At 70.5% G+C, this 216,638-nt stretch carries 186 protein-coding genes and 9 pseudogenes (2 of these 195 running past the window's edge); 73 read left to right on the top strand and 122 right to left on the bottom strand.

What is annotated here, in order from left to right; genetic code table 11:
- The 5 genes and pseudogenes from ACQEWB_RS35985 to ACQEWB_RS35965 form a co-directional block, all read right to left on the bottom strand.
- Window positions 1–903: the 5' portion of a ribonuclease J gene (locus tag ACQEWB_RS35985; protein WP_432838575.1), read on the bottom strand. It extends 783 nt beyond the left edge of the window; the window shows 903 of its 1,686 coding nt (coding positions 1–903); it begins with the start codon at window positions 901–903; its stop codon lies beyond the left edge, outside the window.
- Between the two features lie 143 nt (window positions 904–1,046).
- Window positions 1,047–1,946, bottom strand: coding sequence for a 4-hydroxy-tetrahydrodipicolinate synthase (gene dapA, locus ACQEWB_RS35980; RefSeq protein ID WP_432838573.1), 900 nt, complete (start codon window positions 1,944–1,946; stop codon window positions 1,047–1,049).
- Between the two features lie 211 nt (window positions 1,947–2,157).
- Window positions 2,158–2,607 (bottom strand): annotated as a pseudogene (gene thyX, locus ACQEWB_RS35975) (FAD-dependent thymidylate synthase); the annotation flags it as partial.
- Between the two features lie 3 nt (window positions 2,608–2,610).
- Window positions 2,611–3,357: pseudogene (locus ACQEWB_RS35970) on the bottom strand (HNH endonuclease); the annotation flags it as partial.
- A 159-nt stretch (window positions 3,358–3,516) separates the two neighbouring features.
- Window positions 3,517–3,807, bottom strand: a pseudogene (locus ACQEWB_RS35965) (FAD-dependent thymidylate synthase); the annotation flags it as partial.
- A 221-nt stretch (window positions 3,808–4,028) separates the two neighbouring features.
- Here ACQEWB_RS35965 and ACQEWB_RS35960 point away from each other — a divergent pair.
- Window positions 4,029–4,265, top strand: a complete 237-nt coding sequence (locus tag ACQEWB_RS35960) for a hypothetical protein (protein ID WP_432838571.1) — start codon at window positions 4,029–4,031, stop codon at window positions 4,263–4,265.
- Between the two features lie 91 nt (window positions 4,266–4,356).
- Entirely contained in the window at window positions 4,357–4,911 is a 555-nt protein-coding gene (locus ACQEWB_RS35955; protein ID WP_432838569.1) for a PH domain-containing protein, read from the top strand.
- 17 nt (window positions 4,912–4,928) lie between these two features.
- Here ACQEWB_RS35955 and ACQEWB_RS35950 read toward each other — a convergent pair whose 3' ends face one another.
- The 6 genes from ACQEWB_RS35950 to eccD form a co-directional block, all read right to left on the bottom strand.
- The gene (locus ACQEWB_RS35950; protein ID WP_432838567.1) at window positions 4,929–5,372 is read right to left on the bottom strand and encodes a hypothetical protein; all 444 of its coding nucleotides are present in this window, start codon (window positions 5,370–5,372) and stop codon (window positions 4,929–4,931) included.
- 7 nt (window positions 5,373–5,379) lie between these two features.
- Window positions 5,380–6,132 carry a 4-hydroxy-tetrahydrodipicolinate reductase gene (gene dapB / locus ACQEWB_RS35945; protein WP_432838565.1) on the bottom strand — a complete coding sequence of 251 codons (753 nt, stop codon included), beginning with the start codon at window positions 6,130–6,132 and terminating at the stop codon, window positions 5,380–5,382.
- Between the two features lie 40 nt (window positions 6,133–6,172).
- The gene (locus tag ACQEWB_RS35940) at window positions 6,173–7,552 is read right to left on the bottom strand and encodes a M16 family metallopeptidase (protein WP_432838563.1); all 1,380 of its coding nucleotides are present in this window, start codon (window positions 7,550–7,552) and stop codon (window positions 6,173–6,175) included.
- Window positions 7,549–9,795: a polyribonucleotide nucleotidyltransferase gene (locus ACQEWB_RS35935; RefSeq protein WP_432838561.1), complete on the bottom strand. Its 2,247-nt coding sequence runs from the start codon at window positions 9,793–9,795 to the stop codon at window positions 7,549–7,551. Before ACQEWB_RS35935 ends, ACQEWB_RS35940 begins: the two co-directional genes overlap by 4 nt.
- Window positions 9,796–10,095: 300 nt before the next feature.
- Window positions 10,096–10,383, bottom strand: a complete 288-nt coding sequence (rpsO, locus tag ACQEWB_RS35930) for a 30S ribosomal protein S15 (protein ID WP_037741887.1) — start codon at window positions 10,381–10,383, stop codon at window positions 10,096–10,098.
- A 129-nt stretch (window positions 10,384–10,512) separates the two neighbouring features.
- Window positions 10,513–11,970: a type VII secretion integral membrane protein EccD gene (gene eccD, locus ACQEWB_RS35925; protein ID WP_432838558.1), complete on the bottom strand. Its 1,458-nt coding sequence runs from the start codon at window positions 11,968–11,970 to the stop codon at window positions 10,513–10,515.
- A gap of 267 nt (window positions 11,971–12,237) precedes the next feature.
- Between eccD and eccCa the strand changes: the two genes are divergently transcribed.
- The 3 genes from eccCa to ACQEWB_RS35910 all read left to right on the top strand — a co-directional run bounded on the left by eccCa (window position 12,238) and on the right by ACQEWB_RS35910 (window position 17,137).
- On the top strand, window positions 12,238–16,182 hold the full coding sequence (gene eccCa, locus ACQEWB_RS35920; protein ID WP_432838556.1) for a type VII secretion protein EccCa: 3,945 nt from the start codon (window positions 12,238–12,240) through the stop codon (window positions 16,180–16,182).
- Between the two features lie 140 nt (window positions 16,183–16,322).
- Window positions 16,323–16,706: a hypothetical protein gene (locus ACQEWB_RS35915; RefSeq protein WP_432838554.1), complete on the top strand. Its 384-nt coding sequence runs from the start codon at window positions 16,323–16,325 to the stop codon at window positions 16,704–16,706.
- 113 nt (window positions 16,707–16,819) lie between these two features.
- Window positions 16,820–17,137: a DUF397 domain-containing protein gene (locus ACQEWB_RS35910; protein WP_432838552.1), complete on the top strand. Its 318-nt coding sequence runs from the start codon at window positions 16,820–16,822 to the stop codon at window positions 17,135–17,137.
- 54 nt (window positions 17,138–17,191) lie between these two features.
- Here ACQEWB_RS35910 and ACQEWB_RS35905 read toward each other — a convergent pair whose 3' ends face one another.
- Window positions 17,192–17,620, bottom strand: coding sequence for a hypothetical protein (locus ACQEWB_RS35905; protein ID WP_432838550.1), 429 nt, complete (start codon window positions 17,618–17,620; stop codon window positions 17,192–17,194).
- A 125-nt stretch (window positions 17,621–17,745) separates the two neighbouring features.
- Between ACQEWB_RS35905 and ACQEWB_RS35900 the strand changes: the two genes are divergently transcribed.
- The 9 genes from ACQEWB_RS35900 to ACQEWB_RS35860 all read left to right on the top strand — a co-directional run bounded on the left by ACQEWB_RS35900 (window position 17,746) and on the right by ACQEWB_RS35860 (window position 29,722).
- The gene (locus ACQEWB_RS35900; protein ID WP_432838548.1) at window positions 17,746–18,426 is read left to right on the top strand and encodes a hypothetical protein; all 681 of its coding nucleotides are present in this window, start codon (window positions 17,746–17,748) and stop codon (window positions 18,424–18,426) included.
- 128 nt (window positions 18,427–18,554) lie between these two features.
- Window positions 18,555–24,035 (top strand): toxin glutamine deamidase domain-containing protein, encoded by a 5,481-nt coding sequence (locus tag ACQEWB_RS35895; protein ID WP_432838546.1) that lies wholly within the window; start codon window positions 18,555–18,557, stop codon window positions 24,033–24,035.
- 16 nt (window positions 24,036–24,051) lie between these two features.
- Window positions 24,052–24,870 carry an immunity 49 family protein gene (locus tag ACQEWB_RS35890; protein WP_432838544.1) on the top strand — a complete coding sequence of 273 codons (819 nt, stop codon included), beginning with the start codon at window positions 24,052–24,054 and terminating at the stop codon, window positions 24,868–24,870.
- Window positions 24,871–25,263: 393 nt separating this feature from the next.
- On the top strand, window positions 25,264–25,605 hold the full coding sequence (locus tag ACQEWB_RS35885; RefSeq protein ID WP_432838542.1) for a hypothetical protein: 342 nt from the start codon (window positions 25,264–25,266) through the stop codon (window positions 25,603–25,605).
- 58 nt (window positions 25,606–25,663) lie between these two features.
- A complete protein-coding gene (locus tag ACQEWB_RS35880) occupies window positions 25,664–27,598 on the top strand; it encodes an ATP-binding protein (protein WP_432838540.1) in 1,935 nt (644 codons plus the stop codon).
- A gap of 12 nt (window positions 27,599–27,610) precedes the next feature.
- A complete protein-coding gene (locus ACQEWB_RS35875; protein ID WP_432838538.1) occupies window positions 27,611–27,850 on the top strand; it encodes a hypothetical protein in 240 nt (79 codons plus the stop codon).
- Entirely contained in the window at window positions 27,793–28,104 is a 312-nt protein-coding gene (locus ACQEWB_RS35870) for an Imm49 family immunity protein (RefSeq protein ID WP_432838536.1), read from the top strand. The genes ACQEWB_RS35875 and ACQEWB_RS35870 overlap by 58 nt, the downstream gene beginning before the upstream one ends.
- Before the next feature lie 275 nt (window positions 28,105–28,379).
- On the top strand, window positions 28,380–28,928 hold the full coding sequence (locus ACQEWB_RS35865) for a hypothetical protein (RefSeq protein ID WP_432838534.1): 549 nt from the start codon (window positions 28,380–28,382) through the stop codon (window positions 28,926–28,928).
- 131 nt (window positions 28,929–29,059) lie between these two features.
- Complete coding sequence (locus ACQEWB_RS35860; protein WP_432838532.1) at window positions 29,060–29,722, top strand: hypothetical protein; 663 nt, start codon at window positions 29,060–29,062, stop codon at window positions 29,720–29,722.
- 50 nt (window positions 29,723–29,772) lie between these two features.
- On the opposite strand, the gene ACQEWB_RS35855 is transcribed toward ACQEWB_RS35860, so the two are convergent.
- Window positions 29,773–30,021: a hypothetical protein gene (locus ACQEWB_RS35855; protein ID WP_432838530.1), complete on the bottom strand. Its 249-nt coding sequence runs from the start codon at window positions 30,019–30,021 to the stop codon at window positions 29,773–29,775.
- 134 nt (window positions 30,022–30,155) lie between these two features.
- Here ACQEWB_RS35855 and ACQEWB_RS35850 point away from each other — a divergent pair, with 134 nt between their 5' ends.
- From ACQEWB_RS35850 to ACQEWB_RS35840, 3 genes are read left to right on the top strand one after another with little or no spacing between them, the layout of a single operon-like run.
- Window positions 30,156–30,470: a type VII secretion target gene (locus tag ACQEWB_RS35850; RefSeq protein WP_432838528.1), complete on the top strand. Its 315-nt coding sequence runs from the start codon at window positions 30,156–30,158 to the stop codon at window positions 30,468–30,470.
- Between the two features lie 29 nt (window positions 30,471–30,499).
- Window positions 30,500–31,246, top strand: coding sequence for a hypothetical protein (locus ACQEWB_RS35845; protein ID WP_432838526.1), 747 nt, complete (start codon window positions 30,500–30,502; stop codon window positions 31,244–31,246).
- Window positions 31,247–31,272: 26 nt separating this feature from the next.
- Window positions 31,273–31,665: a hypothetical protein gene (locus ACQEWB_RS35840; RefSeq protein WP_432838524.1), complete on the top strand. Its 393-nt coding sequence runs from the start codon at window positions 31,273–31,275 to the stop codon at window positions 31,663–31,665.
- Window positions 31,666–31,737: 72 nt separating this feature from the next.
- Here ACQEWB_RS35840 and ACQEWB_RS35835 read toward each other — a convergent pair whose 3' ends face one another.
- The 3 genes from ACQEWB_RS35835 to ACQEWB_RS35825 form a co-directional block, all read right to left on the bottom strand.
- Window positions 31,738–32,127 (bottom strand): hypothetical protein, encoded by a 390-nt coding sequence (locus ACQEWB_RS35835; RefSeq protein ID WP_432838522.1) that lies wholly within the window; start codon window positions 32,125–32,127, stop codon window positions 31,738–31,740.
- Between the two features lie 69 nt (window positions 32,128–32,196).
- Window positions 32,197–33,357: a PE-PGRS family protein gene (locus ACQEWB_RS35830; RefSeq protein WP_432838520.1), complete on the bottom strand. Its 1,161-nt coding sequence runs from the start codon at window positions 33,355–33,357 to the stop codon at window positions 32,197–32,199.
- A 101-nt stretch (window positions 33,358–33,458) separates the two neighbouring features.
- Window positions 33,459–33,785, bottom strand: coding sequence for a hypothetical protein (locus ACQEWB_RS35825; protein WP_432838518.1), 327 nt, complete (start codon window positions 33,783–33,785; stop codon window positions 33,459–33,461).
- Window positions 33,786–33,957: 172 nt separating this feature from the next.
- Between ACQEWB_RS35825 and ACQEWB_RS35820 the strand changes: the two genes are divergently transcribed.
- The 5 genes from ACQEWB_RS35820 (at window position 33,958) to ACQEWB_RS35800 (ending at window position 37,138) form a co-directional block, all read left to right on the top strand.
- Entirely contained in the window at window positions 33,958–34,494 is a 537-nt protein-coding gene (locus ACQEWB_RS35820) for a hypothetical protein (protein WP_432838516.1), read from the top strand.
- Window positions 34,495–34,541: 47 nt separating this feature from the next.
- Complete coding sequence (locus ACQEWB_RS35815) at window positions 34,542–35,153, top strand: hypothetical protein (RefSeq protein WP_432838514.1); 612 nt, start codon at window positions 34,542–34,544, stop codon at window positions 35,151–35,153.
- A gap of 141 nt (window positions 35,154–35,294) precedes the next feature.
- Window positions 35,295–35,753 carry a hypothetical protein gene (locus ACQEWB_RS35810; protein WP_432838512.1) on the top strand — a complete coding sequence of 153 codons (459 nt, stop codon included), beginning with the start codon at window positions 35,295–35,297 and terminating at the stop codon, window positions 35,751–35,753.
- A 39-nt stretch (window positions 35,754–35,792) separates the two neighbouring features.
- On the top strand, window positions 35,793–36,890 hold the full coding sequence (locus ACQEWB_RS35805) for a hypothetical protein (protein WP_432838510.1): 1,098 nt from the start codon (window positions 35,793–35,795) through the stop codon (window positions 36,888–36,890).
- Window positions 36,891–37,003: 113 nt separating this feature from the next.
- Entirely contained in the window at window positions 37,004–37,138 is a 135-nt protein-coding gene (locus ACQEWB_RS35800) for a hypothetical protein (RefSeq protein WP_432838508.1), read from the top strand.
- A 123-nt stretch (window positions 37,139–37,261) separates the two neighbouring features.
- Here ACQEWB_RS35800 and ACQEWB_RS35795 read toward each other — a convergent pair whose 3' ends face one another.
- Both ACQEWB_RS35795 and ACQEWB_RS35790 read right to left on the bottom strand, forming a co-directional pair.
- Window positions 37,262–37,471 carry a DUF397 domain-containing protein gene (locus ACQEWB_RS35795; RefSeq protein WP_432838506.1) on the bottom strand — a complete coding sequence of 70 codons (210 nt, stop codon included), beginning with the start codon at window positions 37,469–37,471 and terminating at the stop codon, window positions 37,262–37,264.
- A gap of 8 nt (window positions 37,472–37,479) precedes the next feature.
- A complete protein-coding gene (locus tag ACQEWB_RS35790) occupies window positions 37,480–38,331 on the bottom strand; it encodes a helix-turn-helix domain-containing protein (protein WP_432838504.1) in 852 nt (283 codons plus the stop codon).
- A gap of 244 nt (window positions 38,332–38,575) precedes the next feature.
- Here ACQEWB_RS35790 and ACQEWB_RS35785 point away from each other — a divergent pair.
- Window positions 38,576–38,983, top strand: a pseudogene (locus tag ACQEWB_RS35785) (ATP-binding protein).
- Window positions 38,984–39,136: 153 nt separating this feature from the next.
- Here the strand turns inward: ACQEWB_RS35785 and ACQEWB_RS35780 are convergent.
- The 13 genes from ACQEWB_RS35780 to eccB form a co-directional block, all read right to left on the bottom strand.
- Window positions 39,137–39,688 (bottom strand): hypothetical protein, encoded by a 552-nt coding sequence (locus ACQEWB_RS35780; RefSeq protein ID WP_432838502.1) that lies wholly within the window; start codon window positions 39,686–39,688, stop codon window positions 39,137–39,139.
- Window positions 39,685–40,314, bottom strand: a complete 630-nt coding sequence (locus ACQEWB_RS35775) for a hypothetical protein (protein ID WP_432838500.1) — start codon at window positions 40,312–40,314, stop codon at window positions 39,685–39,687. Before ACQEWB_RS35775 ends, ACQEWB_RS35780 begins: the two co-directional genes overlap by 4 nt.
- A gap of 15 nt (window positions 40,315–40,329) precedes the next feature.
- Window positions 40,330–41,037, bottom strand: a complete 708-nt coding sequence (locus tag ACQEWB_RS35770; RefSeq protein ID WP_432838498.1) for a hypothetical protein — start codon at window positions 41,035–41,037, stop codon at window positions 40,330–40,332.
- Window positions 41,038–41,060: 23 nt separating this feature from the next.
- Window positions 41,061–42,323 carry a hypothetical protein gene (locus tag ACQEWB_RS35765; protein WP_432838496.1) on the bottom strand — a complete coding sequence of 421 codons (1,263 nt, stop codon included), beginning with the start codon at window positions 42,321–42,323 and terminating at the stop codon, window positions 41,061–41,063.
- Window positions 42,323–42,640 (bottom strand): hypothetical protein, encoded by a 318-nt coding sequence (locus ACQEWB_RS35760; RefSeq protein WP_432838494.1) that lies wholly within the window; start codon window positions 42,638–42,640, stop codon window positions 42,323–42,325. Before ACQEWB_RS35760 ends, ACQEWB_RS35765 begins: the two co-directional genes overlap by 1 nt.
- A gap of 298 nt (window positions 42,641–42,938) precedes the next feature.
- Complete coding sequence (gene mycP, locus ACQEWB_RS35755; protein WP_432838492.1) at window positions 42,939–44,186, bottom strand: type VII secretion-associated serine protease mycosin; 1,248 nt, start codon at window positions 44,184–44,186, stop codon at window positions 42,939–42,941.
- Between the two features lie 467 nt (window positions 44,187–44,653).
- A complete protein-coding gene (locus ACQEWB_RS35750) occupies window positions 44,654–45,934 on the bottom strand; it encodes a S8 family serine peptidase (RefSeq protein ID WP_432844187.1) in 1,281 nt (426 codons plus the stop codon).
- Window positions 45,935–46,056: 122 nt separating this feature from the next.
- Window positions 46,057–47,583 (bottom strand): hypothetical protein, encoded by a 1,527-nt coding sequence (locus ACQEWB_RS35745; RefSeq protein ID WP_432838490.1) that lies wholly within the window; start codon window positions 47,581–47,583, stop codon window positions 46,057–46,059.
- 41 nt (window positions 47,584–47,624) lie between these two features.
- Window positions 47,625–47,960 (bottom strand): hypothetical protein, encoded by a 336-nt coding sequence (locus ACQEWB_RS35740; protein WP_432838488.1) that lies wholly within the window; start codon window positions 47,958–47,960, stop codon window positions 47,625–47,627.
- Window positions 47,961–48,024: 64 nt separating this feature from the next.
- The gene (gene mycP, locus ACQEWB_RS35735) at window positions 48,025–49,314 is read right to left on the bottom strand and encodes a type VII secretion-associated serine protease mycosin (protein WP_432838486.1); all 1,290 of its coding nucleotides are present in this window, start codon (window positions 49,312–49,314) and stop codon (window positions 48,025–48,027) included.
- A gap of 257 nt (window positions 49,315–49,571) precedes the next feature.
- A complete protein-coding gene (locus ACQEWB_RS35730; RefSeq protein WP_432838484.1) occupies window positions 49,572–49,862 on the bottom strand; it encodes a WXG100 family type VII secretion target in 291 nt (96 codons plus the stop codon).
- 97 nt (window positions 49,863–49,959) lie between these two features.
- Window positions 49,960–50,271, bottom strand: a complete 312-nt coding sequence (locus ACQEWB_RS35725) for a WXG100 family type VII secretion target (RefSeq protein WP_432838482.1) — start codon at window positions 50,269–50,271, stop codon at window positions 49,960–49,962.
- A 233-nt stretch (window positions 50,272–50,504) separates the two neighbouring features.
- On the bottom strand, window positions 50,505–52,088 hold the full coding sequence (gene eccB, locus ACQEWB_RS35720) for a type VII secretion protein EccB (protein ID WP_432838480.1): 1,584 nt from the start codon (window positions 52,086–52,088) through the stop codon (window positions 50,505–50,507).
- A 335-nt stretch (window positions 52,089–52,423) separates the two neighbouring features.
- Here eccB and eccE point away from each other — a divergent pair, with 335 nt between their 5' ends.
- The 3 genes and pseudogenes from eccE to ACQEWB_RS35705 form a co-directional block, all read left to right on the top strand.
- Window positions 52,424–53,746: a type VII secretion protein EccE gene (gene eccE, locus ACQEWB_RS35715; protein WP_432838478.1), complete on the top strand. Its 1,323-nt coding sequence runs from the start codon at window positions 52,424–52,426 to the stop codon at window positions 53,744–53,746.
- Complete coding sequence (locus ACQEWB_RS35710) at window positions 53,746–54,588, top strand: hypothetical protein (RefSeq protein ID WP_432838476.1); 843 nt, start codon at window positions 53,746–53,748, stop codon at window positions 54,586–54,588. Before eccE ends, ACQEWB_RS35710 begins: the two co-directional genes overlap by 1 nt.
- 201 nt (window positions 54,589–54,789) lie before the next feature.
- A pseudogene (locus ACQEWB_RS35705) lies at window positions 54,790–54,981 on the top strand (SCO5717 family growth-regulating ATPase); the annotation flags it as partial.
- A gap of 492 nt (window positions 54,982–55,473) precedes the next feature.
- Here ACQEWB_RS35705 and ACQEWB_RS35700 read toward each other — a convergent pair.
- Window positions 55,474–56,394, bottom strand: a complete 921-nt coding sequence (locus tag ACQEWB_RS35700; protein ID WP_432844417.1) for a hypothetical protein — start codon at window positions 56,392–56,394, stop codon at window positions 55,474–55,476.
- 206 nt (window positions 56,395–56,600) lie between these two features.
- Here ACQEWB_RS35700 and ACQEWB_RS35695 point away from each other — a divergent pair.
- Window positions 56,601–58,235 (top strand): annotated as a pseudogene (locus ACQEWB_RS35695) (AAA family ATPase); the annotation flags it as partial.
- A gap of 95 nt (window positions 58,236–58,330) precedes the next feature.
- On the opposite strand, the gene ACQEWB_RS35690 reads toward ACQEWB_RS35695, so the two are convergent.
- The 9 genes from ACQEWB_RS35690 to rimP form a co-directional block, all read right to left on the bottom strand.
- Window positions 58,331–59,278 carry a bifunctional riboflavin kinase/FAD synthetase gene (locus ACQEWB_RS35690; RefSeq protein WP_432838474.1) on the bottom strand — a complete coding sequence of 316 codons (948 nt, stop codon included), beginning with the start codon at window positions 59,276–59,278 and terminating at the stop codon, window positions 58,331–58,333.
- Window positions 59,279–59,405: 127 nt separating this feature from the next.
- Entirely contained in the window at window positions 59,406–63,461 is a 4,056-nt protein-coding gene (locus tag ACQEWB_RS35685) for a serine protease (protein WP_432838472.1), read from the bottom strand.
- Between the two features lie 261 nt (window positions 63,462–63,722).
- Window positions 63,723–64,628: a tRNA pseudouridine(55) synthase TruB gene (gene truB, locus ACQEWB_RS35680; protein WP_432838470.1), complete on the bottom strand. Its 906-nt coding sequence runs from the start codon at window positions 64,626–64,628 to the stop codon at window positions 63,723–63,725.
- Window positions 64,625–65,071: a 30S ribosome-binding factor RbfA gene (gene rbfA, locus ACQEWB_RS35675; protein ID WP_432838468.1), complete on the bottom strand. Its 447-nt coding sequence runs from the start codon at window positions 65,069–65,071 to the stop codon at window positions 64,625–64,627. Before rbfA ends, truB begins: the two co-directional genes overlap by 4 nt.
- A gap of 32 nt (window positions 65,072–65,103) precedes the next feature.
- A complete protein-coding gene (locus tag ACQEWB_RS35670) occupies window positions 65,104–65,397 on the bottom strand; it encodes a DUF503 domain-containing protein (RefSeq protein WP_432838466.1) in 294 nt (97 codons plus the stop codon).
- 145 nt (window positions 65,398–65,542) lie between these two features.
- A complete protein-coding gene (gene infB, locus ACQEWB_RS35665) occupies window positions 65,543–68,692 on the bottom strand; it encodes a translation initiation factor IF-2 (protein WP_432838464.1) in 3,150 nt (1,049 codons plus the stop codon).
- Window positions 68,693–68,838: 146 nt separating this feature from the next.
- Complete coding sequence (locus ACQEWB_RS35660) at window positions 68,839–69,117, bottom strand: YlxR family protein (RefSeq protein WP_432838462.1); 279 nt, start codon at window positions 69,115–69,117, stop codon at window positions 68,839–68,841.
- A 90-nt stretch (window positions 69,118–69,207) separates the two neighbouring features.
- Window positions 69,208–70,194: a transcription termination factor NusA gene (gene nusA, locus ACQEWB_RS35655; protein WP_432838460.1), complete on the bottom strand. Its 987-nt coding sequence runs from the start codon at window positions 70,192–70,194 to the stop codon at window positions 69,208–69,210.
- A 2-nt stretch (window positions 70,195–70,196) separates the two neighbouring features.
- Window positions 70,197–70,703, bottom strand: coding sequence for a ribosome maturation factor RimP (gene rimP, locus ACQEWB_RS35650; RefSeq protein WP_432838458.1), 507 nt, complete (start codon window positions 70,701–70,703; stop codon window positions 70,197–70,199).
- A 201-nt stretch (window positions 70,704–70,904) separates the two neighbouring features.
- Between rimP and ACQEWB_RS35645 the strand changes: the two genes are divergently transcribed.
- Genes ACQEWB_RS35645 through ACQEWB_RS35635 form a run of 3 tightly spaced genes read left to right on the top strand, consistent with a single transcriptional unit; the run spans window position 70,905 to window position 72,838 of the window.
- Window positions 70,905–71,447, top strand: coding sequence for a hypothetical protein (locus tag ACQEWB_RS35645; protein ID WP_432838456.1), 543 nt, complete (start codon window positions 70,905–70,907; stop codon window positions 71,445–71,447).
- Entirely contained in the window at window positions 71,444–71,911 is a 468-nt protein-coding gene (locus tag ACQEWB_RS35640; protein WP_432838454.1) for a ferritin-like domain-containing protein, read from the top strand. The genes ACQEWB_RS35645 and ACQEWB_RS35640 overlap by 4 nt, the downstream gene beginning before the upstream one ends.
- A gap of 27 nt (window positions 71,912–71,938) precedes the next feature.
- Window positions 71,939–72,838: an aminoglycoside phosphotransferase family protein gene (locus ACQEWB_RS35635; protein WP_432838452.1), complete on the top strand. Its 900-nt coding sequence runs from the start codon at window positions 71,939–71,941 to the stop codon at window positions 72,836–72,838.
- Between the two features lie 78 nt (window positions 72,839–72,916).
- Here the strand turns inward: ACQEWB_RS35635 and ACQEWB_RS35630 are convergent, their stop codons facing one another.
- The 5 genes from ACQEWB_RS35630 to ACQEWB_RS35610 form a co-directional block, all read right to left on the bottom strand.
- Window positions 72,917–74,131, bottom strand: a complete 1,215-nt coding sequence (locus ACQEWB_RS35630) for a M20 metallopeptidase family protein (protein WP_432838450.1) — start codon at window positions 74,129–74,131, stop codon at window positions 72,917–72,919.
- A gap of 62 nt (window positions 74,132–74,193) precedes the next feature.
- Window positions 74,194–74,415, bottom strand: a complete 222-nt coding sequence (locus tag ACQEWB_RS35625; protein WP_432838448.1) for a ferredoxin — start codon at window positions 74,413–74,415, stop codon at window positions 74,194–74,196.
- 1 nt (window position 74,416) lies between these two features.
- Window positions 74,417–75,631, bottom strand: coding sequence for an NADH-ubiquinone oxidoreductase-F iron-sulfur binding region domain-containing protein (locus ACQEWB_RS35620; RefSeq protein WP_432838446.1), 1,215 nt, complete (start codon window positions 75,629–75,631; stop codon window positions 74,417–74,419).
- A complete protein-coding gene (locus tag ACQEWB_RS35615) occupies window positions 75,628–76,209 on the bottom strand; it encodes a ferric reductase-like transmembrane domain-containing protein (RefSeq protein ID WP_432838444.1) in 582 nt (193 codons plus the stop codon). Before ACQEWB_RS35615 ends, ACQEWB_RS35620 begins: the two co-directional genes overlap by 4 nt.
- Entirely contained in the window at window positions 76,206–77,228 is a 1,023-nt protein-coding gene (locus ACQEWB_RS35610) for an FAD:protein FMN transferase (protein WP_432838442.1), read from the bottom strand. Before ACQEWB_RS35610 ends, ACQEWB_RS35615 begins: the two co-directional genes overlap by 4 nt.
- A 15-nt stretch (window positions 77,229–77,243) precedes the next feature.
- Between ACQEWB_RS35610 and ACQEWB_RS35605 the strand changes: the two genes are divergently transcribed.
- On the top strand, window positions 77,244–77,648 hold the full coding sequence (locus tag ACQEWB_RS35605) for a hypothetical protein (protein ID WP_432838440.1): 405 nt from the start codon (window positions 77,244–77,246) through the stop codon (window positions 77,646–77,648).
- A gap of 40 nt (window positions 77,649–77,688) precedes the next feature.
- Here the strand turns inward: ACQEWB_RS35605 and ACQEWB_RS35600 are convergent, their stop codons facing one another.
- From ACQEWB_RS35600 to ACQEWB_RS35555, 10 genes are all read right to left on the bottom strand, one after another.
- On the bottom strand, window positions 77,689–79,392 hold the full coding sequence (locus ACQEWB_RS35600) for a proline--tRNA ligase (protein WP_432838438.1): 1,704 nt from the start codon (window positions 79,390–79,392) through the stop codon (window positions 77,689–77,691).
- 72 nt (window positions 79,393–79,464) lie between these two features.
- A complete protein-coding gene (locus ACQEWB_RS35595) occupies window positions 79,465–80,034 on the bottom strand; it encodes a GNAT family N-acetyltransferase (RefSeq protein ID WP_432838436.1) in 570 nt (189 codons plus the stop codon).
- 54 nt (window positions 80,035–80,088) lie between these two features.
- Window positions 80,089–80,937 (bottom strand): GNAT family N-acetyltransferase, encoded by an 849-nt coding sequence (locus ACQEWB_RS35590; RefSeq protein ID WP_432838434.1) that lies wholly within the window; start codon window positions 80,935–80,937, stop codon window positions 80,089–80,091.
- Between the two features lie 97 nt (window positions 80,938–81,034).
- Entirely contained in the window at window positions 81,035–82,813 is a 1,779-nt protein-coding gene (locus tag ACQEWB_RS35585) for an alpha-L-fucosidase (protein WP_432838432.1), read from the bottom strand.
- A 174-nt stretch (window positions 82,814–82,987) separates the two neighbouring features.
- Window positions 82,988–84,145 (bottom strand): flavodoxin-dependent (E)-4-hydroxy-3-methylbut-2-enyl-diphosphate synthase, encoded by a 1,158-nt coding sequence (ispG, locus tag ACQEWB_RS35580; protein ID WP_432838430.1) that lies wholly within the window; start codon window positions 84,143–84,145, stop codon window positions 82,988–82,990.
- Between the two features lie 199 nt (window positions 84,146–84,344).
- Window positions 84,345–86,255 (bottom strand): recombinase family protein, encoded by a 1,911-nt coding sequence (locus tag ACQEWB_RS35575; RefSeq protein ID WP_432838428.1) that lies wholly within the window; start codon window positions 86,253–86,255, stop codon window positions 84,345–84,347.
- Window positions 86,256–86,434: 179 nt separating this feature from the next.
- Entirely contained in the window at window positions 86,435–87,727 is a 1,293-nt protein-coding gene (locus tag ACQEWB_RS35570; RefSeq protein WP_432844185.1) for a M50 family metallopeptidase, read from the bottom strand.
- An 8-nt stretch (window positions 87,728–87,735) separates the two neighbouring features.
- Complete coding sequence (dxr, locus tag ACQEWB_RS35565; protein WP_432838426.1) at window positions 87,736–88,989, bottom strand: 1-deoxy-D-xylulose-5-phosphate reductoisomerase; 1,254 nt, start codon at window positions 88,987–88,989, stop codon at window positions 87,736–87,738.
- 87 nt (window positions 88,990–89,076) lie between these two features.
- Window positions 89,077–91,008, bottom strand: coding sequence for an acyl-CoA dehydrogenase family protein (locus tag ACQEWB_RS35560; RefSeq protein ID WP_432838424.1), 1,932 nt, complete (start codon window positions 91,006–91,008; stop codon window positions 89,077–89,079).
- Between the two features lie 111 nt (window positions 91,009–91,119).
- Window positions 91,120–91,929 (bottom strand): GH12 family glycosyl hydrolase domain-containing protein, encoded by an 810-nt coding sequence (locus ACQEWB_RS35555; RefSeq protein ID WP_432838422.1) that lies wholly within the window; start codon window positions 91,927–91,929, stop codon window positions 91,120–91,122.
- 226 nt (window positions 91,930–92,155) lie between these two features.
- Here ACQEWB_RS35555 and ACQEWB_RS35550 point away from each other — a divergent pair, with 226 nt between their 5' ends.
- Both ACQEWB_RS35550 and ACQEWB_RS35545 read left to right on the top strand, forming a co-directional pair.
- Window positions 92,156–93,172 (top strand): LacI family DNA-binding transcriptional regulator, encoded by a 1,017-nt coding sequence (locus ACQEWB_RS35550; protein ID WP_432838420.1) that lies wholly within the window; start codon window positions 92,156–92,158, stop codon window positions 93,170–93,172.
- Window positions 93,173–93,276: 104 nt separating this feature from the next.
- Window positions 93,277–95,325 (top strand): glycoside hydrolase family 31 protein, encoded by a 2,049-nt coding sequence (locus tag ACQEWB_RS35545; protein ID WP_432838418.1) that lies wholly within the window; start codon window positions 93,277–93,279, stop codon window positions 95,323–95,325.
- 90 nt (window positions 95,326–95,415) lie between these two features.
- Here the strand turns inward: ACQEWB_RS35545 and ACQEWB_RS35540 are convergent, their stop codons facing one another.
- From ACQEWB_RS35540 to ACQEWB_RS35505, 8 genes are all read right to left on the bottom strand, one after another.
- Window positions 95,416–95,991 carry a chorismate mutase gene (locus ACQEWB_RS35540; RefSeq protein WP_432838416.1) on the bottom strand — a complete coding sequence of 192 codons (576 nt, stop codon included), beginning with the start codon at window positions 95,989–95,991 and terminating at the stop codon, window positions 95,416–95,418.
- 35 nt (window positions 95,992–96,026) lie between these two features.
- A complete protein-coding gene (locus tag ACQEWB_RS35535; protein WP_432838414.1) occupies window positions 96,027–96,755 on the bottom strand; it encodes a glycoside hydrolase family 12 protein in 729 nt (242 codons plus the stop codon).
- A gap of 48 nt (window positions 96,756–96,803) precedes the next feature.
- Window positions 96,804–99,038: a glycosyl hydrolase family 95 catalytic domain-containing protein gene (locus ACQEWB_RS35530; protein WP_432838412.1), complete on the bottom strand. Its 2,235-nt coding sequence runs from the start codon at window positions 99,036–99,038 to the stop codon at window positions 96,804–96,806.
- Window positions 99,035–101,020, bottom strand: coding sequence for a beta-galactosidase (locus tag ACQEWB_RS35525; protein ID WP_432838409.1), 1,986 nt, complete (start codon window positions 101,018–101,020; stop codon window positions 99,035–99,037). Before ACQEWB_RS35525 ends, ACQEWB_RS35530 begins: the two co-directional genes overlap by 4 nt.
- Complete coding sequence (locus ACQEWB_RS35520) at window positions 101,020–103,224, bottom strand: 1,4-beta-glucanase (protein WP_432838407.1); 2,205 nt, start codon at window positions 103,222–103,224, stop codon at window positions 101,020–101,022. Before ACQEWB_RS35520 ends, ACQEWB_RS35525 begins: the two co-directional genes overlap by 1 nt.
- A gap of 126 nt (window positions 103,225–103,350) precedes the next feature.
- The gene (locus ACQEWB_RS35515; RefSeq protein ID WP_432838405.1) at window positions 103,351–104,289 is read right to left on the bottom strand and encodes a carbohydrate ABC transporter permease; all 939 of its coding nucleotides are present in this window, start codon (window positions 104,287–104,289) and stop codon (window positions 103,351–103,353) included.
- A complete protein-coding gene (locus ACQEWB_RS35510; protein ID WP_432838403.1) occupies window positions 104,286–105,320 on the bottom strand; it encodes an ABC transporter permease in 1,035 nt (344 codons plus the stop codon). The genes ACQEWB_RS35515 and ACQEWB_RS35510 overlap by 4 nt, the downstream gene beginning before the upstream one ends.
- A 27-nt stretch (window positions 105,321–105,347) precedes the next feature.
- Window positions 105,348–107,036: an extracellular solute-binding protein gene (locus ACQEWB_RS35505; RefSeq protein WP_432838401.1), complete on the bottom strand. Its 1,689-nt coding sequence runs from the start codon at window positions 107,034–107,036 to the stop codon at window positions 105,348–105,350.
- A gap of 326 nt (window positions 107,037–107,362) precedes the next feature.
- Here ACQEWB_RS35505 and ACQEWB_RS35500 point away from each other — a divergent pair, with 326 nt between their 5' ends.
- The 4 genes from ACQEWB_RS35500 (at window position 107,363) to ACQEWB_RS35485 (ending at window position 115,723) form a co-directional block, all read left to right on the top strand.
- Window positions 107,363–110,197, top strand: coding sequence for a glycoside hydrolase family 3 C-terminal domain-containing protein (locus ACQEWB_RS35500; RefSeq protein WP_432838399.1), 2,835 nt, complete (start codon window positions 107,363–107,365; stop codon window positions 110,195–110,197).
- A gap of 197 nt (window positions 110,198–110,394) precedes the next feature.
- Entirely contained in the window at window positions 110,395–111,279 is an 885-nt protein-coding gene (locus ACQEWB_RS35495) for a hypothetical protein (protein ID WP_432838397.1), read from the top strand.
- On the top strand, window positions 111,279–113,414 hold the full coding sequence (locus tag ACQEWB_RS35490; RefSeq protein WP_432838395.1) for a bifunctional serine/threonine-protein kinase/ABC transporter substrate-binding protein: 2,136 nt from the start codon (window positions 111,279–111,281) through the stop codon (window positions 113,412–113,414). Before ACQEWB_RS35495 ends, ACQEWB_RS35490 begins: the two co-directional genes overlap by 1 nt.
- Window positions 113,415–113,455: 41 nt before the next feature.
- Window positions 113,456–115,723: a bifunctional serine/threonine-protein kinase/ABC transporter substrate-binding protein gene (locus tag ACQEWB_RS35485; protein WP_432838393.1), complete on the top strand. Its 2,268-nt coding sequence runs from the start codon at window positions 113,456–113,458 to the stop codon at window positions 115,721–115,723.
- Window positions 115,724–115,789: 66 nt separating this feature from the next.
- Here the strand turns inward: ACQEWB_RS35485 and ACQEWB_RS35480 are convergent, their stop codons facing one another.
- The 3 genes from ACQEWB_RS35480 to ACQEWB_RS35470 all read right to left on the bottom strand — a co-directional run bounded on the left by ACQEWB_RS35480 (window position 115,790) and on the right by ACQEWB_RS35470 (window position 121,535).
- Window positions 115,790–117,235, bottom strand: coding sequence for an aldehyde dehydrogenase family protein (locus tag ACQEWB_RS35480; protein WP_432838391.1), 1,446 nt, complete (start codon window positions 117,233–117,235; stop codon window positions 115,790–115,792).
- A 147-nt stretch (window positions 117,236–117,382) separates the two neighbouring features.
- The gene (locus ACQEWB_RS35475; RefSeq protein WP_432838389.1) at window positions 117,383–119,035 is read right to left on the bottom strand and encodes a PucR family transcriptional regulator; all 1,653 of its coding nucleotides are present in this window, start codon (window positions 119,033–119,035) and stop codon (window positions 117,383–117,385) included.
- 106 nt (window positions 119,036–119,141) lie between these two features.
- Window positions 119,142–121,535, bottom strand: coding sequence for an ATP/GTP-binding protein (locus tag ACQEWB_RS35470; RefSeq protein WP_432838387.1), 2,394 nt, complete (start codon window positions 121,533–121,535; stop codon window positions 119,142–119,144).
- Between the two features lie 254 nt (window positions 121,536–121,789).
- Between ACQEWB_RS35470 and gabT the strand changes: the two genes are divergently transcribed.
- Entirely contained in the window at window positions 121,790–123,124 is a 1,335-nt protein-coding gene (gabT, locus tag ACQEWB_RS35465; protein ID WP_432838385.1) for a 4-aminobutyrate--2-oxoglutarate transaminase, read from the top strand.
- A gap of 221 nt (window positions 123,125–123,345) precedes the next feature.
- The gene (locus tag ACQEWB_RS35460) at window positions 123,346–124,176 is read left to right on the top strand and encodes a phosphatase PAP2 family protein (RefSeq protein ID WP_432838383.1); all 831 of its coding nucleotides are present in this window, start codon (window positions 123,346–123,348) and stop codon (window positions 124,174–124,176) included.
- Here ACQEWB_RS35460 and ACQEWB_RS35455 read toward each other — a convergent pair.
- The 8 genes from ACQEWB_RS35455 to ACQEWB_RS35420 all read right to left on the bottom strand — a co-directional run bounded on the left by ACQEWB_RS35455 (window position 124,115) and on the right by ACQEWB_RS35420 (window position 133,760).
- The gene (locus tag ACQEWB_RS35455) at window positions 124,115–125,926 is read right to left on the bottom strand and encodes a chitinase (RefSeq protein ID WP_432838381.1); all 1,812 of its coding nucleotides are present in this window, start codon (window positions 125,924–125,926) and stop codon (window positions 124,115–124,117) included. The genes ACQEWB_RS35460 and ACQEWB_RS35455 overlap by 62 nt on opposite strands.
- 70 nt (window positions 125,927–125,996) lie before the next feature.
- Complete coding sequence (locus tag ACQEWB_RS35450; protein ID WP_432838379.1) at window positions 125,997–126,455, bottom strand: hypothetical protein; 459 nt, start codon at window positions 126,453–126,455, stop codon at window positions 125,997–125,999.
- A 132-nt stretch (window positions 126,456–126,587) separates the two neighbouring features.
- Entirely contained in the window at window positions 126,588–128,006 is a 1,419-nt protein-coding gene (locus ACQEWB_RS35445; protein ID WP_432838377.1) for an NAD(P)/FAD-dependent oxidoreductase, read from the bottom strand.
- A 29-nt stretch (window positions 128,007–128,035) separates the two neighbouring features.
- On the bottom strand, window positions 128,036–128,836 hold the full coding sequence (locus ACQEWB_RS35440; RefSeq protein WP_432838375.1) for an ABC transporter permease: 801 nt from the start codon (window positions 128,834–128,836) through the stop codon (window positions 128,036–128,038).
- Entirely contained in the window at window positions 128,837–129,760 is a 924-nt protein-coding gene (locus tag ACQEWB_RS35435) for an ABC transporter permease (RefSeq protein ID WP_432838373.1), read from the bottom strand.
- Window positions 129,760–130,923, bottom strand: a complete 1,164-nt coding sequence (locus ACQEWB_RS35430; RefSeq protein WP_432838371.1) for an ABC transporter ATP-binding protein — start codon at window positions 130,921–130,923, stop codon at window positions 129,760–129,762. The genes ACQEWB_RS35435 and ACQEWB_RS35430 overlap by 1 nt, the downstream gene beginning before the upstream one ends.
- The gene (locus ACQEWB_RS35425) at window positions 130,920–132,170 is read right to left on the bottom strand and encodes an ABC transporter substrate-binding protein (RefSeq protein ID WP_432838369.1); all 1,251 of its coding nucleotides are present in this window, start codon (window positions 132,168–132,170) and stop codon (window positions 130,920–130,922) included. The genes ACQEWB_RS35430 and ACQEWB_RS35425 overlap by 4 nt, the downstream gene beginning before the upstream one ends.
- Window positions 132,171–132,224: 54 nt before the next feature.
- Window positions 132,225–133,760 carry a gamma-aminobutyraldehyde dehydrogenase gene (locus ACQEWB_RS35420; RefSeq protein WP_432838367.1) on the bottom strand — a complete coding sequence of 512 codons (1,536 nt, stop codon included), beginning with the start codon at window positions 133,758–133,760 and terminating at the stop codon, window positions 132,225–132,227.
- Window positions 133,761–133,972: 212 nt separating this feature from the next.
- On the opposite strand from ACQEWB_RS35420, the gene ACQEWB_RS35415 reads away from it, so the two are divergent.
- Entirely contained in the window at window positions 133,973–134,536 is a 564-nt protein-coding gene (locus tag ACQEWB_RS35415) for an NADAR family protein (protein WP_432838365.1), read from the top strand.
- 6 nt (window positions 134,537–134,542) lie between these two features.
- Here ACQEWB_RS35415 and ACQEWB_RS35410 read toward each other — a convergent pair whose 3' ends face one another.
- The gene (locus ACQEWB_RS35410; protein ID WP_432838363.1) at window positions 134,543–135,346 is read right to left on the bottom strand and encodes a DUF4190 domain-containing protein; all 804 of its coding nucleotides are present in this window, start codon (window positions 135,344–135,346) and stop codon (window positions 134,543–134,545) included.
- 227 nt (window positions 135,347–135,573) lie between these two features.
- On the opposite strand from ACQEWB_RS35410, the gene ACQEWB_RS35405 reads away from it, so the two are divergent.
- Together ACQEWB_RS35405 and ACQEWB_RS35400 are read left to right on the top strand one after the other, a co-directional pair.
- Complete coding sequence (locus ACQEWB_RS35405) at window positions 135,574–136,620, top strand: adenosine deaminase (protein ID WP_432838361.1); 1,047 nt, start codon at window positions 135,574–135,576, stop codon at window positions 136,618–136,620.
- A 19-nt stretch (window positions 136,621–136,639) separates the two neighbouring features.
- The gene (locus ACQEWB_RS35400; protein WP_432838359.1) at window positions 136,640–137,341 is read left to right on the top strand and encodes a glycerophosphodiester phosphodiesterase; all 702 of its coding nucleotides are present in this window, start codon (window positions 136,640–136,642) and stop codon (window positions 137,339–137,341) included.
- On the opposite strand, the gene ACQEWB_RS35395 is transcribed toward ACQEWB_RS35400, so the two are convergent.
- Complete coding sequence (locus tag ACQEWB_RS35395) at window positions 137,323–138,984, bottom strand: RNA polymerase sigma factor (protein WP_432838357.1); 1,662 nt, start codon at window positions 138,982–138,984, stop codon at window positions 137,323–137,325. The genes ACQEWB_RS35400 and ACQEWB_RS35395 overlap by 19 nt on opposite strands.
- 213 nt (window positions 138,985–139,197) lie before the next feature.
- Here ACQEWB_RS35395 and ACQEWB_RS35390 point away from each other — a divergent pair.
- Window positions 139,198–139,272 (top strand): annotated as a pseudogene (locus tag ACQEWB_RS35390) (hypothetical protein); the annotation flags it as partial.
- A 34-nt stretch (window positions 139,273–139,306) separates the two neighbouring features.
- On the opposite strand, the gene ACQEWB_RS35385 reads toward ACQEWB_RS35390, so the two are convergent.
- From ACQEWB_RS35385 to ACQEWB_RS35365, 5 genes are all read right to left on the bottom strand, one after another.
- Window positions 139,307–139,831 carry a hypothetical protein gene (locus ACQEWB_RS35385; RefSeq protein WP_432838355.1) on the bottom strand — a complete coding sequence of 175 codons (525 nt, stop codon included), beginning with the start codon at window positions 139,829–139,831 and terminating at the stop codon, window positions 139,307–139,309.
- A gap of 43 nt (window positions 139,832–139,874) precedes the next feature.
- On the bottom strand, window positions 139,875–140,351 hold the full coding sequence (locus ACQEWB_RS35380; protein WP_432838353.1) for a hypothetical protein: 477 nt from the start codon (window positions 140,349–140,351) through the stop codon (window positions 139,875–139,877).
- On the bottom strand, window positions 140,335–140,826 hold the full coding sequence (locus ACQEWB_RS35375) for an RNA polymerase sigma factor (protein WP_432838351.1): 492 nt from the start codon (window positions 140,824–140,826) through the stop codon (window positions 140,335–140,337). Before ACQEWB_RS35375 ends, ACQEWB_RS35380 begins: the two co-directional genes overlap by 17 nt.
- Window positions 140,827–140,920: 94 nt before the next feature.
- Window positions 140,921–141,541 carry a class F sortase gene (locus ACQEWB_RS35370; protein ID WP_432838349.1) on the bottom strand — a complete coding sequence of 207 codons (621 nt, stop codon included), beginning with the start codon at window positions 141,539–141,541 and terminating at the stop codon, window positions 140,921–140,923.
- Window positions 141,538–141,894, bottom strand: coding sequence for a sortase-dependent protein (locus ACQEWB_RS35365; protein ID WP_432838348.1), 357 nt, complete (start codon window positions 141,892–141,894; stop codon window positions 141,538–141,540). The genes ACQEWB_RS35370 and ACQEWB_RS35365 overlap by 4 nt, the downstream gene beginning before the upstream one ends.
- Window positions 141,895–142,117: 223 nt before the next feature.
- Between ACQEWB_RS35365 and ACQEWB_RS35360 the strand changes: the two genes are divergently transcribed.
- A complete protein-coding gene (locus ACQEWB_RS35360; RefSeq protein WP_432838346.1) occupies window positions 142,118–147,268 on the top strand; it encodes a hypothetical protein in 5,151 nt (1,716 codons plus the stop codon).
- A 4-nt stretch (window positions 147,269–147,272) separates the two neighbouring features.
- Here ACQEWB_RS35360 and ACQEWB_RS35355 read toward each other — a convergent pair whose 3' ends face one another.
- A complete protein-coding gene (locus ACQEWB_RS35355) occupies window positions 147,273–150,275 on the bottom strand; it encodes an AAA family ATPase (protein ID WP_432838344.1) in 3,003 nt (1,000 codons plus the stop codon).
- A gap of 281 nt (window positions 150,276–150,556) precedes the next feature.
- Between ACQEWB_RS35355 and ACQEWB_RS35350 the strand changes: the two genes are divergently transcribed.
- The 3 genes from ACQEWB_RS35350 to ACQEWB_RS35340 all read left to right on the top strand — a co-directional run bounded on the left by ACQEWB_RS35350 (window position 150,557) and on the right by ACQEWB_RS35340 (window position 154,084).
- Window positions 150,557–151,225 (top strand): helix-turn-helix transcriptional regulator, encoded by a 669-nt coding sequence (locus ACQEWB_RS35350; protein ID WP_432838342.1) that lies wholly within the window; start codon window positions 150,557–150,559, stop codon window positions 151,223–151,225.
- A gap of 151 nt (window positions 151,226–151,376) precedes the next feature.
- Entirely contained in the window at window positions 151,377–152,069 is a 693-nt protein-coding gene (locus tag ACQEWB_RS35345; RefSeq protein WP_432838340.1) for a DUF4255 domain-containing protein, read from the top strand.
- Window positions 152,066–154,084, top strand: coding sequence for an ATP-binding protein (locus tag ACQEWB_RS35340; protein ID WP_432838338.1), 2,019 nt, complete (start codon window positions 152,066–152,068; stop codon window positions 154,082–154,084). The genes ACQEWB_RS35345 and ACQEWB_RS35340 overlap by 4 nt, the downstream gene beginning before the upstream one ends.
- A 29-nt stretch (window positions 154,085–154,113) precedes the next feature.
- Here ACQEWB_RS35340 and ACQEWB_RS35335 read toward each other — a convergent pair whose 3' ends face one another.
- The 3 genes from ACQEWB_RS35335 to ACQEWB_RS35325 all read right to left on the bottom strand — a co-directional run bounded on the left by ACQEWB_RS35335 (window position 154,114) and on the right by ACQEWB_RS35325 (window position 158,676).
- Window positions 154,114–155,490 carry a ricin-type beta-trefoil lectin domain protein gene (locus ACQEWB_RS35335; protein WP_432838336.1) on the bottom strand — a complete coding sequence of 459 codons (1,377 nt, stop codon included), beginning with the start codon at window positions 155,488–155,490 and terminating at the stop codon, window positions 154,114–154,116.
- A gap of 4 nt (window positions 155,491–155,494) precedes the next feature.
- Window positions 155,495–156,922, bottom strand: coding sequence for a hydrolase (locus tag ACQEWB_RS35330; protein ID WP_432838334.1), 1,428 nt, complete (start codon window positions 156,920–156,922; stop codon window positions 155,495–155,497).
- 152 nt (window positions 156,923–157,074) lie between these two features.
- A complete protein-coding gene (locus tag ACQEWB_RS35325; RefSeq protein WP_432838332.1) occupies window positions 157,075–158,676 on the bottom strand; it encodes an eCIS core domain-containing protein in 1,602 nt (533 codons plus the stop codon).
- A gap of 235 nt (window positions 158,677–158,911) precedes the next feature.
- Here ACQEWB_RS35325 and ACQEWB_RS35320 point away from each other — a divergent pair, with 235 nt between their 5' ends.
- The 4 genes from ACQEWB_RS35320 to ACQEWB_RS35305 all read left to right on the top strand — a co-directional run bounded on the left by ACQEWB_RS35320 (window position 158,912) and on the right by ACQEWB_RS35305 (window position 161,686).
- Window positions 158,912–160,501: a phage tail sheath family protein gene (locus ACQEWB_RS35320; RefSeq protein ID WP_432838330.1), complete on the top strand. Its 1,590-nt coding sequence runs from the start codon at window positions 158,912–158,914 to the stop codon at window positions 160,499–160,501.
- A gap of 65 nt (window positions 160,502–160,566) precedes the next feature.
- Window positions 160,567–161,010 carry a phage tail protein gene (locus ACQEWB_RS35315; protein WP_355502155.1) on the top strand — a complete coding sequence of 148 codons (444 nt, stop codon included), beginning with the start codon at window positions 160,567–160,569 and terminating at the stop codon, window positions 161,008–161,010.
- Window positions 161,010–161,531, top strand: a complete 522-nt coding sequence (locus ACQEWB_RS35310; protein ID WP_432838328.1) for a hypothetical protein — start codon at window positions 161,010–161,012, stop codon at window positions 161,529–161,531. The genes ACQEWB_RS35315 and ACQEWB_RS35310 overlap by 1 nt, the downstream gene beginning before the upstream one ends.
- Window positions 161,528–161,686 carry a DUF6760 family protein gene (locus ACQEWB_RS35305; protein WP_355502150.1) on the top strand — a complete coding sequence of 53 codons (159 nt, stop codon included), beginning with the start codon at window positions 161,528–161,530 and terminating at the stop codon, window positions 161,684–161,686. The genes ACQEWB_RS35310 and ACQEWB_RS35305 overlap by 4 nt, the downstream gene beginning before the upstream one ends.
- A gap of 638 nt (window positions 161,687–162,324) precedes the next feature.
- Here the strand turns inward: ACQEWB_RS35305 and ACQEWB_RS35300 are convergent.
- The 3 genes from ACQEWB_RS35300 to ACQEWB_RS35290 all read right to left on the bottom strand — a co-directional run bounded on the left by ACQEWB_RS35300 (window position 162,325) and on the right by ACQEWB_RS35290 (window position 164,843).
- The gene (locus ACQEWB_RS35300; RefSeq protein WP_432838326.1) at window positions 162,325–163,719 is read right to left on the bottom strand and encodes a hypothetical protein; all 1,395 of its coding nucleotides are present in this window, start codon (window positions 163,717–163,719) and stop codon (window positions 162,325–162,327) included.
- 399 nt (window positions 163,720–164,118) lie between these two features.
- Complete coding sequence (locus tag ACQEWB_RS35295; protein WP_432838324.1) at window positions 164,119–164,241, bottom strand: hypothetical protein; 123 nt, start codon at window positions 164,239–164,241, stop codon at window positions 164,119–164,121.
- A gap of 272 nt (window positions 164,242–164,513) precedes the next feature.
- Window positions 164,514–164,843: a hypothetical protein gene (locus tag ACQEWB_RS35290; protein WP_432838322.1), complete on the bottom strand. Its 330-nt coding sequence runs from the start codon at window positions 164,841–164,843 to the stop codon at window positions 164,514–164,516.
- 659 nt (window positions 164,844–165,502) lie between these two features.
- Here ACQEWB_RS35290 and ACQEWB_RS35285 point away from each other — a divergent pair.
- From ACQEWB_RS35285 to ACQEWB_RS35240, 10 genes are all read left to right on the top strand, one after another.
- Window positions 165,503–165,925 carry a phage tail protein gene (locus tag ACQEWB_RS35285; protein WP_432838320.1) on the top strand — a complete coding sequence of 141 codons (423 nt, stop codon included), beginning with the start codon at window positions 165,503–165,505 and terminating at the stop codon, window positions 165,923–165,925.
- A 17-nt stretch (window positions 165,926–165,942) separates the two neighbouring features.
- Window positions 165,943–166,668 (top strand): peptidase M23, encoded by a 726-nt coding sequence (locus ACQEWB_RS35280; protein WP_432838318.1) that lies wholly within the window; start codon window positions 165,943–165,945, stop codon window positions 166,666–166,668.
- Entirely contained in the window at window positions 166,668–168,575 is a 1,908-nt protein-coding gene (locus ACQEWB_RS35275) for a VgrG-related protein (protein ID WP_432838316.1), read from the top strand. Before ACQEWB_RS35280 ends, ACQEWB_RS35275 begins: the two co-directional genes overlap by 1 nt.
- 31 nt (window positions 168,576–168,606) lie before the next feature.
- Window positions 168,607–169,050, top strand: coding sequence for a GPW/gp25 family protein (locus tag ACQEWB_RS35270; RefSeq protein ID WP_432838314.1), 444 nt, complete (start codon window positions 168,607–168,609; stop codon window positions 169,048–169,050).
- On the top strand, window positions 169,050–171,011 hold the full coding sequence (locus ACQEWB_RS35265) for a putative baseplate assembly protein (RefSeq protein WP_432838312.1): 1,962 nt from the start codon (window positions 169,050–169,052) through the stop codon (window positions 171,009–171,011). Before ACQEWB_RS35270 ends, ACQEWB_RS35265 begins: the two co-directional genes overlap by 1 nt.
- A 31-nt stretch (window positions 171,012–171,042) precedes the next feature.
- Window positions 171,043–171,609: a phage tail protein gene (locus tag ACQEWB_RS35260; RefSeq protein WP_432838310.1), complete on the top strand. Its 567-nt coding sequence runs from the start codon at window positions 171,043–171,045 to the stop codon at window positions 171,607–171,609.
- Window positions 171,610–172,199: 590 nt separating this feature from the next.
- Complete coding sequence (locus ACQEWB_RS35255) at window positions 172,200–173,576, top strand: NADase-type glycan-binding domain-containing protein (protein WP_432844183.1); 1,377 nt, start codon at window positions 172,200–172,202, stop codon at window positions 173,574–173,576.
- Between the two features lie 71 nt (window positions 173,577–173,647).
- Entirely contained in the window at window positions 173,648–174,715 is a 1,068-nt protein-coding gene (locus ACQEWB_RS35250; RefSeq protein WP_432838308.1) for an NlpC/P60 family protein, read from the top strand.
- Between the two features lie 4 nt (window positions 174,716–174,719).
- On the top strand, window positions 174,720–175,646 hold the full coding sequence (locus ACQEWB_RS35245) for a hypothetical protein (protein ID WP_432838306.1): 927 nt from the start codon (window positions 174,720–174,722) through the stop codon (window positions 175,644–175,646).
- 252 nt (window positions 175,647–175,898) lie between these two features.
- On the top strand, window positions 175,899–176,459 hold the full coding sequence (locus tag ACQEWB_RS35240) for a YceI family protein (protein ID WP_432838304.1): 561 nt from the start codon (window positions 175,899–175,901) through the stop codon (window positions 176,457–176,459).
- Between the two features lie 80 nt (window positions 176,460–176,539).
- On the opposite strand, the gene ACQEWB_RS35235 is transcribed toward ACQEWB_RS35240, so the two are convergent.
- Window positions 176,540–177,208: a Type 1 glutamine amidotransferase-like domain-containing protein gene (locus ACQEWB_RS35235; protein ID WP_432838302.1), complete on the bottom strand. Its 669-nt coding sequence runs from the start codon at window positions 177,206–177,208 to the stop codon at window positions 176,540–176,542.
- Window positions 177,209–177,451: 243 nt separating this feature from the next.
- On the opposite strand from ACQEWB_RS35235, the pseudogene ACQEWB_RS35230 reads away from it, so the two are divergent.
- Together ACQEWB_RS35230 and ACQEWB_RS35225 are read left to right on the top strand one after the other, a co-directional pair.
- A pseudogene (locus ACQEWB_RS35230) lies at window positions 177,452–177,681 on the top strand (hypothetical protein); the annotation flags it as partial.
- A gap of 145 nt (window positions 177,682–177,826) precedes the next feature.
- Complete coding sequence (locus ACQEWB_RS35225) at window positions 177,827–178,438, top strand: molybdopterin cofactor-binding domain-containing protein (protein WP_432838300.1); 612 nt, start codon at window positions 177,827–177,829, stop codon at window positions 178,436–178,438.
- Here ACQEWB_RS35225 and ACQEWB_RS35220 read toward each other — a convergent pair.
- From ACQEWB_RS35220 to ACQEWB_RS35180, 9 genes are all read right to left on the bottom strand, one after another.
- Window positions 178,324–179,154 carry an LLM class F420-dependent oxidoreductase gene (locus tag ACQEWB_RS35220; RefSeq protein ID WP_432838298.1) on the bottom strand — a complete coding sequence of 277 codons (831 nt, stop codon included), beginning with the start codon at window positions 179,152–179,154 and terminating at the stop codon, window positions 178,324–178,326. The genes ACQEWB_RS35225 and ACQEWB_RS35220 overlap by 115 nt on opposite strands.
- Window positions 179,151–180,164, bottom strand: coding sequence for a zinc-dependent alcohol dehydrogenase family protein (locus ACQEWB_RS35215; protein WP_432838296.1), 1,014 nt, complete (start codon window positions 180,162–180,164; stop codon window positions 179,151–179,153). The genes ACQEWB_RS35220 and ACQEWB_RS35215 overlap by 4 nt, the downstream gene beginning before the upstream one ends.
- Window positions 180,165–180,223: 59 nt before the next feature.
- Window positions 180,224–180,538, bottom strand: a complete 315-nt coding sequence (locus ACQEWB_RS35210) for an EthD family reductase (protein ID WP_432838294.1) — start codon at window positions 180,536–180,538, stop codon at window positions 180,224–180,226.
- Window positions 180,539–180,602: 64 nt separating this feature from the next.
- Window positions 180,603–181,277, bottom strand: coding sequence for an MBL fold metallo-hydrolase (locus tag ACQEWB_RS35205; RefSeq protein WP_432838292.1), 675 nt, complete (start codon window positions 181,275–181,277; stop codon window positions 180,603–180,605).
- Window positions 181,274–182,281, bottom strand: coding sequence for a zinc-dependent alcohol dehydrogenase family protein (locus ACQEWB_RS35200; RefSeq protein WP_432838290.1), 1,008 nt, complete (start codon window positions 182,279–182,281; stop codon window positions 181,274–181,276). Before ACQEWB_RS35200 ends, ACQEWB_RS35205 begins: the two co-directional genes overlap by 4 nt.
- 125 nt (window positions 182,282–182,406) lie before the next feature.
- Entirely contained in the window at window positions 182,407–182,766 is a 360-nt protein-coding gene (locus tag ACQEWB_RS35195) for an ArsR/SmtB family transcription factor (RefSeq protein ID WP_432838288.1), read from the bottom strand.
- Between the two features lie 437 nt (window positions 182,767–183,203).
- A complete protein-coding gene (locus ACQEWB_RS35190; protein ID WP_432838286.1) occupies window positions 183,204–184,394 on the bottom strand; it encodes a polyamine ABC transporter substrate-binding protein in 1,191 nt (396 codons plus the stop codon).
- A 98-nt stretch (window positions 184,395–184,492) separates the two neighbouring features.
- On the bottom strand, window positions 184,493–185,743 hold the full coding sequence (locus tag ACQEWB_RS35185) for a sensor histidine kinase (RefSeq protein ID WP_432838284.1): 1,251 nt from the start codon (window positions 185,741–185,743) through the stop codon (window positions 184,493–184,495).
- 17 nt (window positions 185,744–185,760) lie between these two features.
- On the bottom strand, window positions 185,761–186,417 hold the full coding sequence (locus ACQEWB_RS35180) for a response regulator transcription factor (protein WP_432838282.1): 657 nt from the start codon (window positions 186,415–186,417) through the stop codon (window positions 185,761–185,763).
- Window positions 186,418–186,540: 123 nt separating this feature from the next.
- On the opposite strand from ACQEWB_RS35180, the gene ACQEWB_RS35175 reads away from it, so the two are divergent.
- The gene (locus ACQEWB_RS35175) at window positions 186,541–187,080 is read left to right on the top strand and encodes a hypothetical protein (RefSeq protein WP_432838280.1); all 540 of its coding nucleotides are present in this window, start codon (window positions 186,541–186,543) and stop codon (window positions 187,078–187,080) included.
- Window positions 187,081–187,176: 96 nt separating this feature from the next.
- Here the strand turns inward: ACQEWB_RS35175 and ACQEWB_RS35170 are convergent, their stop codons facing one another.
- Window positions 187,177–188,616 (bottom strand): gamma-aminobutyraldehyde dehydrogenase, encoded by a 1,440-nt coding sequence (locus tag ACQEWB_RS35170; protein WP_432838278.1) that lies wholly within the window; start codon window positions 188,614–188,616, stop codon window positions 187,177–187,179.
- A gap of 186 nt (window positions 188,617–188,802) precedes the next feature.
- Here ACQEWB_RS35170 and ACQEWB_RS35165 point away from each other — a divergent pair, with 186 nt between their 5' ends.
- The 7 genes and pseudogenes from ACQEWB_RS35165 (at window position 188,803) to ACQEWB_RS35135 (ending at window position 195,692) form a co-directional block, all read left to right on the top strand.
- Window positions 188,803–189,303 (top strand): Lrp/AsnC family transcriptional regulator, encoded by a 501-nt coding sequence (locus tag ACQEWB_RS35165; RefSeq protein ID WP_432838276.1) that lies wholly within the window; start codon window positions 188,803–188,805, stop codon window positions 189,301–189,303.
- A gap of 2 nt (window positions 189,304–189,305) precedes the next feature.
- Entirely contained in the window at window positions 189,306–190,670 is a 1,365-nt protein-coding gene (locus ACQEWB_RS35160; RefSeq protein WP_432838274.1) for an aspartate aminotransferase family protein, read from the top strand.
- A gap of 190 nt (window positions 190,671–190,860) precedes the next feature.
- A pseudogene (locus tag ACQEWB_RS35155) lies at window positions 190,861–191,583 on the top strand (ABC transporter ATP-binding protein); the annotation flags it as partial.
- 236 nt (window positions 191,584–191,819) lie between these two features.
- Window positions 191,820–193,163, top strand: a complete 1,344-nt coding sequence (locus ACQEWB_RS35150) for a hypothetical protein (RefSeq protein ID WP_432838272.1) — start codon at window positions 191,820–191,822, stop codon at window positions 193,161–193,163.
- A 99-nt stretch (window positions 193,164–193,262) separates the two neighbouring features.
- Window positions 193,263–193,670, top strand: coding sequence for a VOC family protein (locus ACQEWB_RS35145; protein ID WP_432838270.1), 408 nt, complete (start codon window positions 193,263–193,265; stop codon window positions 193,668–193,670).
- Window positions 193,671–193,706: 36 nt separating this feature from the next.
- Window positions 193,707–194,828: an LOG family protein gene (locus tag ACQEWB_RS35140; RefSeq protein WP_432838268.1), complete on the top strand. Its 1,122-nt coding sequence runs from the start codon at window positions 193,707–193,709 to the stop codon at window positions 194,826–194,828.
- Window positions 194,829–194,990: 162 nt separating this feature from the next.
- The gene (locus ACQEWB_RS35135; RefSeq protein WP_432838266.1) at window positions 194,991–195,692 is read left to right on the top strand and encodes an LAETG motif-containing sortase-dependent surface protein; all 702 of its coding nucleotides are present in this window, start codon (window positions 194,991–194,993) and stop codon (window positions 195,690–195,692) included.
- Window positions 195,693–195,786: 94 nt separating this feature from the next.
- Here the strand turns inward: ACQEWB_RS35135 and ACQEWB_RS35130 are convergent, their stop codons facing one another.
- The 6 genes from ACQEWB_RS35130 to ACQEWB_RS35105 form a co-directional block, all read right to left on the bottom strand.
- Window positions 195,787–196,584, bottom strand: coding sequence for a maleylpyruvate isomerase family mycothiol-dependent enzyme (locus ACQEWB_RS35130; RefSeq protein WP_432838264.1), 798 nt, complete (start codon window positions 196,582–196,584; stop codon window positions 195,787–195,789).
- Window positions 196,585–196,594: 10 nt separating this feature from the next.
- On the bottom strand, window positions 196,595–197,629 hold the full coding sequence (locus ACQEWB_RS35125; protein ID WP_432838262.1) for an ABC transporter ATP-binding protein: 1,035 nt from the start codon (window positions 197,627–197,629) through the stop codon (window positions 196,595–196,597).
- Entirely contained in the window at window positions 197,629–199,230 is a 1,602-nt protein-coding gene (locus ACQEWB_RS35120) for an ABC transporter permease (protein ID WP_432838260.1), read from the bottom strand. The genes ACQEWB_RS35125 and ACQEWB_RS35120 overlap by 1 nt, the downstream gene beginning before the upstream one ends.
- A 47-nt stretch (window positions 199,231–199,277) precedes the next feature.
- Window positions 199,278–200,354 carry a thiamine ABC transporter substrate-binding protein gene (locus tag ACQEWB_RS35115; RefSeq protein ID WP_432838258.1) on the bottom strand — a complete coding sequence of 359 codons (1,077 nt, stop codon included), beginning with the start codon at window positions 200,352–200,354 and terminating at the stop codon, window positions 199,278–199,280.
- 123 nt (window positions 200,355–200,477) lie between these two features.
- The gene (rlmN, locus tag ACQEWB_RS35110; protein ID WP_432838256.1) at window positions 200,478–201,584 is read right to left on the bottom strand and encodes a 23S rRNA (adenine(2503)-C(2))-methyltransferase RlmN; all 1,107 of its coding nucleotides are present in this window, start codon (window positions 201,582–201,584) and stop codon (window positions 200,478–200,480) included.
- Window positions 201,585–201,623: 39 nt separating this feature from the next.
- A complete protein-coding gene (locus tag ACQEWB_RS35105; RefSeq protein WP_432838254.1) occupies window positions 201,624–202,160 on the bottom strand; it encodes an NUDIX domain-containing protein in 537 nt (178 codons plus the stop codon).
- A 150-nt stretch (window positions 202,161–202,310) separates the two neighbouring features.
- Between ACQEWB_RS35105 and ACQEWB_RS35100 the strand changes: the two genes are divergently transcribed.
- The gene (locus ACQEWB_RS35100; RefSeq protein ID WP_432838252.1) at window positions 202,311–202,724 is read left to right on the top strand and encodes a hypothetical protein; all 414 of its coding nucleotides are present in this window, start codon (window positions 202,311–202,313) and stop codon (window positions 202,722–202,724) included.
- Between the two features lie 4 nt (window positions 202,725–202,728).
- On the opposite strand, the gene ACQEWB_RS35095 is transcribed toward ACQEWB_RS35100, so the two are convergent.
- The 8 genes from ACQEWB_RS35095 to rpsB all read right to left on the bottom strand — a co-directional run bounded on the left by ACQEWB_RS35095 (window position 202,729) and on the right by rpsB (window position 209,292).
- Complete coding sequence (locus tag ACQEWB_RS35095) at window positions 202,729–202,992, bottom strand: hypothetical protein (protein ID WP_432838250.1); 264 nt, start codon at window positions 202,990–202,992, stop codon at window positions 202,729–202,731.
- Window positions 202,989–204,125, bottom strand: coding sequence for a WXG100 family type VII secretion target (locus ACQEWB_RS35090; protein ID WP_432838248.1), 1,137 nt, complete (start codon window positions 204,123–204,125; stop codon window positions 202,989–202,991). Before ACQEWB_RS35090 ends, ACQEWB_RS35095 begins: the two co-directional genes overlap by 4 nt.
- Window positions 204,122–204,460 carry an ESX-1 secretion-associated protein gene (locus tag ACQEWB_RS35085; RefSeq protein ID WP_432838246.1) on the bottom strand — a complete coding sequence of 113 codons (339 nt, stop codon included), beginning with the start codon at window positions 204,458–204,460 and terminating at the stop codon, window positions 204,122–204,124. Before ACQEWB_RS35085 ends, ACQEWB_RS35090 begins: the two co-directional genes overlap by 4 nt.
- Before the next feature lie 151 nt (window positions 204,461–204,611).
- Window positions 204,612–205,736 (bottom strand): phosphatidate cytidylyltransferase, encoded by a 1,125-nt coding sequence (locus ACQEWB_RS35080; RefSeq protein WP_432838244.1) that lies wholly within the window; start codon window positions 205,734–205,736, stop codon window positions 204,612–204,614.
- On the bottom strand, window positions 205,736–206,293 hold the full coding sequence (gene frr / locus ACQEWB_RS35075; RefSeq protein ID WP_030943211.1) for a ribosome recycling factor: 558 nt from the start codon (window positions 206,291–206,293) through the stop codon (window positions 205,736–205,738). Before frr ends, ACQEWB_RS35080 begins: the two co-directional genes overlap by 1 nt.
- A 147-nt stretch (window positions 206,294–206,440) precedes the next feature.
- Window positions 206,441–207,199, bottom strand: a complete 759-nt coding sequence (pyrH, locus tag ACQEWB_RS35070; RefSeq protein WP_432838242.1) for a UMP kinase — start codon at window positions 207,197–207,199, stop codon at window positions 206,441–206,443.
- 187 nt (window positions 207,200–207,386) lie between these two features.
- A complete protein-coding gene (gene tsf / locus ACQEWB_RS35065) occupies window positions 207,387–208,223 on the bottom strand; it encodes a translation elongation factor Ts (protein WP_432838240.1) in 837 nt (278 codons plus the stop codon).
- Window positions 208,224–208,356: 133 nt separating this feature from the next.
- Window positions 208,357–209,292: a 30S ribosomal protein S2 gene (gene rpsB, locus ACQEWB_RS35060; RefSeq protein WP_432838238.1), complete on the bottom strand. Its 936-nt coding sequence runs from the start codon at window positions 209,290–209,292 to the stop codon at window positions 208,357–208,359.
- 271 nt (window positions 209,293–209,563) lie between these two features.
- On the opposite strand from rpsB, the gene ACQEWB_RS35055 reads away from it, so the two are divergent.
- The gene (locus ACQEWB_RS35055; protein WP_432838223.1) at window positions 209,564–210,163 is read left to right on the top strand and encodes a murein hydrolase activator EnvC family protein; all 600 of its coding nucleotides are present in this window, start codon (window positions 209,564–209,566) and stop codon (window positions 210,161–210,163) included.
- Here ACQEWB_RS35055 and ACQEWB_RS35050 read toward each other — a convergent pair.
- From ACQEWB_RS35050 to lepB, 8 genes are all read right to left on the bottom strand, one after another.
- A complete protein-coding gene (locus ACQEWB_RS35050) occupies window positions 210,160–210,717 on the bottom strand; it encodes a TetR/AcrR family transcriptional regulator (RefSeq protein ID WP_432844181.1) in 558 nt (185 codons plus the stop codon). The genes ACQEWB_RS35055 and ACQEWB_RS35050 overlap by 4 nt on opposite strands.
- Before the next feature lie 87 nt (window positions 210,718–210,804).
- The gene (gene whiG / locus ACQEWB_RS35045; RefSeq protein WP_242775634.1) at window positions 210,805–211,647 is read right to left on the bottom strand and encodes an RNA polymerase sigma factor WhiG; all 843 of its coding nucleotides are present in this window, start codon (window positions 211,645–211,647) and stop codon (window positions 210,805–210,807) included.
- Window positions 211,648–211,898: 251 nt separating this feature from the next.
- Window positions 211,899–213,041 carry a DNA-processing protein DprA gene (gene dprA / locus ACQEWB_RS35040; protein ID WP_432838213.1) on the bottom strand — a complete coding sequence of 381 codons (1,143 nt, stop codon included), beginning with the start codon at window positions 213,039–213,041 and terminating at the stop codon, window positions 211,899–211,901.
- Window positions 213,041–214,645: a YifB family Mg chelatase-like AAA ATPase gene (locus ACQEWB_RS35035; protein ID WP_432838211.1), complete on the bottom strand. Its 1,605-nt coding sequence runs from the start codon at window positions 214,643–214,645 to the stop codon at window positions 213,041–213,043. The genes dprA and ACQEWB_RS35035 overlap by 1 nt, the downstream gene beginning before the upstream one ends.
- 1 nt (window position 214,646) lies before the next feature.
- Window positions 214,647–215,009, bottom strand: coding sequence for a YraN family protein (locus ACQEWB_RS35030; protein WP_432838209.1), 363 nt, complete (start codon window positions 215,007–215,009; stop codon window positions 214,647–214,649).
- 132 nt (window positions 215,010–215,141) lie between these two features.
- Window positions 215,142–215,450 (bottom strand): DUF2469 domain-containing protein, encoded by a 309-nt coding sequence (locus ACQEWB_RS35025; RefSeq protein WP_005311352.1) that lies wholly within the window; start codon window positions 215,448–215,450, stop codon window positions 215,142–215,144.
- Between the two features lie 56 nt (window positions 215,451–215,506).
- On the bottom strand, window positions 215,507–216,028 hold the full coding sequence (locus ACQEWB_RS35020; protein ID WP_432838206.1) for an NUDIX hydrolase: 522 nt from the start codon (window positions 216,026–216,028) through the stop codon (window positions 215,507–215,509).
- Window positions 216,018–216,638: the 3' portion of a signal peptidase I gene (lepB, locus tag ACQEWB_RS35015; protein ID WP_432838204.1), read on the bottom strand. It continues 156 nt past the right edge of the window; 621 of the gene's 777 nt are visible here — the last part of the coding sequence; its start codon lies beyond the right edge, outside the window; the stop codon is at window positions 216,018–216,020. The genes ACQEWB_RS35020 and lepB overlap by 11 nt, the downstream gene beginning before the upstream one ends.

Here is a 216,638-nt window from a genome sequence, read left to right as displayed (position 1 = left end):
GCTGTCGGGGAGGTCGTCGAGCGTCTTCACGTCGACGACCAGGCCCGGCGGGACCTTGAGGTAGCCCAGGTCGCGTGCGATGCCCATGTTGCGGACCATCGAGCGGCCGACGAAGGCGACCCGGCGGCCGTACTCGTGGGCCGCGTCCAGGATCTGCTGGATGCGGTGCACGTGGCTGGCGAAGCTCGCCACGATGATCCGCTTGCGGGCGCTGGCGAACACCTGTCGAAGGACGTTCGAGATCTCGCGCTCGGGCGGGACGAAACCCGGGACCTCGGCGTTCGTCGAGTCGGCGAGGAGCAGGTCGATGCCCTCCTCGCTCAGCCGCGCGAACGCGTGCAGGTCCGTGAGGCGGTTGTCCAGCGGGAGCTGGTCCATCTTGAAGTCGCCCGTGTGGACGACCATGCCGGCCGGCGTGCGGATGGCCACCGCAAGGGCGTCCGGGATGGAGTGGTTGACCGCGACGAACTCGCAGTCGAAGGGGCCCACCCGCTCGCGGTTCCCCTCCGCCACCTCGAGGGTGTACGGGCGGATGCGGTGCTCCTGGAGCTTGGCCTCGATCAGGGCGAGGGTCAGCTTGGAGCCGATCAGCGGGATGTCCGGCTTCTCCCGGAGAAGGAAGGGGACGCCGCCGATGTGGTCCTCGTGGCCATGCGTCAGGACGATGCCCTCGATGTCGTCGAGGCGGTCCCGGATGGACGAGAAGTCGGGCAGGATCAGGTCGATTCCGGGCTGCTCCTCCTCGGGGAAGAGCACTCCGCAGTCGACGATCAGCAGACGGCCGCCGTACTCGAAGACCGTCATGTTCCGGCCGATCTCGCCGAGACCGCCGAGCGGGGTGACCCGCAGGCCGCCTTCGGGGAGCGGCGGGGGCGAGCCGAGTTCAGGATGCGGATGACTCAAAAGACTCTCCTCACCACGCACGCCACGTACCGGTGGGCACGTGGCGCGCGTGACGTTCGTGCGTTTAGCAGTTGTCATTGTGGGATGCAGGCACCGGTGGCCTGCCTATTCAGTTGTGAAGCCTGGTGGTGCCAAGTCTGGTGTTAGAGCTGTACCCCGCCCGCGGCAAGATCGATCTTGAGCTGCTCGATCTCTTCGGGTGAGCACTCGACCATGGGTGCGCGCAGCGGTCCGGCGGGCAGGCCCTGGAGGGCGAGAGCGGCCTTGGTGGTCATGACGCCCTGGGTGCGGAACATGCCCGTGTAGACCGGGAGCAGCTTCTGGTGGATCTCGGCCGCCTTCTGTACGTCGCCCGAGACGAACGCCTCGACGAGGGCGCGCAGGTCGGGCGTGACCACATGGCCGACGACCGAGACGAAGCCGACCGCGCCCACGGAGAGCAACGGCAGGTTCAGCATGTCGTCGCCGGAGTACCAGGCGAGGTCCGAGCGGGCGATCGCCCAGCTGGCGCGGCCGAGGTCGCCCTTGGCGTCCTTGTTGGCGACGATGCGCGGGTGCTCGGCGAGCCGGACCAGCGTCTCGGTGTTGATCGGGACGCCGCTGCGGCCGGGGATGTCGTAGAGCATGACCGGCAGCTCGGCGGCGTCGGCGACGGCCGTGAAGTGCCGGTACAGGCCCTCCTGCGGGGGCTTGTTGTAGTACGGCGTGACGACCAGGAGGCCGTGGGCGCCGACGCGCCGGGCCTCGCGGGCCAGCTCGATGCTGTGGTGGGTGTTGTTGGTGCCGACTCCGGCGACCACGTGGGCCCGGTCGCCGACCGCCTCCAGGACCGCCCGTACGAGATCCGATTTCTCCGCGTCGCTGGTGGTCGGGGACTCACCGGTGGTGCCGTTGATGATCAGGCCGTCGTTGCCTGCGTCCACCAGGTGGGTGGCGAGCCGCTGTGCGCCGTCGAGGTCGAGTGCGCCGTCCGCCGTGAACGGCGTGACCATGGCGGTGAGGACCCTCCCGAAGGGGGTCTGCGGAGTGGAGGTCGGAGCCATGGGTACCACGCTACTCGGTGCTCATTACGTGGTCTGCCCTCGGGGTGCGGGATAAGTCCGGACAAATGCGGAGCCCGGTACTGCCTGCTCGGGGGTTCAAGCAGTACCGGGTCCGTTTGATCAGGCTAGATGAACTTCGCCAAAGCCCGCAATTGGGACACCTCGCGAGGCTGACCCGTACATCTGTGCCCCGCCGGGGAACGAGGGTGCGTTACGGCGCCACTCGGCCGTTCGCATTGAAGGCCGCGTAGGTGAGCGGCATGAGCTTGGCCCACTCCGCCTCCATCTTCTCGCCGACCATCTCGATCTCCCGCTGCGGGAAGGAGGGCACCGCCGCCAGCTCGTGCTGGGTGCGCAGGCCGAGGAAGTGCATCAGCGAGCGTGCGTTGCAGGTGGCGTACATCGAGGAGAAGAGACCGACGGGCAGGACCGCACGGGCGACCTCGCGGGCGATGCCGGCGGCGAGCATCTCCTGGTAGCGCTCGTACGCCTGGACGTAGGACTCCTGCATCGAGCGCTCGACGATCTCCTGCTGGGCATCGCTGCCCGGCACGAACTCGTACCTGCCCGGGCGGCCCTGCTGGACGAGCTTGCGGTCCTCCCCCGGCACGTAGAAGACCGGTTGGAGCTCGCGGTAGCGGCCGGACTCCTCGTTGTACGAGTTGTGCACGACGATTCCGTTCGCGAGGAAGTTGTGCCAGGGGCCTTCCACGGACAGGTCGTACGTCATCTCCTCGCCGTCCGCCTCGATGGCGACGATCGAGTCCGGTACGGCCTTGGCCACCTTGCCGTCGCGCTGGGCCAGTGCCTGCTCCCCCGCGCTCTTGACGGCATGGCAGGGCTCGCAGGCGGGCGCGAGGTTCTTCTCGTCGAGCGCCTGTGTCAGGTCGCCCGCCACCGGGACGACGTGGTCCAGGGCGAGCTGCTCCCGGGCGAAGTCGTGCCCGCAGAGGTGGCAGGTGTCGGTCTCCTCGATCAGCCGTTCGCGCTGCATCGCGGTCCACACACCGATACCGCGTCGCAGGCTCGGCGGGACCGGCGCCTGTGGCAGGCCGGGGGCCGTGTCCGCCACCATCACGGCGTCGCCGACCGTCAGTTCGCCCGCCTTGCACCAGCCTTCGGGAGTGAACACGGCGTGGTCGACGGTGCAGCGAAGAGTCCTGCCCGAGCCGGTCGTGATCTTGATCAGCGGCTTCACACCCGACTCGATCACGTCGACGATGCCTGCCCGCTGGGCGAGCAGGGTCTCCTCGTCGTAGCAACGGACATGGCTGCCACGCACCGATTCCAGCTTGCGGAGCCTGGTGCTGGGATGCTGCTCCCGGAACTCGGCGACGGCGGACTCGGCCGCCTCGCGGTTCTCGTACAGCCCGAGGTGGTGGTTGGTGTCGCCGCGCCGCACCTGGGCCATCCACTTGCCCGCCCGGCTGTGCCAGGTCACGCCCCCGGCCGAGTGCGGCAGACGGTCCTCGACGCCCAGGTGCCAGAGCTCGTGGAGCTCGGCAATGGTGCGTCGCCGCAGCTGACCGGCCTCGCTCTCCAGGGTGATCTCCGTGTCTCCCGCGATGCACCAGCCCACGCGGTGTCGCATGAACTCGCGGAAGACGAAGATCGGGGCGCTGATGAAGAAGGTCATCGAGTTGTGCTCGAAGGGGCTGCCGTGGCGATCCCGCATCAGGTAGTTGATGAGGCCCTTGGAACGCTCGGGGTCCTTCTGAAGCTCCTCCAGGGACTGCTCGCCGGCGGTGGAGACGCGGGCGGCCCACAGCACGTCGGAGTCGGCCGCGCTGTGCTTGACCAGCTCGACGGTTACGTCGCTGCGGAAGCTGGGCTTGAGGTCGTCGGCGGGGGTGTCGGTCACGGCTCGGCGGGTCCTTCCATCACTTCTGGCGGGCGGCGCCCACTCTACGGGTCGGCACTGACAACGGGGCGTTCGGTGCCGGGTCGCGACATACGGCGGCGAATTTCTGTGAATTCGGCGAAACCGGGCACCTATTGGGGCACTCGACCGTCTGTGTAGATGACAGTCACTCGTTCGACTCCCGCAGTTCCAGACCTTGATCCAGAAGGAGACACACCCCCATGTTCCGTCGGCGCGAACCAGTTCCGTTCGCCTTCCTCGCCGAAGCCGACAGGTTCCGCAGCAATGTCGGTCCGCCGACCCGGGAGCGGGCGTCCGCCGGTCAGATGGCCGGGCGCTGGCTGCTCGGGCTGACCATCGTCGCCGGGCTCGTCGGGTCCCTGGTCCTCGGGATGCCGGCGCTCTCCACGGACACCGGCACACCGGCTCAGCAATCACAGGCGTCCCAGGGGCACTGACTCCATCCGGCCCCCCTAGGGTGGTGAGCCGGGACAGGGGCGGATAGCCTCACCGGGCACAGCCCACGCATGGATTGAGTGAGGACCAGCCGTGCCCCTGCCCTTCCTGACGGCCGACCGGGCCATCGAGACAGCCGACGATCTCGCGCTGCCCTTCGACGACCGGGACCGCTGGCGGCGTCCCTACCGTCCCGGGCCGTGGCGCGTGGGCGTGGCGGCGTTGTGCCTGCTGCTCGCCTCGTTCGTGCTGTTCGCCGCGGTCGTCATCGCGGCCACCGCCTCGATGTCCGAGGCCGGCGCGATCCTCGGCATCGCGCTGGCCGTGATCGTGTGCTCCCTGCGCTTGCTGCGCGTCGGCGTCTGGGTGAGCGCGCGGGGTCTGCGCCGCGTCGGCTTCTTCGGGACGCGCACGACGTCCTGGGAGCAGATCGTCGCCGTGCGCACGGTGCAGCAGCCGGTGCGCTGGCTCGGGCTGCCGCGGACCGTGCAGGGACAGGCGCTGATCCTCGTACGCAAGGACCGTGGCGGACAGGACGCGCCGGTGCTGCTGACGACGCACAACGCCGACTTCCTTGCCCGGCCGGGGTCGTTCGACCGGGCCGCGGACACGGTCGAGGCGTGGTTCGCGGAGAACCGGCGGGCCTGACCCAGAGAACGGAAGTCTCAGCGAGCGGACTGGTGCAGGGCGATCGCCCGCTGCATCGCCTTCCGGGCCCGTGGGGTGTCGCGGGCATCGTGGTAGGCGACGGCCAGGCGGAACCAGCTGCGCCAGTCGTCGGGGGCCGCCTCCGTCTCGGCCTTGCGCCTGGCGAAGACCTCGTCGGCCGAGTCGCGGTCGATGCGGCCGCCCGGCGTGCGCTTCAACTCGTCGACGGGGAGCCCGCCTTCGGCGTCCAGCGCGGCGGCGAGGGCGTTGGCCCGGCGGACGAACTGGGTGTTCTTCCACAGGAACCACAGGCCGATGACCGGCAGGATCAGCACCGCCACCCCGAAGGTGACGGTGACGATCGTGCCGGACTGGATGAGCATGACGCCGCGGCTGCCGACCAGGACGAAGTAGAAGACCAGGACGGCGGCGGTTATGGCGTAGGTCAGCTTGGCTCGCATGGTGGTGTCAGCCCAGGTCCAGGAAGTGTTCCAGGCCGAAGGTGAGGCCCGGGGTGGTCACCACGCGGCGCGCGCCGAGCAGGATGCCCGGCATGAAGCTGCTGTGGTGGAGCGAGTCGTGGCGGATGGTGAGCGTCTCGCCCTCACCGCCCAGCAGGACCTCCTGATGGGCCAGCAGACCGCGCAGCCGGACGGAGTGGACGGGGATGCCGTCGACGTCCGCGCCCCGCGCGCCGTCCAGGGCCGTCTCGGTGGCGTCCGGCGCCTCCGCGGTACCCGCCGCGGCCCGGGCCGCGGCGATGAGCTGGGCCGTGCGGGTGGCCGTACCGCTCGGGGCGTCGACCTTCTTCGGGTGGTGCAGTTCGACGACCTCCACCGACTCGAAGTAGGGGGCGGCGATCTGCGCGAACTTCATGTTCAGGACGGCCCCGATGGAGAAGTTGGGCGCGATGAGCACGCCGGTCTCCGGGGACCTGGCCAGCCAGTCGTTCAGCTGCGCGAGGCGCTCGTCGGTCCAGCCCGTCGTACCGACGACGGCATGGATGCCGTGGCCGACGCAGTAGTCGAGGTTGGCCATCACCGAGTCGGGCGTGGTCAGTTCGACCGCGACCTGGGCGCCGGTCTCGGCGAGGCTCTCCAGCTTGTCGCCCCGGCCGAGGGCGGCGACCAGCTCCATGTCCTCGGCGGCCTCCACGGCCCGCACCGCCTCGGAGCCGATCCGGCCCTTGGCACCGAGGACCGCCACGCGCAGCTTGCTCATCTCTTGCTTCCTTAAAGACGCTTACCGAAGACGGACAGGGTCAGGCGACGGCCTCGTGCAGCCGGGAGGCCTGCTTGTCCTTGAGCGGGCCGATGACCGACAGCGAGGGCCGCTGTCCCAGGATGTCGTGGGCGACCGAGCGGACTTCGTCCGGGGTGACCGAGGCTATCCGGGCCAGCATGTCGTCGACCGACATCTGCTCGCCCCAGCACAGCTCGCTCTTGCCGATACGGTTCATCAGCGCACCGGTGTCCTCCAGGCCGAGGACGGTGGAGCCGCGCAACTGGCCGATGGCGCGGGCGATCTCGTCGTCGGACAGGCCGTGCCGGGCCACGTGGTCGAGTTCGTCACGGCAGATCTTCAGGACGTCGTGGACCTGCGAGGGCCGGCAGCCGGCGTACACGCCGAAGAGGCCGCAGTCGGCGAAGCCGGAGGTGTACGAGTACACGCTGTAGGCCAGGCCGCGCTTCTCCCGGACCTCCTGGAACAGGCGGGAGGACATGCCGCCCCCGAGGGCCGTGTTCAGCACCCCGAGCGCCCAGCGGCGGTCGTCGGTGCGGGCCAGGCCGGGCATGCCGAGGACGACGTGCGCCTGCTCGGTCTTGCGGCCGAGGAGCTCCACGCGGCCCGCGGTGCGCAGTGCGCGCCTGCCGTCGCGCGGGGCGATGGGCTCGGCGTCGGACTTCTTGAGGGCGCCCGCCTTCTCGAAGGCCGCGCGGACCTGTCGTACGACCTTGTTGTGGTCGATGTTGCCCGCGGCCGCGACCACGAGGTGCGTCGGGTCGTAGTGCTTCTTGTAGAAGCGGCGGATGCGGTCGGCGGTCAGGGCGTTGACCGTGTCGACCGTGCCGAGGACCGGGCGGCCGAGGGGGTTGTCGCCGAACATGGTGTGCGCGAACAGGTCGTGCACGCAGTCGCCCGGGTCGTCCTCGGTCATGGCGATCTCTTCGAGGATGGCGCCGCGCTCGACGTTGACGTCGTCCTCGAGGATGAGCGAGCCCGTCAGCATGTCGCAGACGACGTCCATGGCGAGCGGCAGGTCGGTGTCGAGCACGCGCGCGTAGTAGCACGTGTACTCCTTGGCCGTGAACGCGTTCATCTCGCCGCCGACCGCGTCGATCGCCGAGGAGATGTCCAGGGCGCTGCGCCTGGTCGTGCCCTTGAAGAGGAGGTGCTCCAGGTAGTGCGTGGCGCCGTTCAGGGACGGCGTCTCGTCGCGGGAGCCCACGTGCGCCCAGATGCCGAACGTGGCGGAGCGGACCGAGGGGAGGGTCTCGGTGACGATGCGCAGGCCGCCCGGGAGGGTGGTCTTGCGGACCGTGCCGATGCCGTTCTCGCCCTTGATCAGGGTTTGGGTACGGGCAACGGCCCGCGCCTCCGAAGAGGTGCGGGCCGTCGCCGTGGAGCTGCTCGACGTCACTTGTCGGTGTCGTCCTTCTTGCCCGCGGCGGAGCCGCTGTCGGATGCGGTCTCGGAGCCTTCTTCGCCCTCGATCACCGGGATCAGGGAGAGCTTGCCGCGGGAGTCGATCTCGGCGATCTCGACCTGGACCTTCTGGCCCACGCCGAGGACGTCCTCGACGTTCTCCACGCGCTTGCCGCCGGCGAGCTTGCGGATCTGCGAGATGTGCAGCAGACCGTCCTTGCCCGGGAGCAGCGACACGAACGCACCGAAGGTGGTGGTCTTGACGACCGTACCCAGGTAGCGCTCGCCGACCTCCGGCATGGTCGGGTTGGCGATGCCGTTGATCGTGGCGCGGGCGGCCTCGGCGGCCGGGCCGTCGGCGGCACCGATGTAGATGGTGCCGTCGTCCTCGATCGTGATCTCGGCGCCGGTGTCCTCCTGGATCTGGTTGATCATCTTGCCCTTGGGGCCGATGACCTCACCGATCTTGTCCACGGGGATCTTGACGGTGATGATCCGCGGGGCGTTCGGGGACATCTCGTCCGGCGTGTCGATCGCTTCCATCATCACGTCGAGGATGTGGAGGCGGGCGTCACGGGCCTGCTTCAGGGCGGCGCCCAGGACCGAGGCCGGGATGCCGTCCAGCTTGGTGTCCAGCTGGAGCGCGGTCACGAACTCCTTGGTGCCGGCGACCTTGAAGTCCATGTCACCGAAGGCGTCCTCCGCACCGAGGATGTCGGTGAGGGTGACGTAGTGCGTCTCGCCCTCGATCTCCTGGGAGATGAGGCCCATGGCGATACCGGCGACGGGGGCCTTCAGCGGCACACCGGCGTTCAGCAGCGACATGGTGGAGGCGCAGACCGAGCCCATGGACGTCGAGCCGTTCGAGCTCAGCGCCTCGGAGACCTGGCGGATCGCGTAGGGGAACTCCTCGCGCGTCGGCAGGACCGGGACGAGGGCGCGCTCGGCGAGGGCGCCGTGGCCGATCTCGCGGCGCTTCGGGGAGCCGACGCGGCCGGTCTCGCCGGTGGAGTACGGCGGGAAGTTGTAGTTGTGCATGTAGCGCTTGCGGGTCACCGGGGAGAGGGTGTCCAGCTGCTGCTCCATACGGAGCATGTTCAGGGTGGTGACGCCCAGGATCTGGGTCTCGCCACGCTCGAACACCGCGGAGCCGTGCACGCGCGGGATGGCCTCGACCTCGGCGGCGAGCGTACGGATGTCCGTCACGCCACGGCCGTCGATGCGCTTCTTCTCCTTGATGACACGCTCACGGACCAGGGTCTTGGTCAGCGAGCGGTACGCGGCGGAGATCTCCTTCTCGCGGCCCTCGAACTCCGGCAGGAGCTTCTCGGCGGCGAGCGCCTTGACGCGGTCCAGCTCGGACTCGCGCTCCTGCTTGCCGGCGATGGTCAGCGCGGAGGCGAGCTCCGGGCGGACGGCGGCGGTGAGCGCCTCCAGGACGTCGTCCTGGTAGTCGAGGAAGATCGGGAACTCGCCGGTCGGCTTGGCGGCCTTCGAGGCGAGGTCGGCCTGGGCCTTGCAGAGCACCTTGATGAAGGGCTTCGCGGCGTCCAGACCGGCGGCGACGACCTCCTCGGTCGGCGCCTCGGCGCCGCCCTTGACCAGCTGGATGGTCTTGTCGGTGGCCTCGGCCTCGACCATCATGATCGCGACGTCGCCGTCCTCCAGGACGCGACCGGCGACGACCATGTCGAAGACGGCGTCCTCGAGCTCGGTGTGCGTCGGGAAGGCGACCCACTGGCCGTTGATCAGCGCGACGCGGACGCCGCCGATCGGGCCGGAGAAGGGCAGACCGGCCAGCTGGGTGGACGCGGAGGCGGCGTTGATCGCCACGACGTCGTACAGGTGGTCGGGGTTGAGCGCCATGATCGTGGCGACGACCTGGATCTCGTTGCGCAGGCCCTTCTTGAAGGACGGGCGCAGCGGGCGGTCGATGAGGCGGCAGGTGAGGATCGCGTCCTCGGAGGGGCGGCCCTCACGGCGGAAGAAGCTGCCGGGGATCTTGCCGGCGGCGTACATCCGCTCCTCGACGTCCACCGTCAGGGGGAAGAAGTCGAGCTGGTCCTTGGGGTTCTTGGAGGCGGTGGTGGCCGACAGCACCATGGTGTCGTCGTCCAGGTACGCCACGGCGGAGCCGGCGGCCTGCTTGGCCAGGCGGCCCGTCTCGAAGCGGATGGTGCGGGTGCCGAAGGAGCCGTTGTCAATGACGGCCTCGGCGTAGTGGGTCTCGTTCTCCACTAGCGTTTTCTCCGTTACTTTCGTCTACATTTCGTCTTTTGTCCCGATCCGCCCGTGTGGCGGGGGGACGTACGCGGAGAAGCGCTCCGTCTGGTGCGGGCCGGTCTTCGATCGAAGCACCCGGGGTTCGCATCGCCCGGGGGCCACTACCGAGGACCGGCGGCGGCGAGGTGCACTTCTCCTCGTGATACTGCGTTGTGCTACCACACTACAAAGCGGGTGTGACACTGCGCACGTTTCCGCACGTACGCAAAGGGAGCGGCCCCCGATCGTTTCGGGAACCGCTCCCCTTCATGCGTCTTACTTCGCGCCCGCCGCACCGCGGCGGATGCCCAGGCGGTCGACCAGCGCACGGAAGCGCTGGATGTCCTTCTTGGCCAGGTACTGCAGCAGGCGGCGACGCTGACCGACCAGGATCAGCAGACCACGACGGGAGTGGTGGTCGTGCTTGTGGGTCTTGAGGTGCTCGGTCAGGTCGGAGATCCGACGGGAGAGCATGGCGACCTGGACCTCGGGGGAGCCGGTGTCGCCCTCCTTCTGGCCGAACTCGCTGATGATCTGCTTCTTCGTAGCGGCGTCGAGCGACACGCTTGCTCCTCGTAGTCTGTAAGTGGCCTCCGAGTGCCCCCGGTCTGTGTCTCGGGGGAGCTTCCGTTACTCGGGAGGCAGGGCCCGTCTGGGTGTGTACACAAACGGCCGTCACACAGAGTACCAGGCCTAGACCCCGCCCCGGACCTTGCCGTAGACGTCGAGGACGGCGAGGCAGACCGGCACCAGGGAGAGCAGGACCAGGGAGTCCGCGAGGTCGAGCATGCGGCCCCAGAACGGGGAGAGGCCCTTCTGGGGGACGATCAGGGCGATCGCGATCAGGAGCAGGACGCCGGCGCCGACCGAGGCGCCGAGCCACAGGGTGCGTACGTCGACCGGGCCGGAGTTGCCCTGGAGCAGGTCCATGATGACGGAGGCCGGCGGCGAGATCGCGAGGCCGAGGACCAGCAGCGCGAGGGTGACGACGCCGGCCACGAACAGGCAGGTGACCTGCGCGGTGTAGCGGAAGAGGCGGGCCCGCAGCATCGCGGCGAGGCCGGTGCACAGGGCGAGCAGCTGGGCCCAGCCGCTGTCGCTGAAGCCCAGCACCGCGCCGCCGGCGCCGACGACGACCGCGGCGCAGCCGCCGACCAGGCCGAGCAGCAGCTCGTGGCCGCGGCTGGTCTGGGCGACGATCCGCTGGACGTCGACGGCCTCGAGGTCGCCCTCCTGACCGTCACGACGGGCGCGGGCCAGCTCCTCGGGGTTGCGGAAGCCGATCGGCAGCTTGGCGAAGCGGGCGGACCAGCCGGGCAGGAAGCCGACGACCGCCAGGGCGACGACGGCGGTGCCGGCGGCGATCTCGCGCGGCGCCGCGTCGGTGAGGACCCCGCAGAACACGGCGAGGGTGCCGATCGCGGAGGCCAGCGCGGCGGCCACGAACGGGGCGTCGCCCTGCGGCAGCAGCATGATCAGTACGACGGAGAAGATGAGTACGGCGACACAGCCGACCAGGAACTGGATCCGGCCCGGCCCCTCGTGCGCGTCCTGCGGAATGACACCGGAGCCCGCGATGAGCGCGTGCGGCAGCGCCGAGATGCCCAGTGCCACGGCCGAGGCCCGGTCGTCGTACACCCGCGCGCGGATGCCGGCGAGGGCGGTCAGGGCGAGCGCGGTGATGCCGGCCAGGATGCCCTGGAGTCCGTGCATGTCGTGGCGGATCGGGTCGGCGAACCAGAACACGAAGCCGAGCATGACGAGCAGCAGCGAACCGGCGACCAGGCCGGCCACGCGCATCAGATTGTCGTTCCAGCTGCGAATGTCCTGTTTGACCGCGGCGGCGATCGCGTCCACGACGTCGTCGTGCACGGCCGGCGGCAGCGAGTCGGCGAAGGTGCGCAGCAGCAGCACCTCGCCGTCCCTGACCCGGTGTTCGAGCAGCGAGCGGCTCGCGTCGAGGACCTGGCCCTCGCGGGTCACCAGGTGGTATCCGGAGAGACTGGTGTCGGACTGGACGAGGCCCGAGAGCCGGATGATCTCAGGGAAGAGGTCCTGGATCGGAAGGTCCTCGGGCAGCGCGACATCGACTCGGCTGTCCGGCGCTGCGATGGTGATTCGGCAGAAACCTGTCGAAGTCCCCGTGCTCACCTGGTGTTCCCCCTGCTAGACAAGGCTGCTTCATGTAGTTCGTACGACGCGAGTCGCCACCCTATCCCCACCCGGACGGGCCACAGGGGCTCCCTCCCTCAATTCTCCCCGGACCCCCTCGGCATCTCCATCCTCCTGGCTCCCTCGCGCCCGGCGCGCATCAGTAGGATCGACGCTTACGCGGACGCCTACGCGATCGGAAACACGTCGCGGAACAACGGGGGCGTCGATGCCTGGACGTATCAATCACGAAGGATGAGTGCATCGGTGAGCGTCGTCATCATCAAACGGCCACCGCGGACAGCGCCCCCGGTGGTACCGGACGGCGAGGTCAGACTGGAGACGCCCCCCGAGATCCCTCGTGAGGGCGACGAGAGCATGCTGATGAACCTGCTGCCCATGATGGGCATGCTGGGTTCGGTCGGCTTCTTCTTCATGCCCAACCTGCCCTCGTACATGAGGGTGGTCGGCGGGCTGATGCTGGCCTCGACGCTGGCCATGGCCATCGCGCAGTACGCCAAGTCCCGGCAGGGCGGCGGCGCGGGGATGGCCCAGGACCGGCGCGACTACTTCCGCTATCTCGAACAGGTCCGCAAGGACGTCCACAAGACCGCGGAACTCCAGCGGCACAGCCAGCTGTTCCAGCACCCCGACCCGCAGCAGCTGTGGGCGGTGGCCGCGGACGGCAAGCGGCTGTGGGAACGGCGGCCGACGGACGCGGACTTCGCCTCCGTGCGGATCGGCCGCGGTGTGCAGCAGCTCAACACCCCGCTGGTCGCGCCGGACACGGCGCCCAAGGAGGAGCTGGAGCCGCTCACCGCCGCGGCCATGAAGGCCTTCCTCGACGCGCACGGCAGCCTCAACGACCTGCCGGTCTCCATCTCCTTGCGCGCCTTCTACCACGTGACGATCTGCGGCGACTCCGACACGGTGTACGGCAACGCCCGTTCCACCCTGTCCCAGTTGGCGACGCTGCACTCGCCCGAGGACCTGATGATCGCCGTGGTGGCGCACCCGTCGGCGGCGCCGGACTGGGACTGGATCAAGTGGCTGCCGCACAGCCAGCACCCCAAGTCCAAGGACGGAGCGGGCTCTTCGCGGCTCCTCTTCGACGACCTGGGTGAGCTGGAGGAGGCGCTCGCGACCCAGCTGGACGACCGGCCGCGCTGGAACCGGGACGCCAACCCCGTCTACGACCAGCCGCACCTCATCGTCGTCCTCGACGGCGGCACCGTACCGCCGGACTCCGAACTCGCCAGCGCCGAAGGCCTCCAGGGCGTCACCTTCCTGGAGATCGCGCCGGGCGAGCTGGAGGAGGAGCTGCGGGCCGGGCTCACGGCGTATGTGAAGCCGAACCGGATGCAGCTGTTCGTGGGCCACGAGTCCGCGTACAGCGGCAAGGCCGACGTGCTGAGCCCGGAGCAGGCCGAGTCCCTGTCCCGGCAGCTGGCCCCGTTCCGGGTCGGCTCGGCCGAAGAGGGCGAACCGCTGCTGTCCAACCTGGACTTCACCGACCTGATGGGCATCGGTGACGCCGGTTCGGTGGACGTCTCGCGCACCTGGCGGCCGCGCACGCTGCACGAGCGGCTGCGGGTGCCGATCGGTGTCGGCGAGAACGGCGAGCCGGTCATGCTCGACCTCAAGGAGGCCTCGCAGGAGGGCATGGGCCCGCACGGTCTGTGCGTCGGTGCGACGGGTTCCGGCAAGTCGGAGCTGCTGCGCACGCTCGTCCTCGGTCTCGCGGTCACGCACTCCTCGGAGACGCTGAACTTCATCCTCGCGGACTTCAAGGGCGGTGCGACCTTCGCGGGCATGGCGGACATGCCGCACACCGCGGCCGTCATCACCAACCTCGCCGACGACCTCACGCTGGTCGACCGTATGCGGGACGCGATCACCGGTGAGATGCAGCGCCGTCAGGAGCTGCTGCGCACGGCGGGTAACTACGCCAACCTGCACGACTACGAGAAGGCCCGGGCCGCCGGCGCCGCCCTCGAACCGATGGCCTCGCTGGTGATCGTGCTCGACGAGTTCTCCGAACTCCTCACCGCCAAGCCGGACTTCATCGACATGTTCATCCAGATCGGCCGGATCGGCCGTTCGCTGGGTGTGCACCTGCTGCTCGCCTCGCAGCGCCTGGAGGAGGGCAAGCTGCGCGGCCTGGACACGTATCTCTCGTACCGGATCGGTCTGCGCACCTTCTCCGCCGCCGAGTCACGGACGGCGATCGGTGTCCCGGACGCCTACCACCTGCCGTCGATCCCCGGTTCCGGGTATCTGCGGTACGACACCGACACCATGGTCCGCTTCAAGGCGGCGTACGTGTCGGGGGCGTACCACGGCGAGGGCCCGTCCCGGGTCAACCGCTCGACCCAGCTGCGGCCCGCGCTGTTCACGGCCGGGCATGTGGCGCTGCCGCCGCAGCCGGTGATCGAGGAGCCGGAGGCCGACAACCGGATCGACGACGCGCTCGCCGACACCGTCCTCGACGTCATCGTCGGCAAGATGGTCAACCAGGGTCCGCCCGCCCACCAGGTGTGGCTGGCCCCGCTGGAGGAGGCGCCCTCGCTGGAGCAGCTGCTCCCGCAGCTCGCCGTCACCCCGGACCGCGGCCTCACCGCGCCCGACTACACGGCGCTCGGCCGGCTCAACGTGCCGGTCGGTCTGGTGGACAAGCCGTTCGAGCAGCGGCGTGACGTGCTGTACCGGGACTTCTCGGGCGGCGCCGGTCACGGTCTGTTCGTCGGTGGTCCGCAGTCCGGCAAGTCGACGCTGCTGCGTTCCCTGGTCTCGTCGTTCGCGCTCACCCACACTCCGTCCGAAGTGCAGTTCTACTGCCTGGACTTCGGCGGTGGCGGTCTGATCGCGATGGAGGAGCTGGCGCACGTCGGCGGGGTCGCCAACCGGCTCGACGCGGAGAAGGTACGGCGCACGGTCAGCGAGGTCGAGGGCATCCTCAACGCGCGCGAGGAGTACTTCCGTACCAACAACATCGACTCCGTGCAGACCTACCGTCAGCGCCGGAACGCGGGGCAACTGCCCGACCAGCCCTGGGGTGACGTCTTCCTCGTCATCGACGGCTGGGCGACCTTCAAGACGGACTACGAGCTGCTGGAGTCGACGGTCACGGAGATCGCGACGCGCGGCCTCGGCTTCGGTGTGCACGTGGTCCTGACGGCGAGCCGCTACACCGAGGTGCGGCCCGCGCTCAAGGACATGCTGCAGAACCGCATCGAGCTCCGGCTCGGCGACCCGACGGAGTCGGAGATCGACCGCAAGGTCGCGCAGAACGTGCCGGCGGGGGTGTCGGGCCGCGGTCTGACCCAGGACAAGCTGCACTTCATGACCGCGCTGCCCCGGGTCGACGGCTCCTCGACGACCGAGGACCTGTCCGAGGCGACGTCGATCCTGGTCCGCGGCATCAACGACAACTGGCAGGGCAGCCATGCCCCGGCGGTACGTCTGCTGCCGACGATGCTCTCCTCCGACCGGCTGCCCAAGGGCTTCGAGCACCCGGAGCGCGGTGTGGCGATCGGCATCGACGAGTCCTCGCTCGCGCCGGTCTTCGTCGACTTCGAGACGGACCCGCACTTCATCGTGTTCGGTGAGAGCGAGTCCGGTAAGTCGGCGATGCTGCGGCTGCTGATCAAGCAGATCTGCGAGCGTTACACGCCGGAGCAGGCGAAGATCGTCATGGGTGACTACCGACGCGCCCACCTGGAGGGCGTGCCGGACTCGCACCTGTCGCGCTACTGCGCCTCGGCGCCCGCCCTGTCGGAGACGCTGGAGGGCCTGGCCGGCTCGCTCGGCCGCCGGATGCCAGGCCCGGACGTCACGCCCGAGCAGCTGCGCAACCGCAGCTGGTACAGCAGCCCGGACGCGTTCGTCATCGTCGACGACTACGACCTGGTGGCGACCGGCGTGAACCCGCTGTCCCCGCTCCTTGAGTACCTGCCCTTCGCGCGGGACGTCGGCCTGCGCGTCATCATCGCGCGCTCCTCGGGCGGAGCCAGCCGGTCGCTGTACGAGCCGGTGATGCAGCGCCTGCGCGAGCTCGGCGCCCAGGGTGTCGTGCTCTCCGGCGACCGCTCGGAGGGACAGCTGCTCGGCAGCATCACGGCGACCCAACTGCCGCCCGGGCGTGGGTACTTCCACACGCGCCGGCGCGGTGGGCAGCTCATCCAGACGGGTTGGCTGCCGGCCCGCTTCTGAGCGGCGACGGCTGCACGCGCAGGGGGCGGTACCCGCACGGGTGCCGCCCCCTTGTGTCGGTGGCGGCGGCTATGGTGGCGTTGCGAGAGGAAATTCGAGCCAAGGACGAGCCACGGGGGGCAGTTGTGTCGTCTGACTACATGGATTCCGATCCCAAGGTCCTCAAGACCGAGGGCTTCAACATGTTCACGGTCGGCCAGGACTTCGCCAAGGCCGTGAAGACACTCCAGACCGGCCTCGGCCAGCTCGAGGGCGGCCAGGGCGACACCCCGCCGTGGGGCGACGACGACATCGGCGAGAAGTTCGGTGTCGTCTACGAGGGTCTGCGCGACGGCATGTACCAGTCGATGGGCAGCCTGGCGGAGCGTCTCGCGGGGATGGGCATCGCGTTCACGAAGATGGGCATCGCCCACGAGGAGAACGAGGCGAAGCAGGACGAGATCTGGAAGCAGACGACCGCCGAGTACGACGGTCAGGTCCAGATCCCGACGGGCGTGCACCACCTGCGCCGCCAGCAGACCTGAGGTCGGGGCGGCGGCAACTCCCCGGAACCTTTCCCTTCCGCAGCGTGAGCACCACGCGCGCAAGTAAGGTGTCGCACACACTTGGTTCGCACGTCAGGAAGAGGCCCAGCAGCATGACCGAGGCACGGGACAACGAGGTCGGGACTCAGGCCGAGGACGTCAAGGCCCGCAAGGAGCGCGAGCGGGACGAGCTGTACGCCCTCGACATCTCCGGCGTCGAATGGCACTGCGCCCCCGGCACCGAGGACGAGGAGGAGCGCGTCGAGATCGCCTACCTCCCCGAGGGCGCGGTGGCCATGCGCTCCTCCCTCGACCCCGACACCGTGCTGCGCTACACCGAGGCGGAGTGGCGGGCGTTCGTACTGGGCGCCCGGGACGGGGAGTTCGACCTGGAGCCCACGGTGCGGAACGGTGGGGTGGCGGCCGAGTAGTACGTGTCCGACGCACCTGTGACGCGTCAGTAGAGCGACGTCAGAAAAGCGACGTCAGTAGAGCGAGAAGCCGCCGCTGTGCCGGCCCTGGTCCTTCCGGCCGGGCTGGATGGGGCGGCTCTCCTCCCGCCTCGGCTCGGGTCGGCCCGAGCCCGCATCGCCCGTCTCCAGCGGCTCGCCGTGCCTGATGCGGTCGCGGTCCTCCTCGGGGAGGGACTCCCACTGGCCGCGCAGGTTCGCCATGCCGCTGCCCAGGGCGCGGGCGACGGCGGGGTCGTCCAGGGAGTCGCGCAGGGCGAGGCGGCCGGAGAGGAGTCTCTTCGCCGCCTCCTGGAGGTCCTTGCCGGCGGCGTCGGTCTCCGTCAGCTTGCGCAGGGCGCCGTTCAGGGAGCGGATCTGCTCCGGTTCGAGGGCCTCGTCCAGGACCCCGCGGTCGGATGAAGTGCCTTGCGGGTTCGGTGAGTTCTCCGGCTGACTGGTCATGTCGCTTCTCCTCCTGCGCCTCGCCGACCGGCGGCTCGGCTCCCTCTCGGCACCCGCAGTATCTCCCGTAACGCCGGGGTGCCATGCTGACACCCACCCGCCGAAGAGGAGAAGACCTCACTGCCATGGCTCAGACACAGGGCACGGGAAGTCAGGGCGCAGGAACTCACGGCGCAGGAAAGGGCGGCGGCTCGTCCGCCGACGGCTTCGTCGGCAGGGTCCTCGGGCGGCTCGGGCGCTGGGGCGGCCTGGTCTTCCTGCTCGCCGGGCTCGCGACGAGCGGGTGGGGTGGTTACGAGGGGGCGTACACCGTCGGCTGGGCGGGCACGCACGGCACGCTCACGGTGAAGCAGTGCGTGGACGACTCCTCCCTGAACAGCTCCCGCAACAGCCGCAAGAAGCGGCTCACCGTGCGCTGTGACGGCAGGTTCGCCTCCGCGGACGGCAGCAGCACGGACGCCAACGCGACCGTGCGGGTCAGGTCCGAGTACGCGTCGGGCACGGAGCTCTCGGTGCAGCAGGTCGACGCGCCGAGTTCGGCCACCGCGGCGGACGGCGACTACGTCCGCACCGACAAGCCCCGCGCCTGGCGCTTCTTCGCCGCGTTCTTCGGCGGCTGGGTCCTCACGGGGCTCGGCGTCTTCTGCCTCGCCACCGGGTACGCGCCGTTCGGCCGGAGCCGCGTCTCGTACGACGAGGCGTGGGAGGCGTCGGGCCGGGGAGCGACGCGCCCGGTCCTGATCGGGATGCTCGGGGTGGGTCTGCTGGGGGCCGGAGTGTCGTACCTGGTGAGCTACTTCGTCTGAAACGGATTTGTGACAGCAATCCTCTGAGGTTGGCTGGTGGGGATTCCGTAAACTTTGCGGGCGGCTGTACTCCTGTGTGATTTCCCTTGACCTACGAGGGAGTTGTACGGCCGTGTCGGCTGACGGGGGTGCTTTCTGCTGTGGCGATGATGCTGCCGGACGAGCTCGAGTGGGTGCTCGAGATGCTCGGCTACCGCTGGCCGACGGCGAACGAGGACAAGCTCAGGGACTCGGCCGACCTGTGGCGGAAGTTCGGCGACGACGTCGCGGGGCTGCACACCACGGCCAACGCCAGCGCCCGCCAGGTGGTCGCCCACAACGCCGGCGACTCGATCGACGCGTTCACCAAGACGTACGCGAAGTTCGACGGCGGTGCCGGAGGCGGCGGGGGCGGCGACGGCTACCTCGCGAACGCCGCCACCGCCGCATACACCATCGCGAACGTGATGGAGGCCTGCGCCTACGTCGTCGAGTTCGCCAAGTGGGCGGTGATCGCCCAGCTGATCGCCCTGGCCATCGAGATCGCCGCCGCGCAGATGGCCGCGCCGTTCACCTTCGGTCTGTCCGAGGCCGGCGCGCTGGGCGCGACCCAGGTCACCCGGCTGATCGTGCGCCGGCTCCTCGACGAGCTGAAAGAGGCGCTCATCGAGGCGATCGTGGAGGCGATGAAGGAGCCCGCGATCTCCGCGATCGAGGCGATCATCACCGACCTCATCCGCCAGACCGTGAACGTCGGCTTCGGCGCTCAGTCCGGCTACGACCTCGCCACGACCGTCAAGGCCGGCAAGGACGGGGCGTGGGACGCCATCAAGCAGACCCCGCAGACCCTGCTGGAGGGCGTGCGGGACAGCCTCGGCGAGAAGGCCGGGCATCGGGCCCACCATGCCGTGGACAGTCGTATCGACGGGTACGACGGGGGGTCGGGGCCGTCGGGGAGTGATGGCGGGGACGGCTCGGACGGGGACGGCCCGGATGGGGACGGGGGCTCCGACTCGCCGGACGGGAACGGGGGTTCGGACCGGTCGGACTCGTCGAGCGGTGGCCGGGGATCCGACTCGTCGGGCGGCGACGGGGGTTCGGACTCGTCCGACGGCGGCGGGAGTTCGGACTCGTCGGGGTCGACGCGATCGGCGTCGGGGACGAACATCGGGGGCGGGATATCCGCCGACACCGGCGGTCACAACATCGGTGGAGTGGACCTGGGCTCGGGGCCCGGTTCCGACTCCAGCTCCGGGTCCGATTCCGGGAACGGTGGCTCCACTCCGGACTCGTACGCGCGGCCGACGCCGTCGGCCACCGGTCCGACGCTGTCCGACTTCGACGATCCGTCGCCGAGCGCTGCTTCCCACGGCGGCGGGGACTCGGGCGGTGGGGGCGGTACGCCCGGCACGTCCGGTCCGTCCCACTCCGGCGGCGGCTCGTCCGTGTCCGGGCTCTCGTCGCCGACGCCGCATGCCGCGTCAGCCCCCGCGTCGTCCGGAGGCGGGTCGTCGTCGACGGGCGGCCACAGCGGCGGCATCAGCACCTCGGTCGACAGCCTGGCCGCCAGCGTGCCGACCCACACCAACGCGGCTCCCACGCCGACGGCGAGCGATCCGTCCGCGGCGGGGCCCGGGGGCGGTCGCGCGGACGGCGGTTCGGCGATACCCGCGTCGCCGGTGGCGCCTTCCGTCGGGGGCGGCGGCGGTGGCGGTTCACATCAGGGCGGGGGTACGTCCGGAGGCACGTCGCCGGGTTCCACGCCGACGAGTCCTTCCGCCAACTCGGGGGCGGCGAGGGGGACTTCGGCTGGTACGACGGTGACGTCGTCCTCGGCGGGATCCGGGCCCGCGTCCACGCCGAGTCCCAACCTGGGTGCGGCCAGGGCTCCTTCGGCGGGTACGCCGGTCGCTTCTGCCGCGACGGGTGCCGGGTCCGCGTCGACGGCGAGCCCCAACCTCGGGACGGCTCGAAGCACTTCGACGGGTACGCCGGTCACCTCGTCCACGACTGGGCCCGCGCCCGGGTCCACGCCGGGCGCGGCGTCGCCGACGAGTGCGCCACGGAGTACTCCGACGCCGGCGGCGGACGGTCGCACTCCCGGTGCGGCGGACGGGCGGACGCCGACGCAGCGGACGCCCGGTACTCCGCTCGGGGATGCCACCAATCCCCGTAACACTCCTGGGAACACGAACACCAACACGACGCCGGGCGACGGAACCACGCCCCGGAACACGCCCGGCACGCGGCCGGGGGACGGCACCGTGCCGCGTGATGCCAACGGCACGCGGCCGGGAGACGGCACCACGTCTCGTAACACCCCCGGCGCCACCCCGGGCGACCGCACCACGCCGCGCGGCACCGCGGATCCGAGCGACGGCACCCGTACCCGTACGCCGGGCCAGAACTCGAGCGCGACGACCACTGCGAACCCCAACTCCGGTCAGTCGACGGCCCCGAGGACCTCATCGGCGTCCACGAGCACCTCGTCCACGACGACGCCCTCCACCTCGACCGGGTCGACCGGGTCCGGCTCCGGGTCCGACCGCACGTCGACGTCGAACAACGGCACGTCGAGCAACGGCACCTCCAACCCGACGGCTTCGAGTAGCCGTACACCCAACTCCACCTCCCAGCCCGGTCCCGCCACCACGCCGGGCACGCCCGGCACCCAGAGCCAGCCGGGTGCCGGCGTCACCCCCGGCAGGCCGCAGCCGCCCTCGGGCAGCTCGCCCAACGGGCCGCAGCAGCCCGCCGGTCAGTCCACGACTCCGCCGCAGAACAACCCGGCGAACCCCCAGCACCAACAGCAGACGCAGGTCACGCCGGTCCCGGTCCCCACCGTCGTCCGTACGCCGAACTCACCGGCGTCCCCGGCGCACGGGGGCCCCGCCACGCCGAACGCCCCGGGCTCGCCGCAGGCCACCCCGGGCAACTCCAACAACCCGCAACACCCCGACCAGGACAGCCTGGAGAACATCCGCGCCGACCTGGACCACTACCCGGGCGGCCTGACCGAGCCCGACCCGGCGGACCAGCAGGCGCTGGCAGACGCCGTGCCGCGCAACGAGGACGGCAGCCCGCAGCGCTACCCCGACCCCTTCGGGAACTGGTCGCAGCTCCAGAACGACGGCGGCAACACCGTCCCGGGGCGCAGCAACAACTGTGCCGACTGCTCACGGTCGTTCCTGGAGACCTGGTACGGGAACCCGCAGGTCTCCGCGCCACGCACGCTCGACCTCGACGCGAACGGCAAGCCGGACTACTGGTCCCCCGAGAGCGACGCGAACGCCAACCAGATCCGCTGGGCGGGGGCACCGCACACCTATGCCGGCCGGGGCGACGACCCCGACACCCCCGCCCGTATCGCCTGGGACCTCCAGCAGGCCGGGCACGGTTCCGCGGCCATCGTCCAGGTGGGCTGGCCGAACAACGGGGGCGGTCACGCCTTCAACGCCGTCAACCATCACGGCAACATCATCTGGATCGACACGCAGACCGGGGACGTCAGCACCAACCCGCTCCACATCGCCAACGCGGACCACGTCTGGCACATCCCGCTGGACCCCGACGGCAACCCGCTGCACCCCGCGGTGCCCGCGGCCCAGAACACGGGCAGCCAGAACGACGGCAGCCAAGGCCAGCCGGAGAACTCCGAGAGCACCGAGAACAACGGAGGGGAGGCGGACGGCACCCAGACCCCGCAGAACGACGCCTCGGGCGACGCGGCGAACGCCGAGAACGCGGACGGGAAGGGGGACGGGAGCGGAAACGAGAACGGGAACGACCGGCCCGCGAGCGAGGACGGCGGCAACGCCGATCCGCGCCGGGAGCAGTCGCCCGACGGCACCTCGGAACAGAAGCGCCCGGACACGCCGACTGAGACGCACTCCCAGAACGACGGCACGACCCCGCACACCGCCGATTCGCACACCGCCGATTCGCACACCAGCGACCCGCGCGCCTCGGATCCACGTACGTCTGATCCACGTACCTCTGATCCGCGTACGTCTGATCCCCGCGCCACGGATCCGCGCGCATCCGACCCGCGTACGCCGGATCCCCGCACCACGGATCCGCGCACATCTGACCCCCGCGTCTCGGACCCGCGCGTCTCGGACCCGCGCACAACGGACTCTTCTCAGGACTCTCCGCCGCAGAAGCACCCGGAGACCGACGAGCGCCCCGACGGCCGGCACCCGGACTCCGATCCCTCCCCCGAACAGAAGCACCCCGATCATGCCGAGGATCCGCACACGGATGCCCCGGACCAGGCGCGCCCCGAGGGCTCGGTGCCGTCGTCGGTCGATGACCACCGTGATCGTCCGGGCAGCATGACCAAGGACTCCGAGGTTCCCGCACGCGAGAGCCTGCCGGAGGGCAGGAACGCCGACGCGGCCAACTACGTCAAGGACGCCGTCGACGGGAAGAAACCGCTGTACGGCGACATCGCCGCCGAGCAGCCGACGCAGCCGACGCAGGCGCCCAGGCCGGCGCACCCGGAGCACCCGTCCGGTCCGGCGGAACCCGCGGGCGACGGTTCCGGCGACCCGGACCAGCGCAGGCAGCGTGATCTGGACATGCTCGCGCGGGCCAACTCGGACGACCCGAAGGACAAGGCCTGGTTCGAGAAGTACTACCACCCGAGGAGCGGCTACCGCCGGAGCGTGACCGCACCCGCCGAGGACGGCCGTCCCGTCCCCCAGCTGCATCCCACGAACGATCCGAACGCTCCCTGGATGCTGGCCAACGACGCACCGGACGCCGATCCGGAGTCCTACATCGACGAGGGCGCGGATTCGGGTGAGCGGCACACGGAGATCTCCGACGACAACCTGAAGCGGCTCGACCAGGCCGCCAAGGATCGTCAGGACGCGATCGACGCCGACAACCAGCCGCACAAGGACCGCAAGGCGGCCAAGGACGCCTATGAGGCGAACAAGACCCCGGAGAACCTGAAGAAGTTCGAGGACGCCGACGCGAAGCACAGCCCGCTGCACGGGAAGATGACGCGGGCCAGTGAGGACTACGGCGAGGCGGTCGCCGAGCACCACGTGATGCCCCGGCACTTCCCGGACTACGACCGCGTCGACGACCGGGCCATGGGCAACAACCGGTTCGACCAGATCTGGATGGACCCCGGCACCGACCCGCCCCACTACGTCGTCGTGGAGGCCAAGGGCTCACTGGAGGCCGGCCTCGGCGACCGGCGGGGGCTCTCGCCGGAAGCCGGCTCCGACCAGCCCGTCTCACCGGGGGATCCCGGCCATGACCAGGGCGACGGCGCGCAGAACGACGACGGCCAGGACAGCCAGGACGCGCCGAGTCCCGGTGTGCCGAGGGTCCGGCAGGGCACTCGCGCGTACTTCGAGACGATCCTGCATGAGATGGACGCGCGCGCACGCCGGAACCTGGACACGGCCCAGAGCGACGCCGAATTGGATGCCGCCAGGGCGGAGCGGCAACTGGCACGCGACCTCAGGACGGCGCTGGAAGCGGACCCGTCGCGAGTGAAGTACATACTCGTCAAGGGCAACTCCTCCGGGGGCGAGCACCAGGGTTACGAGATGAAGCAGTTCGACATCAGAACGGAAGAAGAGAAGGCACGCGATGCAGATCCCGCGACATGATTTCCCGACGCGAAACATGGCGAGGATCCTCCCAAGGTTCACCGACGACTTCTGGGAGGACGTCGACGGGCTGCAGAGGCAACCCTCGTGGTTCTCGAACGTTCTGGCAGACGCCATCGAGCTGCTCGGCCGGCACTGCGTCCTGGACCCGGAGGCCGACAAGCTCGAGACCTGGGAAGCCTGCGTCACCGCCATGCAGGTCGGCTCCGCCCTCTTCGTGTCGGCGCGGGCCCCGGCCGGCACCACCTTCGAGTACCGCATCGGTCACGAGATGCGGACCGTCCGCGCCGGCGCCCTGCCCCGCGCCCACGCCGGGAACTGGATCAAGGCGTTCTGGCTCGCCTGTGTCTGCCGCGAGAAGAAGCGGATGACCGAGCTGTGCCAGTTCCCCGTGTCGCTTCTTCGGCAGGCCGACGGGGTTCTGGACGAGTACGTCTACGACTGGGTGGAAGCGCTCCAGGCCTACTGGCTCAAGCGCCCGGAGTTCGGCGAGAAACTGGTGGCCGCGGTGGAGGGGACGGATCCCGCCGCGCTGCGGCACGCGCCGCGCGACGGCGTACTCCAGATCATGTATCCGCCGATGAACCTCCTGACCCAGCTGGCGCGCGGTGACCAGGAGAGGTTCAACACCGAACTGGCCAAGGCCGTGGAGTGGCACAAGGAGTACTGGACCCGCGACGAGGACCGCGCGCTGACCCCCGAGGGCCTCGTGGCGCTGGGCCCGCTGGCCGTGTCCTGCCTGGCTGTCCAGGCCGGCTTCACCATCACCGTCGCGTCCGAGTACCTGCCCAAACACCTCCTCGAAGGCGCCTGGGTCAACGAGTTCCCCACGTAGCGGAGCAGGCCCGAGAAGGGAATTCGACGCCAGGCTCGCCGAGAAGGACGCAGTGATCGAGATGTCACGTCATGAATTCCCGACCGGAGCTCTGCCCCATGTACTGGAAGAGCTGGAGGCCGGGCCGGCGGAAGAGCTTGAGGACCTTGCTCGAAACCTGGGACGGCCACAAGCAGCACGCCTTCCGTTCCGGTGCCGGGCCCTGGGCGCACGCGGCCAACTGGCTCACGGCGTTCTGGCTGAGCTGTGTATGCCGCGAACGGCAGCGCACGAACGACCTGTGTCAGGTCCCGGTCTCCCTCAGCCGGCACGCGACTCCGGCTTCACCATCGACGTCGAGTTCCCCACCTGACCGCAGCCGCGCACGCACCCCCGGCAACAGAAAGGCAGCCCATGGCCCCCGACACCCCGCCCCCCGCCCCACAAGATCCGCCCACCCCACCCACCACCCCGGACCAGGCCCTCGACATCGTCCGTAGCCGCTACGCCCAGCCCAAGCTCCCGGACGGCAGCCCCGCCGAGCTGCATGTACACGAGTTCGACATCGGGTACCTCGTGTACGCGGTCTTCCCGCCCCGCACCGACATCGACACCGCCGGTCACCCCAAGCCTGCCGCGCCCGGCGGAGCCAAGATCGTGGTGTCGAAGGTGACCGGTGAGACCGTGACCGTGCCCAACTTCCCGACCGAGCAGGCGATCGCGCTCTACCGCAGGAACATCGAGCGCAACGCCTAGCAGCCTTCGCCCGTACCTCCGGCAGACACGACTCCGGCAGACACGAGGACTCACGCCCATGACCGCCCCGACCACCGGCCACGCACCCCATCCCTACATAGGCGGCCGCACCGCTGTGCTGCGCGCGCTCGCCGACTGGCGGGCGGGTCTGCCGGGTGCACCCCGTGTCGTCGTCCTCACCGGCAGCCCGGGCAGCGGGCGTTCGCACCTGCTGACCGGCTTCCTGATGCTGTGCGACCCGGAGTTCCGCGGACGGCTGCCGTTGGCTGACCTCGACCCGTCGACCGTACCGCCCGAGCTCCCCGCCCCCGCGGTGCCGAGCGCGGCCGGGCTGACCGCCGCACAGCTCGGGTGGCTGATCGCCGAGCACTACGGCGTGCGGGCCGCTCGCGTGGAAGAGGTGTACGCGGCACTCGGCGCCCTCGGCCGGACCGAGACCGTCGTCGTGCCGGACGTCGACCGTGCGGGCCCGGTGCGAACGGCGGGCGAGCCGGCCCGTGTCGTACGGGAAGTGCTCAAGCCGCTCGCGGCCATCGCCGCCGTCCGGCTGCTCGCGGACGTACCGCGCGATCTGGCCGTCGAGCTGGCGGACGGGCTCCCGACCGGAACCGTCCAGGTCATCGACCTCGACGAGCCGCAGTGGGCCGATCCGTACGGCCTGGTGCTCCAGGCCGACGCGCTGCTCAACCCCTCGTCCGGTGCACCGGAGCCGCCCTTCGCCTCGGACCCTTCGGCCAGGCGAGCCCTTGCCGAGGCGATCGGGCGCCGGGCCGGAAGCAGTCCGCTGACCGTGCAGCTGGCCGTGCGGAGCATCCTGACGCGTCCGGGTGACGGCGCCCCGTACGACGTAACCCTCCTGCCCTCGTCCGTCGGCCAGGCGCTCGACCTGCACGCGCGGCACCTGGGGGCAGACCCGCAGACCCTGCGTCAGCTGCTGGCGCCGCTGGCCCTCGCGGAGGGCGACGGGCTGCCCATCGACCTCTGGATCCGGCTGGTCAACGCCCTCGCGGGCAAGGACATGAGCGAGGCGCTGGCGACCAGCGGCGCGTTGGCCGGGCCCTTCGTCGAGTCGCTGCGCCCGGTCGGGGACGGGGGCGCTCGCACGCTGCTACGACTCCTGCACCCGGCCATCGGCGACGAGATCCGGGCCGGCCTGCCGAACGTGCGCGCCGCCCAGACCCAGATCGCGATGACGCTGCTGGAGGCCGTGCCGGACCAGGACTGGAGCAGGGCCGACCCGTACGTGCGCGACCACATCGCGGGCCACACCCTGGAGGCGGGCCTGTTGCCCCAACTCCTCACGGATCCGGGCCTGTTCGTCCACGCCGACCCGGTGACGCTGCGTGCCGCGATCGAGGCGGTCCCGGCCGACCGGCTCGGCGCCCCGGCCCGCGCCTACCTGCGTACGGCCCCGCTGCTGACCCGCGCCCAGGCGCCCGCCACCCTCCGCGCGGCCCTCCTGGAGACCGCGTTCGTCGAGGACGGCCTGTCCGAGTACGCCGACGCCGTCCACGACCGGCTCGGCCTCGACCTGCCCTGGCGGACGCTGTGGAGCCTGGCCGTCCCCGGCATCAGCGATGTCGCCTTCGGTAGCCTGCCCGGTCATGAAGGGGCGGGCACCCCCGTCGCCGTTCTCACGGTTCCGGCGCACACACCTGGGGCACGAGCGGTGGGTGGGGCCAGCGGTTCCGCGATGCTCGTCCACGGCCTCATACGACCGGACGACCTGGGTGAAACCGGCTCCGGCATCGACCCGGCGCAGATCCTCCGCCCGTCGGAGGACGAGCGGAGAGCCGCCGGGTTGCGGCTGAGCCGCGGCGCCGACTACCTGCGTGTCTGGGACGAGGCCGGCGAGAAGGTCGTGACCACGCTGCTCTCCGACACCCCCTTCACCGCCGCTGCCCTCTCCCCCGACGGCATCCTCCTCGTCACCACCGAGCACGGCGCCAAGGCCCTCCGTATCCGCCCGACGGCCTCAGGGACACCGTCGTAAATGAACGCACACGTGACACGTCACGACGTGCCTGCCGACCGCCTGTCCGGCGTCCAGGCACTCGCCAACGCCAAGAGCCATTGCGCCCTCGACCCCCGCGCCGCCCGGATCGAGACCTGGGAGGCCTGGGGTTCGGCCATGCAGATCGGCTCCGCCCTGTTCCGGGCCGCCACCTCGCCGGAACCCACCGTGGAATGCACGATCTCCGGCAAGCCCCGCGCCATCCACGCCACGCGCGGCTCGGGCAGCTGAGTGACGTCCCGATCTCGCTGCTGCGCGAATCCGGAGCCGTGTTCGACGAGTACGTCTACGAACTGATGCGGCTCGTCCTGTATCCGCCGCTCGGTCTCTTCCACCGCTTGCTCCGGGGCGACGGCGACCGCGCGCTCGGTCCGCTGGCCATGGCCTGCCTCGCGCACGACAGCGGGATCCCCGTCGAGGTGGAGTCCGGCTACATCCCCAAGTACCTGGTGGAGCGCGGCCGCGTCGGCGACTTCCCCACGTGATCCATCCTTCGCCCGCACCCTTCACACCGCCCGCTCCGGCCCCGACTTCTCCCTCCCGATCTCACTGATAACTTGCTGCTCTTGTCCGTTCACCCAGTGGGAAGTCGATGAGTCAGCCGCCGTTCCAACCGCCACCGCCGCCGCCCCAGCCTCCGCAGGGCGATCACAACCCGTACAGCCGGCCCGCGCCGCCACAGCAATGGCCGCAGGCGGCGCCGGGATTCGGACCGCCGCCCACTCCCGGTCAGCCGCCGTTCCAGGCCGGACCGCCGCCCATGCCCGGCCAGCCCCCCATGTATCCGGGCGCGCCGCAGCCGGTCCCGCCCTACCAGACGCCGCACTTCGGGCAGCCGCCGCGCACCGGCGGGAACCCGGTCGGTGCCGTGCTCCTCGGTTTCCTCGTGTCGTTCGTCGTCTCGCTGCTCTACACCGGGCTCATCCTCGCCACGTACAAGGACCAGTCGGTCACCACGGCCAACACCCTTTATCTGGTGCACGCGTTGGTCAACGGCGCGCTCGTCGGCTGCCTCGTCGGCAAGATGGCCCCGCTCAGCAACGGCGCCCGTACCGGCGGAGCCGTCGTCGCCGCGCTCGGCGCGCTCTTCGGTTACACCAACGCCGTCCCGCTCGTCGGTGCCATCGAGCAATCCCCCTCCTTCGTAGGGGACTTGCTGCAGGCCGAGCCCTTCTACCCGGTCAAGGCCTGGTGGCACAGCACAGCCGACGGCGGAGTGGACTGGTTCTCGCCGCTCGGCCTCGTGCTCGCGGCGACCGCGGCCGTCGGTCTCGCCCACCTCGTCGGCAACAGGCGCCGCCCGGCCTGACGTTCACCGGACGCCGAACAACCGGGCCGCCGCCCGAGGCCCGGGCTCCCACTCAACAGCCGGGCCTCGGAGCCGCGTTGTGGCCGCGCCGGGCGACCGGAGGCAGGGAATCTTCCTCCTACACTCCTCCCATGTCATTCTCCGGCGAGCTCACCCCCTCCCCCACCGCCACCGTCGTACCCACCGGCCGCCGAGCCTCCCGGCGGATGCTCCCCCTCGGCATCGTGCTCACGGCGATCAGCGTGCTCGTTCTGTTCGGCGGCATCGCGGTGACCGCCGGTCTCGGAGACGACGGGCCGAACCTCAAGGGAATCGGCGGAATCCTCATCGGGCTGCTCATCGGCTTCATCGGCGTGACCAGCCTGATCGCCACCTGGTCCGCCCGGAACTCCAGCGTGAGCATCGACCACACCGGCCTGTGGGTCAGCAACGGCAAGGAGCGGAACGTCATCCCCTGGCAGGGCCTGGCCGGAGTCGGACTGCACTGGAGTGAGGTGGGCAGGGGCCGGGGTCGCGTGAAGGTGTACTCCGTCGAGTTGTGCCCCAGCGCCCCCATCGACCGCGACGCCCCGGTCCTGTGGCCCCTGGTCCGCGACGACGCACCTCTCCACCCCCAACTCCCCCGCCTCCGCTACCGACTCCCCGTCCCGGCGAGTACACGGGACGCGGTCGTCGCGGCGATCCGGGCGCAGGTGCCTCAGCTGTGGTTCGGCGAGTACGAGCGCGAGGCGGGCTACATGGGCGTACCTGATCGGAAGGGGCATCGGGAACGTACCGGCGGCGCGCCGAACTGACGTACTCGCCAAGGCGATTAAGTGCCAGCCCTCCTCCTCTTCGACGTCCCTCAGTTCAGGACCACCGCCAACACCCCGAACCAGGCCAACGCGGCGACGAGGGCTCCCAGGGACCACGGCCATTCACGGTGCCGATAGCCCCTGATCGCGCACGTCGCGGCCGCCGCCATCACAAGTGGGCCGACCACACCGACGAAGACGCCTTCGCCCACGAACAGCAGGGCCAGGGAGCCGAGCCCGGCCATCGCCGCGAACAGCAGCGAGAGCCCCAGGAGGTTCAGCCTGATCCGGTGCCACACCTCGGCGCGGGGTTCCCGACCGTACGCCGCAGAGAGCGGGGATCGGTTCAGCCCCCCCTGAAGATCATCATTATTGCGGTTCGGCATGTGGGGTAACGTACCGCAGAGCCAGAAACGGACACGGGGGCACATGCATGGGATTCGACGTTCAGCCGGATGATCTCGACAGTTACGCGGCACAGGTGGGAAGGGCCGCCGAGGATTTCCAGCACGCCGGCCGTTACGCACAGCAATACGGCAATGTGGCGATGTCCAACGAAGGCCTCTTCGGCATGATCGCGGGGGCGCACGGCGGAGTCCTGGAGCGCGTGAGCGCGGCCCTCACCAAGGCGGAATCCGTAGTGCGGGCTGCCGAGAAGGAACTGTCCAAGAGCGCCACGTATTACCGGGACACCGACCACGGCAACGCGGCCAAGCTCGATTCCACCTACCCCACCAGCAAGCGCTGATCGCCGCTCACACGCTAGGAGGATGCTGAGTGTCCGGGTTCACCGACGCCACCGAGCCGTCGAGCCGTCTGACTCCTCCCAAGGCTCCCGAGGAGTTCTCCCAAGGCGCTCTGCTCGATCTGTTCAATGACGTGAGCGACTTGGTGAGCCCCACCTATTGGATCACCGAGGCGTACAACGCCGTCTTCGGATTCAATCCGCTGGACGAGGTGATCCAGTGGTTCGCGGGTGACTGGGAATCCTTCGCGAAGTGTGCCGAAGTCTGGCAGAACATCGGCAAAGCCTGTGACGATATTGCGAAAAATCTCGGCTCCGGCAACAAGGCGCTGGATTCGACGTGGAACGGTCACGCGGCCGACTCGGCCTACGTCTACTTCGACGAACTGGCCAAAAAGCTCAACCAGAGCGGTCAGACCTTCGATTCCCTCGCTGACACCTACAAGTACCTCGCGCATGCCGCGTACTCCGCCGCGGAGGGCATCAAGGGTTACATCGGCGGCATCCTGGACGGCCTGATCATCGTCGGCGTCGAGCTGGCCGCCGGGACCCTGCTGTCGTGGACCGGCGCGGGCGCGCTCATCGGCTACGGCCTCGCCGCCCTCGAAGTCACCCGCATCCTCAAGCTGTGGGGCGACGCCACCCAGGCGTTCGGTACTGCCCAGGCCATCGTCAACGGCGGGGTGGGCACACTCGAAGGCCTCGGCGCGGCCGTGTACAGCCACCTCCAGGACTTCCCGGAGGTCGGCAGTACGTACGACAACCCGGCCGTCGCATAGGACAGGGAACGGAGGGAGCGCGAAGCATGACGGACAAGGAACCCCAGATCGGCGATGCCGACCTGATGGACATCGCTCACGACGAGGTCCGGGCCAGGGCCCTGCGCAAGTCGCTCCAGCGGCTGGCGGACAGCCCATCGGGCAACGGCGCACTGCAGGAGATGGCCCGGGAAGTCCTCTCCGGCCGCATCGGCCTACGGGAGGCACTGCGCGTCGGACCGTACTCGGAGGCACTCGGCGAGCGCATCGCCCAGGCACGCGAGGAGTACGAGCAGCAGTCCCCGGAGGAACGGGAACAGCAGCGGGCCGAAGCCCTGCGCTATCTGGAGGCGCAGCGCGAAGAGATCGAACAGGAGCGGCAGGACCGGCAGGCTCCCGGCCCCGACTCCAAGCACAGCGGCGGCGACTGGCGGCTCTAGTACTGCACTACTGGAGGAACGCTCACATCGGTCGGACTACCGAGCCAAGCGCGGCTCCCTGTTGTCGTGCCCTCAGTTCCGGGGCTGCCGCCCGCCCCGCCCCGAGCCGTGCACCGGCGCGTCCCGCTCGGCCCGCTCACGGTCCAGGTCCGCCTGCTGACGCCGGTCCCACTCCCCGAATTGTGCCTTGGACTGCTGCTGTTCGGCGTACGTCTGGTCCTCGGCCGCCCGGCGCATCTCGTGCAGCCGCTGGAAGACGGCCTCGGTGTAACGCGGATCCCGGAAGGCGTCCTTGATGTCGACGCTCCCGCTCAGCACCGAACGCGCCATGTCGCGCAGGTTCGGGTCGAGCGAGTCCGCGCCGGCGATGGTGCGCAGGGATCGGTGCAGCCGCAGGGCCTGTTCGGGGTCCTGGGCGACCTCCATGAGTTCCTCGTCCTGAATCTCGCGGTCTGCGGTCATGGGTCGGGAACGTCCTTCCGGTGGCTTGTTGTCGGGGGTGCGGGGAGGAGCGCCGTCATGGCGGCCGGATCACCCGAATTCGTTACGAGCCCAGTCCTGGGCGTTCCCCGAGGAGTGCGAGGAGCTTGAACTCGCCGTGGCCGCAGGCCTGTTGGACGACCGCGCGCCGCTGCCGGAGGAACCGGAAGAGCCGGAAGAGCCGGGCCCCGATGCGGAAGCGGCGCCCGTATTCGCGCTCCCGTCGGACGTCTCCGCAGAGTTGCCACTGTGTCCGGACAGCACGTCGACCCCGTGCTGAACGCGGTCCCCGACCGCCCCGGTCACCTTCTCTGTCGCGGCGTCCACGGCACCGTCCACGTGTCCGCCGACGTCCGTGTAGCCGGCCACGGTCGAGCCCTCGCCGCCGGTGACCTCGTTCTTGAGGCCGTCGACGTACTCGCCGGCCGCGCCCTTGGCGACGTCCGCCGTCTCACCGAGGTCGATGCCGGAGCGCTCGTCGAAGTAGGTCTCGACGCTCTGCTGCCCGATGTTCTGGGCCATGCCGATCGCGGCTTCCTTGGCCTTTTCCTTGGCGGCGTCGACCACCTTCTCCTGGACGAACTGCTTGGCCTCTTCCTTGATCTTGTCCTTGGCGAACTGCTTGACCTTCTCCTTGGTGACCTTCTCGAGCTGCTCCTTGGCGATCTTCTTCAGGGCGTCCATGGTGGCGTGCTCCATGGCCTTGGTGACCGCCTCCATGACCTCCTTCCGGAGCTTCGCCAGGAGCTCGCGCACGATCACCCGGGTCGCCTGGGTCGCGCCGAGCGCGCCGACCTCGGACAGCCCGAAGGTGAAGGGTGCCGCCGCCTGGGCCGCGATGATCTCGACGGCCAGGGCGATGAGTTGGACGATGACGGCGATCTTCGCGGTGAGGACCGCGATCGCGGCCCCGTCGAAGGCGAGGGCGATCACCTCGCACGCGGTCTTCGCGTCGGGAAGGTAACTGTCCTCGCCGTTCGTGCCGGTGTACGCACCCCAGGCCTTGGTGAAACCGTCGACGGCCTCGCCGGAGTTGTGCGCGACGACGGCGCCGGCGAAGCCCTGCCCGTTCGCCTCGATCTGACCGAGCGTCTTGCCGAAACTCCGCCAGGTCTCGGCCACCTCGTGCAGTGCTTCTTCGTCAGCCTCGGGCCAGCTGTAACCGAGGAGGTCGAGCACCCAGACGAGTTCGCCGGGCAGTGTGAGCGACATGCGAATAGCCCCAATAGCGCCGATTTAAGTCAGAGTTGGCCACGGATCCAGAGGTGACCGCGGATCCAGAGGCGACCGCGGATCCAGAGGTGACCGCGGATTCAGAGCTGGCCGGAGAGCCCGTTCATCAGGCCCATGTTCGAGGCATCCGAGGCGTCGTAGTTGCCGGCCATGTCCTGGAGGCCGTAACCGACCTGCTGAAGCCGCTTCGCGAGGCTGTCCATCGATGTGAAGATTCCGTCGCGAATCGGCGTGTAGACCTGGCCGAAGAGCTCTCCGAAATCGGCGTCCGCCCAGGGCTCTCCGAGCCCGTCGAGGGTGTCCTGAAGCCCCTTGGAGGCTTTGGCGAAATCACCCCCGAGATCGACGAAGTTCTGCCCCTGCTTACGGAGCACCGTCGTGTCGACGTCAAAGGTGCCGAACTCCATTGCTCTCCCCCGAGACCCTTTGCTGCAGTTCATATTGGACGACAGACCGATACCTTAGACTCCTGGCGCACAGCCCAGCGAACCCGTCAGTCAAGAGATCGTCAAGTTTCCGGGGGGACGACCAACAGTGGTGACAACACAGGCACGTTGCGGCAGTACAGGGCGCCTGTGGGTGGGCAGGCTGGTCGGCCTGGGACTCCTCCTGGTGGCCGCGGTCGTCGCCACGGTGACCATTCCGGAACTGCGCAGCGAACTCGCCGGAGAGGGCACCGATGGGACCCTCACCGTTTCTTCATGCGAAGTGCACACGAAGACCCACTACGGCACGCACAGGCGTTCCACGGAACTCAAGTTCAGCTGCACGGGCACTTGGACCGCGGAAAAGGGCGGAGCCACGCACGAGGACGTCACCGTCGCGACGTCGTCCCGTTTCTCAAGCGGCGAGAAAATCCCGGTGATTCAGGTAGCCGACACCTTCGAACAACCACAGGACCGGGACCCCGGAAACGACGCCGCAATTCTCGGTTTCTGCCTCTCCTTGGTGGCGCTCGGCACCTTCTCCCTCCTGACAGGCTTCGGCGCCCGAGGCGGCCCGGCCCTGTCAGCCTCCTGGCAGAACCTGCCGGCCCGGAGCATCACCGGCCCAATCCTGGGCGGGGTCTTCGCGATCGGCGCCCTGGCGGCACTGGTCTGCGCACTGGCCCTGTGAAACCGACAAAAACTCCGAGGAACTCCGAAGAACCCCGAGGCCCCGCAATGACACAAGCCCATCCCACTTCCGCGGCGAACACCACCGATCCCCAGGGCCAACCAGCCCTCGGCCGCCTCATCGGCGCGGGCCTGATCCTCGTAGGCCTGGCCGCTCTGGCCCTCGGCACCTTCCTCGGCCCGTACCGCTACGCGACGTCGACACCGGGCAAGCTGACGGTGGGAACATGCACGGTCGACTACAAGTACCGCTCGTCCTCGTCAAGCAGCTCACGCAAGCACACCAAGACCCGCTGGTGCTACGGCACTTTCACCGCCGCCGACGGCACGGCAAAGGACCTCAACGCCGAACTGAAGAGCGACGCCCTGTACACACGCGGCCACGTCCTCCAGGCCCGCAAGTCCTCGGACACGTCCTATCAGTTGGATCAGGGGTGGGCGCATGCGATCGCCCTGGGCTGCGCGTGGTGGTTCGGCGCACTACTGCCTCTTGGGGCGGGCCTGTTCTTCGTCGCGACCGGGTTCGCCTTTGGGGGGCCGGCGGATGTGCGGCGGGCGGGGGAGGCTGCGAGTCGGGGGTTGCAGCGGACGATCTACGTCATGGGGGTGACGGGGGTGATCGGACTGGTGATCAGCCTGCTGGTGGTCTTCTTCACGTGACGTTCCTGTGGCGGATCAGGCCATGGCACATGGGCCAGCGAGATGTCGGTAGCATGCCAATCGATGGTTGCCCTAGGCTGAGCAAGAACGTTCCTTCTGTACGGGGTGAGGGCCGGGAGACCGGTTCTGGAGGAGTCGGAAATGAGTCAACCGGTCGATCCGCGACTGTCGTATGCCCAGGTCTCGGCTCCAGCCACGACGGCCGCGCCGCAGCCCGAGCCATCGCCCTCGCCTGGCCCGACACCCACGCCTCCGCCGCCCGCGCCACCGGTCTGGGGCGGTGATCCGGACGTCGGCGTCAACTCGTCCTTCCTGCGGGACAGGGCCGATGTCTGCGACAGCACGTCGGAGATCATCCGCAAGACCAGGGGCCCGGCCGAGGACGCCGACGGCGATCTCGTGAAGGCGGCCGCCGGCTGGTCGTTCGCCGGCAGCATCGACGACATGCAGCGCCGTTGGGAGGACCTGCTCAAGGTCGTCACGGACCGCCTGGACGAGGCCGCGCAGAACTTCCGTGACAGTGCGGACGCGTACGACCGCAACGAGGTCGCGACCGCCTCGCAGTTCGCCGACCGGCACTCCCCGAACCCGTTCCGCTGAGCCGGAGGCAGCAGCATCGTGGTCACCTTCCATCAGCTCATGGAGCTCGACGTCAACGCGCTGGAGACATTCGCCGACAACTGGAACGCCATACACCGCAAGATCAAGGACGCCCGTACGGAGTTCCATGACGGAGTGGTCCGGAAGCTGCACCAGGACCACTGGCAGGGCAAGGCCGGCGAGCGGGCGCAGGAGTTCTGCGACCGTGTCCAGTTGGACATCGACGCCCTGGACAAGGAAGTCAGGGCGCTGCGGGACTACATCGACACGGAGGCCGACGGCACCAAGGGCACCGGCGGTACCAAGAACCTGCGGGAGCGCCAGCTCAGGGCCCAAGAGATCCAGCGGCAGGCACTGGAGCAGGGGATGACCATCAGCGCCGACGGGCACGTAGAGATGTGTGTCGTCGACGACCCCGACGATCCGGACGTGCACAGGAACTACGAAGAACACGAGCGCATCGCCGAGGGCCTGCAGGAACGGCTGCGGAAGGTGCTCACCGAAGCGACCGATGACGACGAGTGGCTGGCCAAGCGGCTGATGATCGCCTTCGGCACGGTCCACAACTTCGAGAGCGAGGACCGCAGGTTCAACATCGCGGAACCTGACGCCAAGGACCGCGAGACCCGTAACAAGCTCAACAACGTCGGCGCGGTCTTCGCCAGTCCGTACTACGACTATCCCAATGCCGCCGGGCTGATCCAGCACTATCTGGACGCCAGCGGCACGGACGTCGAGGTCGATCCGCAGATGTTGATGGACCAGGTGCCGGCCTTCCAGAAAGACGTGGACGGAACCCTGCGGAAGGACGTCCACGACCGCCCGGACGGCCCCTTCACCACCACGTGGCAGAGCACCGCGCCCAACCCCAAGGACGGCCACAGCAGCGCGGATTGGTACTACGCGCTCAACCACTTCCAGTACCGGCTGACGGGTTACGTCCACAACGGCGAAGTCACCTACCGGGTCGAGGTCCAGAAGCGCTACGACTGGGGCATCCCCAGCGAGCACCGAAGCGACGTCGGTGGAGGCGGGCAGGAGATGGAGCAGGCCGACATCGCCCACCTCAACACCGTGGGTCTGGCCCAGGACTTCAATGTCCGCGGCACCTCCGACGAGATCACGTCGTGCGCATGAAGGGCCAGCACTCTCCCAGCAGCGGAGCGCAACGGGTCGGGGACCGGGCGGCGGAGCAGGATCCCGGCCGTCGCCGGGCCCTGAGGCCGGTGCTCCGGATCATGCTTGTGCTGGTGGGACTTGCCGCCATCGCACTCACCTTCATCCTTGTGCGTGACCTCATCGGCTTCGATCATGCCGTCCGCAACCCCGAGGACGGCTTCTCCGACTGGCAGTGCGCGAGCCAGTCGGGCACTTGCGATCCCTGACTCACCGCCTCCCCGGTGTGCCGGTCAACTGGAACGTCGACGGCAGGGTACAGGCGTCGAGGTGCTGCTGAGGCTGGGCAGGCGAAGCAGCGCACCCTTGCCGCCCGGTGCGCGGCCTCCGCGCTACGGACGTTCGACGTCACAACCGGTGTCCGTCTTGAGGTACACGACGAAAGCGGAGAAGGATCCGGCCGGGAAGGCGAGTGTGCCGTGGGCCGGGAGCTTGGAGTCGCGTATCGCGACCCGTGTACGAAGGTTCGCTATCTCTACACAGTCGTTGCCCTCACCGCCCCCGGAGAAGGACGACTTCTTCCACTGAGCGCGGGCGGTCATGGTTGTCCTCACAGTTCCTTGGCCACATGGTTGATCAGGTCACGTGAATCCGTGGGGGTGAGCGATGCTTCCTTCACCCTACGGAAGAGCGCTCGAAAGTGACTCAATTGGGCTTCGGAGTCGATGAAAGCCGTACCGTGCGGGGCATCGCGTACGACGGTGTCCAAGCAGGGCACCGCTCCACCGGCGTACACCATCGCACTTCCGGCACCCGAGAAGTCATCCAGGCTGAACGGGATAACGCGTACAGTCACGTGGTCCGCATCAGAGAGTTCCAGGATGCGGACCAGTTGAGCCCGGGATGCGACTCTGCCGGCCACCTGGATGCGAAGCGCCGCTTCGTGGATAACGGTCTCGTACGGAATCGGATCGGCGCCCTCGATGATGACCTTGCGCCTCATCCTGTGGTCCACCCGATGCTGCACCTCATCCTCGGGGAACTCGGGGTTCATGTAGGAGAAGAGGGCGCGCGCGTAGGTGTCCGTCTGAAACAGTCCCGGCACGTGGGTGATCGCCACGTCGCGTCGGAACGTCGCGTAATGATCCAATTCGGCAAGGTCCAGGTAGGCGGCCGGAAGGATACCCCTGTACTCCTCCCACCAGCCGCGGGTCCGGTCGGTCGCCATGGCCACGAGCGCATCGATCAATTCAGTGTCCGGACAGGCGTAGTTGGCCGCGAGACGTCTCACCCGTTCCTCGCTCACGCCAGCGACACCGGACTCGATCTGACTCATCTGAACGGAGCTCACCCCCAACAACGTCGCCGCCTCGGTGGCCTTGAGCCCTGCCGCATCCCGTAGCTTGCGCAACTCGGCACCCAGACGCGCCTGGCGTGAGGTGGGATGTCGACGTGTCGCCATGGACAACTCCGTGGTTCAACTTGGTTCAACTCGCTGGTTGGGATGCCCCGTTCGGGTGTCAGATCACGCGAACGACTTGCATGGTACTAAATTTCAGACCTACTGTCCGTGCTGCAACGCACACTCGCCGGGCTTTCGGGGTTCCGGAAGCGCACCGCTCCGTCCTGCCATGACGGCTGCGGCACTGCCACCGCCCGTCCCGCAGAAAATCGCCAATTCCCTTTCCGACGACAGGAGTTCCGTCATGTCTACGAGCGACACCTGGGAATACTCCCTCAACATCCCCAACGATCTACGAGCCGTCACCGTCTGCCGCCGTACCGTCCGCCTGATCCTCACGATGCACGGCTTGATCAGCCTCGTGGACACCGCGGAACTCCTCGCGACAGAGCTGGCCGCCAACGCCGTATAGCACACCACAGGACCCGCCGCCCTGCGTCTCCTGTGGCGGGCCGGCGTGCTGCGTATCGGCGCCTGGGACATCGACCCCGAACCGCCCCAACCACCCACCAATCTTGACGACTTGGCTGACGCGGAGGAGGGACGCGGCCTCGCGCTGGTCCGCGCCTGCGCTGATGTGTGGGGTTGGCAGCCGCTGACAAGGAACGGAAACCGGGGCAAGTGCGTGTGGTGCGAGATCGTTGCCGCGTAACTCGCTCTGGTCGGACGTCAGCGGCAGTCGACCATCCGTTACCCGTACGCATTCACGGGCTACTCACCCCAGAGAAGGGGGAGCGTCGGCATGACCAGGCCCGGGTGCCGTTGATGATCAGGCCGACCCTGTTGTCGCAGAAGGCACCCGTATCTACGAGGTCGGCTCCGCGGCCATGGCGATCCAGCTCAGGATGCCCACGGAGATCGCGACGATGACGGCATAACCCATCCGATCGGCTACCTTCTGACGTCGCGACGGCTCCCGGCGGTGGTCTTCCCGACGCTGGGACTGCCCGCGTGGCTTGACCGCTTGATACCCGAGGACCGCCAGGACCGCCATACAGAGCGCGACCTGCCAGAGCTCTCCGACGACACCCCAGAACCCGACCCGCTGAATCGTCTCCGGATTAATTCCCTGTCGCGCGTCGAACTCGGTGCCGTCCGGGTAGTCGTGCCCTGTGTCCTTGAGCTTCACCGAGACGGCATTGCTGACGGTACCGCCGTCCGGCGTGAAGGCCCCGTAGCAGTCATAGTCGGAGTCTTTACGGGTGTTGCTGGTGTCGACGCAGCTGTCCACCTTGTATGTCCCGGAGGTGCCGTAGAGACCTGCGGACAGGGCAAGGTCGCCAGTCGCGGTAACGAACCAGAAGCCGACAACAAGGGCGAGGATGCCGCCACACACCCAGCCCAATACACGCGTCATCCGTGCACCATGATCAGCGGCTCCTTCTCCAACAGCTTGGAGATACCGGCCTGTTCGGCACGGGCCCTGCGCTGCAGGTCGGCCTGGTCACGCTCCTGCTCGTACTTTTCCCAATCCGCAGGCTGCACGAAAAGCATGTCATTGCTCCCTGGTACGACCATGACGCCACCGAAGACCAGGTCACCGGCGAACCATGCACCGCCATCCTCAGCCCCTTTCGGCCAGCGGCGCACCGTCGAGGCGTTGATCGCACGCAGATAAGGCGCGCCGTGCTGGCCTCGCACCGACAGCCGGACGGTGTGCACATCACCGAGGTATTTCCACTCAGTCTCATTCTTCTTGGAGACTCGGGTGCGGTACTCCAGGGGGTAGGTGTGCAACACCTTCTCGCACACCTTGAGTCGCGACCCATGACGCAACCGGAGGGCGAGGTATATCAGCACGAGCAGGGCCGCAGGAGCGCAGAAAAGCGGCAGGGCCGCATCCCAACCAGCCGAGCGTGCAACGATCGGCACTGCGAAAAGAATTACCGCGAGCGCCAGACGTATAGCAATGTGTCGATATAGGAGCATGCGGTTACGTTTGAGAACTTCCGCGACATCGGGCGCCTCGGGCGGATTATCCATGGATAGGCTCCGTTCTTATCCGAAGTCATTACGCATGGCCGCTTCGGCCGAGTTCATGCTTGGTTCACCCAATTCCGGTGCCGACTGTGCCGGATCGGTGAACGTCAGCGTATAGGCAACCCCAAGAAGAATGTCCCTGTACACGTCCGCGAGATACAGAGCGGGTGTCACCATTTGGACCAAAATGATGTCAGGGGTACCCGAACCAGTGGCCGCCACCGTCCCCTGCCATACATCACCGCGCAGAGGACCCTCCGGGTTGTCGGGGTCCCTACCCGGCGCGACGGTTCGCTTCTTCTCCTCCACGAGATATCCGAGGCCGCATGGCAGTGTCAACGGACGCATTCCGCAGTTGGGATGGTCGGCGGCCGTCCCCGCTAGACCGGCAATCACCAACTTTGCATTGTGACCGGACGTCGAGACCGTGGAGATGGTGAGGGTAGACGTCACGATGGTGCCGTCGTCGTCCGGATGATAACCGACCGCGCACATATGCACGTTCTGTGCATTGAGCGCATTGACCACGCCCGCATAAAATTGCAGAACCTGCGAGGCCTGCGCCCGCTGATCTGCGGGCAGCATATTCAACTCACGAGCCAGTTTCTCGATGCGCTCTCGTGGTGGATTCAGATCCAACTTGGCGTAGCCGTGCGGAATGCCGTACCAGAAGACAGGCTTGGCGGCAGCGCTTAGAGCGGAGGGCGGGCGGGCGCTCGTAGTCATGCTTTGTCCGCCTCTCACTTCTTTTACCTTGCCGCAAGGATCGATTGCACGATGTCCGTCCCGGCCCAGGCTCCGCCTCCAACATTGATACCTGTCGCCAAATTGCCCGGCGTACCATCTTCCGGCATAAAGTTTGCGACGACACTCAGACCATTCACGCTAATATCGGTCATGAGTTTCGCGGAGCCTTTAGCACTTTCCCCGGCCGCCTGCCACGCCTCATCCGCGACGGTTCTCGGTGCCGTGCGTAGCACGTGCCCAGCTTCCCGTACGAACTCCCTGCCGACCTCACGACTCGTGACGCTTACACCCATCTCCGCTGCGTCTGCGAGCCCGACGCGAATTTCGCGGGCTGCCGAACTCAGCGCCCTGCCGCCGGGCACCAGCCCGATGGCGTCGCCGCCGAAAGTAGCGTATGCGGAGAGGGTGTCCATGTTCCAGCCGAACTTGTCGCCGCCAGGGATGAACGCGTCCCGGAAGTCCCGATCAGCGAAGTTCTTACCTAGGTCTGCCGCGCTGGCAACAATCGCAATACCAGCGAATAGCGGAGCAAGCGGAGTTGGGAAGAGAGCGAGTAAGCCGGCAATAGCCCCGATAGTGCCCGCGTTCTCCAGCAGGAAATTGCCGACAGACTTGAGGATGTTGCCGACCTTGTCCCAGAAACCGGGCTCGTCGGGGGCCTTCCTGGCTGAGCCCTCCAAAGCTTTCGCGATAGCTTCGGCCGCAGTAGTGTGCTCGGTCTCCAGCTCCTTGACCTTGGCGTCGAGCGACTCGTACTCGCTGTTGGCCTTGGTAAGGGCCACGCTTGCCTCTTTCAGTTCCCGCTCGGCAGCGCGCAGTCGAGCTGTCGCAGCGTCGGCCTCGCCTTGCGAGGGGAACGTCTGGCCGGCGAGCTTGAGGTCCGGGTGCTGGGCGGCCTGGTCATAGGAAGTCTTGGCCTTGCCGATCGCGGCCTTCTTCTCGGCCGCGTCGTCGTCGTACTTCTTCGCCAACTCCCGGTGGGAGGTCAAGTGACCGTCCCACTTGTGGAGTTCGGTTGCAGCACTCCGCAAGGAAGAGGCGGCGTCCTTGATGTATTTAGGCAGGTCACCATCGAGGGAGTCGCGGAACTTCTCCGCCGCGTCGCCCTCCCAGTAGCTGCTCTCGCCGGTGAGCTTCACCAGCTGCCGATGCGTGTTCTCCAGCGCCGTAGCTGCCTCGGCCACCTTCTGCTGCAATTTGGTGACCTCGGCAGGAACGCCCGGAACTGGGTTCCAACCGATGTTGGGGTAGGGATTCGTAGCCATTACTTGCCACCTGAAGTGCTCTGGGTCGCGATCTGCTTGAAGGCCTTCTCCAAGGCTTCCTCGACCTCTTCGTAGCCCTTCTTGTTGGCCGTCACGCCCTCTTTGATGGCATCAATCATTTCCTTGGTTTTACCCGCCCCGTACTTCCACTCTTCCTGGAAATTGTCACAGGCCTCGTCAAGCCGGGCGGTGCCGATCTGGTCGGCACGCACGTGATCGAGTGCCGACCGAGCCTCGTTCAGCTCGTCGACACATCTCTCCAGATCCGTCAGGAATCGCTCGAGCTGTCCGATGTCCGTCTTGAAGTGGTCCCCCATAGACCGATTCCTCCCCGTTCACCTCTGAGCGTGATGGGCTCAGGCGAATCAGCTGACCGCCCGAGCTTCCTCGGCACCATACATCTGCTAACCAGGGCGTTCCGTGCCGGTCCTGATGGCGCTGAACTTCTGTGGAAGACCACCGCGGGAACACCCAGCATCACGGCCCGCCCCTTTGAGGAACCACTGGCGCTGCTGGCTGAGCAAGGGGCATGGCAACCCTGACCCCACTCGGAAGGGGGAACCTTGTCATCATGCGATCCGGGAACGCTCCGGATCCGGTGGGTGCGCATCCAACCTACTGGCCCTGATATGGAGGTTGCTCCGAGTAGGGATTGGGGTACTGCGGAGGCTGAACAGGAGGCGCGGCGTATCCGTACCCCTGGCCGAGGGGCGGGGTGGTGTACGGCGGCGGCGCGGCAGTCGGCGGCAACGGTTGCTGCGGCATGTAGCCCGCCTGGGGGTAACTCCCGCTACCGGTCGCACCGTTCGCTGGGTTTCGGCGGCTGCGGGTTACAGCGAAGACAGCGACGGCGGCGACCACGGCCAGGAGGCCTACCACGCCGACGAGTAGGACAATTGCGCCCATCGACCGAGATCCCTTCGTTTTCTCAGACTGGCCCGCCACGTTACTGTTGCTTGCTGATGTATTCTCGGCCAATTTGATCTGACCGAGCGGATTCCCTTCAGACCCCTTGGGAATATTCATCGTGAGGGCTGAGTAGGGGCGGACGATGCCGTATCCGTATTCTTCATCCGGCGCCTTCAATCCCTTGTGATGGAGGAAAGAAGCCGATTTGATCAAACGGTTGACGACTTGACCTGCAGTGAGGTCAGGGTATCTTGCTCGCACCAGTGCTGCAGCGGCGGATACGTATGCAGTGGAATCCGAGGTGCCGTCGGACAAGCCATATTGCGGAGATCGCTTGGGATTCGCAGCGACAATGTCGACGCCGGGAGCCATGAGAGTGAGCCCCTTTCCCATGTTGGACCCTTCCCAGCGGTTGGCATTCTTGTCGACCGCGCCAACCGCTACAACACCCGGAAGTGCTGCCGGCTCGGATACAGCAATAGATCCTTCATTCCCTGCTCCCGCAACAACTACAACGTCGTGCGCCTGCGCATACGCAATTGCTTGACGACCATCACTCAGGGTGTGGCCTCCGTCGTTGGCGAAGGATAGATTGATGACCCCTGCACCATGGTCGACGGCATATCGAACGGCCGCGCCCCAAGTCTCGTCTGCATTTCTGTCAGCGGTCGTCTGAAGGGTACGTAGCGGCAGAATCTTCGCCTTGGGTGCGAGCCCTTTCACACCGGATTCATTTCCCGCGCCGTGGCCGTGCCCCGCGATGAGGCTGGCCATTCCGGTGCCGTGCCCCTGGATGTCCTTCTGCGCGTTGTCTCCGCCGGTGAAGTCCTTCCCCTCAAAGACCTGTCCGGTCAGATCAGGATGGCTGGCGTCGACGCCGCTGTCCACAACAGCCACTGTGACGCCCTCCCCCTGAGACTCAGCCCATATATCGTCTACTGAGAAAACGTCCATGACCCACTGTTGGTCTCTGACGTAGTCTGCCGAGGCCGCAGGAGCCGAAGTGAGGAGAAATACTCCAGCCAATGCCACGGCCCCTGCGGCAGACCGGATCCGCTTAGTTCCCAACCGACTCTCTCCATGCAATCCGCGATGCGCCATCAAACCGATGTGCGCCGAGTAATAGCAATCCTGCGGCCGCTTCGTACAGGACTCTCTCGCCAAAAAGTACTACTGGCCGCGATCGCCCCAGTTACGAATCTTTGCGGCTATCTCAGCAGATGCGCCGTGCCCAACACTTCGAACGATCGCCGGCCTCCTGACGATCGTTGCTGCAGCGCAACCGGCACGAAACAGGTCAGGACGCGATCAAGGGAGAGTGGAGAAATGGCGCATCCCAGGGGCGGCGCCGAACACACTCCGAGCACGAACGTCATTTCAGTGAGCCCCAGCTCTGCCCACATACGAAGCTTGGATGATGGCTACTGCCCTTGATGCGGGGGCTGGCCCGGAGGCGTCGGGTAGCGACCCTGGCTGGGGGGCGTGTTGGGGTAGTGCTGGTAGCCGGTGGGGGGCTGGGGTGGATAGCCAGCGCCGTGGGAGGGAGTTCCGCCGCTGGGGGTGGGGCCGTTTCCGCGGCCGTTGCGACGGCTGCGGATCACTGCGAAGGCGATGCCTATGACGATCACGGCGGCTGCGATGCCGACGATGAGGAGGATGCCGCCGGAGGAGGAGTCGCTCTTCTTCTCGGTCGCGCTGGTGCTCTCGTTGCCCCCGGAAGCGGAACCCGAGTTCGTGGACGTTGACGGAGACGCCTGGGCTAGGGGGCCCTCCTTGGGGCCCTTCGGGATGTTCATCCGCAGCGCCGTACCCGGGCGGGCGATGCCGTAACCGAGTTCCTTGTCCGGGGCCTTCTTGTCCTTGTAATTGATGAAGGATGCCGACTTGATCAGGCGGTTGATGATCTGGCCTGCGGTGAGATCGGGGTACTTGGAGCGGAGGAGGGCGACAATGGCTGAGACATACGCAGCAGAGCCGGAAGTTCCGTCCGCTTTCACGTAACCAGTGGGGCTGTTGGGATCAGCCTGGGGAGTCTGAACGCCTGGTGCTGCGACAGTCACCTTTCCGGTGTTCGACTTGTCCCAGAAGTTGAGGCTCTGGTCTACGGCAGACACAGCAACCACTCCTGGAAGTGCCGCCGGATAGCTAACGGTTCCCGCGTCATTACCAGAAGCTGCCACCACTACGGCATCATGCGCCTGTGCGTAGGCAACAGCCTTGGCAGCTTTTGATCCGGGATAAGCACTGGAGTCACCAATTGAGAGGTTGATAACTGAAGCACCGTGGTCAACCGCGTACCTAACGCCAGCAGCCCAAGCCGCCGTATCAATCTGGTTCTCAGTCGTGTCTACGCGTACGGGGAGAATCTTCGCCTTCGGCGCGAGGCCCATCACACCAGCGGAACCATTGGCCCCATGTCCGTGACCAGCGATGAGGCTAGCCATTCCGGTGCCGTGCCCGTCACTGTCTTCGTCAGGCTTACCAGCCCCAGTGAAGTCCTTACCAGGCAGGACCTGCCCCGTAAGATCCAGGTGGCTAGATTGCACACCCGAGTCCACCACAGCGACAGTGACCCCTGCGCCTTGAGACGTCTTCCAGACATTTTCCGCACCGTAAACAGTCAGTGGCCACTGCCCGTCTCGGACATAATCTGCCGACGCAGTTGGTGCCGTAGTGAGGAGCAAGGCCCCCGTCAACGCCACGACGCCTGTCGTGGACCAGACTCGCTTGAAACCCAACTCCCTGCTCCTCACTCAGCTGCGGCTGACTACACCAGCCTTAAACGTGGGCAGATGACAACTTTCCGCCCGCCCTGCTTGTGTCTTTACTCGATGGTCCTGGGTACGTTCCGATCGCGGTCTTCTTCCGAGATCCAGGTCTCTTCGTCCTCGACCAGGTAGTCGGGACGGTCGCCCTGGTTCTTCTCCTTCTCAGACCGCCGGCCCTTGCCACCCGCGCCAGCTGCACCTGCCTGCGTTCCGCCTCGGCTGCCGTGGAGGCCTGCACCGCCGCCGGCACCCTTGCCGACCCCCTTGGCTGCGCCGACAACGCCGCCACGAGCCCTCGCAAGGGCTCCACGGCCCCCAGCACTGGCGCCGCCTCGGCCAGCCGCCCCGAGTCCACCGCCCATACCGCCCATGCCTGCTCGGCCTCCAGTACCACGGCCAGCCGCCGCTCCACCAGCCAGCCCGCCGCGCCCACCCAGGGCTCCGATGCCGCCAGCAGCACCACCGGCCAGACCGGCAGTTCCGCCAGAGGCTCCGATGCCTGGGCTTTGCGATCCGCCAGTACCGAAGCCACCGCCAGCACCTACGCCAGCTCCGCCAACGCCCGTGCCTGCGCCGCTCCCAGGCAGGGGAGAAATGCTATCTACGTTCGTCCCGGTGGTCGGCAGGCTCGTCTTGGTCGTGGGAAGCTGTGAACCTCCCGTGATGCCCGGATCACGAGGCACCGTAGGCGTCGGCTTGATGCTTGTTGTCGGCCCAGCGCTCCAGGGCTTGGTCGTGTAACTTCCGCTACTCGGAGCCGAGCTGCCAGAAGACGGCATCGAGACAGGGGTGGGCATCGGCGTTTGGGGATTCGGAGGAGCGAAGGTGTCCTTCTGGTCGTCGAAACCCCCACCGACCTTCGCGTACGCCTTGTAATTCACCCCCAACTGCTCCATGATCGCCACCCCCTTCAGCTGCTCTTCCTTGCCCTTGGACAAGGAATCCGCATTCGCCTGGCGGGCCGCGTCCGTACTCACGCCCTTGTTGATGTCCGCCAGCAACTGCTCATCGCTGCGGTTGTCATCGGTGAGCTTGTCCCAGGCCCTGTCCCAGCCGGACGGTTCATTGACGTCCCGCATCTTGGTCATGGAGTTCCGCAGGTCGTTCTGAACTGCGTGCATAGTTTCGCCATAGTGATTGGCCCACGCAGCCCCGGTCCGAACGTTCCCCATGATCTCGTTGGCCTTCTTACGGAACGCCTCTGCCGCATCGCCCTCCCAGTGCTCGAGGACGTTCTCCACTGCGCTCTGCATCATGCCCGCGACGCTGTCCTTCGCGGAGACCGAGTCCACGCCGCCGGTCTTGCCGTCGCCGTCGCCACCGGACAGGATGTTGTGCACCGACTTCCAGTGCTGGCTTACCTCGTAAATGCGGTTGGGGTCCGCATCAAGGATCATGGAGCGCAGCTCAGGGATGCCCATCTTCATGAAGGGCGTGTCGAGCTTGCTGCGGTCCGGGCCCCCCATACCACCATCGGGGAGCGATTCGAGCTTCTCGTCGTGCTTGTCCTTGATCCGCTGCTTTTCCGCTGCCTGCTGGGCCTCGATCTGCTCCGCAGTCGGCGTGTAACCGTAGCCGTACATCTTCGAACATCCCCTCCGTCAGTGACCGGTCGCTGAACCGCTTAGTTGGCCGAGTTCGCGGGAGCAGTACTCACGCCCTGCGCGTTCGCCTGCTCCTGGTTGCTGTACTTGTCTCTGACCTTCGAGGTGCTCGAGCCGAAGTCGTCGATCAGCCCGTGCAGGGCCTTGATGATGTTCTCGATCCTGGTCTTCTGCTTCTGGTGCGCGTCGTGAAGTTCGTTGGACTCAAGGAACTTCGCGCTCCCGAACGCCGCACTCGGGATGTCCGTCTCGTACTTGGCCTTGGTGTTGGCCTTGTCCATGTCCGAGAGAAGGCCGTTGAGCTTCCGGATGACCTCATCCAGCGCGCTCAGATCAACCCGCATTCCGTTGCTCATACCCCGTTGTCCTCTCCCCTGTTTTTCAAGATCTCAGCACCCACTCGGTGCCCCAACTGCCCGGTCATCCCGACCGTCCGGCTCGCCCGACCCGCCCGACCCGCCGGCTACGCCAGTCCCGCACAGCCACCCCGCTCCCCGCAACCACCAGCACCAGGGCCAACCCGGTGCCCAGTACGTAGATCGCCGTTCGCCGCTGTCGCTCCGCCTCGCTCTCACCCATGGTCACAGCCATGGGTACGGCCCCGCCAGGCCCGGCCTTCACCGCCGGGTCCGGGGACGGTGAAGACGCCGGTGTCGAGTCGTCCGTCAGGGCCGCGACCGGGTCTACGACTCCCCAGCCGATGAAGCGGTTGGGGCCGCGGCCTGTCCGCTGGGCCGTCTCCTCGATCCGCGTGGCGATCTGAGCCGCGGTCCAGCCCGAGTGCTTCTCCTTCAGGAGGGCCGCCACTCCCGCCACGTACGGCGCCGCGAAGCTCGTGCCGTCCGCCGTGCACTGGCCGCCCTTCGGGACCGTGGAGACCATGTCCACGCCAGGTGCCGCCACGTCCACGAAGTCGCCCGACTGGGAGAAGTACGCGCGCTCGTCGTTGCGGTCGGACGCCGCCACCGCCAGTACGCCCGGGTAGGAGGCGGGGTAGGTGTCGGCGGACTTGCCGTCCGCTCCGTCGTTGCCCGCCGCCGCCACGATCAGGGCGCCCTGGTTCACGGCGGACTCCACCGCCTTGCGCAACCTCTCGTCGGGCTTCTTGTTCGCCGTGTCCGAGGAGATGTTGATGATCTTCGCGCCGGCGGCGACCGCCGCCTCGATCGCGTCGGACATCGTTCCCGAGTTGCCCTGCTTGTTCTCTCCACCCGTGTAGCGGTACGAGAGGATCTTCGCGTCGGGCGCGATGCCCTCGAAACCCGTGCCCTTGATCGGGCGGGCCGCGATGATGCCGGCCACCCGGGTGCCGTGGCCCTCCAGGTCCTGGGTGCCGGAACCGCCGACGTACGACTTGCTGCCTGCCGCCATCGCCCCGCCCAGCTGGGGGTTGGAGGCGTCGACGCCCGTGTCGATCACCGCCACCGTGACGCCCTTGCCCGTCGCCTGGGCCCAGAGCTGGTCCAGGAGGATCCGCTGGAGCGACCACGGTGTCGACTTGATGACGTCGCCGCCGAAGACGCACTCCGTACTCGCGGCGAGACCGAACTTCGCGCCCCCCTTGCCGGAAACACCGGAAACACCGGACACGCCGGAACCACCGGAACCTCCCGACGCGGGGGCACCCGTGTCCGCCAGGGCCGGTTGCGCCGGCAGCGCCGTCACCACGCTGATCCCGGCCGCCGCGAGCACGCCGAATACCCGCTGCACCGAGCGGGTTCCCTTGCTCCGGCTGTTGCGGCTACGCGAACGGGCGCTACGGCCCTTCACGTTCAGGCCCCTCATCTCCAGGCCCCCAGGGCTTCCTCGACGTACCGATGACGGACGTACCGATTACGAATGTGAAGATTTGCGGAAATTGCTGTGTACGACCCCGAAGCAGAGGTCGGCCCAGCGGACGCGCTGGCGTCCGCTGGGCCGATTCTCTTCATCTCAGGTCCCTCAGGTCCCTCGGGTCACCGACAGGCTCAGCCCCAGGTCGCGGCGTTGCTCTTCTCGGTGGACTGGTAGTTCTCGGCCGCGTTCTGCAGGGCGGTGGCGATCTTCAGCAGGGTCGCGTGCAGGTCCTGCGCGGTCTGGTCCCACTCGCGCTGCTTGCGCTGGTAACCCTCCTGCGCCTCACCCTCCCAGGTGGCGGCGACGCGCTTGACCGCGGCCTCGAGGTCGTCGAGCTGCTGCTTGATGCGGCCGGCGGTGCTGCGTACGTCCGTGGACGCGTTGGTGATGGTCGCGTAATTGACGAGGATCGACATCGTCATTCCCTTTCAGGGAGAGATCGGGTTGGGAAGTCCGTAGAGGAGGGGTCGGGCAGAGATCGGGGCGCCGCCGTCCGGGGCGCCGCCGGATCCGGCTCGATCAGCCGAAGTCCGACATGATCTTGCTGACCTCGGAGTTCTGCTGCTCTTCCGACGCGGAGTAGTTGCTCCGCGTGGAGTCCACGGCTTCCTTGATGTCGTTGAGGATGTCGCTCATCTTCTTCGCGTCCGCGTTCCAGCGCTCCTGCAGCTGGTGGTACGACGTGGCCGCCTGGCCCTTCCAACCGCCCGCGATCTGCTCGATCACGCCGTTGAGGCGGCGGATCTCACCCTGCAGCTGTCCGTTGGCGGTGTTGATGTCATTGGAGAGCTTGGTGAGCTCGTCCTCTGTTACCCGGAATTGGCCGGCCATGTTGAACCTTCCCCCATGTCGTCGTTCATGTTGTTGAATCCGGGAAACCTGCCTGGTGCCCGGAAAGCTTCGCACCGTTGAGCGCTGCAAACACTCTATCGCCAGCCTGTCACTCATCCACAGGCAGGACCAATCAGTTACACGGCTCACACACTTGAGCGATCGACTTGTGACTCACACACCGTCTTACCCTCAAGTGTCCCTGCCGACCCGCCTGTTGACGGATCAACGGCTCACTGGCTCTGCTCCTGCGAGGCGCTCCCCGTGTCCAGCGTCGGCCCCTTCGGGATGAATGTCGCCCATGTCTGCGGCACCACGGCCGGGTTGGAGACGTCCTCGTACCCGAGCCGCGTCCGCGCCTTGTCCGTCTCGCTCGCGTCACCCGACGAGGACGAGGAAGAGGACGAGGAGGAAGACGAGCTCGTGCCGGTCGTCCCCGCCTCGCTGTCGTTGTTCGCCGGCAGCGCGTACCGCAGGCCCGTGTCGGTCAGCAGATACGTCGCACCGCCGCCGCCCGCCGTGCCGGAGACCTCGCGGAAGAGCAGGCCCGATCCCGAAGAGACGTACGCGCTCAGCGAGTTGGAGACGGCCCGCTTGGGGAACGCCGTGCCCGCCCAGGCGGCGAGCTGCGGCTTCTTGTCCGCGCCGATCGTGCCGTCGTAGACGCTGCACGAGGTGGTACGGGCCTCACCGGTCCCCGTGGCCGCGGAGTTCGCCTGCTGCGGTACGACCTGGGGCCAGCCCTTGTCGCCGTAGAAGGACTCCGCCGCGCCGCCGTTGGCCGCGGAGATCGTCTGGGACGGGACCTCGACCGCCTGGGTGCCGACCGCGTCGGGCGAGGCGGCGAGCAGGGCGGCGACGAACGGCGTGATCGCGGCGACCTTGTCCTTGAGGACGACGTAGTACCCCTCGCCCTGCGCGTCCTGGGACCTGACCACCTGGCCCACCTTGGCGGCCGCGGCGGGCAGGCCCTGGACCGAGGTCGAGGCGCCGGCGTCCGGGACCGTCGGGAAGGTGATGACCCCGTCGTAGTTGAGGGTCTGGAGCCACTCCTGGCTCACCGGCTGCGGCTCGGCCCGGCCGCCGATGACGGCGGACTTCAGCTGCTGCATGGCCACGTCGTCGAGCGGCGTGGTGCCGCCCAGCAGGAAGGCGTTGCCCTTGCCGTCGACCAGGTACTGGCGTCCGGTCTTCTTGTCGACGACGTACAGGGCCTTGCGGGAGTCGACCTTGCCCGGGCCGGCCAGCGTCTTGGCGTCGGCGGCGTCGAGGACGAAGACGGCGCGCGAGATGGCGTCGTCCGATTCCTGGGCCGGCCGCTCGCACACGGCCCAGGTCTTCGTCTTCTGCGCGTCGTCCGCGGAGGGCAGCCGGTCGGGCGCGTACGGGATGCCGAGGGTCGCGCCGTGCGCGATGCCGCTCTTGTCGATCTCCTTGCCGGAGACCTCCAGGACGCTGCCCTTGCCCTTGTCCAACAGGAGCTTGGCGGAGGCGTAGTTGAGGACGGGGTGGAGGGTCGGGACCTTCTTGCCGGTCGACGTCGTGTCGTTGAGGACGACGTAACGCGTCGTGGAGTCGCTGTCGACGATGATGTACTCGCCGGGCTTGTCCCAACCCGCGGGCGCCGTCGGCTTGATGACGCCCCAGGCGATGAAGCCGACCACCAGGACGACGCCGAGCGCCAGGCTGGGCGTCACCGTGCGCATGGGCCGCGGGGCGCCTTCCTCCGAACCGCCCGGCGAGGGCGCGAGGAAGGCCGCGACGGTGCGCTTGCGCGCGAAATTGTAGGCGGCGAGCTCGTCCTGACGCTTGGCCATGATCCCTGTTTCTCCCGTTTTGTCCTGCACGGCGGGCCTCTTCGGCCTCGCACGCCCCTACTATGCCCTGCGTCACGGGAGGCCGGTTCACCAGGTGTACGGCCGTCCCCGCATCTTCACAGAGCTTCTCCACAGCCCGCCGTCGCGCGGCGCGGGTCCGTGAAAGGCTGACCACCTGGGGTTTCGGTGTCCCCTGTGTCGCCTCACGATTCGCAGCGGGTACCGTGAGCCACTCGCATCGGCGAGCATCATGGCCAAGCTCCAGGAAGACGAGCAGCACCGACGACGTAGGCCCGGCGAACGGCCACTACTTCGCGAAAGGGATGTCCCGGGGGATGAGCAGCGCTACGAGCACCCGGCGCGGACGCCGCGCACCGCAGCAACAGGGAGGCCCGGGCGGCAGACGCACGCCGACCGCTCCGGCCGCGTCCACCGCGGCGACGCCCCGTACGCTCCCCCGCCCCGGCGGTCTGGGTCCGGTGCGGCTGCAGCAACTCATCCTGGTGGAGCTCGCGGCCGCGGTCATGCTGGCCGCCTGGGCCGCCGACGCCTCCTGGCTGCTGGCCCCGGCCGGCGGCGTGGCCGCGCTGCTCCTGCTGCTCGCCGTGCTGCGCCGCGGCCGCCGCCCACTGCCCGAGTGGTACGAGACCACACGCGCCCTGCGTCAGCGCCGCCGCGACGCCAAGCTGCCCGTGCCGCCCGGGACGGACGCGATGCTGGCCCCGGTCGTCGAGTGCGACCCGGCGCTGCGGACGTACGCCTTCATCTCCCGGGACAACCGCTCGATCGGCATGATCGGCGACGGGACCTTCCTGACCGCCGTCCTCTTCGTGCAGCCGGCGGACGAGCCGTTGCGCCCCGCGGCCGCCGGACGCCAACTCCCGCTGCGGCTGGTCCAGGACGCCCTGGAGGTCGACGGGATCCGGCTCGCCTCCGCGCAGGTCGTCCAGCACACCCAGCCGGCCCCCGCCCCGCACCTCCCCCAGCAGTCGCTCGCCGCGCGGTCGTACGGCCCCCTCCAGGCGCAGGTCGGCTCCCCCGCGCTGCGGCTCACCTGGGTCGCCCTCAAGCTCGACCCGGAGCTGTGCCCGGAGGCGGTGCAGGCGCGCGGGGACGGTGTCCCCGGGTCGCAGCGGGCGCTGCTGCGGGTGGCGGACCAGCTGACCAGCCGACTGGCCGGCGCCGGCTTCAAGGCGACCATCCTCGACGAGACCGAGCTCGTGCAGGCGCTGGCCACGTCCAGCTGCCTCAACCCGCGCGCCAACCAGCAGCACTCCGCGCAGGACGGGCGCACCCAGCGTCGTACCGTCGAAGCGGTGAAGACCTGGCGGGTCGACGACCGCTGGCACACCACCTACTGGGTTTCCCGCTGGCCGCAGTTGGGCAGCGGCGGGGTCCAACTGCCCGAGCTGGTCACGCGGTTGACCTCGCTGCCGGTGCTCGCCACGACGTTCAGCATGACCCTGAGCAAGGCCGGGAACCGTGGTGTCTCGCTCACCGGGCACATCCGCGTCACCGCCCGCGGCGACAGTGAACTCGTGCAGGTGGGACGGGAGTTGGAGCGGGCCGCGGGCACCGCGAAGGTCGGCCTCGTCCGCCTCGACCGCGAGCAGGTCCCCGGCGCCCTCGCCACTCTGCCGCTCGGAGGTACCTACTGATGTCCCATCCCGCTCCGCCCGTGCCGCCGGGACAGCAGGGCCGTACCCCCGGACGCACGCCCGCGCACGTGGCCTCGCCCACCGACACCGGCATGATCCCGATCATCCGGCAGCCGGAACCGCAGCAGCAGCAACGCCGCATCTTCAGCCCGGGGTTCGGCCTGCGCGGCCCGCGCCGCAACCGTCACGTGGTCACCGCCGACGAGCTCGCGGCGATCAGCATGCCGATCGGCGACGACGGTGTGCTGATCGGCAACGACGCGGAGGGCCAGCCGGCCGTGCTCGGCCTGTCCCGACCGACTCCCTTCGACGTAGTGCTCGTTGGCGGCCTGTGGCTCGCCCAGGTGCTGGCGCTGCGCGCCGCCGCGACCGGCGCTCGGGTGGGCGTGGAGACCGGACGTCCGCAGGCCTGGCAGCAGTTGGCGCAGGCGGCGGGCGGCGGACAGCAGTGCGTGACCGTGTATCCGGTGGGCCGGGTGCCCGCGCAGGGGCCGTCCGTGTCCAGTCCGGTGGTGCTGATCCGGGACTGCGGTATCCGCCCCCCGCGCGGTCGCGTGACGTCCGTGCCGTGGCAGGCGGTGATGACGGTCCTGCCGTACGTCAGCGAGCACGCGCCGCGCTGGCTGTCCCAGGCCCATCTCGTCGGCATCCAGCGGATCTCACCGCAGGAGACCGAGGTCGTACGGGACACTCTGGGCATCTCGGGCGAGCACCTCCAGCATCTGCCGACCCTGCACGACGGGGTCGCCATGTGGTGCACCCGCAAGCACCAGAAGTTCGTCATGACGGATCCCACGGACGCGGAGACGGGGCTGCTCGGTGTGGCCCGCCGTATGGACTGAGACACGTCGTCGTCCACGGGAACCGGGATGACCGGCCGACCCCTCACAGCAATCGCTTTGCTCGTACGAGGGGTTGGGCGTCCCGGGCTGGGGCTTTGCGCTCGGCGCCCGCCGGGCTCGGCTCCCGGTGCCCCCGGGGGCTTTTCCGTCCCGCCATGTGAGTGATTAGGCTTCTGGTGGTGCGGTGACGATCGCAGTCGCGTGGGACTCGCCACTCGGTCCGCCCGGCCGCGACGACGACCAGCTCAGCAGCAGTGGCTGACCAGGAGGCAAGCAGTGAACAGGGATCGGTCCGAGTACAACGGCGGCAGCCCTGCCTCGGACGGGGACGATCACGAGGTGGATCTCACCAGCGAGTTCGAGATCGTCTACGAGCCGCCGGCCTGGTACGCCCAAAGCACGCAGGGTGGCTCCTCGGGCGGCGGAACGCAGGACCCCGCCCGCACCTCACCACCACCCCCGACCGGCCCACCCATCGGCTCGCCCATGGGCCCCCCGGGCGTCACCCCCCAGAGTCCCGCGCGCCCCACGCCCCCGCCCGCACCGGCCCAGGGCGCCCCGCAGCAGCCCGCACAGGCACCGACGCCGGGCCAGGGCACGGGTGGCTACGGCTTCCCCCAGCAGCAGCCCGGCCCGGGTACGCCCGGGACACCCCCGAGCGGTTACGGCTACCCGCAGCAGCCCGGAACGAGCGCGCCGACGCCGGGCCAGGACACGTCCGGCGGATTCCCCGCGCCCCCGCAGCCGGGCCAGGACACCTCGGGTGGCTTCGCCGCGCCCCAACAGCCCGGGCAGGACACGTCCGGCGGCTTCGGCGCACCGCGGCACCCGGGCCAGGACACGTCCGGCGGTTTCGCCGCATCCCCGCAGCCGGGCCAGGACACTTCAGGCGGATTCGGTACGGCTCAGCAGGCCGCGCCCGCCGCGCCGCCCGCCGCCGCTCAGCAGCCCGCGGTCGCCCAGCCGCCTGCCGTACCCGCGCCGCCGACCGCCGCCGCACCTCAACAGCCCCCGGCCGCCGCGCCCGGCTTCCCCGTGCTGCGTCCGGTCGACGAGGACACCCAGGGCGGCCCGTCCGCGACGGCCACCGCACCGGCCAGCGTCCCGGCAACCGGCGCCCCCACGACCGCCACCCCGCCGGCCGGCATCCCGGCGAGCGCCACCCCGGCAGCAGGCACCCCCACGGCCGACGCCCCCGAACACCCCGCCCCCGCCCAGCCGGAGTCCGAGCTGAACCACGCCGCGGCCGATGCCGAGGCGGCCCGGCTGTTCGGCGGTTCCGACGAGGAGCCGGAGGCGGAGCCCTCCGCCGAGGCCGACTCCACCGGTTCCGATGCCGACGTACCCGCGCACCTCCGGTCCGGCGCGGACACCCCCGCACAGGCGGACGCCGAGGCCGCACCGGCGACGGCGGAAGCGGAGCCGGGCGCAGCCGCCGGGCAACCGCCCGCCGCCCCCGTGCAGCCCGCCGGAACCCCGGGACAGCCGCCCGCGGCCCCCGCCTCGCCCCAGGCCACCCCCGGGCTCCCCCCGCTGCCCCAGGGCTTCGCACCCGCACACCCCGCCGAGGGCGCACCGCAGCAGGCGGGCCACCCGGACCATCAGGCGGCCGCGGCCGGTTACGGCACGCCCGCACACCCCACGCCGGGAACACTCCAGCACCCCGGCCACCCGGACCAGCAGGCCGCAGCCGCAGCCGCAGCAGGCCAGCCCCCCACCGGCTACGGCGACCCGCAACAGGCACCCCAGCCGGGCCAGCCGGGCCAGCCGGGCCAGCCGGGCCAGCCGCAGCCCAACTCCGGTCAACCGCAGCCCGGTTACGGCTACCCCAACAGGCACCGCAGCCCGGCCAGCCGCACCCCGCCCCGGGTCAGCCCCAAGCCGCCCCCGGCCAGCCGCCCGCCGCCTACGGCTACCCGCAGCAGCCCCCCACCCAGCCCGACCACCAGACCCCGCCCCAGGGCGCCTTCGGCCCGGCCCAGCCGCAGCCGCAGCCGGGCCACCCGGCACAGCCCGGTCACCCCGCGCAGCCCAACCAGCCCACGCCCCCGGACCCCCGCCTGGCAGCCCAGCAGGGCCAACCCCAGCCGCCCCACCCCCAGGCCGCCGGTTACGGCTACCCCCAGCAGGCACCCCAGCCCGGCCAGCCCCAGCCGCCGCAGCCCCCCGCGCAGCCGCAGCCCCATCCGGGTCAGCCCACCCCCGGTCAGCCCACTCCAGGTCAGCCGCCCGCCGGGCAACCGCACCCCGGTCAGCCCCCCGCCGGTTACGGCTACCCACCGCAGCCCGAGCAGCCGGGTTACGGCTACCCGCCGCAGCAGCCCGGCTACGGCTACCCCCAGCAGCCTCCGGCCCAGCCCGACCAGCCGCAGCCCGGGCAGCCCAGCCCGTACGGCAACCAGGCCGGTCAGGGCAACCAGGGCTGGACCGCGCCCCCCGGCCCCCAGTCCGGCCCCGGCGCCCCCCAGCAGCAGCAAGCCGCCCCCGGCACGCCGCTCGGGTACAACGCCGCCGTCGAGCTGTCCTCCGACCGTCTGCTGCGCAACCAGCCCAAGGCCCGCAAGAACAACCAGGGCCCGTCCCGCTTCAAGCTCGGCGCCAAGAAGGAGCAGGCGGAGCGGGACCGGAAGCTGGGCATGATCCGTACGCCGGTGATGTCCTGCTACCGGATCGCGGTCATCAGCCTCAAGGGCGGTGTCGGCAAGACCACGACGACCATGGCGCTCGGCGCCACGCTGGCCACCGAGCGGCAGGACAAGATCCTGGCGATCGACGCCAACCCGGACGCCGGCACCCTCGGCCGACGGGTCCGGCGCGAGACCGGTGCGACCATCCGTGACCTGGTGCAGGCGATCCCGCAGCTGCACAGCTACATGGACATCCGCCGCTTCACCTCGCAGGCGCCCTCGGGCCTGGAGATCATCGCCAACGACGTCGACCCGGCGGTCTCCACCACGTTCAACGACGACGACTACCGCAGCGCGCTCGACGTGCTGGGCAAGCAGTACCCGATCATCCTGACCGACTCGGGTACCGGTCTGCTCTACAGCGCGATGCGCGGGGTCCTGGACCTCGCCCACCAGCTGATCATCATCTCCACACCCTCGGTGGACGGCGCGAGCAGCGCCTCGACCACGCTCGACTGGCTGTCGGCCAACGGCTTCGCCGACCTCGTCCAGCGCTCGGTCACCGTGATCTCGGGGGTCCGTGAGACGGGCAAGATGATCAAGGTGGAGGACATCGTCGCGCACTTCGAGACCCGTTGCCGCGGTGTCGTCGTGATCCCCTTCGACGAGCATCTCGCGGCGGGCGCCGAGGTGGACCTCGACATGATGCGGCCCAAGACCCGCGAGGCGTACTTCGACCTCGCGGCGCTCATCGCCGAGGACATCGCCCGTACCCAGCAGGGCTTCGGCAACCCGAACATGCAGTACCAGCAGCAGCCGCAGCCGGGCTACCCCGCCCCTCCGCAGCAGCCCCAGCAGCCGTACGCCCAGCCCGGCGGCGCCCCGCAGCCGGGTCAGGGCTGGGGCCAGCCGCCGCAGCAGCCCGCGCCGGGCCAGGGCTGGCAGCAGCCGCCCGCGCCGCCGCAGGACCAGGGGCAGCAGCCGCCGGGTGCCGTACCTCCCGGCTGGACACAGCAGTAGCCGTCAACAGCGAAGGGCGGCCGGTGCGTTGAAGCACCGGCCGCCCTTCGTCGTCGTAACGGCAGAAACGAGAACGACTGTTCAAGCGGCGGCGACTACTCGGCGGCCGTGATGAGCTCCCGGCAGCGCTTCACGTCCTCGGCCATCTGCTCCAGCAGGGCCTCCAGGGAGTCGAACTTCGCCTGGCCGCGGACATAGGCCAGGAAGTCGACGGCGACGTGCAGGCCGTACAGGTCGAGGCCGACGCGGTCGATGGCGTACGCCTCGACGGTCCGCTCGGTGCCGTCGAACTGCGGGTTGGTGCCGACGGAGATCGCGGCCGGCATCGCCTCGCCGTTCACGTGCAGCCAGCCGGCGTAGACGCCGTCGGCGGGGATGGCGGTGTGCGGGAGGGTCTCGACGTTTGCGGTGGGGAAGCCGAGCTCGCGCCCGCGCTGCGCGCCGCGTACGACGACGCCCTCCACCCGGTGCGGGCGGCCGAGGATCTCCGCGGCCCCCTCGACGTCGCCCTCGGCGACCAGCCGTCGGGTGAGGGTGGACGAGAACGGCTCGCCGCCGCCCGCCTCACCGCTCACGTACAGGTCGACGACCTCGACCTCGAAGTCGTAGGTCTTGCCCTGCTCGGCGAGGAACTCGACGTTCCCCGCGGCCTTGTGGCCGAAGCGGAAGTTGGGGCCCTCGACGACCGCCTTGGCGTGCAGTTTGTCGATGAGGACCTTGACGACGAAGTCGGCCGGCGAGAGCTTCGAGAACTCGGTGGTGAAGGGGAGGATGAGTACGGCGTCCACCCCCAGGTCCGCCATCAGCTCGGCGCGGCGGTGGTGCGGGGCCAGCAGCGGCGGGTGGCTGCCGGGGCGGACGACCTCGCTGGGGTGCGGGTCGAAGGTGACGACGACGGAGGGCACGCCCAGCTCGCGGGCGCGGTCCACGGCATGCCGGATGATCAGCTGGTGCCCGCGGTGGACCCCGTCGTAGGAACCGATGGTGACGACGCTGCGCCCCCAGTCCTCGGGGATGTCCTCCAAGCCACGCCAGCGCTGCACTGTGACCGCTCCTCGAACCCGTGTCCGTGTATACCGACCTCTTACGCAGGTCTAAGGGTGCCATGCCGGGCCCGCACCGCCCGCATCGGCATGGGGGCTGTGACCCGACGCACGTGACGACGAGGGGTCACGCGGGCACTCGTACGCCCGACAGGTTCTCGATCATCCGGCGGGTGCTGGGGCCGACCACGGCCGCCCAGGTCTGCGGGGCGTCCGTCAGCCAGCCTGCCATCCGGGCCGCGAAGCCCGGGACCCGCCGGCCCAGGTCGACCAGGCCGCGGTCGAAACGGGCCGCCCCGTCCGGCGTACGGACCAGGAGCAGACCGGTGCGGTGGACGAGGTCGCGGATGTCGTCTCCGGTGTGGAGGGCGGTGGCGTGCAGCAGCGCGTCGAGGACGGCGGGAGCCTGTTCGTGGGCCAGCAGGCACTCCAGCAGTTCGCTGCGGAGCGGACGGGAGACGGGAGCGCCGGGGGCGGCGAGTACGACGGCGAGGGCGGCCCGGACGTCCTCCGTACCGCCGTCAAGGAGCCCGGTCACGAGCGGGAGCAGCACGGCACGCGCCCCCGCCCCCTGATCCAGCCGCCGGTCGACGTACGCGGCCACGTCGGCGGCCGTCTCCGGGCGCCGCTCGACGGCCTCCCGCACCAGCGCGGCGACCCGGCGGGCCAGCGGGGGCGTGGTGACGTCGGCGAGCGTGCGCAGCGCCGCCCCGGCGTCCGGCCCGCGCAGCCGCGCCCGGAAGGCGTCGAGGACCGGCTCGGGGTCCGTGGTGAGGGCGGCGACGAGTGCGCTGGGCGGGAAGTGCGGGTCGCCGGCCGCGAAGTGCCTTAGCGCCTGCGGCAGATGACGGGCACGCGTGCGTGGGTCGCGCACGAGCAGGGCGAGCGCGCCGCCGTGCAGGGTGCAGTCGGCGGGGCGGGCGAGCAGGGCCAGGGCGACGTACCGGAGCAGCTCGCGGTCGGCGTCCGTACGCACATGGGGCGCGGCCCGCAGCCCGTACGCCACCGCCGCCACCCTCCTCGCCGGCCGCTCGTCGTGCGCCCACCGGTCCACGGCCCGGCACACCGCCGACGGCTCGTCCTCCGCCAGCACGGCCAGCAACTCGTCCGCCCGCCGATGCGCACACTCCACGAGCGCCTCGGTGAGATCGTCCAGCGCGAGCTGCCGATGGGTGTGCAGCAAGGCCTGCGCGGCCTTGGCCACGGTCGCGTGCGGGGTCGCGGGCAGCGGCCGGTCGTCGTCGAACCAGTGCGTGAGGAGCGGTTGTACGGCGGTGGGGTCGGCGGCGAGGAGGTGGGACACCGTGTCCAGGAACCGGGGGGTGGGTGTCGTGGCCGGGGCTTGGTCCGGGGGGCCGTCGGCGAGGAGGAGACGGCGGAGGAGGTCGAAACGGGTCGCCTCCGGCAGGGGGAGGGCGGTCCAGAAGGCCGGGGTGAAGGTGGTGGGGGCGGACGGGGGATCGTCCCTCCGTGCCGTCTCCACCTGAGCGTCGGCCAGTCGTCGCAGCACCCCCAGATACGGCCGCGCGTCCGGTACCCGCAGCAGCGTCTCCGTGAGGAGGTGGGCGGGCCACCAGGAGTGCGGGTGCGTCTCCAGGGCCTGGGTCAACTGCTCCAGACGGGCGGCGAGTTGGGCGGTGCCGCGTTCCCGCGCGAGGAGGAGCAGGGCCTGTACGACGGGGCCGATGCGGTGGCGTGGTACGGGGAGGGGATGGGTGGTGTCGTCCGGGGTGCGGCGGCGGTGGACCAGGTTGTTCAGGGCCTCGTCGAGGTCGAGGTGCATGCCCTGGATCCAGTCGGCGAGTTCCTCGTGGGCGAAGCGGTAGCCGTTGCCGGCGGGGACCAGGAGGCCTTCGGTGAGGACGGCGGAGGCCCAGCCGGTGCCGCCGCCCAGCCCCGCGGGGGCCTGGCCCCAGGGGAAGACGGCCTCGAAGGACGCCCGGTCCAGCTCGCCCTGGCCGGGGCCGAGGCTGCGGCGGGCGGCCTCGTGGACCTGGCCGGAGACCTTCGCGGCGAGGCGGCGTACGGCGGTGCCGCGGAGGCCGTTCTCGGCGGCGAGGCGGACGGCCACGCGGAGGCACATCAGGTCGAGGTAGGCCGCGAAGACGTCGTTGCGGTCCAGGTGGGGGTGGGGGGTGGTGTCGGGGAGGGCGGTGCGGACCTCGGAGAGGAGACGGAGGGTGAGGGGGTGGCGGGCGTCGGGGGCGGCGAGGGTGTCCTCGGGGATGCGGTAGCGGGCACGGGCTTTACGGGCCTCGTCCTCTTGCAGGTCACCGAGGTGCACACAAGGGTGCGGGCCGGTGCCGGAGTTGGAGTTGCACGGGTCGCCGCCGATTTCCGAAGTCGGCGTGTAGAGCAGCTCCCGCGGAAACGCCGCCCCCGCCCCCTCCCAGTACTCCGCCCTGCAGCCCACCACCAGCCGCGCCCCCGTCTCCGCGAGCCAAGTCGCCGTCCCCTCCGTCCACTTGTCCAGCCGGTGCGCCAGGACGGGCGGCATCTCCTCGGGACCGTCCAGAAGAAGAAGCAACGGCCGCCCCGCCGCCCGGGCCACGTCGGCCACACGGGCCGGACCGGTGTCACCCAGACCGGTCGGGCCGGCGTCTCCCAGACCGGTCGGGCCCGCGTCGCCCAAACCACTCACTCCCGCACCGGCAGTGCGCTTCGGTCCTGCACCGGCAGTGCGCTTCGATCCCGCGTCGGCCATGCGGCCCGCCCCCGCGCCGGCCGTGCGACCCGCCCCCACGTGGGCCGTGCGACCCGCCCCCGCGTCACCCGAACCGCCCGACCCCGCGCCGGCCATGCGCCCCGGCCCGACATCGCCCAAACCGCCCGACCCCCCGTCAGCCACACGGCTCCGCCCCGCGTCACCCAAGCCACCCGACCCCGCGTCCGCCACGCGACCCGGCCCGGCATCACCCAAGCCACCCGACCACGCGCCGGCCACACCGCTCCGCCCCGCGTCACCCAAGCCACCCGACCCCGCGCCGGCCATGCGACCCGGCCCGGCATCACCCAAGCCACCCGACCACGCGCCGGCCACACCGCTCCGCCCCGCGTCACCCAAGCCACCCGACCCCCTGTCCCCCAAATCAGCCCCCGCACCCCGCGTCGACGCCGACATCGACACAATGCGGGCCGCGCGGGCCAGGGCTCGACCCGCCGCAGCCTCGATCGACGTGTCCTCGTCGTGCAGGTCGGCGCCGCGGAGCCAGAGGGTGGGGGACGGTTCGGGGCCTCGGTTGCGGCGGGCGGCGAGGGTCGCGAGTTCTGTCGTGCGGCCGCTGCCCGGTGCGCCGACGAGGCCGAGGACCGCGGCCGGACTCTGCGTGAATGCCGTGAACTCCCTTGCCGGCACCGCCCGTTCGACTGGTTCCACGGACGTCGGCGGCGCCGCGTCGGAGCGGCCCACGTATCCGGCCAGCGTCCCCGGCGGGCCGTCCTGGCCCACCGACGTGGCCGTCAGTTCCAGTACGCCGGCCAGGTTGAGGTCGGCGCCGTAGGCCGGAACCGTCGCCGCGTTGCGGGCGAGCAGGTCGGCCAGCGGGCCGGGCGGCGCGGGGCGCAGCGGGACGGCGAAGCCGGTGTCGCGGTGGCCGGACTGGAGGGCCGTACCGAGCACGGCGAGCACCGCGCCGGTCTCCGCGTCGACCACCGGTCCTCCGGCCGCTCCCCCGCCCAGCCGCAGCGCGTCCTGGCCCGCGGTGCCGATCGCCAGCTCCAGCGCCTCGTCGACCACCCGGAACCGGTCGGTGGCCGCGTAGGTCACGGACGTCGTACCGAGCACTCGTGCCTCGCGCCAGCGCCCGGCGGCCACGCGGACGTAGGTGCCGGTCTCGACGCGGTCCCGGACGGTGACCGGCAGCGGGTCGACCCCGAGGCCCTCGGTGCGTACCAGTGCCAGGTCGAGTTCCGGCAACGGGGTCACGGCGTCCGCGGTGACGAGGCAGCTGCGGTCCCCCGCGGTGTGCAGCACCAGCCTGGGCAGCCCGTCGACCGCCTCGTGGCTGGTGACGACGGTGCCGTGATGGTCGGCGACGAAACCGGTGCCTCGAGGGCGGCCGGCGAGGTCGTGGATGCGGACCAGGGCGGCTTCGGGGACACCCCGCTCCGGGGCCCGTCCGGCATCCTCGCGCGCCCGATGCGCGCCGCCCCCCGGCTGCCGGGACCGCTCTCGTCCCGTCATGGCCGAACCTCCCCGCCGTACACCTGTGCCCTGCTCTTCGACCGTAGGCGCGTGGTGATCAGCGGGACAGATCGCGTGGCGAACGCGCCCCCTTCCGCTCCCTCGGTTCACTCCGAGCGCCTGCCCGGACGGGTGAATAGGCGGGGGTCGCTGGATACACCCTAGGGGTGGGGGAACCGAGGGGGGACCGTGGAGCGGCGACGCAACCCCGTGATCGCCGCTCCACGGTCGGGCAGCCTCGGCGAACCCGGACGACCGGGATCAGGCGAAGACGGCCAGGCTCTTCGCCTTGCCCTTCTGTTCCTCCACCAGGGCCAGGAAGCGGCCCTCGGGGTCGAACACGGCGATCGTGCCGAGGCCCGCGTACTCCTCGGGCATCTCCAGGCGGACGCCGTTCAGCAGCAGCCGGGCCCGCTTGGTGTCCACGCTCCAACGGGGGAACGCGGCCCTGGCGGCCTCGGCGATCGGCATGACGGTCAGCTCCTGCTGGAGCTGGTCGAGCGTCCTCGCCGAGTCCAGCTTGTACGGGCCGACACGGGTGCGGCGCAGGGCGGTGAGGTGGCCGCCGACGCCCAGGTCGGCGCCCAGGTCGCGGGCGAGGGCGCGGATGTAGGTGCCCGAGGAGCAGACCACCGACACCACCAGGTCCGTCACCGGCGTGCCGTCCTCGGCGACGGCGTCCCGGACGTCGTACACCTGGAAGGACGAGATGCGCACCGGCCGGGCCGGGATCTCGAACTCCTCGCCCTCGCGGGCCCGCTTGTACGACCGCACGCCGTTGATCTTGATGGCGCTGACCTTGGACGGGACCTGCATGATGTCGCCGGTGAGCTTGGCGATCCCGGCGTCGACGGCCTCGCGGGTGACCTTCGAGGCGTCCGCCGACCCCGTGATCTCGCCCTCGGCGTCGTCGGTCAGGGTCGTCTGGCCCAGGCGGACCGTGCCCACGTACTCCTTCTCGGTCAGCGCGAGGTGACCGAGGAGCTTGGTGGCCCGCTCGACGCCCAGGACGAGCACGCCCGTCGCCATCGGGTCGAGGGTGCCGGCGTGGCCGACGCGGCGCGTCTTCGCGATGCCGCGCATCTTGGCGACCACGTCGTGCGAGGTGAAGCCCGAGGGCTTGTCGACGATGACAAGCCCGTCGGGCGGCTGGATCTTCTGGGTCATTCGGCGGCGTCGTCCTCGTCCTCACCCGGCTTCTTGTACGGGTCCGCCTCACCGGCGTAGGTGGCGCCGGCCGAGACCTCGCGCACCTTCTCGTCGGACTGGCGCGCCTTGTCGAGGAGGTCCTCGATGGTCTTGGCGGTGTCCGGGAGGGCGTCGGCGACGAAGGTCAGGGTGGGGGTGAACTTCACGCCCGCCGCCGCACCGACCGCGGAGCGCAGGACGCCCTTGGCGCTCTCCAGACCGGCGGCCGCGGCTGCCCGCTCCTCGTCGTCCCCGTACACGGTGTAGAAGACGGTCGCCTCCCTCAGGTCCCCGGTGACCCGGGTGTCCGTGATGGTGACGTGCGAGCCGAGCCGCGGGTCCTTGATCCCGCGCTGCAGCTTCTGGGCCACCACCTCTCGGATGAGGTCCGCCAGCCTCTTGGCGCGCGCGTTGTCGGCCACTGGTCCGTCTCCTTAAGTGCTTACTTCTTGCTTCAGTCTTCGTCGCTGTGGAGCCTGCGTCGAACCGAGAGCAGTTCCACCTCGGGCCGCCCGGCGACCAGCCGCTCGCAGCGGTCCAGTACGTCGGAGAGGTGTCCCGTGTCCCCGGAGACCACCGCCAGCCCGATCTCGGCCCTGCGGTGGAGGTCCTGGTTGCCCGTCTCCGCCACGCTCACCGCGTACTTGCGCTGGAGCTCGGCCACGATCGGACGGACGAGAGAGCGTTTCTCCTTGAGCGAATGGACGTCGCCGAGGAGCAGGTCGAAGGACAGAGTCCCCACATACATGTGTGTGTCCGGATGTCCCGCCGGTTCGGGGTACGGGCGCCACGCTTCGACGCCGATACGGGAACCGTACACGCAACGGCCGGGGCCGATCGACGGAAATTCCGTGAGGAACTTCCCCGCCGATCGGCCCCGATCGCGTGCTGGATCAGACGCGCGGCTTCTCGCGCATCTCGTACGTCGCGATGACGTCGTCGACCTTGATGTCGTTGAAGTTGCCGAGGTTGATACCGCCCTCGAACCCTTCGCGGATCTCGGTGACGTCGTCCTTGAAGCGACGCAGACCCTCGATGTTGAGGTTCTCCGCGATGACCTTGCCGTCGCGGACCAGGCGCGCCTTGGTGTTGCGCTTGACCTCGCCGGAGCGGATGAGAACACCCGCGATGTTGCCCAGCTTGGACGACTTGAAGACCTCGCGGATCTCCGCCGTACCGAGCTCGACCTCTTCGTACTCCGGCTTGAGCATGCCCTTGAGGGCCGCCTCGATCTCCTCGATCGCCTGGTAGATGACCGAGTAGTAGCGGACGTCCACGCCCTCGCGCTCGGCCATCTGCGCGGCACGACCGGCCGCACGGACGTTGAAGCCGATCACGATGGCGTCCGAGCCCATCGCCAGGTCGATGTCCGACTCCGTGACCGCACCGACGCCGCGGTGCAGGACGCGGATGTCGACCTCTTCGCCGACGTCCAGCTGGAGCAGGGACGACTCGAGCGCCTCGACGGAACCGGAAGCGTCACCCTTGATGATGAGGTTGAGCTGCTGGACCTCGCCGGCCTTGAGCACCTTGTCCAGGTCCTCGAGGGAGACACGGCGCGTGCGCTTGGCGAACGCGGCGTTGCGCTCACGGGCAGCGCGCTTCTCGGCGATCTGACGGGCCGTACGGTCCTCGTCGACCACCAGGAAGTTGTCGCCCGCACCCGGGACGTTGGTCAGGCCCAGGACCTGGACCGGCGTCGAGGGTCCGGCCTCGGCGACGTTGTTGCCGTTGTCGTCGAGCATGGCGCGGACGCGACCGTAGGCGTCGCCCACGACCATCGTGTCGCCGACCCGCAGGGTGCCTCGCTGGACGAGGACCGTCGACACGGCACCGCGGCCGCGGTCGAGACGGGACTCGATCGAGATGCCCTGCGCGTCCTGGTTCGGGTTGGCCCGCAGGTCGAGCGAGGCGTCCGCGGTGAGGACCACGGCCTCCAGCAGGGAGTCGATGTGCAGACCCTGCTTGGCGGAGATGTCGACGAACATGGTGTCGCCGCCGTACTCCTCGGCCACCAGCCCGTACTCGGTGAGCTGACCGCGCACCTTGGTCGGGTCGGCACCCTCGACGTCGATCTTGTTGACCGCGACGACGATCGGGACGTCGGCCGCCTTGGCGTGGTTGAGCGCCTCGACCGTCTGCGGCATGACGCCGTCGTTGGCCGCGACGACCAGGATCGCGATGTCCGTCGACCGGGCACCACGGGCACGCATGGCGGTGAACGCCTCGTGACCCGGGGTGTCGATGAAGGTGATCGCGCGGTCCTCGTCGTTGACCTGGGTCGAGACCTGGTAGGCACCGATGTGCTGGGTGATGCCGCCGGCCTCGCCCGCGATGACGTTCGTCTTGCGGATGGCGTCGAGGAGTCGGGTCTTACCGTGGTCGACGTGACCCATGACGGTCACGACCGGCGGACGGACGACCAGGTCCTCTTCGCCGCCCTCGTCCTCGCCGAACTCGATGTCGAAGGACTCGAGCAGCTCGCGGTCCTCCTCCTCGGGGCTGACGATCTGAACCGTGTAGTTCATCTCGTCGGCGAGGAGCTGCAGCGTCTCGTCGGAGACGGACTGCGTGGCCGTGACCATCTCGCCGAGGTTCATCATGACCGCGACGAGCGACGCCGGGTTGGCGTTGATCTTCTCCGCGAAGTCGGTGAGGGAGGCACCGCGCGACAGGCGAATGGCTTCGCCGTTGCCGCGAGGCAGCATCACGCCGCCGACCGACGGGGCCTGCATGGCCTCGTACTCCTGGCGCCTCTGCCGCTTCGACTTGCGACCGCGACGCGCGGGACCGCCGGGACGGCCGAAGGCGCCCTGCGTGCCACCACGGCCACCGGGACCGCCGGGACGACCGCCGAAGCCGGGACGGCCACCGCCGCCGCCAGCACCGGCACCCGGACCACCGGGACGGCCGGCGAAGCCGCCGCCACCGCCACCGGGACCGCCGGGACGACCGGCGAAGCCGCCACCGCCACCGCCACCGGGACGACCGGCGAAGCCGCCGCCGCCCGGACGACCGCCGCCACCGCCACCGGGACGACCGGCGCCACCGGGACCGCGGCCGCCGGGGCCACCGCCGCCGGGACGCGGGCTGCCGGCAGCGGGACGCTGCGGCATCATGCCGGGGTTCGGACGCGGGCCGCCGGGGCCGCCGCCGGGACGGGGACCGCCCTGCGGACGAGGCATGCCGCCGGGGCTGGGACGCGCGCCGCCCGGAGCCTGCGGGCGGGGACCGCCGCCGGCACCCTGGGGACGCGGACCGCCCTGACCCTGCGGACGCGGAGCGCCGCCGGGCGCACCGGCGCCACCGGGGCCGCCGGGACGCGGGGCACCGCCCGGACGGGGCGCCTGCGGGCGCGCCATGCCGGTGGAGCCGCCGGAGGTGAAGGGGTTGTTGCCCGGACGCGGACCGGCCGGACGGGCACCACCGGGACGCGGCGCCTGGCCGCCCGGACGCTGGCCGCCGGGACGCTCGCCACGGTCACCGCGCTCGGGGCGGTCACCGCGGTCGCCACGGCCCTGGCCGGGACCACCCGGACGCGGGGCGCCCGGACGCGGGGCCTGGCCGGCCGGACGCGGAGCGCCCGGACGCGGGCCGGAGCCCTGGCCCTGGGAGGCCGGAGCGGCGGGAGCCGCCGGCGGTGCCGTGAACTCGGGCGTGGTCGGAGCCGGGGACGCCGGCGCGGGGCGCGGCGCGGGCTTCGGGCCCGGGGTGGGACGGGGGCCGGGAGCGGCCGGCGCGGCGGGAGCCGCGGGCGTCTCGGCGACGGCCGGCTTGGGGGCCGGCGGGCGCGGGGCGGCCGGACGGGCAGCCTGCGCCGGAGAGGGGGCTGCCGGACGAGCCGGGGCAGCCTTGCGTGCGGAAGCGGGCTTGCCGCCTCCGTTGCCCTGCTGGAGGGCGTCCGTCAGCTTACGGACGACGGGCGCTTCGATGGTCGAAGACGCCGAACGGACGAATTCACCGAGTTCTTGGAGCTTGGCCATGACGACCTTGCTCTCAACCCCGAACTCCTTGGCGAGTTCGTATACCCGGACCTTAGCCACTTCGCTCCTTTTAGGTCCGGGTGCGTCCGGACCGTCGCTACTTCATGGGCGTACTCATCGCGTGCTCATCGAGTGCTCATCGCAATCTCGACCTACTTCCAACTCGCGGGGTACCAGGGCCGCACGGAGGTTCCGCACGACACGTCTTACGGTGTTGCCTGCTCGACGTAGAGGCGCAACGCCTTGGTGTCGAGCGGTCCCGGGACGCGGAGCGCCCGCGGGAACGCCCGGCGGCGGACCGCCAGGTCGAGACAGACCAGGGTGGGGTGCACATAGGCACCCCGGCCGGGCAGCGTACCGCGATGATCGGGAACGCACTGTTCCCCGACCGCCACGATCCGCAGCAGATCCTTCTGGGCCGCTCGCTCCCGGCACCCCACACAGGTGCGCTCAGGGCATGCGCGGGCTCGCGTCCGGCCAGACACTCTTAAGTCTACCTCCCCGCACCGACCTCACCCCTTTGGGGCAAAAGTCGAACGGTTGTTGTCGTGATCTCAGCCCGTCTCGGCTCAGATCTATTCCTCGGGCTGCTCCGTGTCCGGGCGGATGTCGATCCGCCAGCCGGTCAGCCGGGCGGCCAGGCGGGCGTTCTGCCCCTCCTTGCCGATCGCCAGCGACAGCTGGTAGTCGGGCACCGTCACCCGGGCGGAGCGGGCGGCCAGGTCGACGACCTCGACCTTGGAGACACGGGCCGGGGAGAGCGCGTTCGCCACCATCTCGGCCGGGTCGTCCGACCAGTCGACGATGTCGATCTTCTCGCCGTTCAGCTCGCCCATGACGTTGCGCACCCGGCCGCCCATGGGGCCGATGCAGGCGCCCTTGGCGTTCAGGCCGCTACGGGTGGACCGCACGGCGATCTTCGTCCGGTGACCCGCCTCACGCGCGATGGCGGCGATCTCCACCGAACCGTCGGCGATCTCCGGCACCTCCAGGGCGAAGAGCTTCTTCACCAGATTGGGATGCGTGCGCGACAGGGTGACCGACGGACCGCGGACACCCTTCGCCACTCGTACGACGTACGACCGCAGCCGCATCCCGTGCGGGTAGGTCTCGCCGGGCACCTGTTCCTGCACCGGCAGGATGGCCTCCAGCTTGCCGATGTCCACGAGCACGTTCTTCGGGTCGCGGCCCTGCTGCACGACACCGGTGACGATGTCGCCCTCGCGGCCCGCGTACTCGCCGAGCGTCGCGTCGTCCTCGGCGTCGCGCAGCCGCTGCAGGATGACCTGCTTGGCGGTGGTGGCGGCGATACGGCCGAAGTCGGACGGAGTGTCGTCGAACTCCCGGGGTTCCTGGCCCTCTTCGAGGTCCTCGGGGTCTTCCTTCGCCCACACGACGACGTGTCCGGAGTCCCGGTCGAGCTTCACGCGCGCGTGGCGGTGGCTCCCGTCGGTGCGGTGGTAGGCGATGAGGAGGGCCGACTCGATCGCCTCGACCAACAGGTCGAAGGAGATCTCCTTCTCCCGTACCAAGCCCCGCAGGGCACTCATGTCGATGTCCACGGCTACGCCTCCTCTTCCATCTCGTTCTTGCTGTCCTTGCGGTTGAACTCGACCTGCACGCGCGCCTTTTCGATGTCGGAGAAGACGAGTCTGCGGCTGGTGGCCTTCCGGCCCTTCACGCCCGGTACTTCGAGGTCCAGGCCCTCGTCGTCGGCCTGAAGGATCCTGGCGACCAGTTCCCCGCCGTCGGCCAGCTGGAACTTCACCAGCCGGTCCACGGCGCGGACGTAGTGCCGGTGTTCCTTGAGGGGGCGCTCCGCGCCCGGGGTGCCGACCTCGAGGGTGTACTCGGCCTCGCCCATCGCGTCGGTCTCGTCGAGCTTCGCCGAGAGCGCGCGGCTCACATCGGCGATCTGATCCAGATCGGCGCCGGTGTCCGAATCGACGACGACGCGCAGCACCCGCTTGCGCCCTACGGAGTCCACCGCGATCTCTTCGAGATCCAGTCCCTGGGAGCTGACGAGCGGTTCCAGGAGCTCTCGCAGCCTCTCGCTCTGGGTGGTGCTCATCCGGGTGACTCCTCGGCCGCGTGTGCTGTTGTGGGATGGTCGCGTGTCTGGTCAAAGGGTATCCGGTCGCAGAAGGTGTTGCCGTCCACGTGTGCCCAGGCGGTCGAGCCGGTGACGTGAGTCCGGGGGATGCGCGGGTACCGTGATCGCGGGCCGGTCTTTCCGCCCGTGTGTTCGTACGAGCCCCCGAGGACGCCTGCCGTGTCGTATCCCCCACCGTCGCGCATCCCCTACGGGCCGCGCAGAAGATCGCTGCTCGCCTCGGCCGCCGGGGCCGCCCTGCTGGTGGGCTGCTCGTCCGGGGCCGACTCGGAGGAGAGCACCGGCGGCAGCCCGTCGGTCACCACGAAGGCACGCGCGCGTGCGGCGCGGGACAGCGTGGGGCTGGTGGAGCGGTACGACGCCGTGCTCGCCGCGCATCCGACGGCGGCCGAGCGGCTCGCGCCGCTGCGGGCGCAGGTCGTACGGCATGCGGAGGCGTTCGGGGGGACGGTCGGGAAGGGCGGCGGGAACGGGAGCACCGGGTCGGGGGCGCCCTCCGCGTCGGCGTCGGGATCCCCGTCCGCCGCCGTACCCACCACCGAGCCGGAGGCCCTCGCCGAACTCGCCGCCGCCGAGCGGGCGGTCGCCGACCGGCGTACGGCGGCGCTGCTGGACGTGCCGGGCGAGCTCGCGCGGCTGCTGGCCTCGGTCGCGGCGGCCGGCGCCGCGCACGCCTATCTGCTGACGGAGGCCGCCAAGTGAGCGACACGGACGAGAAGAAGGAGCTGGCGGCGCTCCAGGCGGCGCTCGCCGCCGAGCACGCGGCGGTGTACGGCTACGGGGTCGTCGGCGGGAAGATCCGCGAGGGCCGTCGTACGGAGGCCAGGTCGGCGTACGACGCCCACCGCGCCCGGCGGGACGCGCTGGTCCGGGACGTCCGGGACCTCGGCGGCAAGCCGGTGGCCGCGTCGGCCGCGTACGCGCTGCCCTTCCCGGTGCCGGACTCGGCGGCGGCCGTACGGCTGGCGGCGGAGCTGGAGGACCGGGTGGCCGGGGTGTACTCCGACGTCGTGCGGGCGACCGAGGGCGAGCGGCGGCGGTCGGCCGCCGGGGCGCTGCGGGAGGCCGCGGTGCGGGCGGTGCGCTGGCGTGGAGAGAGCGTAGCCTTCCCTGGTCTCGCCGAGCGGGCGACCACCGCGTCGGCCTCGCCGACCCCCACGGCCTGACCCGTACTGGAAGGGATCTGCTCGCGTATGGCTTTCGAACCGCCGCCGCGTCTGGTGAAGGCGCTCGGTGAGACGGCACCGGACGGTGACGACTGGTTGGAGAAGCTGCCGACGGCGGCCCGACAGGCCGTCGCTCTACGCGAGTTGACCGTGGAACGGGTGCAGGTGCCCGGGGGCCGCAGCAGCCTGGTGGTGCTGGTACGGCAGCCTTCCGGCGGCCCGGCCGTGCTGAAGCTGGCGCCGCGGCGGGCCCGGCCGGAGAGTGAGCGGGCGGCGCTGGCTCACTGGGGTGGGACGGGGGCCGTACAACTGCTCGAGCCCTTCACGGCGGAGGGTGTGCTGCTGTTGGAGCGGCTGCATCCGGATGTGTCCGTGCGGTCGTTGCCGGAGGCGAAGGCGCTGCTGGAGGCGGCGGGGACGCTGCGGCGGCTGTGGGTGGAGCCGCCGGGTGGGCATCCCTTCGAGACCGTTGCGGAGCGGACAGGGCGGCAGGCTTCGGCCATGCGGGCGACTGCGTCGGGCTCGGCCGACGTGGCTGGGCTGGTCGACTCCGCGGTCGGGGCGCGTGCGGAGTTGTTGGCGGGGGCTCCTGAGCAGCGGTTGCTGCATGGGACTTTTCGGCAGAGCAAGGTGCTTGCCGGGGAGCGGATGCCGTGGTTGGCGGTGGGGCCGGATCCAGTGGTGGGCGAGTGTGCGTTCGATCTGGCTCGGCTGGTGCGGGATCGGGTGGAGGATTTGATCGCCTCGCCGTCGGGGGCCGCGACGACTCGGCGGCGGGTGAAGCGGCTGGCGGAGTCGTTGGATGTGGATCAGGAGCGGCTTCGGGGGTGGACGTTGTTCCGGGCCGTGGAGTCGGGGGTTCGGGCGCTGCGGGTGGGGCGGCCGAAGGATGCCGAGCTGTTGCTTGAATTCGCCGGGTGGCTTTAGGGCGGATCAGCTCGGGGGGGCGGGTTGTGTTCGGGGTGCGGGTGCGTCGTGGCTTGTCGCGCAGTTCCCCGCGCCCCTTTAGGGCGTTGCAGGCGCCCTTCTTATGCGGCGCAGGGCGAGTTCGGCCAGCAAGGTTGACGCGTCTGACAGCACAGCGTCGTCGAAGGTGGCTATCGGGGAGTGGTTGGTGGGGGCCGACTTGGGGTCGCCGGTGGTGTCTGCACCCAGGAAGGCGAAGGCTCCCGGGACGCGGTCCAGGACCCTGGAGAAGTCCTCCGAGCCGGTGATCGGGTCGGGCATCGGGTCGAAGTGTTCCTCGCCGAAGGTCTCGCGGACCGTGTCGGCGAGGAAGGCGTGCTCTACGGGGTCGTTGACCGTGAGCGGGTATTCGGGGGTGAACTCCGCCTCCGCCGTGAGGCCGTGGGCCGTTGCGATGTCCTGGCAGACGCGTACGGCGAACTCGGCGGCGCGTTCCGCGGCGGCCTCGCTGAACGTCCGTATCGTCGCCTCGAAGACGGCCGTGTCCGGGATGATGTTGCGCTTGGTGCCGGCGTGGAAGGTGCCGATCGTGATCACGACCGGGTCGAAGACGTCGAAGCGGCGGGTCACCATCGTCTGTAGCGCGGTGACCATCTCGCAGGCCGCCTGGATCGGGTCCAGGGCGTCGTGCGGACGCGAGCCGTGGCCGCCGGCGCCGAGCACTCGGACGTACAGGCCCGCCGAGGCCGCCATCAGCGGGCCGGGGCGGGAGGTGAAGACGCCGGTGGGGTACGACGACGAGGTCACGTGGAGTCCGTATGCGGCGTCGACCGGGCGGCCCGCCGCCTCCAGTACGCCCTCCTCGACCATGTGCCCGGCGCCGTCCCAGCCCTCCTCCCCCGGCTGGAACATGAACACCACGTCCCCGCTGAGGAGTTCACGCCGGGCGGCGAGCAGCCGGGCCGCGCCGACCAGGCCTGCGGTGTGCAGGTCGTGGCCGCAGGCGTGCATGGCGCCGTCGATCCGGGAGGTGAACTCGACGCCGGTGCGCTCGGTGACCGGCAGGGCGTCCATGTCGCCGCGCAGGAGTACGACGGGGCCGCCGCGGGCTGAGCTGCCGCCGCGCAGGACCGCGGTGACGGAGGACAGGGCCGTCCCGGTCGTGATCTCCAGGGGCAGTCCGTCCAGCGCGGCCAGTACCTTCTCCTGGGTGCGCGGCAGGTGCAGGCCGATCTCCGGTTCCCGGTGCAACGCCCGCCGCAGCAAAGCCAGTTCGCCCTGTATCTCGCGCGCGTCTTCTCGCAGACTGCTCATCCCGCTCCCCCTCGTACGTCCATCACTCGGCAGTGCCAGGAGGCTGCCCATCCGCGCCCCGCTTAGGGCATTCCCGCCGCCGTCAGTTTGAGAGCGAGGGCCGGGCAGTCCGCTGCCGCTCTGCGGGCTCGCTTGAGGGTGCGGGCGGGGACGGGGGTGCCGTCGACGAGCGGGTAGCCCCACTCGTCCAGGGCGATGTGTTCAGGGAGCAACTCGGCGCAGAGTCCGTGGCCCTGGCAGGACGTCCAGTCGATGTCGATCTTCTGGGCCGGCTTCTGGTCCATGTCAGGACTCCTGGGGGACGGGCAGCAGGGGCGTGGGGTCGGTCGCGGTGCACAAACCCCTTGCGTGGGCGTCCAGTTCGGGGGCGAAGGTGGTGAGGGCGCTGCGGACCAGGCGGACCGTGCCGTCGGGGTGGTGACAGGCGCCGCGACCCTCGACCAGGCCGGACCAACGGGCCAGGTCGGTGCGGGTGGTGGACTGGGGGCCGGGGGTGGCGAGGGTCTGGAAGGCGGCCGCCATGCGGGGGAGGCCGTTGAGGCAGGGGCCGCACTGGCCTGCCGACTGGAGGGCCAGGTAGCGGAGCACGCGGGCCGTTTCGGCCACTCCGCAGCGGGTGGCGGGGAGGGCGGCGATGACGCCGGCGCCCATCGTGCCTGCGTCCAGCGGGAGTCGGGCCGCCTCCGGCGCCGGGAGCCAGGTGCCGTGGTAGCCGCCGAGGAGGACCGCGGAGATGCCGTCCAGGGGGATCAGGCGGTGCAGCGGCATGCCGAACGGGGCTTCCACGACACGGGGTTCGTGTCCCGGGGCGTGCAGCGTGCACAGGGCGCTGCCGGGCTGGGACGGGGTGCCGGCCGTGCGGTACCAGTCGGGGCCGTAGCGGGCGACCAGGGCCAGGTGGGCCAGGGTTTCCACGTTCTGGACGAGGGTGGGGGCGCGGCCCACACCGCGTTCGCGGACCGGCGGGTCCTGGTGGGCGGGCAGGGCCTCGGCGCCGCCCACGAAACGGGCCAGTGCGGAGGCCTGGCCGGACAGGAACCGCTTCGGGAGTCGTACGACCTTGACGGCGATCGGGTCCTTGCGGTGGGCCACGGCCGACTCCAGGTAGGACGCGCCCTCCTCCACCGCGAGGTACGCCTCGCCCGCGCCGACCGCCTGTGCGGCCGCCTGGAGGCCGTCCAGGACGAGGTGCGGGGAGAGGGCGAGCAGCGTCTTGTCCTTGCGGCTCGCGGGCTCGCCCTCCGCGCCGTTGGCCACGACGACGGGGGCGCGGCCGGTGCGGCGGCCCGCGTCGGCCACCGCGGCGAGCTTGCGGTGGACCGGGAACGCGGCTCCCCCGCGGCCGGTCAGGCCGGATTCGGCCACGGATCTGAGGAGGGCGGCGGGGTCGCCGTGCCGCAGCGGGCCGTAACGCTGCTCGTGGGTGGACAGGTCGGCCGGGGCGCCGCCGGGGGCGAGCAGGCGCGGGGACATGTACAGGTCGGGGAAGGTCGCGGTCATGAGCGGGCTCCTTCGGCCGAGCGGAGAAGGGTGGCGGGGGTTCGGCGGGCCGCGCGGGCCGAGTGCGTCACGCGGATGCCCGCGGCGGTGAGGACGGCTGCGACGCAGGTGACGGTCAGCCAGGTCATCCAGTCGGCGCCGGTGTCCGTGCCGATGCCTATGCCGTGGATCAGGGCGACCGGCCAGGAGGCGTAGGCCAGCCAGTGGAGGGCGCGCCAGGTGCGGTGGCCGATGCGTTCGCGCAGGAGGCTGGTGATCAGGACGGCGAGCATGAGGTCCAGGGCGACCGTGCCGAGGCCGAGCCAGAGGGGCTGGTAGTCGGAGGCGAAGGGGACGAGGACGTCGAGGACGGTGATGTTGACGTAGCTGTCGAGGACCGCGAGGGCTATGTGGAGGGCCAGGAAGGCGGTGGCCGAGAGGGAGAGGGTGCGGTGGAGGGAGACCGTGCCGAAGCGCGGGAGGCCGGGGATCTTTCCGCGCAGCTTCACTGCGATGCCGAGGAGTACGACGACCGTGAAGAGGATGAGGGAGACGGCACCGGTGGCTCGGTTGGCGTACCAGAGGGTTTCGCTGGTCATGCGGCTGACTCCCGGTGGGTGCTGGTCGCGCCCCGCGGCGAAGCCGCTGATTGACACAGCCCCGCGCCCCTCAGGTCGGTCGGCCAGCCCGGAGTTGTGACGATCGCCCCGTTGTGCGCCACCAGGCGGGCCGGCAGGCCCTGTCGGGTCAGCCAGCGTTCCGCGCCCGGGCCCTTCACCAGGGCCGCTGTCGTGGCCGCGTTGGCGTCCGCGCACGTGGGTGCCGCCACCGAGACCGTGCGCCACGGGGTGCGGACCGGCAGGCCCGTGTGCGGGTCGATGATGTGGTGGAGGGTGTGGTCGCCCCGGCGCCAGTTGCGGGCCGACGTGCCCGAGGTGGCGAGGCCGCCGCTGTGCAGGCCTACCGTGGCGTACGGGCCCTGGGAAGGAGTCCGGTCGACCGGGCCCGTGACGTCCTGGACGCGGATCTGCCAGCCGTCCGCCGGGGGCTCGCCGGCGACCGCCGTGTCGCCGCCGAGGCTGACCAGGACTCCGCAGCCGGCCGTCCGCGCCAGCATCGTCGCGGCCTTGTCGGCGGCCCAGGCCTTCGCCGTGGCGCCGAGGTCGAGGTGGACGCCGGGCGGGACCGTGGCCGTGCCGGTGGCGCGGTCGAGGCCCACCGTGCGCCAGCCGGGCGCCCGCTTCACGGTGAGGCGGACCGGGCGGTCGTCCTCCTGGACCAGCGTGAAGTCGCGGTCGTAGCCGATCGCCTCCATCGCCGAGCCGACCGTGGGGTCCACGGCCCCGTCGGTCGCCTCGGCAGCGCGCAGGGCGACCGCGAGGGCCTCCGCGAGCAGGGGGCTGACCCGGACCGGGCGGCCGGCACTGGCGTCCAGGGCGGCGAGTTCGGAGTCGGGGCGGAAGCGGCTGCATGCCGCGTCGACCTCGGCGAGGTGCCGGGCCAGGAGCAGGTTGCAGGAGTCCAGCAGGGCCGGGTCGGTGACGACCAGGCGGACCGTGGTGCCGAGGGCACGCCACTCGGTGGCGGCCGTGGTACGGGGCTTCAGCAGCGTGCTCATCACGACGCACCCGAGGTGGAGTCGGAGGAGCCGCTGCCGTTGGAGGACGTGAGCCCGCTGGAGGAGGACGAGGAGTCGCTCGAGGACGAGCTGCTGGAGGACGACGAGGTGCTGTCCGACGAGGACGAGGTGCTCGACGACGAGGACGAACTCGTATCGCTGCTGCTACTGCTGCTCGACCCGGTGTCGCTGCTCGTCGTCGAGGACGCCGCGCTGGTGTCCGTGTTCATCGTGCCGATCAACGCGAACATCCCGGCGGCGGCCGCCAGAGTGACCGCCGCCGCTGTCGCTGCCGTGCGCCGGGCCCCTCTGCGGACCGCAGCGGCGGCACCTCGTTCCCTGGTTGTCATGACCGTTCCCCTCCCTAGTGACGCTCTGTCACGCACTAAGGTCGGGCAACGGCCTGAGAGAAGTCTGTGAGTCCCCTTTAGGGCTCCCGAGACCTTTCTGAGGAGTTCCTTTAGGCGCTGAGGCGGGCGATCGCCTCGTCCACCGTCAGTTCCTCGCGCTCGCCGGACCTGCGGTCCTTGAGCTCCAGGACGCCTTCGCCGGAGCGGCGGCCCGCGACCAGGATCTTCGGTACGCCGATGAGCTCGGCGTCCGTGAACTTCACGCCCGGGGAGACACCGGCCCGGTCGTCGCAGAGGACCCGGAGGCCGGCCGCGCGCAGCTTCTCGGAGACCTCCAGGGCCAGCTCGATCTGGAGGGCCTTGCCCGCCGCGACGACGTGCACGTCGGCCGGGGCGACCTCGGCGGGCCAGCACAGGCCCTGCTCGTCGGCGGTCTGCTCGGCGAGGGCGGCGACGGCGCGGGAGACGCCGATGCCGTAGGAGCCCATGGTGACGCGGACCGGCTTGCCGTTCTGGCCGAGGACGTCGAGCTTGAGGGCGTCGGCGTACTTGCGGCCCAGCTGGAAGATGTGGCCGATCTCGATGGCGCGGTCCAGCTTAAGGCCGGTGCCGCAGTTCGGGCACGGGTCGCCCTCCTGGACGACCACGACGTCGACGTACTCGTCGACTTCGAAGTCGCGCCCGGCGACGACGTTCTTGGCGTGCGTGTTCTGCTTGTTGGCGCCGGTGATCCAGGAGGTACCGGGGGCCAGGCGCGGGTCGGCGACGAACCGGACCTTCTCGCCCCGGCCCTGCGGACCGACGTAGCCCTTGACCAGGTCCGGGCGGGCCACGAAGTCCGCCTCGGTGACCATCTCGACGACCGCCGGGGCGAAGTGCGCCTCGACCTTGCCCAGGTCGACCTCGCGGTCGCCGGGGACGCCGACGGCGACGATCTCGCCGTCGACCTTCACGAGGAGGTTCTTGAGGGTGGCGGAGGCCTCGACGCCGAGATAGGCGGCAAGCGACTCGATCGTCGGGGTGTCGGGCGTCGGGATGTCCTCGGCCGCGGGCACGTCCGAGCCGTCCACCGGCTTCAGCTCGTACGTGATCGCCTCGGTGTTGGCCGCGAAGTCGCAGTTCGGGCAGTCGGCGAAGGTGTCCTCGCCGGCCTCGGCCGGGGCGAGGAACTCCTCCGACTTGGAGCCGCCCATGGCGCCGGCGGTGGCGGCGCAGATGCGGTAGTCGAGGCCGAGGCGCTCGAAGACGCGCTGGTAGGCCTGGCGGTGCAGGGCGTACGACTGGGCCAGGCCCTCGTCCTCGGTGTCGAAGGAGTACGAGTCCTTCATCAGGAACTCGCGGCCGCGCAGGATGCCGGCCCGGGGGCGGGCCTCGTCGCGGAACTTCGTCTGGATCTGGTAGAGGATGACCGGCAGGTCCTTGTAGGAGGACGCCTGGTCCTTCACGATCAGCGTGAAGATCTCCTCGTGGGTGGGGCCGAGCAGGTAGTCGCCGCCCTTGCGGTCGTTGAGGCGGAACAGCTCCGGGCCGTACTCGTCCCAGCGGCCGGTCGCCTCGTAGGGCTCGCGGGGCAGCAGCGCGGGGAGGCTGACCTCCTGGGCGCCGATCGCGTCCATCTCCTCACGGACGATCCGCTCGACGTTGGCCAGCACCTTCTTGCCGAGCGGCAGCCAGCTCCAGATGCCGGCGGCGGTACGGCGGACGTACCCGGCGCGCACGAGCAGCTTGTGGCTGAGGACCTCGGCGTCCGCCGGGTCGTCGCGCAGGGTCTTCGCCATCAACTGGGACATGCGCTGGACCGGTGCGTTGGCCATGGTTCTCGTACTCCTGCCAAGAAAGGGTGATGGCAGGAGGTTAGCCGGGCACGCTGTGCCGGTGGAAATCGGTCAGCGGCGACGGAGCGGGAGCGGGGCGCCCATCACGGCGTACGGCTTGGGGGCGCTGGGGAAGAGGACCTGGCGGGCGAGGTCGTCGTAGCCGAGGGAGCGGTAGAGGCCGCGGGCCGGGCTGTCGACGTCGATCGCGGAGAGGATCGAGCGGGGTTCGGTGGCGCCGTCGGTGATCGTGGTGATCAGCGTGCGGCCGATGCCGTGGTTCTGGTGGTGGGGGTGGACGTGCAGCTCGGTGATCACGAAGGAGTCGTCGAGCCAGTGGTCATGGCCCTGGGCTCGGAGGTAGGGCTCCACGACGGTGGACCACCAGTGGGTGCGGTCGTTGGGCATGCCGTAGACGAACCCGACGAGGTTGCCGGCGACGGTGGCACCCAGGGCGCGGGCGCCGGGATACGTCATGTGCCGCACGACGATCTGCCTGCGCACGGCGACCTCGTCGGCGCCCAGCCCGAAGGCGATGGCCTGCACGGCGAGTGCCTCGTCGACCCGGGCGGCCAGGTCGAGCGGACCGATCACGACGTCGTCGGGTTCGCGGCGATGACCGTGACCGGGAAAGTGCAGCATGCCGGGGAGACTACAGGTCCCGTACGAGGGTCAGAACAGCCCTGTGAACAGCGGCTAGAAGAGAACGCTCATGAAGGCGCCGACCTCCTGGAAGCCCACCCGGTGGTACGTCCTTCTCGCCGGGGTGTTGAAGTCGTTGACGTAGAGGCTGACGATCGGGGCCACGTCCGCCAGGGCATAGCGCAGGACCGCTGCCATGCCGGGGGCCGCCACGCCTCTCCCCCGGTATTCGGGGGCCACCCACACGCCCTGGATCTGGCAGGCCTGCGAGGTGGCCGCGCCGATCTCCGCCTTGAAGACGACCTTGCCCTGGTCGTCGAGGCGGGCGAAGGAGCGGCCGGAACCGACCAGTTCGGCGACCCTGGCCTGGTACAGCAGCCCGCCGTCCCCCGCCAGCGGCGAGACGCCCACCTCCTCGGTGAACATCGCCACGCAGGCCGGCATGATCGCGTCCATCTCGTCCTTGCGGATGCGGCGGACGTACGGATCCGGGGCGATGTCGGCCGGCATGCGGTCGGTGACCATCAGGGGCTGGTGGCCGCGGACCTCGCGGGCCGGGCCCCAGCTGGGTTCGAGGAGGCGCCAGAGCTGGGTGGTCGGCTCGGCCGGGCCCACGATGGAGGAGCAGCGGCGCCCGGCCCTCCTCGCCCTGTCCGCGAAGGCGCGCACGGCGCGCGGCGTGGCGCAGATGGGGACCAGGTTGGCGCCGGCGTAGCAGAGGGACGTCAGCATGCCGTCCTCGTAGAAGCCCCACATCTCGCCGCCCAGCCGCCACGGGTCGAGGCCCGCGACCTGCACCCGCGACGTCACGAAGGCGTTCGCGACCGGCTCACGGTCGAGGACGGCGAGCGCGGCGTCCAGGTCACTCGGTTCGAGCACCCGGGAGGTGGTCTGGGTCAACACGTGCGGGGCCTCACCCTGAGGGTTCGCTGATCTCCGCACTGTACCTGCCGATTTTGTGCCGCGCCGCCCCGTGGAGCGACGCGGCAGAGCGGGTGCGTCAGCCGTGGCCGGTGGGGTGGCCGTAACCGACCTGCACCTCGTCGATCCTCAGCTGCCGGTAGTACGCGGGGACGGTCGCCGCGGACCAGGTGGTGGCCACGTCGAGGCGGAGGTAGCGGGTGCGCAGCCCCGCCGGGAGGTCGATGAAGCGGATCCCGCGCGCGCTCTCCAGCACGCCCGCCCTCACCTGGCTCCACGTCGTCCCGTCGTCGCTCACGGACACCGTGTAGTCCTTGATCCGCGCCGAGTCCTCCTTCCGCCCGAAGGTCTCCCTGTTGTACGTCGGCGACCATTCGCGCTGGTTGATCCCGAGGTAGCCGGCCCTGCGGACCCGCCCCAGGTCGAGGGTGTAACCGGCGGGCAGGACACCCTTGTTGTCCGTGTACGTGGTGAAGTCGCCGTCGGTGAGGACGGGTTCGGAGGCACGGACGCCGCCGGTCGGATAGACGCCCTCACGCTTCGGCGCCGTACGCACCTTGAAGACCGTGTCGTACGGGTCCCAGTCGGCGATCCCCTTGATGGTGAGGGTGCCGTCGCGCTGGTCGAAGTGGAGGCGCTTTCCGGTGCGCAGGTCGGTGATCCGCTCGACGCGGTAGCCGTTGTCGCGGATACGGACCTGGTCGCCGGCGGTCGGACGGGTGGTGACGTGGACGTACTGCGTCCCGTGCGGGTCGGCGCGGCTGACGGTGGTGTAGCCGTACGAGCCGTCGTTCCAGGCGCCGGGCTGCATGCCGCCGTACATGAAGCCGCCGCCGTCGACCCCGTGCAGGGACTGCCAGATGGGCGGGAGGTAGTCCTTCATCAGGTCGAGGAACTTCTCCTGCTGGGGTGGGAAGCGGCCGTTCACCATCGCCGTGAAGTCCATGAGGGAGCGGATGGAGTTGCCGGCGTTGGCGATGTAGCGATCGACGTTGAGGGCCGTGGACACCGGGCGGTCCTGGCCGTCGTACCACCAACTGCCCGTGTCGGGGACCTTGTAGCAGGACTCGGTGAGGCGGGGCATGGGGGTCCAGATCGCCGACGGCTGGTCGTACGGCGGGTTCATGCCGACCTTCTGCTCGTGGGACACCATGTCCATGATCGGGGTGTCCTCGTTGTTGTTGCTCAGGGTCATGTCGGGGCGCAGCTGCCGGATCTGCTCGTAGAGCTGGTGCTGTTCCCAGTACTCGTTGTCGTTGTCGATCCAGAAGCCGGACAGCTTCGGGTAGTTGCGCATGACCTCGAAGAAGTTGTCGTAACTGAACTCGCCGAAGCCCTGGCGGGTGGTGAGGTCGACGTCGTGGCCCTTGTAGGCGGAGTACGCGGCCGAGTCGAGGGTCTCGACGCCCTGTTCGGCGTGCCACTGGGGATCGTCGGTCATGTAGAGGATGACCTTGAGTCCCTTGGCGTTCGCGGCCTTGATCAGCTCACCGAGGATGTCCCGCTCGGTCGAGCACGAACCCGGGATCGCCGACGGCCAGGGGCGGGCGTAGCCGAGGCGGGAGTGGAAGGTGGCGAGCACGATGTAGCTCGCGCGGATCTTGCGGGCCTGGTCGACCCAGTAGTCCGGGTCCCAGCCGCCGTCGGTGACGTCCTTCTCCCAGGAGGCGCAGTCGAGGTGCTTGGGGGCGGTGAACATGCCCCAGTGCAGGAACATGCCGGCGGTGGCGTTGCGGAGGGTGGACTGGCGGGGCGGGTAGGCGGGGGCCGATTTCGCGCCCGCGTGGGCGGCGGGGGCGGTGGCGAGGAACAGGGCGAGGAGGACGGTCCAGAGGGCGAACAGCCTGCGGCGTCTCATACGGTCACCTTGGTCATCCGATGTATGCGGGATGCTTACGTATCGATTGGAGCGTGAGAGCCATTGCGGCCCACAACGTCCCGGAATACATCGGAGCTGTCAAGGGAACTGGAAACAACACTTACGCCCCGCCACAAGGGATGTGACGGGGCGTGAGAGTGAGTGGGAGCCGGATCAGCCGGCGACGGACACCTCGGGCTCGCCGGAGGCGACGCCGTCCGCCTCCATCTGCTCGGCCAGCTTCATGGCCTCCTCGATGAGGGTCTCCACGATCTTCGACTCGGGGACGGTCTTGATGACCTCGCCCTTGACGAAGATCTGACCCTTGCCGTTGCCGGAGGCGACGCCGAGGTCGGCCTCGCGGGCCTCGCCGGGGCCGTTGACGACACAGCCCATGACGGCGACGCGGAGCGGGACCTCCATGCCGGTGAGGCCGGCGGTGACCTCTTCGGCGAGCTTGTAGACGTCGACCTGGGCACGCCCGCAGGACGGGCACGACACGATCTCCAGACCGCGCTGCTTGAGGTTGAGCGACTCCAGGATCTGGTTGCCGACCTTGACCTCCTCGACCGGCGGGGCGGAGAGGGAGACACGGATGGTGTCGCCGATGCCCTGGCTCAGCAGCGCCCCGAAGGCGACCGCCGACTTGATCGTGCCCTGGAACGCCGGTCCCGCCTCCGTGACACCGAGGTGGAGCGGGTAGTCGCACTGGGCGGCGAGCTGCTTGTACGCCTCGATCATCACGACCGGGTCGTTGTGCTTCACCGAGATCTTGATGTCCCGGAAGTCGTGCTCCTCGAAGAGCGACGCCTCCCACAGCGCGCTCTCGACGAGGGCCTCGGGGGTCGCCTTGCCGTACTTCTGGAGCAGGCGGCGGTCCAGCGAACCTGCGTTGACGCCGATGCGGATCGGGGTGCCGTGCTCCTTGGCGGCCCGCGCGATCTCCTTGACCTTGTCGTCGAACTGCTTGATGTTGCCGGGGTTCACACGGACCGCGGCGCAGCCGGCCTCGATGGCCGCGAAGACGTACTTCGGCTGGAAGTGGATGTCGGCGATGACCGGGATCTGCGACTTCCTCGCGATCGTGGCGAGCGCGTCCGCGTCGTCCTGCGTCGGGCAGGCCACGCGGACGATCTGGCAGCCGGAGGCCGTGAGCTCGGCGATCTGCTGGAGGGTCGCGCCGATGTCCGACGTACGGGTCGTGGTCATGGACTGCACGGACACGGGGGCGTCGCCGCCGACCGCCACGGATCCGACCTGGATCTGCCGGCTCTTCCGCCGCTCGGCAACCCTGGTCGGAACGGACGGCATGCCGAGAGAAATCGCAGTCATCTGCTGTGCAACCCCAAGTCGTGGATCAAGGTCCGGTCCCGGAACAACGGGCTCCAGGCTTCGAGATTACGGCACGGACGTGGACGGAAGCACATGCCGTCTCAGAGGTTCACCTGATGGCGGCCGCGGGGAACACGCCCTTCCCGCGTGGTCATGGTGTCGGGAAGGGCGGCTTGTCGGGTCACTGCGGGACGAACCTTCAGCGAACAGCCGGGGTATCAAGAACTGTGCGAATCAGCAGGGCCGGAGCGGCGCGATAGCCGACAACCGTTGTGCCCTCCGCCGCCTTGCCGAGGAACTCGACGATGTCGGCCCATACGCCGTCCGCCAGCCAGGTGGACTGCCTGAGACGAACCCTTTCGGACTCTCCGAACCTGGCCGGAAGGTCACGCCAGCGGATTCCCGTACGCAGACGGTGCAGCATCCCCTCCAAGGCTGCCCGCAGATCCAGTGGCGACCGAAAGTGATGCGCCGAATACCTACAGTGCAACAACTGTTGGATCTGCTCCCACTGACCGTCGTCGGGGGACGGCGGAATCAGCGTTCCAGTGCGTTCATGCCAGAGGGTTGTCGAGCACCTCGTCCCCTCTCGGTACCGGAAACGGGAATCCACGATGTCCACCCGCACGTCGACCAGTTCGGCCACCCGACGTTGCTCGCACGACAGCAGTGTCCGGATGTCGGGACTACTGGATGCCAGAAAGGTCCTCAACCAGGCGCCCCTGTCGCCCTGCTCCAGTTCATGCAGCCAGTCCCGAGCGTGCCCCAGGATCCGGTCGAGCGCGTTCAGGTCCGATTCGAGCTGCCGGGCCCCGGCCCTGACGACCAGGTCTACCTGGACCCGCGTCCGTAGTCGATCGAGTTCATCACGGTACTGCCGAGAAATCCGCTCCAGCGCTTCCACCCGCTCAACGTGCCGGGCCGGCGATGTCGGCGTGACTCGAGAGAACGACGGAGTGGGCCTGTGGGCCGGTGGCACCGAAGCGAGCAGAGCATTGACGTGGTCAGCCACCTGCTCCTCCACGACATGGGCAGGCAGGAAGGCGCACCCGCAGGCGACAGCCCGTTCCCATCCCGAACATCGGTAAGTACGTAGACCGTCCTTGCTGCGCAGACAGCCGATATAAGGCAGCCCGCACGGTCCATGGACACGCCCCGAAAGCGGGTAATCCGCGCTGGTGGCGGACTTGTTCGACCGCACCAGTTCGGTCAGCGCATCCTGGAAGGCCTCAATCCGATCCGCCGCCACAATGGGCGGAAGCGGAATTACCACGCTGTCACCGAACAACGGTTTTCCGTCCGTGCCAAGCCTGGTGCAATGGTCACCCCATTGCTGATCAGCCCGACGAAAGACGACACTTCCGAGAAAGGTCCCGCTCTTCAGCCGACGATGAAGGTTCGACGGGGTCCAGCACCTACCGGTTCGAGTGAAGGCCCCACGTTTGTTCAATTCTCCGGCGAGTTCCGTGATGCCTCGCACTCCGCCGATGACGAGATCAACGATGAGCCGCACCACACGCGCCTCAGCCGGGTCCACCTCCAATGTCGAACCGAAGGCCCCCTTGCCGCTGATCCGGTACCCGTACGGCGCGGGGCCGCCCGGCCACCCTCCCTCCACCGCCTTCAGTTGCCGCCCGGCCTGAGTGCGTGCCCGAATACGCCGGTAGTCCTCTTCCACGGCTCGCGCCAGCCGATCGATCGTGAGCCAGCGCTCGATGCCAGGTCCGCCGAGGGGCTCGGCGCAGCACTCCACTTGTCCTCCGACGTCCTCGATCTGCCACAAGCAGCGCCAGATGGCAGCTTCCGTCCGTCCCAGTCGGTCGAGGCGATGCACCAGGACGAGGTTCACTCGCCCTGCGGAGACATCCTCAACGAGAGCGTCGAATCCTGGGCGCGTGTGGCTGGAGCCCGATTCACCGAGGTCTTCCCGGCACGCCACGAAGTGCCAGGACGAGCGCCGCTCAACAATCGCCTTGATAGCCGCCACCTGAACAGGAACCCCGAACCTGCCCCGCTGCTCGGTGGTCGACACCCGCACATAGGCGGCGACGTCGACCCTCCCCGCGATCCCGTTCTTGTCAACTGCGGCCGACACAGTACCTTGCTGCATGTCAGTCCTCTCGAGACTGGCCAGACCCCAGGGTGTTGACGCACCGCTGGGGTCACCCATGAACAGCAGAAATGTACGAAGATCGAAATCATGGCATGGGAAAAATAACCCGCCCTTCACTCCTGTGAGTTACCAAGTGAAGGGCGGGAAATTTCAGACTTGCCAAAATCGATCAGCGATCAGCTGATCTTGACCGGATTGACCACATCTGCGATCAAGACGAGAACGGTAAAGCAAACAAAGATCCCCGCCACCACATAGGCCACCGGCATCAGCTTCGCCACGTCGAACGGGCCCGGGTCCGGGCGCTTCATGACCCTCGCCACGTTCCGGCGCAGGGACTCCCAGAGCGCGCCCGCGATGTGGCCGCCGTCCAGGGGCAGCAGCGGGAGCATGTTGAAGAGGAACAGGGAGAGGTTGAAGCCGGCGACCAGCATCACGAACATCGCGAGCTGCTGGGTGGCCGGGATGTCCAGGGTGAAGATCTCGCCGCCGACCCGGGCCGCGCCGACCACGCCCATCGGAGAGTCGGCCGCGCGCTTGCCGTCGCCGAAGGCCGCGTCCCACAGGCCGGGGATCTTGCCGGGCAGGCCCGCGATGGAGTCGACGGCGTCGCCGACGCGGTCGCCCATCCAGGTCAGGGACTCGCCGAAGTCCTGCTTGACGATGCCGCTGGCGGCGCTGAAGCCGAGGAAGCCGGCGCTGACGTACTTGCCCTGGACGATCTGGCCGCTGGAGTCCTTCTTGGCGACCTGGTTGGTGGCGATCGTGGCGTGGAGGGTGACCTCCTGGCCCTTGCGGTCGACGACGATCGCGACGTTCTTGCCGGGGTCGGAGCGGATCAGGTCGGAGAGCTTGTTCCAGTCGTCCGTGCGGACACCGTCGAAGGAGACGATCTTGTCGCCGGGCTTGAGGCCGGCCGCCGCGGCCGGGGAGGCCGGGTCGCCCTTCTTGCAGGTGTCGCGGTTCTCGCTCTGGGCGATGACGCACTGGGAGACCGAGCTGACCGAGGTGGTCTGCTGGGAGATGCCGAAGCCCATCAGGACCGTGAAGAACAGGGCCACGGCCAGGATCAGGTTCATGAAGGGGCCCGCGAACATCACGATGACCCGCTTCCAGGGGGCGCGGGTGTAGAAGAGGCGGGTCTCGTCGCCGGGCTGGAGCTCCTCGAAGGCCGCCGAGCGGGCGTCCTCGATCATGCCGCGCCAGGGCGAGGTGGAGCGGGCGGTCAGCTGGCCGTCGGGGCCGGGCGGGAACATGCCGATCATGCGGATGTAGCCGCCGAACGGAATGGCCTTGATCCCGTACTCGGTGTCACCCTTCTTCCGCGACCAGATGGTCGGGCCGAAGCCGACCATGTACTGGGGCACGCGGATGCCGAAGAGCTTGGCCGTGGACAGGTGCCCCAGCTCGTGCCACGCGATCGAGACCAGCAGGCCGAACGCGAAGACGACTATGCCGAGGATCATCATCAAGGTCGTCATGCACGCGCCTCCGCGATCGCCGTCAGTTCCCTGGCCCGGGCCCGTGCCCAGGTCTCCGCTTCGAGGACGTCCGACACGGTGAGTGAGGTTCCCGTGACCGGGGTGCCGTGCTCCTCGACCACCCGTGTCACCGTCTCCATGATCCCGTTGAACGGCAGCGCGCCGGTGCGGAACGCCTCCACGCACTCCTCGTTGGCCGCATTGAACACCGCCGGGGCGGTGCCCGCGAGCTCACCCACGTGCCTCGCAAGGTTGACCGAAGGGAACGCGTCATTGTCGAGCGGGAAGAACTCCCACGTCGACGCCTTGCTCCAGTCGAAGGCCGGGGCCGCGTCCGGGACGCGCTCGGGCCAGCCGAGGCCGATGGCGATGGGCCCGCGCATGTCGGGGGGCGTCGCCTGGGCGATGGTCGATCCGTCCGTGAACTCAATCATCGAGTGGACATACGACTGGGGGTGCACGACCACCTCAATGCGACTGAAGGGAATGTCGTAGAGGAGGTGTGCCTCGATCACTTCCAGGCCCTTGTTCACGAGGGTCGCGGAGTTGATCGTGATGACCGGTCCCATGGCCCAGGTGGGGTGCGCGAGCGCGTCCTCGACGGTCACGTCCGCCAGCTCGGCCTTCGTACGCCCCCGGAAGGGTCCGCCGGACGCGGTGACGACCAGCTTCCGCACATCGGCCCTGGTCCCCGCCGCCAGCGCCTGGAACAGCGCCGCGTGCTCGGAGTCGACCGGGATGATCTGCCCCGGCTTGGCGAGCGCCTTGACCAGCGGGCCGCCGACGATGAGCGACTCCTTGTTGGCGAGCGCGAGGGTGCGGCCCGCCTCCAGGGCGGCGAGGGTCGGGGCGAGGCCGATGGAACCGGTGATGCCGTTGAGCACGGTGTGGCAGTCGGAGGCGGCGAGTGCGGTGGCCGCCTCCGGGCCGGCGATGATCTCGGGCAGCGCCGCCCCGGAGCCGTAAAGCCCGGTCAGCGCCTCACGCAACTCCGGTACGACGTCCTCGCGGGCGACGCCGACGGTCCGCACCCTGAGCCGGTGCGCCTGCTCGGCGAGGAGGCCGACCCGGCCGCCGTTGGCGGAGAGCGCGGTGACCCGGAACCGGTCGGGGTTGCGGAGCACGAGGTCGATGGCCTGGGTCCCGATCGACCCGGTGGAGCCGAGGATCACCACGTCCTTGGGGCCGCTGCCCGCCACGGGGTCGTAGACGAGGTGTGGATCCGCGAGGGGTGCTGGACTGTCGCTCATCCCTCCATTGTTGCCGTAAGGACGGCGTGTGAGGACAGCGCGTCCCCCTCCCGGGGGTGTGGAGGGGGACGCGCGGGCGTGGGCGGGTCAGCGGATCGGGCGGTGGACGTTCTCCCGCTCGCTCGGGCCGGGGTTCGCCTCGGCGATCCACAGGCCCTCGCCGGACGGGTCGACGATGCCCTCCTCCAGCCATTCGTAGGTGCCGGACATGACGCCCTTGACGACCTTGCGGTCCAGGTCGTCGGTGTTGTTCCACAGGCGGCCGAAGAGTTCCTCGACGCGCAGGCGGGACTGTTGGCAGAAGGCGTCGGCGAGCTGGTAGGCCTCGCGGCCGTGGTCGTCCTGGCCGCGCAGCAGCTCGGCGCGTACGCAGGCCGCGCTCATCGCGAAGAGCTCCGCGCCGATGTCGACGATCCGGCCCAGGAAGCCCTGCTTGGTCTCCATCTTCCCCTGCCAGCGGGACATGGCGTAGAAGGTGGAGCGGGCCAGCTTGCGGGACGTGCGTTCGACGTAGCGCAGGTGCGGGGAGAGGTCGGCTCCGTGCTTGAACTCGCCGTAGGAGTACGGGAGTTGGCCTTGGCCCGCGACCAGTTTCGGCAGCCACTTCGCGTAGAAGACGCCCGCGTTCGCGCCCGCCTTCGCCTTGTCCTGGAGTGACTTCTCGGGGTCGATGAGGTCGCCGGCGACGGACAGGTGGGCGTCGACCGCCTCGCGGGCGATCAGGAGGTGCATGATCTCCGTCGAGCCCTCGAAGATGCGGTTGATCCGGAGGTCGCGCAGGACCTGCTCGGCGGGGACCGCCCGCTCGCCGCGGGCCCGCAGCGACTCGGCCGTCTCGAAGCCGCGGCCGCCCCGGATCTGGACCAGTTCGTCGGCGATCAGCCAGGCCATCTCGGAGGCGTACAGCTTGGCGAGCGCGCCCTCGATGCGGATGTCGTTGCGGTCCTCGTCGGCCATCTGCGAGGACAGGTCGAGTACGGCCTCCAGTGCGAAGGTCGTCGCCGCGATGAAGGAGATCTTCTGGCCGACGGCCTCGTGGTGGGCGATCGGCTTGCCCCACTGCTCACGGGCCGCGGACCACTCTCGGGCGATCTTCAGACACCACTTGCCGGCCGCCACGCAGGAGGCGGGGAGGGAGAGCCGGCCCGTGTTGAGGGTGGTGAGGGCGATCTTCAGGCCCGCACCCTCCGGACCGATACGGTTCGCCGCCGGGACCCTGACCTGGTGGAAGCGGGTGACGCCGTTCTCGATGCCGCGCAGGCCCATGAAGGCGTTGCGGTTCTCCACGGTGACGCCGGGCGAGTCGGTCTCGACGACGAAGGCGGTGATGCCGCCCTTGTGTCCTTCGGACTTCGGGACGCGGGCCATGACGACCAGCAGGTCGGCGACGACGCCGTTGGTGGTCCACAGCTTCACGCCGTCGAGGACGTAGTCGTCGCCCTCCGGTACGGCCGTGGTGGCGAGGCGGGCCGGGTCGGAGCCGACGTCCGGCTCGGTGAGCAGGAAGGCGCTGATGTCGGTGCGGGCGCAGCGGGGCAGGAACTGCTCCTTCTGCTCGGTCGTGCCGAACAGCTTGAGCGGTTGCGGTACGCCGATCGACTGGTGCGCCGACAGCAGCACGCCGATCGCCGGGGAGGCAGAACCGGCCAGTGTCAGCGCCTTGTTGTAGTACACCTGGGTGAGGCCGAGCCCGCCGTACTTGGTGTCGATCTTCATGCCGAAGGCGCCGAGCTCCTTGAGGCCGGCGATGACCTCGTCGGGGATGCGGGCCTCGCGCTCGATCAGGGCGCCGTCGACCTTGGTCTCGCAGAAGTCGCGGAGCCTGGCGAGGAACTCCTCGCCGCGCCGGGCCGCCTCGGCGGTCGGCATGGGGTGCGGGTGGACCAGGTCGAGCCGGAAGCGGCCGAGGAACAGTTCCTTGGCGAAGCTGGGCTTGCGCCACTCCTGTTCCCGGGCCGCCTCCGCCACCTGGCGGGCCTCACGTTCGGAGACGGTGGGTTTGCTGGATGGTGCGGACATGAGGCTCACCTCGCCGCGAATCGGGATCTCGGGCCGTATTGGTTACCGACGGGTGCTACTCGATCGTATGTACCCGATCCCGGGCGACCCCACCACCCTTCGCGCAGCCGTTCAGCCGATGTTGACGGAGTACGCGTTCGTGTCCAGGCGGCCGGTTCCCTTGAAAACCTCGGTGCCGGACTCGATTCCGGAGACGTACTTGTCGTTGCTGAGCAGCTTGCGCCGGACGAGTGCCTGGGTGAAGTCGTCCAGGTTCAGGGTCGCCTTGGTGGTGTTGGTGCGGCGGACGAAGGAGTAGACGTTCCAGCCGATGTTCCCCTGGTAGATGTCCCACATCGCGCCGTCGAGGCTGACGCTGCCGTACTTGGTGCCGAGCGGGCCCGCGCCGCCCTGCCGGTTGAGCCAGACCATGATCTCGTCGGTGGGCTGGTCCTGCCAGTCGGCGTTGTTCTTGGCGTGCAGCCACAGGTCGTACGAGACGTTCATGGTGCCCGGGGTGGCGGGGAGCGAGAAGTCCCAGGTGGTCGTCACCTTCTTGCGGTCGCCGACCCGGATCGGCAGCCCGGTCGTCGCCTTGTCGACCTTCCAGCCCCAGTGCCAGCCGAGCACGGTGGAGGCGTACGACTTCACGTCGTAGTCCTTGCCGGTGGCGCTGTTGGCCAGGCTGTAGGACGTCCCCCAGGAAACGGTCGAGCCCGACTGGGAGTTGGCCCAGACGCACTGGGTGCCGGTGTACTTCCCCTCGTTCCACAGGTTGTTGTTCACGTAGTACTTGCCGAGCGTGATCGTGTCGAAGGCGGTGCACTTCTTGTCGGTCTCGCCGGCCTGCGCCACGGTCACGCCGGCGGCGGCCGCGAGGGCGACCACGGAGGCCAGCAGGGTCTTCCGCTTCTTGGACAGGCGCGGTCTGCGGTGTTGCATCGGGGGTCCTTCCGGGGGACGGTTCCTCTACGACCTCTCAGTGGCCGCCGACCCGCCGATAGGTTGCCCCCCACGGCGCCGAGACCGTCGTAGGAGAAATACTGTCGAAGCGCTTCGACAACCTATGGACACCCACGCCCGCCAGAGCTAGTGTCGAACCACCCTCACACCCGCCCCTGTACGCAACGCGCACTGTCGAAGCGCTTCACACCGCTGGGAGAGCTGGATGGTCACCCTCGCCGAGGTCGCCCAGCACGCCGGAGTCTCGGCGAGCACGGTGAGCTATGTCCTCAGCGGCAAGCGGTCGATCTCCGCGACCACCCGGCTGCGGGTCGAGCAGAGCATCCGCGAGCTGGGCTACCACCCGAACGCGGGCGCGCGGGCGCTGGCCAGCAGCAGGTCGAACATCATCGCGTTGATGGTCCCGCTGCGCACCGACATGTACGTGCCGGTGATGATGGAGATCGCCATCGCGGTCGCCACCACGGCCCGGACCCATGGTTACGACGTCCTGCTGCTGACCGGCGAGGAGGGTCCCGACGCGGTGCGCCGGGTCACCGGCAGCGGGCTCGCGGACGCGATGATCCTGATGGACGTCGAACTCGACGACGAGCGGCTGCCGTTGCTGCGCGGCACAGACCAGCCGTCCGTGCTCATCGGGCTGCCGGCCGACACAACCGGCCTCACCTGCGTGGACCTTGACTTCCGGGCCACCGGCGCACTGTGCGTGGAGCACCTGGCGATGCTGGGCCACCGCGACATCGCTGTCATCGGCGAGGCGCCCGCCGTCTACGAGCGGCACACCGGCTTCGCCGAGCGCACACTCGACGGACTCCGGTCGCGCGCCCAGGAGTTGGGGGTACGGCTGCTGCACCGGCCGTGCGAGGGCGGGTACGACGCGATGGCCGTCACGCTCGCCCGCATCCTCGACGAGCGTCCGGGGACGTCCGGGTTCGTCGTGCAGAACGAGTCGGCGGTGGAGCCGCTGCTCGCGCTGCTGCGGCAGCAGGGCCGGGCCGTCCCGGAGGACGTGTCCGTGGTCGCGATCTGTCCGGACCAGGTCGCCGTGCAGGCCTCGGTGCGGCTGACGTCCGTGGCCATCCCCGCGCAGGAGATGGGCCGGCACGCCGTGGAGCATCTGGTCGCCAAGCTCGACGGCCGCGGGAGTGACGAAGTCATGCTGATCGCGCCGGAGTTGACGGTGCGGACGAGCACGGGGCCGGCCCCCACCCGCATTTCCTGACCCTGCTCTTCGCTCTTCCTGCCCCTGCCCCTGCTCTTCGCTCTTTCTGACCCCGCTCTTCGTGTGCCCCGCGGGGCACCCTCATGTCTTCGGGAGCACCCTTCGTGAATCAGCCTGCCGAAAACCAGACCCAGGTAAGCCTCGCGCAGTCGTCGCCCACGGTCGGCACGTTCCGGGAGCGGGACGGGGCGCTGGAGTGGAGCGGTCGTCAGGAGACGCTGCGGATCGAGCCGTGGGGGCCGGACGCGGTCCGGGTCCGGGCGCGGCTCGGCGGTCCGATCCTGGACGGGCTGCCGGGCGCGCTGCTCGACGCGCCGCCGGTCACCGAGAGCAGCGTCAAAGTGGGTGACGGGGAAGGGCAGTTGACGGTCGGGGCGCTGACGGTGGAGGTCAGCGCCGAGGGTCTGATCCGCTTCCTGCGCACCGACGATCGCAGTGAGGTGCTGGCCGAGGAGCGCGCGCACTTCTGGTGGCCGGGGCCGCGGCTCTACACGGCCGTCGGCAACGGATATCACCGGCTGGAGCAGCGGTTCGCCGCCTACGAGGACGAGCAGCTGTACGGGCTGGGGCAGCACCAGCACGGGCGCTTCGACCAGAAGGGGCTCGTCCTCGATCTGGTGCAGCGCAATGCCGAGGTCGGCATTCCGGTGCTGTCGTCGAGTCGCGGCTACACGCTGCTGTGGAACAACCCGGCGATCGGGCGGGTGGAGTTGGCGGGGAACGGCACCCGGTGGGTCGCCGACTCGGCCCGGCAGATCGACTACTGGATCACGGCGGGGAGTCCGGCCGACGGTCAGCGGCGCTACAGCGCGGTGACGGGGCGGACGCCGATGCTGCCGGAGTGGGCGGCGGGCTTCTGGCAGTGCAAGCTGCGATACCGGACCCAGGACGAACTCCTCGGTGTGGCACGGGAGTACAAGCGGCGGGGGCTGCCGATCTCGGCGATCGTCTGCGACTTCTTCCACTGGACGCATCTGGGTGAGTGGAAGTTCGATCCGGCCGAGTGGCCCGACCCGGGCGCGATGGTCCGTGAACTGGCCGAGCTGGGCATCAAGTTGGTGGTCAGCGTCTGGCCGTCGGTGTCGCCGCTGAGCGAGAACCATCCGGTGATGGAGCAGCGCGGGTACTTCATCGGCACGCAGTACGGGCCCATGGCGCACGCGGACTGGCCGGACAAGGGGGTCGCGTCGACCGTCCAGGTGGCGTTCTACGACGCGACGAATCCGGACGCGCGGGAGTTCGTGTGGTCGAAGGTGCGGGACAACTACCTGCTGCCGTACGGCATCACGGCGTTCTGGCTGGACGCGTGCGAGCCGGAGCTGAAGCCGGGGTTCCAGGAGAACCTGCGGTACTGGGCGGGGCCGGGGCTGGAGGTCGGGAACAGCTATCCGGCCGAGAACTCCCGTACGTTCCATGAGGGGTTGCGCGCCGAGGGGGAAGAGGTCATCACCCTCAACCGGTCGGCCTGGGCGGGTAGTCAGCGCTATGGCGCCGCGCTGTGGTCCGGGGACATCGGCACGGACTTCGCGACGCTGCGGCGGCAGATCGCGGCCGGGCTCAACACCGCGATGTCCGGGATCCCTTGGTGGAACACGGACATCGGCGGTTTCCACGGCGGGGATCCGGACGATCCGGCGTACCGCGAGGTGATGGTGCGGTGGTTCCAGTTCGGGGCGTTGTCGCCGTTGATGCGGCTGCACGGGTTCCGGGATCCGGGGATGCCGCTGGGGCCGGACATGACCGGCGGTCCGAACGAGGTGTGGTCGTACGGGGACGAGGCCGGGGCGATCCTGGAGCGGTACCTGCGGTTGCGGGAGCGGCTTCGGCCTTATGTGCTGGAGGTCATGCGGGAGGCGCATGAGGAGGGGCTGCCGGTGATGCGGCCGCTGTTCCTGGAGTTTCCGGAGGACGCGGGGGCTTGGGGGGTCGACGACTCGTATCTGTTCGGGCGGGACCTGTTGGTCGCGCCGGTGCTGGTCGCGGGCGCGACGGCTCGGACTGCTTATCTTCCGGCTGGGGCGACGTGGACGGATGCGTGGACCGGGCGGACGTATGCGGGGGGTGCGGCGGTGACTGTTGATGCGCCGTTGGATCGGATTCCGTTGTTCTTGCGGGACGGGGTGTTGTTGCCGGTTCGGGAAGGGGCGCGGTAGGTCGGCGGCCGGGTGCGGGTGGAGTGTGGCTGGTCGCGCCCGCGCGGCGGAGCCGCAAATGGATACAGTCCCGCGCCCCTTAAGGGCGCTTCAGCCCCGGCATACAGAAGGCAGGGCGCGGATCAGTGCTCGTGTGTGGAGCAGGTCCGAGTGCATTTCGTGGTGGACCTCGATCACCGCCACGGCGAGTTCGGGTTGGCATGTCGCGGCCGTGCGCTGAGGGGTCGTGTCGGCCAGGGACTGGACCAGGTCCGCGTTGATGCGGTTGATGGTCTGGCGAACGACGTTCAGGTCGGGCTTGGTGGTGGGGGCCTTGTCGGGGTGGGCCGTCCACTCGGCGTACAGACCTCGTTGGACCTGCTTGTTCGCCTCGATCTGGTCGCGGAAGACGTGGCGGATCTCGTCGGGGTCGGCGCCGATCTGCTGGGCCTGGGCTGCGACGGTGTCCAGGACCACCTGCTCGCGGGCCGGGTCGTCGATGGGGCTGTCCGTGCCCCACTTGGCCGCGGCGACGAGATCCGCCGTGGCCAGGCGTTCGGCGGCGAGTTCGGCCACCGGCTGGAGGGCGTTGGCGTGGGGCGTGGAGGCCGCCGCCGCGGTGCTCGGTAGCGCGAGCAGCGTGGCGGCGGTGATCAGGAGCATGCGGTGGGGGGTGGGAATACGCATGGGGTCCATGTAACCCCACCCCGGCCACCGACCGGTCAACTACTGGTGACGCTCTCGCTGTTGACCGTGAAGTTCAGGCCGCCGGACGACGAGGTGACCTCGAAGCCGAACTGGAGGTCTCCTATCGTCACGTTGCCGAACCAGCCCTTGGTGTCCTTGATCCACTTGAGGATCGGGAGGACGTTGATCGTGCCCGAGGACGAGTTCGAGGTGCGGACGAAGGAGAAGACGTCGTTGGCGCCGTTGTTGCCCTTGTAGACGGTCCAGGTGTGGCCGCCGAGCGTGAGGGTGCCCTGGGAGGTGCCCAGCGGGCCGACCGCTCCGGTCTTGTTGACCCAGAGCATGATCTCGTAGTCGTAGTTGGTGTCCCAGATGTCGTACGAGGTGTTGTACGCGCCGGACGACGGGACGGTCACGTTGTAGCTGCTGGAGAGCGAACCCAGCGAGGTGATCGACTTGTTGATCACCTTCTTGGCGTTGGGGTAGGACTTGATGCCGCCGGTGTTGGGGTGGTCGGCCCAAACGCCCCAGTTGGTGCCGGAGTTGGCCCAGATGCACTGGCTGCCGGCGCCGGAGCCCCAGATGTTGTTGTAGAGCGTGTAGCCGTTCAGGGTGGTGTTGCCCCACTGGTCGCAGGAGCTCCAGACGGCGGCCGAGGCGGGGGCGGAGGCGAGACCTACGGTGGCGCCGAGCGCGAGGGCGGGGGCGACGATCGCCATGGTGATCCGCGTTGTGATCCGCTTCTTCAGCGTGCTTGTTGCCATGGTGTCCCTTCCATGGGTGGGGGGAGTTGCGGGGGTGAATTGCGGGGATTACCACGTCCCCAGGGTGAGGACGTGGTCTTCTCCGGCGACGAGGTCGAGCGGTCGCGCGCCGGAGGAAGTCCGGAGTTCGACGCGGTGGGTCCGGGTGGGGCGGATCACCGCGATCGCTTCGTGCGGGCTCCAGGTGAGGTCGAGTTCGGCCCCGAACCGGGTGCGGATGCCGAGGAGTCGGCCGTTCGGGTAGGCGGTCGGGAGCGCGGGCAGCAGGACCAGGCGGTCCGGGGTGGACTGGACGAGGGACTCGACGATCACGGCCGGCAGGGTGTGCGCCGCGTCCGCGTTGTAGACGTCGAGGTGCGGGTAGTGGGCGCTCATGAGGGAGGCGTGGAAGAAGTCTCCGTGGAGGACCTGGCCGAGGGCGTGCGCGACCCGTTCGCCGTCGCGGAGCCGGGCGGCGACCAGGGCGTGGTGCAGATGGCCGTGGGCGGAGTCGTTCTCGGCGCCGCGCAGTTCGAGGGCGCGGTGGGCGGCGGCCGCGAGCTCCGGGGTGTCGTACGGGTTGATCTCGTCCAGCGGCCACACCCCGTAGAGGTGGCTGAGGTGACGGTGGTCGTAGGCGTCGTCGAGGCCCGGCCAGGCCCATTCGGCGAGGGCGCCGTCGGCGTTGATCCGGTGCGGGGGGAGCCGCTCGGCGAGGGCGCGCCAGCGATCCGCCTGCTCCGGGTGGTACTCGGCGGCCGTGAGCAGCGCGTGCCGGGCGGCCGACAGGTCCATGGCCGCGTTGATCGCGCCCCAACTGGCGTTCGCCGGACGGTTCTCGGGCGAGTAGGAGGGGACGACGACGAGGTGGCCGTCCTGGTCGAGCCGGTCGAGGAAGTCCTCGTAGAACAGGGCGACTTGGGCGAGTGCGGCGGCCGTGCGCGGGTCTCTGGTCCCCTCGGTCTCGTCATGGTCGACGAGGGGTTTCAGCAGCCAGTCGGCGCCGGCCGTCCACAGGTGCAGCGGGTATTCGCGGCTGAAGTGGTACGTCAGCCCGGACTCGCCGTCGGTGTGGGCGGGGGCGACGACACCGCGGCAGCCGAAGACGGTGCGGGCGTTCTCGGCCCAGTCGTCGAGCTGACGGTTGATCAGGGAGGCGTGGGCCGCGGTCACTTCGGGCAGGCCGGCGGCCGCCGCCGACGCGGTCTGGAGGTTGACGTTGGCGTCGTTGGTGAAGGCGCCGGACCAGGCGGTGTCCCAGTCGCCGGTCCAGAGGCCGGTGAGGCGGGGCGGGTTGAGGCCGCTCGCGGAGAGCAGGTGGTAGCGGCCGGCGGCGAAGAGGCGCTCCAGGAGGGCGGGGCTGTCGGGGTGGGTGAGCAACTCCGAGCCGGGGAGGGCGCGTTCGGCGGGGTCGGCGGCCAGGTCGAGGGTGACGCGTTGGTAGGCGGTGCGGTGGAGGGGGGTGTGGCGGGCGAGGAGGAGGGTGTACGGGTCGGGGGCCGGCGGGGCGTGCGATCCGTCCGGCGATTCCGTGGCCGGGGGCGTCTCCGGCAGCAGGTCGCCCAGGGCGCGGGCGTGGGGCGCGGTGTCCAGCTCGCCGGTGTGGCGCAGGACGCGGGACAGCAGGAGCACCGGCTCCGCGCCGGTGACCCGTACCCCTGGGGGTGTGAGCGCCGTACGGCCGCCGCCGGCCACCACCAGCGTCAGTCCGGTGTACGCCGTCTCGCTGCCGGGATAGCGGACGCGCAGGGTGAGCAGGGCGCCCTCGGGGGTGAGCACGGTGCCGTCGCCGACGGCGAGGTCGATGGGTGCGCCCGGGAGGCGTGGGTCGAGGGCGATGTCCAGGTCGCCGCCGGTGATGTGCTGGACGATCACGTCGTCCGCACGGGACACGAAGACGCGGCTGCGCCGGCCCTCGCACTCGGCCGCCACCACGCCGGTGGTGAAGTCGACGGATCGACGGTAGCCGCGAGCCTCGTCGCCGGCGGCTCTGCGCAGCCGTACCTGGAAGGCGGGATGGAAGGGTTGCACCCACTGGAGGTCGCGGCCGTCGGTGAAGGCCTCGGCCGCGTGCAGTTCGCCTGCGAGCAACTCGTCCTGGAGGAGCGGGAGTTGGGCGGCGAGTCGGGGCGGGCGGGCGGTCTCGCCGCCGTTGGGGCGGACGAGGGTGTGGTGGGTGACGACGACCCGCTCGTCGTTCGGGTCGCCGAACACAAGGGCGCCGTGCCGGCCGTTGCCGCTCAGGAAGCCGTCCTCCCAGCGGGCGGCGGGGCGGGGTTCCCAGGTGCCGTGGATCTGGTTCATGGGCGCAACACCACCACGCCGTAGCGGCCGAGCGTGACCTCGCCCTCGACGGTCACCCCCGTCAGCAGGTCGCGGTGGCTGCCGGGCAGCTCCACGGTGACCGACTCGCGCCCGTGGTTGAGCACGAAGAGCAGGTCGCCGCGGCGGACCGCCTCGACCCGGTCGGGCAGTCCGTGCAGCACGGGCCGGACGCCGGCACCGTCCGCGACCTGGGCGAGCAGCGTGCGCAGGGCGTGCGGTTCGGGGAGCGTGGAGACGTACCAGGCGCGGCCCTTGCGCAGCACGGCGGGCAGCCCGTCCAACTCCCCGCCCTTGTAGGTGACTTCCGCCGAGCCGTCCTCGGCCCTGTCGAGCTCCTCCGACCACAGGGTCCCGCGGAAGCCGTCGGTCTCGACCACCTCCCCCTCGTCCAGCGGCCACCATTCGTGGAGTGTGCGGATGCCGAACAGCTCACGCAGCCGGGCGTCCATGCCGCCGGTCCGGACGCGGTCGTCCTGGTCCGCGATGCCGGTGAGGAAGCCGCAGACGAGGGTGCCGCCGTCGCGGACGTAGGCGAGGAGGTTGTCGACCGCCGCGTCCGTGAGGGCGTAGAGCTGGGGGACGACGACCAACTTGTAGGCGCTCAGGTCGTGTTCGGGGTGGGCGAAGTCGGTGGCGAGATGGGCCTGCCAGAGGGCGCGGTGCCAGGCGGTCAGTACGTCGGTGTAGTCGACCCGGGTGGAGAGCCGGCCCTCGTGGGCGCCGGCCCACCAGGAGTGCCAGTCGTGGAGGACGGCGATGTCACTGTCCGTATGACGTCCCGTCACATCAGCGGCGATCCTCGCGAGTTCGGCGCCGAGCTGCTTGACCTCCTGGAAGGTGCGGCCCTCCTCCCCCGCGTGGCCGACCATTCCGGAGTGGAACTTCTCCGCGCCCTGCCGGGACTGCCGCCACTGGAAGTAGCAGACGGCGTCGGCGCCACGGGCGACGGCCTGGAGGGACCAGAGGCGGTTGAGGCCGCGGGGCTTGGGGTGGTTGACGCCCCGCCAGTTGACGGGGCCGGCCGCCTGCTCCATCAGCATCCAGGGGCCGCGGGCCTGCGAGCGGGTCATGTCCTGGACGAGGGCGCCGTGTTGGGCGCCGAGGGGATCGCGCGGGTCGGGGTACAGGTCGACGGAGACGACGTCCTCCTCCGCAGACCACCGCCAGGCGTCCTGACCGGCCCACAGCGGCATGAAGTTGGTGGTGACGGGGATGCGGTCCGGGGTGTGCCGCCGGACGATGTCACGTTCGGCGACGTAACACTCCAGGAGCATGTCGGAGGTGAACCGCTTGAAGTCCAGCACCTGGCCGGGGTTCTTCAGGTAGTGGGCGTGGCGCGGGGTCTGGACCTCCGCCCAGTCGCCGTAGCCCTGGCTCCAGAAGGCCGTCCCCCAGGCGGAGTTGAGGGCGTCAAGGGTGCCGTACCTGTCCTGAAGCCAGCGTCTGAAGCGTGCGGCGGCCTCGTCGCCCCAGTCGTAGGTGCAGTACTCGTTGTTGATGTGCCACATGGCGAGGGCGGGGTGGCCGCCGTACCGGGCGGCGAGGTCCTCCGTGATCGCGGCGGCGTACTGCCGGTACACGGCACTGGAGTGCGAGAAGTGCTGTCGGCCGCCCCACCACTCGGTGCGGCCGTCCTCGTCACGGGGCAGGGTCTCGGGGTGCAGCCGGCCCAGCCAGGGCGGGGGCGAGGAGGTCGGGGTGGCGAGGACGACGCCGATGCCGTTGGCGTGCATCAGGTCCATGAGCATGTCGAGCCAGCCGAACTCCCGCTCCCCCGGCCGGGGTTCGAGCTTCGCCCAGGAGAAGACGCCGAGGGTGACGGAGTTGACGCCGGCGTCCTTCATCAGCCGGACGTCCTCGTGCCAGGTCGCCTCGGGCCACTGCTCGGGGTTGTAGTCGCCGCCGAAGAGGATGCGGCCCCGGGTGGCGTCGGCGAGAGTGGGGCCCTCGGCGCCGGGCATCAGACGGGCTCCCCGTACTGGACCCCGCGCCCGTTGGTCGCGAGATAGACCCGGCCGTAGATCCGCGGATCACCGACGATGACCTCGCCGATGTATCCCCACTGGTGCCGGTCGTCGTTGATCCGCACCCAGCTCTTCGCACCGTCGTCGGAGCGGTAGACGGCGGTGATGGCCTCCGTCGAACCGACCTGATAGATCGCCGGACAGTCGGCCCCCTCGGCCGCCTTACCGAAGCCCAGGGTGTACGAGGCCCAGCAGCTGTCGACCTTCGCGAAGGAGGCCCCGCCGTCGGTGGACCGGTACAGCCCGTTCCACTTGGCGCTCAACCACAGGTCACCGGAGCGCCCCGGCGCCGCGACCAGCTTGAACTGACTGTCCCCCGACGGCAGCCCACTCGCACGCTCGGTGAAGGTGAGGCCACTGTCAGTGCTGGCGAGTACTTTTCCCATATCGGTGTCGTACGCGTAGAAGAGCGTCGGATCGGCCGGGTCGGCGACCGGCGTGGCGCCCTTCGGGAAGGAGGAGATCTGGGTCCAGGTGGTGCCGTTGTCGTCCGACCGGTGGGCGGGGTACTTCGTCCCGTCCCAGTGCACGAAGGACCACAGCAGCACGCTGCCGTCGGCGTTGGTGGCGATCGGCCCCGGCGCGTCGTGGGCGATGGAGGGCTGGGCCTCGAAGGGCGCCCAGGTCCGGCCACCGTCGTTCGAGTACGCCCCGTTGCCGTTGTCGCCCCACCCGGTGCGCACGACGTACGCCGGCCTGCCCGCGGCCTGCGCGAGTCCCGTCGCCGACCCGAACACGGGGTTCGTCGCCATGCCGCCGGCGGGCGAGGCCGAGAGCCGCTCGTGGTACATGGTCCCGATGTCCCTGGACCCGCTCAGCAGGTGCGCCTCCCCGACCGGGGGCGACACCAGCTGCACCACGGACGTCTCCTCCAGGCCCCGGATCTGCGGGGCCCAGTGGGTGAGGTCCCGGGTGCCGTAGAGCGTCGCGCCGGTCCCGTACACGACGTGCTTCGAGTCGAAGGGATCGACGGCGACGGCCTGGATCCACCACCCGAACTTCGGCTTGTCGGCGCCCCACTTGAGGTAAGGAGTCTCGGACACGTCGAAGACAGCGGCGTTCTTGAGGGACGTCCAGGTGCGGCCGCCGTCGGTGGTCCGGTAGAGCGTGTCCACGTCGGCCCACCGGTTGTTGGTGGAGACGACGACGGTGCCGGGGCGACGGGCGTCGACGGCGACCCCGCCGTACCCGAAGTTGTCGGCGGACCCTTCACCGGTCGTAGCGCCCGGCTTCACGGGAGTGACCTCGGTCCACTTCCCCTTCCCGACGGCCAGCTTGTGCACACTGCCGGTCGACTGCCCGTTGGGCCCGGGCGCGTCGGCGTACGTCACGTACAGCTCACGCGTGAGGCAGTCGTACGCGGCGCGGATCGGCACCTCGGCGGAGGCGCCGGCGGGCTGCCCGGGAACGGCTTCCCAGGTGCTCCCGTCGACGGTCCGGAACAGGTTGGCGCCGGTACCGCCGCCGTCCCCCCACCCGGCATAGACGGCACGCCCGACGGTGACCAGGAAGACGACACCCTGCCCGCCGGCACTCGGGCTGCCCGGAAAGCCACTGACGGCTGCCCAAGTGGCGCCCCGGTCGGTGGACTTGAGGAGCCCGTCATGTCTGGTGCCGAGCCAGAGGGTGTCACTGTCACGCGGGTCGACGAGCAGCCGCTCCCCCGCGCCGCGTCCGTCCTCATTGGCCCCGAGCTTGACGGCGAGGTCGGTCCGCGTCCAGGTGGCACCACGGTCGTCGGACCGCAGCACGGCTCCGTTGCCGGCCCAGGACTGGGCATAGGTGCCGAGGGCGAGGTAGAGCCGCTCCGGGTGCACGGGATCGACGGCGATCGCCTCGACCCCGAGGAGGTTCCAGTCGTCCCACCCGATGTGGTCGATGAGCGGGGTCCAGCGAGCCTCCCGGTCGTCCCACCGGTAGGCGCCACCGATGTCGGTCCGGGCGTAGGCGAGCCCGCGCACGGAGGGGTGAAAGAGCACGCCGGTGATGAATCCGGTGCCGCCGATTACGGCGTTGCGCCAGCGGTAGGTGGGGGTGGCGGCGGCCTCGGCGCGCTCTTGGAGGGGCGGAAGCGTCGTGATCGCGGCCGCAGCCGCGGTCCCGGCCAGAACGGCACGACGACTAAGCCCGGACGCGAACATGACACATACCTCGCAATGTGAAAGGGAGCAGGGATACCTACCTAGGGGCGCGGGGAACTGCGCGACCGGCCACAACGAACCCGTGGCCGCCGTGGGTCCGCCAGCCCCCACTTCACTGGGCGTCGGTCAGCCCTTGACCGCTCCGGTCAACATGCCCTTCTTGAAATGCCGCTGCACGAACGGCGAAAGCACAGCCACCGGCAACAACGCCATCACCATGACCGCCATCTGCACGGCCAGCCCGGACAACTCCCCGGTCTTGATCGCCTGCCCCAGCCCCACCGGCGCCTGCTGCTTCTGCACCAGCTGGATCATGACGTTCTGCAACGGCATCATGTCCTGGTCGTTCAGGTACAGGGACGCGTTGAACCAGGCACTCCAGTACCCGACGGCGTAGAACAGCGTGATCACCGCGAGCACCGCTCGCGAGAGCGGCATCACGATCTGCCAGAGGATCCGGAAGTCGCCCGCGCCGTCGATGCGCGCGCTGTCGATCAGTTCCTGCGAAATGCCCATGAAGAACCCGCGCAGGACGAGGATGTTGAAGACGCTCACCGCGCTCGGCAGGATCAGGGCGAGATAACTGTCGGTCAGGCCCAGGGACTGGACCAGGAGGTACGTCGGGATCAGGCCCGCGCTGAAGAACATGGTCGCGAGCAGCAGCATCAGGAACCAGCGGTGGCCGAGCGAGCCGATGCGGGAGAGACCGTAGGCGCACAGCACCGACACGGTCATCGAGAAGAGCGTGCCGACGAGGGTGATCAGAACGCTGATCACCGAGGCCCGGGTGACCTGCCCGCCGCTCAGCAGCTCCTTGTACGCGACGAACGTGATGCCCTTGGGGATCATCACCAGCCCGCCCGCCTCGTCGATCGTCCTGCGCGAGGACAGGCTGGTGACGACCACGATCCAGAGCGGGAAGAGGATGCCGAGGCAGGCCAGGGTCAGGACCAGGCCCTTGCCGGCGACGCCGGCCCTGCTGGGCTCCTCCTCCCACACCGGGCGCGGCGGGGCGGCCCAGCGGGACGGTTCCCGTACGGGCGGCTTGTCGATGACGGCGGTCATTTCTTGTACACCCCCTGCTCGCCCATGAGATGGGCCACCTTGTTCGCGGCGAGTACCAGTCCAAGGCTGACCACGCCCTTGATCAGCCCGGCGGCGGCCGCGTAGCCGAAGTCCTGGTTGCGTACGCCGTTCCACCACACGAAGGTGTCGAGGACCTCCGCCGCCCCCGGTCCCACGGCGTCCCGTTGGAGGAGGATCTGTTCGAAGCCCACGGTCAGCGCGTCGCCCACCCGGAGGACGAGCAGCAGGGCTATCACCGGGCGCAGCGCGGGGAGCGTGACGTGCCACATCCGGCGCCAGCGGCCGGCGCCGTCCATCGCCGCCGCCTCGTAGAGGTCGGGGCTCACGGACGCGAGCGCCGCCAGGAAGACGATGATCCCCCAGCCCGCGTCCTTCCAGACGCTCTCCGCCGTGACCAGGAACTTGAAGGTCGACGGGTCGCTCATGATGTCGAGGCCGTCGTAGCCGTGCTGCCGCAGCAGCTGCGACAGCAGGCCCGCGCCACCGAAGATCTGCTGGAAGACGGAGATGACCAGCACCCACGAGAAGAAGTGCGGGAGATACAGGATCGCCTGTGAGAGCGCCCGTACCCGGGGTCGGACCACGCTGTTGATCAGCAGTGCCAGAGCGATCGGGATCGGGAAGAAGAGCACGAGCTGGAGGAAGAACAGCACCAGGGTGTTCTTCACCGCGTTCCAGAACGCCGAGTCCGCGAAGATCTGCTGGAAGTTCTCCAGGCCCACCCAGGCGCTGTGCAGCATGGACACGATGCCGTTGTCGCTGACGTACGGGTCGTAGTCCTGGAAGGCGACGATGTTGCCGAGGATCGGCAGGTAGTTGAAGACCAGGAGCAGCAGGACCGCGGGCAGCGTCATCAGGATCAGGACGCGGTCGCGCCTGAACCTGACGCCCAGGCCGAGCTTCCCGGCCTTCGTCTTCTTCCCGGTTCCGGCGGAGCCGGACGCCACCGGGGTCTTCCCCGTACTGTCTTCGGCCTCGGCCCTGCTGCGAGGCACCGTGCTGTGGGACACGGCCGTTCTCCTTGCCTCAGTGCCTGGTCAGCTCGCCGAACCGTTGTCGTCGAGCAGCTTCTGGTACCAGTCGCGCAGCTTGTCGCCGCCCTTGCTCTTCCAGTCGGAGACGGCCTGCTGCATGTCGCTGATCTTCTTGCGGCCGCGGGTGATGTCGTCTTCCAGCTGCTCGAAGTCGTTCATGAGGTTGGTGTAGCGGGACGGCTCGGTGATCATCTGGCCGAAGAAGCTGGACTTCTTGGTGAAGGAGCCCATCCGCTGCTGCCACGCCACCTGGGCCTTGACGACCTCGGGGAAGTCGGGGTGGGCGAGAGTGGAGGCGGGGCTCGCGATCATCACGTAGGCGTTGATGACCTCGTTGTTGCCCTGGGTGGTCTTGGTGGGCACACCGTTCTTGACGGTGTAGTGGGTGCCCTCGACGCCGTAGTCGGTGGCCATGTACTCCTTGGTCCCGTACGGCGCGGCGGTGACGTTGGCGACGGCCAACGCGTCATGGATCACCGACTCCGAGGCCTTCTTGTTGATGAACGCGAAGATGCCGGCGGGCTGTTCGGCCCAGACCTGGGGATCTCCGCCGTCGTGGGCGTACACGTCCATGCCCCCGATCTTGAAGTCCGGGTTCTGGGTGGCCTGTTCGGCGGTGCGGCTGTACCACTGGCTGATGTCCTGGGCGTAGATCAGGAACTCGCCGGCGGCGAACTTCGGGCCCGGGTCGGGGGCGTTCTTGCCCAGCATGGAGTCGGGGTGCACGACCCCGGCGGCGAAGAGCTTGCGGGCCCACTCGATCGCTTCGAGGTACTCCTGGGTCTCGATGCGGTTGACCAGCTTGCCGTCGACGAGGTTCCAGCCCAGCGGCTTCTCACTGCCGGAGAGCACGCTGAACATCTGCCAGGCGGTCCACTTCATGTCCATGCAGGCCCACCGCTTGGCCTTGGCGTTGGTGATCTCCTTGGCCAGGGAGAGGAACTCGTCCGCCGAGCGCGGGAGTTCGTAGCCCTCCTTGTCGAAGATGTCCTTGCGGTAGAAGGGCACGATGTTGGTCACGTACGAGGCGGGCATCGGCAGGCCCCGCAGCTTGCCGCCGAAGATGCAGCGTCGCCAGGCGTCGGTCGGGATGGCGGCGAGGTTCGGATAGTCCTTGACCTTGTCGCCCGCGAGGTAGGGGCCGAGGTCGGCGAACTTGCTGATGATGGCGGTGGGTATCTTGCCGCCCATGTTCCAGCCGGGGACGACCACGACGTCCGGTACCTCGCTGGAGGCGAGGACCGCGCCGAGCTTCTGGTCGTAGGTGTTGCCGTCCTGGTTCTGCCACACGACGTCGACACCGATCAGGTCGTTCATCGCCTTGTAGTAGGCGTTGTCCTGCTTGGGCGGGGAGCCCCAGAACGGCGACATGACGGTGACCTTGCCGCCCTTGCCCAGCTTCTTCGGGACGGAGGTCTTCAGGGTGGCCAGGTCGAGCTTGCCGGTGAAGCCCATCGACGAGCCGTACTTGGACGGGATGTCCGGCGTCACCACGTTGTTGGCGACGAAGGCCGGCAGCAGCTTGTTCGCGCCCTTGCCCGCGGAGGAGCCGCCCCCCGACCCGCTGTCCGACGCCCCGCAGGCGGCAAGCAGCGGCATCCCACCCGCAACCGCCGCGGTGGCGACCGCAGTTGAGGCGAGGAAGCTTCTCCGGCTGGGCCCGGAGGAGGCGGAAGCGGCGTTCGGCGTCATTGCGTCAACCCTTCATGGCGCACCAGGACACCCGGCGGTGGCCGTCGGCTGCGGTGTCTCGAGTGGAACTGGCTGAGCTGAAGCGGATCCTCCGACCAATTCGGTACGTTCGATAGTCGAAGCGCTTCGATGTTGCTGCGAGGTTAAGTGAACACCTGAGGGTGCACAAGGGTCGCTCCCAACATTCCTCCGAGCTATCGCCATCGACCTTTTCTTATGCGCCGCTTGAAGTAACAGTGAGCATCCCTTGACACCCGCCCACTCGTCGAATGAGCATCGAAGCGCTTCGAAAGCGCATGGCCGCTCCATCGCAAGGGGATCCCCACGTGACCGAACAGACGCCGCCCACGCCGCCTTACCGCGATCCGCAACTGCCCTTCGCGAAGCGCATCGACGACCTGCTGGAGCGGCTCACCCTGGAGGAGAAGGTCTCCTTCCTGCACCAGTACGCCCCGGCCGTCGACCGCCTCGGCATCGCCGCCTGGCGCACCGGCCAGGAGGCCCTGCACGGTGTGGCCTGGATGGGCCCGGCGACCGTGTTCCCGCAGGCCGTGGGCCTCGGCGCGACCTGGAACACGGATCTGGTACGCCGTATCGGCGAGGCCGTCTCCAAGGAGGCCCGGGCGATGCACGCCCGCGACGACCGCGTCGGCCTCAACGTCTGGTCCCCGACCGTCAACCTCCTGCGCCACCCCCTGTGGGGCCGCAACGAGGAGGGCTACTCCGAGGACCCGAAGCTGACCTCGGCCATCGCGACGGCGTACACCCGCGGTCTGCGCGGCGAGCACCCGACGTACTGGCGCACGGCGCCCGTCCTGAAGCACTGGCTGGCCCACAACAACGAGACGGACCGGGCCACTTCGTCGTCCTCGGTGCGCCCGCGCGTCCTGCACGAGTACGACCTGCGCGCCTTCCGCGAGACGGTCGAGGCGGGCGCGGTGGCCGGGGTGATGCCGGCGTACAACCTGGTCAACGGCCGCCCGAACCACGTGTCGCCGTATCTGCGCGAGCACCTGCGGGCCTGGACCGACGAGGACCTGCTGGTCTGCTCGGACGCGGGCGCGCCCTCCAACCTGGTCGACCACGAGCACTACTACGACACCCACGAGGAGGCGACGGCGGCCGCCCTCCTCGCGGGCGTCGACAGCTTCACCGACCACGGGACGGAGAGTGCGCAGATCGTCGGGCGCGTCCAAGGCGCGTACGAGAAAGGCCTGTTGACGGAGGCCGACATCGACACCGCCGTCCGCCGCCAGCTCTCCGTCCGCTTCCGCCTGGGCGAGTTCGACCCGCGGTACGACCCGTACGCGGGTACGCACGACTTCGACACCCCGGCGCACCGCGTGCTCGCGCTGGAGGCTGCCGAGCAGGCGGTCGTCCTGCTCAAGAACGACGGCCTGCTCCCGCTCGCCCCCGACACCCGGGTCGCGGTGGTGGGCCTGCTCGCCGACGAGTGCAAACTCGACTGGTACAGCGGCACGTTGATCCACCGCTCGACACCTCTGGAGGGCCTGTACGAGCGGTTCGGCGCGGAGCGTGTCGAGTTCGCGGAGGGTGTCGACCGCATCCGTCTGAAGACCTCGGCCGGCGTCTTCCTCCAGGTCCCGGCCGTCGAAGCCGACGACGAAGTGCGCGGCGCCGAGGGCGCGTTGGACCCGGCGCTGCTCGCCGGCCGCACCGACCTCCCGCCGCTGACCACCGACCCGGCCGGCACCGAACTCGCCCTGATCGACTGGGGCGAGGGCGTGCTCACGCTCCGCGCGCCGGACGGCCGCTACCTCTCGGTGGCCGAAGACGGTTACGTACGCGCCTCCGCGGACCAGCCCGGCGGCTGGGTCGTCCAGGAGACGTTCCGCCTGGAACCCCATGCGAACGGTCACCTCCTCAGGCACATCGGCACGGGTCGCCATGTGTCCGTCGCCGCCGACGGAGTGAAGGTTGCCGACGGGAATCCGGAAGTCTTCGAGATGCTCGTCGTCGAGCGCGGCGAGGAGGCGGTGCGGCGGGCCGCCGAGCAGGCGGACGTGGTCGTGGTCGTGGCGGGCAACGACCCGCACATCAACGGCCGCGAGACCGAGGACCGTACGACCCTGCACCTCCCCGAGCACCAGGAGCGACTGCTGCGCGCGGCCCGCGCCGCGAACCCGCGCACCGTCCTGACCTTGGTCTCCGCGTACCCCTACACGGTCCGCACGTCCGCCCTGCCCGCGGTCCTGTGGACGGCCCACGGCGGCCAGGCGGCCGGCACCGCGCTCGCCCGGATCCTCTCCGGCGACGTCTCCCCGGGCGGCCGCCTGCCCCAGACCTGGTACGAGGACGACGGCGATCTGCCCGGCCTCCTCGACTACGACGTCATCGGCAGCCGCCAGACGTACCTCTACTTCGAGGGCACGCCGCTGTTCCCGTTCGGACACGGCCTGTCGTACGCGAGCTTCTCCTACGGCGATCTGGCGACCGCGGTGGACGGCGACGCGGTGCACGTCTCCTTCACGGTCACCAACACCGGGGACGTGTCGGCCGACGAGGTCGCCCAGCTCTACACCCGCGCCGTCGAGCCGACGGTGACCCGCCCGCGCCGCGAGCTGGTCGCCCACCGCCGGGTCACCCTCGCCCCCGGCGAGAAGACGGAACTCGCCTTCGAAGTCCCGCTCTCCGCCTTCGAGTTCTGGGACGTGGCGCGCGGCGGACGGCGCCTGGAGCCGGGCCCGTACGACCTCCTGGCCGGCTCCTCCAGCGAGGACGTCCGGCTGCGTACGACGGTGCTCCTGGACGGCGAGCCGGACGCCCCGCGCCCCGTGCTCCAACGCGGCCTGGAGGCGGCCGACTTCGACGAGCAGAGCGGTGCGGCGATCGTCGACCGGACGAAGGCGGCGGGCGACGCGGTGACGCCGGAGCCGAACCGGACGGCCGAACTGGTCTACCGGGACTGCGATTTGGGCGACGGCGTCACGGAGGTGAGCGTGACGGTCGCGGGCGAGGGAGTCGTCGAGCTGTCCCTGGACGGGGGCGCGGTGCTGGCCCCGCTGAGCCCGGAGACCGCCACCCCGGGACCGTACGACTACATCACCCTCGACGCCGGGATCGTCGCCGAGGGCGTGCACGACGTGCACATCAGGCTGCGCGGCCCGCTGCGGCTCGCGCACGTCGGCTTCTCCGGCTGAGGGTCCGGAGAAGACCGACCGAAGAAGGGGCCCGGCACCGGAAGGCATCGGTGCCGGGCCCCTCTGGGAAGCGGATATGAAAACGGTTCCCATTACCTAGAAGCCTGGGGAGCCGGATTCCGGAACCACCGGGCGCCGCAGTGGCATCGGTAGGAACATCGGGGTGACCGTCGGCACGGTGAATGGGGTGGGGAACCGTGGCACACGGAAGCGCGCCGCGCGCCTGCGGGGTGGTTACGGCGTTATGCGGGCTGCTGCTGTCGGGGTGCACCGGCGGCAGCGGCCACGCGACGGGGACGGCGACGCCGAAGGCGACCGCGAGCAGCAACACGGGCACTGCGCGCACCGGTTCGCCGCGCTCCCGGGCGCTGGTCTCCAGGACCGATCCGGCGAAGGTGCCGAGAACCCCGGCACAGGCTCGGGCACTGTTGGAGAAGGTGGTCGCCGGGCCGGAGCTGTTCGGGCCGCACGTGGTGCGGGCGACGCCGTTCGAGCGGGATCCGGACCGGTGGGTGTATCTGGGCGACGACTGCGCCTGGCGCCAGGAGGCGTTGCCGAAGGACGTGCTGGCGACGGCGACCTGGCGCTACGAGGAGCCGGCGGCGGACGGCAAGGGCTCCGTCCGCTTGCAGATCAGCGTCGGAGTGCACCGTACGGCCCTGGACGCGGCCTGGGCGCAGGCCCGGATGCTGGAGGAGGGCCTCGGCTGCGGGGAGCAGTTGCTGCGGCCGGGCGAGCGCCTGACGGGTCTGAACTCGTCCGGGATCCTGCTGGGCGAGCGCGGAAACGACGCCTACGACGACTGGCTGATCGAGGACGGCGAGTGCGTCAGCGACACTCGGGGCGGACCGTACCCGTACGCCTGGTACCAGGCGACGCTCGGCCCGGTGGTGATCGGGGTCTCCGGGTGCGGGGGACGCGGGCGCACCGACGACGACGTGCACGACCCCGTCTCCTCGGTCCAGTCCAAGATGGCGATCCGGGTGCAGCAGGCCATCGGATGGGAGGCCGTGCCGGCAACCGGCTCGGCGTCGTCCTCCGCTTCCGCCTCCGTGTCGCCCTCTGTGAAGGAGGGCTCGTGATGGAGCGGCTGCTGCCCTCCGACCCCTCCCGTCTGGGCGGCCACCGGCTGCTGGGGCGGCTGGGCGCCGGCGGCATGGGCGTGGTCTATCTGGCCCGGAGCGAGGCCGGTGACCTGGCCGCGGTCAAGGTGATCCGGCCCGAGTACGCCGACGAGGCCGACTTCGGGGTCCGTTTCCGACGAGAGGCGGACTCCGCCCGGCGGGTGGACAGTCCCTGGGTGGTGCGGGTGCTGGACGCGGACACGGAGGCGGCAGCGCCGTGGCTGGCGACGGCGTTCGTGCCGGGACCGTCGCTGGCCGAGGCGGTGGCGGCCTGCGGGCCGCTGCCGGAGCGGGCGGTGCGGGTGCTGGGCAAGGTGCTGGCGCGGGCCCTGTCCGCGGTGCACGACGCCGGCCTGGTGCACCGGGACGTCAAACCCGGCAACGTCCTGCTCGCCCTGGACGGCCCGCGGCTGATCGACTTCGGCATCGCGCGGCCGACGGCCGTCGAGGAGACGGCGCTGACCGCGGACAGCGTGGTCGTGGGCACTCCCGGCTTCCTCTCCCCCGAACAGGCCCGCGCCCGGCGCGTGGGACCGCCGAGCGACGTGTTCTCGCTGGGCTGCGTGCTGGCGTACGCGGCGACGGGCCGCCTCCCCTTCGGCACCGGCGCGGCGGACGCGCTGCTGTACCGCACGGTGCACGACACGCCGCGGCTGGACGGCATCGAGGACGCCGAGTCTCGGGCGCTGCTCGAACGCTGTCTGGACAAGGAGCCCGAAAACCGGCCCACGACGGCCGAGTTGGACGCCGCCCTGGTCGAGGACGCCCCGGAGGGCTCCATCGACTGGCTGCCGGACGCGATCGTACGGATGGTCGCGGACCGGTCGGCCGAACTGCTGGCCCTGCCCGGCATCGAGCCCACCGAGATCGGAGCGGAGCCCGCGCCCCCGCGGCCGGGGCGCCGCCGGATGCTGAGCCTGGCGGCCGGCGGTGTGGCCCTGCTCGCGGTGGGCGGCGGCGGGATTCTGTGGGCGACGCTGCGCGACGACGAGAAGGACTCGGGTACGACCGCGGGACGTCCGTGGATCATCGGCGTACAGGCGGATCTGAGCGGGCCGCAGAAGGCGGCCGGTACGGCGCAGGCACGGGCCGCGCGGCTGGCCGTCGAGCGGTTCAACTCCCGTGCGGACAAGCCTTTCACGCTCACCCTCCGGGTCGCGGACGACGGCGGCGGCGCCGGGCGGGCACTGGCCGCGGCCCGGCACCTGAGCGGCGACGACGACGTCCTCGCGGTCCTGGGCCCCACCGGAGCCACCTCGGTCCGGGCGGCCGTGGAGGTGTACGAGGGCGCCGGGCTGCCCCTGCTGACGGTCTCCGACGTATCGCCCTACACGGCGTCGAACGTCCTGCTGAACTACCCGAAGTTCTACTTCCATACGACGCCCACGGCCGACACCGGCGCCCAGATCGCCCTCGCGACGGCCGGGCTGCAGGGTTCCCGCCGGCCGGGCCTGCTGGTGGACCGCGCGGGCGGGGAACTCGGCACGGAGAACGACAACCTCGTCCCCGGGGCGGCGCGGCGCCGGCAACTGGACCTGTACACACGGGTCGTACCGGCGATCGCGCCCGACCCCGCGTCCGTGCTCCCCGACATGCTCGGCCACGGCATCGACGGCCTCCTGTACATGGGGACTCCGGAGCGCGCCGGTGCCGTCGCCCGGGCGCTGGCCGAGCGGGACTTCCGCGGTCCGCGCTTCCTGGAGGAGTCCCTGGCCACGCAGGCCTTCCTCACCGCGGCGGGCGGCGCGGCCACGGGATGGCAGGCCATGACCTCGTACATCTCCCCGAACGCCGAATCCGTACGGGACTTCGCCACCGCCTACCGCAGGCGTTACGGCGGCGCGCCGGGCGACTGGGCGGCCGAGGCCTACGACGTGACAGGGCTGGTCGTCGACCGGCTCACCGCGCTCGCCGGGAGGGCCGGCCGACGCCCGAGCCGCGCGCAGCTCACCGAGGCACTCGGGAAAGCCTCGTACAAAGGGCTGGTCGCCACGTACTCGTTCCGGGAGAACCTCGACCGCAAGGCCCTGCGGTTCCACGAGTACCGGGTCGAGGACGGCCGGTTCGCGTACGTACGGTCGGTGAACTTCTAGGCGTTTCAGACGGGTTGGGCCTTGAGGAGGGCAGAACGGCGATGCTGGCGCTGCGGGCCGAGGACCCCGAGGAGTTGGGCGGGCACCGCCTGCTGGCCCGGCTGGGCTCGGGCGGCATGGGCGTGGTCTACCTGGCCCGGGCGGCGGACGGGGCGCTGGTGGCGTTGAAGGTGATCCGCGCCGAGTACGCGGCGGACCCCGCCTTCCGGGCTCGCTTCCGACGCGAGGTGCGGCTGGCCACCGGGCTGAGCGGACCCTGGCTGGTGCCGGTGACGGCCGCGGACGCCGAGGCCCGCGAGCCGTGGCTGGCCGGCACCTTCGTGCCCGGTCCGTCCCTCACGGAGGCGGTCGAGACGTACGGACCGCTGCCCGCGCCCACTGTCGTCGTGCTGGGCCGTCTCCTCGCGCAAGCCCTGGCCGAGGTGCACGAGGCGGGACTGGTACACCGGGACGTCAAGCCCGCCAACGTCCTGCTCGCCGTCGACGGCCCCCGGCTGATCGATTTCGGCATCGCACAGGGCGCCGGCGCCACGGCACTCACCTCACCCGACGCGGTCGTCGGCACCCCCGGCTACCTCTCCCCGGAGCAAGCCCGGGCGGACGAGGTGGGCGCGCCGAGTGACGTCTTCTCACTGGGCTGCGCCCTGGCGTACGCGGCCACCGGCCGTCGGCCCTTCGGCACCGGCGACCCGGCGGCGGTCCTCTACCGCACGGTCCACGAGAGCCCCGACCTCGCCGGACTGGAACGCCTCCTGCCACCGCCCGTGCACACGGCGATCACCGGCTGCCTGGCCAAGGCCCCCGGGGACAGGCCTACGTCAGCCGCGTTGCACCGGGTGCTGGTGGCCGCCGCGGAATCCGCCGGGTCCTCCGTCGCGGCCGCAGGACTCACCGCGGTCTCCGATGCCGATGGCTCGTCCGGGCCCATGGGCCCGCCCGGCACCGCCGCCCCGGCCGTCCCACTCGACTGGCTGCCCTCCACCGTGCTTCGTCTGGTGGCCGACCGGTCGGCGCGTGCCCTCGATCCGCCGCCCCGCGCCGCGGCCGCCTCTCCGAGGGCCGGGGCTCAGGGCGACGGGGTGCGTTCGCCCTCGCGTCGCCGGCTCCTCACGGTCGCCGGTTCGGCGGCCGCGGTGCTCGCCGCGTCCGGTGTCGGCGCCGCCGTCGTGCTGACCCGCAAAAGCGCCGCCTCGGGTGGCTCGACGCACGGTGTGCCGACCCATGTCATCGGGCTGCAGGCCGACTTGACGGGGCCTCAGAAGTCGCTCGGAACAGAGCACGAGCGCGGGGTCCGGCTGGCCGTCGCCGCTCACAACGCCCGTACCGACGTGCGTTTCCGCCTCGCCGTGAAGACCGTCGACGACGGCGGCGAGGCCGCCCGGGCGCGGCGCGCGGCCCGCACCCTGATCGCGGATCCAGCGGTCCTCGCGGTGGTCGGCCCCACCGGCACGCTCACCGTGCGCGCGGTCGGCCGGCTGTACGACACCGCGTCCACGCCCCTCGTCGTCGTCTCGGTGGAACCCACCGCCACGGGCCTGTTGACCAACGCCGACCTGCGCACGATCTGCGTGACCAGAGTCCCGCAGCGCGCGGAGGACTACCCGCTGCTCGACTATCTGACCCGCGTCCACCGCACCCACCGCACGTCCGTGATCGTGGACCGCGCGTCCGGTGACCCGGTATGGGCCCTCGCCCAGGCCCTGGACGAGACCCCGCCGGCCCACGGAACGGCCGCCCTGCACGAAGTGCCCGCGGACCAGGACGACTTCGGGCCGGCGGTCGCCGCCGCCCTGGACTTCCGCGCGCAGGCGGTCGTCTGCATGAGTACGTCACCGGCCCGCGCCGCCCGCTGTGCCCAGGCGCTGGCCACCGCGGACTTCACCGGGCCGCGGCTGGGCCTGGAGGCGGTGATGCGTCCGGCCTTCCTGACGGCGGCCGGCGCGGCGGCCGAGGGCTGGGTGCTCGAAGCCCCGTACACCGATCCGGCCTCGGACGGATCCAAGGCCGCCAGGGCGTTCACGGCGGCGTACCGCGAACGCTATGGCAGCGCCCCGGGCCCCTGGTCCGCCGAGGCATACGACGCCGTAGGCCTGATCGCCGCCACCCTGACCGCGCTCGGCGGGGGCACCGGCACCGAGCGCGGCCAGGTCGCCGAGCGGATCTTCCGCACCACCTACGACGGCGTTGCCAAGCGGCTGGACTTCGACGAGGACACCCGCGCCCTGGAATCCATGGGCAAGACCTTCCTCTACCAGGTGACGGACGGGGAGTTCCGCTTCCTGGGACGTAACGACCGGGTGGGCGCGTAGCCGCCCACGGGAACGGCCGCAAGCCCCGCACAGCGGACTGCGGCCGCTCTCGCCGTCACCGGTCGGTCAGAGGGCGAGTCCCGTCAGCACCAGCACCCGCTCGTACGTGTAGTCGTCCATCGCGAACTTCACGCCCTCACGGCCGACACCGGACTGCTTGGCGCCGCCGTACGGCATCTGGTCGGCGCGGTAGGAGGGGACGTCGCCGATGACGACGCCGCCGACCTCGAGGGCGCGGTGGGCGCGGAAGGCGACCTGGAGGTCGTGGGTGAACACCCCTGCCTGGAGGCCGTACTTGGAGGAGTTGACGGCGGCGAAGGCCGCCGCCTCCCCGTCCACCTTCTGCACGGTCAGCACCGGCCCGAAGACCTCCTCGCAGGAGATCGTGGTGTCCGCCGGTACGTCGGTGAGGACGGTCGGCGCGTAGGAGGCGCCGTCGCGGTCACCGCCGGTGAGCAGGCTCGCGCCGGCCTCGACGGCCTCCTTCACCCACGCCTCGACCCGCTTGGCGGCGTCCTCGCTGACCAGCGGGCCGACGTCGGTCTTGTCGTCGCCCGGGTCGCCGGTGACCTGGGCCTCGACGGCGGCGACGACGCGCGGCAGCAGACGGTCGTAGACGGAGGCGTCCGCGATCACCCGCTGCACGGAGATGCAGGACTGCCCGCCCTGGTAGTTGGAGAAGGTGGCGATACGGGTGGCGGCCCAGTCGAGGTCGGCGTCGGAGGCGAAGTCGCCGAGGACGACGGCCGCGCCGTTGCCGCCCAGCTCCAGCGTGCAGTGCTTGCGCGGCACCGAGTCCATGATCGCGTAACCGACCTTCTCGGAACCGGTGAAGGAGATGACCGGCAGCCGCTCGTCCTGGACGAGGGCGGGCATCTTGTCGTTGGCGACGGGGAGGATGCTCCAGGACCCCGCCGGCAGCTCGGTCTCGGCGAGCAGGTCGCCGATGATCAGGCCGGAGAGCGGGGTGGCGGGCGCCGGCTTCAGGATGATCGGCGCGCCGGCGGCGATGGCCGGGGCGATCTTGTGGGCACAGAGGTTGAGCGGGAAGTTGAAGGGCGCGATACCGAGGACGACGCCCTTCGGGAAGCGGCGGGTGAGGGCGAGCCGGCCCTGACCGCCGAGGTCGGTATCGAGCCGCTGGGCCTCACCGCCGTTGAACCGCCGGGCCTCCTCGGCCGCGAACCGGAACACGGAGACGGCACGGCCGACCTCGCCCCGGGCCCACTTGATCGGCTTGCCGTTCTCGGCGGAGATCAGCTGGGCGATCTCCTCGGTGCGCTCGACGAGCCGCTTGCTGACGTGGTCGAGGGCGGCGGCGCGGACGTGGGCGGGGGTGGCGGCGAACTCCTCGCGGACGGCGTACGCGGCGGCCACGGCCTCTTCGACCTGGGCGTCCGTCGGCACGCTCACCCTGCCGACGAGTCGGCCGTCCCAGGGGGAGGTGACGTCGAAGGTGTCCTCGCCGGTGACCTGGCGGCCGGCGAGCCAGAAGGCGGTGCTGGAAGTCATGTCGGGTTCCGGCCCTTCGGCGCTAGGGGGTGATGTTGCTGGCTTTCGGGTCCACGGTAGGACGGGGTGGGGGTGGGAGTGTTTGGCCGGGGTGTAGTGGTGGGCGGCATCCATACGCCGGATCGGCAGGTTCGGCCCGCGGGGTTCCTAGTCCGCCGACGTCGCCTTCAGCGCCAGCCACAACTCCATCCGCACATCCGGATCGTCCAGCGACCGTCCCAGAATCTCCTCCACCCGCCGCATCCGGTACCGCAGGGTATGCCGGTGCACCCCCAGATCCGCGGCCGCCGCATCCCACTGCCCGTGTCGCGACAGCCAGGCCCGCAGCGAGGCCACCAGATCCCCCCGCCCGGTCGCGTCGTGCTCGTACAACGGCCGCAACAACCCGTCGGCGAACGCCTTCACCGCGTCGTCGGCCAGCAAGGGCACCACGGACCCCGCCGCCAACTGCTCGTGCTCCACGAACACCCGCCCCCGCCGCCGAGCCACCGACAGGGCCTGCTCGGCCTGCTTGTACCCCGCCGCCGCGGCGATCGGCCCGACCGGCGCCGACGCCCCGACGACCAGCTCGTCCTCGTCACCCCCGGTCTGCTCCCGCCCGGCGCCGGCCCGCGCGGCCTCGACCGCGGCCGCGTAGTCCGCGCACGCACCAACCGCCGCCCCCTCGTCCGCGGCGACCACGACCAGCCGTTCCCGCTCCCCGTCCCCCTCCGGTACGACGAGCACGGCCTCCCCCGCCCGAGCGGCCGCCGCCTCCACGGCCTCGGCCAACACGGCGAGCCGACCGCCGTCGGCCTTGTCGCCGGACCTGCCCACCTCCAGATGCGCATGGGAATCGACGGACATCCGCACCACCGGAACGGACTCGGCGACGACCATCCGGAAGGGCGCGTCCAGCAGCCCGCCGTACAGATCCCCGGCCACGGCCCGCGCATGGTCCGGCTCCCCGGCGAGCAGCATCCGCAGCACCGCCGCCCCGATCCGCTGCTCGGCGGCATGCAGCGAACGGGACCGTTCGGTCGTCAGCGTCAGCAGCGCGATCGCCGAATGGACGGCGTACCGCTCCGCCGTACCCAGCGTCGCGGCCGTCCCGACGGCCAGCGCGGCGCGCGGCCGCCGCCCGGTGCCGATGGAGTGCAGCTCGACCCGGTCCTCGTTCTCCGGCCCGCCCACCACCGAGGAGGCCGGTGCCGGCCTCTCCCTCAACCGCTCCACGTCCGCCGTGAGCCGCGCGGCCCGCCGCCCCGCCCACTCCGGCGCGGTGGCGACGACGGCGCCCGAGGCGTCGTACAGCGCGGCCCACCCGTCGACCTGCGAGGCGAGCGCGGCGAGCAGCCCCTCGGGGCCCTCGGCGAGCGCCTGCCGGGTCAGCTCACGCTGGGCGGCGAAGCCGGCGGTCACCGCCCGGTACTGATCCGCGGCGATGGCCGCGCTCACCGCCTTGCTGATGGCGAGGAAGGGCGTGCGCCGCGGCACCTCCAGCAACGGCAGCCCTTCTTCCTCGGCCGCGTCGACGAGCGCTTTGGGAACGTCGTCGTAATTGACCCCGACGGCGAACCCCAGCCCCACCACCCCCGCCCCCACCAGCCGCTTCACATACCGCCGCATCGCCTCCGGATCCTCCGCGTCCAGCTTCAACGCGGTGATCAGCAGCAGCTCCCCACCCTCCATGTACGGCACGGGATCGGCGAGCTCACTGACATGCGCCCACCGAACGGGCACATCCAGGCGGTCCTCGCCCGCCCGCACGGTCAGCTTGAGCGCGGAGTGGTGGACGAGGGAGGCGAGCGTCGGGGGCATGAGGCCTTCAGGTCTGTGTGGGCCGCATGACCCTTGTGATCATTTGGCCGCCATGTATGAACACCCTATGCCGATTCTGCCGCCCCGTACGGTCGACTCCGGCCCGTCAGCCCCGCAGATCCACCAGCAACGGGGGTGCGTGCTCGCCCTTCACGGTGGTCAACGACAGCACTGCGTGCCCGGGCGGAACCTCGTGCGCCAACTCCGAAGCCGACCACCGCTCCCGCTCGACCTGGCGCACGGTGACGGCGTCCGTGGTGACCGCCTTGCCGGTGACGAGCTTGCGCAGGGCGTGGATGGCACGGGTCATCGGCTGGTCGGCGAAGACCGTGTGCTTGGCGACATCCCGCGTCTCCACCCACTCGGTGCCCCAGGCCTGGGCGAACCGGCTGCCGTCCCAGGTCGTCACACCGGAGAAGGCCATACGGCAGCCGACGGCCCCGTACAGCGGACCGTGCAGGGCTTCGGGGACGTCACCGACGGTCCGCAGCGCCAGCACCACCCCCGCGTTCTGGGAGCGGAGCCGCTGGATCCGCCCCACTGACCCGGTGGTGATCGTCCCGGTGGCGTCGTCCAGGACCAGACAGGCGAAGTGAGGCCTCCGCCGCTCTCGTGCGACCGCTCCGAACTGGGCGAGGACGAGCCGCGTGATCACCCGGCCGGCCTCCTCGTGGCCCTGTTCGGGCAGATCGATGCGGACCCGCAGCGGGTGGTGGGCGACAGCCCGCAGAGAGAAGGGCCGCGTCGCGCCGCCACCGAAGAAGTCGGCGAAGACCGGCCGGTTGAGCAGCGCCAGCCGGTCGGCGAGGGCGCGGCCCACGTCGCCCGCACCGCCCGTCTGCCGGATGCGTGCCTCCAGCTCCCGGCGCATCACGGCGTGTTCGTCCGCCGCCAGGGCGTCCCGCAGGGCGGTCACCGCCGCCGGTTCGCCCTCCAGGAGCTCCCGGAGCACGGGCAGGGTCGGGAAACGGCCGTGCACCGCCCGGTAGGGACCGAGCAGTTGGGCCAGCGCGGTGGCGGCGCTCTGGGTGCCCACCGCGTCGAGGTCGCCGACCAGGCCCTCGGCGAGGACGGCGGCCGCCTCGTCGGGGTCGTCGGACTCGGCGTAGGGATCCAGGTCGTGGACGGACGCCCGGTCCCCGATCCGCACGATCACGTCGAACGCCGAGTCCGCGGCGAGCGGCGCCCCGGCCGAGGAGACCGCGACCACCGTGCAGCGCCCGGTGAGCGCCTGCAGGGCAAGGGATTCGGTCAGGGGTTCGACCAGGTGCCGTGTCTTGCCCGAGCCGGGAGGGCCGACCGCGAGCAGCGAGTTGCCCAGGACGTCCGGGCCGAGCGCGGCGCCGGCCCCGTGGTAGGCACGCGGGGCCCGGTCCGCAGCCACCCAGTGCCCGATCCGCACCTGTCCCTCGAGCAGGTCGTGCCGTGCGGAACGGCGGGGCAGGTCCCGGGCGCCGGACGGGTGGGTCCACGCGGCCGCCCCCTGTCGCAGCACCATGTCCCGGAAGGCACCGAGCCCCGCCTCCCGCGCGGCCACCGTCCACGCGTGCGACACCCGGGCGCAGTCCACGTCGTTCATCCGGCCGCCGGCCACCTCGGCAGTCAGCAGGTCCGCCGCCTCGTGCTGGCCGGCCTCCCGCAGTTCGGGCCACTGGGCGCGGGGCCGGTCTGCGGGCGGTGGCCCGGCCTCCGCCGAGGCCTTGCGCGCAGCGAGGCGTTCCTTCGCATAGGCCCACCAGCCACCGACCCTGGCGAAGGGCCACACGACCAGCAGGGTGATGATCGCGTAGACGCTGTCGGTGAACAGCTGGGACTGGAACAGGTCGTAACTGCCCGAGATCAGGGCTACGAGGGAGAAGACCGGATCCACGACCGGCACGGCGTCCCAGCCGACGCCGGGGAAGGCCTTCGGGAAGACCAGGCTGAGCACGACGAGGGCAGCCAGGGCGGCGAGCAGGGCTCGGGCCGGCTGTGACCTGCCGCCGATGAAGTGGCGTACGACGCTCGGCCAGCTGCCCAGCCGGCCCACGGCATAGACGAGCACGGCGAAGAAGACACCGTTGTAGACCACGAGGGCCTCCGCCCCCTCCACGACCACATGCCCCTTGTGCGGCTTGGGAGAGACGGTGCCGGCCCACCACCAGTCGTCCGGGGTGAACAGCTTCAGCAGCACCCACTGGTACGGAACGCCGCCCTGGCGCCACAGTGACCACAGAAGCACCGCCACCACGAACGGCACGAGCAGGCCGACGATCGTGACCGGGGAAAGCCGTTCCGCACCCTGCGCGGCCTTCGGCGGGCGGTACCCATAGCGCCAGATGCCGGGTTTCGCGGTCGGGCGAGGCTCGTTGAGCCACTCGGCGACGGCCGCCCGGTGCTGTTCCGCACCCGGCGCCCGTGGAGGCCGCGGGGGCATCGCCGGCATGTCCGGCGGACCCGCCGGACGCGGCACAGGATTCGCATGCGTCCCCCGCGTGTCCCGCGTCCCGTCGCTGTCCATCGTCCTCGCCCCTTGACCAGCCGTTCCGTCCACCATCAGCGGCCAATCTAACGCCCCGGCATGGGAGTTCACCGCTTACGTGGCCGGACCCCGTGACGGGCGCCATGTCCATCGCGGACAATCCGGATCCACGACAACGCCCACATGGAGCATGCCCACCCCCCACTCCCCGTCCTAGCCTGCGAGAAAAGAAGGCAAGGGTCCGTAAAGGCCAACCGGTCATCCGTAAGATCCGCAACACCCAGGAGCCCCTCATGAGCGCACTTCCGCAGGAGCGCCGCGTCGTCACCGCCATCCCCGGTCCGAAGTCGCAGGAGCTGCAGGCCCGCCGTACCGCCGTGGTCGCGCAGGGCGTGGGCTCCGTGCTGCCCGTGTTCACCGCGCGCGCGGGCGGCGGGATCATCGAGGACGTCGACGGCAACCGTCTGATCGACTTCGGTTCCGGCATCGCGGTGACGAGCGTCGGCGCCTCCGCCGAGGCCGTCGTACGCCGTGCCGGCGCCCAGCTCGCCGACTTCACCCACACCTGTTTCATGGTCACCCCCTACGAGGGCTACGTGGAGGTCGCGGAGGCGCTGGCCGAGCTGACCCCGGGTGACCACGCCAAGAAGTCGGCCCTGTTCAACAGCGGCGCCGAGGCCGTCGAGAACGCCGTGAAGATCGCGCGTGCGTACACGAAGCGGCAGGCCGTGGTCGTGTTCGACCACGGCTACCACGGGCGCACCAACCTCACCATGGCCCTCACCGCCAAGAACATGCCGTACAAGCACGGCTTCGGCCCCTTCGCGCCCGAGGTCTACCGCGTCCCCGTCGCCTACGGCTACCGCTGGCCCACCGGCCCGGAGAACGCCGGTCCGGAGGCCGCCGCGCAGGCCATCGACCAGATCACGAAGCAGGTCGGCCCGGACAACGTCGCCGCGATCATCATCGAGCCGGTGCTGGGTGAAGGCGGCTTCATCGAGCCCGCCAAGGGCTTCCTGCCCGCGATCAGCAAGTTCGCCGCCGACCACGGCATCGTCTTCGTCGCGGACGAGATCCAGAGCGGGTTCTGCCGTACGGGGCAGTGGTTCGCGTGCGAGGACGAGGGGATCGTCCCGGACCTGATCACCACCGCCAAGGGCATCGCCGGTGGCCTGCCGCTCGCCGCCGTCACCGGGCGCGCCGAGATCATGGACGCCGCCCACGCGGGCGGGCTCGGTGGGACCTACGGCGGTAACCCCGTCGCCTGCGCCGGTGCGCTCGGCTCCATCGAGACGATGAAGGAGCTCGACCTCAACGCCAAGGCGAAGAACATCGAGGCGATCATGAAGGCCCGCCTCGGCGCGATGGCCGAGAAGTTCGACATCGTCGGTGATGTGCGCGGACGGGGCGCGATGATCGCGATCGAGCTGGTGAAGGACCGGGGCACCAAGGAGCCGAACCCGGAGGCGACCGCCGCCCTCGCCAAGGCCTGCCACCAGGAGGGCCTGCTGGTCCTGACCTGTGGCACCTACGGAAACGTCCTCCGCTTCCTGCCCCCGCTGGTCATCGGCGAGGACCTGCTCAACGAAGGTCTCGACATCATCGAGCAGGCCTTCGCGCGGATCTGAACCAAACGGAATCCGCAGCTCACGCACAGGATGCCGACCTCCTGCGCCCCATCCGTCCCAGCCCTTGCGATCACTGCGATTCCGGGGCTGGGGCGGCTGGCGTCAGGCCGTGTGAAGAACGTGTGCGGGGTGCATGACGGGACGCGATTCCGCCTGTCTTCCGGCCACCCCCTGCCGTAGGTTCTACCCAGATGAGAGATACACCCCGCCCACAGGGGACTGTGGGTGACATCAGGGCGTGGCCTCCCCAGCTACGACCTGGTCGTGCCCTCGCGCACACACCCGGAGCTTCCGGCTCCGGATCTCCTCACCGATCGGACAGTCGCCCGCCCCAAACCCCCCGGGGTGGGCGTCGATCCGGTCTGGACGGCCGCCTCGGAACCACCCCCCCTGTTCCGGGGCGGCCGACCTTCCTCCTCCTTCTCGGGCTTCCCGCCCTCCTCTTCGCGCTGATCACCTGGCAGGTCGTCTCCGACGGCCTGCTGCTGCGCGTCGACGAGCGGGTCAGCCGGGCCCTCGTCCACCCGGACCGCTTCTCCGAACTCCTCGCAGACCTCGGCAATGTCCAGATCGCGGTCCCGGTGCTCGCCCTCGTCCTCGTCTACGTCGCCTGGCGCGGCCGTGGCGCCGGGACGCCCCGCTGGTGGCTGCCACCGCTCGCGGCCGCCGTCCTGATGGCGCTGGTCCCGGCGCTGATCGTGCCGCTCAAGGTGCTGGTCGACCGCCCGGGCACCCCGGCCGTACCGCCGGCCACCGGCTACTACCCCTCCGGTCACACCGCGACCGCCGCCATCGCCTACGGCGCGGCGACCCTGCTCCTCCTCCCCTGGCTGCGCAGCGCCTACCTCCGCCGCGAACTGGTGATCGCCTGCGCCGTCCTCAACCTCGCCGTCGCCTTCGGCCTGGTCCGGCGCGGCTACCACTGGCCACTGGACGTGGTGGCCAGCTGGTGCCTGTGCACCGTGCTGCTCACCGCGTTCTGCCTCTTCCTCAGCCGAAATAGCCGTCGAACGTCCGCTGGAACTCCCAGTTCGAGTAGCGGTCCCAGTTGACCGACCACGTCATCAGTCCGCGCAGGGCGGGCCAGGTGCCGTGGGTCGGGTACGAGCCGCAGTTCGTCTTCTTCGTCAGGCAGTCCAGGGTCTTCACGACCTCGGCCGGCGCCACGTAACCGTTGCCCGCGTTGGTCGACGCCGGCATTCCGATCGCCACCTGGTCGGGGCGCAGGGGCGGGAAGACGTTGTTCGCGTCGCCCGCGACCGGGAAGCCGGTGAGCAGCATGTCGGTCATGGCGATGTGGAAGTCGGCGCCGCCCATGGAGTGGTACTGGTTGTCGAGGCCCATGATCGGGCCCGAGTTGTAGTCCTGGACGTGGAGCAGGGTCAGGTCGTCGCGCAGGGCGTAGATGACCGGGAGGTACGCGCCGCAGCGCGGGTCCTGGCCGCCCCACTTGCCGGTGCCGTAGTACTGGTAGCCCATCTGCACGAAGAAGGTCTCCGGGGCCATGGACAGGACGAACTTGCTGCCGTACTTCGCCTTCAGGGTCCTCAGCGCCGAGATCAGGTTCACGATCACCGGGGTCTTCGGGTTCTTGAAGTCGGTGTCGTCGGCGTTCAGGGAGAGCGAGTGGCCCTCGAAGTCGATGTCCAGGCCGTCGAGTCCGTAGGTGTCGATGATGTTCGAGACCGAGGAGACGAAGGTGTCGCGGGCCGCGGTCGTGGTCAGCTGGACCTGGCCGTTGGCACCGCCGATGGAGATCAGCACCTTCTTGCCGGCCGCCTGCTTGGCCTTGATCGCCGCCTTGAAGTCCGCGTCCGACTCGACGTTCGGGCACTCCGACACCGGGCAGCGGTTGAAGCGGATGTCGCCCGAGGTCACCGAGGTCGGCTCGCCGAAGGCCAGGTCGATGACGTCCCAGCTGTCGGGGACGTCGGCCACGCGCGTGTAGCCGGAGCCGTTGGCGAAGCTCGCGTGGAGGTAGCCGACCAGCGCGTGGGTGGGGAGGTCGGTGGAGCCGCCGCCGGTCGAGGCGGTCGTCGTCGCGGTGACCGCCGCCGACTTCGCGGACTCCCCGGCGTCGTTGATGGCGGTGACCTGGAAGCTGTACGCCGTCGACGGGGACAGGCCGGTCACGGTGGCCGAAGTGCCGCTCGCCGTCTGGACCTTGGCGCCGTCGCGGTAGACGGCGTAGCCCGTGGCGCCGGTGACCGCCGTCCAGGACAGGGCGACCGAGGAGGACGTGACGGTGCCGGCCTTGAGGCCGGTCGGGGCGGCCGGCGGCTGTCCCGTCGAGGCGCCCGGACCGACCAGGGAGACGTCGTCGGCGTAGTAGGCACCGGTGCCGTACCAGCCGTGCGTGTAGATGGTCACCTTGGTGGTGGCGGCACCGGTGGTAAAGGTCGTGGTGAGCTTCTGCCAGTCGGGGGCGGACTGGGTCCAGGTGGAGACGTCGGTGGTGCCGGTGCCGGACGCGCCGAGATAGACGTAGGAGCCGCGGACGTAACCGCTCAGCGTGTACTGCGAGTTCGGCTGCACGGTCACCGTCTGCGCGCACTGCGCGTTGTCGCTGCCGGCCGGGGTCGCCTGGAGCGCCGAACTGCCGCTGCGCACCGGCGAGTTGACCGTCGTACCACTGCCTGCTGTACAGCTCCAGCCGTCGAGGCCGGACTCGAAGCCGCCGTTGCGCGCCAGGTCCGCGTCGGCCGCACGGGCGGCCGACGAGAGCGCGGTGATGCCGGGCACGGCCAGGAGTACGGCCGTGAGGGCGGCGAGGACGGGTCTGGTGCGTCTTGGGCGATCCACAAGTGCCTCCGGGCATGGGGGAATTGGAGGGGTGGAGCGCACTCAACTTGGTCCAGACCAATCCGGGTTGTCAAGACCTCCCGTCCTCCTCCATGGCCAGGCCCGCCGCCGCCTCGTGCATGGCCAGTTCGAGGAGCGCCGGGTCGGTGAGGGTGCCGGAGCCGTCCGGCGGGACCAGCCAGCGGACCCCGCCGGTGGAGCGGCCCGGGTAGGGAACGACGATCCAGGTGCCGGCCCCGGCCGTGCGGATCCCGGTGCCGAGCCAGCGCGCGGCGGTGCCGGGCGGCACGAAGAAGCCCATCCGGGCGTCACCGAAGTCGACCAGCACCGGGCCGGGTTGGTCGATGACCCGGGTGAGCACGTCGAGCGTCGGATAGCCGAGGTCGGCGGGCAGGATGAGCACGTCCCAGGCCTTGCCCGCGGGCAGCAGCGCGACCCCGAGGGGATTGCGTTCCCACTCCCAGCGGCAGGCCTCGGGATCGGGAGCTACCGATGCCAGCCACTCGACTGCCGTCTTCGCCCCAGTCATGAGAAGACCTCCCTTGTCTCTCGTCGACGCGAGTCGCGTCACGAGGGAGAGGGAGGTCTCCGGCGGGCATTACGCGGGTTTGCCCGACCAGTTACAAGTGAACTGGATCACGCCGCCCCGCGCGGGCCGGCGTCAGCTGTCGAAGCCGAGGCCCAGCTTGTCCATGGTCCGCAGCCACAGGTTGCGCCGGCCGCCGTGCGCGTCCGCGCGGGCCAGCGACCACTTGGTGAGCGCGATGCCGGTCCACGCGAAGGGCTCGGGCGGGAACGGCAGCGGCTTCTTGCGGACCATCTCGAGGGAGGTGCGCTCGGTCTCCTCGCCGCTCAGGAGGTCGAGCATGACGTCGGCCCCGAAGCGGGTGGCGCCGACGCCCAGGCCGGTGTAGCCGGCGGCGTAGGCGACGTTGCCCTGGTGGGCGGTGCCGAAGAACGCCGAGAAGCGCGAGCAGGTGTCGATCGCGCCGCCCCAGGCGTGCGTGAAGCGGACGCCCTCCAGCTGCGGGAAGCAGGTGAAGAAGTGCCCGGCGAGCTTGGCGTACGTCTGAGGCCGGTCGTCGTACTCGCGGCGCACCCGGCCGCCGTACGGGTAGATGGCGTCGTAACCGCCCCACAGGATCCGGTTGTCGGCGGACAGCCGGAAGTAGTGGAACTGGTTGGCGCTGTCGCCGAGACCCTGGCGGTTCTTCCAGCCGATCGAGGCGAGCTGCTCCGCGCTGAGCGGCTCGGTCATCAGGGCGTAGTCGTAGACCGGGACGGTGTACGAGCGCACCCGCTTGACCAGGTTGGGGAAGATGTTGGTGCCGAGCGCGACCTTGCGGGCGCGGACCGAGCCGTACGGGGTGCGTACGGCCATGCCGGCGCCGTAGGTCTTCAGGTCGAGGGCGGGGGTGTGCTCGTAGACGCGGACGCCGAGGGCGAGGCAGGCGCGCTTGAGGCCCCAGACGAGCTTGGCGGGGTTGAGCATGGCGACGCCCCGGCGGTCCCACACACCGGCCTGGAATGTCGGTGAGTCGACTTGTTCCCGTACCGCTTCGGCGTCCAGGAACTCGACGCCCTCCGCCAGGCCCTCGCGCTCCATCTCCTCGTACCACTCGCGCAGTTCCCACGCCTGGTACGTCTCGGTCGCCACGTCGATCTCGCCGGTGCGCTCGAACTCGCAGTCCAGGTCGTGCCGGGCGACCGCCTTCTCGATCTCGTCGAGGTTGCGGGCGCCCAGCTCCTGGAGCCGCCCGATCTCGTCCGGCCAGCGGGCCAGGCCGTTGGGCAGGCCGTGGGTGAGGGAGGCGGCGCAGAAGCCGCCGTTGCGGCCGGAGGCGGCCCAGCCCACCTCGCGGCCTTCCAGCAGGACGACATCCCGCCGCGGGTCGCGCTCCTTGGCGATGAGCGCGGTCCACAGTCCGCTGTAGCCGCCGCCGACGACCAGCAGGTCGCAGGTCTCGGGGCCGGTGAGCGCGGGCTCGGGGTGGGGCTTGCCGGGGTCTTCGAGCCAGTACGGGACCGGCTGCGCGTCGGAAAGGGACTTTGTCCAGCGGTTCATGGCGCTTGGGGCCATGATTTCAACTCCCTACCAGGGTTCTGCGGTTATGCCTTTTGCTTGTTCCGGCGATTGCTGATGAGCATCGAGGAAAGCACCAACAGTACGGCGACCAGGAACATGGCCGTACCGATGACATTGATCTGAACGGGTGTTCCGCGCTGTGCCGAGCCCCAGACGAACATGGGGAAGGTGACGGTCGAACCCGCGTTGAAATTGGTGATGATGAAATCGTCGAAGGAGAGCGCGAAGGAGAGCAGCGCGCCCGCCGCGATTCCGGGGGCCGCGATGGGCAGGGTGACCCGCAGGAAGGTCTGCACCGGGCCGGCGTAGAGGTCCTGCGCGGCCTGCTCCAGGCGTGGGTCCATCGACATCACGCGTGCCTTGACGGCGACGACGACGAAGCTGAGGCAGAACATGATGTGGGCGATCAGGATCGTCCAGAAACCCAACTGTGCACCCAGGTTGAGGAACAGGGTGAGCAGCGAGGCCGCCATGACCACCTCGGGCATCGCCATCGGCAGGAAGATCAGCGAGTTCACGGAGCCGCGGGCGCGGAAGCGGTAGCGGACCAGGGCGAAGGCGATCATCGTGCCGAGGACCGTCGCGCCGACCGTCGCCCAGAAGGCGATCTGGAGACTGATCGACAGCGAGCCGCACATGTCGGCGACTCCGCACGGGTCCTTCCAGGCGTCCGTGGAGAACTGCTGCCATTCGTAGTTGAAGCGCCCCTTCGGTTTGTTGAAGGAGAACACCGTGACGATGACGTTCGGCAGCAGCAGATAGCCGAGCGTCAGCAGTCCGGCGATGACGACGAAATGGCGCTTGAGCCAGTTGACGACAGGCATTTAGACCAGATCCTCCGTCCCGGCCCGGCGGATGTAGATGGTGACCATGAGCAGGATCGCGGCCATGAGAATGAAGGACAGGGCCGCGGCCGTCGGATAGTCGAGAATGCGCAGGAACTGCGTCTGGATGACGTTTCCGATCATGCGGGTGTCGGTGGAGCCGAGGAGTTCCGCGTTGACGTAGTCGCCGGCCGCCGGGATGAAGGTCAGCAGCGTCCCGGAGACCACGCCCGGCATCGACAGCGGGAAGGTGACCTTGCGGAAGGTCGTGAACGGCTTGGCGTACAGATCGCCCGCGGCCTCGTGCAGCCGCCCGTCGATGCGCTCGAGCGAGGTGTAGAGCGGCAGGATCATGAACGGCAGGAAGTTGTACGTCAGTCCGCAGACCACCGCGAGCGGTGTGGCCAGCACGCGGTCGCCGGAGGTCCAGCCGAGGGCGTTGGTGAGGTCCAGGATGTGCAGCGAGTTGAGGGCGCCGACCACCGGGCCGCTGTCCGCGAGGATGGTCTTCCAGGCGAGCGTGCGGATCAGGAAGCTGGTGAAGAACGGCGCGATCACCAGGATCATGATCAGGTTCCGCCAGCGGCCCGCGCGGAAGGCGATGAGGTACGCGAGCGGGTAGCCCAGCAGCAGGCACAGGATCGTCGCGGCACCGGCGTACAGGAGCGAGCGCAGGAACTGCGGCCAGTACTCGGACAGCGCGTCCCAGTAGGTGGCGAAGTGCCAGGTGACCTTGTAGCCCTCTTCCAGGGAGCCCGTCTGCACGGAGGTGGAGCCCTGGTAGATCATCGGCAGGGCGAAGAAGACGATCAGCCACAGGAGGCCGGGCAGCAGGAGCCAGTACGGCGTCCAGCGGCCCCGCTTGCGCGGCGGCTTCTTCTCGGGGGCGGGCGCCAGGGGTGGCGCCTCGGTGACGGCGGCCATCAGGCGGCGTCCTCCTCGACCTCGGCGACGCCGGCGTCGATGTCCTGGGCGGCGTCCAGGCCGAAGGTGTGCGCCGGGTTCCAGTGCAGGACGACGTCGGCGCCGGGCCGCAGGCGGGCGTCGCGGTCGATGTTCTGCGCGTACACCTCGAACTCGGGGCAGACGGGGCTGTCGATGACGTACTGGGTGGAGACGCCGATGAAGCTGGAGTCGGCGATCTTGCCGGTGATGCGGTTGCGGCCCTCCGGGATCTCGCCCGCGTCGTCGGCGTGGGTGAGGGAGATCTTCTCGGGGCGCACACCGACCAGCACCTTGCCGCCGGTGCTCGTCGGCGCGGAACATCGCGATTCGGGCAGCACCAGCTTGCCGCCGCCCGCCTTGAGGACGATGTCGTCGCCGCTCTTGGTGTCGACCTCGGCCTCGATGAGGTTGGAGGTGCCGAGGAAGTTGGCGACGAAAGTGGTGTTCGGGTTCTCGTAGAGGTCGCTCGGCGAGCCGAGCTGCTCGACGCGGCCCGCGTTCATCACGGCGACCGTGTCGGCCATGGTCATGGCCTCCTCCTGGTCGTGCGTGACGTGGATGAAGGTGATGCCGACCTCGGTCTGGATGCGCTTGAGCTCCAGCTGCATCTGGCGGCGCAGCTTGAGGTCGAGGGCGCCGAGCGGCTCGTCGAGCAGCAGCACCTTGGGGTGGTTGATGAGCGCGCGGGCGACGGCCACCCGCTGCTGCTGGCCGCCGGAGAGCTGGTGCGGCTTCTTGCGCGCCTGCTCACCGAGCTGGACGAGCTCCAGCATGTCCTCGACCTGCTTCTTCACCGACTTGATGCCGCGCCGGCGCAGGCCGAAGGCGACGTTCTCGAAGATGTCGAGGTGCGGGAAGAGGGCGTAGGACTGGAAGACCGTGTTCACCGGCCGCTTGTAGGGCGGCAGGTTGGTGACCTCCTCGTCGCCGAGGAACACGGTGCCGCTGGTGGGCTCCTCCAGGCCCGCGATCATCCGCAGGGTGGTGGTCTTGCCGCAGCCGGACGCGCCGAGCAGGGCGAAGAAGGAGCCCTGCGGGACGGTCAGGTCGAGCGGGTGTACGGCGGTGAAGGAGCCGTAGGTCTTGCCGATACCGGAGAGGCGGACGTCGCCGCTGCTGTCTGTGGTCTTCATCCTCGTCACGCCCCTGTGAGCTTTGCGAACTTCTGCTGGTAGGCCGTCTCTTCCTTCGAGGTCAGCGAGCGGAAGGCGTGGGACTTCGCCTGCATGGCCTTGTCGGGAAGGATCAGCGGATTGGTCGCCGCCGACTTGTCGAGCTTGGCGAGGTACGGCTCCACGTCCGCGACCGGACTCACGTAGTTGATGTAGACGGCGAGTTCGGCGGCCGGCTCGGGCTCGTAGTAGTAGTCGATGAGCCGCTCGGCGTTCGTCTTGTGGCGCGCCTTGTTGGGGATCAGCATGTTGTCGGTCGACGTCAGGTAGCCGCTCTCGGGGATGACGTAGCCGACGTCCGGGTTGTCCGCCTGCAGCTGGATGATGTCGCCGCCCCAGGCGACGCAGGCGGCGAAGTCGCCCTTGGTGAGGTCGGACGTGTAGTCGTTGCCGGTGAAGCGGCGGATCTGGCCCTTGTCGACGGCCTTCTGGAGCCGGGCGATGACGGCGTCGTAGTCGTCGTCGGTGAACTTCGCCGGGTCCTTGCCCATGTCGAGCATGGTCATGCCGACGGTGTCGCGCATCTCGGTCAGGAAGCCGACCCGGCCCTTGAGCTTGGGGTTGTCGAGCAGGTCGGAGACCGACTTCACCTCGACGCCGTCGAGCGCCTTCTTGTTGTAGGCAACGACAGTCGAGATGCCCTGCCACACGTACGAGTAGGCGCGGCCCGGGTCCCAGTCGGGGCTGCGGAACTGGTCCGAGAGGTTGGCGAAGGCGTGCGGCAGGTTGGACGCGTCCAGTTTCTGGACGTACCCGAGGCGGATCATGCGGGCGGCCAGCCAGTCGGTGAGGACGATGATGTCCCGGCCGGTGTCCTGGCCGGCGGCGAGCTGCGGCTGGATCTTGCCGAAGAACTCGTCGTTGTCGTTGATGTCCTCGGTGTACTTGACCGTGATGCCGGTCCGTTTGCGGAACTGGTCCAGCGTCGGGTGGTGCTTCTCGCTGTCGTCCACGTCGATGTACTCGGGCCAGTTGGAGAAGTTGACGACCTTCTCCTTGGCCGAGTGGTCGTCGGCGGAGACTCCGCCGCTGGTCTTTCCGGCCGCGGGGATGCCGCAGCCGCTCAGCGTCGCGAGGCCGCCGAGGGCCAGCGCGCCGCCGGCGGAGGCGCGCAACAGGGACCGGCGGGACGTGGCCGCCGCCCGGCTCTTTTGCAGGCTGCGCCGCATCGCGGCCGCCACGACCGGTGAGAGGCGGTCGGGCTCGTACTGCTCCATGCGCTGGTGCCCTTTCGGGAGTGGCGGCCGCTGGTCGGGCGGCCTGCGCTGCTTCTATCGGTCCCCGAAGACGGTTCGGTGCCAGTCCTTCCTGGCCACCGCGGTGTTGTCGAACATGACGTGCTTGATCTGCGTGTACTCCTCGAAGGAGTACACGGACATGTCCTTGCCGAAGCCGGACGCCTTGTAGCCGCCGTGCGGCATCTCGCTGATGATCGGGATGTGATCGTTGATCCACACGCAGCCCGCCTTGATCTCGCGGGTGGCGCGGTTCGCCCGGAAGACGTCGCGGCTCCAGGCGGAGGCGGCGAGGCCGTACGGGGTGTCGTTGGCGAGCCTGATCCCATCGTCGTCGCTGTCGAAGGGAAGGACCACCAGCACGGGCCCGAAGATCTCGGACTGCACGATCTCGCTGTCCTGGGCGGCGTCCGCGACCAGGGTGGGGCGATAGTACGCGCCGTCCTTGAGATCTCCCTGAGGAGCCTCGCCGCCGGTCACCACGCGCGCGTAGGCACGCGCCCGCTCGACGAAACCGGCGACGCGGTCGCGCTGGACGTGTGAGATCAGCGGCCCGAGGTCGGTGTCCGCGGCGAAGGGGTCGCCGACCCGGACGGTCTCCATGAGGGCGGCGGTCTTCTCGACGAAGGCCTCATACAGCGGCCGCTGCACGTACGCGCGCGTGGCGGCCGTGCAGTCCTGGCCGGTGTTGATGAGCGAGCCGGCGACCGCGCCGTTGACGGCGGCCTCCAGGTCGGCGTCGTCGAAGACCACGAAGGGAGCCTTGCCGCCGAGCTCCAGATGGAGGCGCTTGACGGTCGCGGTGGCGACCTCGGCGACCCGCTTGCCGACGGCGGTGGACCCGGTGAAGGAGGTCATGGCCACGTCGGGATGCCCGACGAGGTGCTCACCGGCCTCCCTGCCCGTCCCCGTGACGATGTTGACGACCCCGTCCGGGATACCCGCGTCCGTCGCGGCCTGGGCGAACAGCAGCGAGGTGAGCGGGGTGAGCTCGGCGGGCTTGAGCACGATGGTGTTGCCCGCGGCGATCGCCGGGAGGATCTTCCAGGCGGCCATCTGGAGGGGATAGTTCCAGGGCGCGATCGACCCCACGACGCCGATCGGCTCGCGCCGGACGTACGAGGTGTGGTCGCCGGAGTACTCACCGGCGGACTGCCCCTGAAGGTGCCGTGCGGCGCCCGCGAAGAAGGCGGTGTTGTCGATGGTCCCCGGCACGTCGAACTCGCGCGTCAGCTTCAGCGGCTTGCCGCACTGCAGGGACTCGGCACGGGCGAAGTCCTCCGCGCGCTCGGCGAGCACCGCGGCGAAACGGTGCAGCGCGTCCGAGCGCTCGCCCGGCGTGGCGCCCGCCCAGCCGGGGAAGGCCGCACGGGCCGCGGCGACGGCCGCGTCCACGTCGTCCGTGCCGGCCAGCTCGTACGTGTAGACGTCCTCGCCGGTCGCGGGGTCCACGACCGCGAAGCTGCGGCCCGAGGTGCCCTTGGTCAGCCGGCCTCCGATGAACTGGGCGCCGTCCGCGAAGCGGTCCTGCGCCGGGAATCGTTCCGGGGTGGCGGTGCCCGGGTTCTGCATGTCGCTCTCCTCCGCCTTCGCCCCGCGGCTCCATGGGGGCGGGTGGCGTAGCTCCAGCTCGATTTGAGTGCCGATCCTGACAGAGCAAAGGGACTCCTACAAGTGATTCCGTTGTTGCCTTTCGGTTACGCGACGGAATCTGTCGACCAGGTGTCGAGTAAGCACGGAAAAGGGGGGACGGAGTGTCAGTGGTGCCTGCCAGACTCGCGTGCATGGAGAGGATCACGGGGAAGATCGATTCGCGGGAAGCGCTGGTCAGTGCGGTCCGTGAGGGGCTGAGAATCAAGTATCTGCACTTCTGGGGACACCGCGCGCGACCGGACGGCCAAGTAGGGCCGAGCTGTCTGAGCCAGTGGTGGCCGTCACCGTTCGTAGTGGACGGGGTGACCTATGGGACCGCCGAGCACTGGATGATGGCGCGGAAAGCGCGGCTCTTCGGCGACGCGGAGGCGGAGACACGCGCGCTGGCCGCGGGACACCCGTCCCTCGCCAAGAAGGCGGGACGGCTCGTGCGCGGCTTCGACGAGGCGATATGGGAGCGGGAGCGGTTCCGGATCGTCGTCGAGGGCAGCGTGCACAAGTTCGCCGCGCACCCGGAGCTGCGGGAGTTCCTGCTGAACACCGGGGACCGGGTGCTGGTGGAGGCGAGCCCCGTGGACCGGGTGTGGGGCATCGGCCTCGCCGCGGACGACGAGGCCGCGGCGGACCCGGAGCGGTGGCGGGGGCCGAACCTGCTGGGGTTCGCGCTGATGGAGGCGCGGGAGCGGCTGCGGTGACCCGACTCAGGCCTGGTGCGGCAGCGCGGCCGAGATGCTGGGCGCCGAGTTGTAGTAGGGGTCGTAGTCCGAGCTGTCGTCGCTGTCGTTGATCGCGAGCACGATGCCGACGACCAGCAGGACGACCATGGCCAGGCTCAGGATGATCCCGATGATGCCGGTGATGAAGCCGGCCTGCGCCTGGCCCCGGTTGGTGGCCTCGCCGCGGTCGGCCCGCCGCTTGCCCTTGACGCCGAAGACCACGGCGAGCACGCCGAGGACGAGACCGACGACGCCGTAGAAGCAGAAGAGGCAGCAGGACAGGATGCCCAGCACCATCGCGGAGGTACCCATGCCGTTCTGCGGCAGCGGCTGCATACCGGGCCAGCCGTAGCCCTGCGGGTAGGCGGGGTAGCCGTATCCGCCGGGCGGCGGCGGACCCTGGGGGCCGGGGCCGCCCGGGGCCATCGGCGGGGGCGGTACGGCGGAGTCGGCCCAGCCGCTCTGCGGACCGGGGGCGCCGTAGGGAGGGGTGCCGTAGCCGGGGGTGGGGGCGCCGGGGTAGCCGTATCCCGGGGCGCCGGGAGCACCCGTGCCGGGCGGCGCGAAGCCGTCGGAGGGCACGGAGGGCACGGTGGCCTGATCATGCATGGCCGGCTGCTGCTGCCCGGCAGGCGGCTGCGAGGCGGGCGACTGGGCCTGCGAGTAGGGCTGCTGATCCTGAGGCCCGGCCGACTGCGTGCCCTTCTCCAGCGAGGTCTTCCGCTCCGGAGGCGCCCACGGATCCTGTTCGGGCCCCGCGCCCCCACCTGGCTGTGCCTGATCCGCCACGTCCCCGTCCCCCTAAGTCGTTCGTCAGGCCATGGTAAATCGTCGATCAGGTGCTACGGCTGCCTGGTACCCCGCCGGTGCGGTCAAGGCTTTCAGGGGCGCGGGGAACTGCGCGACCAGCCCCCCACGGACCTGCACCCGCCAACCACCAAGCCCCCCACCCCCTTGGGCGATCTGCCTACCATGACCCAGATTCACCGATCAGCCGATCACCCCGGGGAGAACCCATGACCGACCGCAACACCCAAGACCTGCACGCCTTCATCGCCGGCCTGCCCAAAGCCGAACTACACGTCCACCACGTCGGCTCCGCCTCCCCCCGCATCGTCTCGGAACTGGCCGCCCGCCACCCCGACTCCAGGGTCCCCACCGACCCCGAGGCCCTGGTCGACTACTTCACCTTCACGGACTTCGCCCACTTCATCGAGGTCTACCTGTCCGTGGTCGACCTGATCCGCACCCCGGAAGACGTACGACTGCTCACCTACGAGGTGGCGAGGGACCTGGCCCGCCAGCAGGTCCGCTACGCCGAGCTGACCGTCACCCCGTGGTCCTCGACCCGCCGCAACATCGACGAGCTCGCGTTCATGGCCGCGATCGAGGACGCCCGCAAGGCGGCCGAGGCCGAGTTCGGGACCGTGCTGCGCTGGTGCTTCGACATCCCCGGCGAGGCAGGTCTGGAGGCCGCCGAGGAGACGGCGCGGCTGGCGACCGAGGACAGGGTGCGACCCGAGGGGCTGGTGTCGTTCGGGCTCGGCGGGCCCGAGATCGGCGTACCCCGCCCGCAGTTCAAGCCGTACTTCGACCGGGCGATCGCGGCCGGCCTGCGCTCCGTGCCGCACGCCGGCGAGACCACCGGCCCCGAGACGGTGTGGGCCGCGCTGACCGATCTGCGCGCGGAGCGCATCGGGCACGGCACCAACTCCTTCCAGGACCCGAGGCTCATGGAGCACCTGGCCGAGCGGCGGATCCCGCTGGAGGTGTGCCCGACCTCCAACATCGCCACGCGCGCGGTCCGCACCCTGGACGAGCACCCGATCAAGGAGTTCGTGAAGGCCGGGATCCTGGTCACGATCAACTCCGACGACCCGCCGATGTTCGGCACCGACCTGAACAACGAGTACGCGGTGGCCGCCCGCCTCCTCGACCTCGACGAGCAGGGCCTCGCGGCGCTCGCGAAGAACGCGGTCGACGCCTCCTTCCTCGACGAGGCCGGCAAGGCCCGGATCCGGGACGAGATCGACACGTACACCGCGGGTTGGCTCGCCCCCTGACACCAGCACAATGGGCGCCATGCAGAACGTGACCGCCGTGGCCCACCGCGGCGACCCCTACCGCGTCCGCGAGAACACGATCGACTCGCTGCGGTCCGCGCTCGACCGGGGCGCGGACGCAGTGGAGATCGACGTACGGCTCACCCGGGACGGCGTCCCGGTGCTGCTGCACGACGAGACGCTGGAGCGGCTGTGGGGGCATGAACGCCCCCTCGCCTCCCTGTCGGCGGCCGAGGTCCGCGGCCTCACCGACGGCGGTGTGCCGACGCTGGCCGAGGCGCTGGCCGCGACCGACGGCGGCCGCCTGATGATCGACCTGCCGGGCACGACGCAGGAGAAGGCGGCCCGCCGGGTCGTGGACGCCGTGCGCGAGGCCGGCGCCCAGGACCGCGTCTACTACTGCGCGGGCTCCCCGGAGATGCTCGCGGTCCGGGCGGCCGACCCGTCCGCCGAGATCGCCCTGACCCGCACGACGATGGCCCCGGCGCGCCCCGCGCTCCTGGACGCGGTCCGCCCCCGCTGGCTCAACTTCCGTTTCTCCCTCCTCGACCACGACCTCACCGCCTACGTCCACCACTCCGGTTATCTGGTCTCGGCCTGGACCCCGGACACCCGCCGCTCCATCCGCCGACTCCTCGACATGGGCGTCGACTCGATCACCACGAACCGCGTCGACGTCCTGTGCGCCCTGCGCGACGGCGGTTACACGCGGGAGCGTTGAGGCACGGTCGCCGGATCGGACGGCGTCCCACGGGTGACGTACTGCGGCACCGGGGCGTCGTCCTTGCCGGTGTCGCGGACCAGGCCGTAGCGGCCCGCGCCCTGGGCGGGGCCGGTGGTGACGTCCTTCTCCGCCGCGTCCCAGCTGCTGGGGAAGACGCTGAGGCCGTAGTCGGCGCCGCGTTCGTTGACGGTGAGGGTGACCGTGCCGTCGAGGTAGAAGTACTCGTTCTGCCACATCTGCTGGGTGCCGGCGGGCAGGACGTCGTAACCCGTCTCCTTGCTGCCCATGCCGGTGGCCGTGGTGTCGGTGGTGCTGACGGGGTCGTCCATGCGGCGGCCGCCGCCCGAGGCCACGTGGAAGAGCTTGCCCTTCAGGCCGGTCCAGGAGGGCGGGACCAGGCTGCCGGAGCGGGACGACGGGGTGATCTGCCAGCGGACCAGGACATAGCCCTGCCCGGTGAGGGTCACGCTGTCGCCGCGGTGGTTCATGACGGCGTGCGCGCCACCGGTGCTGGTGAGGCCGGATTCGGGGCGGTGCGGCAGGGCGGCGGGCGGGGTGTCGGGGTCCGGCGCCGTGTCGACGGCGTCGACGACACTGCCGTAGAGCTCGGTCTTCTTCGTCCGTGACGGTGACGGGGAGGGCGTCGGTGAGGCCGTGGGTGTCGCGGGTGGCGGTCGGTGGGTGCTCGCCGCGGTGGGGGTGGCCGTGGCCCGCGGGGGCGGGGTCGGTGAGGGCTGCGTGACGACGTAGGCGCCACCGGCGACGATGGTCGCGCCCGCGGTGACGGCGACGGCGGGCTTGGTCAGGACGCCGAGCAGCTTCGCGGACCAGCCGACGGAGGTGGCGGCCGCGGCCGTCTTGGAGCCGAAGGCCAGCGAGAGCGTGAAGCCGACGGGGAGCGGGACCAGCGCGATGCCCACGAGCAGCCGCTCCGCCGGTACGACGGACTCGCGGGCGTCGCCGCAGTAGGCGCAGCCCCTGATGTGCCGGGCCAGGCGCTTGCGCCAGACGGAGTCGGGGCGGCCGTCCCAGCGGCCGGTCAGCTCCCGCAGCTCCGGGCAGGCGCCGTCGAGGGCGCGCACGATCCCGCGCGAGGTCTCCAGGCGCTCCTTCATCCGCTGGACGCGGACCGCCGCGTGCTGGCGGCTGATGCCGACGGCCGCGGCCAGCTCGCGCCGGGTCAGCTCCCCCGCGACCTCCAGCCACCACAGCGACAGCAGCTGCCGGTCCTCGTCGTCCAGCCAGCGCACCGCCTCCGCGACCTCGCGCCGCTGGCCCTCCAACTGGAGCCGCAGCACGGTGAGTTCGGCGAAGTCGGTGGCCTCCCGGGCCGCGCTCTCGTCCAGTTGCTGCGGCGATCTGCGGCGCGCACGGTCCCGTATCTGGCGCATCGCGATCGCCATCAGCCAGGACCGGAAGCTGTCCGGGTCGCGCAGTGAACCGAGGTTGTCGACCGCGCGCAGCATGGTCTCCTGGACGACGTCGTCGACGTCCGCGTGCCCGTTCAGGGCCCGGCCGACGACGTTGTAGACCAGCGGCAGCCAGCCGGCGACGAGTTCGTCCAACGCCTGCCGGTCGCCGGCCTGCGCGGCGGTGATGGTGGCCCGCCAGTGCGGTCCCACCTCGGCATACGTCCTCATGCCCGCACCCTTTCAGCCGGGCCCCCGCTGTTGGCAATGTCGGAGATCACACCGTCGGTGACGGCCGAGGTGCCCGCGGATAACACTTTTCCGGCGCGCGACGGGCACCCGTAGGGTCGATCCCCCACAACACCATTGCCCCGTAAGGGATTTACTCCGGGACCGGTCGGGGTCCCGCCCCCTCCCCGCCGACGTTCCGCGGCAGCGCGGGGGTGCACTCCGGACGCCCGGTTCCGGGCCGGTTCGACGACGAAGGTGGTGACGGCGGCGACCGTGCTGAAGCTGGCGGTCTCGACCGACTCCAAGATCGTGCTCGCCGCGCTCAAGTAGCGAACGAAGGGGCGGAGTTCGGGGCCGTGAAGGCCTCCAGGTGCTTGATCTTCCGCCGGACGACGTACAGCGGGATCACCCCGAACACCCCGAAGGACATGTCGATCACCGACCACCAGAACGGGATTCCCCGGATCGGGCCGCAGATCAGGGCGAGCGGGATGATGCCGGCGCAGGCGATCATCGCGAACTCGACGACCCAGATGTTGCGGACGGGGTCGCGGTAGGGGCCGTAGAAGGCGACCGCGATCACGAGGTGGGCGAAGGCGAGCCAGTCCGTGCCGTAGAGCAGGAAGGGGTAGTCGGCGTCGGCGGTGTCGAGTCCGCGCCGGACGCGCTCGATCCACTCCATGAGCACCGGGAGGTGGTCCGGCACGGACAGCCACCTCAACAGGTCCTCGGTCCAGCGCAGTTCGTGCACCAGGGGGAAGGCGGTGGCGCCGCTCAGCACCAGGCAGCCGACGAACAGGACCAACCAGGCGCGGATGCCCCTCAGCAGGGCGGCTCTGTCGCTCATGGCGGCAGCGTACGCCTGTTTCTGAACGTGTTCAAAACTCCTTTCAGGAGCGGCTCCCGGTGATCGAGGCCTGGGGGGAGGGCTCCTGGCTCGGCTCCGTCGACGGCCGCATGGTGCGGGTGGTCGGGGTGGCGGAGCGCTGCTCGCCGGGGACCGCGGTGGCGGACCTGTCGGGGGCCGCGCTGTCGCTCGGCGCCTTCGTGGGGGCCGAGGCCTCGGGCGAGGCCGAGGGGCTGGGCACCGTCGACGGGCTGCTCGCGGGGGGCGGGGCGAGCGGGACCGTCGGGGTGCCGGGGGTGTCGGTGGCCGTAAGGCGCAGCGGCAGGAAGACGAGGGCTGCGACGCCGCAGGTCACGGCGGCACCGGCGGCGGCGCGGACGAGCCGGCGGCGGGACGCGCCGCGGCGGATCGCCTCGTAGCGGCCGGCGGGCGGGCCCAGGTATTCGGCCGGGGGGCGCAGAAGGAGGGTGAGGGGGTCCTCGGGGTCGTGCTCGGGGCCCTCGTCAGAGTGTGTGATCAAGGCTTCTCCTCAGGTGGGCGCGGAGCAGTTCGCGGGCCGTGTGGAGGTCGGCCTTGACGGTTCCTTCCTTGCGTCCGGTCAGCACGGACACCTCCCGGATCGGCATGTCAGCGTAGTAGTGCAGCAGGATCGGGACGCGCAGGCGTTCGGGCAGGGACTGCACGAGCAGTCGTACCGAAGGATCGGCCTGTTCGGCGTGCGGGGCCACCGCCGCCTCGGTCGTCGCCCGGCGCACGGCCCGGCGCTCGCGCTCCAGCTTGCGCCAGTGGTCCCGGACGAGGTTGGCCGCGGTGACGTAGAGGAAGCCGCGCGGTTCCGCGACGGACGTCCAGCGGGCCCAGAGCCGGGTGAACGCCTCCGAGGCGATCTCGTGGGCCGTCTCGTCGTCGTCGACCAGCCGGCGGCACCAGCCGGCGAGACGCGGATAGAGGGCGGCGAACAGCTCGGACGCGGCCTTCTCGCGGGACCGTTTCAACGTTCTCCAGGGTCGTGGGGGAACTCGGCACTCATCGGGGAAGAGTCCGGGCCGACGGCGTACGTTCCGTCGGCCCGGATTCCGAGCGGCCGGGTCAGGGAGTGGCGGAGCTCAGCACCGCGAAGACGATCACGTTGTCGAGGTAGCCGTCACCGGTGCGTTTGCCGCCGCAGGTGATGAGCCGCAGCTCCGGCCGGTCCACGTTGCCGTAGACCTCGTCCGACGGGAAGTCGGCCTTGGCCACCGTGCGTACGTCGGTCACGGTGAACTCCGCAGTGGTGCCGTTCTTCAGGCGTACGTCGATCTTCCCGCCCCGGTGCAGCTCGCCCAGGTGCCGGAAGACTCCGTCCCCGTAGGCGCCGACCGTGACATGGCCGAGGATCACCGACGGTCCGGTCCGGCCCGGCGTCGGGGAGTGCTCGTACCAGCCCGCCCGGTCGTGCGCCTCGATCGGCGGCACCTGCACGCTGCCGTCCCCGGCCAGGCCCAGCTCCATCACCGGGGTGTCGACCCCGATGGCCGGTATCCGGAGCCGGACCGGGGTCGATCGCCCCACCGCGGACACCGACTTGGCGGCCGGCGGCGCGGCGGACGACGGCGGGTGTGCGGGGGTGCCGGTCGCGGAGCTCCCGGTCGTGGCGCCGGGGCCGCCGCAGCCGACGAGCAGCGCGGCCAGCGCCGCCGCGGCGAGGGCGCGCCGGGGCAGGTGGCTCATGCCCCGTTCGCCTGCCGGCGGCGTACGACGAAGACGGCTCCGCCGCCCAGGACGAGGGCCGCGGCGGCGCCCCCGCCGACTAGCGTGCCGGTGCTGGTGGAGTCCGAAGAGGTGGGCGCCACACCGGTGTCGGGCGCGCCGCTCGGGACGACGGAGACCTGGTCGGACGGCACCCGGGTGGGCTCGGTGGTGGCGGTGCGCGCTTCGCTGGGGACGGGGCTGGGGGCCTTGGTGGCGACCTGGCTCGGGACGGCACTCGGGGACGTGGACGTCCCGTCGGCGAACGCGGGCAGCGCGCCCGCCAGGACGGCCGTGCAGGCGAGGGCCAGGGCACTGAAGCCGGTTCGGCGCATGAATCGCTCTCTTTCGTCGGCCCGCCGGTGGTCGGCCGACGGGCTGGGTGACTGATCGAGCGGAGAGACGAGACAGCCGGGACACAGGTTGTAAAGGATTGGCAAAGCGCTGGATGGCCGTTCGGTGTACCGGAGTTGACGTCTCGGTGGATCAAGAGCGGCAAGAGCGGCGGGAGTTGCAGGGGATGCCTCCGCCGGTCGCGCCGGTGGTTACGTTGAAGCCGTGCGGACACAGCAGAAGTCAGGGGACGGCAGGACCGGCGACTCCCAGGTGGCGCCCAAGGCGCCCCGCACCGCCGCCCCGTCCTCCTCCGGCGCCCCTCAACACGCCCTGCTCGCCTTCCAGAACACCGCGGGGAACGCGGCCACCGCGCAGGCCCTGCGGCAGGGGCAGGAGGGGACCACCCGGCGACCGGGCCGACGGCCGGGCTTCACGCCGATGGCCGGCACCGACGAGCGGATCCCGGGTCTGGTGCTGCCGTCGTACCTGATGGACCTGACGGCCGGCGGCCTGTCCACCACGTACGGGCTGACCGGGCACGAGTTCGTCCGGCACGCGGTGTCCTCGGTCGTCGGGCACGACGGCGGCACCGTCGCCGACATCGCGGGCGAACTGGCCGGCCGGCCCGAGTCGTTCTTCGGGCGGGGCCGTGCCTTCGCCGTCGAGGGGACCAAGGGCAGGGACTCCTGGGACGTCACCGTCAGCATCGCCCCGGCGCCCGACGACCGGCCCCCCGTGCACTACCCGAACGAGCTCCTCGAAGAGGCCGTACCGGACCCGTACGGCGCCCCCTCGGTCGGTCTGGACGACGACAAGGAGGGCAAGGACACCAAGGTCGACGTCCAGCACAACACCGCCGCGGCCACCAGCAGCACGGCCGGTGCCTCGTCGAGCAAGGGCGCGGGCGGTCTGGCCTTCGGTCTCGCGCCGGTGGCGCCGGGGTTCTGGCTGGGCGGCGCGGCCACCGGCAGCGTCCAGCCGTGGCAGTCCTCGCGGGAGTCCCGCCAGCAGCGGAACGTGGCCGAACCGCGCGTGCTGCGCAGCGACAAGGGCTCCGTCGAGGTGCCGCGCAAGGTGCGCTACCTCGTGCGGATCAAGAAGCACGGCACCGAGAACGAGGAGTTGCTGCGCGCCTCCGGAACCCTCACCCAGCGCGTGCCGACCGAGCATCTGGTCCCGGCCGGCACCGGGGCGCCGGCCACGCCCACGCCGTTCGCCCAGGACGACCCCACACCCGGCCGTGTCACGCTCGCCGACTCGCTGGCGCCGCTCGCCGTGTCCGAGACCGCGGGACCGCACGCGGGCGGGGGCGGTCTCTTCGACACGGTCCGCTCCGTGCTGCACCCCTCGCTCACCGCACCCGGCGCGCCCGGACTGGCCCGGCTGTACGAGGCGACCTCCTCGGCGACCGTCCTGGAGGACATGCCCCGGCTGCTGCGGGACGGCGTGGTCGGCGAGGACCTCCAGTCCAAGGACGGTAAAACGGCGGGGAGTTACCATCTGCGGGCCGCGATCACCGGCCTCACCCCTGCCTGGGGCACCGGCAGGACGCAGCTGCGCACCCACCAGCAGACCCAGACCTCGGTCACCGAGAGCGCGGGCAAGGGGCGGGCCGTCACGGCAGGCGTGGGTCCCGCGATCGGCGTGGGCGCGGTCGGCAACGCGGCCGTCGTGCGGGGCACCGCCATGCCGGTCGCCGCCGCCCGCCAGGCCCGCTTCACGACGACGGAGCAGACCGTCTCCAGCAGGCAGGGCGCGGAGGTCCGGGGCGAGAAGGCGCTCTACTTCGCCACGGTGAACTTCACCGCGGAGGGGACGGGCCCGCGCTCGGCCGAGCTGATCCTGCACCCCGAACGGCGGGTCGCCACCCACTCGATGAACGTGTGGATCAGCCTGCGGGCCGACGAGGCGGCGAGCCTCGGGCTGCCGTTGCCGCCCGGCATGGAGGCCGAGGACTTCGTCAGGAAGCCGAAGACGACCGACGAGAACGGCGCGGAGGTGGACGTCGAGCGCCATCTCCCGTACGGCGGCAAGGGATCCAGCGTCGTACTCAGCAGGCTGGACACCGGGCCGATGGTCAGGGCCGTCCGCGAGCTGTTCGCCTACGACCCCCAACTCGCGGGCTATCTCCCCGCGTTCGGCACCACCCAGCCCGCAGTCAGCACCAGCGACGAGGAGGCGGAGAACCAGCGGCGCAACTACCGCGAGCTGATGACCGCCCTGTCGGAGACCAACCTCCGGGTGAACAAGGACCAGTTGCTGTCCACCGGCATCAAGGTCCGGCTGCGCCGCAAGTCCGCCATGCACTCGCACGACGTGCAGATCCTCGTCAAGGGCGACCTGGGCAAGTCCGAGTACGAGGGCGACATCAAGGACTGGGGCGTGCGCAGCCACTCCGGGGTGACCAGCAACTCGCAGAGCGGGCGGAGCAGTTCGCGTTCGGTCGGCGGTCTGGTGCTCGGGCAGGCACGGCTGGTCCCCGGCATCCTGACCGGCGCGGCCCGCTACGAGCGGCACAGCTCGGGCACCCGCCGCAACCAGGCCGGCCCCACCGGCCGCACGGACGTCGTGACCAACGGCTCCGAGACCGCGAGCGCGTTCGGGGCCGCCCTGCGCCTGGACGTGGACGTCACGATGACCTCCCGGCCCCGCAAACTCGCCCGCAGCCTCACCCCCGGCGCTCCCGGCCGGGACGTGCCGGAGGCCAGGACGGTGGCGTACATGAACATGGGGAGCCAGGACGTACGGCTGCTCACGCCGACGGAGTTCACCACGGACGAGGAGACCGACCGGCCGGAGCGGACGGTGAACGTCGAGCCCGAGTTCGCGGCCGAGGGCATCGGCGATCTGGCCACGCTCACCCCTGCGGCGGCCACCGGGGAGCTGGTGCGGGACTGGCAGCTGGTGGAGCACGTCGACGGGGCGCCCGTGCGGGAGCTCGCCTTCGAGCTGCTGGCCAGGGCCGCCGCCCGCAACAAGGGCGTACGCGAGGACCCGGCGCTGGCGACCGAGGGGCTCGCGCCGCGGCTGTCGATCGAGGAGCGGTTCGGCGAGCGGGCGATCCAGGGGGCGCTGCGGCAGGCCGGGTCCGCCGGCTGGGTCGTGAAGAACCTGCGCTACCCGCGCCGCCTGGCGTCCCTCAAGGGTGCGGTCGGCACCCGGCTGTCGCTGGCCAACGCACAGCTTCTGCACTCGGGCAGCGGCCCGGGCACCGAGACCTTCGTGCTGGGCGGCCACCAGTCCGCGGGGCAGGCCGGCCAGGGCACCACCAGCACGGTGCAGTTCGGCGCCACCGGCTCGGAGACCGGCTCCACCTGGCGTACCGGCCAGGGCCTGTCGACGTACCGCACCAAGAGCGAGGGCCGGGCCGAGGCCTCCGCCGTGTCCGGCACGGTGGAGCGCAACGCCCATACCAAGAAGGGCGACCGGCTGCATCTGGTCCAGTGCGACGTGCTGGTCAACATGGTCGCGGAGGTCAAGGTCACCGGCGGCGGTCCCTATGTCGCCAAGGGCGCGCGGACCTTGCTGGCCGGGGCGGGCGTGTGGCTGACGGACGCGCAGCTCCCAGCCGATATCAGGCGGCAGTTGGGGCTGGACGCGCCCGAGTCGGCGACGACCTCCGCCGCTCCGGCCGCGACCTCGTCCGGCGCGCGGGGCGAGTCGCCCGCGGAGAGTTCACGGATGGCCCAGGAGCGGGCGGCCGGGCAGCAGGCTCCCGCGACCGCGGCGGGCTCGACCTCGGCCGCAGTGGGCTCGACCTCCGCCGCAGCCGACTCGACCGCCACCGCGCCGGCCGCTCCCGCCGGGCCGCGGCTCGGCCGTCGTGCCGCCCTCGGCTTCGGCATGATCGAGGACCTGCCCGACTTCGTGCCCCTGCTGGGGCAGTTGCGTACGAACCTCGCGCAGGGTCGGTACCGGGGTGTCGCCGAGGACCTGCTGCCGCGCCAACAGCTCAAGGACCGCAACGACAACGTGCAGCGGCTGCTGCGGGTGCTGGACCGGGACGGTTCGGCCGGGCTGCTGGCCGGCGCGATGGACGGCGGGGTCACCGTCGAGCTGCTGGACGGCCGCAACACGCCGTACTGGGCGGTGTTCAAGGTCAGCCGCACGGGTGACGGCACCTTCACCGGCGAGGCGACCGGCCGGGACATGGAGTACATCACCGCGGCCGTGAGCCAGGAGAGCGACTCCCACGACCGGGGTACGGTGACCGGCGTCGAGGGCGTCCTCGCCGGATCGGGCCGGCCCGAGGGCGGAGCGGGCCAGTTGAAGAGCGTGGGCGGCGCGGCCGGCATCGGCTACGCGTCCGGTGACTCGCGGCGCACGGGTACCGCGAGCCGTGGCCAGCTCGGCATGAAGACGGTCGCGGACTCGAAGGCAAGGTCGGCGAGGATGCGGATGCCGATCCGGGCCAGTCTGGAGCTGTTCAAGGGCAACACCCGGGTGGGGCTGGCCCAGCTGGACAGGCTGTCGTTCACTCACCGCATCCTCCAGGGGGACCTCCAGGCGCTGTCCCGGGTGACCGCCCCCGCGGCGGCGGCCCCGCTGCCCACCGGGGGCCCGGTCGACCACGGCGCCTGGCGGGCGAACGGTGTACGGCTGCCGATGGAGGCCCAGGTCAACGGCTTCCAAGGAGCCCCGCAGGTAAGGGAGTTGGTGAACTCCGCGGTCCGGCAGGCGGGCGGCGGCGACCGGTTCCGCGACAAGGGGCAGTCGGCGGCGTACGCGCTGACCGAGGCGGTCTCCACCGAGTGGATGACGGCCGCGCTGCCGCTGCTCACCTCGGCCGGGGCGGAGCTGCCGCCGGTGCACGCCACCGGCGCGGAGGGTCAGGACCTGCGGGCCTCGCTGCACGCGCGGCTCCGGGACGGGCGGGTGCTGGGCGTCGGCGACACGATGACCTTCGAGACGGTGGGCCAGAGCCACCTGGACGCGCCCCGGCCCACCCAGACGGACGGGCAGAGCTCCGCCGACCGCGGCAGGTCGGCACGGCCGCTGGGCGGTGCGGGGCTGCTCAACGCCGACGAGTTCCGGCTCAACCAGCTGATGGCCAACGCGGGCGGCTCGGGCGGCACGACCGACGTCACCGCGAACTCCTCCGGTTCGATGCCGCTGCACAAGCCGAAGATGAAGTCGGTCCTGGTCCAGTTCACCCTGGACGTCAGGGTGGACGCCCAGGTGGCCAACCGGGTCCGCGGCGGCCGGGTCGACAAGGCGGTCCGGGAGCGGACGATGGCCCAGCCGGTGGTGATCCGCCTCCCGGAGCCCATGGTCCGCCGGATGCTCCAGTCGGCGGGCGCCCAACTCCAGGACCCGGACAACCACTTGGGCATGACGGCGACGGTCGCCCCACCACCGCCGCCGAAGAACTAGACCCCTACTTCGCGGCCAGTGCCTCCCGCAGTTCGCCGCGTCGCCGTATGCCCAACTTCTTGTAGGTGGCCGTGAGATGGGTCTCCACGGTGCGGCGGGCCAGGTGGAGGAGGCCGGCTATCTCCGTGTTCGTGCGGCCGTCGGCGGCGAGTTGGGCGATCCTCAGTTCGCTGCCGGTCAGGGAGCCCGAGCCGGTGCGGACGGCGGTGGTGCGGCGGGCGCCGCCCTCGCGCAGGGCCTCCTCGGCCAGCGTCCGCAGACGCAGCACGCCCAGCCGTTCGGCCCGTTCGGCGGCCTCGCGCAGACACTCCCGGGCCCGCGCCCGCTCCCCCGCGGCGATCAGCTGGCGGCCCTGTGCGATCAGCGCCGCCGCCAACTCCGGCTCCGTGGCGGCCGGCGCGCCCCGAAGCAGTCGTACGGCCTCCTCGGCCAGCTCCAGACCCCGGCGCCCGCCGGTCACCGTGCCGAGCACGCGCAGGGCTCGGCCCACGACGCGGGGCGTGCCCCACTCGCGGGCCAGCCGCAGCTCCTCCTCGGCCAGCGCGAGCGCCGCCATCGGGTCGCCGAGGGCGAGCCGGCACTCGGCGGCGGACGAGCGCCACGGGGTGACGACCGGGCTGAACACCTCGCGGGCCGACTGGCGGCGCCCGCACTCCAGGAAGTCGTGCAGCGCGCCCGCCGGGTCGCCCGCCGCGGCTCGCTGTACCCCCCGTGCGTACAGGAACCGGTTCAACTCCCAGGAGTCGGGCGCCTCTCGCAGGTCGAAGCCCTCGGCGAGGCGTCGGGCCTCGGTCGTACGGCCCGTCTCCACGAGGGCGATCAGGGTGTGCGCGTGCTCGTTGGAGGGGCCGGCGTCGGGCAGCAGGGGCGGTTCGGCCGGGAGCCTGCCCAACTCACCGCGGGCCGCCGCGATGTCGGCGCGGGTGTTGAGCAGGGCCTGGTGCATGGGGTGCAGCAGGCCGGGGCGCTGGCCGGCCAGGCCGCGCTCCACCAGCCGTTCCGCCTCGTCCAGTTCGTCGGCCCACTGGGCCACCGCGGCGGCCGTACCCACGAGGAACGGCTCGGTCAGCGGGTCGGAGGGCGAGGCGAGCAGCGCGCGCACCCGCTGCATCGCGTCCTTTGCCGAGATCAGCCCGGCGGTGGCGGCGTGGCGCACGAGCAGCGCGCAGGTGGCCGGGCCGACGAGTTCCGGATCGTGTTCGGCCGTGTCGGAGAGCCAGCGGTACACCTCACGGCGCACCGTCTGGTCCTGGTCGGCCAGGAGGGCGGAGGCGGAGCGGAGGGTGGCGGCGAGGTCGGGGCGGTCGGTGAGCTGCTCGTCCACCCCGCGCAGCACCTCGACCGCCGCGCGGGGCCGGCCGTGCCCGGCGAGCGCGGTGCTCAGGGCCAGCGCCGCACGCACCCGGTCCTGCGGGGTGCCCGGCATCCGCAGCGCCTCGGTGAGCCGGGGGATGCCGGCCGAGGACCTGCGGCCCGCGACCTCCAGCGAGCCCAGCTCGGTCAGCAGCCGCTGCCGGCGCCCGTCGGCCAGGGGCTCGTCGAGGGTGCGGCGCAGATAGGCGACGGCGTCGTCGGGGCGGCCGTCGCGCAGGGCGAGGGCGGCGGCTTCCTGGAGCAGCGAGGACGTCCACGGGGTGTGTGCCGGGTCGGACAGCAGCAGCTGCCGGGCGATCGTCTCGGTGGCGGCGCCGCGGCGCAGCATCGCCTCCGCGGCGGCCCGGTGCGCGGCCCGCCGCCGGGCCACGGGCACACCGGTCAACACCGCGTCCCGCAACAGGGGATGGGCATAGCGAGGCCGCCCACCCGCGTCGGGCCGCAACAGCCCGAGCCCGGTCATGGCGGTGAGCCACCCCACCACCCGCGCCGGATCGGCCCCGGCCAACTCGGCCAGCAGCCCCCCGAGTTCCTCGACCGGACGCCCGGCCCCACGCCCCCGGACCAGGCCGGCGGCACCGTTGAGGGAACGGCGGGCGTCCGCCGCGGAGTGCGGGTCCCACGCGCCGTCCGGTCCCTCAAGGAAGCGGCGGGTCTGCCCCGGTACCCTTCCGTCGCATCCTGGCTCAGGGGCCGCGGGGGCGGCAGGGGCGACAGGGGCGACAGGATGTCGCCTCGGTGAGCCGCCCCACGGGGTGCCGGAAGTCGCCGGGTCCCGCCGGCCGTTCGTCTCGGAGTCCCATCCCTCGTCAAGTGCCGCGAGGGCGCGGGCCAGTTCGGTCGTGCCGGGGCCCGCGCTGTCCAGCCACCAGCGGACGGCCGCCGGGTACTGGCCCGGGTACAGCGCGGCCGACGTCTCCGGTACGGCCGGGGGGCGGCTGGAGGCGCCGAAGTCGTTCAGGAGGGCGCGCAGGAGCAGCGGGCTGCCCGCGCCCGCGCGTACGCAGTTGTCGACCCAGGGGTCGGGGGCTCCCGGGAATTCGCCGCGCACCAGCTCGGCCGCCGACTCCAGGGTGAGCGGGGCGAGGGTGTGGGTGCGGACGAGGGCGGGCGAGAGGGTGTGGCTGAAGCCGGGTGCGGGCGGGTCGATGTCGTACTGGCTGCGCTCGGTGACGGCCAGCAGGATCGGCATGGCCGACAGGTCCGCGTGCCGGGCCGTCTCCACCAGCCAGCGGTAGGAGGGTGCGTCGGCGAGGTGGACGTCGTCCACGGCGAGCAGCAGCGGGGACTCGTCCGCGTACGTACGCAGCGCCCGGCGCAGCAGTTCGGCCCGCTCCCGCTCGCCGGCCGCCGCGTCGGGCGGTTCTAATTCCCTTAAGGGGCCCAGGAGTTGGAGCGCGGCGGCGAAGGGCACCGTGGCGTCGCCCGGCGCACAGCGAGCCCGCAGCACCCGCATGCCGTGCGCGACGGCGGACTCGGCGGCGGCCTCCAGGACCGTGGTCCGGCCGGTGCCGGTGGCTCCGCGCAGCAGCACGACCCTGCCCGTGCCGGCCCGGGCGCGGGCGGCGGCGTCCGCCAACAGTGCGGTGGCTTCCCGGTGTTCACGCGGGCGCTCGGGCGTCGCCTCGGACATTCCCGCCTCCTTGCTCGGACCTTGCTCGGACGTGACGTGTTCCACTACCAACAACGGTCCCCGGACGCCCCGGGGCGGTGTGACACGTGCCACGGCGACCGGATCCCGCCGGGCGGGAACCGGACGGGCCGACGCCGTCGTGGCAGCAGCCCGGCCGATCTCGTGGTGCTGCTCGTGGTGCTCCACGATTGCTGTGGCCCCACCCGCCACACGAGTGTGAACACCGCACACCTGCCACCGACCCCGCTGAGGTGGCATACACGTTGACACGGGGGAAAAGCTTGCTCACCTCATCGCGGAACACACGCCCCGGTACAGCCGACGCGCCGGAGCGGATACCCGTGGCGGTGCACGCCCCCGATCCGATCCTGCGCGAGGGCGCGACCAGCCAGCTGCGCCGGTACCCGGAGATCGAGCTCCGGGAGGAGAGCGCCTCCGGCCCCGGCACGGTCGCGCTGCTCGTCGAGGACGTCCTGGACGAGACCGCCCTGACCCGGCTGCGCCGGCTGGTGCGCAGCGAGGGTGCCCGGGCGGTGCTGGTCGTGAGCACGCTGCGGGAGAGCGAACTGCTCGACGTCATCGAGTGCGGGGTCGGCGCCATCGTCTGGCGCCACGAGGCCACCGCGACCCGGATGGTGCAGGCCGTGCTGGCCGCCGCGCGCGGTGACGGCGATCTGCCGTCCGATCTGCTGGGCCGGCTGATCAGCCAGGTGGGTTCGCTGCACCGCAGTGCCGCCGGCCGTCCGGGCGGCCCCTCCTCGGGGCTGGCCCCGCGTGAGGTGGATGTCCTGCTCCTGGTCGCCGAGGGTCTCGACACCGGAGAGATCGCCGGCAAGCTGTCCTACTCCGAACGCACGGTCAAGAACGTGATCCATGGGCTGACCACCCGACTGCACCTGCGCAACCGGGCGCACGCGGTCGCATATGCCCTTCGGGAAGGTTACATCTGATCGAACGGGCAGCCCGCATCGCCCCCTGGGGCACCGGACGTGCCTCTTCGCCGTCCCCTGCGCGCCTGCGCGGACGGCCCGGGTGCGGGGCAGGATCGGGTACGGCGGCAGGTTTCATGCGGTGCGGGTACCGCAGGGCGGGAGCACGACGGTGATCCACGAAGTGGACGAGGTACTCAAGGACCTGCTCGGCGGTGGTGCGCTGGCGGGTTCCGGCATCGACGTCGCCCTGGACGCGCCGACCCGGGACTGGGCGGCCCGGCGCAACTCCCCCACCATCAACGCCTACTTGTACGACATCCGCGAGGACGTCCACCGCCGCCAGCGGGGCCAGGTCCCGGTGTACGACGAGCGGGAGGTGGTGATCAAGCGCCGCCAGCCGCCGCGCTGGTTCCGGCTGTCGTACCTGGTGACGGCGTGGACGAAGCAGCCGCAGGACGAACACCGGCTGCTGTCCGCCGTGCTGGCCACCCTGATCCCGCGCGAGGTGCTCGCCCCCTCGGAACTCCCCGGCTCGCTTGGCGCGTTGGGCATGTCGGTGCCGCTGTCGGTGGCCGGCATCCAGACGGAGTCGCGTTCCCTCGCGGAGATCTGGTCCGCTCTCGGCGGTGAACTCAAGCCGTCCCTCGACCTGGTGGTCACCGCACCCTTCCCGGCCTACCCCGAGTACGACGCCGGCCCGCCGGTCACCGAGGGCGCCGCGGTCCGCGTCCGCACCGTCGACGGCCCGCCGGTCACCGAGGAACGCGCCCACCGGCCGACGCAGGTGGCGGCGGCCCGGCAGGCCCGCGGCGCCGCCCGCGGCGCCGCCCGCGGCGGCCGGGGGACGGGTTCGGGGACGTGACCACGCGGACCCCGACCTACGCGCCGACCGACGCCGACCCGGCCGCCACGCTCGTGGCCCGGCTGCACGCCCTGCGGGACCGCGTGGCGGTGCTGGTCGAGCACCGCTCCGTCGACGACCCCACGGCCGGCGATCCGCTGCGCGGGCTGTATCTGTCCGAGGAGGCGGTACGGCATCTGCTGCGCCCGGTGGAACCGGTAGTGCTCGGCCTCCCCGCCGCCGAGCAGCCGTACGACCGGCTGGCGGACCTGTCCGCGCGGCTCGGGCTGACCGAGCTCGACGGGGCGCTGCTGCTCATCGCGCTCGCACCCGACCTGGACCGCACCTTCGAGCCGCTGTACGGCTACCTCAACGACGACGTCAGCCGGCGTCGGGCCACCGTCTCGCTCGCCCTCGACCTGCTCGGCGTCCCGGTCCACTCGCCGGCCGCCCGGGCCCGGCTGCATGCCACGGCCCCGCTGTCCGCGCTCGGGCTGCTCACCGTGGAGGAACCCGAACGCCCCTTCCTCAGCCGCTCGTTGCGCGTCCCCGACCGGCTGGTGGCCCACCTCCTCGGCGACGACACCCCCGACGCGACGCTCACCGGGCACCTCCACCGGCTGACCGCGCCCCCGCGGTCCCACGACGGTCAGGAGCCGTTCGCGGACGGCGAGTTCGGTGAGTTCGTGGAGCGGCTGGCCGCCCGGCTGACCGCCGGTCCCCCGCTCAACGTCTATCTCCGGGAACGCCGGGAGGGTGACGGGCTCGTCTGTGCCGCCGCGGCGCTGGAGCGGGCGGGTGTCCCGGCACTGCGCTTCTCCGGGCCCGAGGACCGAGTTCCGGAGCTGCTGCGGGAGGCCAGGCTGGCCGGTCTGGCGGTGGTGGTCGCCGGGCTGCCCGAGCAACCGGCGGGCCTGGTGCGGGAGTTGGCCGCCGCCTCGGATGTCCCGGTGCTGATCGCCGGGCCCCGTCCGTACGACCCCCAGTGGTGCGACCGGGACCCCCTCTCGCTGGACGTGCCCGTGCAGCACGCGGGTGCGCCGGCCGTCTGGTCGGCCGCGCTGGGCGAAGAGCCGGACTTCGATCTGGCCGCCACCGTCGCGCCGTACCACCTCCCGGGCGACCGGATCGCGCGCGCCGCGCACGCGGCCCGGAGTCTGGCCCGCTTCGACGGGACCCCGCTCTCCGCGGCCCATCTGCGCCTCGCCGCCCGTCAGCAGTCCGCCTCCGGGCTCGAACAGCATGCCCGCCGGATCCGGCCGGCCGTCGACTGGCAGGACCTCGTGCTGCCCGAACGGCCCCTCGCCCAGCTGCATGAACTCGCCCTGCGCGCCCGCCATCGGGACCGGGTGCTCGGGGACTGGCGACTGAGTGCGGGCGGCGGCCGGGGCCGGGGTGTGCTCGGTCTGTTCGCGGGCGAGTCCGGCACCGGCAAGACGCTGAGCGCGGAGGTCGTGGCGGCCGAACTGGGCCTGGAACTCTATGTGGTTCAGCTGTCCTCGGTGGTCGACAAGTACGTCGGCGAGACCGAGAAGAACCTGGAGCGCATCTTCACCGAGGCCGACCGGACCGACGCCGTGCTCCTCTTCGACGAGGCCGACGCGGTGTTCGGCAAGCGGTCCGAGGTGAAGGACGCGCACGACAAGTACGCCAACATGGAGAGCGCCTACCTGCTCCAGCGGCTGGAGTCCTTCGACGGCATCGCGGTGCTCACCACCAACCTGCGCGCCAACATCGACGAGGCGTTCACCCGGCGCCTGGACCTGGTGGTCGACTTCCCGTTCCCGGACCGCGAGCAGCGGCTGGCGCTGTGGCGGCACAGTCTGTCCCATGTGCCGTGCGCCGAGGGCATCCAACCCGGTTCGGTGGCCGCCGACTTCGAGCTGGCCGGCGGCTCCATCCGCAGCGCCGTGGTGACCGCCGCGTATCTCGCCGCCGGCCGGGGCGACCTGGTCACCGGGGCCGACCTGCTGGAGGGCGCCCGCCGCGAGTACCGCAAGGCGGGGCGGCTGGTGCCGGGCGAGGGCGCCTGGTAGCAGGGGCCCGCACCCGGTACCCGCTCCGCTCAGTCCTCCACCCGCCACTTCTGGTTGGGGGTGCCGGCGCAGGTCCACAACTGGAGCTTGGTGCCGTTGGCCGTACCGTTGTCCTTGACGTCCACGCACTTGTTCGCCTGCGGGTTCACCAGGTCGCCGGCCTGACTGAGAACGAACTGCTGGGCCGGGTTGCCGCTGCACCTGGCGAGCTGGATGTGCGCGCCGTCGTCCGAGGAGCCCCAGGCCACGTCCATGCACATGCCGAGCGAGCGCACGGTGCCGTCGCCGCGGAAGTCCCACTTCTGGTTGGCCGATCCGGCACAGTCCCAGATCTGTAGCTGGGTGCCGTCCTTGCCCACGCCCTTCTGCGCGTCGGTGACGTCGATGCAGCGGTTCGACCCGGTCCCGATGATGAGCTGGCCGGGAGCGGGCGTGGCGCTCTTCTTGGGCGTGGCCTTCGTGCCGCCGCTCTTCTTGGTGCCGCCGGACGTGGACCCGGAGCCGCCCGAGGTCCCCGAGCCGCCCGACCCGTCGGACTGCTGGGTCTGCCCACCGCCGGTCTCCACCGGAGTGGACTCCTTCGGCACGACGGGGGCGGCCAGGGAGGGCGTCGGGGCCGCGGCCAGCGTGTTGCCCGCCTCGACCTGCTTCGGGTTGGCGCCGCTGGTCACGGAGGGCTTGTAGGCGATCCACAGCATCACGAAGGTGATCGTCAGGGCCAGCAGCACCCCGAAGAAGGTGGCCAGCCAGCGAGGCAGGAACCCCTTCTGGACATAAGTCCCCTCCACCGGAAGGGGGTTGACGCCGGAACGCAGCACGTTCAGCGCGAAGGGGTGCTGCTCCTTCGACCCGAACCAGATGATGCGGCGGGGCTTGAGCTTGGTGTTGACGAAGGCCGCGCGGCCCGGCTCGATCTGGACGTTGCTCGGGAAGATCTCGTACGACAGCTGGTCGCCGTTGTCATTGCCGCTGACCGAGGCGGTGAGCTTGGTATTGCCGAGATTGTCGACGGCGAGTTTGGGCCGGCCCCGGAAACGCCCCTTCACCACCGGCGGCACCAACTCCGCCCGCACCTCCGTGAACGACATGATGGTCACGTTGCCCTCGGGGACGGTCGTCGCCTCCGGGTGCTCGGTCGGCGTGATCCGCACCGCGTACGGATTCGGACCGGCCGTCGCATCCGGCGTCCGCGGTGGCGCGAAGGTCAGCTCCACCACGCCTGTGGTGCCGGGATAGAGACGGAGCGAGGGCGGCTCGACCGTCGTCCAGGGGGCGATCGGCCCCACCGGCTCGAAACGGTACTCGTCCACCACGTCACCGGTGTTGCGCAACCGCAGCCGCACCGCCGTACTGCCACCCGGATCCACCGTCACGGAGGCCGGTTCCAGAGAAGTCCACAGAGTCATGGCGTCACACCGTCAGCTTGATGGCTTCGATCCAGTGGTTGTTGTCGAAGTTGCCGGCGGTGTTGAGGTCGCCGCGGGCTCCGTTGCACGACAGGTTGCTCCAGTCCTGTTCGACCTGTTTGACGGTGTTGCAGAGCTGACCGGAGCCGACGTTCCAGACGAAGGTCACCAGGTAGGGGGCGTCGCTCTTCGAACTGCCGATGTAGTTGTTCTTGCCGTCCGCGATGATGGCCGTCCACTTCGGCAGCCACGCGCCCTGGCCGTTGGTCGAGGTGGGGTTGTGCACCATGGCGTTGCCGGCGGAGCCCTGGACGCCGTAGACCGCGATGTTGAGAGCGGTGATCTGCCTGCCCTGTCCGACCGTGCCGGCGATGGTGCCGTCGCAGACCGGCTTCTGCCAGCCCACGCCGAAGACGAACGCGCGATAGCAGACGTGCCGTCCGCCGGGGTCACTCTTGGCCAGGCGGTTGACGGCGGTCGCCGCGGTGTCCGCCTTGGGCTTGGCCGTCACGGTGGCCTCTGCGCCACCGCCGCCTCCCCCCGACCCGCCGGCACCGGCCGCGGCGCCGGAGTCGGCGGCCGGCGGTGCGCTGGTCGTCGCGGGGGCGGCCGGCATGACCGGCGCGGGACTCGCCGAGGGACTGGGCGCGAGGGTGGCCCCGGCCTCCGCGGCCTTCGGGTTGGCGCCGCTGGTCACGGAGGGCTTGTAGGCGATCCACAGCATCACGAAGGTGATCGTCAGGGCCAGCAGCACCCCGAAGAAGGTGGCCAGCCAGCGAGGCAGAAAGCCCCTCTGGACGTAAGTCCCCTCCACCGGAAGGGGATTGACCCCCGAACGCAGCACGCTCAGCGTGTACGGCCGCTGCTCCTTCGACCCGAACCAGATGATCCGGCGCGGCTTCAGCGTCGTCTTGACGAAGGCTGCGCGGCCCGGCTCGATCTGGACGTTGCTCGGGAAGATCTCGTACGACAGCTGGTCGCCGTTGTCATTGCCGCTGACCGAGGCGGTGAGCTTGGTATTGCCGAGATTGTCCACGGCGAGCTTGGGCCGGCCCCGGAAACGCCCCTTCACCACCGGCGGCACCAACTCCGCCCGCACCTCCGTGAACGGAGTGATCGTCAGATTCCCCTCGGGAACCGTCGTCGCCTCCGGATGCTCCGTCGGAGTGATCCGCACCGCATACGGGTTCGGACCGGCCGTCGCGTCGGACGTGCGCGGCGGGGCGAAGGTCAGCTCCACCGTGCCCGTCGTACCCGGATACAGGCGCAGCGAGGGCGGCTCGACCGTCGTCCAGGGGGCGATCGGCCCCACCGGCTCGAAACGGTACTCGTCCACCACGTCACCGGTGTTGCGCAACCGCAGCCGCACCGCCGTACTGCCACCCGGATCCACCGTCACGGAGGCCGGTTCCAGAGAAGTCCACAGGCTCACGCTGCGACGCTAGTCGGGGTGCGGTCCGGGCACAGCGGACCGGTGGGCAGACTTCGGGGCAGAAGGACCGCGGGTGTTGCCCTTGTGGGCAGTCCGGCCGACCCTCAACCCGCTTGCGAGCGGCCGGACTTGGGGCGGCCCACCGGTCCGTGTCAGGTGCGCGGCGCCGGTGTTCCGGTGGCGGTCAGGATGAACTGCGCGTAGGAGTCGGCGTTCATCAGCGCGCGCTGTCCCATGGCGTACCAGTTGGGCTGCTTGGCCGGGGAGGGCTCGTCCTTGCCCGTGTAGCCGCCGGGGTCGCGGACTGCGCGCTTGCCCAGCATCGCCGCGTCCCGGGCCGCCGCCTGGTCCGGCATGATCCCGGCGAGCTGCGTCTCGTAGTTCTCCTCCTCCAACTCCTGGGGATACGGGCTGTACTGGTAGTCCAGGGTGCCGGCGAAGCGGTGCGTGGCCTCGTGGATGACGTACCAGGCGTTCTGGCCGATCGCCGTCAGGTTGATCGGGCCGGAGCGGGCGTCCGTGCCGGGGAGGTCCTCGCTCTTCTGCTGGTTCGGGTTGAACACGCGGTTGCTGATGTCGCGTGCGGTGGGGGCGACCCAGCCGGCGACGTCGGCCGGGGTACCGGTGCCCGTGCCGACGATGGCGATCTCCGCGCCCGCCGAGTTCAGCCCGGCCTGGATCCGGCCGACGACCTCGGTGATCCGGGGCAGGAAGGCCGCGATCTGCTGGGGAGTGGCGGTGCGGAAGGCGGGGAAGCCCGACTGGAGTCCGGCGAGCAGCGCACCGCCGGGGTGGTTGCCCGCCGCGCCCAGCATGTCCAGGACGGCCGCGATCTTCTGCTTGGCCTCGACGACCGCCCGGCGGGTCCGGGACTCCGTCGCCGGGTAGTCGCGGTCGGGAATGGTGCCCTTCTTGGAGAACGTGACGTTGCCGCTGCCGTGGTGCCGCCCGGTCACGTCGTCGTACTTGTCGCCGGCCTGCGGGGTCACACCGGCGGGGATGCCGATCTGGCCGGAGGTCTGGACGTTGGCGGCGTTGGCCTCGTCCCGCCAGCGGGTCTGGGTGCCGTTGACCGGGTCCTGGAAGCTGGAGCCGGGCAGGAACTCCCACACGGTCCGCTGGATCATGGGCGCGGCGGGCCCGCTCGCGGGCCTGGTCGTGCTCTCCGCCCCGGGCTCGCGGATCGGCTGCACGGGCACCGGTCCGCTCATCACCTGCCGGGCCTTCCGCACCGCGTGCTGCTCGCCCGCGTCGCCCTCGTCGGACATGCGCACGCCGAATCCGGTGTCGGTGCCGGGCACGGAGCCCGCCATCTGGTCCTCGACATGGGTCAGTTCGTGCGCCCAGTCCTCCTTGGTCATGTTGCCGCCGACCACCACGTTGCTGCCCGAGGTGTACGCCTTCGCGCGCAGCTCGGCCGCCGACTCCCGGGCCAGCGAACCCGTGTGCACCCGCACATGACCGAAGTCGGCGCCGCCGAACCGGGCTTCCATCTCGCGCTGGATCGTCGGGTCCATGCTCTGCCCGGGGGACCGCAGCACCTGGTGCACCAGCGCCTGCCGCTGAACCGACGGCGTATGCCCGCACCCCGCGTCGTGCTCGTGCCGCTCCTCGGTCACCGCCCGGGACACCGCGGCGTTGCCCGCCAGACGCTGGAGGTCGATGAGGCGCTGCGCGGTCGTGCCCGGCGACGGGGCAGGGCGGGCCCCGCCCCGTGCGGCGTCCTCGCGGCCCCGAGTCTCCTGTGTGCGCACAGCGCTCCCCTCGATTCCATGCAACGGCGGACTCTCCAGCGTTACCGGGCCGGCCCGCCCGACGGAAGGACCGGAAGGGCAGACAGTGGGGCAGGTCCACGGGGCGGGACCGGCCGGACTGCCCTTGCGGGCAAGGAAGTTGCCCCCGGTCCGGCACCGCGGGACGTTCCCGCTCCCACTGCGCGCGCGTGAGGCTGGGGGAGTTCCTGTCTCGTACCCCGGAGGAGAGCAGAGCATGCCGTCCTACCTGTCGCCCGGCGTCTACGTCGAGGAGGTGGCCAGCGGCTCGCGTCCCATCGAGGGGGTGGGCACGTCGGTCGCCGCCTTCGTGGGGCTCGCCCCCACCGGCCCGCTGAACGAGCCGACGCTGGTGACCAACTGGACCCAGTACGTGGCGTCCTTCGGTGAGTTCACCGACGGGTACTACCTCGCGCACTCCGTCTACGGCTTCTTCCAGAACGGCGGCTCGGCGGCCTACGTCGTCCGGGTCGGCGGTGCCGCGGAGGGCGCCCCGGTCAACGGCTCGGGCCCCGCCGCCGTCACCGGTTCCAGCGCCAAGGCCCTGCCCGCGGGCGAGCCGTCCCAGCTCGGCACGTTCACCGTGACGGCCATCGCCTCCGGCGGCAACGGCTCGCTGAGCGTCGAGGTCGCCGACCCGGAGGGCGACGGCCCCGCCGAGCGGTTCAGGCTGATCGTCAAGGACGGCGACAAGGCCGTCGAGAACTTCGACGTGACCGCCAAGAAGGGCGGCCGCAACTACGTGGTCACGCAGGTGAAGGAGCGCTCCAGGCTCATCACCGTGGCCGAGGCCGCACCGGCCGCGCAGCTCGCCCGCCCCGACAACCAGACGGTGGCCCTGGCCGCCCCGGCCGCCCCCGCGGTCCCGGCCAAGGCGGGCGCGGGCGACGACTCGCACCCGGGCCCGGCCCAGTACCTCGGCGACTCCGCCGACCGCACCGGTTTCGGCGGCCTGGAGGCCGTGGACGAGATCTCCATGGTCGCGGTGCCCGACCTGATGGCCGCCTACCAGCGCGGCGCGATCGACCTGGAGAACGTCAAGGCCGTCCAGCTCGGCCTGATCGCGCACTGCGAGCTGATGGGCGACCGCGTCGCGGTCATCGACCCGCCGCCCGGCCTGAATGCCCGTCAGATCCGGGTCTGGCGACAGGAGACGGCCGGCTACGACTCCAAGTACGCGGCCCTGTACTACCCGTGGATCAAGACCTTCGACCCGGCCGTCGGCCAGTCCCGGCTGATTCCGCCGAGCGGTCACGTGGCCGGCATCTGGGCCCGCAACGACTCCGAGCGCGGTGTGCACAAGGCGCCCGCGAACGAGGTCGTGCGCGGTGCGGTGGACCTGGAGATCCAGATCACCCGCGGTGAGCAGGACCTGCTCAACCCGATCGGCGTCAACTGCATCCGCTCGTTCCCGGGCCGCGGTATCCGCGTCTGGGGCGCGCGCACCCTCTCCTCCGACCCGGCCTGGCGCTACCTCAACATCCGCCGGTACTTCAACTACCTGGAGGAGTCGATCCTGATCGGCACCCAGTGGGTGGTGTTCGAGCCGAACGACCACGCGCTGTGGGCCCGGATCCGGCGCAACATCTCGGCGTTCCTGGTCAACGAGTGGCGCAACGGCGCCCTGTTCGGCCAGCGGCCCGAAGAGGCCTACTACGTCAAGTGTGACGAGGAGACCAACCCGCCGGAGTCGGTCGACGTCGGCCGGGTCGTCTGCGAGATCGGCATCGCGCCGGTCAAGCCGGCCGAGTTCGTGATCTTCCGGCTGGCCCAGTTCTCCAGCGGCAACGGGGAGCTGGAGGAGTAGGCGGCCGCCGCTTCCCCAGGTCGTTTCCACACCCTTAGCCACACCCTCAGAAGGACAGCGAACACATGAGTCTCCAGCCGGGTGACGCCCTCACCTCACATAATTTCGGCCTGCAGATCGACGGTGTGATGGTCGAGTACCTCGCCGAGGTCAGCGGTCTGAGCATCGAGCAGGACGTCATCACCTATCAGCAGAACACCCCCAACGGCCAGAACGTGGTCAAGAACCTGCCGGGTGTGAAGAAGAACGGCACCTGCACGGTCGTCCGCGGTATGACCCAGTCGGCCTCGTTCACGCAGTGGATCAACCAGTCCATCACCGGTCAGATGACGACGGCCCGCAAGAACGCCTCGATCATCATGATGGACTTCCAGAACAACCCGGTGAAGCGCTACCACATGCGCAACGCGTGGTGCAGCAAGATCGACGCGAGCACGGTGAAGGCCGGCGAGGCCGCCGCCCTCACCGAGACCGTGACCATCGCGTTCGAAGAACTGGTCATCGAGTAATGCGGCGTTCGGCTGCCAGGGCCGGCGCCGTCACGTACTCCGGCCCGGACGCTGCCTCACCCGCGTCGGACTCGGACATGGAGCTGCCGGGGCCGGAGGCGACACCGGCCCCGGCGGCTCCCGCCCCCGCGCCCGTGCAGCAACAGCAGTCCCTGCGCACGGAGTTCCCGTTCCAGCTGCCGCGCGGGTACGTCGACGAGCTGGGCACCGTCCACCGGGACGGTGTGATGCGGCTGTCGACGGCACGGGACGAACTCGTACCGCTGCGGGACGTCCGTGTGCAGGAGAACCCGGCGTATCTGTCGGTGGTCCTGCTGGGCCGGGTCATCACCCGGCTCGGCGGCCTCCCGATGGTCCACGACGGGATCGTGGAGAACATGTTCGCCTCCGACCTGGCCTTCCTTCAGGACTTCTACCGCCAGATCAACGCGGAGGGGCACACCCGTGCCGCCGTGCAGTGCCCGCACTGCGCCGAGCCCTTCGAGGTGGAACTCGGCGGGAGCCGCCTGGGGGAATCGTGACGTACGCGACCGATCGGCTGCACGAGGAGATCGCGTACGTCGCCTACCACTTCCACTGGAGCATGGACGAGATCCTCGACCTGGAGCACCAGGACCGCCGCCGTTTCACGGACGAGATCGCGTCCCTGGTGACCCGGGCCGGGGCGGAGGGCTGAGCAGTGGGGTTCCTGGACCGGTTGCGTGGGCGGACCGACTCCGCCGACATGAGCTCTGCCGACATGAGCGAAGACGGCGGCCCTCGCACGGCCGCACCGTCCTCCGCCACGGCGGCGGTGGGCGGCGCGGATCCGTCAGGCGCGTCGGCCACCGGCCCGGCGGGCGGTGACGCACGTCCCGTGGTCGCCGCCGCCTGGCCCGCGCTGCCGCCGATCCAGCGGTCGCTGGCCCCCGGCCGGGCCGGGGTCGCGGACGCCGGCTTCGGCGGACGCCTGCCGACCTGGCAGAACCCGTCGTTCATGGGTACGGCGTCCCACGCGGTACTGGACGGCCGGTCCAGCACACTGCTCGGCGACGCGGCACGGCAGGCGTCGGCACCCGGCGCCGAACGCCCCACGGGAGGCCTGCCGTCGACCGGCCCCGCGCCGGCCGTGCAGCGCACCCCGGCGGTACCTCTCCGGTCCCTCCCGGCGGGGAGCTTCGGCACGTCGGGCGCGGGCACGGGTGCGAGGCCGGTGGCGGCACGCCCCGTGGCCCCGAACGGCGGCTCGACTCCGACGCCTTCACCGGGCGCACCGGCTTCCGGTCCGTCCACGGCCTTTTCCGCTACGTCAACTGCCGCGAGCCCGCCTGCCGTTCAGCGGTCGGTCACGGGCACCGGGCCCGGGTCGCCCGCAGTGTCGGTGCCACCCGCCACCGGAGTCCGGGTGAAACCGGTGCCGGCCGTTTCGCCGTCCCGACCGCAGTCCCTCACCCGGGCCCGGACAGGGACGGGCGCGGTACAGCGGCGCACTCTGCCGGTGTCGCGACAGGCCTCCGTTCCGACGTCCGGGGCGGGGACTGCGGGTGCCTCGGGCGGATCGACGACGGCTTCGACCGAAAGTGACCGAGGAGGCGTCGGCCCTGCCGTCCCACTGCTGGCGGCCGGGCCGTCGGCGACGGCACCCGGCGGTGCTACGACAGGCAGGTCCGCGGGCACGTCCGGTGCGACCGGCGCCACGGTCCAGCGGACGGCGGCCGACCACGGCGCCGGATCGCCCACGGCGAGCGGTCCCCGAAGCGGCGGCTCCGCGAGCGGCCCGGCATCCGCTGGTACGTCGGCGCAGTCGGCCGGCGCCCCATCCGGTCCGGCTACCGGTTCCGCGACGCCCTCGGGTCCCCGGCCCGTACGCGGCGGTACCTCCAACGCCGGCCTCTCATCCACCACTTCGAGCCCACCGGCCCCCACCACCTCCTCAACTGCCCCTGCCGTACAGCGCCATTCGGCCCCCGCCTCCTCGTCCTCACCGACGACCGGCAGCGCTACGACACCGCGGGCACCGGGCGCCTCCAGCAGCACCGGCACGTCGGCGAACGCACCGCACGGCACGCCCGCCGACGCCTCGACCGCACCGACGGCCGGCGACAACACGGCGTCCTCCGGCGCGCAGACCCCTCCCGCGGGCGCCCCCGTGCAGCGGACGACGACTGCGGGCACCTCGCCCACGCACGCACCGAGCCGTTCGGGCCCGGCTTCGAACGCCGGCTCCGCGCCGCAGCCGACGGGTCGGACGTCCAGCGCCACGCCCACACCGGGCACACCGGGCACACCGGGTCCGGCCTCAGCCTCGAGCGCCGCGCCCCTGCCCGTACAGCGGAAGGCGTCGACGCCGAGCGGCACCTCCAAGCCCACCTCCGGCGGCACCTCCATGCCGTCCTCCGGCGGCACCTCCATGCCGTCCTCCGGCGGCACCTCCATGCCCTCTTCCGGCGCCACCTCCATACCGCCTTCCAGCGGCACCGCCACTCCGTCCTCCAGCGGCACCGCCACTCCGCCCTCCAGCGGCACCACCGCGCCCACACCCGGCAGCACCACCCCCACACCGCAGGCGTCGGCGCCCGAACCCACCGCCCCAGCGCCCGCCCCACAGCGGTCCGCCCCCGGCAGCACCCCGTCACCCCCGCCGCGACCGACGAACACCGCCGAGGCCACGCCCACGTCGGCAGACCGCCCGACGCCGAGCGCCGCCTCCTCTTCGGCTTTCTCCGGCACGCCCGTCCAGCGAGCCCCCCAGCCCCTCACCGCGCCTCGCGCCGACTCCCCGCGTTCCACGCCCACTTCGCCGGGCCAGACGCCGCCCGTCCAGCGCAGCGCGACCCGCTCGACGCCCCGTCCCGGCCTCGGTGCCCCGCTAGCGTCACAGCCGACCCCGTCCGGCACCTCCGCGAGCCCGCAAGACGGGACAACGTCGAAGAACTCGGGCTCCCCGCAGCACGGGTCGACGTCAACAAACCCCGGCTCCCCGCAGCACGGCGCGTCGTCCCCGAACCCCTCTGCCCCGCGCCCCGCTCCGCCCACCCGACCGATCACCTCGGCCACCCCGCAGCCCCACCCCACCTCCCCGAACTCCGCTCCCCCACAGCCCGGTTCACCCTCCGCAGGCCGACCGACTCACCCCGCGCCGCCGAACTCCCCTGGCCCGCGCCCGAGTTCCCCCGCATCCTCGGCCTCGACCTCGGCAAGCACCACGTCGACCTCCACCACCGCCCCAACTCCCCTCGCAGTCCAGCGCATCCAGTCGGCCTCCACTCCCGGTCTTCCCCCGGCCGAGCACACTCCCTCCGCACCTGCTCTCCCGGTCGCCCAGCGCCCTCAGTCCACTTCGGTCACCAACCACCCGGCCAACCAGCCCAGTTCGGCCACCACCGGCCCGGCCGGCCGGCGCACCTCAGCCACCCCTCCCACCGGCGCTCAGCCCGCCGCAGCCACCGCCACCCCCAACATCCAGCGCACGCAAGCGACTTCTCCCCCCACCTCCCCGAGCCGCTCCCCCATCGGCGCCCCCCTCACCTCACCCCCGCCGACGCCACCCCTCTCCTCGGCGCCCCCATCCCGACGGCCCCGCCCACACACTCGGCGCCCTCCACCGCCGTATCGCCAACGCAGCCGTCACCGCAGTCGCCGGCGCGCCTCCCCGTGGCATCGAGCACCCCGCCCAGCTCGACGCCTCCCGCGGTCCAGCGGAGCACCGCCGCCCCGATCGGCCCGTCCGCGGCCACCCACCTCGGCACCAGCACCGCGGCCGCCCCGTTCAACCCCACGGTCGCCGCCTTCACACCCACGGCGCCCCCGTTCGCCCCCGCGGCACCGAGCGCCCTCGGGGCCACGCCCTTCACGCCCGCGGCTCCGAGCACCTCCGCGGCGCCCCACTTCCCCTCGACTCCCGTTGCCGCCCCTCCGGTTCAGCGCAAGGCGGCCACGCCTCTGCGCCGCCCGGCCCCCCGCACCGCCGCCGCCCTCCCCGTGGCCTCCCTCACCCCACCCCCGCGCCCGGGATCGGCGGCGCCCCTCGCCACGGACTCCGCCCCGCCCCCGCCCGTCGTCCAGCGGCTCCTCGGCCGGAAGAAGGGCAGGACGAGCCTGACCAAGCCCGTGGCCAAGAGCGCCACCGGTGCCCTCGCGGCTGCCGCGGCGGCCACGGTGGCGACCTCGCTCACCGGTCACCACGCACCAGCCACCACGCATCGGGCCGACCCCCGCCCCCGTACACACCTCCTTCCGGGAGCCCGCCGCCGTACCAACCGCCGCCCTCCTACTCCGCCGCCACGGCCGAGCCGCCCGAGTACACGGCGGTTCCCGCGGGCGGCTTCGATCCGCGTGAGCTCACCGACTTCCAGCTCGACGAGCTCGTGCACCGGATCATCGGCCGTATCACCCGGCTGATCCGCACCGAACTCCGGCTGGACCGCGAGCGGATCGGCAGACTCCGCGACCCCCGCCACTGACCAGGACCGACAGCAGGACCGACAGAACGACAGAAAGGCCGGCCGCCGCGATGTCCACCAAGGACCCGGGCTCCACCATCTGGTTCACCCTCAGCATCGACGGCGAGAGCCTCGGCTACTTCAACGGTTGCGAGGGGCTGTCGTCGCAGGTGGAGGTCGAGCAGCGGCAGGAGGGCGGCAACAACGGCTTCGTCTGGCAGCTGCCCACCCGGGTCACCTTCTCCAACATCCGGCTGACCCGGCCGCTCACCCCGGACACCGCGAAGGTCGCCAAGTGGATCTCGTCGGTGCAGACCGGGGTCAAGCGGCCCACGGCCCAGATCGCCGCGCTGCGCGCGGACGGTTCGGAGGTCGCCCGCTGGGGCCTCATCGACGTGCTGCCGGTCAGCTGGACCGGACCCTCGCTCGACCCCGCCAGCCCGGCCGTGGCGACCGAGGTGCTGGAGATCGCCCACCACGGCTTCACGGACTGAGGGGAGGGACCACAGACATGGCCAAGGGAAGCAAGGGCGGCGCGGGCAAGAGCCTGGTCCGCGCCACGCTCGCGATTCACGAACCCCCCAAGGGCAAGAGCAGGCGGCCCGGCGGGATCATCAAGACGTTCGGCTTCGACTTCAACCCGGCGCAGCTCTCGGTGACCCGCCGCGCCCAGTGGAAGGTCACCCCCGCGCAGATCGAACGGACCGGCCCGCTCCCGGAGTTCATGGGCGCGGAGCCGCGCGAGATGAGCGTGGAGATCTTCCTCGACACCTCCGACGAGCCGACCAGCAACACCGTCCTGAAGAAGGTCGAGTCGCTGCTCGCCTGCTGCGAGGTGACGAGCGCGAGCGCGGGCACCAAGCAGCCGTCGCCGCCGTGGGTGGTCTTCCAGTGGGGGTCGTTCTCGACGGCCCGCTTCACGGCGTACGTCAGCTCGGTGGAGGCCAACTACACGCTGTTCTCCACGACCGGCGTACCGATCCGCGCCACCTGCCGGCTCCAGCTGCACGAGATCCCCAGCAAGACCGCGGGGCAGAACCCGACTTCCGGCGCGCTCACCGCGCAGCGCGTGCACCGGGTGGTGGCGGGCGACTCCCTCCAGTCGCTGGCCTTCCGGGAGTACGGCTCCGCCGCCGCCTGGCGTTCCATCGCCGAGGCCAACGACATCGACGACCCGACGCGGCTGCCGACCGGCATCGAGATCGTGCTGCCGGCCGCCGAGGAGGTGCGTGCCTGATGGTGCAGTCCGCCTACTCCACCATCGTCGACGTGAAGATCGGGGGCGCCAAGCTGCCTCCCGAGTACGCCCCCGACCTGGTGGACAGCTACGTCGACCAGGGCGTCGGCGTCCCGGCCGCGTTCCGGCTCACCTTCCGGGACCCGTACCGGCTGCTCCTCGGCCAGCTGAACATCACCTTCGGCACCAAGGTCGTCTTCTCTCCGGTCGCGGACGGGGAGGGGGCCGGCGATCCCCTGCTGACCGGTGAGGTCACGGGCCTCGAGGCCGACTACGACGGCACCGGTTCCTTCACCGTGATCCGCGGCTACGACATGGGGCACCGGCTGCTGCGGCAGCGCCGGGTGGCCGCGTACCGGAACCAGAGCGCCTCGGACATCGCCCGCAAGCTGGCCGGCCAGGACGGGGTGCCGATCGGGAAGATCGAGTCGACGAAGACCGTCTACGAGTTCATCAGTCAGTCCAACGTGACGGACTGGGACTTCCTCGCCCGGCTCGCCGACGAGAACGAGATGGTCATGTCCGTCGACGCCCAGGGCAAGTTCCAGTTCGTGAAGCCCAAGTCGGCCTCGGGGGCGCCCTCTCCGAACACCGACGGCGACAAGAGTCCGTTCGTCCTCCAGGCCGGGCACGACATCCTGCGGCTGCGGGCCGCGGTGACCGCCGCCGACCAGGTGAGCAAGGTCGAGTCCCGCGGCTGGGACGTGACGACCAAGAAGAAGCTCACCGCCACCTCGCCGGCGAGCTCCAACCCGGGCATCACCATCGGCACCACGCCGGGGGCGGCGGCCGGGAAGTTCAGCACGGCCAAGCTGGTCGAGACGGGCACGCCCTACGACAAGCAGAACGAGGTGAAGTTCGCCGCCGACGCCCTCGCCGACGACGTCACCGGCTCGTTCGCCGAGCTGGAGGTCGTCGCCCGCGGAAATCCCAAGCTGCGACCGGGAGTTCCGGTGGCGCTCGCGGACGTCGGCAAGCCCTTCGAGGGCAAGTACACCGTCACCTCCGTACGGCATGTCTTCGGCGACGGCAAGCACTACGAGTCGTGGGTGACGGTCAGCGGCCGGCAGTGGCGTTCGCTGTACGGACTGTCCTCGGGCGGCGCGGACACCTCGGCCCGGCTGCCGAGCGTGGCCAACGCGCTGGTCACCGACGTGAACGACCCGCTCAAGCAGGGGCGGGTCAAGCTGCAGTTCCCGTGGCTGGACGACACGTACGTCAGCGACTGGACGCGGACCGTGCAGCTGGGCGGTCTCGGCGGCGGCGGGATCTTCCCGCTGGACGTCAACGACGAGGTGCTGGTGGCGTTCGACCGGGGCGCACTGGACCATCCGTTCGTGATCGGCGGGCTCTACAACGGCCGCGACAAGCCGACCGTGGTGAGTGATGTCCCGCTGCACGACACCGTGCGCAAGAAGGCCAGCCGGCACACCGTCTCCGACCGGGACGGCAACCGCATGGACCTGCTCAGCCAGAAGACCGGCCTGCGTAAACAGGGTGTCCGGCTGATCTCCGGCGACAAGCAGCTGACCGTGTTCCTGGACCGGACGAAGACCGAGATCACCGTGGACAGCAAGGGCTCGGTCACGATCAAGGGCAGCCGGTCGGTGTCGGTGGAGGCCGGCACGGATCTCACGCTGAGCGCCCGGCGCGCGCTGACCATCAAGAGCGGCGGCCCGCTGAGCATCCAGGGCGGCGGTGTGGTCAACGTACGGGCCGCGGGCGAGATCGGCGTGAACGCGACGGGCGTGCTGAACCTGAGCGCGATGGGCGCCGCGAGCCTCACCGGCATGGGCACCGTACAGATCAACTCGGCCGTCAACACGATGATCAAGGCGCCGACCACCATGGTCGCGTCGCCCGTCTTCGGGGTCACCACCATCCCGGTGCCGATGGTGATCCCGTGAGCCGTTCCAGTAGAAGGCAGGTGGGCCGCTGATGGCCGAGCAGTTCGTCGGGTCCGGCTGGTCGTTCCCGTTGCGTATCGGGCCGACCGGCGGGATCGCGCTGGTCAGCGGGGAGCGGGAGGTCGAGGAGGCGATCCGCCTCGTCCTGTCGACGGCGCCGGGCGAGCGTCCGATGCGGCCCGACTTCGGCTGCGCGATCCACGACCTGGTGTTCGCGCCCGTCAACGAGCAGACCGCGGGCCGGATCCAGCACGAGGTGCTGGTCAGCCTGGACCGCTGGGAACCGCGCATCGAGGTCGAGGAGGTCGAGGTGACGGCCGGCGGCGACCAGAGCGTCCTGTTCATCGACGTGCGCTACTCGATCCGCGGCACCAACAACCCGCGCAGCCTCGTCTTCCCGTTCTACGTCATTCCGTCCCACGACGAGCCGGAAAGCCCCGGTGCGGCCGGTACGGCAACTGAAAGCGACCACTGATGGCCCTGCCCTCACCCAATCTCGACGACCGCCGCTTCCAGCAGTTCGTCGACGACGCCAAGCGCTACATCCAGCAGCGCGCCCCGGAGTGGACCGACCACAACGTCTCCGACCCCGGCGTCACCCTCGTCGAGACGGTGGCCCACATGGCCGACCAGATCGTCTACCGGCTCAACCGGGTGCCGGAGAAGAACCACTTGGCGTTCCTGGACCTGGTCGGGATCACCCTGTTCCCGCCGTCCGCCGCCCGCACGGACATGACGTTCTGGCTCTCGGCGCCCCAGGAGGAGTCGATCGCCGTGCCGGTGGGCACCGAGGTGGCCACCATGCGCACCGAGAGCGAGGAGGCGGTCGTCTTCGCCACCGAGCGCGAACTGACGGTCGTGCCCTGCGAGTTGGGCCATCTGCTGGTGCAGCACCGGGGCGAGCCGGCGGTCGACCGGACGCCCGACCTGACCGTGCACGACAAGGACCTGCTCTGCTTCTCGGAGTCCCCCGACCCCGGTGACTGCATGCTGCTGGGCCTGACCAACGCGATCCCGCACTGCGCGGTCGCGCTGGACCTGGACAGCCGGGTCGACGGTGTCGGCGTGGACCCGCGCCAGCCCCCGCTGGTGTGGGAGGCGTGGACCGCCGACGGCTGGCAGACCTGCGAGGTCGACCGGGACGGCACCGGTGGTCTCAACCGCCCCGGCGAGGTGGTCCTGCACATCCCCGGCGGGCACGTGCTGTCCCGCAACGCCGGCCAGGAGGCGGGCTGGATCCGCTGCCGGGTCACCGAACCCCACCCCGGCCAGCCCTTCTACACCACCTCGCCGACCATCCGCGCCGCCGAGGCCTTCACCATCGGCGGCACCACCGCCGCCGTACACGCCGAGACGGTGCACGACGAGGCGCTGGGCGAGTCCACCGGGCTGCCGGGACAGCGGCTGCGCCTCGCGCACGCGCCCGTGGTCGGCGACGACCCGCCGGTGCTGCTGCAGACCGCCGAGCACGAGGGCTGGACGGACTGGCAGGTCGTCCCGCACTTCGCGGCCTCGGGACCGTACGACCGGCACGTCACCGTCGACGCCACGAGCGGCGAGATCGCCTTCGGTCCCGCGGTGCGCGAGGCGGACGGCACCCTGCGCCAGTACGGCATGGTCGCGCCGAAGGGCTCCCCGATCCGCGCCCGCCGCTACCGCACCGGCGGCGGGCGGGCCGGAAACGTGGCCCGTGGCGCGGTGCAGATCCTGCGCACCTCCATCCCGTACGTCTCCGAGGTCGTCAACCGCGAGGCCGCGCGCGGCGGGGTGGACGGGGAGACGGTGGAGGAGGCGAAGGTGCGCGCCCCGATCACGCTGCGCGCCCAGGAGCGCGCGGTGACACTCCGGGACTACGAGGAGCTGGCCCGCCGGGCGGCCCCCGAGACCGCCCGTATCACCTGTCTGGAGGGCGAGGAGGGCGAGCACGGGGCGTACGCGGTACGGGTGTTGGTGGTGCCGCAGGCGGTTGCGGACCCGGGCGGCAGGCTCCGCTTCGAGCAACTCGTGCCCGGGGACGCCCTGTTGGACCGCATCACCCGCCATCTCGACGAACGCCGCCTGATCGGCACGAGGTTGGCGGTCGGGCCGCCGTACTACCAGGGTGTGACGGTGGTGGCCACGGTGCACGCCTTCCGCGGGACCGACACCGACCGTGTCCGCCGCGAGGCCCATGACGCGCTCTACCGCCATCTCGACCCGCTGACCGGCGGGGCGAACGGCACGGGCTGGCCGTTCGGGCGTCCCGTCCAGTCCGGCGAGGTCTTCGCGGTGCTTCAGCGGGTCCCCGGCGTGGAGCTGGTCGACCAGGTGGTCCTGCACACCGCCGACCCGCTGACCGGCAAGCGCGGCGAGGCGACGGACCGCATCGACCTGTCGGCGCCGTCGCTGGTGTTCTCCTTCGACCACCGGGTCCGAGTGATCGGAGACGGCGCGTGAGGACCGCGAACCGCCTTGCGGAGGTGGCCGGATGAGAGGCTCCATCGACGGCCTCGGCTCCTCCGCGCCGATCGGCGCGATGCTGCCGGCCGTGTTCGCCGACGACGACCTGGCCCAGCGTTTCGTCGGCGGGCTGGACGACGTGGTCGCGCCGATCCACGGCGTCCTCGACTGCCTGGACACGTATTTCCGCCCGTCGCTCGCGCCACTGGACTTCGTCCAGTGGCTGGGCAGTTGGGTGGGTGCGGAGACGGACGGCACCGAACCGGAACCGCTGCTGCGGGCCGCCGTCGCCGCCGCCGCGTATCTGCACCGCATCCGAGGCACCCGGCGTGGGCTCTCGGAGGCGATCAGGCTCACCTTCGGCGTCGAACCGGAGATCGCCGAGAGCGGGGCCGCGGACTGGAGCGCCCGCCCGCTCGGCCCGGTCCCCGGCGAGGCCCGTCCCCGGCTCCACGTACACCTCCGGCTGCCCGCCCCCACCGCGGCGGACCACCACCGTCTCGACACCCTCGTCGCGGCCGCCCGCCCGGCCCACATGCCCTACACGGTCCAGGTGACCGCAGCGACCTCCGCCGAAAGGACCCCGTCTCCATGACGACCTCCCAGAACTGCGCCGAATGCGGCACCCGCGCGGAACCGGGCCAGTCGTTCTGCGACGGCTGCGGAGCCGTACTCAGCTGGACGGACCGAGCCTCCGCCCAGGCCCAGTCCGCCTCCCGCGGGACCGGAGGCAGCGCCGACGGCCCGGCGGCGAGCGACGGCTCGAACGGCTCCGGCAGTGGAAGCACCGGGTCGGCCGGCTACGGCAGCGGCACCGGCTCGGGGACGAGCGCCGACCCGGACGGCTCCGGCAGGGGCAGCACCGGGGCGACCGGCTACGGCAGCGGCAACGCCGGGGCGACCGGCAGCGGGAGCACCGGAGCAGCCGGCCACGGCAGCGGCTCGGACGGCTACGGCAGCAGCAGCGCTGGAGCGGCCAGCAGCGGCGGCAGCACCGGAGCGGCCAGCTATGGCCACGGCAGCGGCAACGCGGCGGCGACCAGCTTCGGCAGCGGGAGTACCGGAGCAGCCGGCCACGGCAGCGGCAGCGGCGACCCCGGGACGGCCGGCTCCGGAACGGTCGGCTCTGGTTCAGCCGGCTCCAACTCGGGCGACCCCAGCGGCGGTTACCGCGCCGGTCCGAGCCTGTCCGACTTCGACGAGCCCGCCGGTCCCGCGAGCGGCGGCTCCCGGCCGGCTTCCTTCGCCGCGTCCCCGGCCGGTCCGGCGGCCTCCAGCGGAGCCGCGGACCCGGCCCCGGCGGCCGCCCCCTCCGGCGGTTCGGCGGACCCCGCCCCCGGCTGGAACGCGTTCGCCGGTTCGGACGGCGCCGCGGGACTCTCCCGTACCCCCCGCGACCTGCTGAACGCCCGTACGGCGACCGCGGAGCCCGACGCCCACGCGTCCGACGCCGCCACCGCCCCGAACGAGCCCGGTCACCCCCAGTCGGCCCGGCCCCACGCCTCCGTCCCGCCCAACTTCCCTTCTCCGTCTTCCCCTTCGCACCAGGCTCCCTCCCCGATGGATGACGACACCGCCCCCACCGAACCCGTCCCGGCGGTGGCGGCGACCAGCCCGCTGCCCACGGCCTCCCCGGCGCCCGGCACCCCCTCCGACCCCGACGGCATGACCGACCGCGCCCGGCAGCTGCTCGTACCGGTCGCCGATCCGGAACCGCGGCCCACGGCGAGCCCCTCCGTCGCGCCGGTGCTGCCCGGCCGCCCGGCCCCCCAGCGCCCGCAGACCGTACGGGCCCCGGGTGAGGAGCTCGGGGCCCACGGCGGGACACCGTGCCCCTGGTGCTCCACCCTCAACCGGCCCGACCGGCACTTCTGCGCCCGGTGCGCGATGCCCATGGCCCGCGAGGCCCAGGCGGCCGGCCCGCTGCCCTGGTGGCGGCGGCTCTTCGCGGGCAACCGGGAGACCCCGTGGGCCGGCGACCGCCCCCGGCTGCGCCGCACCTTCGACCGCGTCCTGACCTGGCTGGGTGCCGCGGTCGTACTGACCCTGCTGACCGTGCTGGCCTTCAACATCCCCAAGGGCGTGCAGGCCACCAAGGACCACTTCGCCAAGCGCGCCTCGGTGGACCCGGACACCTGGAGCGCGTCCCGTTCCTACCAGGGCCACAAACCCGATCTGCTCGGCGACAAGATCAACAACACCTGGTGGGGTCCGGGTGTGGCGGGGACGGGCGAGGGCCAGTGGATCCAGGCCAAGTTCGACGAGCCGACCCGGCTGCTGGACCTGATCATCACGCCGGGCGTCTCCGTCCAGGCCGACCAGATCCAGGAGTCGGCCCGCCCGCACCGCCTGAAAGCGACGATCACCCTGTCCAACGGCAAGACCACCTCCCGGGACATCACCCTCGACCCGGGCGCCGGCGGCCAGCGCATCCCCTTCCGCGTCGGCACGGTCAGCGCGGTCCGCTTCACGATCGAGTCGGCCACCAGCACCTCCTCGAAGAAGCAGGTGTCCATCGCCGAGATCGAGTTCTTCGGCCCGTCGAACGCCAACTCCTCCTGAACGGACACCAGTCGAGGTCGGCCCTCCCTCGGCCGGCCACCTCGTTGACACGACCTCTGAAAAGGGAGCTGATGAACGCGTCGACCGGCGTCGCACGGTTACGGAGCCGGGCCACCACGGCGGCCCTCGTCCTCGCGATCGCCCTGATATCCGGGCCGAGTTACGCGGCCCCGAGCGATCCCGACCCCCAGACCGGCAAGTCGATCGAGGACATCCGCACCGAACTCGACGGCCTCTACCGCCAGGCGGAGGTCGCCACCGAGGCGTACAACACCGCGGACGTGAAGGCGACCGAGCAGGAGAAACGGCTGGCGTCGCTCCGTAAGGGCCTGGCCCGCTCCGAGAGCCGGATGGACGATCTCCACGACCTCGCGGGCGCGGCGGCCCGGACGCAGTACCGCGGGGGCAATCTCGACGCCACCGGCATTCAGCTGCTGCTCGGCGACCACCCCGACCAGGCCCTGAACGAGGCGGCCCAGGCCCGCCAGGCCCTGCGGAGCCTGGTCGACGTCTCCGCGGAACAGGAGAACACCCGCGCGGAGCTGAGCCGGCAGACCGACAGCGCCGCGAAGGAGCTGCGGGAGCTGAAGAGCACCCGCGCCGCCAAGGCCGCGGCGAAGCAGAAGATCGAGGGGAGGATCGCCGAGGCCGAGCAGATCGAGGCGGGGCTCCAGAAGGCCCAGACCCGTCAGCTGGCCGAGCTGGACCGGCAGGCGGACAAGGCGGCCCGGGCCAAGTGGACGTCCGACACGGGCGGCACCACCTCGACCGGCTCCGGCACGAAGGTGAGCGGCGCGGCCGGGAAGGCCGTCGACTTCGCGATGGCACAGATCGGCAAGCCGTACGTGTGGGGTGCCGTGGGCCCCTCGTCGTACGACTGCTCGGGACTCACCTCCGCGGCGTGGGCGGCGGCCGGGCACCCCATACCCCGTACCTCGCAGGCGCAGTGGCAGGGGCTGACCCGGGTCGGTCTGTCGTCCGCGCGGCCCGGCGACCTGATCATCTACTACGACGCCACCCACGTCGGCATGTACATAGGCGGCGGGCAGATCGTGCACGCCCCGCGGCCCGGACGCACGGTCACGACCGCGCCGGCCGCCTCCATGCCCATCCTCGGCGTCGTGCGACCCGGAGTCTGAGCCGATGACCAACTCCCTGACACCCCGAGACAAGGGCAACCTGCCCGTGCTGAGCGCACCGCCGCTGGTCCGGCTCGACGCCTATGTGGCGGAGGACGGGTCCACGGTGGTCAACGGCCATCTGCTGGAGATGGGCGGCAGACGGCCGCCGAACGAGGCGATCCTCGACGCCGTCGCCATGTTCGCCCGCACCGTGGGAAGTCCGGTGGCGGCCACCGTCATCGACCGCATGGCGCAGCAGGTGGCCCGGCTGCGGGTGTACCCGGACGGTTCGAGCCGGACCATCGCCGAGGAGGACGACCTGCCGCCCGGGATCGAGCGCACCACCGCGGAGGAGGCGGCGTTCCCTCCGCTCGCCCGCGTCCAGCGCATCGTCCAGCACGCACAGCGCGAGGAACTGCACGCCGCGTTCGTCCTCGCCAGCGCCCTGCGGGAGCACCTCACGCTGCGCCGGGGAGCGGAGGACGAACTGTCGCTGGAGGCACGGGCGATCGAGGCGTACCTCGCGTACCAGCGCGACGACTACATGGTCTCCACCGTGCTGGCGCTGACCGTCGCCCGGATCCGCTGCCGCACCGACCTGAACCGGGCGGCGCCCGAGGTGGCCCGCGCCACCGCGGCGTGGGAGCGGCTGCTGGACGAGGGCCAGGTGGCCACCCGCGGACAGGAACTCCTTCGCATGTGGGAACGGCTGTCCGAGGAGGGCCTCCTCCTGGAACCGTCCCACCAGGCCATGGCCCGGGCCGTCCGCGCCCGCCTCGACCAGAGCGGCCGATCCCTGCCCCCGGCCGCGACACCGGCCCTGCCGGCGGGCCAGGACCGGGAACCCCTCGCCCCGGAGGACAAGCCCCTCAAGCCCACCCGCCGAGGCCTGCGCCGCTTCACCCGCCGGCCCGGCCGCCCGACCGAGTCGGCGCCCAATCCGTCGTAGCCGTCGACCGGCCACCGCCCTTCCGTGAAGGGCCCGTACAGGCGAGCGGCGTGGAAACAAATCGTGCCGACCGTGTGTGCGGGTCTTGAAGGTGTCTTGCGGCGCTTCTTGTCATGACGTAGTTACGTGAATCATGAACCTGTTCACCCGTGCTGCGTCCCTGCGCCGCCCGGCTCCCCCCACCGCCCCCGCCCCACGATCCCCGCCCAGCCCCAACACCGCCCCGGACAGCAGCAGTTCACACCGACCGGAGTGCTCGATCCGGCCCTCTCGGCACTGACCGGGGAGTGGGTCGTCGACCCGGCGCACAGCCGGATCGGCTTCTCCGTCCGGCACGCCCTGGTGACGACGGTGCGCGGCGCGTTCACGGAGTTCGAGAGCCGCCTCTACTTCGACGGCCACGACCCCTCGCGCTCACGCGCCGAGATCGTCCTGAACACCGGGTCCGTCGACACCGGCGTGGAACAGCGCGACGCCCACCTGGTGGGCCGCGACTTCCTGGACGCCCGCAGCTATCCGCAGATGCGCTTCGCCAGTACGGCCGTACGTCTCGCGGGCAACGACGTCTACCGCATGACCGGCGACCTCACCATCAAGAACGTCACGCGCCCCGTCGACCTGGAGCTCACCTACATCGGCCATGTCACCGACGCGTTCGGGGACGAGCGGGTCGGCTTCGACGGCACGACCACCATCAACCGCTCGGAATGGGGCCTGAGTTACAACCAGCGCCTGGCCGAGGGCGGCGCGATGGTGAGCGAGAAGGTCCGCCTCCAGTTCGACATCGCCGCCATCCGCACGACCCGGACGTGACACGAGAAAACGTTCGCGACCTGCGCTGATGGTTGGCACTTTGGTACAGCGCAGGTCAGGAGCGTTTCGCCGCAGTCGAGTCACGGATGGAACCGCCACCGGCCTTCGGATACGACGTCCAGCTTGTCGTCCCTGACGCGAACGGCCGTCTCGTCGTCGATGAAGTAGATCGGGAAGTCCGCCCGCGCGACGATGCGATCGGCCCAGGCGTCGTCCCGCTCGGGGAAGTCCGGCGAGTACAGGTGGGGCTTGAGATACCAGTCGAAGAGGCCGAACGGCGGCTCCACGGTCGTCGCGCCGAGCACCTGGAGGTCCGCGGTGTCCCCGATGACGTCGGCGGAGTGTCCGGTGAGATGACGGCTGAAGATCATTGATCCGGCGCTGACCCCCACATAGACCCGGTTCTCCAGCGCCTCCAGGAAGCCGTCGGCCAGACCGTTGCCGGTGATGCTGCGCGCGAGGTGGTAGTGGTTGTCGCCCTCGACGTAGACGACGTCGGCGTGGAGCAGCCGGTCGAGCACCAGCTGCCGGGGCAGGCCGTTCAGCTCCAGGACGTCGAACTCCCGCCAGCCGAGGCCATGCAGCCGGTTCAGGTCCGCGACGAACCAGCCGTGGTCCCCGGGCTCGGCGACCGACGCCGTGGGAACGTACACGACGTTCGCCGATCCGAACGGCTTCCCCAGCATGTCCCGCAGCGCATCCCGCAAGGTCTCGTTGCGCAGGCCGCTCGCCGTCAGCAGAAGGTTCATCGGGCGAGCCAAGCACGCCTGAGAGACACGCGCAACGAACCCGGGACCAGGCACACCGCACCCCGGGAAACGACCTGTGACCAGGATGCCTAGTTGGCGGTGGGCGACGTTCGTGACCTGCAATGATGCCAAGTAGATCCAGCCAATGGCCGTACGAGATCAGATAGACGATCACGGGATGGTGTGAGCCACGTGTCTGCATCGGTGGATGTCGCGCAGGTCAGCTGAAGGTCGTGCGATGGTCTGTCAGTTGCCTGGTCCAGGGTCGCCCGCACGGCTGACCTCTCCTTTCTGACCGCCGTCCGCGAGTCGTACGACGCGGTCGTCGCCGATTACGTCGAACGCGTCCCGCCACCAGCCGAACTGGACCCGCTGTCGCGGGGGCGATGCCGGCGGGGTTTGCCGAACTCGTGCGGACGGGCGGCCCGGGGCCGGTCGCGGACCTGGGGTGCGGCCCCGGCCGCTTGACGGCGACTCCGCGCTGCCCGCCGTACTGGCACCGTCGGGGAGAGCCCCTCGACGATCCTCGCGCAGGCAGGTCTGCCGTCCGCCGGGGCCGCCGTCGGCTCGGACAGCAGGGTCGGAAAGCTGGCCGGCAAGACCAAGTTCATCACCAAGATGATCCGGGACGGGCGCTGGTCCCGGGCCGCCCGCGGAGCGCACTTCTGTGAGGTACACGCTGACGCCGACACCGGAGAGGTCCCTGTCGCGCGCATGGTGGGAGCCTTCGACGTCGGCCGGGTCATCAACCCCAAGACGGCCGCCAGTCAGTTGCACGGCGCCGTCGTGATGGGCGTCGGCATGGCCCTGTCGGGACAGGTCCTCGTCGACCCGCGCGACGGCACGACGATGAGCGCGGGCCTCGACTCCTACTACGTGCCCGTCCACGTCGGCATCCCGCAGATCGACGTCACCTGGGTCGGCGAACCCGACCCCACCATGCCGCTCGGCCTGATGGGTCTGGGCGAGGTCGGCACGGCAGGCGTCGCCGCGGCGGTCGCCAACGCGGTCTTCCACGCGACCGGGAGGCGGATCCGGGATCGTCCCATCACCCTGGACAAGCTCATCGAAGCCTGGCCCGTTTCGGCGGCCGGCGCGGACTCGCCCCGCAGCGGTCAACGCAGGCGGCCGCCGAGGTGGAGCGCGATCCGGTCGACGGTGCGGGTCATGTGCGCGGTGTCCTGGGGGCGCACCCAGAACAGGACGCGGTCGACTCCGGCGGCGGCGTAGGCGTCGACGTCGTCGAGTTCGCCGCCGAAGAGGGTGACGGGGATAGGCTGGTCGCCGCCGGGTTTGCGGGCGGTCTTCTTGAACTCGGCGATGTGGTCGAGGACCCCGGGCCGCAGCATGGGGATCCATTCGTCGCCGTACGCGATGACGCGCCGCGCGACGTTCGGGCCGTTGCCGGCCACCAGGATCGGCGGGTGCGGCTTCTGCACGGGCTTGGGCCAGGAGGTGATGCGGTCGAAGTCGACGAAGTCGCCGTGGTAGGAGGCGATGTCGTGGGTCCAGATCTGCCGCATCGCCTCGACGCGTTCGCGCATGACGCGCCAGCGGTCGTCGGGGTCGGTGCCGTGGTTGCGCATCTCCTGGTTGATCCAGCCGGGTCCGACGCCGAAGTTCATACGGCCGCCGGACAGCACGTCGACGGAGGCGACCTCCTTCGCGGTGACGATCGGGTCCCGCTCGGTGACGAGCAGCACGGCGGTGCCGATCTGGAGGGTGGTGGTGGCCTGGGCGATCGCGCCGAGGGCGACGAAGGCGTCCATGCCGTTCTTGAACTCCGGTGCCAGGTTCATGACGTCGTAGCGTTCGGGTGTGACGGCCGGGATGTGGGTGTGGTCGGGCATGAACAGCGACTCGAAGCCGCGGTCCTCCAGCAGGGCGCCGAAGTCGCCGGGCGGTATGGCGTCCTGGGTGGGGAACATGATGAAGCCGAATTTCACGACGCCGCTCCGTCCTCGGCCGCAACGGTGACGACGATCTTGCCGACCTGACCCCCGGCCTCCAGGTAGCGATGGGCGTCCGCGATGTCCGACAGCGGGAACGTACGGTCGATGACAGGCGTCAGCTCGCCCTTGGCGAGGCCGTCCCGGACGAACTCGACGGCGGCGGCGCGCCGTTCGTCGTCCGTGGTGATCTCGAAGAGTTCGAAGCCGCGGATGGTGATGTGCTTGAAGAGCACCGCGCCCACGTCGAGCGGCGCGGAGGCGCGGTCCAGGAGGCCGTAGACGACGATGACGGCCTCGTGGGCGGCCGCCGCGACCAGGTCCGCCAGGGCCGGACCGCCGACCGGGTCGAAGATCACCCGGGCGCCCTCGCCTGCGGTCAGCTGGTGTACCCGGGCGACGACGTCCTCCTCGGCGGTGGCGACGACCGCGTCGGCGCCGGCGTCCAGGAGCTGCTGCCGCTTGGCGGCAGTGCGGGTCAGGGCGATGGCGCGGGCGCCTGCTCTGTGCGCGACCTGGATGGCGGCCAGGCCCACGCTGCTGGAGGCGGCGGGGATCAGGACGGTGTCCCCGGCGCGCACGCCCGCGAGGTCGACCAGGCCGCCGTAGGCGGTGACGAACTTCATCCACACCGAGGCCGCTTCCTCGAAGGACAGGTGCTCGGGGTGGGCAACGACGGCGTGGGCGGGGGCGAGGACCACCTCGCCATGCACGGGGTAGTCGGTCATGGCGAACGACGGCACCACGCTGACGGCGTCGCCCACGCGGAAGCCGGTGACCCCGGCGCCGACGGTCTCGACGATGCCTGCGGCCTCGTAGCCGACGCCCGAGGGGAAGACCGGGTCGATGCCGTACTCGCCCCGCCGGAACATCGACTCGGCCCGGTTCAGCCCCAACGCCCGGGTGCGGATGAGGACTTCACCCGGACCGGGTGCCGGGTCGGGCAGCTCCTCCAGGCGCAGGACTTCGGGCCCACCGGTCTCGTGGAAACGGACGGCTCGGCTCATGGTGTGACGACTCCTTGAAGCTGTGGGAAGGGGCGGGCTCGGGTCGCAGAGGTGGCGGATCAGCCGACCAGGACCTCGCTGATCATCATCAGCGGCTCCAAGTCGGTGAAGTTGCGGATGTCGGCGCGGATGGCAGCCGCGTGCGGCGCGTACGCCTCCTGCATCGCCTCGACCGATTCGAAGTACAGGTGGCCGCTCACGATGAACGGTGGCGGAGTGTCGGGGGCGCCGCCGGCCAGCCCCTTCTCCGCGGCAAGACTCCGCAGGGCGGGGCTGAGGGACTCCCTCACGAACGGCAGGTGCTTGTCGGTGTAGTAGCCGAAGTCGAAGCGGGCGCCTTCGGCGTACGGGTACAGCACGGAAGCCTTGATCATGGGGATCTCTCTGTCGGCCCGCGAGCGCGGACGGGGTTGGGGTGCGTGGGCGACGGAGTCGGTCTCAGATGTCGGCCGACTCGCCGGTGGCCAGCTTGGTATAGGCCAGACCGGGTACAAGGCGGTCGAAGAAGCCTCCGACGATGCCGCGGCCCGCGTCGTTGAGGAGGCCGTCGTGCGTGTTGAATGCGCGGGTCGCGCCGACCGCTCGGGCGTAGTCGAAGATCTGCGTCGAGTTGGCCCACGGGGCGTGGGAAAGCAGGAGCAGGGTGCCGATCTTCCGCTCGGGGAGGGTGAACGCGTCGCCGGGGTAGAAGAGTTCGCCGTCCACCACGAAGCCGATGTTGTGGACGGACGGGAGCTCGGGGTGGATGGGGGCGTGCCACTCGCCGTGCACCTCGACGTCGAAGCCGGCCGCGGTGAAGGTGTCGCCGTGCGTGACGGTGTGTACTCGACCCGCGCCGAGTCCCTCCAGTCGCCCGGCCACATCGGGGTTGGTCCAGATGCGTAGAGCCGGGTTGTTCTCGGCGGCGGTGCGCAGTCGTTCCTCGTCGAAGTGGTCGAAGTGCTCGTGGGTGACCAGCACGGCGTCCGCCCCGTCCAGGGCTTCCGGTTCGCTGAGCGTGCCGGGGTCGATGACCAGTGTGCGGCCGTCCTTCTCCACACGGACGGCGGCGTGGCCGAACTTCGTCAGGCGCATGCCCGCAGCCGCGCTGGCGATCGAGTCGGACCCGGTCACGACGCCGTGTCCTGGTGCGCGACGGTGACGACGATCTTGCCGACCTGACCGTTCGCCGCCATGTAGCGGTGGGCCTCGGCGATGTCGCTGAGGTCGAAGGTGCGGTCCACGACCGGGACGAAGGAGCCCGAGGCCAGGCCGACGTTGACGAACGCGACCGCGCGGCGCAGGCGTTCGGGGTTCGTGGTGATCTCGAAGAGGGTGTACGTGCTGCTGGTCAGCGCCGGGTAGGAGTGTGCGTTGGGTAGCGGGGTGGGGCGCGGGTCGAGGGCGCCGTAGACCACGAGAAATCCGCCGGGGGCGATGCCCTGGGCGAGCGTCTCGACGCCGGGGCCGGCGATCGGGTCGAAGGCCAGGCGGACGCCTTCGCCGCCGGTGATTTCCTTGATGCGGGCGGGGAGGTCTTCCTCGTTGGTGACGACGACGTGGGCCGCGCCGGCGTCCAGAAGGCGCTGCTTCTTGTCGGCACCCCGGGTGGTGGCGATCGGGATCGCGCCGATGTGGCGGGCGATCTGGATGGCGGCAAGTCCGACGCTGCTGGAGGCCGCCGTGATCAGGACGTGGTCACCGGGCCGGACGTTGCCGCTCTCGGCGAGGGGGCCGTAGGCGGTGACATAGGCCATCCATACGGCCGCTGCCAGCACAGGGTCGACGTTCGGGGGGCGCGGTACGACGGCCGAGGCCGGGAGGACGACGTGATCGCCGTAGGTGCCGTACTCGGTCTGCAGGAACGACGGCACGACCGCGACCGGGTCACCCACGCCGAACCCGTCGACGCCCTCACCGACCGCCTCGACGACGCCCGCGGCCTCGTAGCCGAGCGTGGAGGGGAAGACGGGCTCGTAGAAGTAACCGCCCTCGCGGTACATGATCTCGGCCCGGTTCAGACCGATCGCGTCGACCCGGATCCGCACCTCACCCGCACCCGGGGTGCCCGCCTCCACATCGCGGAGAGTCAGCACCTCTGGCCCGCCGAGCCGGTCGAACTGAACGATTCTTGCCATGGCGCATCCGTCCTGGGAGCAGGGGTGGGGAAGCACACCGGGCCAGCCCGGCGCGCACGTTCACCTTGCCCCAAGGTTTGATGGCCGTCAAATTTTGAGCACCATCGAAGTATGCGAAGACGGCCTCAGGCTGCGCCCGCCGCGCCCGCCCCGGCCTCCGCCGCGCAGGCGGCCACCACCGACGACAACAGCCCGGGGAACCGCTCCTCCATCTCGTCCGAGCGCAGTGTGTTCAGCTTCGTCGTCCCCCGGTAGTACTGCCGGATCACGCCGGCCTCACGCAGCACGTTGAAGTGGTGGGTGAGCGTCGACAGCGACACCGGCGCCTCGAAGGTGCCGCAGCCCTTGTCCTCGTCCGCCTCGGCCAGCTGGGACACCACCATCCGCCGCACGGGATCCACCAGCGCCTCGAGGACCTGCTGCAGCGAGACATCCGACAGCTCGGGGTGCTCCACGGTCCGGACAGCGGTGCGGGGGCGGGCCACAGTGACTCCTCGAGACGGCATCGATGCGCTCAGGCCATAGTACGACCGCCATCGAAGCCTGGTCGGGCCTGCAAGATCCCTCTCACCGCTTGGCGCCGGTGACGGCAAGGTGACGAAGCGGTGCGGTGCGATCACCTTCACCGAGGCTCTGACTGCGGTCGAGGAGTACCTGGAGATGCCACACGACATGGCTCCGGATCGAGGTATCAGCCGTTGCGGGCCCCTACGCGGCCCCCGTGGCCACGGCGCGAGCGGAAGCCGGTGCGCAGACGAGTGTCGCCCGGGACCAGCCACCGATCACCACCAATCGAACGCCGCCCGAGCCGCGTGCATCGAGATGATGCGCCGTCACCTGTAAGAACGCCCGTGATCCTGGTGTCAACTGCCCCTCTTTTGTGCCAACTAAAAATCCTCGTCACACAACCGCTCCCGTCCCCTCACAACCCCACGATCTTGTTCCACCGCTTGGCGAACTCGACGCGTTCCGTCGAGGTGATGTCGCGGGCGATGGCGAGCCGCTTGCGCATCGCCGCGTCCGGGAAGATCAGGGGGTTCTCGGCGAGGGCCGCGGTGTCCTTGTCCTTCGAGGCGGCGAGGATCTCCTGGGCCGCCGGGACGGGACAGACGTAGTTCACCCAGGCGGCCAGGTCGGCGGCCACCTCGGGCTCGTAGTAGTAGTCGACGAGCCGCTCGGCGTTGCTCTTGTGCAGGGCGCGGTCCGGGATCATCAGCGAGTCGGACCACAGCTCCGCGCCCTCCTCGGGGACGACGAAGCGGATGTCCGGATTGTCGGCCTGGAGCTGGATGACGTCGCCCGAGTACGCCTGACACGCCAGGACGTCACCGCTGACCAGGTCCTTGGTGTAGTCGTTGCCGGTGAAGCGACGGATCTGCCCGTTGTCCACGTACTTCTCGACCTGGTCGCAGACCTTGTCGAAGTCGGCGGCCTTCCACTTCGTGATGTCGACGCCGTTGCCCTGCATCAGCAGCGCGAACGCCTCGTCGAGGCCGGACAGCAGGGTGACCCGCCCCTTGAGGTCGCTCGCCCACAGCTCGGAGACGTGCCGGATCTCGCGGCCCAGCTTCTTGCGGTTGTACGCGATGCCGGTGATGCCCGACTGCCACGGCACCGTGTACCTGCGGCCCGGGTCGAAGGCGGGCGAACGCAGCTGCGGGTCAAGGTACTTGGCCACGTTCGGCTGCTGCGCCCGGTCCATCTTCTGGACCCACCCCAGCCGCACGAACCGGGCGCACATCCAGTCGCTCATCACGATGAGGTCCCGGCCGGTCTGCTGGTGGTTCATCAGCGCGGGGCTGATCTTGCCGAAGAACTCGTCGTTGTCGTTGATCTCCTCGGTGTACTTGACGGAGATCCCCGTGCGCTTCTCGAAGGCCTCGAGAGTGGGCCGGCTGTTCGGGTTGTCGTCGTCCGTGTCGATGTACAGCGGCCAGTTCGCCCAGGTCAGCCGCTTGTCGCTGGCCGACATGTCCGCGACGGCCCGCTGGCCGGGCTTCACGTACGCGGCAGGCACCCCGCAGCCGGCCAGACCGCCGAGCACGGCTCCCCCGCCCAGCGCGCGCAGCAGGGACCGTCGGGAGAACGAGGGAGACTTCGAAGTCAGGGGCATTGACGCAGCATGCCGCCCCCAGCTGTGGACGGACAATCGACGCTGCGTCGAGCGGATCGCCGGGTGCAGCGGACACCTTGTCGATCGGTATCGCCAGGTCAAGGCAATGGGGCAGGGTTACGGGCCTCGGGGCGCCCGCTCTCGGGCGGCGCGGGCGTCTTGGCGGGTGCCGGCACCGGCGGCGTCCCGCCGGGCGCCGGCACCTGAGTCACCCGCGTGCACCGCGGCAGCCCGACCTCCACGACCAGCCCGCCCGCGGCCCGCGTCCGGGCCCGCACCTGCCCGCCGTGCGCGGCGACGACGGCCGCGACGATCGACATCCCGAGCCCCAGCCCGTCCCGCTTCCTCACCCGGTCAGGACCGAGCCGACGGAACGGCTGGAAGAGCCCGGCCGCCTGGTCCGCAGGGATCACCGGCCCGCTGTTCTCGATCCGCAGCCCGGGGCATCCCGCCGCGTCCACGCCGGTCCACACGCTGACCCAACCCTCCGCTCCGTCCGGGAGGTTGTGCCGTACGGCGTTGTCGGTGAGGTTCGCCACGAGCCGCTCGACGAGCTGGGGATCGCCGAGTACGGGCGCGGGATCGAGCCGAGCCTCGACCCGGACGCCGTCCGCCTCGGGCAGCCGCTCCCGCACGACCTCGGCCAGGTCCACGAACTCCCGCCGCTCCAGCCCCCGTTGACTGCGTGCCAGCGCGAGCAGCGCGTCGATCAGCCGCTCCTGCTCCTGCCCGGCCGCCCGTACCCGGCCCAGCGCGGCCCGCAGGGCTTCCACCGAGGCGTCGGGGTCGGCGAGGGTCACCTCGACGACGGCCTGCTGGAGCGTGAGCGGGGTGCGCAGCTCGTGCGAGGCGTTGGCGACGAACCGCTGCTGTGCCTCGAACGCCCCCTCCAGCCGGGCGAGTACGTCGTCGAAGGTGTCCGCCATCGCCTTCAACTCGTCCTGCGGTCCGGCCACCGCGAGCCGCTCATGCAGGTTGTCGGCGGAGATCCGGCGGGCGGACGCCGTCATCGTGCGCAGCGGGGCCAGTACGCGCCCGGCCATCAGCCAGCCGAGCGCCACCGACAGCACGATCATCACGGCGAACGCGATCCCCGACCCGACGAGCAGCTCCCGCAGTTGATCCGCCCGGACGGTCTCGGCGACGGCGGCGACCGACGGCGGGTCGAGGGTGCCGGGCACCGAGGAGGTGTCGTCCGGCGAGGGCATCCTGGTGCCCGAGAGGGCCCGGCCGCCCGACCCCGCCCCGTTCGCGGCGAGGAAGTACGTGAACACCAGCAGCAGCCCGCCGGCCACCACGAACAGCACGCAGTAGATCAAGGTGAGCCGCCACCGGATACTGCGCGGCACCAGCCTCACGAAACCGTTCATAGGATCCGATACCCCGCCCGGTCCACCGTCTCGATCACCTGCGGCTCCCCCAGCTTCCGCCGCAGCCTGCTGACCGTCACCTTCACGGTCTGGCTGAAGGGGTCGGCCGCCTCGTCCCAGGCCCGTTCGAGCAGCTCCTCGGGGGACACCACCCGCCCCTGCGCGGCCAGCAGAAGCTCCAGTACGGCGAACTCCTTGGGAGAGAGCGGGAGTCGGCATCCGGCGCGGCTCGCCGACCGCCGCGCCGGATCGAGCCGCAGCTCCCCACGCACCAGCACCGGCGGCAGCGCGGGCTGCGCGCGCCGCGCCAACGCCCGGATACGGGCCACGAGTTCGGCGAAGGCGAACGGCTTGGGCAGATAGTCGTCCGCGCCGAGCCCGAGCCCCGCGACCCGGTCGGCCACCGTCCCGGACGCCGTCAGCATCAGCACCCGCGCCCGGCTGCCACCCGCGGCAAGCGTCCGGCACACCTGGTCGCCGTGCACCCCGGGCAGATCGCGGTCGAGTACGACGACGTCGTAGCCGTTGAGCTCCGCGCGTTCCAGCGCGGTCGGACCGTCGAAGGCGAGGTCGACCGCCATCCCCTCCCGGCGCAGCCCCCCGGCCACGGTCTCGGCGAGCTCCTCATGGTCCTCGACCACCAGCACACGCATGCGGTCAGTGTGGCGGGGCCCGGGTTACAGCGCGATAAGAGCGGCCGTTCCCGTGCCGTAACCGCCCCGACGGTTGGCTGGGTCCGTCAGCACGACACCCGCTCAGACAACGGAGGAAAACCCATGCGTGTTCCGGCAAAACGGCCGCGGCTCCTCGCCGTCGGCATCGCCGTCCTGACGGCCGCCGCACTCGGCACGGTCAGCGCGTCGGCCGTGCAGTCGTCCGACGCACCCGGCACCCGGTCGGCCGGCGGTCACGCCGCCAGGGGCAAGGGCGGCTCGGCGCTCGTCTTCGGCTACCGGCCGACCGCCGCCGCCCCCGCCGACGTCAACGGCGTGAACGACGACTTCGCCGCCTGCATGTCCAGGCACGGCGCGACGTCGGTGCCCGTCTTCCACGCCACCAAGGACGCGAACGGGAAGACGACGCTGGAGATCAGCAGGTCGGGACCCGTCAAGGGACTCGAGCTGTCCCCGAAGAAGTTCCAGAAGGCCCTCAAGTCCTGCGCGCCGATCCTGAAGGAGGTCGGCATCAGCGTGTCGACGAACACCAGCGACCTGCCACCGCTGCCGAACCCGAACACCCACGGCAAGCCCGGCAGGTCGGGCCACACCAAGGACGACGGACAGCCGGGTCTGACGACCAGTCTCAAGGAGGCCTAACGGAAACGCCGCCAGGGGCGCGGGACCGTGTCGATTTGCGGCTCCGCCGCGTGCGCGCGACCAGCCCCCACGCCCCTGCAGACGACGTACAACCAACTAGGCGTCCAAAGACGTCATCACGTGCTTGATCCGCGTGTAGTCCTCGAACCCGTACCCCGACAGATCCTTGCCGTACCCGGACTTCTTGAAGCCACCGTGCGGCATCTCCGCGACCAGCGGAATGTGCGTGTTGATCCACACACAGCCGAAGTCGAGCTTCTTGGACATCCGCATGGCACGCCCGTGGTCCTTGGTCCACACCGAGGACGCCAGCGCGTAGTCCACGCCGTTGGCCCACTCGACCGCCTGGTCCTCGTCCGTGAAGGACTGGACGGTGATGACGGGACCGAAGACCTCGTTCTGGATGATCTCGTCGTCCTGCTTCAGTCCGGAGACGACGGTCGGCGCGTAGAAGTACCCCTTGTCACCGACCCGCTGACCGCCCGCCTCGACCTTGGCGTGCGCGGGCAGCCGCTCGATGAACCCGGAGACCTGCTTGAGCTGGTTCGGGTTGTTGAGCGGGCCGAAGAGCACGTCCTCGTCGTCCGGCTGACCGGTCTTGGTCTCCGCGGCGGCCTTCGCGAGCGCTGCCACGAACTCGTCGTGGATGCCCTCCTGCACCAGCACACGAGTCGCCGCCGTACAGTCCTGCCCGGCGTTGAAGAAGCCCGCCACCGAGATGTCCTCGACGGCCTTGGCGATGTCCGTGTCCTCGAAGACCACGACCGGCGCCTTGCCGCCGAGCTCCAGGTGGACCCGCTTGAGGTCCTTGGACGCGGACTCGGCGACCGACATGCCGGCCCGCACGGAGCCGGTGATGGAGGCCATCGCCGGCGTCTGGTGCTCGACCATCAGACGGCCGGTGTCACGGTCGCCGGTGACGACGTTGAAGACACCCTTGGGCAGGATCGAACCGATGATGTCGGCGATCAGCACGGTCGACGCGGGGGTCGTGTCGGACGGCTTCAACACCACCGTGTTGCCCGCCGCGATGGCCGGCGCGAACTTCCACACGGCCATCATCATCGGGTAGTTCCAGGGCGCGACCTGCGCGCAGACGCCGACCGGCTCACGGCGGATGATCGACGTCATCCCGTCCATGTACTCGCCGGCCGAGCGCCCCTCCAGCATCCGGGCCGCGCCCGCGAAGAAGCGGATCTGGTCGACCATCGGCGGGATCTCCTCGGACCGCGTGAGCCCGATTGGCTTGCCGGTGTTCTCCACCTCGGCCGCGATGAGCTCCTCGGCCCGCTCCTCGAACGCGTCCGCGATCTTGAGGAGGGCCTTCTGGCGCTCGGCCGGGGTCGCGTCCCGCCAGGCCGGGAAGGCCGCGGCGGCGGCCGCCATCGCGGCGTCCACGTCCGCCGCTCCGGACAGCGGCGCGGTCGCGTACGCCTCGCCCGTCGCGGGGTTGACCACCTCGGTGGTCCGTCCGTCGGCGGCGTCCCGGAACTCACCGTCGATGTAGTTGCGCAGACGACGCAGCTCGGTGCTCACTGCCGGCCTCCTGTGTCAGGTCGAACTGTCCATTGGCTGAGACACCCACCCTAATCCGCGCGCCCACGTTTTCAACACCCCCAGTCGCATCAAGACTGCGAAATCCGCAGGTCTCCGTCACGTAAACAACGAATTTCATCGGTCCGCCCTTGCGGAACCGTCGAGACGTCGTGCACAGTGAGGGGCGTGGCCAGTCGAAGCGCAGCGCAGAGGGACTCCCGCGAGTCCAGGAACGGCACTCCCCATCTGGATGCCGTCTCCCTCGCCATCATCGAACAGCTCCAGGAGGACGGCAGGCGTCCGTACGCCGCCATCGGCAAGGCCGTCGGCCTGTCCGAGGCGGCCGTGCGCCAGCGCGTCCAGAAGCTGCTCGACCAGGGCGTGATGCAGATCGTCGCCGTCACGGACCCGCTCACCGTGGGCTTCCGCAGGCAGGCGATGGTCGGCGTCAACGTCGAGGGCGATGTCGAGTCCATAGCCGAGGCGCTGACTGACATGTCGGAAGTCGAGTACGTGGTGATGACCGCGGGCTCGTTCGACATCCTCGCGGAGATCGTCTGCGAGGACGACGACCACCTGCTGGACGTCATCAACAAACGCATCCGGGCGCTGCCCGGCGTGCGCTCCACCGAAAGCTTCGTCTACTTGAAGCTGAAGAAGCAGACCTACATGTGGGGAACCCGATAACCGTGAGCCAGAAGGACCTCAGCAAGACCGCGTACGACCACCTGTGGATGCACTTCACCCGCATGTCCTCGTACGAGAACTCCCCTGTGCCGACGATCGTGCGCGGCGAGGGCACCTACATCTACGACGACAAGGGCAAGCGCTACCTCGACGGTCTCGCGGGCCTGTTCGTGGTCCAGGCCGGTCACGGCCGCACGGAGCTCGCCGAGACCGCCTTCAAGCAGGCCCAGGAGCTGGCGTTCTTCCCGGTGTGGTCCTACGCCCACCCGAAGGCCGTGGAGCTGGCGGAGCGACTCGCCGACGAGGCGCCGGGCGACCTGAACAAGGTCTTCTTCACCACCGGTGGCGGCGAGGCCGTCGAGACCGCCTGGAAGCTCGCCAAGCAGTACTTCAAGCTGGTCGGCAAGCCCACCAAGTACAAGGTCATCTCCCGCGCGGTCGCCTACCACGGCACCCCGCAGGGCGCCCTGTCGATCACCGGCCTGCCGGGCCTGAAGGCCCCCTTCGAGCCGCTGGTCCCCGGCGCGCACAAGGTGCCGAACACCAACATCTACCGCGCCCCGATCTACGGCGACGACCCCGAGGCCTTCGGCCGCTGGGCCGCCGACCAGATCGAGCAGCAGATCCTCTTCGAGGGCCCGGACACGGTCGCCGCGGTCTTCCTGGAGCCGGTCCAGAACGCGGGCGGCTGCTTCCCGCCCCCGCCCGGCTACTTCCAGCGCGTGCGCGAGATCTGCGACCAGTACGACGTGCTCCTGGTCTCCGACGAGGTCATCTGCGCCTTCGGCCGCCTCGGCACGACCTTCGCCTGCGACAAGTTCGGCTACGTCCCGGACATGATCACCTGCGCCAAGGGCATGACCTCGGGCTACTCCCCGATCGGCGCCTGCATCATCTCCGACCGCCTGGCCGAGCCGTTCTACAAGGGCGACAACACCTTCCTGCACGGCTACACCTTCGGCGGCCACCCGGTCTCCGCGGCGGTCGGCCTCGCCAACCTCGACCTGTTCGAGCGCGAGGGCCTCAACCAGCACGTCCTGGACAACGAGGGCGCGTTCCGCTCGACCCTGGAGAAGCTGCACGACCTGCCGATCGTCGGCGACGTCCGCGGCAACGGCTTCTTCTACGGCATCGAGCTGGTGAAGGACAAGCACACCAAGGAGTCCTTCAACGACGAGGAGACGGAGCGGGTCCTCTACGGCTTCCTCTCCAAGGCCCTGTTCGAGAACGGCCTCTACTGCCGCGCCGACGACCGTGGCGACCCGGTCGTCCAGCTCGCCCCGCCGCTGATCTCCAACCAGGAGACCTTCGACGAGATCGAGCAGATCCTGCGCGCGACGCTGACGGAGGCGTGGACGAAGCTCTAGCCTTCGGCGTTTGAGCGGCTTATACGGCCCGGGGTGCACCCGTCCGAGTGACAAGGGTGCACCCCGGGCCGCGTGCTGTCCGGCCTCACGACCCCCGCTCCTTAGCGTGCCTGGTAACCGATCGGCCCTGCTTTCGTTCCCCCGCACGGGGGATGGCAAGGCACTACGGACCAGAACGAGGTGTACGCCCATGGAGGCACCGCCGGACAACGACGTGCTGTGGGCACGCGCCCTGCACTTCACGCACCAGGACGGCTCGCCAGGGCTGACCGGTGTCTCACTCGGCGTCCAGGAGGGCGAGATCCTCGCCGTCGGCGGACCGCGCGGCAGCGGCAAGACGACCCTGCTGCGCTGCCTGTCCGGGCTCGTACCGGCCCAGCGCGGCGAGGTCTGGTTCAACAGCGTGCCGGTCCACACGATGGGCCCGCTGCGCCGGGAACGCCTGCGCCGCGACCGCTTCGGCTGGATCGACCCGGCCCCGGTCCTGGTCCCCGAGCTGAACGCCTGGGAGAACGCCGCGCTCCCCCTCATGCTCCGCGGCACGAGCCGCCGCCGCGCCAAGACGGCCGCCCTGGAGTGGCTGGAGCGCCTGGACATCGGCGACAGATCCCGCAAGCGCCCGCACGAACTCACCCAGGCGGAACGCCAGCGGGTCTCGATCGCCCGAGCCCTGGCCCCGTCCCCGACAGTCCTGTTCGCGGACGAACCGACGGCCCCCCTGCACCGGGCAGACCGCGCCCACGTGCTGCGCACCCTCACCACCGCGGCCCGCTCCCACGGCATCACGGTCGTCCTGGCCACCCACGACACGGACACGGCAGCCCTCGCCGACCGCACGGTGACCCTGCTGGACGGCCGCCGCGTGCACACGGTCCACCTGCCGCCGCTGCCGGAGCCAGGAGACCGGGGGGCGGCGCTGGACAGGGCTCCAGTGGGTGCCACGCATCAGGCCCGGGGGAAGGAACGGGTAGGGGCTCGGGGGGCTGCGCAAGGACCCCGCGGGGCCGCCCAGGAGAGCCGGGAAGCCGCTGAGGAAGCCGGTCCGGAAGCCCACGAGACCGCACAGCAGGCGGCCCGAGGTGACGCTCAGGAAGCCCCGGAGGCCGGGCAGGACGGCCGGGGTACCGGGCAGGAAGGCCGGGGGGCCGCGTGCTCGCTCTCCGTCTGACCCGCGCCGCCCACCCCGCCGTACACCTGCGCCGCCTCCTGGTGGCCACGGCCGCGGCAGGCACGGGCTTCCTCCTCCTGTGCACCCTCGGCTACGCGATGACCCACCCCGACTCCCCCTCGGCGTCCGTCCTCCGCCTCGCCTGGTGCCTCACCCCCCTGGCCGCCACGGTCCACTTCGCGGTCGCCGTCGCCCGCACGGACCCGGCCACCAGACCCCGCCCGGGCCTCTCGGCCATCGGCCTCGGCCCGGCCCGTCTGATGGCCGTCGCGGCCACCACGACGGCCCTCTCCTGCACGCTGGGCTCGATGCTGGCCCTCCTCTTCTACCTCCACCTCCGCGGCGACCTCACGGGCATGCCCTTCGACGGCGCAGCCTCCGAATTCCTGGCCGCGGACAGGCCACTCCCCCTGCCGGCGGCCCTGACCCTGCTGGCCCTGGTACCGGTGATCGCGTCGGTGGCGGTGGGGGTGGTACTGCGCCCACGGGAGGCGCGGCCGTCCTCGTCAAGACCGCCGGGACGCTCGTACGGCCGTTTCGGCGCGTACGGCCGGTCGGGCACGCAGGAGACCTTCGGGGCATACGGCCGCTTCGGCGCCCGCCTTCGCCAGTCAACCCAGTCCGCGAGCAGCGCACGCGCCGCTGAACATGAGGTCGGCGAGTCCGCCTCCACCGAGGGCACCGACACCCCGGACCCCACCTCTCCCCCCACCCCCCGCGCCGCCCCGTCCGGCCTCCCCTGGGGTACCGCGATCCTCTCCGCCGGCCTGGCAGTCGAGGCCTACGCCGGCCGCACCACGGCCGCCCCCACCCTCACCCTCCCCGGCGGCCTCACCGGCACCACCCCCGCCATCCTCATCGGCTTCCTGCTCACCGCCGTCGGTCTGGCCCTGGCCGCCCCCGGCCTCACCCACCTCACCGGCCGCCTCCTCCAGTCCGCCCGCCCCGGCGCGCTCCGCCTCCTGGCCGGCCGTGTCCTGATGGAGGAAGCCACCCGCATCGGCCGCCCGCTGGGCATCGTCTGCGCCGTGGCCTCCGCCGCGTACGCCATGACCGCCCTCTACGACCCCGCCGAACCCGCCTTCGGCCCCCTCACCACCCTCGGCACCCTCCTGGTCACCGGCTGCACGGTCGCCACCCTCCTGACGGCGGCCGTGGAAGCCAGGCAGGCACGAGCCGACACCACCGCCGCCCTGCTCCGCCTCGGCGCCCCCGCCACGATGCTCCGCAGCGCCGCCGCCCTACGGGCCGCCGCCCTGCTGGCCCTCTTCGGCCCCCTCACCCTCCTGGTCGCCGAACTGGCCGCCCTCCCCCTGACCCCCTGAAAACCCGCGGGAACAAAATCCACTCCCGCCGATGAGTTCCGTACGGACCCCCGGTCTACCCACCGAACACCACGCACCGCACTCGATGGGAGAGCCCGCATGTACCAGCAGATGATCTTCGTGAACCTCGCCACCAACGACGTGGACGCCTCGAAGAAGTTCTTCACGGAGCTCGGCTACACGATCAACCCGCAGTTCAGCGGCGACGACTGCGCCTGCGTGGTGATCAGCGACACCATCATCGCGATGCTGCTGAGCAAGCAGCGCTACGCCGACTTCACGAAGAAGGAGATCGCCGACTCGACGACGACCAGCGAGGTGCTGATCTGTCTGAGCGCGGAGAGCCGCGAGAAGGTCGACGAGCTGGTGGACAAGGCGGCCGCGGCCGGCGGCACCGCCAACGACGACGTCCAGGACCACGGCTACATGTACGGCCGTTCCTTCGACGACCTCGACGGCCACTCCTGGGAGGTCGTGTGGATGGACCCGGCGGCCGTCCAGGGCTGACCCCGCGCCGCCCAACGCCGTGCCTAGCATGGGCCCGTGCAGACGAGCCCGGCCCATGCGGCCCATCATGACGACCGCGAGATCGAGACGCTCGAGGACTTCGACGCGACCGTCTCGGCCCGCGGAACGCTCTCCGGACACCGGGTGCAGGCCGTCGATCTGACGGACCGCACAAGGGAGTTGCTCACCACCGGCGCCGCCGGCGCCGTGTTCCTCGGCTGCCCGATGCGGCCTGACGCCGAGGCGAAGGTCCGTGCCGAGGGCGCGTTGGTCTTCCCGCCGGTGCCCGACCTGCCCTTCGACCCGTACCGCGGGCATCTCTACACGCCCGGCGAGTTGTTCGCCTCCCTGGAGAAGGGGTACGAGCGGACGCCGGACGCGCTCGCCTACGACTGGTTCCAGACCACCAAGGCCGACGGCGACATCTGGGCGTCGATGCTGCGCGCCGTGCACGACGACTCCGTCTCCGACGCCCTGGACGAACTCCTGCGCGGGGCGCGGGTGGTGGGGGTCATGGGCGGTCACGCGATGGCGCGCGGGACGGCGGCCTACGCCGGTGCCGCGCGGCTCGGGCGGGAGCTGAGCCGGTCCGGGCTGACCGTGGCGACCGGCGGCGGGCCGGGTGCCATGGAGGCGGCGAACCTGGGCGCGTACACCGCTCCGTACGAGGACGGGGTGCTGGAGGAGGCGTGCGAACTCCTCGGGAAGGCACCGTCGTTCACGCCCTCGATCACCGAGTGGGCACGGGCCGCCTTCGAGGTGCGCACCCGCTGGCCGAAGGGCAACCACTCGATCGGCATCCCGACGTGGTTCTACGGCCACGAGCCGCCGAACCCCTTCGCCTCGCACATCGCGAAGTACTTCGCCAACGCCACCCGCGAGGACGGCCTGCTGGCCCGCTCCAACGCGGGCGTGGTCTTCCTGCCGGGCGCGGCGGGGACCGTACAGGAGATCTTCGACAACGCGACGCCCAACTACTACGAGTCGCGTGGCGAACCGACCCCCATGGTCCTGGTGGACCGGGCACACTGGACCGAGCGGCTGCCGGCCTGGCCCCTCTTGCAGTCACTCGCCCGGGAACGGTCGATGGAGTCCCGTATCGCCCTCGTTGACCGGATCGAGGAGGCTCCGGAGGCGTTGAAACGTCTCCTTGATTAATAACGGGGTAAAGCCAACACTCCAGGGGTGCCTACGGATTGACACTCCTTATGGAACGCTTATAAACCTGTGAGACTCCTGGGGAACGTGAAGCCTCACCTCATCGTCGCCTCGCTTCCCCTTCAAACCCCCCGCAGTTGTGCCATCCCGTGAAGGGCAAAAGTGTCCATATCTCGCCGCACCGCGCGTCGTTCCGTGCAGATCCTGGGCGTCGCCGCCGCCTCCTCCGCGCTCGCGCTGAGCGCCGCGGGCTCCGCGCTCGCCTGCAACATCAGTGAGTTCTCCGCCACCGCCAAGTGCGACGGCACCAAGGGCGTCATCGTCGTCACCGACAAGGACGGCTCCGGCACGCCGGCGACGATCACCGTGTTCCTGGAGAACAACGGTGCCGACGCCAAGACCGTCGGTTCGCAGGACGTCACCGGTACCAAGGAAGGTGTCGACGTCACCTTCGAGGAGGACTGGTCGCCCAACGCCGAGTACCGCATCCACGTCACGGCCGGGAAGGACAAGGACCACCCGATCGTCGACAAGGACATCACGCCGAACCTGACCACCCCGTCCGAGGGCTGCTCGAAGGACGACGAGTCGACCCCGCCGACCACCCCGGCGCCGTCGGACTCGACCACGCCTCCGGCCGACGAGTCCTCGACCCCGACCCCGTCGGCCTCGGAGAGCAGCACCACTCCGGCCGACACCTCGTCCAACGCGCCGTCCCCGGCGGCCGGTGACTCCAACCTCGCCGAGACCGGTGCGAGCTCGAACACCGGCATGATCGCCGGTATCGCGGGCGCGCTGGTCGTCGTCGGTGGCGGTGCCGTGTTCTTCGGCATGCGCCGTCGTGGGGCGAGCAGCAGCCGCTGACGCCTCCTTCCGCACCACGTCGTGGCCCGTCCCCGTATCCCCGGGGGACGGGCCATCGTCGTTCGGTGGTCGAGAAGTCCAGTGGTCCAGTGGTTCATCCGAAGCTCGCCCGTTCCAGCCAGAACTCCAGCAACTCCCGCTCGCCGATGATCTCCAACTCCGGGCTGTCCAGGGGGAGTCGGCGGTAGAAGGCGAGCAGTACGGAGGTGAGCGGGCCGCGCAGGGCGACCGTCGCCTTCTCGTGCCCGCGGCGCCAGGCGATCCCGTCCTCGGTGAGCTCGATCAACCACTCCGCGTTCAGCTCGGGCGGGGCGTCGGTGGCGTGCAGGTGGATGCTGCGGCCGGACCCGCGCAACTCCTCCTCCGCCTGGTGCGGGTCGGTCACCTGGATGTACCGGACGATCTCCAGCCACTCGTCGATGGCGTCGGCGGCCATGCCGTGGGCGACTTCGTACGGCATCCCGGCAGCGAGCGTGGCGTCGGCGCGGTGGATGATGATCTCGTGGGTCATCCGGCGGGCCCAGAAGCCGGAGGTCTGGGTCCCGGCCCAGCCCCACACCTTGGCGTCGGGCCCGGCCTCGCGCAGGGCGTCCACGGCAAGTCCGCCGGCCTCCGCGAGCCAGGCGTCGAGGGCCGCGGCGTCGCCCGTGGCCTCGGGGCCGTCGCCGCGCGGCACCTGCTCGTCGGGGATGTTCTCCTGCGCCCGGGTGCGCACCAGCGTGCCCGACCAGCGCAGGGCGCCGCCCATGTGCAGCACGAGCCGTTCCAGCGTCCAGTCCGGGCAGGTCGGCACGGTCGCCGCCAGATCCGCGCCGCTCGTCACCACCGCCCTCAACTGCTGTACCTGGTGGGCGATTTCGTCGACGTACCGATCGTGTGGCAGAAGCGTCATGCCCTTCACCCTAGGGACGGACCCCCGGTTCCAGCACCACGATTTCGGCGGCGTCGAACTCCACCCCGACCGCGTCCCCGACCTCCGGCGCCACCCGCAGCGCACAGGCCGCCTCCAGCCGCGGCGCGTCCTCCGGTTGCAGGTGTACGGCGACATGGGTGCCCCTGAAGGTGCGCGCGGCGACCGTGCAGCGCAGGCCCTCGTCGGCGGGGACGAGACGGACGCCGGCGGGGCGGACGAGGAGGGTGCGGGGGCCCTGGGGGGCGTTCTCGGGGACCGGGACCTTGCCCCAGGGGGTGTCGCCGGCCTCCCCCGTCACCGTGCCCTCCACGACGTTGTCGAAGCCGAGGAAGCGGGCGACGAACTCGTCCGCCGGGCGCTGCCACACCTCAAGTGGCGTGCCCGACTGGGCGATTCGGCCGTCCCGCATCACCACGACCCGGTCGGCGAGCGCGAAGGCCTCGCCCTGGTCGTGCGTGACGGCGAGGACGGTAGTGCCCAACTGCCCGAACAACTCACGGAGTTCGACCACCAGCCGTTCCCGCAGCGAGCGGTCGAGCTGGCCCAGCGGCTCGTCGAGCATCAGCAGCCGGGGGCGGGGCGCGAGGGCGCGGGCGAGCGCCACCCGCTGCTGCTCGCCGCCGGAGAGCGAGGCGACGGCCCGGCGGGCGGCACCCGGAAGGCCGACGAGGTCCAGCAACTCCCGTACCCGGTCGTCCTGTTCGGTCTTGGGCGCGCCGTGCATGCGCAGCCCGAAGGTCACGTTCCCGCCCACGTCCCGCTGCGGGAACAGCTGATGGTCCTGGAACATCAGACCAACCCCGCGTCTGTGCGCGGGCACCCCGGCCTGGTCCCGGCCGTCGAGCAACACCCGTCCACCGGACAGGGGTTGGAGCCCGGCCACCGCGCGCAGCAGCGTCGACTTGCCGCTGCCGCTCGGCCCGAGCACGCACACCACCTCGTGCTCGGCGACATCGAGACCGACGGCGTCGAGCACGGCCCGCCCGCCGAAGCGGACGGTGGCGTCCTCCAGGCTCAGCAGCATCAGAACTCCCCGGTCCGGTCGGTGCGCAGCCGCTCCAGCACCAGCAGCGCCACCGCGCACACCACCATCAGAATCGTGGAAAGGGCCATCGCCTGGCCGTAGTTGAGATCACCGGGCCGGCCAAGGAGCCGGGCCACGGCGACCGGCAGCGTCGGGTTGTCGGGCCGCGCGATGAACACGGTCGCCCCGAACTCCCCGAGCGACACCGCGAAGGCGAACCCGGCCGCGACCAGCAGCGCCCGCCGCACCAGCGGCAGATCGACCTCCCGCCACACCCGCCAGGGCGAGGCCCCGAGGACGGCCGCCGCCTCCCTCAGCCGTCCGTCCACGGCCCGCAGCACGGGCAGCATGGTCCGTACGACGAAGGGGACGCCCACCAGAGCCTGCGCGAGCGGCACCAGGATCCAGGAGGAGCGCAGGTCGAGCGGGGGCTGGTCGAGGGCGATCAGGAAGCCGAAGCCGACGGTCACCGCGGAGACGCCCAGCGGCAGCATCAGCAGCGCGTCGAAGCCGCGGACCAGCCGGCCGACGTCCCGGCGCGCGAGGGCCGCGGCGGCCAGACCGCCGATCAGTACGGCGATGGCGGTGGCGGCGAGGGCGTACTGGAGCGAGTTGCCGATCGCGTCGATCGGCGGGACCAGGAAGGTGCCGCCGTCCTCGTGGGTCAGCGCGCGGTAGTAGCCGAAGTCGGAGGCGTCCAGGGAGCGTTGGACCAGTACGGCGAGCGGCAGCAGGAGCAGGACGGCGATGGTGGCGAGGACCCCGGCGAGCAGCGCCCACTGGCCGGTCCCGCGCGGTCGGCGGGCCGTGGTGCCCGCGTCCACCAGGCGCAGGGCGGTCTCCCGCCGCCGTACCGTCCACGCGTGGACGGCGAGGATCGCGCCCACCGCGACGAACTGGACGATGGTGAGGACGGCGGCCGTGGAGAGGTCGAAGATCTCGGAGGTCTGCCGGTAGATCTCGACTTCGAGGGTGGAGAAGGTCGGCCCGCCGAGGATCTGCACCACGCCGAAGGAGGTGAAGGTGAAGAGGAAGACCATGAGCGCGGCGGCGGCCACGGCGGGCGCGAGGGCCGGGAGCGTGACCCTGCGCCAGGCTTTCAGGCGCGACGCTCCCAGCATCCGCGCGGCCTCCTCCTGCCGCGGGTCGAGCTGGGACCAGAGCCCGCCGACGGTCCGTACGACGACCGCGTAGTTGAAGAAGACGTGGGCCAGCAGGATGGCCCAGACGGTCGTGTCCAGCCGTACCCCCCACAGCTCGTCGAGCAGTCCCCCGCGGCCGAGGAGCGCCAGGAACGCCGTACCGACGACGACGGTCGGCAGCACGAACGGGACGGTGACCACGGCCCGCAGGACCTGTTTGCCGGGGAAGTCGAAGCGCGCGAAGACATACGCGCCGGGGAGTGCGATCAGCAGGGTGAGCGCGGTGGAGGCGAGCGCCTGCCAGGTGGTGAACCACAGGACGTGCCGGATGTCGGACTGGGCGACGACGTCCGCGATCCGCCCGAACTGCCAGGCGCCGTCGACCTCGAGCCCGCGCGAGACGATCGCGGCGACGGGCCAGGCGAAGAAGACGGCGAAGAACGCGACGGGCAGGACCATCAGTCCGAGCCGCGCCGCGCTCCCGCCTTTCGCCTTCGGCGGTCGTGCTACTTCAGTACGAGTGACGTCCACGACTTGACCCACTGGTCACGGTTGTCGGCGATCTTGTCGGGCGCCATGGTCTCGGGGTCGGAGGCCGGCTTGCCGTACTTCTCGAACTCCGCCGGCACCGTCGCGCCCTCCCGTACCGGGTAGACGAACATGTTCAGCGGCATGTCCTCCTGGAACTCCTTGCCGACCAGGAAGTCGATGAAGGCCTTGCCGCCCTTGGTGTTCTCGGCGTTGCTGAGCAGTCCCGCGTACTCGATCTGCCGGAAGCAGGTCCCGTACGACACCCCGGTCGGCGCGGTCTTCGGCTTCGGGTCGCCGTAGATGACCTCGGCGGGCGGTGAGGAGGCGTAGGAGACGACGAGCGGCCGGTCGGCCTTGGCCTTCTTGCCGCCGGCCGATCCGGAGAACTCCTCGTTGTACGCCTGCTCCCAGCCGTCGACGACTTTGACGCCGTTGGCCTTGAGCTTCTTCCAGTAGTCCTGCCAGCCTTCGTCGCCGTACTTGGCGGCGGTGCCGAGCAGGAAGCCCAGCCCCGGCGAGGAGGTGGAGGCGTTCTCGGTGACGAGGAGGTTCTTGTAGGCGGGCTTGACGAGATCGTCGAACGAGGTGGGCGGGTTCAGCTTGTGCTTGCTGAAGTACGCCTTGTCGTAGTTGACGCAGATGTCGCCGGAGTCGATGGGCGTGACCTGGTGCTTGTCCTGGTCGACCCGGAACTCGGACTTGATCTGATCGGCGCCCTTCGCCTCGTACGACTGGAAGAGTCCGTTGTCGAGCGCCCGGGAGAGCAGGGTGTTGTCGACGCCGAAGAAGACGTCGCCCTGCGGGTTGTCCTTGGTGAGGATGGCCTTGTTGACGGCCTGCCCGGCGTCGCCGTCCTTGAGGACCCTGACCTTGTAGCCGGACTGCTTCTCGAAGTCCGCGAGGACGCTCTTGGAGACGGCCCACGAGTCATGGCTGACGAGGGTGACGGTCTTGGAGCCGCCGCTCCCCGAATCGGAGGACGACGACCCGCACGCGGACAGCGTGACGAGGCCGAGGCCCACGACGGCAGCAAGAAACTTCTTGTTGTTCACGGTGGTGACCGAACTTCCTACCCAGAATGACCTGGGCGAGGTTCAGAGGGTCTGCGGCTCGATCGCCGCACTCTCAGCGCTGCTGCGCTCCCCTGTCGGATATGAAGATGTGCGTCCTTCAGACTACCGTTCGGTGGCCGCCAGCTGTCCACAGGCCCCGTCGATCTCCTGACCACGGGTGTCCCGGACGGTCACCGGCACGCCGTGCGCCGCGATCGCCTCGACGAACGCCTTCTCGTCCTCGGGCCGGGAGGCGGTCCACTTCGAGCCGGGCGTCGGGTTGAGCGGGATGAGGTTGACGTGCACGGGCTTGCCGCGGAGCAGCCGGCCGAGCCGGTCCCCGCGCCAGGCCTGGTCGTTGATGTCCCGGATGAGCGCGTACTCGATGCTGAGCCGCCGCCCGCTCTTCTCGACGTACTCGAACCCGGCGTCGAGGACCTCGCGGACCTTCCACCTGGTGTTGACGGGCACGAGGGTGTCGCGCAGCTCGTCGTCGGGGGCGTGCAGCGAGATCGCCAGCCGGCACTTGAAGCCCTCGTCGGCGAAGCGGTGGATGGCCGGCACGAGTCCGACCGTCGAGACGGTGATCCCACGCTGCGAGAGCCCGAGCCCGTCGGGGGCGGGGTCGGTCAGCGCCCGGACGGCCCCGACGACGCGCTTGTAGTTGGCGAGCGGCTCGCCCATCCCCATGAAGACGATGTTGGAGAGCCGCGCGGGCCCGCCCGGCACCTCCCCGTCCCTGAGCGCCCGCATCCCGTCCACGATCTGGTGGACGATCTCGGCGGTGGACAGATTCCGGTCCAGACCGGCCTGTCCGGTGGCGCAGAAGGGACAGTTCATCCCACAGCCCGCCTGCGAGCTGATGCACATGGTCACCCGGTCCGGGTACCGCATCAGCACGGACTCGACGAGCGTCCCGTCGAACAGCCGCCACAGGGTCTTACGGGTCTCCCCCTGGTCGGTCGACAGATGCCGCACGACGGTCATCAGCTCGGGAAGCAGCGCCTCCTGGAGCTTGGGGCGCGCGGCGGCGGGGATGTCGGTCCACTCCGCCGGGTCGTGCGCGAACCGCGCGAAGTAGTGCTGCGACAGCTGCTTGGCACGAAACGGCTTCTCCCCGATCTCGGCCACGGCGTCCTTGCGCTCGGCGGGCGAGAGATCAGCGAGATGCCGCGGCGGCTTCTTGGCTCCGCGGGGGGCGACGAAAGTGAGTTCTCCGGGCTTAGGCATGGCTGTACCAGTGTCGCAGATCAACGCGGGTGGCCTCTCCTACCGCCATTCCCAGTGGTGTGTGCGCACCGCCGCGTCGCCGTGGCCGGGGGCCTCTTCCGTGGTGAACGGGGTGGGAGGGAGGCCTGGGACGGTCGCGGTGACGGTGTAGAGGTGATAGCGCGAGGGCAGGCCCGGGTAGGACGGCGAGTCCGACTGTTCGAGGGTGAGGGAGGGCGGCTGGTCCGGGATCGTGACGGTGTGCGGGTCCACCCGGAGTTCCTCGGCGACGCAACGGAGAGCGGCGGCCACCGGGGTCTCGCCCGGCAGCATCTTCTCCGTGGGCGGTGAGTTCCGCTCGCGTACCGCTCCGTCGGCCATCAGCTGCCGTACCTCGGTCAGGCGTCTGCCGTCCGCCTCGATCGTCACGCTCACGACGGCGACCTCCCGCAGCGGCGGGTCCGAGGACAGCCAGGTCTCGCCGGCCGCGATCTCCTCGTACAACCGTCGGACCGATTTGGTGCCGTCGCGGCCCCAGGTGTCGTACGGGATGCCCTGCCCGGCGAGCCATTCCCGCAGGTCGTCCACGCTCTCCATCGGCCCGCCTCCGCTGAGGGTGTAGCGGGCTACACCACGGATCGGGGTGGAGGTTCCCTCGTGGCCGCAGCCCTCTCGCCGGGATCGTAGTGGGCACACGGGTACACGGGCACACCGTGTCACCAGCGCCTTTCAGGAGGGAATCGTTCCATGGCCGCCAACAGCCGTCGCCGACGCCGTATCGCCACTCTCGCCACCACCGTGGCAGCCGTCGCGCTGACCGCCGGGCTCGTCACCGGCTGCGACCCCGACGACGTCGACAATTCGCTGGACTGCGTACGGAACTACGACGACATAGCCGACAGTCTGAAGGCCATCCACGAGGCCGGGTGGGACGCGGCGAAGGACCCCTCTCAGACCGACGAGTCCATCGACACGATCGAGAAGAACCTCGACAAGATCAAGGACAAGAACGACGACTCGAACGACAGCAAGGTCGAGAAGGCCGTGGACGACCTCAACCAGGCCATCTCCGACTACAACAAGGCCGTTCTGGACGGCGAGAAGCCGGATTCCAGCAAGATCGACAAGGCCGCCGACGAACTGAAGAACGTCTGCACCTGATCGCTCAGAACAGCCACACGCCGAACGCCACCACGGCCAGGCCGATCACCAGGAAGACGCCCGCCGTGACCGCGAGCGGACGCAGTTGCGTGCGCCGGCGCGGCGGGTCCAGGCCGCGCCAGGTGCTGCGCGCGGCGTACACCCCGGCGAAGGCGATCAGGCACCCGAAGACCACGGCCAGCAGGCCGAAGAACTTGGCCCAGGTGAAGGGGTGGTCCGGGTTCGGGGTCCATACGGCGGCGAGGTGGCCGACGCTGAGGAGGTTCACTCGTCGTTCTCGTGCTTCATGAGATCCTGTACGTCCGCCTCGATACCGGAGCCGGCCGCGTAGACGCCGGTGTTGAGGGTGGTGCCCACGGTGTTCTTGAAGGAGCCGTCGGCGAGCTTGCCCTGGTCGCTGAGGTGCTCGCCGCCGAGACTGCCGTGCTCCTCCAGGGCATGGTTCACGCCGTGGTTCTGGGCGTTGCCGAAGGCGCCGGTGGCCGCGTTGGTGAGCGCGTCCTGGCCGATGGTCGACGGGTCCTGGCCGGCGATGACGTCGGCCGTGAGGCCGCCCGCGACGTTGCCGGCGGCGCCGTTGACGGTCGTACCGAGAAGGCCGTCGCCACGGAGGATGTCGCCGGCCGTCCCGGTCAGACGCGCGCCCGCCGTGCCGGCGACCGCGGTGAACGCCGCCGTGCCCGCGGCGGCGCGGCTGCCGGCGGTGAGGTCGGCGCCGACGGTGACCGGCTGGCCGTGGACGGCCTGGTTGACCATGAGGCTGCCCGAGTCGGCGACGAAGTTGGTGGCGAAGCTCTCCAGGCCCGTCTTGGTGAAGTCCGCGGTGAGCCGGGCGACGGTGGTGAGGACCTTCTCCAGGGTGGCGGCGGTCTCCTCGCTGAGGCCCGCGAACTTCTCCAGGAGGGCGGCCACCTTCTCGGCCGCCGACTCGAACAGCCGGACCAGGTCGACGATCCGGGCCACCCGCTCGGCGACGGCGGTGTTGGCGACGAGGTCGGAGAGGAAGCCGGTGAAGAAGGACAGCGCGGCGCCGGCGATCTCCATCTCGGCGATCTCGACGCCGATGTCGATGATCTCCTCGTTGATCCCGTCGATCTCCGTGGCGTAGGCGCGCAGGCCGTCGGCCACGTGGTGGAAGTTCTGCGCGATCTGCAGGACGACCGTCCGCTGCTCCTGCCAGTGCTTCTCGAAGGCGTCCCGCGCCTCGCCGTGCCAACCCTGCCTGTCGACGCCTGCGATCGCGGCGTCCACGGCACGCACGAGATCGGTCAGCTCGTTGCCCATGGTGTCCCAGCTGTGGGCGACGGAGCGGAGGGTGGGGCCGTCGCCGCCGGGGAGTTCCACACCGCAGGCTTCGAGGATCTCCAGGACCTTGCCGTCGATCCAGCCGTTGACGCTCATGCCGCCGGACCTCCCGGGCGCCGGACGGCGTCATGGAGATAGTCGACGGCGGTCTGGTCGGAGTTCGTGTAGTTGGCCGCGTTGCCCCGCAGCCGGTCGCCGTGGCTGTTGAGGACGGTGGGGAGGTGGCCGAGCGCCTTGACGGTGTTGCTCAGCAGCCGCCCGTACTTCTCCGCCGCGCCGTCGCAGACACCGAGCAGGCCGAACGCCTCCCCGATCTCGGACGCGCCTGCCGCGAACCCGTCGATCGGCCCGGCGAGCCCGGTCGCCTCCCGGTCGAACTTGCCCGCCAGATCCGTCAGCGTGGCCGGGTCCACCCCGAACTGCCCACTCATACCGCTCCCCCGTCACATGCTCGGCCGATCGCCAGCATGTCCGGGGAACACTCGTCCGGAAGGGACCTTTACGCAGTAGGACCAGAGCACTGACCCACAATTTGCGTGCCTCTGGTCAAGTCAATGCCCTGGTCCACCACGGACGAGAACGTCAGCCGGACCCGACGAAAAGCACCAGCAGCAACCACACCACCGGCGCCGTCGGCAGCAGGGAGTCCAGGCGGTCCATGATTCCGCCATGGCCCGGGAGGAGGGTGCCCATGTCCTTGATGCCCAGGTCGCGTTTGATCATCGACTCGCCGAGGTCGCCCAGGGTGGCGCTGGCCGCGACCGCGAGGCCGAGGAGGAGGCCCTGCCACCAGGTGCCGTCGTCGATCAGGAAGTGCATGCACAGCGCGCCCGCCACCATCGCGAAGGTCACCGCGCCGAGCAGGCCCTCGCGGGTCTTGCCGGGGCTGATGCGCGGGGCGAGCTTGTGCCGGCCGAAGCGCCAGCCGACGGCGTACGCCCCCGTGTCGCTCACGACCGTGAGCAGCAGGAACGTCATCACCCGCCAGGGCCCGTCGTCGGCGGTCAGCATCATCGCGACGAAGGTCGCCAGGAACGGGACGTAGAAAGCCGCGAAGACGCCCGCCGTGACGTCCTTGAGGTAGCCCTCGGGCGGTTCCGTCATGCGCCATACGAGGACCGCGAGTGCCGTGAGCGCCATGGCGACCCACGCGCCCTCGGCGCCCCGGACGTAACCGGAGACGACCATCGCCGCACCGCCGAGCGCCAGCGGGACCAGCGGCGCCTTGATGCCCTTGCGCTCCTGGAGCCGGCTGGTCAGTTCCCACAGGCCGACGACCACGGCGACGGCCACCACGCCCACGAAGGCGGCCTTGACCACGAACAGCGACGCCAGGATCACCGCGCCGAGACCGACGCCGACTCCTATGGCCGCGCCCAGGTCGCGCCCCGCGCTCTTCTTCTGCGGCTGGGGCGCCGGCTGTGGGGCGTCGGGCATGGGCTCCGGATTCTGCTGTACCGCCGGCTGGGGCGGTGCTTGCGGCGTCTCGTCGCGGAACAAGGGGCCGCTCAGCCGAGCGGCCCCCCGGTCGGCATCCTGGTCTCCGCCATAGGCGGGTACGTCGGGCACGATGGGCATGGGGCGAGTCTGCTGCGCCTTGGGCGCATCGTACGCGGGACCCGCCGGGGCAGCCCCCTGGACAGGCCCCTGGTCGGTCGGCCCCCAGTACCCGTTCTGTGGCGGCGCTCCCCAGGAATGGTCGTTCATCAGACCTCGAGCAGCTCCGCTTCCTTGTGCTTCAGGAGCTCGTCCACCTGGGCCACGTACTTGTGGGTGGAGTCGTCGAGCTCCTTCTCGGCGCGGCGGCCCTCGTCCTCGCCGACCTCGCCGTCCTTGATGAGCTTGTCGATCGCGTCCTTGGCCTTGCGGCGCACGGAGCGGATGGACACGCGCGCGTCCTCGGCCTTGCCCTTGGCGACCTTGATGTAGTCGCGGCGGCGCTCCTCGGTCAGCTCGGGGAACACCACACGGATGATGTTGCCGTCGTTGCTGGGGTTGACGCCCAGGTCGGAGTCGCGGATGGCCTGCTCGATGTTGCGCAGGGCCGTCTTGTCGAACGGGGTCACGACCGCCATGCGCGGCTCCGGCACGGAGAACGAAGCCAGCTGGTTGATCGGCGTCGGCGCACCGTAGTAGTCGGCCACGATCTTGTTGAACATCGCCGGGTGCGCACGGCCGGTGCGGATCGCGGCGAAGTCCTCCTTGGCGACCACGACGGCCTTCTCCATCTTCTCCTCGGCCTCGAGGAGGGTCTCTTCGATCACCACTTGCTCCTGCGTGTCTTGAGTAGGCCCGGCTGCTGTTCCGTATGCGTGGGGGCGGCGGCCGGCTGCGTCGCGTCTTCTTCCTGCACGGTTCCCGACCGGCAGGACATTGTCCATCCCCCGGTCAGGGTCCGTAGGTGTTGCCTGTCAGTCCCGGCTGTCCTGGTCACCCACAAGCGTGCCGATCTTCTCACCCTTGACGGCGCGGGCGATATTGCCCTCGGCCAGAAGCTCGAAGACGAGGATCGGGAGCTTGTTGTCGCGGCACAGCGTGACGGCGGTGGCGTCGGCGACCTTGAGGTCGCGGGTGATGACCTCGCCGTAGCCGAGCGAGTCGAACTTGACCGCGTCGGGGTTGCGCTTGGGGTCGGAGTCGTAGACCCCGTCCACGCCGTTCTTGCCCATCAGCAGCGCCTCGGCGTCGATCTCCAGGGCGCGCTGGGCGGCAGTGGTGTCGGTGGAGAAGTAGGGCATGCCCATACCGGCGCCGAAGATGACCACGCGGCCCTTCTCCAGGTGGCGCACGGCGCGCAGCGGGATGTACGGCTCGGCGACCTGACCCATGGTGATCGCGGTCTGCACGCGCGAGTCGATGCCCTCCTTCTCCAGGAAGTCCTGGAGGGCGAGGCAGTTCATCACGGTGCCGAGCATGCCCATGTAGTCGGAACGGGCCCGGTCCATGCCGCGCTGCTGGAGCTCGGCGCCGCGGAAGAAGTTGCCGCCGCCGATGACGACGGCGATCTCCGCACCGTCCCGGACGACCGCCGCGATCTCGCGGGCGATCTTGTGCACCACGTCCGGGTCCACGCCCAGGCCGCCGCCACCGGCGAAGGCCTCTCCGGACAGCTTCAGCAGAAACCGGCCGCTTACTTTGCCGTCGTCGCTCTTCGGGGCCTTGGTGGTCATGGAGTTCTCACTTCTTTGACGGGTCGCACATACGAAGAAGGCCATTGCCGGTGGGAACTGGTTCGTATCCCATGCGCGGCAATGGCCTCCTCGTCAGATCTGCTGTCGTCCGTCACGCGCGTGCGTGACGGCGTACCGGACGACTACCCCGACCCTATCGGGCCGGGGCGCCGATCGCGGCACGGACTCAGATGCCGACCTTGATGCGCGTGAAGCGCTTCAGGGTGGCACCGGCCTCGTCCAGGACCTTCTGGACCGACTTCTTGTTGTCCAGCGCGTACGGCTGGCCGAGCAGCGTGGCGTCCTTGAAGAAGCCGTTGACGCGACCCTCGACGATCTTCGGCAGGGCGGCCTCGGGCTTGCCCTCGGCGCGGGTGGTCTCCTCGGCGACGCGGCGCTCGGACTCGACGACCTCTGCCGGCACGTCCTCCTTGGAGAGCCACTTCGGCGCGAAGGCGGCGATGTGCTGGGCGACGCCCTTGGCCAGCTCGGCGTCGGCCTTGTCCAGCTCGACCAGGACACCGATCTGCGGGGGCAGGTCGGGCATGGTGCGGTGCATGTACGCGAAGACGAAGCCGTCGGCGAACTGCGCGAAGCGGTCCAGGACGATCTTCTCGCCGAGGTTGGCGTTGGCCTCGTCCACGAACGCCTGGACGGTCTTGCCGGCCTCGATCTCGGAGGCGAGCAGCGCCTCGAGGTCGGCCGGGGAGGTCGCGGCGACGTGCTGCGCGATCTGGCCGGCGACGGCCTGGAACTTCTCGCCCTTGGCGACGAAGTCCGTCTCGCACTTCAGCTCGACCAGGACGCCGGAGGTGTTGTCGTCGGCGATGACGGAGACCACGGCGCCGTTCTCGGCGGAGCGGCCCTCGCGCTTGGCGACGCCCTTCTGGCCCTTGATACGGAGCGCCTCGACGGCCTTGTCGACGTCGCCCTCGGCCTCGTCGAGCGCCTTCTTGCAGTCCATCATGCCGGCGCCGGTGAGCTCACGAAGCTTCTTGACGTCGGCGGCGGTGTAGTTCGCCATGAGTCGTTAAGTCTTTCTCGAAGTCGGAAGATCTACCCGGTCCACGAACCACGTGTAGATGTGGAGCGCGAACCTATGGGTGAACGGCGGGGGCGACTCGGATGTCGCCGCCCCCGCCGTCAACGCTGACTGATCAGGCCTGCTCGGCGTCCGCGGCCGGAGCCTCGGCGGCAGGGGTCTCCTCGGCGGGCGCCTCGGCAGCCGGGGCCTCCTCGGCGGCCGGAGCAGCCTCGGCGGCGGGGGCGGCGTCGGCAGCCGGAGCGGCCTCAGCGGCCGGGGCGGCCTCGTCGGCCTTCTTCTCGCCCTCGAGCAGGTCGCGCTCCCACTCGGCCAGCGGCTCGCCCGCGGCCTTCTCGCCCTTGTCACCGGTGGCGACACGGGAGCGGGAGATGAGGCCCTCGGCGACCGCGTCGGCGATCACACGGGTGAGCAGCGTGACGGAGCGGATCGCGTCGTCGTTGCCGGGGATCTTGTAGTCGACCTCGTCGGGGTCGCAGTTGGTGTCGAGGATCGCGACGACCGGGATGTTGAGCTTCCGGGCCTCACCGACCGCGATGTGCTCCTTCTTGGTGTCCACGATCCAGACGGCGCTGGGCACCTTCTGCATCTCGCGGATACCACCGAGGGTCTTCTCCAGCTTGGCCTTCTCGCGCGACAGCACGAGAAGCTCCTTCTTGGTGAGACCGGACGCGGCGACGTCCTCGAAGTCGATCTGCTCGAGCTCCTTGAGGCGCTGCAGACGCTTGTAGACGGTCGAGAAGTTGGTGAGCATGCCGCCCAGCCAGCGCTGGTTGACGAAGGGCATGCCGACGCGGGTCGCCTGCTCGGCGATCGCCTCCTGCGCCTGCTTCTTCGTACCGACGAACATGACCGTGCCGCCGTGGGCGACGGTCTCCTTGACGAACTCGTAGGCGCGGTCGATGTACGACAGCGACTGGAGCAGGTCGATGATGTAGATGCCGTTGCGCTCGGTGAAGATGAAGCGCTTCATCTTCGGGTTCCAGCGACGGGTCTGGTGACCGAAGTGGACGCCGCTTTCCAGCAGCTCCCGCATCGTGACGACGGCCATGGCCGTTCTCCTTGTTTTTCTCGGTTGTACCGCGGGTACCGGAGGCACTCGCGCCTGACGCCCACGTGCGCCGTGCCGCGAAGGACCGAGGGGCGCTGACACCGATCTCTTACGAGGTGTGGTGTCGGGGCGTGCGAAGTCGACCCGGTGACCCGGATCGCCAAAGGAAGTGTACGGGACCCGCGAGGTACCGGGTGACGCCGTTGTCCACAACCCGGCGGCGGTCCACAGGTCCCGGCCATGATCTGCGCGAGTGCGGGACGGTTCCGGCATGCGAGCGATGCGACTGACGCGAGTGATGCGATACGTGCGGCTGGGGTGGGCCCTGGTGCTGGGGCTGACGGTGACGGTTCTGGCGCCCGGGGCCTGGGCGGACGCCCCGCCGCCGCTTCCCCCTCCGCCGGCGGCACCGGGTCCGCCGGTCCCCGCCGTCGCCGGCTTCTGGCCCGTGGGCACCCACCCTTCGGTGTTACGGGGCTGGGAGCCCCCGGCGACGGTCTACGGCCGCGGTCATCGGGGCGTCGACCTCGCGGCCCCGCCCGGGACTCCGGTACGGGCAGTGGCGGCCGGCCGAGTGTCCTTCGCGGGCCGTGTGGCGGGACGAGGCGTGGTCTCCGTGGAGCTGACGGGCACGGACCTGAGGACGACGTACGAGCCGGTGTCGGCCTCCGTGGAGAAGGGCGACGAGGTGGCCGCGGGCGAGGTGGTGGGGACGGTGGAACCGACGGGCTCGCACTGCGCGGTCACGTGCGTGCACTGGGGCCTGCTGAGAGGGAAGACCTACCTGGACCCCCTGTCGCTGCTTCCGCCCTGGCTGCTCGACAGAGGCCCGTCGAGACTGCTGCCGGTGCTGGGGGTACCGCTGCCCTAGCCGCGCACGCCCCGCAGCGCCATGGTCACGGCCGCCTCGGTGATGGCCGTCGGGTCCTCCGCCGCGCCCAGCTCGATGCGCCGCACGGCCGCGTCCACGACACCCTGCAGCAGCATCGCGGCCAGTCGGGGCTCGGTGTGCCCCATCTCCGCCAGCGCCTCGACGATCATCGCGACGAGCCCGCCGTGCGCGGCCCGGATCTTCTCCCGGGCGCCCGCGTCCAGCTCACTCGCGGAGATCGCCACGACGGCCCGGTGCCGACGGTCCCCCACCAGCGTGAGCTGTTGCCGGACATAGGCCTCGACCTTGCCCTCGGCCGCGTCCGCCCGCTCCATGGCGGCCGCGACCTCGGCGGCCCAGACGGGAAAGTCGACCTCGCACAGTTCCTCGACCACGGCGGCCCGGGACCGGAAGTACTCGTACACCGACGAGCGCGCGAGCCCCGTCCGCTCGGCGAGCGCCGGAAACGTCAGCGCCTCCGTCCCGCCCTCGGACAGCAACGATCGAGCCGCGTCCAGCAGGGCGGCTCGCTGCATCGACCGGTGCTCGGCCACGGAGGCCGCTCGAATCCTTGGCACGTCGACCACTCTACGGACGGACCAGCGCCGACGGGAGGGACTCACCCGCACTCCCGGTGGCGCTCAACGTCCGAAACTCGCCAGTTTCGCCCGCAGCTGGAGCACCGACTTGGTGTGGATCTGGCTCACCCGGCTCTCGGTGACCCCGAGCACGTTCCCGATCTCGGCGAGCGTGAGCCCCTCGTAGTAGTACAGCGTGACGACGGTCTTCTCCCGCTCGGGCAGCGTGTTGATCGCCCGCGCCAGGAACCGTCTGAGCTCCCGGTCCTCGGCCACCTCCACGGGGTTGTCCGCGGCGGTGTCCTCCAGCGTGTCCATGAGGCTCAGCCGGTCCCCGCCCTCACCCCCGACGTGCAGCAGCTCCTCCAGCGCCACCACGTTGGCCAGCGACAACTGGCTGAAGACGGCGTGCAGTTCGTCCACCGGAATGCTCATCTCGGCGGCCACCTCCTGCTCCGACGGGGTCCGCCGCAGGCGCGCCTCCAGGGTCGCGTACGCCCGCTCGACGTTGCGCGCCTTCTGCCGCACCGACCGCGGAATCCAGTCGAGGGCCCGCAGTTCGTCGATCATCGCGCCGCGGATCCGGGTGATCGCGTACGTCTCGAACTTGATCTCCCGGTCGACGTCGAACTTCTCGATCGCGTCGATCAGCCCGAACACCCCGGACGAGACGAAGTCGGCCTGCTCCACGTTGGGCGGCAGTCCGACGCTCACCCGTCCCGCCACGTACTTCACCAGCGGTGAGTAGTGCAGGATCAGCTGCTCCCGCAGCCGCTCGTCCCCCGTCGCCTTGTACGACCGCCACAGCTCGTCGAGCGTCGAGGGAGCGGGCGGCCGCACGCTGCCACCGTCGCGGGCGGCTGGAGGGATCGCCGCCCGGTCGGACCCGGAGGTGTGCTGGGGCATTCGTCGCCTTGTGCCGTTCTGCCGTGAAGTGCGTGAAGGGGTAGAAGTGGGTGACTGTGTCGGAATCCACGTGAGCGTAGCGTGACTGGAGCGTCGCGGTGTGCGAAGGGCGGGGCGGGACGCGTGCGCAGATACGTTCTTCAGGGCGCCCCACCGAGTCACCTCCGTCGCTGTGCGTGACCATCCGGGGACGCCAACTGCGGGTATTTCCACAGGTGTCAGGCCTCCCCCGGACGGCCGAACACGCTCGGTCAGCATCGGCCCCGGCTCCCGCGGACGGAGATCATCGCCTGGCGTGTCAACTTCCAGCCGTCGCCGTGTCGTTCGACGTAACCAAGTGATCGGAGTTCGTACAGTCTCGCGATGGCGTCGTCCTCCGTGGTCTGCGCACCGCGGGCCACCGCGCCGGCCGTGGCCGGGCCGCGACCGGGCAGCGCGGCCAGCACCCGCCGGGCGCCGGGCTCCAGCAGGTCCCTGGGCAGCACGGGACCGCGCCGCTGCGGGGCCAGCTCCCCGATGTCACCGACCAGTTCGACGACTTCGGCGGCGTCGGTGACGAGGACGGCATCGTCGCGCAGGAGTTCGTGCACACCGGCGGAGAGGCTGCTGGTGGCCGGGCCGGGTACCCCTATCGTGTGGCGCCCGAGCCGTTGTGCGGCCCGGGCGGTGACGAGGGAGCCGCTGCGGTGGGCGGCCTCGACGACCACGGTGCCCCTGGTCAGGGCGGCGATCACGCGGTTGCGCACGATGAAGCGGCTGGGCGTCGGATGGTCGCCGGGCGGCAACTCGCCGATGACCAGGCCCTGTTCCGCGATCCTGGTGATCAACTCGGTGTGCCCGCGCGGGTAGGGGCGGTCGACGCCGCAGGCCAGCACGGCGACGGTGGCTCCGCCGGCGCCGAGGGCGCCGCGGTGGACGGCGCCGTCGACGCCGTAGGCTCCGCCGGAGACGACGACCCACCCGCGTTCGGCGAGGCCGGCGCCGAGGGTGGCGGCCATGTGGGCGCCGTACTCGGTGCAGGCCCGGGCGCCGACCACGGCGACGGATCTGAGCGCCCACATCCGCAGACTGGGCAACCCCCGTACCCACACACCGAGCGGCCGGGCGTCCCCGAGATCGTCGAGCTGCCCGGGCCACTCGGAGTCCCCCGGCACGACGAACCGCATCCCGGCGGCCCGGGCAACGGCGAGGTCCGTCTCCGCCCGGTCCTCCTGCGCCCGGGCGAGCAACCCGCCCCACCGCTTGTCGGTGACCCCGACGAGCTGCGGCCCACCGTCCCGCAGACACCGAGCCACTTCAACGGCCCCGAGCTCCCTGACCCACCGGCCGCCGACTTCGTCGCCGGGCTCCAGGACCCGCCCGAGAAAGACCCGGGCGAGCCGTTCGTCGTCCATCACGTGCCGATCCCCTCGAGGACCGCGCCTCGCCGGACGCCGGTGCGCAGTTCCAGGGCCCAGTTGACGTCGTTCGCGGAGGGCTTGTCGCGGCCGCCCAGGTCGGCCAGCGTCCAGGCCACCCGGAGGACACGGTCGAGGCCACGTGCTGTCAGTAGGCCCCGGTCCAGGTCCTCCTCGGCCTTGCGCAGGGCTCCCGGCTGTACGTGCCAGCGGGTGCGTAGTTCATGGCCGGGCACCTCGCTGTTCGTCCGCCAAGGGGTGCCTTCGTAGCGCCTGGCCGCCCGTTGGCGCGCGGTCTTCACGCGCTCGGCGACCGTCGCGCTCGTCTCCGCCCCGGTGTGCAACTGGAGCAGCTCCGCCCTGGCCACCGGTTCGACCGTCACCCGGAGGTCCACCCGGTCCATGAGGGGCCCGGACAGCCGGGCCCGGTACCGCTTGATCGAGGACGGGCGGCACTCGCAGATGTCGTCGCCCCGGCCGTGCCGACCGCAAGGGCATGGGTTGGCCGCCAGGACCATGAGGAATTTGGCGGGCATCCGCAGTATGCCGGCGGCCCGGGCGATCACGACGTGCCCCGACTCCAGCGGCTGGCGCAGGGCGTCCAGGACGCTGCTGTGAAACTCCGCGGCCTCGTCGAGGAACAGCACACCGTGGTGCGAGAGGGACACTGCTCCCGGCCGGGGGAACCCGTTTCCGCCGCCGACCAGCGAGGCCATGGTCGCCGAGTGGTGCGGCGCGCAGTACGGCGGCTTGTCGACGAGCGGGTGGCCGGGTGGCAGGACCCCCGCCACGGAGTGAACGGCCGTGACCTCCAGGGACTCCTGTCGGCAGAGTTCCGGCAGCAGCCCCGGCAGCCGCTCGGCCAGCATTGTCTTTCCGGCGCCCGGCGGTCCCTTGAAGAAGACGTGGTGCCGGCCGGCGGCAGCCACCTCCAGGGCGGCTCGGGCCACGGGCTGACCCGCCACGTCCTTGAGATCCGGAACATGCTCCCCGGGAGCCGTTCCGAGCCCCGTCCCGGGCAGTGCCAGGCCGGCGAGGAATGGATCCGGGCGGATGTCCCCCGGCACGGGTTCCTCGTCCGGCACCGGCTCGTCCGTGAGCACCGCGACGAGCTGGCGCAGGCTCCGCACGCCGAGCACGGAGACGCCCGGCACCAGCGATGCCTCGGGCACGGCGGACTCCGGGACCACCACCTGCTCGTATCCCGCGTCCGCCGCCGCGAGCACGGCCGGCAGAATCCCCCGCACCGGCCGGACCCGTCCGTCCAGGCCCAGTTCACCGATCATCACGATGTCGGCGAGCACCCGCGGGTCGATCCGCTCGGCCGCCCCGAGGACCGCCGCCGCGACCGCGAGGTCGAAACCGCTGCCGCTCTTCGGCACGGACGCCGGGCTCAGTCCGACCGTGAGCTTCTTCGACGGCCACGTGGCCCCCGAATTCACCACAGCCGCCCGCACCCGATCCCGGCTCTCACTCAGACTCTTGTCCGGCAACCCCACCAACGTGAACGCCGCCACCCCGGGCTCCAGATCCGCCTGGACCTCGACCACCACGCCCTCGACGCCCACCAGCGCCACCGAGCACGTACGTGCGAACCCCATCTCAGGCCACCCCCCGCGCGTGCTCGACCACGGGTGCGCCGCGGTCGGGGAGGAGGACGCCCACCAGGTCGATGCGGACGCCGCCGGGTGGGGCTCCGCCATGGGTCTGGATCCAGCGTTCGGCGAGATCCCGCAGCCGAGCCGCTTTTTCCGGGGTCACCGCAGCCATCGGATGTTCGTAGCCGCCGCCCCTGCGGGTCTTGACCTCGCAGATCACCAGGACGTCCCCGTCCCGGGCCACGACGTCGATCTCCCCCGACCTGCCACAGCGCCAGTTGCGCTCCAGCACCGTCATCCCGGCCTCGGTCAGCCGCCGGACGGCGAGGTCTTCTCCGTACTTGCCGAGTGCGCTTCGTGCGTTCATGTCGGCACCACCTCCGGCGCCAACCGTCACGCACCCCGCCCCAAGAAGTGGATCTTGGTGCACTACTCGGCGGTTGTGGAAAACCCCGTCACCCACACGAGGGAGCGCAAGCGACCGACCCGACGCAGGGCCTCAGCTGCCCGGCAGCTCCAGGTCACTCTTGTTCAGCTCCTCGATGTTCACGTCCTTGAACGTGAGCACCCGCACCTGCTTCACAAAGCGAGCCGGCCGGTACATGTCCCAGACCCAGGCGTCCGCCATCGACACCTCGAAGAACACCTCGCCCTGGACTGAGTGCACCTGCATCTCGTAGTCGTTGGTCAGGTAGAAGCGCCGCTCGGTCTCGATCACGTATTTGAACAGACCGACGACATCGCGGTACTCCCGGTAGAGCTTCAGCTCCATCTCGGTCTCGTACTTCTCGAGGTCCTCGGCGCTCATGGCATGTTCCCCTTCAGCCGTGCGATCCCACCATTGTGCGCCAGTCCCGTGAGCCTCTAGACGATTTCCGTGTCGAGGGTTTCAGGGCCGGCCGGGGGACCTTCGTCGAGCAGCCTGCGGAGCAGCTCGGCGAGTCTGGTCGGATACACCGTCTCATGTGCCCGGGTCAGTTCCGCACACGTCCACCAGCGCGCTCCGGCGACGCTGCGCCGCTCCAGCTCCGTCAGCCCTCTGGCCCCGGGCAACGCGTCGGACGTGTGCGGCGTCCGGGCCAGGTAGTACCACTCGTCCTGGTCCCAGCGGCGGCCGGCGAACGGGAAGGAGCACGTACGGCGCCACAGCACGGGGCCGAGCTCGACCTCGGTGATGCCCGTCTCCTCGGCGAGTTCCCGTACCGCGGCCTGCTCACGCGTCTCGTCGCCCTCGACGCCGCCGCCCGGGGTGAACCACCAGTCGTCCGTCGGATCGTCCGGTTCGTGGCCGTGCAGGAGCAGGATGCGGTCCTCGGGGTCGAGCAGTACGACCCGGGCGACCTTGCGCAGCCCGTTCTCGTGGCCGTCCGCCTGGTCAGCGGGCACCCACGGGCTCCGTCCGGGTGCGGGCGCGGCGGTTGCCCAGCCGCTTGGCGATCGGGCCGTACGCGCCACCGCCGAGGACGAGGACGGCGCCGGCGACGATCAGCGTGACGATGATGCGCAGCGGGCCCGGCGTCGAGAGCGCGCCCAGGGTCTCGAAGCCCGTGGGGCGCTCCAGCATGCCCTTCATGGGCCACACCACGGCGTCCACGCGGGCCGTCACCGCGGACTCGGCGACCGTGCCCTGGGCCGCGTCGCTCAGGTGGGCGGAGGAGTCCAGGGAGCCCTGGCGCTCGTCGCCGAGGAGGAAGAGGCGGCCCTTGGGGACCTTCACGGTCGGGATCTTCTTGTCCTCGACCGCGCTGCCCTTGAGGTAGCCCTCGTCGATCTGCTTGCCGTTGACGGTCAGCTTGCCGTCGGTGCAGCAGGAGACGGTGTCGCCGCCGACCGCGACCACACGCTTGACCACGGGCGCGTTGGTCACCCAGGTCTTGTCGGTGAAGACGACGACGTCGCCGCGGCGTATCTCGCTGCCGTCGACGCGCTGCGCCAGCACCCGGTCGCCGGCGTCGATCGTCGGTGTCATCGAGGTGGTCGGCACGGTGTACGGCCG

It is taken from the genome of Streptomyces sp. CA-249302 (genome assembly GCF_050936785.1).
Classification (GTDB): Bacteria; Actinomycetota; Actinomycetes; order Streptomycetales; family Streptomycetaceae; genus Streptomyces.
Note: the sequence above shows the minus strand (reverse complement) of the source record. Positions and strands in the feature narration are given on the sequence as shown.

Excerpts from the sequence above, each read along its gene's own strand:
- dapA (WP_432838573.1), bottom strand. The coding sequence starts at position 1,946 with ATGGCTCCGACCTCCACTCCGCAGACCCCCTTCGGGAGGGTCCTCACC.
- ACQEWB_RS35960 (WP_432838571.1), top strand. The coding sequence starts at position 4,029 with ATGTTCCGTCGGCGCGAACCAGTTCCGTTCGCCTTCCTCGCCGAAGCC.
- ACQEWB_RS35950 (WP_432838567.1), bottom strand. The coding sequence starts at position 5,372 with ATGCGAGCCAAGCTGACCTACGCCATAACCGCCGCCGTCCTGGTCTTC.
- dapB (WP_432838565.1), bottom strand. The coding sequence starts at position 6,132 with ATGAGCAAGCTGCGCGTGGCGGTCCTCGGTGCCAAGGGCCGGATCGGC.
- ACQEWB_RS35915 (WP_432838554.1), top strand. The coding sequence starts at position 16,323 with ATGGATTCCGATCCCAAGGTCCTCAAGACCGAGGGCTTCAACATGTTC.
- ACQEWB_RS35910 (WP_432838552.1), top strand. The coding sequence starts at position 16,820 with ATGACCGAGGCACGGGACAACGAGGTCGGGACTCAGGCCGAGGACGTC.
- ACQEWB_RS35905 (WP_432838550.1), bottom strand. The coding sequence starts at position 17,620 with ATGACCAGTCAGCCGGAGAACTCACCGAACCCGCAAGGCACTTCATCC.
- ACQEWB_RS35900 (WP_432838548.1), top strand. The coding sequence starts at position 17,746 with ATGGCTCAGACACAGGGCACGGGAAGTCAGGGCGCAGGAACTCACGGC.
- ACQEWB_RS35890 (WP_432838544.1), top strand. The coding sequence starts at position 24,052 with ATGGCGAGGATCCTCCCAAGGTTCACCGACGACTTCTGGGAGGACGTC.
- ACQEWB_RS35885 (WP_432838542.1), top strand. The coding sequence starts at position 25,264 with ATGGCCCCCGACACCCCGCCCCCCGCCCCACAAGATCCGCCCACCCCA.
- ACQEWB_RS35880 (WP_432838540.1), top strand. The coding sequence starts at position 25,664 with ATGACCGCCCCGACCACCGGCCACGCACCCCATCCCTACATAGGCGGC.
- ACQEWB_RS35870 (WP_432838536.1), top strand. The coding sequence starts at position 27,793 with ATGCACGATCTCCGGCAAGCCCCGCGCCATCCACGCCACGCGCGGCTC.
- ACQEWB_RS35865 (WP_432838534.1), top strand. The coding sequence starts at position 28,380 with ATGCCCGGCCAGCCCCCCATGTATCCGGGCGCGCCGCAGCCGGTCCCG.
- ACQEWB_RS35860 (WP_432838532.1), top strand. The coding sequence starts at position 29,060 with ATGTCATTCTCCGGCGAGCTCACCCCCTCCCCCACCGCCACCGTCGTA.
- ACQEWB_RS35850 (WP_432838528.1), top strand. The coding sequence starts at position 30,156 with ATGGGATTCGACGTTCAGCCGGATGATCTCGACAGTTACGCGGCACAG.
- ACQEWB_RS35840 (WP_432838524.1), top strand. The coding sequence starts at position 31,273 with ATGACGGACAAGGAACCCCAGATCGGCGATGCCGACCTGATGGACATC.
- ACQEWB_RS35835 (WP_432838522.1), bottom strand. The coding sequence starts at position 32,127 with ATGACCGCAGACCGCGAGATTCAGGACGAGGAACTCATGGAGGTCGCC.
- ACQEWB_RS35830 (WP_432838520.1), bottom strand. The coding sequence starts at position 33,357 with ATGTCGCTCACACTGCCCGGCGAACTCGTCTGGGTGCTCGACCTCCTC.
- ACQEWB_RS35825 (WP_432838518.1), bottom strand. The coding sequence starts at position 33,785 with ATGGAGTTCGGCACCTTTGACGTCGACACGACGGTGCTCCGTAAGCAG.
- ACQEWB_RS35815 (WP_432838514.1), top strand. The coding sequence starts at position 34,542 with ATGACACAAGCCCATCCCACTTCCGCGGCGAACACCACCGATCCCCAG.
- ACQEWB_RS35810 (WP_432838512.1), top strand. The coding sequence starts at position 35,295 with ATGAGTCAACCGGTCGATCCGCGACTGTCGTATGCCCAGGTCTCGGCT.
- ACQEWB_RS35805 (WP_432838510.1), top strand. The coding sequence starts at position 35,793 with ATGGAGCTCGACGTCAACGCGCTGGAGACATTCGCCGACAACTGGAAC.
- ACQEWB_RS35795 (WP_432838506.1), bottom strand. The coding sequence starts at position 37,471 with ATGACCGCCCGCGCTCAGTGGAAGAAGTCGTCCTTCTCCGGGGGCGGT.
- ACQEWB_RS35790 (WP_432838504.1), bottom strand. The coding sequence starts at position 38,331 with ATGGCGACACGTCGACATCCCACCTCACGCCAGGCGCGTCTGGGTGCC.
- ACQEWB_RS35780 (WP_432838502.1), bottom strand. The coding sequence starts at position 39,688 with ATGACGCGTGTATTGGGCTGGGTGTGTGGCGGCATCCTCGCCCTTGTT.
- ACQEWB_RS35775 (WP_432838500.1), bottom strand. The coding sequence starts at position 40,314 with ATGGATAATCCGCCCGAGGCGCCCGATGTCGCGGAAGTTCTCAAACGT.
- ACQEWB_RS35770 (WP_432838498.1), bottom strand. The coding sequence starts at position 41,037 with ATGACTACGAGCGCCCGCCCGCCCTCCGCTCTAAGCGCTGCCGCCAAG.
- ACQEWB_RS35765 (WP_432838496.1), bottom strand. The coding sequence starts at position 42,323 with ATGGCTACGAATCCCTACCCCAACATCGGTTGGAACCCAGTTCCGGGC.
- ACQEWB_RS35760 (WP_432838494.1), bottom strand. The coding sequence starts at position 42,640 with ATGGGGGACCACTTCAAGACGGACATCGGACAGCTCGAGCGATTCCTG.
- mycP (WP_432838492.1), bottom strand. The coding sequence starts at position 44,186 with ATGGACGTTTTCTCAGTAGACGATATATGGGCTGAGTCTCAGGGGGAG.
- ACQEWB_RS35745 (WP_432838490.1), bottom strand. The coding sequence starts at position 47,583 with ATGTACGGCTACGGTTACACGCCGACTGCGGAGCAGATCGAGGCCCAG.
- ACQEWB_RS35740 (WP_432838488.1), bottom strand. The coding sequence starts at position 47,960 with ATGAGCAACGGAATGCGGGTTGATCTGAGCGCGCTGGATGAGGTCATC.
- ACQEWB_RS35730 (WP_432838484.1), bottom strand. The coding sequence starts at position 49,862 with ATGACGATGTCGATCCTCGTCAATTACGCGACCATCACCAACGCGTCC.
- ACQEWB_RS35725 (WP_432838482.1), bottom strand. The coding sequence starts at position 50,271 with ATGGCCGGCCAATTCCGGGTAACAGAGGACGAGCTCACCAAGCTCTCC.
- eccB (WP_432838480.1), bottom strand. The coding sequence starts at position 52,088 with ATGGCCAAGCGTCAGGACGAGCTCGCCGCCTACAATTTCGCGCGCAAG.
- eccE (WP_432838478.1), top strand. The coding sequence starts at position 52,424 with ATGAGCAGCGCTACGAGCACCCGGCGCGGACGCCGCGCACCGCAGCAA.
- ACQEWB_RS35710 (WP_432838476.1), top strand. The coding sequence starts at position 53,746 with ATGTCCCATCCCGCTCCGCCCGTGCCGCCGGGACAGCAGGGCCGTACC.
- ACQEWB_RS35685 (WP_432838472.1), bottom strand. The coding sequence starts at position 63,461 with ATGACGGGACGAGAGCGGTCCCGGCAGCCGGGGGGCGGCGCGCATCGG.
- truB (WP_432838470.1), bottom strand. The coding sequence starts at position 64,628 with ATGACCCAGAAGATCCAGCCGCCCGACGGGCTTGTCATCGTCGACAAG.
- ACQEWB_RS35670 (WP_432838466.1), bottom strand. The coding sequence starts at position 65,397 with ATGTATGTGGGGACTCTGTCCTTCGACCTGCTCCTCGGCGACGTCCAT.
- rimP (WP_432838458.1), bottom strand. The coding sequence starts at position 70,703 with ATGAGCACCACCCAGAGCGAGAGGCTGCGAGAGCTCCTGGAACCGCTC.
- ACQEWB_RS35635 (WP_432838452.1), top strand. The coding sequence starts at position 71,939 with ATGGCTTTCGAACCGCCGCCGCGTCTGGTGAAGGCGCTCGGTGAGACG.
- ACQEWB_RS35630 (WP_432838450.1), bottom strand. The coding sequence starts at position 74,131 with ATGAGCAGTCTGCGAGAAGACGCGCGCGAGATACAGGGCGAACTGGCT.
- ACQEWB_RS35625 (WP_432838448.1), bottom strand. The coding sequence starts at position 74,415 with ATGGACCAGAAGCCGGCCCAGAAGATCGACATCGACTGGACGTCCTGC.
- ACQEWB_RS35620 (WP_432838446.1), bottom strand. The coding sequence starts at position 75,631 with ATGACCGCGACCTTCCCCGACCTGTACATGTCCCCGCGCCTGCTCGCC.
- ACQEWB_RS35615 (WP_432838444.1), bottom strand. The coding sequence starts at position 76,209 with ATGACCAGCGAAACCCTCTGGTACGCCAACCGAGCCACCGGTGCCGTC.
- ACQEWB_RS35610 (WP_432838442.1), bottom strand. The coding sequence starts at position 77,228 with ATGAGCACGCTGCTGAAGCCCCGTACCACGGCCGCCACCGAGTGGCGT.
- ACQEWB_RS35600 (WP_432838438.1), bottom strand. The coding sequence starts at position 79,392 with ATGGCCAACGCACCGGTCCAGCGCATGTCCCAGTTGATGGCGAAGACC.
- ACQEWB_RS35595 (WP_432838436.1), bottom strand. The coding sequence starts at position 80,034 with ATGCTGCACTTTCCCGGTCACGGTCATCGCCGCGAACCCGACGACGTC.
- ACQEWB_RS35585 (WP_432838432.1), bottom strand. The coding sequence starts at position 82,813 with ATGAGACGCCGCAGGCTGTTCGCCCTCTGGACCGTCCTCCTCGCCCTG.
- ispG (WP_432838430.1), bottom strand. The coding sequence starts at position 84,145 with ATGACTGCGATTTCTCTCGGCATGCCGTCCGTTCCGACCAGGGTTGCC.
- ACQEWB_RS35575 (WP_432838428.1), bottom strand. The coding sequence starts at position 86,255 with ATGCAGCAAGGTACTGTGTCGGCCGCAGTTGACAAGAACGGGATCGCG.
- ACQEWB_RS35570 (WP_432844185.1), bottom strand. The coding sequence starts at position 87,727 with ATGATGATCCTCGGCATAGTCGTCTTCGCGTTCGGCCTGCTGGTCTCG.
- dxr (WP_432838426.1), bottom strand. The coding sequence starts at position 88,989 with ATGAGCGACAGTCCAGCACCCCTCGCGGATCCACACCTCGTCTACGAC.
- ACQEWB_RS35560 (WP_432838424.1), bottom strand. The coding sequence starts at position 91,008 with ATGTCCGCACCATCCAGCAAACCCACCGTCTCCGAACGTGAGGCCCGC.
- ACQEWB_RS35555 (WP_432838422.1), bottom strand. The coding sequence starts at position 91,929 with ATGCAACACCGCAGACCGCGCCTGTCCAAGAAGCGGAAGACCCTGCTG.
- ACQEWB_RS35550 (WP_432838420.1), top strand. The coding sequence starts at position 92,156 with ATGGTCACCCTCGCCGAGGTCGCCCAGCACGCCGGAGTCTCGGCGAGC.
- ACQEWB_RS35540 (WP_432838416.1), bottom strand. The coding sequence starts at position 95,991 with ATGCGTATTCCCACCCCCCACCGCATGCTCCTGATCACCGCCGCCACG.
- ACQEWB_RS35535 (WP_432838414.1), bottom strand. The coding sequence starts at position 96,755 with ATGGCAACAAGCACGCTGAAGAAGCGGATCACAACGCGGATCACCATG.
- ACQEWB_RS35530 (WP_432838412.1), bottom strand. The coding sequence starts at position 99,038 with ATGAACCAGATCCACGGCACCTGGGAACCCCGCCCCGCCGCCCGCTGG.
- ACQEWB_RS35525 (WP_432838409.1), bottom strand. The coding sequence starts at position 101,020 with ATGCCCGGCGCCGAGGGCCCCACTCTCGCCGACGCCACCCGGGGCCGC.
- ACQEWB_RS35520 (WP_432838407.1), bottom strand. The coding sequence starts at position 103,224 with ATGTTCGCGTCCGGGCTTAGTCGTCGTGCCGTTCTGGCCGGGACCGCG.
- ACQEWB_RS35515 (WP_432838405.1), bottom strand. The coding sequence starts at position 104,289 with ATGACCGCCGTCATCGACAAGCCGCCCGTACGGGAACCGTCCCGCTGG.
- ACQEWB_RS35505 (WP_432838401.1), bottom strand. The coding sequence starts at position 107,036 with ATGACGCCGAACGCCGCTTCCGCCTCCTCCGGGCCCAGCCGGAGAAGC.
- ACQEWB_RS35490 (WP_432838395.1), top strand. The coding sequence starts at position 111,279 with ATGGAGCGGCTGCTGCCCTCCGACCCCTCCCGTCTGGGCGGCCACCGG.
- ACQEWB_RS35485 (WP_432838393.1), top strand. The coding sequence starts at position 113,456 with ATGCTGGCGCTGCGGGCCGAGGACCCCGAGGAGTTGGGCGGGCACCGC.
- ACQEWB_RS35480 (WP_432838391.1), bottom strand. The coding sequence starts at position 117,235 with ATGACTTCCAGCACCGCCTTCTGGCTCGCCGGCCGCCAGGTCACCGGC.
- ACQEWB_RS35475 (WP_432838389.1), bottom strand. The coding sequence starts at position 119,035 with ATGCCCCCGACGCTCGCCTCCCTCGTCCACCACTCCGCGCTCAAGCTG.
- ACQEWB_RS35470 (WP_432838387.1), bottom strand. The coding sequence starts at position 121,535 with ATGGACAGCGACGGGACGCGGGACACGCGGGGGACGCATGCGAATCCT.
- gabT (WP_432838385.1), top strand. The coding sequence starts at position 121,790 with ATGAGCGCACTTCCGCAGGAGCGCCGCGTCGTCACCGCCATCCCCGGT.
- ACQEWB_RS35450 (WP_432838379.1), bottom strand. The coding sequence starts at position 126,455 with ATGACTGGGGCGAAGACGGCAGTCGAGTGGCTGGCATCGGTAGCTCCC.
- ACQEWB_RS35445 (WP_432838377.1), bottom strand. The coding sequence starts at position 128,006 with ATGGCCCCAAGCGCCATGAACCGCTGGACAAAGTCCCTTTCCGACGCG.
- ACQEWB_RS35440 (WP_432838375.1), bottom strand. The coding sequence starts at position 128,836 with ATGCCTGTCGTCAACTGGCTCAAGCGCCATTTCGTCGTCATCGCCGGA.
- ACQEWB_RS35435 (WP_432838373.1), bottom strand. The coding sequence starts at position 129,760 with ATGGCCGCCGTCACCGAGGCGCCACCCCTGGCGCCCGCCCCCGAGAAG.
- ACQEWB_RS35425 (WP_432838369.1), bottom strand. The coding sequence starts at position 132,170 with ATGGAGCAGTACGAGCCCGACCGCCTCTCACCGGTCGTGGCGGCCGCG.
- ACQEWB_RS35420 (WP_432838367.1), bottom strand. The coding sequence starts at position 133,760 with ATGCAGAACCCGGGCACCGCCACCCCGGAACGATTCCCGGCGCAGGAC.
- ACQEWB_RS35415 (WP_432838365.1), top strand. The coding sequence starts at position 133,973 with ATGGAGAGGATCACGGGGAAGATCGATTCGCGGGAAGCGCTGGTCAGT.
- ACQEWB_RS35405 (WP_432838361.1), top strand. The coding sequence starts at position 135,574 with ATGACCGACCGCAACACCCAAGACCTGCACGCCTTCATCGCCGGCCTG.
- ACQEWB_RS35400 (WP_432838359.1), top strand. The coding sequence starts at position 136,640 with ATGCAGAACGTGACCGCCGTGGCCCACCGCGGCGACCCCTACCGCGTC.
- ACQEWB_RS35395 (WP_432838357.1), bottom strand. The coding sequence starts at position 138,984 with ATGAGGACGTATGCCGAGGTGGGACCGCACTGGCGGGCCACCATCACC.
- ACQEWB_RS35385 (WP_432838355.1), bottom strand. The coding sequence starts at position 139,831 with ATGAGCGACAGAGCCGCCCTGCTGAGGGGCATCCGCGCCTGGTTGGTC.
- ACQEWB_RS35370 (WP_432838349.1), bottom strand. The coding sequence starts at position 141,541 with ATGAGCCACCTGCCCCGGCGCGCCCTCGCCGCGGCGGCGCTGGCCGCG.
- ACQEWB_RS35365 (WP_432838348.1), bottom strand. The coding sequence starts at position 141,894 with ATGCGCCGAACCGGCTTCAGTGCCCTGGCCCTCGCCTGCACGGCCGTC.
- ACQEWB_RS35355 (WP_432838344.1), bottom strand. The coding sequence starts at position 150,275 with ATGTCCGAGGCGACGCCCGAGCGCCCGCGTGAACACCGGGAAGCCACC.
- ACQEWB_RS35335 (WP_432838336.1), bottom strand. The coding sequence starts at position 155,490 with ATGACTCTGTGGACTTCTCTGGAACCGGCCTCCGTGACGGTGGATCCG.
- ACQEWB_RS35320 (WP_432838330.1), top strand. The coding sequence starts at position 158,912 with ATGCCGTCCTACCTGTCGCCCGGCGTCTACGTCGAGGAGGTGGCCAGC.
- ACQEWB_RS35315 (WP_355502155.1), top strand. The coding sequence starts at position 160,567 with ATGAGTCTCCAGCCGGGTGACGCCCTCACCTCACATAATTTCGGCCTG.
- ACQEWB_RS35310 (WP_432838328.1), top strand. The coding sequence starts at position 161,010 with ATGCGGCGTTCGGCTGCCAGGGCCGGCGCCGTCACGTACTCCGGCCCG.
- ACQEWB_RS35295 (WP_432838324.1), bottom strand. The coding sequence starts at position 164,241 with ATGCGCTGGACTGCGAGGGGAGTTGGGGCGGTGGTGGAGGTCGACGTG.
- ACQEWB_RS35285 (WP_432838320.1), top strand. The coding sequence starts at position 165,503 with ATGTCCACCAAGGACCCGGGCTCCACCATCTGGTTCACCCTCAGCATC.
- ACQEWB_RS35280 (WP_432838318.1), top strand. The coding sequence starts at position 165,943 with ATGGCCAAGGGAAGCAAGGGCGGCGCGGGCAAGAGCCTGGTCCGCGCC.
- ACQEWB_RS35275 (WP_432838316.1), top strand. The coding sequence starts at position 166,668 with ATGGTGCAGTCCGCCTACTCCACCATCGTCGACGTGAAGATCGGGGGC.
- ACQEWB_RS35270 (WP_432838314.1), top strand. The coding sequence starts at position 168,607 with ATGGCCGAGCAGTTCGTCGGGTCCGGCTGGTCGTTCCCGTTGCGTATC.
- ACQEWB_RS35265 (WP_432838312.1), top strand. The coding sequence starts at position 169,050 with ATGGCCCTGCCCTCACCCAATCTCGACGACCGCCGCTTCCAGCAGTTC.
- ACQEWB_RS35260 (WP_432838310.1), top strand. The coding sequence starts at position 171,043 with ATGAGAGGCTCCATCGACGGCCTCGGCTCCTCCGCGCCGATCGGCGCG.
- ACQEWB_RS35250 (WP_432838308.1), top strand. The coding sequence starts at position 173,648 with ATGAACGCGTCGACCGGCGTCGCACGGTTACGGAGCCGGGCCACCACG.
- ACQEWB_RS35245 (WP_432838306.1), top strand. The coding sequence starts at position 174,720 with ATGACCAACTCCCTGACACCCCGAGACAAGGGCAACCTGCCCGTGCTG.
- ACQEWB_RS35235 (WP_432838302.1), bottom strand. The coding sequence starts at position 177,208 with ATGAACCTTCTGCTGACGGCGAGCGGCCTGCGCAACGAGACCTTGCGG.
- ACQEWB_RS35225 (WP_432838300.1), top strand. The coding sequence starts at position 177,827 with ATGATCCGGGACGGGCGCTGGTCCCGGGCCGCCCGCGGAGCGCACTTC.
- ACQEWB_RS35215 (WP_432838296.1), bottom strand. The coding sequence starts at position 180,164 with ATGAGCCGAGCCGTCCGTTTCCACGAGACCGGTGGGCCCGAAGTCCTG.
- ACQEWB_RS35210 (WP_432838294.1), bottom strand. The coding sequence starts at position 180,538 with ATGATCAAGGCTTCCGTGCTGTACCCGTACGCCGAAGGCGCCCGCTTC.
- ACQEWB_RS35200 (WP_432838290.1), bottom strand. The coding sequence starts at position 182,281 with ATGGCAAGAATCGTTCAGTTCGACCGGCTCGGCGGGCCAGAGGTGCTG.
- ACQEWB_RS35190 (WP_432838286.1), bottom strand. The coding sequence starts at position 184,394 with ATGCCCCTGACTTCGAAGTCTCCCTCGTTCTCCCGACGGTCCCTGCTG.
- ACQEWB_RS35180 (WP_432838282.1), bottom strand. The coding sequence starts at position 186,417 with ATGCGTGTGCTGGTGGTCGAGGACCATGAGGAGCTCGCCGAGACCGTG.
- ACQEWB_RS35175 (WP_432838280.1), top strand. The coding sequence starts at position 186,541 with ATGCGTGTTCCGGCAAAACGGCCGCGGCTCCTCGCCGTCGGCATCGCC.
- ACQEWB_RS35145 (WP_432838270.1), top strand. The coding sequence starts at position 193,263 with ATGTACCAGCAGATGATCTTCGTGAACCTCGCCACCAACGACGTGGAC.
- ACQEWB_RS35130 (WP_432838264.1), bottom strand. The coding sequence starts at position 196,584 with ATGACGCTTCTGCCACACGATCGGTACGTCGACGAAATCGCCCACCAG.
- ACQEWB_RS35125 (WP_432838262.1), bottom strand. The coding sequence starts at position 197,629 with ATGCTGCTGAGCCTGGAGGACGCCACCGTCCGCTTCGGCGGGCGGGCC.
- ACQEWB_RS35120 (WP_432838260.1), bottom strand. The coding sequence starts at position 199,230 with ATGGTCCTGCCCGTCGCGTTCTTCGCCGTCTTCTTCGCCTGGCCCGTC.
- rlmN (WP_432838256.1), bottom strand. The coding sequence starts at position 201,584 with ATGCCTAAGCCCGGAGAACTCACTTTCGTCGCCCCCCGCGGAGCCAAG.
- ACQEWB_RS35105 (WP_432838254.1), bottom strand. The coding sequence starts at position 202,160 with ATGGAGAGCGTGGACGACCTGCGGGAATGGCTCGCCGGGCAGGGCATC.
- ACQEWB_RS35100 (WP_432838252.1), top strand. The coding sequence starts at position 202,311 with ATGGCCGCCAACAGCCGTCGCCGACGCCGTATCGCCACTCTCGCCACC.
- ACQEWB_RS35090 (WP_432838248.1), bottom strand. The coding sequence starts at position 204,125 with ATGAGCGTCAACGGCTGGATCGACGGCAAGGTCCTGGAGATCCTCGAA.
- ACQEWB_RS35085 (WP_432838246.1), bottom strand. The coding sequence starts at position 204,460 with ATGAGTGGGCAGTTCGGGGTGGACCCGGCCACGCTGACGGATCTGGCG.
- ACQEWB_RS35080 (WP_432838244.1), bottom strand. The coding sequence starts at position 205,736 with ATGAACGACCATTCCTGGGGAGCGCCGCCACAGAACGGGTACTGGGGG.
- pyrH (WP_432838242.1), bottom strand. The coding sequence starts at position 207,199 with ATGACCACCAAGGCCCCGAAGAGCGACGACGGCAAAGTAAGCGGCCGG.
- tsf (WP_432838240.1), bottom strand. The coding sequence starts at position 208,223 with ATGGCGAACTACACCGCCGCCGACGTCAAGAAGCTTCGTGAGCTCACC.
- rpsB (WP_432838238.1), bottom strand. The coding sequence starts at position 209,292 with ATGGCCGTCGTCACGATGCGGGAGCTGCTGGAAAGCGGCGTCCACTTC.
- ACQEWB_RS35055 (WP_432838223.1), top strand. The coding sequence starts at position 209,564 with ATGCGAGCGATGCGACTGACGCGAGTGATGCGATACGTGCGGCTGGGG.
- whiG (WP_242775634.1), bottom strand. The coding sequence starts at position 211,647 with ATGCCCCAGCACACCTCCGGGTCCGACCGGGCGGCGATCCCTCCAGCC.
- dprA (WP_432838213.1), bottom strand. The coding sequence starts at position 213,041 with ATGGACGACGAACGGCTCGCCCGGGTCTTTCTCGGGCGGGTCCTGGAG.
- ACQEWB_RS35035 (WP_432838211.1), bottom strand. The coding sequence starts at position 214,645 with ATGGGGTTCGCACGTACGTGCTCGGTGGCGCTGGTGGGCGTCGAGGGC.
- ACQEWB_RS35030 (WP_432838209.1), bottom strand. The coding sequence starts at position 215,009 with ATGAACGCACGAAGCGCACTCGGCAAGTACGGAGAAGACCTCGCCGTC.
- ACQEWB_RS35025 (WP_005311352.1), bottom strand. The coding sequence starts at position 215,450 with ATGAGCGCCGAGGACCTCGAGAAGTACGAGACCGAGATGGAGCTGAAG.